Origin of the sequence: Streptomyces sp. NPDC048288 (genome assembly GCF_043201555.1) — a bacterium.
In the GTDB taxonomy this organism is placed as follows: Bacteria; Actinomycetota; Actinomycetes; order Streptomycetales; family Streptomycetaceae; genus Streptomyces.
In genome coordinates this window covers 288,358-516,637 of the sequence record NZ_JBICZD010000006.1, presented here as the reverse complement: position 1 = coordinate 516,637, position 228,280 = coordinate 288,358, and the positions used below count along the sequence as shown (strand labels likewise).

The 228,280-nt window shown below is 72.2% G+C and carries 199 protein-coding genes, 13 pseudogenes and 1 riboswitch (2 of these 213 running past the window's edge); of the genes and pseudogenes, 118 read left to right on the top strand and 94 right to left on the bottom strand.

What is annotated here, in order from left to right:
* A protein-coding gene (locus tag ACGFZS_RS24310) for an autotransporter (protein WP_393796883.1) crosses the window boundary here: on the bottom strand, window positions 1-559 show its 5' end (the start). Its footprint begins 1,538 nt before the window's first position; only the first 559 of its 2,097 coding nucleotides appear in the window; it begins with the start codon at window positions 557-559; its stop codon lies beyond the left edge, outside the window.
* 208 nt (window positions 560-767) lie between these two features.
* Here ACGFZS_RS24310 and ACGFZS_RS24305 point away from each other — a divergent pair, with 208 nt between their 5' ends.
* Window positions 768-2,177 carry an RICIN domain-containing protein gene (locus ACGFZS_RS24305; protein ID WP_393796882.1) on the top strand — a complete coding sequence of 470 codons (1,410 nt, stop codon included), beginning with the start codon at window positions 768-770 and terminating at the stop codon, window positions 2,175-2,177.
* Window positions 2,178-2,195: 18 nt separating this feature from the next.
* Here ACGFZS_RS24305 and ACGFZS_RS24300 read toward each other — a convergent pair whose 3' ends face one another.
* Both ACGFZS_RS24300 and ACGFZS_RS24295 read right to left on the bottom strand, forming a co-directional pair.
* Complete coding sequence (locus ACGFZS_RS24300; RefSeq protein WP_393796881.1) at window positions 2,196-3,269, bottom strand: pectinesterase family protein; 1,074 nt, start codon at window positions 3,267-3,269, stop codon at window positions 2,196-2,198.
* A gap of 40 nt (window positions 3,270-3,309) precedes the next feature.
* Entirely contained in the window at window positions 3,310-4,989 is a 1,680-nt protein-coding gene (locus tag ACGFZS_RS24295; protein WP_393796880.1) for a rhamnogalacturonan lyase B N-terminal domain-containing protein, read from the bottom strand.
* Window positions 4,990-5,177: 188 nt separating this feature from the next.
* On the opposite strand from ACGFZS_RS24295, the gene ACGFZS_RS24290 reads away from it, so the two are divergent.
* Both ACGFZS_RS24290 and ACGFZS_RS24285 read left to right on the top strand, forming a co-directional pair.
* Window positions 5,178-6,236, top strand: coding sequence for a rhamnogalacturonan acetylesterase (locus ACGFZS_RS24290; protein ID WP_393796879.1), 1,059 nt, complete (start codon window positions 5,178-5,180; stop codon window positions 6,234-6,236).
* A gap of 93 nt (window positions 6,237-6,329) precedes the next feature.
* Window positions 6,330-8,030, top strand: coding sequence for a DUF2264 domain-containing protein (locus tag ACGFZS_RS24285; RefSeq protein WP_393796878.1), 1,701 nt, complete (start codon window positions 6,330-6,332; stop codon window positions 8,028-8,030).
* Between the two features lie 131 nt (window positions 8,031-8,161).
* Here the strand turns inward: ACGFZS_RS24285 and ACGFZS_RS24280 are convergent, their stop codons facing one another.
* Complete coding sequence (locus ACGFZS_RS24280) at window positions 8,162-9,544, bottom strand: hypothetical protein (RefSeq protein WP_393796877.1); 1,383 nt, start codon at window positions 9,542-9,544, stop codon at window positions 8,162-8,164.
* A 40-nt stretch (window positions 9,545-9,584) separates the two neighbouring features.
* The gene (locus ACGFZS_RS24275; RefSeq protein ID WP_393796876.1) at window positions 9,585-10,856 is read right to left on the bottom strand and encodes an MFS transporter; all 1,272 of its coding nucleotides are present in this window, start codon (window positions 10,854-10,856) and stop codon (window positions 9,585-9,587) included.
* Window positions 10,857-10,972: 116 nt separating this feature from the next.
* On the opposite strand from ACGFZS_RS24275, the gene ACGFZS_RS24270 reads away from it, so the two are divergent.
* Window positions 10,973-11,563, top strand: a complete 591-nt coding sequence (locus ACGFZS_RS24270; RefSeq protein WP_393796875.1) for a TetR/AcrR family transcriptional regulator — start codon at window positions 10,973-10,975, stop codon at window positions 11,561-11,563.
* Complete coding sequence (locus ACGFZS_RS24265; RefSeq protein ID WP_393796874.1) at window positions 11,556-12,239, top strand: alpha/beta fold hydrolase; 684 nt, start codon at window positions 11,556-11,558, stop codon at window positions 12,237-12,239. The genes ACGFZS_RS24270 and ACGFZS_RS24265 overlap by 8 nt, the downstream gene beginning before the upstream one ends.
* Window positions 12,240-12,264: 25 nt before the next feature.
* On the opposite strand, the gene ACGFZS_RS24260 is transcribed toward ACGFZS_RS24265, so the two are convergent.
* The 5 genes from ACGFZS_RS24260 to ACGFZS_RS24240 form a co-directional block, all read right to left on the bottom strand.
* Window positions 12,265-13,065 (bottom strand): ABC transporter permease, encoded by an 801-nt coding sequence (locus tag ACGFZS_RS24260; RefSeq protein WP_393796873.1) that lies wholly within the window; start codon window positions 13,063-13,065, stop codon window positions 12,265-12,267.
* 5 nt (window positions 13,066-13,070) lie between these two features.
* Window positions 13,071-13,874 (bottom strand): ABC transporter permease, encoded by an 804-nt coding sequence (locus tag ACGFZS_RS24255; RefSeq protein ID WP_393796872.1) that lies wholly within the window; start codon window positions 13,872-13,874, stop codon window positions 13,071-13,073.
* 1 nt (window position 13,875) lies between these two features.
* On the bottom strand, window positions 13,876-14,877 hold the full coding sequence (locus ACGFZS_RS24250; RefSeq protein ID WP_393796871.1) for an ATP-binding cassette domain-containing protein: 1,002 nt from the start codon (window positions 14,875-14,877) through the stop codon (window positions 13,876-13,878).
* 160 nt (window positions 14,878-15,037) lie between these two features.
* Window positions 15,038-16,273 carry an ROK family transcriptional regulator gene (locus ACGFZS_RS24245; RefSeq protein ID WP_393796870.1) on the bottom strand — a complete coding sequence of 412 codons (1,236 nt, stop codon included), beginning with the start codon at window positions 16,271-16,273 and terminating at the stop codon, window positions 15,038-15,040.
* Between the two features lie 70 nt (window positions 16,274-16,343).
* Window positions 16,344-17,597: an FAD-binding protein gene (locus tag ACGFZS_RS24240; protein ID WP_393796869.1), complete on the bottom strand. Its 1,254-nt coding sequence runs from the start codon at window positions 17,595-17,597 to the stop codon at window positions 16,344-16,346.
* A 167-nt stretch (window positions 17,598-17,764) separates the two neighbouring features.
* Between ACGFZS_RS24240 and ACGFZS_RS24235 the strand changes: the two genes are divergently transcribed.
* The 5 genes from ACGFZS_RS24235 to ACGFZS_RS24215 all read left to right on the top strand — a co-directional run bounded on the left by ACGFZS_RS24235 (window position 17,765) and on the right by ACGFZS_RS24215 (window position 23,880).
* The gene (locus tag ACGFZS_RS24235; RefSeq protein WP_393796868.1) at window positions 17,765-18,775 is read left to right on the top strand and encodes a hydroxyacid dehydrogenase; all 1,011 of its coding nucleotides are present in this window, start codon (window positions 17,765-17,767) and stop codon (window positions 18,773-18,775) included.
* 49 nt (window positions 18,776-18,824) lie between these two features.
* A complete protein-coding gene (locus ACGFZS_RS24230) occupies window positions 18,825-19,892 on the top strand; it encodes a LacI family DNA-binding transcriptional regulator (protein WP_393796867.1) in 1,068 nt (355 codons plus the stop codon).
* Window positions 19,893-20,001: 109 nt separating this feature from the next.
* Window positions 20,002-20,664 (top strand): pyridoxamine 5'-phosphate oxidase family protein, encoded by a 663-nt coding sequence (locus tag ACGFZS_RS24225; RefSeq protein ID WP_393796866.1) that lies wholly within the window; start codon window positions 20,002-20,004, stop codon window positions 20,662-20,664.
* Between the two features lie 58 nt (window positions 20,665-20,722).
* A complete protein-coding gene (locus ACGFZS_RS24220) occupies window positions 20,723-22,042 on the top strand; it encodes a radical SAM protein (protein WP_393796865.1) in 1,320 nt (439 codons plus the stop codon).
* Window positions 22,043-22,374: 332 nt separating this feature from the next.
* Window positions 22,375-23,880 (top strand): cellulose binding domain-containing protein, encoded by a 1,506-nt coding sequence (locus ACGFZS_RS24215; RefSeq protein WP_393796864.1) that lies wholly within the window; start codon window positions 22,375-22,377, stop codon window positions 23,878-23,880.
* A 92-nt stretch (window positions 23,881-23,972) separates the two neighbouring features.
* Here the strand turns inward: ACGFZS_RS24215 and ACGFZS_RS24210 are convergent, their stop codons facing one another.
* The 3 genes from ACGFZS_RS24210 to ACGFZS_RS24200 all read right to left on the bottom strand — a co-directional run bounded on the left by ACGFZS_RS24210 (window position 23,973) and on the right by ACGFZS_RS24200 (window position 26,862).
* Window positions 23,973-24,977, bottom strand: coding sequence for an ABC transporter substrate-binding protein (locus ACGFZS_RS24210; protein ID WP_393796863.1), 1,005 nt, complete (start codon window positions 24,975-24,977; stop codon window positions 23,973-23,975).
* A gap of 62 nt (window positions 24,978-25,039) precedes the next feature.
* Complete coding sequence (locus ACGFZS_RS24205) at window positions 25,040-26,068, bottom strand: ABC transporter permease (protein WP_393796862.1); 1,029 nt, start codon at window positions 26,066-26,068, stop codon at window positions 25,040-25,042.
* Entirely contained in the window at window positions 26,065-26,862 is a 798-nt protein-coding gene (locus tag ACGFZS_RS24200; RefSeq protein WP_393796861.1) for an ATP-binding cassette domain-containing protein, read from the bottom strand. Before ACGFZS_RS24200 ends, ACGFZS_RS24205 begins: the two co-directional genes overlap by 4 nt.
* 202 nt (window positions 26,863-27,064) lie before the next feature.
* Between ACGFZS_RS24200 and ACGFZS_RS24195 the strand changes: the two genes are divergently transcribed.
* A complete protein-coding gene (locus ACGFZS_RS24195) occupies window positions 27,065-28,075 on the top strand; it encodes a LacI family DNA-binding transcriptional regulator (RefSeq protein WP_393535538.1) in 1,011 nt (336 codons plus the stop codon).
* Between the two features lie 62 nt (window positions 28,076-28,137).
* Here the strand turns inward: ACGFZS_RS24195 and ACGFZS_RS24190 are convergent, their stop codons facing one another.
* Window positions 28,138-29,499, bottom strand: coding sequence for an acyltransferase (locus ACGFZS_RS24190; RefSeq protein ID WP_393796860.1), 1,362 nt, complete (start codon window positions 29,497-29,499; stop codon window positions 28,138-28,140).
* 323 nt (window positions 29,500-29,822) lie between these two features.
* On the opposite strand from ACGFZS_RS24190, the gene rsgA reads away from it, so the two are divergent.
* The 4 genes from rsgA to ACGFZS_RS24170 all read left to right on the top strand — a co-directional run bounded on the left by rsgA (window position 29,823) and on the right by ACGFZS_RS24170 (window position 34,393).
* The gene (gene rsgA, locus ACGFZS_RS24185) at window positions 29,823-30,917 is read left to right on the top strand and encodes a ribosome small subunit-dependent GTPase A (protein WP_393796859.1); all 1,095 of its coding nucleotides are present in this window, start codon (window positions 29,823-29,825) and stop codon (window positions 30,915-30,917) included.
* Window positions 30,918-31,003: 86 nt separating this feature from the next.
* Window positions 31,004-32,431: a DNA-3-methyladenine glycosylase 2 family protein gene (locus ACGFZS_RS24180; protein ID WP_393797017.1), complete on the top strand. Its 1,428-nt coding sequence runs from the start codon at window positions 31,004-31,006 to the stop codon at window positions 32,429-32,431.
* Window positions 32,431-32,925: a methylated-DNA--[protein]-cysteine S-methyltransferase gene (locus ACGFZS_RS24175; RefSeq protein WP_393796858.1), complete on the top strand. Its 495-nt coding sequence runs from the start codon at window positions 32,431-32,433 to the stop codon at window positions 32,923-32,925. The genes ACGFZS_RS24180 and ACGFZS_RS24175 overlap by 1 nt, the downstream gene beginning before the upstream one ends.
* Before the next feature lie 286 nt (window positions 32,926-33,211).
* Window positions 33,212-34,393: an SGNH/GDSL hydrolase family protein gene (locus tag ACGFZS_RS24170; protein ID WP_393797016.1), complete on the top strand. Its 1,182-nt coding sequence runs from the start codon at window positions 33,212-33,214 to the stop codon at window positions 34,391-34,393.
* Window positions 34,394-34,414: 21 nt separating this feature from the next.
* Here ACGFZS_RS24170 and ACGFZS_RS24165 read toward each other — a convergent pair whose 3' ends face one another.
* Both ACGFZS_RS24165 and ACGFZS_RS24160 read right to left on the bottom strand, forming a co-directional pair.
* Entirely contained in the window at window positions 34,415-34,900 is a 486-nt protein-coding gene (locus tag ACGFZS_RS24165; protein WP_393796857.1) for a DUF456 domain-containing protein, read from the bottom strand.
* 21 nt (window positions 34,901-34,921) lie between these two features.
* A complete protein-coding gene (locus ACGFZS_RS24160) occupies window positions 34,922-35,902 on the bottom strand; it encodes a helix-turn-helix domain-containing protein (protein ID WP_393796856.1) in 981 nt (326 codons plus the stop codon).
* A 582-nt stretch (window positions 35,903-36,484) separates the two neighbouring features.
* On the opposite strand from ACGFZS_RS24160, the gene ACGFZS_RS24155 reads away from it, so the two are divergent.
* Together ACGFZS_RS24155 and ACGFZS_RS24150 are read left to right on the top strand one after the other, a co-directional pair.
* On the top strand, window positions 36,485-38,179 hold the full coding sequence (locus tag ACGFZS_RS24155; protein ID WP_393796855.1) for a protein phosphatase 2C domain-containing protein: 1,695 nt from the start codon (window positions 36,485-36,487) through the stop codon (window positions 38,177-38,179).
* Between the two features lie 60 nt (window positions 38,180-38,239).
* Window positions 38,240-39,982: a pyruvate dehydrogenase gene (locus ACGFZS_RS24150; RefSeq protein ID WP_393796854.1), complete on the top strand. Its 1,743-nt coding sequence runs from the start codon at window positions 38,240-38,242 to the stop codon at window positions 39,980-39,982.
* A 1-nt stretch (window position 39,983) separates the two neighbouring features.
* Here the strand turns inward: ACGFZS_RS24150 and ACGFZS_RS24145 are convergent, their stop codons facing one another.
* The gene (locus ACGFZS_RS24145; protein ID WP_393796853.1) at window positions 39,984-41,327 is read right to left on the bottom strand and encodes a helix-turn-helix domain-containing protein; all 1,344 of its coding nucleotides are present in this window, start codon (window positions 41,325-41,327) and stop codon (window positions 39,984-39,986) included.
* A gap of 177 nt (window positions 41,328-41,504) precedes the next feature.
* Between ACGFZS_RS24145 and ACGFZS_RS24140 the strand changes: the two genes are divergently transcribed.
* The 3 genes from ACGFZS_RS24140 to ACGFZS_RS24130 all read left to right on the top strand — a co-directional run bounded on the left by ACGFZS_RS24140 (window position 41,505) and on the right by ACGFZS_RS24130 (window position 43,456).
* Window positions 41,505-42,125: a hypothetical protein gene (locus tag ACGFZS_RS24140; protein ID WP_393796852.1), complete on the top strand. Its 621-nt coding sequence runs from the start codon at window positions 41,505-41,507 to the stop codon at window positions 42,123-42,125.
* 112 nt (window positions 42,126-42,237) lie between these two features.
* Window positions 42,238-42,699, top strand: coding sequence for a hypothetical protein (locus tag ACGFZS_RS24135; protein ID WP_393796851.1), 462 nt, complete (start codon window positions 42,238-42,240; stop codon window positions 42,697-42,699).
* A gap of 307 nt (window positions 42,700-43,006) precedes the next feature.
* Window positions 43,007-43,456, top strand: coding sequence for an ATP-binding protein (locus ACGFZS_RS24130; RefSeq protein WP_393796850.1), 450 nt, complete (start codon window positions 43,007-43,009; stop codon window positions 43,454-43,456).
* A gap of 82 nt (window positions 43,457-43,538) precedes the next feature.
* Here ACGFZS_RS24130 and ACGFZS_RS24125 read toward each other — a convergent pair whose 3' ends face one another.
* Together ACGFZS_RS24125 and ACGFZS_RS24120 are read right to left on the bottom strand one after the other, a co-directional pair.
* Window positions 43,539-44,570 (bottom strand): DUF2637 domain-containing protein, encoded by a 1,032-nt coding sequence (locus tag ACGFZS_RS24125; RefSeq protein ID WP_393654149.1) that lies wholly within the window; start codon window positions 44,568-44,570, stop codon window positions 43,539-43,541.
* Window positions 44,571-44,898: 328 nt separating this feature from the next.
* Complete coding sequence (locus ACGFZS_RS24120) at window positions 44,899-45,723, bottom strand: (2Fe-2S)-binding protein (protein ID WP_393796849.1); 825 nt, start codon at window positions 45,721-45,723, stop codon at window positions 44,899-44,901.
* 163 nt (window positions 45,724-45,886) lie between these two features.
* Here ACGFZS_RS24120 and ACGFZS_RS24115 point away from each other — a divergent pair, with 163 nt between their 5' ends.
* Window positions 45,887-46,654 (top strand): GntR family transcriptional regulator, encoded by a 768-nt coding sequence (locus tag ACGFZS_RS24115; RefSeq protein WP_393796848.1) that lies wholly within the window; start codon window positions 45,887-45,889, stop codon window positions 46,652-46,654.
* Window positions 46,655-46,842: 188 nt separating this feature from the next.
* Here ACGFZS_RS24115 and ACGFZS_RS24110 read toward each other — a convergent pair whose 3' ends face one another.
* Together ACGFZS_RS24110 and ACGFZS_RS24105 are read right to left on the bottom strand one after the other, a co-directional pair.
* Window positions 46,843-47,610, bottom strand: a complete 768-nt coding sequence (locus ACGFZS_RS24110; RefSeq protein ID WP_393796847.1) for a hypothetical protein — start codon at window positions 47,608-47,610, stop codon at window positions 46,843-46,845.
* 168 nt (window positions 47,611-47,778) lie between these two features.
* Window positions 47,779-49,452, bottom strand: a complete 1,674-nt coding sequence (locus tag ACGFZS_RS24105; protein ID WP_393796846.1) for a PucR family transcriptional regulator — start codon at window positions 49,450-49,452, stop codon at window positions 47,779-47,781.
* A gap of 373 nt (window positions 49,453-49,825) precedes the next feature.
* On the opposite strand from ACGFZS_RS24105, the gene ACGFZS_RS24100 reads away from it, so the two are divergent.
* The 5 genes from ACGFZS_RS24100 (at window position 49,826) to ACGFZS_RS24080 (ending at window position 56,579) form a co-directional block, all read left to right on the top strand.
* Entirely contained in the window at window positions 49,826-50,716 is an 891-nt protein-coding gene (locus ACGFZS_RS24100) for an FAD binding domain-containing protein (protein ID WP_393796845.1), read from the top strand.
* On the top strand, window positions 50,716-51,285 hold the full coding sequence (locus ACGFZS_RS24095) for a (2Fe-2S)-binding protein (protein WP_365684404.1): 570 nt from the start codon (window positions 50,716-50,718) through the stop codon (window positions 51,283-51,285). The genes ACGFZS_RS24100 and ACGFZS_RS24095 overlap by 1 nt, the downstream gene beginning before the upstream one ends.
* Before the next feature lie 5 nt (window positions 51,286-51,290).
* Window positions 51,291-53,687 carry a xanthine dehydrogenase family protein molybdopterin-binding subunit gene (locus ACGFZS_RS24090; protein WP_393796844.1) on the top strand — a complete coding sequence of 799 codons (2,397 nt, stop codon included), beginning with the start codon at window positions 51,291-51,293 and terminating at the stop codon, window positions 53,685-53,687.
* A 156-nt stretch (window positions 53,688-53,843) separates the two neighbouring features.
* Window positions 53,844-55,304: an NCS2 family permease gene (locus ACGFZS_RS24085; RefSeq protein WP_393796843.1), complete on the top strand. Its 1,461-nt coding sequence runs from the start codon at window positions 53,844-53,846 to the stop codon at window positions 55,302-55,304.
* Between the two features lie 123 nt (window positions 55,305-55,427).
* Entirely contained in the window at window positions 55,428-56,579 is a 1,152-nt protein-coding gene (locus ACGFZS_RS24080; protein ID WP_393796842.1) for an XdhC family protein, read from the top strand.
* Between the two features lie 180 nt (window positions 56,580-56,759).
* On the opposite strand, the gene ACGFZS_RS24075 is transcribed toward ACGFZS_RS24080, so the two are convergent.
* Window positions 56,760-57,416, bottom strand: coding sequence for a Crp/Fnr family transcriptional regulator (locus ACGFZS_RS24075; RefSeq protein ID WP_393796841.1), 657 nt, complete (start codon window positions 57,414-57,416; stop codon window positions 56,760-56,762).
* 96 nt (window positions 57,417-57,512) lie between these two features.
* A complete protein-coding gene (locus ACGFZS_RS24070; RefSeq protein WP_359219209.1) occupies window positions 57,513-57,953 on the bottom strand; it encodes an SRPBCC family protein in 441 nt (146 codons plus the stop codon).
* Window positions 57,954-58,109: 156 nt separating this feature from the next.
* Here ACGFZS_RS24070 and ACGFZS_RS24065 point away from each other — a divergent pair, with 156 nt between their 5' ends.
* Window positions 58,110-59,150, top strand: coding sequence for a DUF2278 family protein (locus ACGFZS_RS24065; RefSeq protein WP_393796840.1), 1,041 nt, complete (start codon window positions 58,110-58,112; stop codon window positions 59,148-59,150).
* Between the two features lie 99 nt (window positions 59,151-59,249).
* On the top strand, window positions 59,250-60,506 hold the full coding sequence (locus tag ACGFZS_RS24060; protein ID WP_393796839.1) for a cytochrome P450: 1,257 nt from the start codon (window positions 59,250-59,252) through the stop codon (window positions 60,504-60,506).
* Window positions 60,507-60,515: 9 nt separating this feature from the next.
* Here the strand turns inward: ACGFZS_RS24060 and ACGFZS_RS24055 are convergent, their stop codons facing one another.
* Window positions 60,516-61,304: a polysaccharide deacetylase family protein gene (locus ACGFZS_RS24055; RefSeq protein WP_393796838.1), complete on the bottom strand. Its 789-nt coding sequence runs from the start codon at window positions 61,302-61,304 to the stop codon at window positions 60,516-60,518.
* A 124-nt stretch (window positions 61,305-61,428) separates the two neighbouring features.
* Between ACGFZS_RS24055 and ACGFZS_RS24050 the strand changes: the two genes are divergently transcribed.
* The 4 genes from ACGFZS_RS24050 to ACGFZS_RS24035 all read left to right on the top strand — a co-directional run bounded on the left by ACGFZS_RS24050 (window position 61,429) and on the right by ACGFZS_RS24035 (window position 66,069).
* On the top strand, window positions 61,429-62,076 hold the full coding sequence (locus ACGFZS_RS24050) for a phosphoribosyltransferase (protein ID WP_393796837.1): 648 nt from the start codon (window positions 61,429-61,431) through the stop codon (window positions 62,074-62,076).
* 17 nt (window positions 62,077-62,093) lie between these two features.
* Entirely contained in the window at window positions 62,094-62,516 is a 423-nt protein-coding gene (locus ACGFZS_RS24045; RefSeq protein ID WP_393796836.1) for a TIGR03668 family PPOX class F420-dependent oxidoreductase, read from the top strand.
* Window positions 62,517-62,724: 208 nt separating this feature from the next.
* Window positions 62,725-63,681 carry a serine/threonine-protein kinase gene (locus tag ACGFZS_RS24040; protein WP_393654116.1) on the top strand — a complete coding sequence of 319 codons (957 nt, stop codon included), beginning with the start codon at window positions 62,725-62,727 and terminating at the stop codon, window positions 63,679-63,681.
* Window positions 63,682-64,905: 1,224 nt separating this feature from the next.
* On the top strand, window positions 64,906-66,069 hold the full coding sequence (locus tag ACGFZS_RS24035) for an NAD(+)/NADH kinase (RefSeq protein ID WP_393796835.1): 1,164 nt from the start codon (window positions 64,906-64,908) through the stop codon (window positions 66,067-66,069).
* Between the two features lie 11 nt (window positions 66,070-66,080).
* On the opposite strand, the gene ACGFZS_RS24030 is transcribed toward ACGFZS_RS24035, so the two are convergent.
* Together ACGFZS_RS24030 and ACGFZS_RS24025 are read right to left on the bottom strand one after the other, a co-directional pair.
* Window positions 66,081-67,814: a hypothetical protein gene (locus ACGFZS_RS24030; RefSeq protein ID WP_365684429.1), complete on the bottom strand. Its 1,734-nt coding sequence runs from the start codon at window positions 67,812-67,814 to the stop codon at window positions 66,081-66,083.
* A 124-nt stretch (window positions 67,815-67,938) separates the two neighbouring features.
* Window positions 67,939-69,015, bottom strand: a complete 1,077-nt coding sequence (locus ACGFZS_RS24025; protein WP_393796834.1) for a substrate-binding domain-containing protein — start codon at window positions 69,013-69,015, stop codon at window positions 67,939-67,941.
* Window positions 69,016-69,127: 112 nt separating this feature from the next.
* On the opposite strand from ACGFZS_RS24025, the gene ACGFZS_RS24020 reads away from it, so the two are divergent.
* The gene (locus ACGFZS_RS24020) at window positions 69,128-69,592 is read left to right on the top strand and encodes a MarR family winged helix-turn-helix transcriptional regulator (RefSeq protein WP_393796833.1); all 465 of its coding nucleotides are present in this window, start codon (window positions 69,128-69,130) and stop codon (window positions 69,590-69,592) included.
* 32 nt (window positions 69,593-69,624) lie between these two features.
* On the opposite strand, the gene ACGFZS_RS24015 is transcribed toward ACGFZS_RS24020, so the two are convergent.
* Entirely contained in the window at window positions 69,625-70,968 is a 1,344-nt protein-coding gene (locus ACGFZS_RS24015) for a hypothetical protein (RefSeq protein WP_393796832.1), read from the bottom strand.
* Between the two features lie 113 nt (window positions 70,969-71,081).
* On the opposite strand from ACGFZS_RS24015, the gene ACGFZS_RS24010 reads away from it, so the two are divergent.
* Complete coding sequence (locus tag ACGFZS_RS24010; protein ID WP_393796831.1) at window positions 71,082-72,320, top strand: molybdopterin-dependent oxidoreductase; 1,239 nt, start codon at window positions 71,082-71,084, stop codon at window positions 72,318-72,320.
* Complete coding sequence (locus ACGFZS_RS24005) at window positions 72,320-72,778, top strand: hypothetical protein (protein WP_393796830.1); 459 nt, start codon at window positions 72,320-72,322, stop codon at window positions 72,776-72,778. The genes ACGFZS_RS24010 and ACGFZS_RS24005 overlap by 1 nt, the downstream gene beginning before the upstream one ends.
* On the opposite strand, the gene ACGFZS_RS24000 is transcribed toward ACGFZS_RS24005, so the two are convergent.
* The 3 genes from ACGFZS_RS24000 to ACGFZS_RS23990 form a co-directional block, all read right to left on the bottom strand.
* Window positions 72,667-73,389 (bottom strand): class I SAM-dependent methyltransferase, encoded by a 723-nt coding sequence (locus ACGFZS_RS24000; protein ID WP_393796829.1) that lies wholly within the window; start codon window positions 73,387-73,389, stop codon window positions 72,667-72,669. The two genes, ACGFZS_RS24005 and ACGFZS_RS24000, sit on opposite strands and share 112 nt — an antisense overlap.
* Entirely contained in the window at window positions 73,386-74,012 is a 627-nt protein-coding gene (locus tag ACGFZS_RS23995; protein ID WP_393796828.1) for a DUF2064 domain-containing protein, read from the bottom strand. The genes ACGFZS_RS24000 and ACGFZS_RS23995 overlap by 4 nt, the downstream gene beginning before the upstream one ends.
* Window positions 74,013-74,171: 159 nt before the next feature.
* Window positions 74,172-74,885: a glycosyltransferase family 2 protein gene (locus tag ACGFZS_RS23990; protein WP_393796827.1), complete on the bottom strand. Its 714-nt coding sequence runs from the start codon at window positions 74,883-74,885 to the stop codon at window positions 74,172-74,174.
* A 161-nt stretch (window positions 74,886-75,046) separates the two neighbouring features.
* Between ACGFZS_RS23990 and ACGFZS_RS23985 the strand changes: the two genes are divergently transcribed.
* Together ACGFZS_RS23985 and ACGFZS_RS23980 are read left to right on the top strand one after the other, a co-directional pair.
* Window positions 75,047-75,811: a response regulator transcription factor gene (locus ACGFZS_RS23985; protein ID WP_393796826.1), complete on the top strand. Its 765-nt coding sequence runs from the start codon at window positions 75,047-75,049 to the stop codon at window positions 75,809-75,811.
* Window position 75,812: 1 nt separating this feature from the next.
* Window positions 75,813-76,922 carry a HAMP domain-containing sensor histidine kinase gene (locus ACGFZS_RS23980; protein WP_355707478.1) on the top strand — a complete coding sequence of 370 codons (1,110 nt, stop codon included), beginning with the start codon at window positions 75,813-75,815 and terminating at the stop codon, window positions 76,920-76,922.
* A 60-nt stretch (window positions 76,923-76,982) separates the two neighbouring features.
* On the opposite strand, the gene ACGFZS_RS23975 is transcribed toward ACGFZS_RS23980, so the two are convergent.
* Window positions 76,983-77,972: an NAD-dependent epimerase/dehydratase family protein gene (locus ACGFZS_RS23975; protein ID WP_393796825.1), complete on the bottom strand. Its 990-nt coding sequence runs from the start codon at window positions 77,970-77,972 to the stop codon at window positions 76,983-76,985.
* 218 nt (window positions 77,973-78,190) lie between these two features.
* Between ACGFZS_RS23975 and ACGFZS_RS23970 the strand changes: the two genes are divergently transcribed.
* The 4 genes from ACGFZS_RS23970 to ACGFZS_RS23955 all read left to right on the top strand — a co-directional run bounded on the left by ACGFZS_RS23970 (window position 78,191) and on the right by ACGFZS_RS23955 (window position 81,715).
* A complete protein-coding gene (locus ACGFZS_RS23970; protein ID WP_393796824.1) occupies window positions 78,191-79,660 on the top strand; it encodes a multicopper oxidase family protein in 1,470 nt (489 codons plus the stop codon).
* A gap of 95 nt (window positions 79,661-79,755) precedes the next feature.
* Window positions 79,756-80,040 carry a non-heme iron oxygenase ferredoxin subunit gene (locus ACGFZS_RS23965; RefSeq protein ID WP_393796823.1) on the top strand — a complete coding sequence of 95 codons (285 nt, stop codon included), beginning with the start codon at window positions 79,756-79,758 and terminating at the stop codon, window positions 80,038-80,040.
* Window positions 80,037-80,639, top strand: coding sequence for a TetR/AcrR family transcriptional regulator (locus ACGFZS_RS23960; RefSeq protein ID WP_393796822.1), 603 nt, complete (start codon window positions 80,037-80,039; stop codon window positions 80,637-80,639). The genes ACGFZS_RS23965 and ACGFZS_RS23960 overlap by 4 nt, the downstream gene beginning before the upstream one ends.
* A 380-nt stretch (window positions 80,640-81,019) precedes the next feature.
* On the top strand, window positions 81,020-81,715 hold the full coding sequence (locus tag ACGFZS_RS23955) for a type 1 glutamine amidotransferase domain-containing protein (protein WP_393796821.1): 696 nt from the start codon (window positions 81,020-81,022) through the stop codon (window positions 81,713-81,715).
* Window positions 81,716-81,752: 37 nt separating this feature from the next.
* Here the strand turns inward: ACGFZS_RS23955 and ACGFZS_RS23950 are convergent, their stop codons facing one another.
* On the bottom strand, window positions 81,753-82,559 hold the full coding sequence (locus ACGFZS_RS23950) for an MBL fold metallo-hydrolase (RefSeq protein ID WP_393654079.1): 807 nt from the start codon (window positions 82,557-82,559) through the stop codon (window positions 81,753-81,755).
* Between the two features lie 294 nt (window positions 82,560-82,853).
* On the opposite strand from ACGFZS_RS23950, the gene ACGFZS_RS23945 reads away from it, so the two are divergent.
* Entirely contained in the window at window positions 82,854-83,453 is a 600-nt protein-coding gene (locus ACGFZS_RS23945) for a muconolactone Delta-isomerase family protein (RefSeq protein WP_393796820.1), read from the top strand.
* 54 nt (window positions 83,454-83,507) lie between these two features.
* On the opposite strand, the gene ACGFZS_RS23940 is transcribed toward ACGFZS_RS23945, so the two are convergent.
* Window positions 83,508-83,909 (bottom strand): cupin domain-containing protein, encoded by a 402-nt coding sequence (locus ACGFZS_RS23940; protein WP_393654075.1) that lies wholly within the window; start codon window positions 83,907-83,909, stop codon window positions 83,508-83,510.
* 259 nt (window positions 83,910-84,168) lie between these two features.
* Window positions 84,169-84,252, bottom strand: a pseudogene (locus tag ACGFZS_RS23935) (DUF6131 family protein); the annotation flags it as partial.
* A gap of 192 nt (window positions 84,253-84,444) precedes the next feature.
* On the opposite strand from ACGFZS_RS23935, the gene ACGFZS_RS23930 reads away from it, so the two are divergent.
* From ACGFZS_RS23930 to ACGFZS_RS23885, 10 genes are all read left to right on the top strand, one after another.
* The gene (locus ACGFZS_RS23930; RefSeq protein ID WP_393797015.1) at window positions 84,445-84,597 is read left to right on the top strand and encodes a CsbD family protein; all 153 of its coding nucleotides are present in this window, start codon (window positions 84,445-84,447) and stop codon (window positions 84,595-84,597) included.
* A gap of 316 nt (window positions 84,598-84,913) precedes the next feature.
* A complete protein-coding gene (locus ACGFZS_RS23925) occupies window positions 84,914-85,219 on the top strand; it encodes an MSMEG_0570 family nitrogen starvation response protein (protein ID WP_359225799.1) in 306 nt (101 codons plus the stop codon).
* Complete coding sequence (locus tag ACGFZS_RS23920) at window positions 85,216-86,565, top strand: MSMEG_0569 family flavin-dependent oxidoreductase (RefSeq protein WP_393796819.1); 1,350 nt, start codon at window positions 85,216-85,218, stop codon at window positions 86,563-86,565. The genes ACGFZS_RS23925 and ACGFZS_RS23920 overlap by 4 nt, the downstream gene beginning before the upstream one ends.
* 16 nt (window positions 86,566-86,581) lie before the next feature.
* Window positions 86,582-87,397 (top strand): amidohydrolase family protein, encoded by an 816-nt coding sequence (locus ACGFZS_RS23915; RefSeq protein WP_393796818.1) that lies wholly within the window; start codon window positions 86,582-86,584, stop codon window positions 87,395-87,397.
* Between the two features lie 58 nt (window positions 87,398-87,455).
* Window positions 87,456-87,980, top strand: coding sequence for an MSMEG_0572/Sll0783 family nitrogen starvation response protein (locus tag ACGFZS_RS23910; protein ID WP_393654069.1), 525 nt, complete (start codon window positions 87,456-87,458; stop codon window positions 87,978-87,980).
* Window positions 87,981-87,992: 12 nt separating this feature from the next.
* Window positions 87,993-89,090: an MSMEG_0568 family radical SAM protein gene (locus ACGFZS_RS23905; RefSeq protein WP_393796817.1), complete on the top strand. Its 1,098-nt coding sequence runs from the start codon at window positions 87,993-87,995 to the stop codon at window positions 89,088-89,090.
* Window positions 89,060-90,592, top strand: coding sequence for an MSMEG_0567/sll0787 family protein (locus ACGFZS_RS23900; RefSeq protein ID WP_393796816.1), 1,533 nt, complete (start codon window positions 89,060-89,062; stop codon window positions 90,590-90,592). The genes ACGFZS_RS23905 and ACGFZS_RS23900 overlap by 31 nt, the downstream gene beginning before the upstream one ends.
* A complete protein-coding gene (locus ACGFZS_RS23895) occupies window positions 90,589-91,440 on the top strand; it encodes a carbon-nitrogen hydrolase family protein (RefSeq protein WP_355707409.1) in 852 nt (283 codons plus the stop codon). Before ACGFZS_RS23900 ends, ACGFZS_RS23895 begins: the two co-directional genes overlap by 4 nt.
* On the top strand, window positions 91,437-92,273 hold the full coding sequence (locus ACGFZS_RS23890) for a carbon-nitrogen hydrolase family protein (protein ID WP_393796815.1): 837 nt from the start codon (window positions 91,437-91,439) through the stop codon (window positions 92,271-92,273). Before ACGFZS_RS23895 ends, ACGFZS_RS23890 begins: the two co-directional genes overlap by 4 nt.
* 21 nt (window positions 92,274-92,294) lie before the next feature.
* The gene (locus ACGFZS_RS23885; RefSeq protein ID WP_393796814.1) at window positions 92,295-93,434 is read left to right on the top strand and encodes an MSMEG_0565 family glycosyltransferase; all 1,140 of its coding nucleotides are present in this window, start codon (window positions 92,295-92,297) and stop codon (window positions 93,432-93,434) included.
* Here ACGFZS_RS23885 and ACGFZS_RS23880 read toward each other — a convergent pair.
* Window positions 93,364-94,197, bottom strand: a complete 834-nt coding sequence (locus ACGFZS_RS23880; RefSeq protein WP_393796813.1) for a CAP domain-containing protein — start codon at window positions 94,195-94,197, stop codon at window positions 93,364-93,366. The two genes, ACGFZS_RS23885 and ACGFZS_RS23880, sit on opposite strands and share 71 nt — an antisense overlap.
* Before the next feature lie 301 nt (window positions 94,198-94,498).
* On the bottom strand, window positions 94,499-95,011 hold the full coding sequence (locus ACGFZS_RS23875; protein WP_393796812.1) for an Lrp/AsnC family transcriptional regulator: 513 nt from the start codon (window positions 95,009-95,011) through the stop codon (window positions 94,499-94,501).
* A gap of 81 nt (window positions 95,012-95,092) precedes the next feature.
* Between ACGFZS_RS23875 and ACGFZS_RS23870 the strand changes: the two genes are divergently transcribed.
* Window positions 95,093-96,286 carry a MalY/PatB family protein gene (locus ACGFZS_RS23870; RefSeq protein ID WP_393796811.1) on the top strand — a complete coding sequence of 398 codons (1,194 nt, stop codon included), beginning with the start codon at window positions 95,093-95,095 and terminating at the stop codon, window positions 96,284-96,286.
* On the opposite strand, the gene ACGFZS_RS23865 is transcribed toward ACGFZS_RS23870, so the two are convergent.
* The gene (locus tag ACGFZS_RS23865; protein ID WP_393797014.1) at window positions 96,283-97,404 is read right to left on the bottom strand and encodes a cytochrome P450; all 1,122 of its coding nucleotides are present in this window, start codon (window positions 97,402-97,404) and stop codon (window positions 96,283-96,285) included. The genes ACGFZS_RS23870 and ACGFZS_RS23865 overlap by 4 nt on opposite strands.
* Before the next feature lie 168 nt (window positions 97,405-97,572).
* Window positions 97,573-98,940 (bottom strand): annotated as a pseudogene (locus ACGFZS_RS23860) (NAD(P)/FAD-dependent oxidoreductase); the annotation flags it as partial.
* Window positions 98,941-99,183: 243 nt separating this feature from the next.
* Between ACGFZS_RS23860 and ACGFZS_RS23855 the strand changes: the two are divergent.
* Complete coding sequence (locus ACGFZS_RS23855) at window positions 99,184-99,741, top strand: GNAT family N-acetyltransferase (RefSeq protein WP_393796810.1); 558 nt, start codon at window positions 99,184-99,186, stop codon at window positions 99,739-99,741.
* A gap of 44 nt (window positions 99,742-99,785) precedes the next feature.
* On the opposite strand, the gene ACGFZS_RS23850 is transcribed toward ACGFZS_RS23855, so the two are convergent.
* Entirely contained in the window at window positions 99,786-101,087 is a 1,302-nt protein-coding gene (locus ACGFZS_RS23850) for a cytochrome P450 (RefSeq protein WP_393796809.1), read from the bottom strand.
* Between the two features lie 566 nt (window positions 101,088-101,653).
* On the opposite strand from ACGFZS_RS23850, the gene ACGFZS_RS23845 reads away from it, so the two are divergent.
* Window positions 101,654-102,121 carry a hypothetical protein gene (locus tag ACGFZS_RS23845; RefSeq protein WP_393796808.1) on the top strand — a complete coding sequence of 156 codons (468 nt, stop codon included), beginning with the start codon at window positions 101,654-101,656 and terminating at the stop codon, window positions 102,119-102,121.
* Between the two features lie 295 nt (window positions 102,122-102,416).
* On the opposite strand, the gene ACGFZS_RS23840 is transcribed toward ACGFZS_RS23845, so the two are convergent.
* Window positions 102,417-102,899, bottom strand: coding sequence for a GNAT family N-acetyltransferase (locus ACGFZS_RS23840; RefSeq protein WP_393796807.1), 483 nt, complete (start codon window positions 102,897-102,899; stop codon window positions 102,417-102,419).
* 77 nt (window positions 102,900-102,976) lie between these two features.
* Window positions 102,977-104,047, bottom strand: a complete 1,071-nt coding sequence (locus tag ACGFZS_RS23835) for a glycoside hydrolase family 43 protein (protein WP_393796806.1) — start codon at window positions 104,045-104,047, stop codon at window positions 102,977-102,979.
* A gap of 433 nt (window positions 104,048-104,480) precedes the next feature.
* Here ACGFZS_RS23835 and ACGFZS_RS23830 point away from each other — a divergent pair, with 433 nt between their 5' ends.
* Window positions 104,481-105,896: a DUF1254 domain-containing protein gene (locus ACGFZS_RS23830; RefSeq protein WP_393796805.1), complete on the top strand. Its 1,416-nt coding sequence runs from the start codon at window positions 104,481-104,483 to the stop codon at window positions 105,894-105,896.
* A gap of 606 nt (window positions 105,897-106,502) precedes the next feature.
* Here the strand turns inward: ACGFZS_RS23830 and metE are convergent.
* Together metE and ACGFZS_RS23820 are read right to left on the bottom strand one after the other, a co-directional pair.
* A complete protein-coding gene (gene metE, locus ACGFZS_RS23825) occupies window positions 106,503-108,821 on the bottom strand; it encodes a 5-methyltetrahydropteroyltriglutamate--homocysteine S-methyltransferase (RefSeq protein WP_393796804.1) in 2,319 nt (772 codons plus the stop codon).
* A 182-nt stretch (window positions 108,822-109,003) separates the two neighbouring features.
* Window positions 109,004-109,200, bottom strand: a riboswitch (cobalamin riboswitch).
* A gap of 212 nt (window positions 109,201-109,412) precedes the next feature.
* The gene (locus tag ACGFZS_RS23820) at window positions 109,413-110,240 is read right to left on the bottom strand and encodes a 3-hydroxybutyryl-CoA dehydrogenase (protein WP_393797013.1); all 828 of its coding nucleotides are present in this window, start codon (window positions 110,238-110,240) and stop codon (window positions 109,413-109,415) included.
* Between ACGFZS_RS23820 and ACGFZS_RS23815 the strand changes: the two are divergent.
* The 4 genes and pseudogenes from ACGFZS_RS23815 to ACGFZS_RS23800 form a co-directional block, all read left to right on the top strand.
* Window positions 110,220-110,363, top strand: a pseudogene (locus ACGFZS_RS23815) (Cro/Cl family transcriptional regulator); the annotation flags it as partial. The gene ACGFZS_RS23820 and the pseudogene ACGFZS_RS23815 sit on opposite strands and share 21 nt — an antisense overlap.
* Window positions 110,312-110,740: pseudogene (locus ACGFZS_RS23810) on the top strand (methylenetetrahydrofolate reductase); the annotation flags it as partial. The pseudogenes ACGFZS_RS23815 and ACGFZS_RS23810, both read left to right, overlap by 52 nt.
* Before the next feature lie 189 nt (window positions 110,741-110,929).
* Complete coding sequence (locus ACGFZS_RS23805; RefSeq protein WP_393796803.1) at window positions 110,930-111,358, top strand: type II toxin-antitoxin system PemK/MazF family toxin; 429 nt, start codon at window positions 110,930-110,932, stop codon at window positions 111,356-111,358.
* A gap of 378 nt (window positions 111,359-111,736) precedes the next feature.
* On the top strand, window positions 111,737-111,955 hold the full coding sequence (locus ACGFZS_RS23800) for a hypothetical protein (protein ID WP_393654037.1): 219 nt from the start codon (window positions 111,737-111,739) through the stop codon (window positions 111,953-111,955).
* Between the two features lie 9 nt (window positions 111,956-111,964).
* Here the strand turns inward: ACGFZS_RS23800 and ACGFZS_RS23795 are convergent, their stop codons facing one another.
* Entirely contained in the window at window positions 111,965-112,381 is a 417-nt protein-coding gene (locus ACGFZS_RS23795) for an ArsR/SmtB family transcription factor (RefSeq protein WP_393654035.1), read from the bottom strand.
* A 146-nt stretch (window positions 112,382-112,527) separates the two neighbouring features.
* Here ACGFZS_RS23795 and ACGFZS_RS23790 point away from each other — a divergent pair, with 146 nt between their 5' ends.
* Together ACGFZS_RS23790 and ACGFZS_RS23785 are read left to right on the top strand one after the other, a co-directional pair.
* Window positions 112,528-114,507, top strand: a complete 1,980-nt coding sequence (locus ACGFZS_RS23790; RefSeq protein ID WP_393796802.1) for a heavy metal translocating P-type ATPase — start codon at window positions 112,528-112,530, stop codon at window positions 114,505-114,507.
* A complete protein-coding gene (locus tag ACGFZS_RS23785) occupies window positions 114,504-114,902 on the top strand; it encodes a (2Fe-2S) ferredoxin domain-containing protein (protein ID WP_393654031.1) in 399 nt (132 codons plus the stop codon). Before ACGFZS_RS23790 ends, ACGFZS_RS23785 begins: the two co-directional genes overlap by 4 nt.
* A 25-nt stretch (window positions 114,903-114,927) precedes the next feature.
* Here ACGFZS_RS23785 and ACGFZS_RS23780 read toward each other — a convergent pair.
* Window positions 114,928-115,281, bottom strand: a pseudogene (locus ACGFZS_RS23780) (undecaprenyl-diphosphate phosphatase); the annotation flags it as partial.
* A 164-nt stretch (window positions 115,282-115,445) separates the two neighbouring features.
* Window positions 115,446-115,667 (bottom strand): annotated as a pseudogene (locus tag ACGFZS_RS23775) (undecaprenyl-diphosphate phosphatase); the annotation flags it as partial.
* On the opposite strand from ACGFZS_RS23775, the pseudogene ACGFZS_RS23770 reads away from it, so the two are divergent.
* The 3 genes and pseudogenes from ACGFZS_RS23770 to ACGFZS_RS23760 all read left to right on the top strand — a co-directional run.
* A pseudogene (locus ACGFZS_RS23770) lies at window positions 115,626-115,961 on the top strand (undecaprenyl-diphosphate phosphatase); the annotation flags it as partial. The pseudogenes ACGFZS_RS23775 and ACGFZS_RS23770 overlap by 42 nt on opposite strands.
* A gap of 40 nt (window positions 115,962-116,001) precedes the next feature.
* A complete protein-coding gene (locus tag ACGFZS_RS23765; RefSeq protein WP_393796801.1) occupies window positions 116,002-116,601 on the top strand; it encodes a Chromate resistance protein ChrB in 600 nt (199 codons plus the stop codon).
* A 38-nt stretch (window positions 116,602-116,639) separates the two neighbouring features.
* On the top strand, window positions 116,640-117,800 hold the full coding sequence (locus ACGFZS_RS23760; RefSeq protein ID WP_393654832.1) for an MFS transporter: 1,161 nt from the start codon (window positions 116,640-116,642) through the stop codon (window positions 117,798-117,800).
* Here ACGFZS_RS23760 and ACGFZS_RS23755 read toward each other — a convergent pair.
* Window positions 117,742-118,020 (bottom strand): HAMP domain-containing protein, encoded by a 279-nt coding sequence (locus ACGFZS_RS23755; protein WP_393654830.1) that lies wholly within the window; start codon window positions 118,018-118,020, stop codon window positions 117,742-117,744. The genes ACGFZS_RS23760 and ACGFZS_RS23755 overlap by 59 nt on opposite strands.
* On the opposite strand from ACGFZS_RS23755, the gene ACGFZS_RS23750 reads away from it, so the two are divergent.
* Entirely contained in the window at window positions 117,967-118,179 is a 213-nt protein-coding gene (locus ACGFZS_RS23750; protein WP_393797020.1) for a hypothetical protein, read from the top strand. The two genes, ACGFZS_RS23755 and ACGFZS_RS23750, sit on opposite strands and share 54 nt — an antisense overlap.
* A gap of 246 nt (window positions 118,180-118,425) precedes the next feature.
* Window positions 118,426-119,586 (top strand): NAD-dependent formate dehydrogenase, encoded by a 1,161-nt coding sequence (locus tag ACGFZS_RS23745; RefSeq protein WP_393654027.1) that lies wholly within the window; start codon window positions 118,426-118,428, stop codon window positions 119,584-119,586.
* Between the two features lie 251 nt (window positions 119,587-119,837).
* Here the strand turns inward: ACGFZS_RS23745 and ACGFZS_RS23740 are convergent, their stop codons facing one another.
* Window positions 119,838-120,893 (bottom strand): PucR family transcriptional regulator, encoded by a 1,056-nt coding sequence (locus ACGFZS_RS23740; protein ID WP_393796800.1) that lies wholly within the window; start codon window positions 120,891-120,893, stop codon window positions 119,838-119,840.
* A 239-nt stretch (window positions 120,894-121,132) separates the two neighbouring features.
* On the opposite strand from ACGFZS_RS23740, the gene ACGFZS_RS23735 reads away from it, so the two are divergent.
* From ACGFZS_RS23735 to ACGFZS_RS23705, 7 genes and pseudogenes are all read left to right on the top strand, one after another.
* The gene (locus ACGFZS_RS23735) at window positions 121,133-121,555 is read left to right on the top strand and encodes a hypothetical protein (RefSeq protein WP_393654023.1); all 423 of its coding nucleotides are present in this window, start codon (window positions 121,133-121,135) and stop codon (window positions 121,553-121,555) included.
* 80 nt (window positions 121,556-121,635) lie between these two features.
* Window positions 121,636-123,669, top strand: coding sequence for an SPFH domain-containing protein (locus ACGFZS_RS23730; RefSeq protein WP_393796799.1), 2,034 nt, complete (start codon window positions 121,636-121,638; stop codon window positions 123,667-123,669).
* A gap of 80 nt (window positions 123,670-123,749) precedes the next feature.
* Window positions 123,750-128,672 carry a DNA repair ATPase gene (locus ACGFZS_RS23725; protein WP_393796798.1) on the top strand — a complete coding sequence of 1,641 codons (4,923 nt, stop codon included), beginning with the start codon at window positions 123,750-123,752 and terminating at the stop codon, window positions 128,670-128,672.
* Window positions 128,669-128,800, top strand: a complete 132-nt coding sequence (locus tag ACGFZS_RS23720) for a hypothetical protein (RefSeq protein WP_393654017.1) — start codon at window positions 128,669-128,671, stop codon at window positions 128,798-128,800. The genes ACGFZS_RS23725 and ACGFZS_RS23720 overlap by 4 nt, the downstream gene beginning before the upstream one ends.
* A gap of 51 nt (window positions 128,801-128,851) precedes the next feature.
* A pseudogene (locus tag ACGFZS_RS23715) lies at window positions 128,852-129,043 on the top strand (hypothetical protein); the annotation flags it as partial.
* A 166-nt stretch (window positions 129,044-129,209) separates the two neighbouring features.
* A complete protein-coding gene (locus tag ACGFZS_RS23710) occupies window positions 129,210-129,485 on the top strand; it encodes a hypothetical protein (RefSeq protein WP_393654015.1) in 276 nt (91 codons plus the stop codon).
* Between the two features lie 55 nt (window positions 129,486-129,540).
* The gene (locus ACGFZS_RS23705) at window positions 129,541-130,845 is read left to right on the top strand and encodes an SLC13 family permease (RefSeq protein WP_393796797.1); all 1,305 of its coding nucleotides are present in this window, start codon (window positions 129,541-129,543) and stop codon (window positions 130,843-130,845) included.
* A gap of 20 nt (window positions 130,846-130,865) precedes the next feature.
* Here ACGFZS_RS23705 and ACGFZS_RS23700 read toward each other — a convergent pair whose 3' ends face one another.
* Entirely contained in the window at window positions 130,866-131,348 is a 483-nt protein-coding gene (locus tag ACGFZS_RS23700; RefSeq protein WP_393654011.1) for a CBS domain-containing protein, read from the bottom strand.
* 248 nt (window positions 131,349-131,596) lie between these two features.
* Here ACGFZS_RS23700 and ACGFZS_RS23695 point away from each other — a divergent pair, with 248 nt between their 5' ends.
* Window positions 131,597-132,172: a TerD family protein gene (locus tag ACGFZS_RS23695; protein ID WP_393654828.1), complete on the top strand. Its 576-nt coding sequence runs from the start codon at window positions 131,597-131,599 to the stop codon at window positions 132,170-132,172.
* Between the two features lie 9 nt (window positions 132,173-132,181).
* Here the strand turns inward: ACGFZS_RS23695 and ACGFZS_RS23690 are convergent, their stop codons facing one another.
* Window positions 132,182-132,604, bottom strand: a complete 423-nt coding sequence (locus ACGFZS_RS23690) for a hypothetical protein (RefSeq protein WP_393654009.1) — start codon at window positions 132,602-132,604, stop codon at window positions 132,182-132,184.
* Between the two features lie 65 nt (window positions 132,605-132,669).
* Entirely contained in the window at window positions 132,670-133,128 is a 459-nt protein-coding gene (locus tag ACGFZS_RS23685; protein WP_393654007.1) for an SRPBCC family protein, read from the bottom strand.
* Between the two features lie 170 nt (window positions 133,129-133,298).
* On the opposite strand from ACGFZS_RS23685, the gene ACGFZS_RS23680 reads away from it, so the two are divergent.
* From ACGFZS_RS23680 to ACGFZS_RS23630, 11 genes are all read left to right on the top strand, one after another.
* Entirely contained in the window at window positions 133,299-134,036 is a 738-nt protein-coding gene (locus ACGFZS_RS23680; RefSeq protein WP_393654005.1) for a flavodoxin family protein, read from the top strand.
* 181 nt (window positions 134,037-134,217) lie between these two features.
* The gene (locus ACGFZS_RS23675; RefSeq protein WP_393797012.1) at window positions 134,218-135,483 is read left to right on the top strand and encodes a molybdopterin-dependent oxidoreductase; all 1,266 of its coding nucleotides are present in this window, start codon (window positions 134,218-134,220) and stop codon (window positions 135,481-135,483) included.
* A 2-nt stretch (window positions 135,484-135,485) separates the two neighbouring features.
* Complete coding sequence (locus tag ACGFZS_RS23670; protein WP_393654824.1) at window positions 135,486-135,992, top strand: hypothetical protein; 507 nt, start codon at window positions 135,486-135,488, stop codon at window positions 135,990-135,992.
* Between the two features lie 2 nt (window positions 135,993-135,994).
* Window positions 135,995-136,720 (top strand): class I SAM-dependent methyltransferase, encoded by a 726-nt coding sequence (locus ACGFZS_RS23665; protein ID WP_393797011.1) that lies wholly within the window; start codon window positions 135,995-135,997, stop codon window positions 136,718-136,720.
* A gap of 167 nt (window positions 136,721-136,887) precedes the next feature.
* Entirely contained in the window at window positions 136,888-138,519 is a 1,632-nt protein-coding gene (locus tag ACGFZS_RS23660) for a molybdopterin-dependent oxidoreductase (protein ID WP_393796796.1), read from the top strand.
* Between the two features lie 96 nt (window positions 138,520-138,615).
* A complete protein-coding gene (locus ACGFZS_RS23655) occupies window positions 138,616-139,275 on the top strand; it encodes a fasciclin domain-containing protein (protein ID WP_393796795.1) in 660 nt (219 codons plus the stop codon).
* A gap of 106 nt (window positions 139,276-139,381) precedes the next feature.
* The gene (locus tag ACGFZS_RS23650; RefSeq protein ID WP_393796794.1) at window positions 139,382-140,695 is read left to right on the top strand and encodes an NAD(P)/FAD-dependent oxidoreductase; all 1,314 of its coding nucleotides are present in this window, start codon (window positions 139,382-139,384) and stop codon (window positions 140,693-140,695) included.
* Entirely contained in the window at window positions 140,689-141,453 is a 765-nt protein-coding gene (locus tag ACGFZS_RS23645) for a DUF1365 domain-containing protein (protein ID WP_393796793.1), read from the top strand. Before ACGFZS_RS23650 ends, ACGFZS_RS23645 begins: the two co-directional genes overlap by 7 nt.
* Complete coding sequence (locus ACGFZS_RS23640) at window positions 141,450-142,742, top strand: class I SAM-dependent methyltransferase (protein WP_393796792.1); 1,293 nt, start codon at window positions 141,450-141,452, stop codon at window positions 142,740-142,742. Before ACGFZS_RS23645 ends, ACGFZS_RS23640 begins: the two co-directional genes overlap by 4 nt.
* Entirely contained in the window at window positions 142,739-144,055 is a 1,317-nt protein-coding gene (locus tag ACGFZS_RS23635) for a class I SAM-dependent methyltransferase (RefSeq protein ID WP_393796791.1), read from the top strand. Before ACGFZS_RS23640 ends, ACGFZS_RS23635 begins: the two co-directional genes overlap by 4 nt.
* On the top strand, window positions 144,052-144,861 hold the full coding sequence (locus ACGFZS_RS23630; protein ID WP_393796790.1) for a DUF1295 domain-containing protein: 810 nt from the start codon (window positions 144,052-144,054) through the stop codon (window positions 144,859-144,861). The genes ACGFZS_RS23635 and ACGFZS_RS23630 overlap by 4 nt, the downstream gene beginning before the upstream one ends.
* Window positions 144,862-144,913: 52 nt before the next feature.
* Here ACGFZS_RS23630 and ACGFZS_RS23625 read toward each other — a convergent pair whose 3' ends face one another.
* The 3 genes from ACGFZS_RS23625 to ACGFZS_RS23615 form a co-directional block, all read right to left on the bottom strand.
* The gene (locus tag ACGFZS_RS23625) at window positions 144,914-145,663 is read right to left on the bottom strand and encodes an anti-sigma factor domain-containing protein (RefSeq protein WP_393796789.1); all 750 of its coding nucleotides are present in this window, start codon (window positions 145,661-145,663) and stop codon (window positions 144,914-144,916) included.
* A complete protein-coding gene (locus ACGFZS_RS23620; protein ID WP_393653983.1) occupies window positions 145,660-146,244 on the bottom strand; it encodes a sigma-70 family RNA polymerase sigma factor in 585 nt (194 codons plus the stop codon). The genes ACGFZS_RS23625 and ACGFZS_RS23620 overlap by 4 nt, the downstream gene beginning before the upstream one ends.
* 455 nt (window positions 146,245-146,699) lie before the next feature.
* Window positions 146,700-147,854 (bottom strand): lytic polysaccharide monooxygenase, encoded by a 1,155-nt coding sequence (locus tag ACGFZS_RS23615; RefSeq protein WP_393796788.1) that lies wholly within the window; start codon window positions 147,852-147,854, stop codon window positions 146,700-146,702.
* Between the two features lie 459 nt (window positions 147,855-148,313).
* On the opposite strand from ACGFZS_RS23615, the gene ACGFZS_RS23610 reads away from it, so the two are divergent.
* From ACGFZS_RS23610 to ACGFZS_RS23595, 4 genes and pseudogenes are all read left to right on the top strand, one after another.
* On the top strand, window positions 148,314-148,694 hold the full coding sequence (locus ACGFZS_RS23610; protein WP_393796787.1) for an NAD(P)-binding protein: 381 nt from the start codon (window positions 148,314-148,316) through the stop codon (window positions 148,692-148,694).
* Between the two features lie 93 nt (window positions 148,695-148,787).
* Window positions 148,788-148,934: pseudogene (locus tag ACGFZS_RS23605) on the top strand (hypothetical protein); the annotation flags it as partial.
* Between the two features lie 11 nt (window positions 148,935-148,945).
* Window positions 148,946-149,548 (top strand): flavin monoamine oxidase family protein, encoded by a 603-nt coding sequence (locus tag ACGFZS_RS23600; RefSeq protein ID WP_393654822.1) that lies wholly within the window; start codon window positions 148,946-148,948, stop codon window positions 149,546-149,548.
* Between the two features lie 277 nt (window positions 149,549-149,825).
* Complete coding sequence (locus ACGFZS_RS23595) at window positions 149,826-151,718, top strand: alkyl/aryl-sulfatase (RefSeq protein ID WP_393796786.1); 1,893 nt, start codon at window positions 149,826-149,828, stop codon at window positions 151,716-151,718.
* A 123-nt stretch (window positions 151,719-151,841) separates the two neighbouring features.
* On the opposite strand, the pseudogene ACGFZS_RS23590 reads toward ACGFZS_RS23595, so the two are convergent.
* Both ACGFZS_RS23590 and ACGFZS_RS23585 read right to left on the bottom strand, forming a co-directional pair.
* A pseudogene (locus ACGFZS_RS23590) lies at window positions 151,842-152,051 on the bottom strand (hypothetical protein); the annotation flags it as partial.
* A gap of 302 nt (window positions 152,052-152,353) precedes the next feature.
* A complete protein-coding gene (locus ACGFZS_RS23585) occupies window positions 152,354-152,557 on the bottom strand; it encodes a hypothetical protein (protein WP_393796785.1) in 204 nt (67 codons plus the stop codon).
* A gap of 140 nt (window positions 152,558-152,697) precedes the next feature.
* On the opposite strand from ACGFZS_RS23585, the pseudogene ACGFZS_RS23580 reads away from it, so the two are divergent.
* Window positions 152,698-153,120, top strand: a pseudogene (locus tag ACGFZS_RS23580) (flavoprotein); the annotation flags it as partial.
* A gap of 98 nt (window positions 153,121-153,218) precedes the next feature.
* On the opposite strand, the gene ACGFZS_RS23575 reads toward ACGFZS_RS23580, so the two are convergent.
* The 4 genes from ACGFZS_RS23575 to ACGFZS_RS23560 are packed head-to-tail and all read right to left on the bottom strand — an operon-like array spanning window position 153,219 to window position 158,075.
* A complete protein-coding gene (locus tag ACGFZS_RS23575; protein WP_393796784.1) occupies window positions 153,219-154,838 on the bottom strand; it encodes a glycoside hydrolase family 13 protein in 1,620 nt (539 codons plus the stop codon).
* Between the two features lie 32 nt (window positions 154,839-154,870).
* Entirely contained in the window at window positions 154,871-155,707 is an 837-nt protein-coding gene (locus ACGFZS_RS23570) for a carbohydrate ABC transporter permease (RefSeq protein ID WP_393796783.1), read from the bottom strand.
* Window positions 155,704-156,759: a carbohydrate ABC transporter permease gene (locus ACGFZS_RS23565; protein WP_393796782.1), complete on the bottom strand. Its 1,056-nt coding sequence runs from the start codon at window positions 156,757-156,759 to the stop codon at window positions 155,704-155,706. The genes ACGFZS_RS23570 and ACGFZS_RS23565 overlap by 4 nt, the downstream gene beginning before the upstream one ends.
* Before the next feature lie 11 nt (window positions 156,760-156,770).
* Window positions 156,771-158,075 carry an ABC transporter substrate-binding protein gene (locus ACGFZS_RS23560; protein WP_393796781.1) on the bottom strand — a complete coding sequence of 435 codons (1,305 nt, stop codon included), beginning with the start codon at window positions 158,073-158,075 and terminating at the stop codon, window positions 156,771-156,773.
* 368 nt (window positions 158,076-158,443) lie between these two features.
* Here ACGFZS_RS23560 and ACGFZS_RS23555 point away from each other — a divergent pair, with 368 nt between their 5' ends.
* Complete coding sequence (locus tag ACGFZS_RS23555; protein ID WP_393653965.1) at window positions 158,444-159,496, top strand: LacI family DNA-binding transcriptional regulator; 1,053 nt, start codon at window positions 158,444-158,446, stop codon at window positions 159,494-159,496.
* A gap of 172 nt (window positions 159,497-159,668) precedes the next feature.
* Here the strand turns inward: ACGFZS_RS23555 and ACGFZS_RS23550 are convergent, their stop codons facing one another.
* Window positions 159,669-159,827, bottom strand: coding sequence for a hypothetical protein (locus ACGFZS_RS23550; RefSeq protein ID WP_393653963.1), 159 nt, complete (start codon window positions 159,825-159,827; stop codon window positions 159,669-159,671).
* Between the two features lie 107 nt (window positions 159,828-159,934).
* A pseudogene (locus tag ACGFZS_RS23545) lies at window positions 159,935-160,317 on the bottom strand (mobilization protein); the annotation flags it as partial.
* A 591-nt stretch (window positions 160,318-160,908) separates the two neighbouring features.
* On the opposite strand from ACGFZS_RS23545, the gene ACGFZS_RS23540 reads away from it, so the two are divergent.
* A complete protein-coding gene (locus tag ACGFZS_RS23540) occupies window positions 160,909-161,235 on the top strand; it encodes a hypothetical protein (protein WP_393796780.1) in 327 nt (108 codons plus the stop codon).
* 273 nt (window positions 161,236-161,508) lie between these two features.
* On the top strand, window positions 161,509-162,618 hold the full coding sequence (locus ACGFZS_RS23535) for an SGNH/GDSL hydrolase family protein (RefSeq protein ID WP_393653961.1): 1,110 nt from the start codon (window positions 161,509-161,511) through the stop codon (window positions 162,616-162,618).
* A gap of 131 nt (window positions 162,619-162,749) precedes the next feature.
* On the opposite strand, the pseudogene ACGFZS_RS23530 reads toward ACGFZS_RS23535, so the two are convergent.
* A pseudogene (locus ACGFZS_RS23530) lies at window positions 162,750-162,869 on the bottom strand (CorA family divalent cation transporter); the annotation flags it as partial.
* A gap of 941 nt (window positions 162,870-163,810) precedes the next feature.
* Here ACGFZS_RS23530 and ACGFZS_RS23525 point away from each other — a divergent pair.
* The 4 genes from ACGFZS_RS23525 to ACGFZS_RS23510 all read left to right on the top strand — a co-directional run bounded on the left by ACGFZS_RS23525 (window position 163,811) and on the right by ACGFZS_RS23510 (window position 172,922).
* Window positions 163,811-170,800, top strand: a complete 6,990-nt coding sequence (locus ACGFZS_RS23525; RefSeq protein ID WP_393796779.1) for an SDR family NAD(P)-dependent oxidoreductase — start codon at window positions 163,811-163,813, stop codon at window positions 170,798-170,800.
* Window positions 170,801-170,895: 95 nt separating this feature from the next.
* A complete protein-coding gene (locus ACGFZS_RS23520) occupies window positions 170,896-171,867 on the top strand; it encodes an ATP-binding cassette domain-containing protein (RefSeq protein ID WP_393796778.1) in 972 nt (323 codons plus the stop codon).
* A gap of 15 nt (window positions 171,868-171,882) precedes the next feature.
* Complete coding sequence (locus tag ACGFZS_RS23515) at window positions 171,883-172,629, top strand: ABC transporter permease (protein ID WP_393653955.1); 747 nt, start codon at window positions 171,883-171,885, stop codon at window positions 172,627-172,629.
* 194 nt (window positions 172,630-172,823) lie between these two features.
* On the top strand, window positions 172,824-172,922 hold the full coding sequence (locus tag ACGFZS_RS23510) for a transposase (RefSeq protein WP_393796777.1): 99 nt from the start codon (window positions 172,824-172,826) through the stop codon (window positions 172,920-172,922).
* Window positions 172,923-173,615: 693 nt separating this feature from the next.
* On the opposite strand, the gene ACGFZS_RS23505 is transcribed toward ACGFZS_RS23510, so the two are convergent.
* Window positions 173,616-174,797, bottom strand: a complete 1,182-nt coding sequence (locus ACGFZS_RS23505) for a magnesium and cobalt transport protein CorA (protein WP_393796776.1) — start codon at window positions 174,795-174,797, stop codon at window positions 173,616-173,618.
* A gap of 197 nt (window positions 174,798-174,994) precedes the next feature.
* Between ACGFZS_RS23505 and ACGFZS_RS23500 the strand changes: the two genes are divergently transcribed.
* The gene (locus ACGFZS_RS23500) at window positions 174,995-176,107 is read left to right on the top strand and encodes a winged helix DNA-binding domain-containing protein (RefSeq protein ID WP_393796775.1); all 1,113 of its coding nucleotides are present in this window, start codon (window positions 174,995-174,997) and stop codon (window positions 176,105-176,107) included.
* A gap of 28 nt (window positions 176,108-176,135) precedes the next feature.
* Here ACGFZS_RS23500 and ACGFZS_RS23495 read toward each other — a convergent pair whose 3' ends face one another.
* Window positions 176,136-176,783 carry a LysE family translocator gene (locus ACGFZS_RS23495; RefSeq protein ID WP_393796774.1) on the bottom strand — a complete coding sequence of 216 codons (648 nt, stop codon included), beginning with the start codon at window positions 176,781-176,783 and terminating at the stop codon, window positions 176,136-176,138.
* Window positions 176,784-176,848: 65 nt separating this feature from the next.
* Between ACGFZS_RS23495 and ACGFZS_RS23490 the strand changes: the two genes are divergently transcribed.
* The gene (locus tag ACGFZS_RS23490) at window positions 176,849-177,715 is read left to right on the top strand and encodes a LysR substrate-binding domain-containing protein (RefSeq protein ID WP_393796773.1); all 867 of its coding nucleotides are present in this window, start codon (window positions 176,849-176,851) and stop codon (window positions 177,713-177,715) included.
* A 380-nt stretch (window positions 177,716-178,095) separates the two neighbouring features.
* Window positions 178,096-178,320 carry a 4-oxalocrotonate tautomerase DmpI gene (gene dmpI, locus ACGFZS_RS23485; RefSeq protein WP_393536241.1) on the top strand — a complete coding sequence of 75 codons (225 nt, stop codon included), beginning with the start codon at window positions 178,096-178,098 and terminating at the stop codon, window positions 178,318-178,320.
* 109 nt (window positions 178,321-178,429) lie between these two features.
* Here dmpI and ACGFZS_RS23480 read toward each other — a convergent pair whose 3' ends face one another.
* The 3 genes from ACGFZS_RS23480 to ACGFZS_RS23470 form a co-directional block, all read right to left on the bottom strand.
* A complete protein-coding gene (locus tag ACGFZS_RS23480; RefSeq protein WP_393796772.1) occupies window positions 178,430-179,221 on the bottom strand; it encodes a S1 family peptidase in 792 nt (263 codons plus the stop codon).
* Window positions 179,222-179,425: 204 nt separating this feature from the next.
* Window positions 179,426-182,227 carry an ATP-binding protein gene (locus ACGFZS_RS23475; RefSeq protein WP_393796771.1) on the bottom strand — a complete coding sequence of 934 codons (2,802 nt, stop codon included), beginning with the start codon at window positions 182,225-182,227 and terminating at the stop codon, window positions 179,426-179,428.
* 143 nt (window positions 182,228-182,370) lie between these two features.
* Complete coding sequence (locus ACGFZS_RS23470; protein ID WP_393796770.1) at window positions 182,371-183,204, bottom strand: response regulator transcription factor; 834 nt, start codon at window positions 183,202-183,204, stop codon at window positions 182,371-182,373.
* Window positions 183,205-183,340: 136 nt separating this feature from the next.
* Between ACGFZS_RS23470 and ACGFZS_RS23465 the strand changes: the two genes are divergently transcribed.
* The gene (locus tag ACGFZS_RS23465; protein ID WP_393796769.1) at window positions 183,341-185,014 is read left to right on the top strand and encodes an AMP-binding protein; all 1,674 of its coding nucleotides are present in this window, start codon (window positions 183,341-183,343) and stop codon (window positions 185,012-185,014) included.
* Window positions 185,011-186,615, top strand: a complete 1,605-nt coding sequence (locus ACGFZS_RS23460) for an AMP-binding protein (RefSeq protein ID WP_393796768.1) — start codon at window positions 185,011-185,013, stop codon at window positions 186,613-186,615. The genes ACGFZS_RS23465 and ACGFZS_RS23460 overlap by 4 nt, the downstream gene beginning before the upstream one ends.
* Before the next feature lie 197 nt (window positions 186,616-186,812).
* On the opposite strand, the gene ACGFZS_RS23455 is transcribed toward ACGFZS_RS23460, so the two are convergent.
* Entirely contained in the window at window positions 186,813-187,484 is a 672-nt protein-coding gene (locus ACGFZS_RS23455; RefSeq protein WP_393796767.1) for a hypothetical protein, read from the bottom strand.
* A 219-nt stretch (window positions 187,485-187,703) separates the two neighbouring features.
* Between ACGFZS_RS23455 and gcl the strand changes: the two genes are divergently transcribed.
* A complete protein-coding gene (gcl, locus tag ACGFZS_RS23450) occupies window positions 187,704-189,488 on the top strand; it encodes a glyoxylate carboligase (protein WP_393796766.1) in 1,785 nt (594 codons plus the stop codon).
* Window positions 189,489-189,688: 200 nt separating this feature from the next.
* Here gcl and ACGFZS_RS23445 read toward each other — a convergent pair whose 3' ends face one another.
* From ACGFZS_RS23445 to ACGFZS_RS23430, 4 genes are all read right to left on the bottom strand, one after another.
* Entirely contained in the window at window positions 189,689-189,931 is a 243-nt protein-coding gene (locus ACGFZS_RS23445) for a hypothetical protein (RefSeq protein ID WP_351708138.1), read from the bottom strand.
* Between the two features lie 356 nt (window positions 189,932-190,287).
* A complete protein-coding gene (locus ACGFZS_RS23440) occupies window positions 190,288-191,745 on the bottom strand; it encodes a catalase (RefSeq protein WP_393796765.1) in 1,458 nt (485 codons plus the stop codon).
* Between the two features lie 161 nt (window positions 191,746-191,906).
* Window positions 191,907-192,797 carry a 2-hydroxy-3-oxopropionate reductase gene (locus ACGFZS_RS23435; RefSeq protein ID WP_393796764.1) on the bottom strand — a complete coding sequence of 297 codons (891 nt, stop codon included), beginning with the start codon at window positions 192,795-192,797 and terminating at the stop codon, window positions 191,907-191,909.
* Window positions 192,798-192,838: 41 nt separating this feature from the next.
* Entirely contained in the window at window positions 192,839-193,681 is an 843-nt protein-coding gene (locus ACGFZS_RS23430; RefSeq protein ID WP_393796763.1) for a TIM barrel protein, read from the bottom strand.
* 144 nt (window positions 193,682-193,825) lie between these two features.
* Between ACGFZS_RS23430 and polX the strand changes: the two genes are divergently transcribed.
* From polX to ACGFZS_RS23390, 8 genes are all read left to right on the top strand, one after another.
* Complete coding sequence (polX, locus tag ACGFZS_RS23425; RefSeq protein ID WP_393796762.1) at window positions 193,826-195,565, top strand: DNA polymerase/3'-5' exonuclease PolX; 1,740 nt, start codon at window positions 193,826-193,828, stop codon at window positions 195,563-195,565.
* Between the two features lie 47 nt (window positions 195,566-195,612).
* Window positions 195,613-195,867 carry a hypothetical protein gene (locus ACGFZS_RS23420; RefSeq protein ID WP_359225336.1) on the top strand — a complete coding sequence of 85 codons (255 nt, stop codon included), beginning with the start codon at window positions 195,613-195,615 and terminating at the stop codon, window positions 195,865-195,867.
* A complete protein-coding gene (locus ACGFZS_RS23415) occupies window positions 195,864-196,232 on the top strand; it encodes a helix-turn-helix domain-containing protein (protein ID WP_393796761.1) in 369 nt (122 codons plus the stop codon). The genes ACGFZS_RS23420 and ACGFZS_RS23415 overlap by 4 nt, the downstream gene beginning before the upstream one ends.
* A gap of 127 nt (window positions 196,233-196,359) precedes the next feature.
* On the top strand, window positions 196,360-196,869 hold the full coding sequence (gene uraD, locus ACGFZS_RS23410) for a 2-oxo-4-hydroxy-4-carboxy-5-ureidoimidazoline decarboxylase (protein WP_393796760.1): 510 nt from the start codon (window positions 196,360-196,362) through the stop codon (window positions 196,867-196,869).
* Window positions 196,870-196,876: 7 nt separating this feature from the next.
* Entirely contained in the window at window positions 196,877-197,299 is a 423-nt protein-coding gene (gene uraH / locus ACGFZS_RS23405) for a hydroxyisourate hydrolase (RefSeq protein WP_393796759.1), read from the top strand.
* 6 nt (window positions 197,300-197,305) lie between these two features.
* Window positions 197,306-198,238, top strand: coding sequence for a factor-independent urate hydroxylase (gene pucL, locus ACGFZS_RS23400; protein ID WP_393796758.1), 933 nt, complete (start codon window positions 197,306-197,308; stop codon window positions 198,236-198,238).
* Between the two features lie 115 nt (window positions 198,239-198,353).
* Window positions 198,354-199,730 (top strand): 8-oxoguanine deaminase, encoded by a 1,377-nt coding sequence (locus ACGFZS_RS23395; RefSeq protein WP_393796757.1) that lies wholly within the window; start codon window positions 198,354-198,356, stop codon window positions 199,728-199,730.
* Window positions 199,731-200,010: 280 nt separating this feature from the next.
* Window positions 200,011-201,342 (top strand): nucleobase:cation symporter-2 family protein, encoded by a 1,332-nt coding sequence (locus ACGFZS_RS23390; protein ID WP_393797010.1) that lies wholly within the window; start codon window positions 200,011-200,013, stop codon window positions 201,340-201,342.
* Here the strand turns inward: ACGFZS_RS23390 and ACGFZS_RS23385 are convergent.
* Together ACGFZS_RS23385 and ACGFZS_RS23380 are read right to left on the bottom strand one after the other, a co-directional pair.
* Window positions 201,327-202,133: a chitosanase gene (locus ACGFZS_RS23385; RefSeq protein ID WP_393796756.1), complete on the bottom strand. Its 807-nt coding sequence runs from the start codon at window positions 202,131-202,133 to the stop codon at window positions 201,327-201,329. The genes ACGFZS_RS23390 and ACGFZS_RS23385 overlap by 16 nt on opposite strands.
* A gap of 109 nt (window positions 202,134-202,242) precedes the next feature.
* On the bottom strand, window positions 202,243-203,040 hold the full coding sequence (locus tag ACGFZS_RS23380; RefSeq protein ID WP_393796755.1) for a helix-turn-helix domain-containing protein: 798 nt from the start codon (window positions 203,038-203,040) through the stop codon (window positions 202,243-202,245).
* A gap of 94 nt (window positions 203,041-203,134) precedes the next feature.
* Here ACGFZS_RS23380 and ACGFZS_RS23375 point away from each other — a divergent pair, with 94 nt between their 5' ends.
* A complete protein-coding gene (locus ACGFZS_RS23375; RefSeq protein WP_393796754.1) occupies window positions 203,135-204,001 on the top strand; it encodes an NAD(P)H-binding protein in 867 nt (288 codons plus the stop codon).
* A gap of 400 nt (window positions 204,002-204,401) precedes the next feature.
* Here the strand turns inward: ACGFZS_RS23375 and ACGFZS_RS23370 are convergent, their stop codons facing one another.
* Window positions 204,402-205,739, bottom strand: coding sequence for an MFS transporter (locus ACGFZS_RS23370; protein WP_393796753.1), 1,338 nt, complete (start codon window positions 205,737-205,739; stop codon window positions 204,402-204,404).
* 217 nt (window positions 205,740-205,956) lie between these two features.
* Between ACGFZS_RS23370 and ACGFZS_RS23365 the strand changes: the two genes are divergently transcribed.
* Complete coding sequence (locus ACGFZS_RS23365) at window positions 205,957-206,358, top strand: helix-turn-helix domain-containing protein (RefSeq protein WP_359225314.1); 402 nt, start codon at window positions 205,957-205,959, stop codon at window positions 206,356-206,358.
* Window positions 206,359-206,385: 27 nt separating this feature from the next.
* Here the strand turns inward: ACGFZS_RS23365 and ACGFZS_RS23360 are convergent, their stop codons facing one another.
* The 4 genes from ACGFZS_RS23360 to ACGFZS_RS23345 all read right to left on the bottom strand — a co-directional run bounded on the left by ACGFZS_RS23360 (window position 206,386) and on the right by ACGFZS_RS23345 (window position 209,517).
* Window positions 206,386-206,808 carry an acyl-CoA thioesterase gene (locus ACGFZS_RS23360; RefSeq protein WP_393796752.1) on the bottom strand — a complete coding sequence of 141 codons (423 nt, stop codon included), beginning with the start codon at window positions 206,806-206,808 and terminating at the stop codon, window positions 206,386-206,388.
* Window positions 206,809-206,865: 57 nt separating this feature from the next.
* On the bottom strand, window positions 206,866-207,486 hold the full coding sequence (locus ACGFZS_RS23355; RefSeq protein ID WP_393796751.1) for a hypothetical protein: 621 nt from the start codon (window positions 207,484-207,486) through the stop codon (window positions 206,866-206,868).
* Window positions 207,487-207,602: 116 nt separating this feature from the next.
* Complete coding sequence (locus ACGFZS_RS23350) at window positions 207,603-208,202, bottom strand: histidine phosphatase family protein (protein WP_359225307.1); 600 nt, start codon at window positions 208,200-208,202, stop codon at window positions 207,603-207,605.
* A gap of 106 nt (window positions 208,203-208,308) precedes the next feature.
* Complete coding sequence (locus ACGFZS_RS23345; protein WP_393796750.1) at window positions 208,309-209,517, bottom strand: pyridoxal phosphate-dependent aminotransferase; 1,209 nt, start codon at window positions 209,515-209,517, stop codon at window positions 208,309-208,311.
* Between the two features lie 82 nt (window positions 209,518-209,599).
* Here ACGFZS_RS23345 and ACGFZS_RS23340 point away from each other — a divergent pair, with 82 nt between their 5' ends.
* Window positions 209,600-210,226 (top strand): winged helix-turn-helix transcriptional regulator, encoded by a 627-nt coding sequence (locus ACGFZS_RS23340; protein WP_393796749.1) that lies wholly within the window; start codon window positions 209,600-209,602, stop codon window positions 210,224-210,226.
* 42 nt (window positions 210,227-210,268) lie between these two features.
* Here the strand turns inward: ACGFZS_RS23340 and ACGFZS_RS23335 are convergent, their stop codons facing one another.
* The 3 genes from ACGFZS_RS23335 to ACGFZS_RS23325 form a co-directional block, all read right to left on the bottom strand.
* Window positions 210,269-211,129, bottom strand: a complete 861-nt coding sequence (locus tag ACGFZS_RS23335; protein ID WP_393796748.1) for a hypothetical protein — start codon at window positions 211,127-211,129, stop codon at window positions 210,269-210,271.
* Window positions 211,129-212,394: a VWA domain-containing protein gene (locus tag ACGFZS_RS23330; RefSeq protein ID WP_393796747.1), complete on the bottom strand. Its 1,266-nt coding sequence runs from the start codon at window positions 212,392-212,394 to the stop codon at window positions 211,129-211,131. Before ACGFZS_RS23330 ends, ACGFZS_RS23335 begins: the two co-directional genes overlap by 1 nt.
* 96 nt (window positions 212,395-212,490) lie before the next feature.
* Window positions 212,491-213,996: an IucA/IucC family protein gene (locus tag ACGFZS_RS23325; RefSeq protein WP_393796746.1), complete on the bottom strand. Its 1,506-nt coding sequence runs from the start codon at window positions 213,994-213,996 to the stop codon at window positions 212,491-212,493.
* Between the two features lie 93 nt (window positions 213,997-214,089).
* Here ACGFZS_RS23325 and ACGFZS_RS23320 point away from each other — a divergent pair, with 93 nt between their 5' ends.
* From ACGFZS_RS23320 to ACGFZS_RS23310, 3 genes are all read left to right on the top strand, one after another.
* The gene (locus tag ACGFZS_RS23320; RefSeq protein WP_393796745.1) at window positions 214,090-215,649 is read left to right on the top strand and encodes an IucA/IucC family protein; all 1,560 of its coding nucleotides are present in this window, start codon (window positions 214,090-214,092) and stop codon (window positions 215,647-215,649) included.
* Window positions 215,650-215,739: 90 nt separating this feature from the next.
* Window positions 215,740-216,564 (top strand): SDR family NAD(P)-dependent oxidoreductase, encoded by an 825-nt coding sequence (locus tag ACGFZS_RS23315; protein ID WP_393796744.1) that lies wholly within the window; start codon window positions 215,740-215,742, stop codon window positions 216,562-216,564.
* A 143-nt stretch (window positions 216,565-216,707) separates the two neighbouring features.
* A complete protein-coding gene (locus ACGFZS_RS23310; RefSeq protein WP_393653881.1) occupies window positions 216,708-217,565 on the top strand; it encodes a hypothetical protein in 858 nt (285 codons plus the stop codon).
* A 108-nt stretch (window positions 217,566-217,673) separates the two neighbouring features.
* On the opposite strand, the gene ACGFZS_RS23305 is transcribed toward ACGFZS_RS23310, so the two are convergent.
* The 11 genes in view from ACGFZS_RS23305 to ACGFZS_RS23255 are tightly spaced (at most 56 nt apart) and all read right to left on the bottom strand, a layout consistent with a single transcriptional unit that may run on beyond the window.
* Entirely contained in the window at window positions 217,674-218,414 is a 741-nt protein-coding gene (locus ACGFZS_RS23305) for a PIG-L deacetylase family protein (RefSeq protein WP_393796743.1), read from the bottom strand.
* Window positions 218,415-218,440: 26 nt separating this feature from the next.
* Window positions 218,441-219,442, bottom strand: coding sequence for a ParB N-terminal domain-containing protein (locus ACGFZS_RS23300; RefSeq protein ID WP_393796742.1), 1,002 nt, complete (start codon window positions 219,440-219,442; stop codon window positions 218,441-218,443).
* A gap of 27 nt (window positions 219,443-219,469) precedes the next feature.
* Window positions 219,470-220,996 carry a long-chain fatty acid--CoA ligase gene (locus ACGFZS_RS23295; RefSeq protein WP_393796741.1) on the bottom strand — a complete coding sequence of 509 codons (1,527 nt, stop codon included), beginning with the start codon at window positions 220,994-220,996 and terminating at the stop codon, window positions 219,470-219,472.
* Window positions 220,993-222,240 (bottom strand): 5-aminolevulinate synthase, encoded by a 1,248-nt coding sequence (gene hemA, locus ACGFZS_RS23290; protein ID WP_393796740.1) that lies wholly within the window; start codon window positions 222,238-222,240, stop codon window positions 220,993-220,995. The genes ACGFZS_RS23295 and hemA overlap by 4 nt, the downstream gene beginning before the upstream one ends.
* 40 nt (window positions 222,241-222,280) lie before the next feature.
* A complete protein-coding gene (locus ACGFZS_RS23285; protein WP_393796739.1) occupies window positions 222,281-223,864 on the bottom strand; it encodes an AMP-binding protein in 1,584 nt (527 codons plus the stop codon).
* A gap of 56 nt (window positions 223,865-223,920) precedes the next feature.
* Window positions 223,921-224,748 carry a class I SAM-dependent methyltransferase gene (locus ACGFZS_RS23280; protein ID WP_393796738.1) on the bottom strand — a complete coding sequence of 276 codons (828 nt, stop codon included), beginning with the start codon at window positions 224,746-224,748 and terminating at the stop codon, window positions 223,921-223,923.
* Window positions 224,749-224,773: 25 nt separating this feature from the next.
* Window positions 224,774-225,016, bottom strand: a complete 243-nt coding sequence (locus tag ACGFZS_RS23275) for a phosphopantetheine-binding protein (protein ID WP_393796737.1) — start codon at window positions 225,014-225,016, stop codon at window positions 224,774-224,776.
* Window positions 224,994-225,410, bottom strand: a complete 417-nt coding sequence (locus tag ACGFZS_RS23270) for a holo-ACP synthase (RefSeq protein ID WP_393796736.1) — start codon at window positions 225,408-225,410, stop codon at window positions 224,994-224,996. The genes ACGFZS_RS23275 and ACGFZS_RS23270 overlap by 23 nt, the downstream gene beginning before the upstream one ends.
* Window positions 225,410-226,252: a hypothetical protein gene (locus ACGFZS_RS23265; RefSeq protein WP_393796735.1), complete on the bottom strand. Its 843-nt coding sequence runs from the start codon at window positions 226,250-226,252 to the stop codon at window positions 225,410-225,412. Before ACGFZS_RS23265 ends, ACGFZS_RS23270 begins: the two co-directional genes overlap by 1 nt.
* Window positions 226,252-227,118, bottom strand: a complete 867-nt coding sequence (locus tag ACGFZS_RS23260; protein WP_393797009.1) for a diiron oxygenase — start codon at window positions 227,116-227,118, stop codon at window positions 226,252-226,254. Before ACGFZS_RS23260 ends, ACGFZS_RS23265 begins: the two co-directional genes overlap by 1 nt.
* A gap of 25 nt (window positions 227,119-227,143) precedes the next feature.
* Window positions 227,144-228,280, bottom strand: the 3' portion of a protein-coding gene (locus tag ACGFZS_RS23255; RefSeq protein ID WP_393796734.1) for a cation:proton antiporter. It continues 150 nt past the right edge of the window; only the last 1,137 of its 1,287 coding nucleotides appear in the window; its start codon lies beyond the right edge, outside the window; it ends in the stop codon at window positions 227,144-227,146.

Below are 228,280 nucleotides of genomic sequence, written 5' to 3'. Positions count from 1 at the left end.
TGCCCCACATGCCGCGGGGCTGGGTGACCAGGCCGGAGCCGCTGATCGTGCCGATGTTGAAGGTGCGGGTCAGGGAGAGCCGCAGTGTGCCGTCGACGCGGATGTTGAGCTGGTTCAGCTGGTAGCCGGGCGTGTCGTACGGGAAGTGGCCGAGCAGTCCGGTGCCGCCGCCGGTGCCGTACTGCAGGGTCGTACCGCGCTCGACGGTGATCGCGGGCGGGTCGGGGCGGGTGACGGTCGTATACGGGTGGTTGCCGCCCTGGGTGCGGACGATCTGCCGTTGCCGTGCCTTCGGCAGGGTGAAGTCGCCGTCCTTGGTGAGGATCAGGGTGCCGCCGCCGCGCACGGTGAGCGTGCCCTCGCCGCGCAGGACGCCGTCGTAGGTCGTCGTGCCGGCCGGTACGACGACGACGGTGTCGCCGGTGAGGGTCACGTCCCGGCCGGCCAGCACGTCTGCGGTGACGTCCCGGGGGCCGGCGGCGAGGGCCGGGGGAGCGGAGGCCAGCAGCGCGGCGAGGGCGCCGGCGACCGCTGCGGTGGTGTGGAGAGGGGTGCGCACGTGAGGGGAGACGGGGTCGGGTGGTCCTCGATAACAGAAAAACGGGCCCCGGCGGCGATCTCTTGGAAATCGCTTTCCCCCATGTCTCGTCAGACCCGTTGACCCACGGGTAACACACCCTTACCTTTTCGGCGATCACAACGTTCGTCATGCCACCTGCCGTTCGGAATCCCGGACCGCAGTCCTTTCCCCCCAAGGAGCGTGTGAGATGAGACGTGCGTACGCGGTCCTGCTGGCCCTCTGTCTGGCGGTGGTCGGCGCCCTGGCCACCGCGGGACCCGCCGCGGCCGCCTCCCAGACCGTCACCAACGGCACCCAGTTCACCGACACTTCGGGGAACATCGTGCACGCCCACGGCGGCGGGGTCATCAAGGTCGGCTCCTACTACTACTGGTTCGGCGAGGACCGCAACTCCGACAACACCTTCAAGTACGTGGACGCCTACCGCTCCACCGACCTGAAGACCTGGGAGTTCCGCAACCACGTCCTCACCCAGTCCTCCGCCTCCGAGCTCTCCACCGCCTACATCGAGCGCCCGAAGGTCATCTACAACGCCTCCACCGGCAAGTTCGTGATGTGGATGCACAAGGAGAACGGCGTCGACTACAGCGAGGCCAAGGCCGCCGTCGCCGTCTCCGACACCGTCGACGGGAGCTACACCTACCAGGGCAGCTTCCAGCCGCTCGGCCAGTACATGTCCCGGGACATCACGACCTTCGTCGACACGGACGGCACCGCCTACATGGTCTCGGCGGCCAACGAGAACTACGACCTGCACATCTACAAGCTCACCTCCGACTACACCGCGATCGACAGCCTGGTCGCCAACCCGTGGGCGGGCGGCCACCGCGAGGCCCCGGCCCTCTTCAAGCGCAACGGCGTCTACTTCATGCTGACCTCGGGCGCCACCGGCTGGAGCGCCAACCAGCAGGAATACGCCACCGCCACCTCGCTCGCCGGCCCCTGGACCTCCTGGAGCAACGTCGGCGACTCCACGGCGTACAACTCCCAGACCGCCTACGTCCTGCCGGTCAGCGGCACTTCGGGCACCTCGTACCTCTACATGGGCGACCGCTGGGGCAACTCCTTCGGCGGCACCGTCAACGACTCCCGTTACGTGTGGCTGCCGTTGACCTTCCCGACCGACACCTCGATGTCGATGTCCTGGTACCCGGAGGTCTCCGTCGACACCGCCGCGGGCACGGTCGGCGGCACCAGCGCCACGTACAACACCCTGATCGCCCGGCACAGCAGCAAGTGCGCCGACGTCCCCAACCAGTCCCTCTGGGAGGGCATCGCGATCAGTCAGTACACCTGCAACAGCGGCACCAACCAGAAGTGGTGGTTCAAGGACCTCGGCACCGGCTACTACGAGCTGATGGGCCGGGGCAGCTCGCTCTGCCTCCAGGAGAACTCCACCAACGTCACCCAGGAGGACTGCACCGGCGCCACCACCCAGCAGTGGTCGGTGGTCACCTCCGGCTCCTACGTCAACATCAAGGCCCGGACGACCGGTGAGTGCCTGGACGTGAACGGCGCGTCCACCGCCAACTCGGCCGCCATCATCACGTACACCTGCAACAGCGGCACCAACCAGCAGTGGACGCGCGGCAGCTGAGCATCAGTCAGCCGCCGGTCAGCCGACGGGATTCCAGCCGTCCGTGCCCGCCAGGTACTTCTGGGCCGTGTAGTTCGCGGCCTGGGAGTCGGTGAGCTGCGGGCGGTCGGAGTTCACGCCGGCCCCGGCCCCGGTGTTGCGGTACTCGAAGAACCGGGCGTTCTTCCAGGAGTAGCCGCTCATGTCGGTCCACGGTCCGGCGGTCTTCACGGCCGCCGGCAGGGAGGTCTGCCGGATCACCAGCTGGCCGACCGCGTCCGACGTCGGGTGCCAGGGGCGGCCCAGGTAGTACGTGTTCGCCGCCGCGGAGCTGCTGACGGTGCTGCCGGTGACCAGGATCCCGTACGTCTTCGCGGAGCTGGTGTTGGGCGCGGCGAGGAAGCCGTTCAGGCCGCCCGCGGCCGCACCCGAGTCGCGCAGCACGATGTTCACGCGGTCGTAGACGGCGGTCGCGTTCCCGAAGACGAAGTCCACGTCCCCGGTGACGAAGGACGACAAGAAGTACTGGCGGTACTGGCCGGTGGCGGACGGCGCCCAGTTCAGCACGGTGTCCTGGCGGCTGATGAACCGGTCGTTGCGGAAGGTCTGCCGGTCGCCCTGCGCGGTCACGGCGACGGCCTGGGTGTCGGTGATCTCCGGATGGGCGTCCTTGTCGAACGTGTTCCGGACGGTCAGCCCGGTCACGGTGAGGTTGTTCGCGGAGAAGGTCGCCACCGAACTGCCCAGCGTGCCGTACTTGTTGCCGCTCGCGTCGGTGTAACCGGCGGCCCGGTCATAGGTGATGACGACGTCCTCGGCGTTGCCGGTGGCGCCCTTGAGGGTCAGCCCGGTCTTGCTCACCGGGACGTTGACGATCTCCTGGTACGTGCCCTTGGCGACGGAGATCGTGTCGCCGGCGGCGGCCGCGTTCACCGCCGCCTGGACGGTGGTGTACATCCCGGAGCCGTCCTTGGCGACGGTGAGGGTGGACGCGGCCTGGGCCTGCCCGGCCAGGGACGCCGCGGCGAGCCCGAGGGCCGCCACGGCGCCGGTGACGAGCGCCATGGGACGGCGCCGGGCGTGGGCGGGGGGTTGGTCGTTGGAAGCGGTCATGCCCTCAAGTCGTCGCCCGGGCCGGGAGGGTTGCCGTGGTTCAGGCCAGCAGGTCGATCGCGTCGATCGAGGTGCCGGCGCTGAGGAAGGACGTCGTGCCGGAGCCGCTGGCCACGTAGATCTTCAGCGTGTTGTAGGCGCTGGTGTCCGTCAGCCAGGCGGACGCCGGGACGCTGTAGGTGAACGTGTTGTTGTTGCCCCGGTAGGAGCCCACGGTCAGCGACCGGGTGCTCGGCTGGGTGGGCGGCGAGGGCACGGCGGAGGTCCAGGTGTCGTTGACGACGACCTGCGGCCGGCCGTTCGCGTAGGCCGTCGTCACCCCGATCCTGAGGGTGTGCGCGGCGGCGGCCTGCGCGGCCGTCAGCCTGAAGTACACGATGATCCCGCTGTTCACGTCCTTCCACAGGTAGCAGGGGAAGGCCGAGGTCTCGGTGCCGCTGCCGATCACCACGTTCCCGGTCCAGGACGCGGCCCGGACGTCCGACGGATGCGCGTACGTCATCAGGTCGGCGTTCTTGAACCCGCTCGGCGTGCCGTCCCAGTTGTTGATCCGCCAGATCGCCGAGGCGTTGCTCGGGTCGTTGGAGGACGCGATCGCGATCGTGTTGAGGGTGGTCGTGGCACCCGCCGTCACGGTCACCGAGCCGGTGTAGACGGCCAGTTCGCCCTTGAAGACGGTGAGGGTGTACGTCCCCGGCAGCACCCCCGCGATCGAGAAGTAGCCGTCCGAGGAGCGCGCCGAACCCCAGTACTGCGCGGCCGAGTTGGCGAGGCCGACCGTGTACGCGTACGCCGTGTCCCGCCCGGAGATCCCGACGCCCGCGACCCGGCCCCGGCCGCTCGCGGAGACGTACCCGGAGATGCCGAGCGAGTCCGCCCAGGAGGTGGTGAGGGTGCCCGCGTACAGCGAGGAGGAGGGTGCGCCGCCGTCTGTGAGGGCGATGACGTACGGGCCCTGGAGGCCGTAGCGCTCGGACTCGGTCTGGTTCTCGCCGTAGTACAGGATCTCGTACAGACCGCCGCCGTCGGCGCTCTGATGGCGCAGCAGCGAGCGGTAGAACGGGCCGCCGGAGGCCTTCTCGTGGTTGCTGCGCACGACCCACAGGCCGACGCTGCCGGTCGTCCAGCCGATGTAGTCGTAGTCCATCACCCGCAGCTTCGAGTAGTGCTTGGCGCGGGTCTGGCCGTCGGACTTCTCGAAGACGTCGGCGGACTCGATGACGGTGGGCGCGTAGGTGTACGAGTCCGGCTCGTCGTTGAGGAACAGGCCCGCCTTGACGCGCACGATGTAGCGGGTGGCGGTGACGGACGAGTCGGCCTTGTTGGTCCACACATAGACGTTGTTCTCGCCGCTGCGGGCCGCGTAGTAGTGCTTCAGCGTGCCGTACGTCACCGAGATCAGGATCGTGGTCCCGGACTGGGCGATGGTCACCGTGGAGGTGCCGAGGCCCGACTCGACGTGCGAGTTCTTGCCGCCGTAGCCCTGGTACTCGGTGCCCTTGTATACCAGCGAGGTCAGGTCGCCGTTGGTCTTGCTGACCTTGAAGACGAGACTGGCGCCGGTGTCCACGACGTAGTTGGAGCCGTCGTCCGACCAGCCGAAGCTCGCGGCCGACGCACTCTCGGCTAGCGGTCCGGCGAGCGCCGCGCTACCGGCTGCGGCTGCGCTGCCGAGGACGAAGGTGCGGCGTCCGAGCGGTCTCCCGTTGACTCCGGACATGGGGGTGCCTCCTTCGGTGGGGCGGGGGTGCGGGTGTCTGTGAGGGTGACAGTTGAATCGATTTCGCGAAAGGGCTTTCGGCGGCATGGAGTTGGCAATCTTGTGAAACCGGTCCAAGGTCTAGAAAGCGCTTGCGGGTGCGGGTACGGTCCTCGCCAGGCCATGTCGTCACGACGGAGGAGTCCCGGGTGAGACGTTTCAACCCAGTACGTGTCGCCGCGCTCGCGGCGGTCGTCCTCGGCACCTGCCTGACGGCCGCTCCCGCCGCCCACGCCCACGACCGGCAGCCGCCCCTGGGCATCGGGAACTGCACCGCCACCGCCTGTCACTTCGACGTCCCGCCGGGGAACTACGACGTGACGGTCCGGCTCGGCGGCGACAGCGCGGCGGCCACGACCATCAGCGGGGAGACCCGGCGCTCGCTGCTCCCGGAGACGGCCACCGCGGCGGGGCAGCGGATCACCCGCGCCTTCACCGTGAACGTCCGCACGCCCGAGGGCGAGCCGACCGGCCCCGACGGAACCCCAGGCCTCGACCTGACGATCGGCGGCCCGGCCCCCGCCCTCGCCGGCATCAGGGTCACCCCCGCCGCCCGGCACACCCGGCAGCTCTTCCTCGTCGGCGACTCCACCGTCTGCGACCAGCCCGCCGACCCCTACTCCGGCTGGGGCCAGCAGCTCCCGCAGTTCCTGCGCAAGGGCGTCGCCGTCGCCAACTACGCGGACTCCGGCGAAAGTACGGTGACCTACCTCCAGAACCCCCAGCTCTGGGGTACTGTCCAGCCGTTGATCCACCCGGGCGACCTGGTCCTCATCCAGCTGGCGCACAACGACAAGACCACGGACGAGGCCACCTACCGGGCGAATCTGGAGACCCTCGTGGCGGGCGTACGGGAGAAGGGCGGGCGGCCGGTGCTGGTCACGCCGATCGTGCGCCGCTGGTTCAACTCCGACGGCACGCTGAACAATGACATCGCCCTTCTGGTCAACGGGCTCGGCGTCAATCATCCTGAGGTGATCCGCTCGGTCGCCGCCGCCGAGGACGTTCCGCTGATCGACCTCACGGCGAAGACCAAGGCGCTGGTCGAGTCCCTCGGCGTGGAGGGCTCCAAGGCGCTGTACCTGTACAACGAGAAGAAGGACAACACGCACACCTCCGCGTACGGCGCCGCCGTCTACGCGGGCCTGGTGCGTGACGAACTGCTCGCCCAGCACCTGGTGCCCCGGGGCACCGTGCGGGCGCACTGAGCCCCTGGGGCGTCCCGACCGGAACCGGGGCGCCCCAGGTTCAACCGGTACGAGGTTCGGTTCGAGTTCTGGTTCGAGCGAGAAAGAGCACCGATGCAACTGCCTCCCGAGGACCGCCGTCCCAGCCCGGTCACCGGCTACACCCGGGCCCACTGGGAGGCCGCGGCCGACTCCCTGCTCGCCGCCGTGGAGCCGTACGCCACCGAGGACCGCGCCCTCTACCACCTCCCCGGCGACCACGAGAGCTGGTCCGGCCGGCTCTCCGACGGCCTGGAGGGCTACGCCCGCACCCTGCTCCTCGCCGCCTTCCGCCGCGACGAGACCGCGCTCCAGCGGTACGCGGACGGGCTCGCCGCCGGGGTGTCGGGCGCCTGGCCGCGCATCGGGGACCGCGGCCAGCCGCTCGTCGAGGCCGCCTCGATCGCCCTCGCCCTGCGCCTGACCCGCCCGCTGCTCTGGGACCGGCTCGACGACGCCGTACGCCAGCGCGCCGCGGCCTGGCTCGGCGACGCGCTCACCGCCGAACCCTGGCCCTGCAACTGGGAGTTGTTCCCGGTGACGGTCGGCGGCTTCCTCGCCGAGATCGGCCACGAGCCGGAGGCCGCGCACAAGGCGGTCGACCACGGCCTGGCCCGCATCGAGGACTGGTACGTCGGCGACGGCTGGTACACGGACGGCGACGGCCGCAAGTTCGACTACTACAACGGCTGGGCGATGCACCTCTACCCGGTGCTGCACGCCTGGCTCGCCGACGACACGGAGCTGCTCGACCTGTACGGCGGCCGCCTGGAACGCCATCTCACCGACTACGCTCGGCTGTTCGGCGGCGACGGCGCCCCGCTGCACCAGGGCCGCTCCCTGACCTACCGCTTCGCGACCACGGCCCCCCTCTGGCTCGGCGCGCTCACCGGCCGCACCCCCCTCGCCCCCGGCGAGACCCGGCGGCTGGCCTCCGGCGCCCTGAAGTACTTCCTCGACCGGGGCGCGGTCGACGAGCGTGGCCTGCTGACCCTCGGCTGGCATGGCCCCGACTCCGCCGTCCTGCAAGGCTATTCGGGCCCCGCCTCCCCCTACTGGGCGAGCAAGGGCTTCCTCGGCCTGCTGCTCCCCGCGGACCACGACGTGTGGACGGCGACGGAGGAACCTGGCCCGGCGGAGCGTACGGACGCGGTCACGCCGATCGCCCCCGCCAACTGGCTGCTCCAGTCCACCCGTGCGGACGGCGTGGTCCGGCTGCACAACCACGGCAGCGAGGACGTCCGTTACGACCCGTACTACACCCGGCTCGGCTACTCGACCGTGACGCGGCCCTCGGCGTCGTACGACAACAGTGTGATCGTCGGCGGCGATCCGAGCCGGACGGAGATCGAGCCGCTGGGCGTCGGGGACGGCTGGGCGGCCTCGCGGCACACGGCCGGTGCGGGCGCCGCCCGGGTGACCGCGGTGGTCCTCGCGCACGGGGCCGTGGAGGTGCGTGCCTTCCTCGTGTCGGGCGCCGAGCCCGGGACGTCGGTACGGGTGACCGGGTGGGCCGCCCCGGAGGGCCTGCGGGCCGAACTGCTGCCCGCCGTGGGCCTCGACGACACGCTCACCGGCGCCACGGGAGAGGGCCCGACCCTGTTCGTGGCGCTGAGCCGGCTCACGGGTGCCGTGGACGCGGTACCGCTGGGGGAGACGGTGACGGTACGCGCCGAAGGAGAAGGGGAGTTGACCGTGCGGTGGCACGGGGGTCCCGGCGTGCGGGTCCGATGGCCCGGTGCCGGGGTGGTCGTGGAGGAAGCCGCGCGGGACTGAGCCGCCGAGGGCACCATGGCGATCACGGGGTGGAGAGCCCCCCGGCACCGCCGAGGACGCCGCCCGCGATCCGGCGCTGCCCGAACGGGTCGTGCGCCGGATCGCGGAGGCACTGGCCACGGCGGCACGCGTCACGGCGTGAGGCGGGCGATCCGGAGGGTCTTCGTGGTCGGGGACGCCCCCGTGAGCGGGGTGCCGTAGCTCGGCGTGACCGGCGCGTAGGCCCAGGTGAGGGAGCCGTCCTTGAGGACCGCGATGTCACCGGTGATCCGGGCGCTCACCACCTTGCCCGCGCTGACGAAGTCACCGCTCCAGTTGATCAGCCGCAGATGCGTGCCCGTGAAGGTGCCGGTGCAGGTGCCGGCCGAGCACTTGGCGTTCTTCAGGGACTCCCAGGAGAGCAGGAGCTTGTCCTTGCCATAGGGGGCGAGGTGGACGTTGACGTTCTCCACGGTCTTGGCGCCGGTGAGGTAGATCGCCTTGCCGGGGCCGGAGTTGCGGTTCTTCAGGAAGGCGACGGCGACCTGGTGGGTGGCGGTCTTCGGGGTGACCGTCCAGCCGCGCCCGCTGCTGTCGTCGGGGTTCTTCTTCGCGGAGGCCGCGCCCCGGGAGGCGAACGCGGTCGCGTACCGGCCGGTGGACGACTTGACGAGGTCGCCGGTGCGGCTGGGGAAGGTACCACCGCAGTACCCCGCCCAGCACTGCTCCCGCTGGACCACCGGGGCCACGTCCGGGGCGCCGATGCCGGTGGAGACGAACAGGCCCGAGCGCCAGTCGTCGAAGCAGAGGGAGGTGAAGGCGCCGGAGGTCTCGGCGTGCAGGGCTATGCCCTCGTTGTGGCTGCAGCCCCAACTCCAGCCGCCGCTCAGCTTCTTGCCCTTGGCGCTGACGTAGGACAGCTTGTCGCCGTAGTGCCCGTCGGCGAAGCCGCCCGCGCCGTGCACGACGAAGTAGGCGCCGTACTTGGAGCCGTTCCAGGTGAGTTGGCCGTCCAGGGTGGGGGAGGTGTCGTGGGAGGCGGTGCCGGTGAGCTTGACGGACCAGGTCTGCTTGTTGCCGGTGTAGCGGATGATCGCGGCCGCCGTGTCCTTCCACTTGTTGGTGTCGGCGACCCGGGTGAGCAGGGCGAACCCGTTGGTGTGGGCGACCAGGCCGCCGACCTCCTTGGCGCCCTTGACGACCGTGTCGGCGCCGGACCGCTTGCCGGCCGCCGTGAGCGGGGTGACATGGACGCCGTCGGCGGCGGGCCAGGCGACCCGGATCGTGCCGTCGGGGGCGACCGCGGTGGCGGTGCGGTTCCACTCCCGGGTGTTGTTGTAACCCGCGGAGAGATAGGGGTACTTGGCGCTGAGGGCGACCGCCGTGGAGGTGACCTTGAGGTCCGGGGTCGTCGCGGCGCCGGCGGTGGCGTACCAGGCGCCGGCCAGCAGGCCCGCCGCGGCGAGGGCACCGATCGCGGGCTTGCGGAAGGCGTGGACCCGGCGGTGTCTTGTGGTGCGTGGTGCGGTTGTCATGCCCTGTGGTCGCCGCCGGCCCGCGGAAGGTTGCCCGTCCCTAGGACAGTTGTTTTCGGGGAGCCGCATGCCGGACCGGCGTGCACAGGCCGGCGACGGCGATCAGGGTGCAGCAGACTCCGGCGACGGCGGCCACGGGCGCGGTGCCGTACCGCTCGGCCGCCCAGGTGAGGACCGCCGCGCCGACCGGGGCCAGCGAGTACTGCAGGGTCCAGTGGGCGGCGGTGACCCGGCCGAGGAGCGGTTCGGGGGTGATCTCCTGGCGCAGGGACATGGAGCAGGTGCCCGCGATGCCCACACAGGCCAGGTAGACCGCGCTCAGCAGGGCCACGGCGGGTACCGTGCCCACCCAGCCGAGCCCGGCGAAGGCCGGACCGCACAGGGCGGTCGCGCCGATCCAGGTCGGCCCGAAGCCCAGCCTCCGTCGCACCCGGGCGACCAGCAGCGCTCCGGCGATGGTGCCGACGGCGCCGATCGCCATGACCGTGCCGACCGTGCCGTCGTCCCGGCCGAGGTCGTGCTTGAGGTGGTAGATCAGCAGGTCGTTGATGCCGAGGCTGAGGAAGCTGAAGACGGCGAGCAGCCCGGTGACCGACCGCAGCACGGGGTGCCGGACGAGGTAGCCGACCCCGGTACGCAGGTCGCGCCACACCCCCTTGCGTTCGGCCGGGCGCTCGTCCTCGGTGCGCTCCCGGACCCGTACGAAGAGGAGGAGGGCCGCCGAGACGGCGTAGCTGGCCGCGTCCGCGGCCACCGCGTCGGCGGGTCCGGCCCAGGCGGCCACCAGGCCCGCGCCCAGCGGTCCGAGCACCCCGGCCGCCGCCGCGGTGGCGTTGACCCGCCCGTTGGCCTCGGTGAGCCGGGTGACGTCGACGAGTCCGCGGACGACGGTGACGTATCCGACGGCGAAGAGCATGCCGACGGCCTCGCACAGGGGCAGGACCAGGTACAGGAGCCAGAGGTGCGGTCCGGCGAGCCAGACGAGCGGGACCAGGCCGTAGAGGACCATGCGGACCAGGTCGCAGCCGATGAGCAGCCGGCGGCGGTCGACCCGGTCCACCACCACCCCGGCGAAGACGGCGGCCAGCACCATCGCGACCCCGCCGACGGCCGTGAGCAGCCCCATCCGGGCCACCGAGCCGGTCGCCTGGAGGACCAGCAGGGGCAGCGCGATCAGGCTGAAGGAGTCACCGAGGACGGACAGGGTCTGGGCGAGCCAGAAGAAGCCGAAGTCCCGCTGCCGCCACAGCGGTCGCCCCGCCGTCACCCCCGGGCGCGCCGCCCGCTCCGCCCGCCGCGCCTCGTTCGTCACGGCTCCCCCTTCCGCACCCGGCAACCCTACGCCGACCGTGTCCCGGCGATAATCGCTGGACCTGTCAAACCTAGGACCCCTAGGATGAGAACTAGAGAGACTAGGGAGGTGGGCGTATGGCCCGGGCCGGGATCACCGTCGACCGGCTGGTGGAGGCGGCGGCCGAACTCGCGGACGAGGCGGGCTTCGAGCAGGTCACGCTCTCCGCGCTGGCCCGCCGGTTCGGCGTGAAGGACGCGAGTCTCTACTCGCACGTCAGAAACCTGAACGAGCTGCGGCACCGGCTCGCGCTGCTCGCCGGCGGCGAGATGATCGACCGCATCGCCACCGCGGTGGCCGGCCGGTCCGGCAAGGACGCCCTCGCCGCCTACGCCGACGCCTACCGCGCCTACGCCCTCGCCCACCCCGGCCGGTACGCGGCCACCCGGATCCGCGTCGACCCCGCCCTCGTCGACCCCGGCAACCCGGCCATGCGCCGAACCGTCGAGATCACCTACGGCATGCTGCGCGGCTACGGCCTCGACGAGCCCGATCTCACCGACGCCGTACGGCTGTTGCGCGCCACCTTCCACGGCTACTGCGCCCTGGAGGCGGGCGGCGGCTTCAACGCCCCGCGCGATGTCCGCGCCTCCTGGGACCGGGCGGTCGACGCCCTGCACATCGCCCTCGGCCACTGGCCCCGTGAGGAGACCGACCGTCATGCCTGAACTCCCCTACGACGTCACCGGCACCGGACCCGTCCTGCTGCTGCTCCCCGGCGGCGCCGGCCACCCGATGGGCCTGGACCCGCTGATCGGCCATCTGGCCCCGCACTTCACCGTCGTCACCTACGACCCGCTCGGCCTCGCCCACGGCCGCCTCGGCGAACCCGTCGCCGACCAGCGGGTCGAGGACTGGAGCGACGGCGCCTCCCGGGTGCTGGCGGAGGTGCTGGGCGAGGGCGAGGAGGCGTACGTCCTCGGCACCAGCGCGGGCGGGATCGCCGCCCTCGACCTGCCGGCCCGCCACCCCGCCCGGCTGCGGGGCGTCGTCGCCCACGAACCGCCCTGCGTCACCCTGCTGCCCGACGGGGAGCGGCTGCGCGCCGAGCTGATCGGTCAGCTGGAGAGCGGCCGCCCGGCCACCGGCGACGGACCGACGCCCTTCTCGGTCTTCCTCGACCATGTCCTGCGCCCGTTCACCGCCTACCGCCCGGCCACCGGCCTGCCCCGCCTCACCGTGGCCGCCGGCACCGAATCCCGGGGGCAACTCCTTTATGAGACTGCGGAGTTCACGGCCCGGCACACCGGCGGCACCTTCGCCGAGTTCCCCGGCGGGCACCTGGGCACGGTGGAGTACCCGGCCGCCTTCGCGGACCGGGTCCGGCGGACGCTCCTCGGCTGACGAGCCCTCAACTCCGCAGCGGATTTCAGCCGTTCACCCCCGTGTAGTGGCCCAGCGCCCACCGCCACAGCCACCTCGCGGCCAGATAGGCGAGCAGGCCGACCAGGGGGGAGCTCGCCGCCAGCCAGTAGGGGGCGCCGGTCGAGTGGCCGTGGCCGGTGAGGACCGCCGCCGGGAAGTAGGCGACGAAGGCGAGCGGAAGGCCGAAGGTGAGGAAGCCGCCGACCGCCCGGGGCAGGACGTTGAGCGGGTAGCTGCCGAAGGTGCCGAGGAGTTCCTCCAGCCAGCGGCTCCAGTAGTCGGCGGCCGGGTAGCGCAGCGAGGCACAGGCCACCACCGTGAACAGGGCGGCCTCCAGCAGCATCCCGCCCAGCACCGCCGCGACCAGGTACGAGACGCGGCCCGCCGTCCAGTCGAGGTGACTGCGGCCGAGCGCGCCCGCCATCAGGCCGGCGGCCACCGTGAGGTCGCCGATCGCGTTGGTGGGGAAGTACTCCAGCTGCACCTGCCGGTACACGGGCAGCGGACGCAGCAGGTAGGCGTCGATCCTGCCCTCCTGGATGTACCGGCCCACCCCGTGGACCCGGCCGAGGATCAGCACGAACAGGCCGTGCGCCAGCATCCGCGTCGCCGGGATGAGCAGGACGTCCGAGCTGTCCCAGCCGCCCATCCCGGTGAACCGGGTGAGCAGCACCGTGGCGAACACGATGACCGACACCTGCCAGACCGCGCCGATCGCGATCATCATCAGGAACTCGGTGCGGTACTCCAGCTGTGCGCGGAAGTTGAGGCGCGTGATGCGCCAGGCGATCCGGACGGCGTTCAACGGCCTCAGCCTCCCTGGGAGATGACACGGCGGGCGGCTCGCCGCCACACGAAACGGGTGAAGAGGTGCAGCGCCACGACCCAGCCGGCCTGGATGCCCAGCTGGAGACCGGCGTCCGACAACGGGATCCGGCCCACGTACAGCGACAGCGGCACACTCAGCGTCGCCTGGAAGGGCAGGAAGGAGCTGAGCGTGATGAACCAGTGCGGGAAGAACCACAGCGGCGCGTACACCCCGGACAGCAGGTTCTGCGCGAAGACCAGGATCAGCATCGCGGCGCTGTTGCGCAGCGTCCAGAAGCAGAACTGGTCGATGAGGAGCATGACGTAGTACAGGACCAGCTGGCCGAGCAGCAGGCTGAGCGCGAACACCGCCGCCACCGCCGCCGACCCCGGGGGGTCCACCACCCCGACCGCCAGACAGACCCCGTACCCGGCGAGCGCCCAGGCCAGCCCGTACAGTTGCTCGCCGACCGCGCGCAGCGCGTGATAGCGCCGGGGCGACAGCGGGCGCAGGTACCAGTAGACGATGGTGCCGAAGTGCATGTGCTGCATGACCGAGTCGCGGCCCGCGTACTGGTCCAGTTCCCGCAGCCGGGAGGCGAGCACGGCCAGCACCGCGTAGGTGACCGCCTGCCCGCGGTCCATGCCCGCGGTCGTCCCCGACTGGGCGTACAGGCCGTGCCACAGCGAGGCGACCAGGACCACCTGCACGGTCAGCCGCAGCAGGACCCCGGTCATCCGGGGCGGGGTGTAGAGCTCGCCGAGCGGGGTGACCCGGGCGGCGCGCCAGGCGTACAGGAGGGCCATCTCAGACCGCCTCGGCCTTCGCCTGCGTGTAGGCCGCCCGCATCACGTCCTCCAGGTCCGCCTCGTCCACCGCCACACCGGTCACCTCGTGCCGCTCGATGACCAGCTTCAGCGCCTCGTGGACCGTGGGCGCGGCGGCGCCGTCCGGGCCGAACACCACCTGCGGGCCCTCCCGGCGGACCACGGTGATGCCGGGCAGCGGGACGACCGGCGTGTGCGCGTCGGCGAGCGTGGCCCGCACCTGCCAGGTCGAGCCGAAGCGGCGGCGCATCTCGTCCAGCGAGCCGTCCAGCACCAGCCGGCCGTGGTTGACCAGCACCACCCGCTCGGCGAGCCGCTCCACCTCGGTCATGTCGTGGGTGGTCAGCAGCACGGTACGGCCGCGCTCGGCGACCTGGTACCGCAGGAATTCGCGGACCTGCTCCTTCACCACCACGTCCATGCCGATGGTCGGCTCGTCCAGGAAGACGACCGGCGGATCGTGCAGCAGGGCGGCGGCCAGGTCGCAGCGGACGCGCTGGCCGAGCGAGAGGTGGCGGACCCGGGTGTCCCAGAACGCGGAGAGTTCCAGCAGGTCGTCGAACTCCCGCAGGCGGGCCGCGTGTTCGGCCTTCGGCACCTCGTAGATGTCCCGCAGGATGGCGAACGACTCGCGTACCGGCAGGTCCCACCACAGCTGGGTCCGCTGCCCGAACACCGCGCCGATGTTCCGCGCGTTGCGTTCCCGTTCCCGGTACGGCACCACGCCCGCGACCCGGGCCTCGCCGGCGGTCGGGGTGAGGATGCCGGTGAGCATCTTGATGGTGGTGGACTTGCCCGCGCCGTTCGGGCCGAGCAGGGCGAGGAGTTCGCCGGGGGCGACGTCGAAGGTGATGTCGGCGACCGCGTGTTTCTCCACGCGCTCGGGGTTGACCAGGGATCGCAGGGCGCCCGCGAAGCCCGGGCGCCGGACGGTGGTGTGGAAGGTGCGGGACAGACCGCGGACCTCGATGCTTGCGGCCACGCTGGGTGACTCCCTTATTCCGTGCACGACATACGGCCGGTCGGTTTTTGAGGCCGACCGGCCGCGGATACGTCACGACGGTCGCAGAGCGCCGAATAGCCCGGCAATGGATTTATCGACCCGCGATTTGGACTATTCGATCACCGGGAGGACGGCCGGGTCAGCGCACGGACGGTGCGGTACGGGCCGTCCGTCCCGGGTTTCGCAGCCCCACGGAGCGCAGGGCGCCCTCCAGCGCGAAGGTGGCCGCGCCCAGGCAGACCGGGTCGGTGGGGATGGGGGAGAGGACGATCTCGGTGGCGGCGAAGGGCCGGCCGAGCGCGTGCCGGCGGACGGCCTCGCGCACCTCGTCGAGCAGCGGCTCGCCGAGCCTGCGGGCCACCCAGCTGCTGAGCACGACCAGTTCGGGGTTGAGCAGGTTGACCAGGTTGGCGACTCCGGCGCCGATGTAGCGCGCGGTGTCCCGCACCACCCGGACCGCGACGGGGTCGCCGTCCGCCACGCCCCGGGCCAGCGCGTCGACGGTGGCCGTCTGGTCCTCGGGATGCAGCAGCGGGCTCTGCGGGCTCAGCTCCCGCAGGTTGAGCATGATGCCGGGCGCGCCGACGTATGTCTCCACGCAGCCGTGGTTGCCGCAGTGGCACAGCCGGCCGTCCAGCACCAGCGTCGTATGGCCCCACTCGCCCGCGCTGTTGCTGACGCCCCGGTGCAGCCCGCCGCCGAGCGCCAGCCCGGCGCCGACCCCGGTGCCGAGGTTCACCACCACGGTGTCCCCGCGCCCGCGCGCCGCCCCGAACCACTGCTCGGCCACCGCGCAGGCGCGCAGCGGATTGTCCAGGTGGAGGGGGTAGGCGATGTGCTCGGAGAGCAGGTCGAGCAGGGGCACGTCGTGCCAGTCCCAGTTGGGCGCGTACTCGGCGATGCCCGTGTCCCGGTCCACCTGCCCCGGCACGCTCACCCCGACGCCGAGCACCCGCGCGCCCTCCACGCCCGCCTGGGCGACCACCGAGCCGACCGCGGCGGCCACATGGCCCACCACCTGCTGGGGCCGGTGCTCGCCGGGACGCATGTCCTCCTCGGCGCGGGCCAGCACGTTCAGCCCGAGGTCGAACAGCTCGACATGGACGTACGTCTCGGCGATGTCGACGCCGATCAGCGCGCCCCCGGACGCGTTGACCGCGACCAGGCCCCGGGGACGGCCGCCCGCCGAGTCCTCGAACCCGACCTCCGTGATCATCCGCAGTTCCAGCAGTTCGCCGACGAGCGTGGCGACCGTGGCCAGGCTCAGCCCGGTGACGGACGCCAGCTCCTGCCGGGAGGTGGGAGACTCGGCGATGATGTGCCGCAGTACCTCGTAGCGGTTCGCGGTGCGGATGTCCCGTGATGTGTGCTTCACACGGCGCAACGCTATGGCCTGGGAAGCGCTTTCGACAAGCCATTACCTTAAGGGTTGGATTAAGTGTGGGTCAGTCCCGCAGGACCTCTGCCACGAACGGGTTCGTGAACTTCCCGGCGGGGTCCAGGTCCCGGGCCAGGGCGCGGAAGTCGTCGAGCCGCGGGTAGCGGCCGCGCAGCACCTCGCCGGGCGCGGCGTACACCTTGCCCCAGTGCGGCCGCGGGTCGAACGGCTCCAGCGCCGCCTCCAGCCGCCGCAGCACCGGCAGTACGGCCGTCAGGTCGTCCACCCAGGTGAAGTGCAGGGCGACCGAGTCCCGGCCGTGGGCGGGGCTGAGCCACTGCGGATCGGCGGCGATGGTCCGCACCTCGCAGGTCTGCAGGACGGGGGAGACGGTGTCCCGGATGCCGTCGACCGCGTGCAGCGCGTCCAGCGCCGCCGCCCTCGGCAGCAGGTACTCCGACTGCAGCTCGTCCCCGCTGCTCGGCGTGAACTCCGCCCGGAAGTGCGGCAGCCGCTCGTGCCACGGTCCCGGCACCCCGAACTGCTGCGTGCAGTTGGTGCCCGGCATGCCCGGCACCGGGTGCATCGCCTCCGTCGCGGGCGCCGCCCACCCGAAGTCCACGGCGGGCCGGTCGGTGCGCCGCTTCACCCACACCTGACGGAAGCCCGGCTCCCGCCAGTCGGTGAACAGGCTCACGCTGTACGCGGCCCCCGACACGGCCGCGAAGTCCAGCCCCTCCAGGGGCAGTTCGACGTACACGGTCTGCTCGACCCGGTAGGCCGGCTCCAGGTCGAGGGTGAGCGCGGTGACGACCCCGAGCGCGCCCAGCGAGGTGACCGCGCCCTCGAAACGGGCGTCCCCGCGGGCGATCGCCTCCGTCGAGCCGTCGGCGAGGACCAGCTCCACCTCCCGGACCGGCGCCGCGAGCGGCCCGTTGGTCACGCCCGAACCGTGGGTGCCGGTGGCCACCGAGCCGGCCACCGAGATGTGCGGCAGCGAGGCCATGTTGGGCAGCGCCAGCCCGTGCGCGTCCACCGCGCGGGCCAGTTCGGCGTACCGCACCCCGCCCGCTACCCGGACCGTACGGGCCGCGGTGTCCACCTCGACGGCCGGCGGCAGGTCCGCGATCGAGAGCAGGACGCCTTCCGGGCCCGGGTCGGCGATGCGGTTGAAGGAGTGCCCACTGCCCAGCACCCGCACCCGCGCACTGCCCGCCACCAGGGCGCGGAGCGCGTCGGGCGTGTGCGGCCGGTGGAACTCCTTGGCCGTGTAGGCGATGTTGCGCGCCCAGTTGGTGACCTTCTGCGCCGGATCCGTCATCTGTGCCGTCCCATCCCTGTCGTGCCGTCAGCCGTGCCATCCCGGTCGTCCTCCGTCGTCCGCCGTCGGACTCCGGGGAGTGCGTGTCCATTGACCCTCTCATTCGCCGAGACCTACGGTAGAGACCGGTTGCTATCCGCGCGTCACCGAGCCGGAAGGTCACTTCCTTGCCCGAGCGTCCCCAGGCACTGTTCGCCATGACGGCCCAGAACGTGCCGCACATCTTCCCGCCGGAGGTGCTCGCGCGGCTGCGCGAGTGTGTAGAAATCGATCCCACTCTGGTGGCGCACGACTTCACCGACCCCCGGGTACGGGAGACGCTCGCCCGCACCGAGGTCCTCGTCACCGGCTGGGGCTGCCCGGTGCTGGACCCGGCGGCCCTGGACGCGGCACCCCGGCTGCGCGCCGTCCTGCACGCGGCCGGCTCGGTCAAGGGCTTCACCACGCCCGAGGTGTGGCGGCGCGGCATCGTCGTCTCCTCGGCGGCCGCCGCCAACGCGCTGCCCGTCGCCGAGTACACGCTGGCGATGATCCTGCTCGCGGGGAAGGACGTCTTCGCCTTCCGCGACCTGCTCCGCACCCGCCGCGCCGGCTTCCCCTACGGCGACATCGTCCCCGGCATCGGCAACTTCCACCGCCGGGTCGGCATCGTCGGCGCCTCCCGCATCGGCCGCCGGCTGATCGAACTCCTGCGCCCGCACGACCTGGTGGTGAGCCTCGCCGACCCGTACGTGGACCAGGCGGAGGCCGCACGGCTCGGCGTCCCCCTGCTGCCCCTGGACGACCTGCTGCGCACCTCGGACATCGTCACCGTGCACGCCCCGCAGACCCCCGAGACCCGGCATCTGCTCGGCGCCCGCGAACTCGCCCTCATGCCGGACGGATCGGTCCTCGTCAACACCGCGCGCGGCTCCCTCGTCGACCACGACGCCCTGATCGGGGAGCTGCGCACCGGCCGGCTGACCGCGATCCTCGACGTGACCGACCCCGAACCCCTCCCGGCCGACTCCCCCCTCTTCGACTTCCCCAACGCCTACCTCACCCCGCACCTCGCGGGCTCGCAGGGCAACGAGGTGGCGCGGCTCGGCCTCACCGTCGTGGAGGAGGCCGAGCGCCTCCTGAGCGGCGACGGCCTGGCCCATCTCATCGACCAGTCGGTCCTGGAGCGGGCCGCGTGACGGCCGTCTCGTAGGGTGACCTGAACACGCGAGGAAGGGGAGCCGAGCGGTGGTGAAGAGAGCGCAGCCGGCGCCGAACGGGGACGCCTCGACGGTACGGGACGTGGCCGCGCGGGCCGGGGTCTCCGCGTCGACCGTCTCCCGGGTCCTGGGCGGCACCTATCCGGTGGCCACCGCGACCCGCGCCAAGGTCATGAAGGCGATGCGCGAGCTGGACTACGTGGTCAACGCGCACGCCCGCGCGCTCGGCGGTGCCACCAACAAGACGGTCGCCTTCGTCGTCGACGACGTCACCGGCCCCTTCTACGCGCACATCGCCCGCGGGGTCGAGGAGCAGGCCTCGGCGGAGGGCCGGCTCTGCATGCTCTGCACCACCCACGGCGACCCGAAGCGCATCCTCGCCGTCGTCGAGACCATGCGGGAGCAGCGCGCCGACGCGGTGATCGTGGTGGGCGGCGCCCTGGAGGACAGGGCCTACCACGACCGCATGACCCACTTCGCGCACGCCCTGGACCGGTCCGGCTCCCGGCTGGTGCTCGTGGGCCGCCCACCGCTCGGCCCGGGCGTCCCCGCCACGGTCGTCGACTACGACAACGAGGGCGGCGCCTTCGCCCTCACCGGCCACCTGCTCTCCGGCGGCCACCGGCGCGTCGCCTACCTCGGCCGCGTGCCCGGCCTCTCCACCAGCGCCCAGCGCATCGCCGGCTTCACCCGCGCCCATGAACTCCTCGGCCTCGCGCCGGGCCCGGACCTGATCCTCGACGGCGTCTTCTCCCGCTCCTACGGCTACCAGGCCACCCGTGAACTCCTGGCGTCCGGAAGGGAGTTCACGGCGATCTTCGCCGCCACCGACATGATCGCCACGGGCGTGATCCAGGCCGTACGGGAGTCCGGCCGCCGTATCCCCGACGACCTCGCGGTGGCCGGGTACGACGACATCCCGGTCGCCCGGGACGTCCACCCGACCCTCACCACCGTCCACGTGCCCCAGGAGGAACTGGGCCGCGCCGCCGTCCGCCTCGCCCTGCACCGCGACGAACTGCCGGACGGTCAGCACCTGGTGCTGGGGACGCATGTGGTGCTGCGGGAGTCGACGCGGCGGGCCGGCGGGGCCTGAGCCGGACGGGATGCCCGGTGATCTGCGGATTTCGTTGAATCGTTGCTCTTGATATGCGTAATCGGCGAAAGTGTGGCCATGCTGCTGCGGTATCGGTAGATTGCGGGTCATGACCGCAGACCGGCTTCCCGTCACCGACCTCACCCGGCACCGCCGCCTGCGCGAGCAGGGCAGCCTGGACCGGGCCGATCTGGAGGCGATCCTGGACGCCGGGTTCGTCTGCCATCTCGGCGTGGTGGTCGAGGGGCGGCCGCTGGTCGTGCCGACGGTGTACGGGCGGGACGAGCGGCAGCTGTACCTGCACGGCTCGGTGGCCAGCCGCAGCCTGGCGGGCGGGACCCCGGTGTGCGTGACCGTCACGCAGGTCGACGGCCTGGTGCTGGCACGGTCCGTCTTCGAGCACGGCGTCAACTACCGCAGCGCGATGATCCACGGCACCGCCCGCAAGGTGACCGACCCCGAGGAGAAGCTGACGGGCCTGCGCCTGCTCACCGAGCACTCGGCGCCGGGGCAGTGGTCGTACGCCCGCCGCCCGAACCGCAGGGAGCTGGCGGCCACCACCCTGCTCGCCCTCCCCCTGGACGAGGCCTCCGTCAAGATCCGTACCGGTGCGCCGGAGGACGGGGACGGACCGGACGCGGAACTGGGGCTCTGGGCCGGTGTGCTGCCGCTGACCTCGGCCTGGGGTGCCCCCGTGACGGATCCCGCACTGCCCCCGAACACCCCCGTACCGGGACACATCGCTCGCCGTGAGGGGACCCGGCACGGCTGACGGCCGGGTGGGGGCATACCGTGAGGAGCCGAACGCCTGAGCCGGGAGGAGACACGGGATGGGCAGCCGTACCGCGCTGGTCGAGGATCTGATGGAGAGGTTCCCGCACGTACCGAGGGAAGCCGTCTTCAAGGAGGACCTGCTCCGGGGCGGTGTCGCCTTCGACCCGTCCGCGCTGAGCGACAACGAGAACGGCGAGGTCAAGCCGAAGTCGTACTTCATCTTCTCCTTCGACCACGGCACCCTGCCCGAGCTGGGCGAGGCCGCGCTGCGCCGGCCGCCGGAGGAGATCATCCTCACCGGCGGGCCGTACGACCTGCGCCGGACCGTGGTGTCGGTGCGGGTGAACCCCACCTCGCCGTACCGCGTCGCCGCCGACGACGAGGGCATGCTCGGGCTCTACCTCGACGGGAAGCGGATCGCCGACGTCGGCGTGCCGCCGATGCCGGAGTACTACCGGCACAAGCTCTCCAACGGGAAGTCCGTGATGGAGGTCGCCCCGACCATCCAGTGGGGCTACCTCATCTACCTCACCGTCTTCCGGGTCTGCCAGTACTTCGGCGCCAAGGAGGAGTGCCAGTACTGCGACATCAACCACAACTGGCGCCAGCACAAGGCGGCCGGGCGGCCGTACACGGGCGTGAAGGACGTCGAGGAGGTCCTCGAAGCCCTGGAGATCATCGACCGGTACGACACCGCGAAGACCTCCACCGCCTACACGCTCACCGGCGGCGCCATCACCAAGACGGTCTCCGGGCGCGACGAGGCCGACTTCTACGGCCACTACGCCAAGGCCATCGAGGAGCGCTTCCCGGGCCGCTGGATCGGCAAGGTCGTCGCCCAGGCGCTGCCGCGCGACGACGTGCAGCGGTTCAAGGACTACGGCGTGCAGATCTACCACCCCAACTACGAGGTGTGGGACGAGTACCTGTTCAAGATGTACTGCCCGGGCAAGGAGCGGTACGTCGGCCGGGACGAGTGGCACAAGCGGATCCTGGACTCGGCCGACATCTTCGGCGCCCGCAACGTGATCCCCAACTTCGTGGCCGGCGTGGAGATGGCCGAGCCGTTCGGGTTCAAGACCGTCGACGAGGCGATCGCGTCCACCACCGAGGGCCTGCGCTTCTTCATGTCCCAGGGCATCACGCCCCGCTTCACCACCTGGTGCCCGGAGCCCACCACCCCGCTCGGCAAGGCCAACCCGCAGGGCGCCCCGCTGGAGTACCACATCCGGCTGCTCCAGGCCTACCGCCAGACCATGGAGGACTTCGGGCTCTCCTCCCCGCCCGGCTACGGCCCGCCCGGACCCGGCCGCGCCGTCTTCTCCGTCAGCTCCTTCATGGACAGCCTGCCCGCCCAGGAGCCGACGAAGGTGTAGCGTCCGGCCGTCGCAAGTGACTTTCGGGAACGGTGAGTCGAAACGCGGTCGCTGTCCGTACTAGAGGCCGGAGTTGTGGGTCACGGCGGGTACGAAAGCGTTCTCTCGCCGGTCCGAGAGGCCGGACGACTGCACGCGGCGGTTGACGTGAAGCCGGTGGCCGGTGGTATGGGTGACGGGGAGAATCCGTGGCACGACCACCGGTAACCGGTTTTGCATATGCCGCTTGTCAGTTGTGCAGGAGACGTGAAAAGCTCGGGTCCTGCCGCGAGGTTCCCCCCAACTCCATTGCCAATATGGTGAGTTGACCTCGCTTTGGATGCAGGAGACCCATGCCCGACCTGCCGACCCCTCAGGACGCCACCGAGGCAGCGCTGTTCTCCGAATGCTGGGACGCGGTGCTCTCCTATGCCGACCTGTGCACGTCCGGCTCTCTGACGGCCAATCAACTGGCCACCGAGGCCTTCACGCTCGGCATGCGCGAGGCCCGCGAAACGGACTTCGCGCCGGGCCGCAGCTCCGGCCGGCGCGCCGCCCGGCTGCCCATGATCCCGCTGCTGCTCACCGCCGTCCGCAACACGGCCGCGAGCTGGGAGGCCGAGGGGCTCGGGCACAAACTCGATCCGGACCTCCGGCTCTGGCTCAACTCCGAGAAGGCCACGCGCTACACGGGCCTGCCGTTGCAGCGGCCCGTCGCGCTGCGCGGCCTGCGGGACATGCAGGAGGCGGACGCCTCGCTGCTCTGGCTGGCCGAGGTCGAGGCGCTGCCGCTGTCCTCCGTGGCCCGTCGGCTCGGTCTCGACCCGGCCGTCGCCGCCCAGGAACTGGAGCAGGTCCGCGCGCTCTTCCGGGACCGGTGCCACCGCGCCCACCTCGACACGCCGATGGACGCCGAGTGCCGCAGCTACGCCCGGCTGCTCGACGCGGTGACCCGGTCCGCCGGGGCCGACACGCCCGACGACCTCTCCCGGCACCTCGCGACCTGTGTGCAGTGCGCCGAGGCCGCCGCCTGTCTGCGGCTGCACGGCGGCGGACTGCCCGCGGCACTGGCCGGCGGGGTCATCGGCTGGGGCGGCCTCGCCTACCTGGAGCGCCGCCGCCGCGCGGCCGAGGTACGGCTCGGCGCCGGGCGGCCCGGTGCCGTCGACAACGATGGCGCCGACCCCAGGGAGGGCAGCGGCCGGGCCAAGGTGCTGCGGCACGGCCTGCTCGGCGCGGCGGTGCTGATCTCGCTGGTGGCGCTCGGCGTGTCGATGATGCCGATGGGCAGCGGCTCCGGCGACGACACGGCCGCCGCCTCCCACGACGACCGCCAGCCGGTCGCCGACCCCACCGCGGTCCTCCCGTCCGGCGACCCGACCCCCACGCACACGTCGGCCTCCGCCGCTCCGTCCTCCTCGGCCACCACCGGCACACCGGCCCACAAGAACCCCGACCCGGAGCCCCAGGGCACCTCCTCGTCGACGGCGGGCTCCGGACACAAGGGCACCACCACCTCCGCGAGCCCGAGCACCGTCCCGGCGGCCACCTGCCAGGTCGCCTACGACCTGGTCAACCAGTGGAACGACGGTTTCCAGGCCACCGTCACCGTCACCAGCTCCCGGGCCCTGGCCGGCTGGCGGGTGCAGTGGCTCTTCCACAACGGCCAGCGGGTCACCCAGATGTGGGACGCGAGCGTCAGCCAGAGCGGCGAGCAGGTCACCGCCGACGCCGCCGACTACAACCAGTCGGTCGCCGCGAACGGCACCCTGTCCTTCGGCTTCCTCGGCACCTGGAGCGGCAGCAACTCGGCGCCGGACGGCTTCACGCTGAACGGCGCGGACTGCTCGGTGAGCTGAGCCGTCCGTACGACCGGCGGCCGGGCGGACCCAAGAGGGTGGGACCGCCCGGCCGCTGACCGTTCGTCATACTCCCCTGCTCGGGCCCGCCGTCAGCACTGCGACTTGTAGAAGTACTTGCTGACCGACGCGTCGTTCATGTTGTCCTTGGTGATCGCCACCATGTTGGTGCCGATCGACTTGCTGACCGACTTGCCCTCGAAGGAGTTGGCGAGCTGGTCCACCGCCTGCCTGCCGATCGCGGCCGGGTCCTGGGCGACCAGCACCTGCAGGGTGCCCGCCTTCAGCGCGGCGACCTCGTCGGGCTCGGCGTCGAACGCGGCCACCTTCACCTTGCCCTGCTTGCCGGCCTGCTTCAGTCCGGTGGCGATACCGGTACCGGTGTTGGTGTTGCCCGCGAACGCCCCGCCCAGGTCCGGGTGGGCGGCCAGCGTCGACTGGATCTGGGAGGCCGCGGTGGCCGGCAGGTCGTTGTCGTAGAGCGTGGGCAGCACCTTGATGTCCGGGTACTTGCCCATCTCCTCGGTGAAGCCCTTGATCCGCGCGTCGGTCGTCGACACACCGGGCTTGACGCTGATGACGATGACCGAGCCCTTCTCGTTCATCAGCTTGGCGAGCGCGTCGGCCGCGACCCGGCCGCCCTTCTCGTTGTCCGACGAGATCCGGGTGATGCCGACGGAGTCGTCGCTCACGGTCGTGTCCACCAGCGCCACCTTGGTGCCGGCCGACTGGATCTGCTTGAGCGACGGCGTCAGCGCGCTGGTGTCGACCGGCGAGATCAGCAGCCCGTCGGGCCGGGCCGCCGCCACCGAGTCCAGCAGCGGGCGCTGCACCGACACGTCCCACTGCGCGGAACCGTCGGCCGTGAAGTCCATCCCCTTGGCCTTGGCCTCCTCCTGCGCGGCACAGGTCATGGTGATGTAGAACGGGTCGCTCTTCACGCCGGTGATGAGCCGGACCTTCTTGCCCTTCGCGCCGCCCGAACTCCCCGAGCCGCCACTGTCGTTCGACGAACCGCACGCCGAGGCCCCCGCGCCGAGAGCCAGAACCGTGCCCACCGCGACCAGCATGCGGCGCCTGCTGCGAATGCTCCTCATCACAGAGTCCTCCTTAGTCACGTGCGATTTCACGAGCGATTCAGTAGTCACGAGCGATGCGGTCATGCGCGGTCCCGGGTCTTCCTGCGCAGCTGGTCGACGTAGACCGCCACCACCAGCACCACGCCCACCGCCACGTCCTGCCAGTACTGCTGGACGCCGATCACGATCAGCCCGGTGGTCAGCACCGCCGGGATGAAGACGCCGATCACCGTGCCCAGTACCGAACCCCGCCCGCCGAACAGGCTGGTACCGCCCAGCACCACCGCGGTGATCACCTTGAGGTTGTCGGTGGAGTGCCCGGCGATCGACGTCGTGCCGTACGAGGCCAGCCACATCACCGCGCCGAGCCCGGCCAGCAGCCCCATCAGCCCGTACACCTTCACCAGATGCCGGCCCACCGGAATGCCCGCCCGCCGTACGGCCGTCGGGTTCGACCCGATGGCGAGCGTGTGCTCCCCGAACCGGGTACTGCCCAGCACCCAGCCGAAGGCCGCCGTGACCACGGCCGCCAGGATCACCATCCAGGGGATGCCCAGCACCTTGCCGAAGCCGAGGCTGTTCTGCAGATGGGTGGAGGCCGCGCCGGCCGGGTCCTGGCCGCCGGTGGCGAGTTCGGCGATCCCCAGCGCCGCGCCGAGCCCGCCCAGCGTCACGATCAGCGGCGGCACCTTGCCGGTCGCCACCACCGCGCCCTGCAGCGCGCCCCAGGCGGTGCCCACGGCAAGCGCGATCACCACGCAGAACGCGACCGTGCCCCAGCCCGAGTCCGGGCCGCCGTGATGGAGGTTGTACTCGCCCGCCGCCACCGCGGCCAGCACCAGCACCGAGCCGATCGACAGATCGATCCCGGCCGTGATGATCACGAAGGTCATGCCGACACCGAGCACCAGATAGATGGCCGCGTTCACGGCGATCTGGGTGATGTCGTACGTGGTGAAGAACTTGCCCGGCGCCGCGATCGTGAAGAACGCGACCAGGGCCACGAGGATCACGAAGGTCCAGAGTTCGTTCAGGGTCGCGGCCCGCCGCAGCCAGTCGGGCACCCCGGCCCGGCCCTCGACGGCCGTCGCCTTGCTCTCCGCCGTCATCGTCCGCCCTCCGCTTTCCCGCCGCCGCCGTTCGGCCCGTCCAGCGACCCGGTCATCGCCCCGACGAGCTCCTCGATGGTCGTCCCGGCCGCGGTGTACGACGCCACGCGCCGGCCCAGCCGCAGCACCTCCACCCGGTCCGCCACCGACAGCACCTCGGGCATGTTGTGACTGATCAGCACGACACAGATGCCCCGGTCGGCGACCCTCCGCACGGTCTCCAGGACCCGGGCACGCTGGACGACGCCCAGCGCGGCGGTCGGCTCGTCCATGAAGATGACCTTGTGGGCGAAGGCGACCGCACGGGCCACCGCGACGGACTGCCGCTGCCCGCCGGACAACGTTGTCACAGGAGCCGTCACATCCTTCAGCTCGACGCCGAGCTCGGCGAAGGCGCGGACCGCCTCCCGGCGCATCGCGGGCCGGTCGAGGACGCCGAGCCGCCCGAGCAGCCCCCCGCGCACCATCTCCCGGCCGAGGTAGAGATTGGCCGCCGCGTCGAGATCGGGCGCGAGCGACAGATCCTGGTAGACCGTCTCCACGCCCTGTCGCTGGGCGTCCATCGGCCCGGAGAACCGCACCGGGGCGCCGTCCAGGCGGACTTCGCCGGCGTCGGGGGACAGGACGCCCGAAAGGACGTTCACCAGAGTGGACTTGCCGGCACCGTTGTCGCCGATCAGGGCGACGACCTCGCCGGGGTACGCCGTGAAATCGGCGCCCGAGAGCGCCTGGACGTGGCCGAAACGCTTGACCACCCCATGTGCTGTGAGCAGTGGTTCCCTTGCAGAGGCCATGTTGTGCCTTCTGGTTGGTATCGTTAACAGCTTGGCTGATTCTTGGGGCGCTCACAGCGGGGTGTCAAGGGTGGTGCAGCCGGTCTCCGGCCGCCCTGATCGGCCCCCTCAACTCCCCTTGTTCACACGGCCGTTGATCTGCCGTCGAGTTGGTAACGTTAACGAGTCGACGCTCAAACGTGACGCAGGTGGAGGACGTGGCGTGGCAGCCACCCGGCCGACCATGAAGGACGTTGCCGCGGAAGCGGGCGTCAGCGCGATGACGGTGTCCCGGGTCGTCAACGGCGACGCGGCGGTCGCCCCGCGCACCGCCGCGCGGGTGGAGGCCGCCGTCCGCAAACTCGGCTACCAACGCGACGACGTGGCACGCCAGTTGCGCCGCACCCACGAACTGAGCCAGACCATAGGGCTGTTGGTCGACGACGTGACCGACCCCTTCATGGCCGCCGTCGCCTCCGCCGCCGAGGACGTCGCCCGGCAGCGCGGCAGCATCATGCTCATCGGCTCCAGCCGCGCCGACCTGCGCCGGGAGCGCGAGGTGATCGCCGCGTTCACCGCCCGCCGGGTCGACGGCCTGATCCTCACCCCGGCCGCCGGCAGCCACCGCTTCCTGCGCCCGGCCCAGGCGCAGGGCACGAAGATCGTCTGTGTGGACCGGGCGGCACCCGGCCTGGACGTGGACGCCGTGGTGGTCGACAACTTCGCCGCGGTGCGGGAGGCGGTGGCGTCCCTGGTCGCCCACGGCCACCGCAGGATCGGGTACCTCGGCGACTCGCCGAGGATCTGGACGTTCGGCGAACGCCGCCGGGGCTACCTCGCCGCACTGGAGGAGGCCGGGATCGCCGCCGACCCGGCACTGGTCGGCGACGGCCTGCGGCCCGGCGCCGAGGCGGCCCGGGCCGTCACCGCGATGCTGGCCCTGCCCGACCCCCCGACGGCCCTGTTCGCCGGCAACGAACCCCTCGCCTTCAGCGCCCTCACCGTCCTCCCCACCGACCTGGCCTTCGTCGCCTTCGACGACTTCGACCTGGCCGCCCGCCTCACCCCGCCCGTCACCGTCATCGCCCAGGACCCGGTGGCCCTCGCCACCAGCGCGGCCCACCTGCTCTTCGCCCGCATCCACGGCGACGTCTCACCACCCCGCACAGTGGTCATGCCGACCCGCCTGATCCGCCGGGGGTCGGGGGAGATACCGGGGCCGTTCGGAGCCTGAGGAGGAGGAAGGGGCAGGGCCGCGAGCGCGTGCCCAGGGCCGCGGACCGCGGCGGATCGGTGTCACACCCGGTCCGCGACGCGAGCCTTCTCGGTTTGCTCGGACCGGCGGCCCGCCGTCCACCGGTTGAGCGTCACCAGTGCCGTGCCCAGCGCCAGGCCCAGGGCCGGCAGCACGGGGAACCGGCCGTCGGGCGCGAACCCCCGCTCGGCCAGCCGTCCCAGGGCGGCGACGGCGAGGGCCAGGCCGAGCCACAACGGCCAGGCGCGACGCGGCCAGGCGCGACGCGGCCAGGCGCGACGCGGACCGGCGTCCGGAGCGGCGTCCGGACCGGTCCGCGCGTACAGCGCGCCCAGCCCGCGGTCCAGGGGCCGGAGGGCGGCGACGACGCCGGTCAGGACGGCCCCGAGCAGCAGCAGCCACGGCAGGCGCAGCCCCCACCACGCGGCGGACCCGAGGACCGGCTCGGGCGCGAGGCCGGTCAGGTAGAACGCGGCGGCGACGGCCAGCACCGGCAGCATGTGCCACAGATACAGGGTCATGCTGACCGCGCCCACCGGACGGACCAGGCGCCACACCCGCTCGCGCTCCAGCAGCCGCCGCACCGCCGGCGCGACCAGGAGGCAGAGCCCGACCTGGGCCACCACCCACGCCAGCATCGCGGCCGACGGGGGATCGGTGTTGCTGGGGGTCTGCCCGGTCACCAGGATCAGGCTGACCGGGAACGGCCCGAGGGCCACGAGCGCGGCGAAGGCCACGGCGCCGCTGGAGGCCATCACCAGCGGCAGGAGCCGACTCCTCGTCAGCAGCCCGTCCCGCCAGCAGAAGCCCAGCTGATAGGCGACACCCCACACCAGCACGTAGTCGAGCAGCCCGAGGTACGGCGCGTGCACCGTCAGCACGAGCACGTCGACCACCAGGGCCACCGCCCCCATCACCGGCGGGACCAGGAGCCCCCACCGCCGGTGCGCCGCGTACAGCGGTGGCGTCAGCGCGCTGAGCAGCAGATACACCGGAAGGAACCAGAACTGCATGGCCATCGCCCAGCCCACCAGCGCGAGCGTGTCCGGGTCCACGCCGACCGCCGAGCAGATCCCGACGGCGAGCAGCACCAGAGCGCTGTAGACGCCGGTCGGGAGCAGCAGCCGCAGCGCCCGCCGCCCCAGCCACCCGGCGGCCGTGTCCCCGGCCGCCCGGGCCCGTGCCCAGGACCCGCCGGCGGCATGGCCCCCGGCCAGGAAGAACAGCGGCATGATCTGGAACGCGAGGGTCAGCCACTGGGTCCAGGGCACGGTCGCCAGCAGCTCCGGGGCGGTGATCCGGCCGTCGGGCTCCCGGACCAGGGCCGTGATCAGCCAGTGGCCGAGGACCACCAGCACGATCGCCCACGCGCGCAGGAAGTCGACACAGCGGTCTCTGCTCATGGCCCGTCATGCTGCCGCAGCCCCGGCACCGGCGTGCCCGGTCACCCATGCCGCAACCATTCCGTGCCCGGTACGACACCCCCCGCCGAAACAAAAACCTGTGGCACCCGGTCGGGAGCTGCCCTAGGGTGAGGACCGCTTCGCACGGCGGCCGTTGACGGTCGCCGTCAGCCGAATGGAAGAGCCGAGAGAAGTACGGGAGGTGTGACCGATGGCTGTCTCTGTGATGGGCGCTGCCCGCATCCGGAAGTTCATCCACTCCACCTCCGCGGCCACCGGCTGACCGATTCACTTTCCCGGGGCCGCCCTTCGAAGGGTCACCCTTGACTTCCAGCTCCGCTGTTTTCTCCGCTCTCGCTCCCTACGGCTGGGACGAGGCATGGGCGAAGGAGTTCGCCCCCTACGACACCGAAGGCCTGCTGGCCGGGCGTGTCCTGCGTGTCGACCGCGGGCAGTGCGATGTCGTCACCGCCGGTGGGACGCTGCGCGCCGACACCGCGTTCGTCACCCCGCACGATCCGCTGCGGGTCGTGTGCACCGGCGACTGGGTCGCCGTCGAACCCGGCGGCAACCCGCGCTACGTACGGGCGTATCTGCCGCGCCGTACCGCCTTCGTGCGCTCCACCTCCTCCAAGCGGTCCGAGGGGCAGATCCTCGCGGCCAACGTCGACCACGCGATCGTCGCGGTGTCCCTCGCCGTCGAACTCGACCTCGGCCGTGTCGAACGCTTCCTGGCGCTGGCCTGGGAGTCCGGGGCGCAGCCGGTCGTGGTCCTCACCAAGGCCGACCTGGTCCCGGACCCGGTGACGCTCGCGCACCTCGTCGAGGACGTCGAGACGACGGCCCCGGGCGTGCCGGTCCTGACCGTCAGCGCACAGGCGGGCGAGGGGCTCGACCTCCTCGTCTCGCTGGTCGGCTCCGGCACCTCGGTGCTGCTGGGCCAGTCCGGCGCCGGCAAGTCCACCCTCGCCAACGCGCTCCTCGGCGCGGACGTGATGGAGGTGCAGGCGGCCCGGGACGTGGACGGCAAGGGCCGGCACACCACGACCACCCGCAACCTCCTCGCCCTGCCCGGCGGCGGCGTGCTGATCGACACGCCGGGCCTGCGCGGCGTGGGCCTGTTCGACGCCGAGAGCGGGGTCGGCCAGGTCTTCACCGAGATCGAGGAACTGGCCGAGGGCTGCCGGTTCTCCGACTGCGGACACGAGTCCGAGCCGGGCTGCGCGGTCCGCCGCGCGGTGGAGGCCGGCGAACTGCCGGTGCGCCGACTGGAGAGCTACCGCAAGCTGATGCGGGAGAACCAGTGGATCGTCGCGAAGACCGACGCCCGGCTCCGCGCCGAGATCAAGAAGGACTGGAAGAAGCGGGGCGCCGAGGGAAAGGCGGCGATGGAGGCGAAGCGGGGGCGGTGGCGGTAGCCGGGTGAGTGCGGCGGGGCGCTGCCAGCGCCCCGTCCGATTTCCGCCAGCCCGGTCCGCCGCCTTCGCCCACACTTGAAGGCGTGATGGACGAAGACACCAGGTACGAGGCGGTCCGCAGCCGGGACGGCCGTTTCGACGGCGCGTTCTTCTTCGCTGTCGAGACGACCGGGATCTACTGCCGTCCGAGTTGCCCGGCGGTCACGCCGAAGCGCCGCAACGTCCGCTTCTTCCCGACGGCCGCCGCCGCGCAGGGCTCCGGGTTCCGGGCCTGCCGGCGGTGCCGTCCCGACGCGGTGCCCGGCTCCGCCGAGTGGAACGTCCGCGCCGATGTCGTCGGCCGGGCCGTGCGGCTGATCGGCGACGGTGTGGTGGACCGGGAGGGCGTCGGCGGCCTCGCCGACCGGCTCGGCTACAGCGCCCGCCAGGTGCAGCGCCAGCTCACCGCCGAACTCGGCGCGGGACCCGTCGCCCTCGCCCGGGCGCAGCGCGCCCACACCGCACGCGTGCTGCTGCAGACCACCGCACTGCCGGTCACGGAGATCGCCTTCGCGAGCGGATTCGCCAGCGTCCGCCAGTTCAACGACACGATCCGCGCCGTCTACGCCACGACCCCGAGCACACTGCGCGAGGCGGCACCCGGCGGCCGGGGCGCCCGCCGGGGCTCACCGGCCGCCGGCATCCCGCTGCGGCTCGCCCACCGCGGCCCGTACCAGGCGGGTCCCGTCTTCGACCTGCTGGAACGCGAGGCCGTGTCCGGCGTGGAGGAGGTCACCGGCACCCCCGGCGCACGCACCTACCGCCGTACCCTGCGCCTGCCGTACGGCCACGCCGTCGTCGCCGTCGAGGAACGGGCCGGTACGACCGGCACGGGCGGCGGCGCGCATCCCGGCGGCTGGCTCGACGCCCGGCTCCGGCTCACCGACCCACGCGATCTGACCACCGCCGTCCAGCGGCTGCGCCGGCTCTTCGACCTCGACTCCGACCCGTACGCCATCGACGAGCGCCTCGCCGACGATCCCCGGCTCGCCCCGCTGGTCGCCGCCCGGCCGGGACTGCGGTCGCCCGGCGCCGCGGATCCGGCGGAGGCGGCCGTACGGGCCCTGGTCGGCACCGCCACCGCCGAGCGGCTGGTCCGGCGCTACGGCAAGACGCCGGACGCGCCCTCCGGGAGCCTCACCCATCTCTTCCCCGAGCCCGCCGTGCTCGCCGAGGCGGAGCCCGGCGGCGCGCTCGGGGCGCTCACCGCCGCGCTCGCGGACGGCACCCTACGGCTGGACCCGGGCGCCGACCGGGACGAGGCGGAGGCCGCCCTGGGGGCCCTGCCGGGGCTGGACCCCGAGATCGTCGCCGTCATCCGCGTCCGCGCGCTCGGCGACCCCGACGTCGCCCCGCCCGGCCCGGACGTACCGGACGAGTGGCGGCCGTGGCGGTCGTACGCCGTCCGGCACCTGCTCGTGGCAGGGGAAGAGGCAGAGGAAGAGGCAGACGCAGAGGAAGAGTCGAGGAACTGATGGACGTCACTTTCACCTACTGGACGCGGATCGCCTCCCCCGTCGGCGAGTTGCTGCTGACCGCCGACGCCGAGGGGGCGCTGACCTCCCTCTCCGTCCCCGGGCAGAAGGGCGGCCGGACCGTGGCGCCCGGCCGGCCCGCCGACACCGGCCCCTTCCGGGCCGCCGAGGAACAGCTCGCCGCCTACTTCGCCGGTGAACTGAAGGAGTTCGACCTGGAGTTGAGCGCACACGGCACCGAGTTCCGGGAGCGGGTGTGGGGTGCGCTCGACGGCATCCCCTACGGGGCGACCACCACGTACGGGGAGATCGCCGCGGAGATCGGGGCGTCCAGGATGGCTGTCCGTGCGGTGGGCGGGGCGATCGGCGCCAACCCGCTGCTGATCGTGCGGCCCTGCCATCGGGTCATCGGCGCGGACGGTTCGATGACCGGGTACGCGGGGGGACTTGAACGGAAGGTGTGGCTGCTGACGCTGGAGGGAGCGGTGGCGTAGGCGGTGGCTGGGGCCGGGGGGTGTCGCTCACCGGCGCTTGCCGGGTGCCGCCCGCGGCTGACCGTGGCTGAGAAGAAGCGGCTGGACAGCGCCCCGTAAGGGGCGCGGGGAACTGCGCGACCAGCCCCCACCCACCTGCAGCCGCCCCACCACCGCCACCACCCCCCTCCGGCCGCCCCCCACCGCGCTGCGCCACCCGAGTGTCCCCCCGGTCAAGTTGCCGCTCCTCCCACCCTCCGTATGTCACCTTCCCCTCCAGTGGGCCTTCGGAAGGGCGGGCGTGCGGATGGTCAAGGTCGGGCGGGTCGTCGGCGCGGCGTTGCTGCTGGTGATGGGGGCGACGGGGCGGGCCGGTGCCGACCCCGCGCCCTCGCCGTGGGCCGGGAGCTGGGAGGCCGCGCCCTCCGGTACCGTCCGCCAGGTCCCCGGCGCCGCGTTCCGCAACGTCGTGCATCTGAGCGTCGGGGGCAGCGCCGTACGGGTCCGGATCAGCAACCGGCTCGGCAGCGCGCCGCTCCGGCTCGGCGCGGTCACCGTCGCCCTCCGGCAGGGCACCGGCGCGGACGCGGTACCCGGGTCGATGCGCCTCGCCACCTTCGACGGCTCCGGCACCGCCGTCGTCCCCGTCGGACAGGACCTGGTCAGCGACCCCGTGCCGCTCGCCGCCCCGGCCGCCGCCGACCTGCTCGTCACCGTCGAGACCCCGGGCGACTCCGGACCGGCCACCTATCACCGCGTCGCGCTGCAGACGAGCTACCTCGCCGAGGCGGGCGCCGGGCGGGCCGCCGACGAGAGCGGGGACGCCTTCACCCGGACCACCGGCAACTGGTACTACGTCTCCGGCGTCGACGTGGACCACGTGCCCCTCGGCAGTGTGGTCGCCTTCGGCGACTCCCTCACCGACGGCAACGGCTCCAGCATCGGCACCAACCACCGCTGGCCCGACCGGCTCGCCGACCGGCTGCGCCCCCTGCGGATGGGCGTCCTCAACGCCGGGATCTCCGGCAACCGGCTGCTGAGCGACAGCACCGGGGGGCCGAGCGCGCTGCACCGGCTGGACGCGGACGCTCTCGGCCGGGCGGGCGTCCGGACACTGGTCCTCCTCGAAGGCATCAACGACATCAAGGGCACCCCCGAGGCCACCGACCCCTGGGACTTCGTGCGGGCCTACCGGACCGTCGTGGCGCGCGCCCACGCGCGGGGGATCCGGGTCGTCGGCGGGACGCTCACGCCGTACGCCGGGTACAGCGGCTACACCGAGGCCCGGGAGGCCGTACGGCAGCAGGTCAACGCGCTGATCCGCACCGGACACGTCTTCGACGCGGTCGTCGACTTCGACGCCGTGGTCCGCGACCCGGAGCAGCCGGGACGCATCCGGCCCGCCTACGACCCCGGCGACCACCTGCACTTCAACGACGCCGGCATGCGCGCCCTGGCCGCCGCCGTCCCGCTCGACGAACTGCTCTGAGAGAACGGGCGAAGGGGCGGGTCAGCCGCCCCAGATCACCGCCGCCAGCCAGCCCGCCGCGATCAGCAGGCAGGCGAACAGTTCGGCCAGCACGCTGGAGCCGCCCGCCGCCATGGTGGCGCGCAGCGCGGCCAGCGCCTCGGTACGGCGGCCCAGGCGGAGCCGTTCGTGCAGGTAGATCCCGGCCATGAAACCGGGGATCGCGCCCAGCACGGGGAGCAGCACGAAGCCGAGGACGGCGCCGGTCCCGGCGTACAAGGCCATCCGGGGTGTGGCACCGCTCGCCCGCAGCCGGCGCGGGGGCAGCGCCCAGCGCACCACGAGCGAGGCCAGCAGCACCCCGGTCGCCCCGACCAGGACCGCCCAGGCCACCGGGCGCGGGTCGTACAGCGCCCACCACAGCACGGCGGCCCACACCAGCCACGAACCCGGCGCCCCGGGCACCAGCACTCCGCACAGGCCGAGCACCAGCACCAGGCCGACCAGCAGGAGTTCCCCTGCTCCCATCTGCCCAGAGTGCCGCGTACGTCAGTCCCGGGCCACCCAGCCCCGCTCGTACGCGTGCCAGCCCAGCTGCAGCCGGGTCGTCACCCCGGCCAGTCCCATCAGCCGCTTCACCCGGCGCTGCACGGTCCGCAGGCCCAGATCGAGCTGTTTGGCGACGCTCGCGTCGGTCATCCCGGCCAGCAGGAGCGACAGCACCTCCAGATCGGTGGCGTCGGGGCCGTCCGCCGGCTCCTCGGCCACCCCGGACGCGCCGAGGCGCAGTGGCAGCGCCGTACGCCACACCGACTCGAACAGTTCGCAGAGGAGTTCCAGCAGGCCGCTGGCGTGCACCACCAGCGCGGCGGGCTCGGAGCGGTGCGAGGTGAGCGGGACCAGGGCCAGGGCGCGGTCGGCCACCACCAGCCTGGTCGGGACCCGGTCCACCACCCGCACCTGCTCGTCCCGGCCCAGCGCGGCCGTCAACTCCGTGATCCCGTGCGGCAGATCGAGCACCGACCGCTCCACCACCACCCGGTACCGCACCCCCCGGTCCGCGGCCTGTTCCTCCGCGTCGTTCTCCGTCCCGGAGACCACCGCCGGATTGCCGGTGACCAGCGCGCGCACCTCGTCCGAGGCGCCCAGCTGGAGCTGCAGGAACCGCTGGGCGACGGCCGGGGCGCCGGTCACCACCTCCACCAGGTCGTGCACCGCCGGCTCGGCGGCCGTCGCCCGGTACTCCTCGGCCAGCAGCGCCGCCGCCAGCTCCGCCTTCTCCAGCTCGTGCCGCTGCTGGGTGAGCAGCGCGCCCAGCGCGACCCCGGGCGGTGCCGCCACCCAGCGGCCCGGCCGGCCCGAGGACTGGGCCGCCAGCCCGTGCCGCTCCAGCCGGCGCAGCGCCCGCTCGGTGTCCGGCTCGGCCAGCGTCAGCCGCTGGGCCAGACCGGGTACGTCGGCGGCGCCCACGGACACCAGCGCGCGGTACGCCGACTCGTCCCACTCGTCCAGACCGAGCGCTGTCAGCATCGACCGCTTCCCTCCTCGAAGCCGGGCGCGGCGCCCTGGCGGGAACCGGCCACGGCGCAAACCCGCCGGGGCACATCATCCCCGTACCGCCGGTCACTCTGCCAAGATCACGTCACCGCGGCAGCCCCGCGGCGGATCCGGACCGCGAACCTGTGCCGCCTCGGATCCGCGGGGGTGATGCATGGGATCGGGATCCGTGATCCACGGGGTCCGGACCCGTGATTCACAGCTGGTCGCAAGGAACACCCGTCACAATCTGGCCTTCCGGCCGACGCCGTCGCGTCCGGCCGTCCGAACGGTGACCCGGGCCCATGACGCGCGCACGCGTAGGGGATCTGGGGCCGGGTCACTCCGGGCGTCGCCGGGTGGTTCTCCCGTGGGGGGTGGGACCACCCGGCGACTCACACGTGTCATCGGTGCCGTGCGTCCCCCGTGTCTCCCGAGCCCCCCGCGTGTCCTCGACTCCCTTTCCTCGTACGGGTGTTCAAGATGTCCCTCGACACGCCGTTCGAGACCGGGTCGGGTGCGGGATTTTCCGGATGCCCCGTTTTCATCCGGCCCGTGCGGTGGACAATTAGGGGCATGAGTCAGCCAGGGGGTAGGCCCGCCCGTCACGAGGACGACTGGTGGGGGCAGTTGTACGACGACTCCACCGAGGACACCGGCCCCACGACCGCGCCCGATTCCGTGGACGACCGCTTCGTCTCGGCGAAGAACACGGTGGGGGGACGGCGGGGCGTCGTCGTGGAACCCGAGGACGAACCGCCGTCGCCACCGCCAGGGCCATCCCCGACGGTGCCGGCCCAGCGCGCGCCCACCGCCGTCACCGGGGCGCCCGTAGAGGCCGAGGACGCCGGCGCCGACCCCAAGTCCTGGCCCTGGGACGAGGACGACCAGGAACCGCTGGAGACGGACGACGACGTCCCGGCGGACGCCCACCCCGCGACCCGACTCGACCTGACCACCCTCCCCCTGCACTCCGCGCCACTCGCCCCGGCCCCGGACCCGCCCCCGCCGTACCCCACGCCGCCCACCGCCCCGGCCGCGCACTCCGCGCCACCCGCCCCGGCCCTGGACCCGCCCCCGCCGTACTCCGCCCCGGCCGCGTACTCCGTCCCGGCCACCCCGTCGGCCCCGGACTCGCCCTCGCCGTACCTCACGCCGCCCGCCCCGGCCGCGTACTCCGCCCCGGCGGCCGCCCCGTCGGCCCCGGACTCGCCCCCGCCGTACCCCACGCCGCCCGTACCGGTCCCGGACTCGCCGGCGTCCTACTCGCCGTCGGCTGCCCTGCTGCCCGCGCCGGCCGCCTCCTCCGTGGAGTACGTGGGTTCCGGTCCGCCCACCTATGACGCCGAGCCCACCGCCCTGCCCGCCGCCGACCCCGACGGGCTCGACGACCTGGTCGCCGACACCGTGCTGGACGGTGCCCGGTACGGCTCCTGCACCCTGCGGGCGGTCTCCCAGCGCGGGGACTCCGCCCGCTACCGGGGCGAGCCGCGCCGGGACGCGCTGCTCACGGCCCGGTTCGGGACCGGTGACCAGGCGCTGGTGCTGGTCGCGATGGCCACCGGCGCCCGGGCCACCCCGGGCGCGCACCGGGCCGCCGCCGAGGTCTGCGCCTGGATCGCCCGGGCCGTGGGCCGCAGCCACCAGCGGCTCACCGAGGACATCCAGGCCGCCCGGCGCGGCGACCTCAAGTCCGGGCTGCACCGGCTCACCGACCGCAGCCTCGGCAAGCTCCGCGCCAGCGCCGCCGAACAGGGCGTCGCCTCCGACGAGTACGCGGCCAGCCTGCGCTGCCTCCTCCTCCCCGCCCACCCCCAGTGCCGTACCCGCGTCTTCTTCGGCACCGGCGCGGGCGGGCTGTTCCGGCTCCGGGACGGCCAGTGGCAGGACATCGAACCGCGCGTCGACAGCGACTCCGCAGGGGAGGCCGTGGTCGGCTTCGGCTCGCTGCCCGCCGAGACCCCCGAGGGCGACCGGCTCACCATGGACCTCGGCATCCCGACCCCGCCGAGCCCGTACGAACCGGCCCCCCAACCGCCCCGCGACCCCTTCCTCTTCCGGGCCTCGGTAGCCCGCCCGGGTGACGCCCTGGTGATGTGCACCGGGGGCCTCGCCGACCCGCTGCGCGGCGAGCCCGCCCTCTGCGCCTATCTGTCCCGGCGCTGGTCCGGCCGTACCCCGCCCGGCCTCGCCGCGTTCCTCGCGGACGCCCAGGTGCGGGTCAAGGGCTACGCGGACGACCGTACGGCGGCGGCCGTCTGGGAGGCGTGACGGCGGTCCCTGTGCGTGGATGGGAGGTATCCACGCACAGGGAAGGGGCACCCGTCCGCCATGGCCAAGCAGAACGTCGCCGAGCAGTTCGTCGACATCCTCGTCCGCGCCGGTGTGCGCCGCCTCTACGGGGTCGTCGGCGACAGCCTCAACCCGGTCGTCGACGCCGTCCGCCGCAACTCCGCCATCGACTGGATCCACGTCCGCCACGAGGAGACCGCCGCCTTCGCGGCCGGCGCCGAGGCGCAGATCACCGGCAGACTGGCGGCCTGCGCCGGCTCCTGCGGCCCGGGCAACCTGCACCTCATCAACGGCCTCTACGACGCCCACCGCTCCATGGCCCCGGTGCTCGCCCTCGCCTCCCACATCCCCTCCGGCGAGATCGGCCTGGGCTACCTCCAGGAGACCCACCCCGACCGGCTCTTCCAGGAGTGCAGCCACTACAGCGAGCTGATCTCCAACCCGCAGCAGATGCCCCGGCTCCTGCAGACCGCCATCCAGCACGCGGTCGGCCGCAGCGGGGTGAGCGTCGTCTCCCTGCCGGGTGACATCGCCGACCAGCCCGCCCCGGAGCAGACCGCCTCGGCCGCCGTCGTCACCTCCCGGCCCACCGTCCGCCCCGGCGACGAGGAGCTGGACAGGCTGGTCGCGATGATCGACGAGGCGGACAAGGTGACCCTGTTCTGCGGCAGCGGCACGGCGGGCGCGCACGCGGAGGTCATGGAACTGGCGGAGCGGATCAAGTCGCCGGTGGGCCACGCGCTGCGCGGCAAGGAGTGGATCCAGTACGACAACCCGTACGACGTCGGCATGAGCGGACTGCTCGGCTACGGCGCCGCCTACGAGGCCACCCACGAGTGCGACCTGCTGATCCTGCTCGGCACCGACTTCCCGTACAACGCCTTCCTCCCCGACGACGTGCAGATCGTCCAGGTCGACGTCCGCCCCGAGGTGCTGGGCCGCCGCTCCCGGCTCGACCTGGCGGTGTGGGGCGACGTGCGCGAGACGCTGCGCTGTCTGGTGCCGCGCGTGCGGGCCAAGGAGAACCGGCGGTTCCTCGACCGGATGCTCAAGAGGCACGCGGACGCGCTGGAGGGGGTGGTGAGGGCGTACACCCGCAAGGTGGAGAAGCACGTCCCGATCCATCCCGAGTACGTGGCCTCCGTCCTCGACGAACTCGCCGCCGACGACGCGGTGTTCACCGTCGACACCGGGATGTGCAACGTCTGGGCGGCCCGCTACCTCTCGCCCAACGGCCGCCGCCGGGTGATCGGTTCCTTCTCGCACGGCTCGATGGCCAACGCGCTGCCGATGGCGATCGGCGCTCAGTTCACCGACCGGCGGCGGCAGGTCGTGTCGATGTCCGGCGACGGCGGGTTCGCCATGCTGATGGGCGACTTCCTGACGCTGGTCCAGTACGACCTGCCGGTGAAGGTCGTCCTGTTCAACAACTCGGCGCTCAGCATGGTCGAGCTGGAGATGCTGGTCGCGGGACTCCCCGCGTACGGCACCGCCAACACCAACCCCGACTTCGCGGCCGTCGCCCGGGCCTGCGGTGCCTACGGGGTGCGGGTCGAGAAACCGAAGCAGCTCGCCGGCGCGCTCAAGGACGCCTTCCAGCACAACGGACCGGCCCTGGTCGACGTGGTCACCGACCCCAACGCGCTCTCCATCCCCCCGAAGATCAAGGCCGAGATGGTGACCGGCTTCGCCCTGTCCGCCTCCAAGATGGTCCTCGACGGGGGCGTCGGCCGCATGCTCCAGATGGCCCGCTCCAACCTCCGCAACGTGCCCCGCCCGTAGCTCAGCCGGTGAGCGGTACCCACTGGCGGGCGCCGTCGACGAAGCCGTACCAGTAGTGGGGGAGTCCCTTGATGGAGCTGGTGCGGAAGGGCTGCCCGTGGTCGTCGACGCGGACCGTGCCGGAGCGGCCCTGGGACGACCAGTCGAGTTCGAGGTACCAACGGCAGTCGCAGCCGACGGTGTTCGCCTTGACGCGCAGGACCTCCGGGTCCGTGGACGATACCCGGTAGGGCAGGCGCATGGTCGAGACGGTGCCGCCGTCCGGGCCCTGGCCGGCCACCGGGCGGGCGATCGGACGGTCCTTGTCCAGGTTCACGTCGAAGTAGCGCGGGGTGAGCCCGCCGCCGCAGCCGTCGGTCGTGGAGTAGGCGATCCCGGGCGCGGGCGCGGTACGGCCGACGACCCGCACCCGCAGGTCCTCCAGGACGACGGCGGTGGTCGAACGGCCCTGCACGGAGATTTCCACGATCGTGTTGCCGCCGTGCACCGCGTTCTGGGTGGCCGCCCAGGTGCCGGCGTCCTGCGGGACGGGCGGGGGCGGTACCTGGGCCGGCTGCTTGTCGATGACGTAGTCGTGGCCGCAGCCCCCTTCCCAGATCTGGGAGTCGGCCGTCCAGGCGAGGGGGACGCCGGTCGGGGCCGGGGCGGTGGTCGTGCTCCGGCCGGAGGGGGTGGGGGTCTTCGCGCCGTCCGGGGAAGGCGTGGGCGAAGGGGTGGACGAGGTCGGGCTCGGCGCCGGGCCGGTGGGCGAGGGGTCGTGGCGCCGGGCGTCGCCTGCGGCGGTCGTGGGGGAGGTGCCGGAGCGCCGGGCCGCGGTGTCGTCGGGGCGCCGGTCGTCCGAGAGGGCGGACAGGCTGCCGAGCGTCACCAGCAGGACGGTGGCCACGGCCGAGGCGGCGACCGTGCGGCGACGGCAGTACCAGGGGCGCGGGGCGGCGGGCGGAATCGGCAGCGGTTGTTCTCCGGCTTCCGCCGCCGGTTCGGGGGTCCCCGATTCCGATTCCGATTCCGACTTCGGATCCGGATCCGACTCCGGATCCGCGAAGGGTGTACGCGGTCGTTGCCGGGCCGCCACCGCCCGCAGCCAGCGTTCGTGGAGTTCGAGCCGTTCCTGGGGCGTCGCCCCGCAGAACGCCGCCAGGCGCTCCACCGGAGCGAAGTCCTGCGGCACCGCCTCGCCCGCGCAGTAGCGGTGCAGGGTGGAGGTGTTCATGTTCAGGCGGCGGGCCAGGGAGCCGTAGCTCCGGTCCGTACGGTCCTTCAACTGCCGCAGCAGCGCCGCGAACTCCTCGACGTCGTCGCGCACGGGCACCCTCCCCCGGTCGTCCGTATCCCAGGCACTCATATACCTGCACGTCAGCGGGGCTGGGATGGTTCCAGGGCGGCGGAACGGGCGGGGGCCGTTGCGGTGGCCGCGGGTGACCGCCGATGCTTCTGGTGCCGCACCGACCAGGCCCGGACCGACCATCCGGAGCCGTCGGCGGCATCCCACACCCATGCACCGATTCACGGGGGATCACCCATGCCCAAGCGCACCCGAGCAGCCGCGCTCACCGCACTCGCCGGCGCCGCACTGGCCGTCGGCACCGCGCTCGCCGCACCGGCGGCCGCCGCCCCGAAGGCACCCGGCTTCCTCGCCGCGGCCGACCTTCCGCCCCGCCCCGGCACGTCCTGGACGGCCGGCAAGGTCACCGCCGGCATACCGGCGGAGGTCAAGCAGGACATCTGCGTCGGCGTCGGGCTCGGCGGCGGCCAGGACTCCTGGTACCGGAAGTTCCGGACCGACCTCGACACGAGTGCCCGTCAGGTCAGCGCCGAACTGCCCAGCGTCCGCCTGGCGAAGGGCCGGTTCGCGAAGCTCGACGAGGACATCGTGTCCTGCGCGGACCGGATCGAGATGGCGGACCCGCAGATCCGGGCCACGTTCCAGGACCACGGCACCCTCCCGGTCGGGGACGGCGCCCATGTCTACGCCCTGCGCACCGTGACCGCCTGGGGAGCCAGTGACATCCGGCTGATCTCCATCGGCCGGGAGGGACGCACCGTCACCGTCGTGGACTGGGGGCAGCTCGGCGGCTTCGTGGACGCGCCCGTGAAGGCCTTCGAGAAGACCACCACCACGGCCGTGAACAAGCTCCACTGACGCACGGTCACCAGGACCGGGGCCGCCCTCTCCCTCGGGGGAGGGGAGGGCGGCCCCAGACGCAGGACACCAAGACACCAAGACACCAAGACACAGAAAACGGGGAACAGACATGAGCAGCAAGACCCGCGCCGCCCTCACCGCCGGCGTCCTCGCCGTGGCCCTCGGGCTCGGCGCCACCGCCCAGGCCTCGGCCGGCGCCTCGCACAGCGTGAGCGGGAGCCCGGCCGACAACATCACCCGCATCGCGGACTTCTACGGCGCCTACATCGACGCGGAGACCGACCCGGACGGCAGCGGCGACCTGCCCACCGCGCTGCGCGCCCACTACATCGACCCGGCCTACCTGAAGAAGCTGGCGGCCTGGGAGGACCGCGAGCACGCCGACGGGGTGCTGCGGGCCCAGAACACCCCGCTCAAGTGGAAGGTGACCGACAACGGCACGGCACACCACACCGAGGCCGTCATCACCCTCACCTGGAGCCGCGACACCACCACGAAGCTGGTCGTCGACGTGGACCGCCGTACCCACAAGATCACTCACATCGGCACCACGGGCCTCCGCGGTCAGTAGCCGGAAGGTCGGCTTTCGGCCAGCTTCGCCGGTGTCATGGACCGCGTGAATCAGCTCGGGGGGTTGTGCGAGGGGCTGATTCACGCCTGGTCCGTGGCACCGTTGGCGCGTACGGGACGGTCCGGGCGGCGGCGTACCGGCAGGGGCCGTTCCGGGACATGGCCGAACACCCCGGCGTCATCGACGTGACATGACTGGCCCGTGCCCGAGCGGGCATGGATCCCCGTGAACGTGTTCGATCAGGAGGGGAACCGGCAACAGCGTGCAGGCGGGGGTCATGAACAGTCAGGCACGAGGGGGCGGTCCCGTGGCCATCGGGGCCTCCTCGGCGAAGACAGCGGGGGAAGAAGCCGACACGACGGAACGGGAACATCCATCGCAGTTCAGGCGCCGGCTGGGACGGTCGGACCTGCGGGCGGTGCCCGAGGCGCGCAGGGAACTGCGGGAACTGCTGCGGCACTGGGGTAATCCGGGCCGCTCCGAGATAGCGGAACTGCTCACCAGCGAACTCGTCACCAACGCGCTCGTCCACACCGACCGCGAGGCCGTCCTGACGGCCGTCGTGGAGCCGAGCCAACTACGCGTGGAGGTACGGGACTTCACCGCCCGCAGGCCACGCGTGTGCGCCCCGGACACCGGTGACGGCACCCATGGCCGGGGCCTGGTCCTGGTCAACTCCCTCGCGGACGCGTGGGGTGTGCAGGCGCACGAGGTCGGCAAGTCGGTGTGGTTCGAACTGGACGCGGAAGCGGCCTAGCCGCCGCCTCGTACCCAACGGGACGGGGGCGTGACCCTGAAGGTCACGCCCCCGTCCCGAGGTGTCGTACGGCAGCCGGTGATCAGCCGAACTGCTGCTCAAGGTCCTTGAGCTTGCGCTCCAGCGAGTCGAGCCGCGGGAGCGCCATTGTGTCGTCCTCCGCGGTCAGGTCGACGGTGATCGGGTCAGACCCTTTGCGGACGGGCTGCAGGGAGGGCCGCTGGCGTACGGGCAGCTGCTCCGGCGCTGCTATGGCAGGCTCCGCAGTGGGCTGGGAGGCGCGCTCCACCTGGTGCACCTCGTCCTGCCGGCCGCGTCCGACGAAGCCGCGGTGGCCCCGGCTTATCGCCTTGAGCTGGGCCCGCTCCAGGCGGTCGTGCTCGCGGCGGCGCAGCCGGTTCGCCTCCTTCTGCCGCTTGTCCTCGCGCACCTCGTCGACCGCCTCGTCCAGGCTGCGCACGCCCTCGAGGAGCATCAGCGACCAGGCCTTGTAGGTCTCGCGGGGGGCGCGCAGCCAGCGGACGATACGGATCTGCGGCAGCGGACGCGGCACCAGGCCCTGCTCGCGCAGCGCGGCCTTGCGGGTCTGCTTCAGCGCGCGGTCGAAGAGGACGGCCGCGGACAGCGACATGCCGGCGAAGAACTGCGGAGCGCCCGCGTGGTCGACGCCCCTGGGCGCGTGCACCCAGTTGAACCAGGCCGCGGCGCCGGCGAACGTCCACACGAGTATGCGGGAGCCGAGGGCCGCGTCACCGTGGCTCGCCTCGCGCACCGCGAGGACGGAGGAGAACATCGCCGCGCCGTCCAGGCCGAACGGCACGAGGTACTCCCAGCCGTCGGAGAGGCCGAGGTTCTCCTGTCCGAAGCCGACCAGTCCGCGGAACGAGAGGGCCGCCGCGACCGACGCGGAGGCGAACAGGAGCGCGTAGGAGACGGTGCCGTATATGGCCTCCTTGCGCCGACGCCGCTCCTCGCTACGCTCCCACGAGTCGTCCTTCGCGTGCTCCCCGCCGGACCGCTTGGAGCGCGCCAGCACCGCCACCGCGACCAGCATGCCCAGGAGCAGTACGGCGCCGGGTAGCAGCCAGTTCAGCGATATGTCGGTCAGTCTCATCTGGGGTCCCTTGCATTGGGATAGGGCGTATCGCCCGCCATAGTGGCCCAATCCCACTGGCCCTCAGGGGGTTTCGGGGCAAGAGGCCGCCAAGGAAGTGCAAGGGGATGCCCCAGGGCGGCATTCTGCTCGAACTGCCGCTTGAGGGGCGGGAGTTGAGTTCGAGTAAGACTACCCATACGGGTGGTTCCTCGGAAAGTTCCTGCGACAAGTGAGGAAGTTGTGAATTCACTGTCGACGCAGGAGCGATCTTGTCACCGGCGATCCTAGTGGATGCCGGGCGGTGCTCCGGCCCGGGGGTGGGTCCGTACGACGGCCTGAGAGAACCTCAGGCCGCGGTGGCCGCCGCCAGTTTGGCGATCCGCTCGTCGTCGCAGGTGCGGGGGCAGGTGACGCAGGTGTCCTCGGGGCGCAGCGTGTAGTACATGCAGCAGCTCGCCCGGTCCCGGGTCGGCAGCGGCTCGCCGGCCGGCCCGGTCAGCACCCGGAAGGCGGCCGAGCCGACGTACGGCTTGGTGGCGCCCGGGAGCAGCTGTTCGAGTTCGCGTACGGCCCGTGGCTCGTCCCCGAGCAGTCCGGCGATGTACCAGAGCCCCTCGACGATCTCGTCCGTCGCCATGCCCCACAGCGCGCGACCGCGCCGCCGCATCCGCGGCCCGAAGCCCCCGAGGACCGGTTCCAGGTGCTCGGCGACGGCCGCCCGCACCTCGGCCCGCAGCGCCTCCTCGCCGGCCACGACCACCGCGCCGGGCAGCGCCGCGGCCGGGTCGCCCGGGAGGCAGGCGAAGGAGGCGACGCGCACGGCCATCAGGCCCGCCGTGCGGTCGTACGACACCCCGGTCGCGGGGAGGCGGGGGACCCGGCGGTCCAGGAACCAGGGGAGGGTGATCAGCAGGCAGGCGGCCCAGCTGTAGCGGTGCAGGCCGAAGGTGGCGACCACGTCGGGGCGGGCGGGCCGGCCGTGGTCCTGCCGGATCTGGTCCTCGTCCCAGGAGAGAAAGGCGTCCAGCCCGGGGCCGCCCGCGGCGAGCTCGGCGGCGCCGATCCAGCCGCCGCCCCGCGGTGCCGCCTCGCCGGGCCCCAGCTCCGTGATCACCAGGTCCGGGCAGACCTCGGTGAGGCGCGCGTAGGCGGCGGAGACGGGGGAGGTCATGGGCTACCACCGATCGGGTGCGGACCGACTGCCAGATAAGTAAGCCTTACCTTACCCAGTCGTTCGGAAATTTGAACCAGCGCCTTGTGCGCCTAAGGTGCTTGACGGACAAGTAACAACCCGCCGTTAATGACCCAAGTGCCGACGACCCGGAGGAGGACCCGTGAAGCAGGACGCGCACCGGGCTCCCGCCGAGGCGGCCCGGGTGCCGGCGCAGACCCGCTCCGGTGAGACGGCCCGGGAGTCCGCCGGGTACACCGCCGACGCGCCGGCCGCGCGGGGCGAGCACACGCACAGTGAGCGGCCGATCCCGCAGCCGCGCCCCGCCGTGCAGCGGGCGTCCGTGCGCGGTCAGATCCTGGACGCGCTGCGTACCGCGCTGGCCAGCGGTGAGCTGGCGCCCGGCGAGGTGTATTCGGGCCCCGCGCTGGGGGAGCGGTTCGGGGTCTCCGCGACGCCCGTGCGCGAGGCGATGCAGCAGCTGGCCCTGGAGGGCGCGGTCGAGGTCGTGCCCAACCGCGGCTTCCGGGTCGTGCGGCGGGGGGCGCGGGAGCTCGCCGAACTCGCCGAGGTGCGGGCGCTGATCGAGGTGCCGGTGATGATGCGGCTCGCGCGCAGCGTGCCGGCCGAGCGGTGGGCCGCGTTGCGGCCGCTGGCCGAGGAATCGGTCCGGGTGGCGGCGACGGGGTGCCGGGCGACGTACGCGGAGGCCGACCGGGCGTTCCACCGGGCGGTGCTGGGCCTCGCGGGCAACGAGCAGCTGGTGCAGATCGCGGAGGACCTGCACCGGCGGGCTCTGCCGTTGCGTGGGGCGCGGGCCGAGCTGATGTCGGACGCGGCCGAGCACGCGGCGCTGCTGGAGGCGTTGATCGCGGGGGAGCTGGATGCTGTGCGGACGCTGGTGGCGGGGCATTTCGCCGACGTGAGCTGACCGGGGGCGGGGTTTGCGCGGGGGCCCGCCGTAGGGGGTGTGGATCGGGTGCCGGGTGCGGGCCGGTGGGGGCTGGTCGCGCAGTTCCTCCCCCAGCCTTCGGCCGGGGGGACCCCCAGCGCCCCTGTCGGGGCGCTGCAGTCACGCCGGTTAGCTAGCTGCGGGCTTGCGAACCCCCGCCCCCGCCGTCACGCCGTAGCCGCTCCAGGTGCGGGCGGCGTCAGCTGTCGTGCCAGCCAGGTCGGGACGCCGCCGAGGAGGCGGAAGAGGCGGCCGGCCTCCTCGCGGAGCCGGGAGGCCTCCGGTTCGGACTCCGCGTCGGCGAGGGAGGCGAGGGCCGGGGCCGTGCCCACCAGGTAGCCCAGTTCCTCCCTGATCCGCAGGGACTCGGCGAAGCCGTGCCGGGCCTCGCTCAACTCGCCGTCGCGCAGGGCGAGTCCGGCCAGGTGGCGCCAGGTGAAGGAGAGCAGCAGCGGGTCGGCGTGGGCGGTGGCCGCCGCGTGGGCCCGGCGGTAGGCGGCGCGGGCCGCCTGGGGGGAGCGAGTCAGGTTCTCCGCCAGCAGGCCCCGGCGGAAGTCGAGCAGCGCCCGCCCGTGCGCCCCCGGAGGGATCAGCGCCGCCGCCCTGCCGAGCGCGGCCCGCGCCTCGTCGGCCCGGTCGCGGACGCCGTGCAGCGTGGCCGCGTAGGCGAGTTGGCCGCGTTCGCAGGCCGCCGCGCCCCGTTCCTCGTCGGTCCGGGCCACCGCCTCCGCCGTCCGCAACGCGTCCTCGGCGTCCTCCCAGCCCCCCTCGGTGTACAGGCACCGCTCGACCATCAGCCCCGCCCGCTGCAGGGAGAAGGCCGGCGTGTCCGGCGGCAGCAGTGCCGCCGCGTCGACCCAGCAGGCCCGCGAGCGCAGCCGCCATACCGCGGTCTGGAGCGGATCGTCACCGGCGTTCGTTCCGTTCCCAGACATGGCGGAATACGCCACGTTGCCCTCCCCTAGCGCGCCGTCGAGCAGTGAAGTGGTGGCCGCATTCCAGCACCGATCGCCGCGCGGGGCCAAGAGGGTGGGTGAATAATTTCACAAAGTCGTGGGACAGTGGCGGCACTTGGCGCGAGCCGCCCGACCGCCCGCGTGACCTCAGCTCATCCGCAACGCCAAGAAGAAATCGAGTTTGTCCTCCAGCCGGGACAGGTCCCGGCCCGTCAACTGCTCGATCCTGCCCACGCGATAGCGCAGCGTGTTGACGTGCAGGTGGAGACGGGTGGCGCAGCGGGTCCAGGAGCCGTCGCAGTCGAGGAACGCCTCCAGGGTGGGGATCAGTTCGGCGCGGTGCCGGCGGTCGTAGTCCCGGAGGGGGTCGAGGAGCCGGGCGGTGAAGGCGCGGCGGACGTCGTCGGGGACGAACGGCAGGAGCAGGACGTGGGAGGCCAGTTCCTGGTGGCCGGCCGCGCAGACCCGGCCGGGGCGGGCGGCGGCCACCCGGCGGGCGTGCCGGGACTCCTCCAGCGCGCCGCGCAGCCCCTCCGCCGAGTGCACGGCCGCGCTGACCCCGAGGGTGACCCGGCCGTCGTCGTTCAGGCCCGCCGTCAGCGGGTCCCGGACCGCCTCCAGGAGGGCGTCGGCGTGGATGCCGGACTCGGAGCCGTCGTGCTCGGCGGCGACGGCGGGCAGCGGGACGAGGGCGATCGCCTCGTCGCCGGTGTGGGCCACCGCTATCCGGTCGGACGGCTCGGGGCCGGTCGCCAGCGGGTCGACCAGGATCTCCTCCAGCAGGGACTGGGCGACCGGACCGCCCTCGACCTCCCCGCCGTCCCACTCCACGCGGGCGACGACCACCTGCCAGTGCGGGGCCGCGCCGAGGCCGGGCAGCAGCACGGGGGCGGCCACCCGCAGCCGGGCGGCGATCTCGGCCGGTGCCGCGCCCGTCTGGACCAGTTCGAGGACCTCCTGGGCCAGCCGGCGCCGTACCGTGCGGGCCGCGTCGCGCCGGTCGCGTTCCACGGAGATCAGCTGGGTGACGCCCTGGAGCAGGTCGAGCCGTTCCTCGGGCCAGTCGCCCGCGTCCGCCTCGACGGCCAGCAGCCAGTCCGACAGGACCGTCTCCCGGACGTCCCGGGCACCCTGCGCAGAGCGCCCGCTGGACCCGATCGGGAACAGGGAGTACGTGGTCCCGTCGAGCAGCACGCGGTGCGGGCCGCGGCGGCCGGTGCGGGTGGCGGCCAGGTGCTCGGCGGCCAGTCCGGCGCAGGTGCCGGCGGGCAGCGCGGGGCCCGCCACCTTGGAGCCCGCGATCAGCCGGCCGGTCGGGGACAGCACCCAGGCGCGCAGGTCGAGGTCCGAGCCCAGCAGGTCCAGGACCACGTCCGGGCCGCCGCCCGCCGGGCCCGAGGTCATCATCCGGCGGTGCCGGTCCACGACGGCCGCGAGGTCCCCGGCGCGCTCGCCGCTGACCTGCCGTACGACATGCTCGGTGATCGTCGCGAAGGCCACCGACTCATGGACCGCGAAGAGCGGGAGCCGGTGCCGGGCGCAGGCCGCCACCAGGTCGTCCGGGACGTCGCCCAGCTCGGCCTCGCCGGCCGCCAGCGCGACCACCCCGGCCTGCACGAGCAGCCGTACGAACGGCTCGGAGTCCGCGGCGTCCCGGCGCCAGGCCAGGCCCGTCAGGACCAGCTCGCCGCCCGAGAGGTAGCGGCTGGGGTCCCGCAGGTCGGTGGTCATCACCCCGCGTACGGTGCGGTCCAGCTCGTCCTCGCCGCCGAGCAGCCGCAGGCCCAGCGCGTCGGTGTCCAGCAGTGCGCGCAGCCGCATCTCGTCGCCGCCGTTCTGTGTCTCGAAATCTACGATGAATCTTGAAGGGTCACGGGGAAGGCACCCGGCGGGCGCCTCCGCGGGCCGTGACCGAGAGCTGCGGGACCGCGACCGGCGGTCGCCAGGGCGTTTCCAGCGTTTCCACAGGAAAACCAAGAGGTTACTGATGACCTCCGTTCATACGAATCTACAAGATGCCCGTGCTGGCCAGCCAACTCCTTCATGGTTTCGGTGACTGACCCCGCTGGAGTACGGGGCGGTGTACTGGCCTCATTCCGCGTTAACAGGACATGAACGAGCCGGGCCCGCCGCACACGGATTGGCTCAATCCGCACGACTCACGAGACTCACGAGACGGAGAAGAGAGCCGGTCATGGACTTCCTTCGCCCCGCCAGCTGGGAGGAGGCGCTCGCCGCGAAGGCCGAGCACCCCACCGCAGTGCCGATCGCGGGTGGCACCGATGTGATGGTCGAGATCAACTTCGACCACCGCCGGCCCGAGTACCTCCTCGACCTCAACCGCATCGGCGATCTCTACGAATGGGAGACCGGCGAGGAGAGCGTACGGCTCGGCGCCTCGGTGCCGTACACCCGGATCATGGAGCACCTCCGCACCGAGCTGCCGGGCCTCGCCCTCGCCTCGCACACGGTCGCCTCCCCGCAGATCCGCAACCGCGGCGGCGTCGGCGGCAACCTCGGCACCGCCTCCCCGGCCGGCGACGCCCACCCCGCGCTGCTCGCGGCGGGGGCCGAGGTCGAGGCCGAGTCGGTGCGCGGCTCGCGGCTGATCCCGATCGACGCGTTCTACACCGGCGTCAAGCGCAACGCCCTCGCGCCCGACGAGCTGATCCGCGCGGTCCACGTGAAGAAGGCCGACGGGCCCCAGCAGTACTCCAAGGTCGGTACGCGCAACGCGATGGTGATCGCCGTATGCGCCTTCGGGCTCGCCCTGCACCCCGAGACGCGGACCGTGCGGACGGGGATCGGCTCGGCCGCCCCGACACCCGTACGGGCGAAGACCGCCGAGGACTTCCTGAACGCGGCGCTCGACGAGGGCGGCTTCTGGGACAACGGCAAGATCATCACCCCGTCGGTCGCCAAGCAGTTCGCGGACCTGTGCGCCGCCTCCTGCAACCCGATCGACGACGTCCGGGGCACCGCGAGCTACCGCCGCCACGCGGTCGCGGTCATGGCCCGCCGCACGCTCACCTGGACCTGGGAGTCGTACCGCGGCACTACTTTTCAGAAGGGGAGTGTCGCCTGATGCGCGTCAACTTCACCGTCAACGGACGTCCGCAGGAAGCCGACGACGTCTGGGAGGGCGAGAGCCTGCTGTACGTGCTGCGCGAGCGGCTCGGCCTTCCCGGGTCGAAGAACGCCTGCGAGCAGGGGGAGTGCGGGTCCTGCACGGTCCGCCTGGACGGGGTGCCGGTGTGCTCGTGCCTGGTCGCGGCCGGGCAGGTGGAGGGCCGGGAGGTCGTCACCGTCGAGGGGCTCGCGGACTACGCCAGGCAGCGTGACCGCGGCACCGCCTGCGGGACCTCGCTCGACCAGGCCCAGCGCTGGGCCGCCAAGGGCCAGGACTCCCAGACCGGCGAGGGGACCGAACTCTCCCCGGTCCAGCAGGCGTTCATCGACGCCGGCGCCGTCCAGTGCGGCTTCTGCACGCCCGGTCTGCTGGTCGCCGCCGACGAGATGCTGGAGCACAACCCCAACCCGAGCGACGCGGACATCCGCGAGGCGCTCTCGGGCAACCTGTGCCGCTGCACCGGCTACGAGAAGATCATGGACGCGGTCCGCCTCGCGGCCGCCCGGCAGGGAGAGGCGGTCTGACCCGGATGCCCACCAACGGCGCCCCCCTCGGCACTCCGACCAAGGTCACCCAGGGCTCCCAGACCCGGGGCGGCATCGGCGAGTCCACGCTCCGCCCGGACGGCACCCTCAAGGTCACCGGCGAGTTCGCGTACTCGTCCGACATGTGGCACGAGGACATGCTCTGGGGCCAGATCCTGCGCTCCACGGTCGCGCACGCCGAGATCGTCTCGATCGACACCGGCGAGGCACTCGCCCAGCCCGGCGTCTACGCCGTCATGACCTACGACGACCTGCCCACCGAGGTGAAGAACTACGGCCTGGAGATCCAGGACACCCCGGTCCTCGCGCACGGCAAGGTACGCCACCACGGCGAGCCGGTCGCGATCGTCGCCGCCGACCACCCGGAGACCGCCCGCCGAGCGGCCGCGAAGATCAAGGTCGAGTACCGCGAGCTGCCCGTCATCACCGACGAGGCCTCCGCCACCGCCCCGGACGCGATCCACGTCCACGAGAACCGCGACGACCACCACATCGGTCATGTCCCGCACCCCAACATCGTGCACCGCCAGCCGATCGTCCGCGGTGACGCCGACGAGGCGGCGAAGCGGGCCGACGTCATCGTCAAGGGCGAGTACTACTTCGGCATGCAGGACCAGGCCTTCCTCGGCCCCGAGTCCGGCCTCGCGGTGCCCGAGGAGGACGGCGGCGTCCACCTCTACATCGCCACCCAGTGGCTCCACTCCGACCTGCGCCAGATCGCGCCCGTCCTCGGCCTGCCCGAGGACAAGGTGCGGATGACGCTGTCCGGCGTCGGCGGCGCGTTCGGCGGCCGCGAGGACCTGTCCATGCAGATCCACGCCTGCCTGCTGGCCCTGCGCACCGGCAAACCGGTGAAGATCGTCTACAACCGCTTCGAGTCCTTCTTCGGCCACGTCCACCGCCACCCGGCCCGCCTCTACTACGAGCACGGCGCCACGAGCGAAGGCAAGTTGACGCACGTCAAGTGCCGGATCGTGCTCGACGGCGGCGCCTACGCCTCCGCCTCCCCGGCCGTCGTCGGCAACGCCTCCTCGCTCGGCATCGGGCCCTACGTCGTCGACGACGTCGAGATCGAGGCCATCGCCCTCTACACCAACAACCCGCCCTGCGGCGCCATGCGCGGCTTCGGCGCGGTCCAGGCGTGCTTCGCCTACGAGGCGCAGATGGACAAGGTCGCCAAGCAACTCGGCATGGACCCGGTGGAGTTCAGGAAGCTGAACGCCATGGAACAGGGCACGCTCATGCCGACCGGCCAGCCGGTCGACTCCCCGGCCCCGGTCGCCGAACTCCTGCGCCGGGTCACCGCGATGCCCCTGCCGCCGGAGCAGCAGTGGCTCTCGGCCGGCGAGGAGGCGGACGTACGGCAGCTGCCCGGCGGTCTGTCCAACACCACCCACGGCGAAGGCGTCGTACGCGGCATCGGCTACGCGGTCGGCATCAAGAACGTCGGCTTCTCCGAGGGCTTCGACGACTACTCCACCGCGCGGGTGCGGATGGAGGTGGTCGGCGGCGAGCCGGTGGCCACCGTGCACACCGCGATGGCGGAGGTCGGGCAGGGCGGGGTCACCGTCCACGCGCAGATCGCCCGGACCGAGCTGGGCGTCGCCCAGGTGACCATCCACCCCGCCAACACCGAGGTGGGCTCGGCCGGTTCGACCTCGGCCTCCCGGCAGACCTATGTCACCGGCGGCGCCGTGAAGAACTCCTGCGAGCTGGTCCGCGCGAAGGTCCTCGACCTCGGCCGCCGCAAGTTCGGTACGTACCACCCGGCCTGGGCCACCGCCGAACTCCTCCTGGAGGGCGGCAAGGTCGTCACCGACGGCGGCGAGGTGCTCGCCGACCTGGTGGACGTCCTCGGCGAGGAGGCCGTGGAGATCGAGGCGGAGTGGCGGCACCGGCCGACCGTCCCCTTCGACCTGCACACCGGGCAGGGCAACGGCCATGTCCAGTACAGCTTCGCCGCGCACCGCGCGGTCGTCGAGGTCGACACCGAGCTGGGCCTGGTCAAGGTGATCGAACTGGCCTGCGCCCAGGACGTCGGCAAGGCGCTCAACCCGCTCTCCGTCGTCGGCCAGATCCAGGGCGGTACGACGCAGGGCCTCGGTGTCGCGGTGATGGAGGAGATCATCGTCGACCCCAAGACGGCGAAGGTCCGCAACCCCTCCTTCACCGACTACCTGATCCCGACCATCCTCGACACGCCGACCATCCCGGTCGACGTCCTCGAACTCGCCGACGACCACGCCCCGTACGGGCTGCGTGGCATCGGCGAGGCACCGACCCTGTCCTCGACTCCGGCGGTCCTCGCGGCGATCCGCAACGCGACGGGCCTGGAGCTGAACAGGACGCCGGTACGCCCGGAGCACCTCACGGGCACCTGACCCCCCGGGGTCGAACCGGCGTGTTTCCCGGGGGAGTTGATCCCCCGGGCCCCCAATGTCCGTCCTGGGCCGTCCCCCGGGCCGTGCACATCCCAAATCCCGTACGTCGTGGAAGGCGACGCACGGGTGCCCCTGTGAACCTTGGGAGACGGCACCATGACCCAGCAATCAGTGGAGCCCAGGACCACGGCCGACGACGCGGGAGAAGGCACCCGCGTCCCGGCCGGACGCTCCTGGCTCGACCGCTACTTTCACATCTCCGGGAGAGGCTCCTCCGTCGCGCGGGAGGTCCGCGGCGGCGTCACCACCTTCATGGCGATGGCGTACATCCTCCTGCTCAACCCCCTGATCCTGTCCGGCAAGGACGCGGCCGGCGACACGCTCGGCCAGAAGGCGCTCATCACGGCGACCGCGTTCGCCGCGGCCTTCACCACCCTCCTGATGGGTTTCGTCGGCAAGGTGCCGCTCGCGCTCGCCGCCGGCCTGTCCGTCTCCGGCGTGCTCTCCTCGCAGGTCGCCCCGCAGATGACCTGGCCGCAGGCGATGGGCATGTGCGTGCTGTACGGCGTGGTCATCATGCTCCTGGTCGTCACCGGCCTGCGCGAGATGATCATGAACGCGATCCCGCTCGCCCTCAAGCACGGCATCACCATGGGCATCGGCCTGTTCATCGCCCTCATCGGCTTCTACAAGTCCGGCTTCGTGCACCAGGGCAAGGCCACCCCGGTCACCCTCGGCCCCGCGGGCGAACTCGCCGGCTGGCCGGTGCTGCTCTTCGCCGGCACCCTGCTGCTGATCTTCATGCTCCAGGCCCGGAACATGCCCGGCGCCATCCTGATCGGCATCATCAGCGGCACGGTGGTGGCCGCGGTCCTGAACGCGGCCGGGGTCATCGACCCCAAGCAGTGGGCCAGCGGCGCCGCCCCCGAACTGCACGGCTCCGCCGTCTCCATGCCGGACTTCTCGCTCTTCGGGCACGTCGAGTTCGGCGGCTGGGGCAAGGTCGGCGCGATGACGGTGGGGATGATCGTCTTCACCCTCGTGCTCGCCGGGTTCTTCGACGCGATGGCCACCATCATCGGCGTCGGCACCGAGGCCGGGCTGGCCGACGACAAGGGGCGGATGCCGGGCCTGTCCAAGGCGCTGTTCATCGACGGCGCGGGCGGCGCGATCGGCGGGGTCGCCGGCGGCTCCGGGCAGACCGTGTTCATCGAGTCGGCGACCGGTGTCGGCGAGGGCGCCCGGACCGGGCTCGCCTCGGTGGTCACCGGCCTCTTCTTCGCGGCCTGCCTGTTCTTCACACCGCTCACCGCGATCGTCCCGCAGGAGGTCGCCTCCGCGGCCCTGGTGGTCATCGGCGCGATGATGCTGATGAACGCGCGGCACGTGGACTGGGCCGACCGGGCCACCGCCATCCCGGTGTTCCTGACGGTCGTTCTGATGCCGTTCACCTACACGATCACCACGGGTGTGGCCGCCGGTGTCATCTCCTACGTCGCCATCAAGGCAGCTCAGGGCAGGGCTCGGGAGATCGGGGCATTTATGTGGGGCCTGACAGTGATCTTCCTGGTCTATTTCGCCCTCAAGCCCATTGAGAGCTGGCTGGGCGTCCATTAGACGCTCGGCTGGCTCGGCCGTGAAGGGGCCGGTGGTCGGCTGCGGGTCCGTTGTGGCTGGTCGCGCAGTTCCCCGCGCCCCTGGCGGGGCGCTTTCCCTCAACCTCGTTTAGGAGATCCGGACATGCTGGACATCGCCGAGGAGTTGGACCGGTGGCTCGCCGAAGGGCGGGACTTCGCCGTGGCCACGGTGGTGGCCGTCGGCGGGAGTGCGCCGCGGCAGCCCGGGGCCGCGCTCGCGGTGGATGCCGAGGGCACGGCTGTGGGGTCGGTGTCCGGTGGGTGTGTGGAGGGGGCGGTGTACGAGTTGTGCCGGCAGGCGCTGGAGGACGGGGAGACCGTGCTGGAGCGCTTCGGGTACAGCGACGAGGACGCGTTTGCCGTGGGGCTGACCTGCGGCGGTGTCATCGACATCCTCGTGACGCCGGTCCGGGCGGCGGATGCCGTCCGGCCGGTGGTGGTGGCCGCGCTGGCCGCCGCCGTCCGCGGGGAGGCGGCGGCGGTCGCGCGGATCGTCACCGGGCCCGGGGAACTGGTGGGCCGCGCCCTGCTCGTCGATGCCGAGGGCTCGTACGAGGGCGGCTTCGGCGGCCACCCCGAACTGGACCGCACGGTCGCCGCCGAGGCGGCGGCCTTCCTGGACGCGGGCCGCACCGGCACCCTGGAGATCGGAGAGCAGGGCTCGCGCTGCGGAGCACTGCTCACGGTGCTGGTCGAGTCGTCCGTCCCGCCGCCCCGGATGATCGTGTTCGGGGCGATCGACTTCGCGTCGGCGCTGGTCCGCGTCGGCAAGTTCCTCGACTACCGGGTGACGGTGTGCGACGCGCGGCCCGTCTTCGCGACGCGGACCCGCTTCCCGGAGGCCGACGAGATCGTCGTCGAGTGGCCGCACCGATACCTGGAGCGCACCCCGGTCGACGGCCGCACCGTCCTGTGCGTCCTCACCCACGACGCCAAGTTCGACGTCCCCCTGCTCCGGCTCGCCCTGCGCCTCCCGGTGGCGTACGTCGGCGCGATGGGCTCCCGCCGCACCCACCTGGACCGCAACGAGCGGCTGCGCGAGGTCGGGGTCACGGAGCTGGAGCTGGCGCGCCTGCGGTCCCCGATCGGTCTCGACCTCGGGGCACGTACGCCCGAGGAGACCGCGCTCTCGATCGCCGCCGAGATCGTCGCGAACCGGCGTGGCGGCAGCGGGGCCGCCCTGACCGGGGCCCACACCCCGATCCACCACGACGCGACGTCGGCCCCGGCGCGGCGGATCGGGTCGGTGGCCTAGCCTCCCCGAGCCGGCCACCTCCCCCGTCGAGCGGAGCGCCCGGTCCGTTCCCCCGATCGCCGTACCGGTCCGGGCGCCAGGGGACGATGGAAGCGCCTTCCCGGCCGTGGCACAGCGTCAAATGACGCATACGGCGGCGGGAGTTCCGTTCTCATGCGACCGGGGTGCAAGCGGGCCGGTTCACCCCTCCTCCGCCCAGCGCCGCAACCCCGCCAGGTCGAGTACGACGGTCCGCCCCCGCCTGGTGGCCACCAGCCCCTCCTGCTGCATGGCCCGCAGACAGCGCACCACCGACTCCCGGGACGCCCCGGTGGCGGCGGCCAGTTCACGCTGGTTCACCTGGACGGCGACCGCGCCCGGCAGCGTCTCCGGCGCGGCCGAGCCGTACTGGACGGCGAGCTTCACCAGGAGGCCGGCGACCCGAGCGCGGGTGGTGCGGGCGCCCTGTTCGGCGCGGAGTCCGTCGGAGTCCCGTAATCGGCCCACGACCGTGCGAAGGACCGACAGGCACAGGCCCGCGTCGTGCTCCAGGAGCCGTACGAAGGCGTCCGAGGCGACCACCACGCCCTCGCTGCGGCGCATCGCGGTGACCGTCGCGCCCCGCGGCCGGCCGTCGATGCAGGAGAGTTCGCCGAGGAGTTCACCGGGGCCGCGCAGGGCGAGCAGGCTGGTGTAGCCGTTGGCCGAGTCGACCGTCGCCTTCACCAGACCGCCGGTGAGCAGCACGACGGAGTCGGCCGCCTCGCCCTCGCGCATCAGGATCTCGCCGCGGACCCACCCGCGCGCGTGGCCCGCCTCCCGTAACAGCTTCGCTTCCCCGGGCGAGAAGAACGCCACCTCCGAGCCTCCCCGGCCGCGTCGACCCACGGTGACCGTTCGGCACCGGAGGGCCACTGTCCATCGTGCGGCCGGGGTCTGCCAAGGGGCGCCGGGTCAGGGGCTGCGGAGCAGGGCGTTGACCGCCCGCCCGAACACCGCCCGGGCGGTCCGGCGCACCAGCGGGTCGAAGGCCGACGGCAGCCCCCGGATCCGCAGCTCCTCGTGCCACAGCACCCGGGTCCGGCCGCCGGGGCCGGGGCGCACCTCCAGTTCGGCCCAGCCGAGCACCACCCGGCCGTGTTTGACCAGCCGGCACCGGCCGGGGCCGCCGTCCTGCGGGGGATGCCAGACGGTCACCTCCATGGGATCCTCGAAGGACAGCGGTCCGAGTCCGGAGCGCGCCACGAAGACCGTGCCCTCGTGGGTCGGGGGATCGGTGAGCACGGTGATCCGGGTCAGCGGGACCACGTCGGCGTGCCGGGACCACTCCGTGAGCCGGCGCCACGCCTCGTCGATCGGCAGTGGAGCCGTCCGTTGGAGGAGGAAGTTGACCACGGCACGATCGTAGGGAACCGGCCACCGGTTACGGGACGCGCACCGACTGTTCACAGGACCGACAGAATCGTCCAACCCGGGCCCGACCGGGCTCCGGACCCGTACGATTCCCGCCATGGCGGGCAAACCGCCCGCCTTCACGGGGAGTTGGTCATCATGCCCTTGAAGACCTACGGCGTACTGATCACGCGGGCGGTCGGCATCCGGCGCGAAGGCGCCGCCGGGACCCCGCACTACCAGATCCACCTCACCGACGACTCCGGCACCGACTACCGGGCCGCCGTCAACGTCCTGTCCCAGCAGAAGCCCGCCGACCTGCTCTACCTCGTCGACGACGACTTCAGGCACCCCCTCACCGCCCGCCTGGAGGGCCTGACGAGCGGCTGGAACACCCTGCCGCCCGGGCCCGGCGGACCCAACCTCGACTTCGTGCGCGGCAACCTGTTCGACCCGGCGAAGATGCGCGTCCTGCCCGCGGACCGCCCCGGCCCGGACAACGACCTCGCCGACCTGCTCGACCACTACGTCCGGCGGGCGGTCGACGACCCCCGCGCCCGGCTGTACCTCTTCGGCGAGCGCTGGGGGCCCGAAGCCGCAGTCAAGGACAAGGTGTTCGGCTTCCTGCCCGGCAACGGCGTCCACGACATCCACATGAACCAGGGCAACAGCGGCCGCTTCGCCGCCGACGACGGGGTGTGGCAGGACGGCGGGCTGCTCATCCGCCTCCCCGGCGGCGACATCGACGGTGGCGACGGCCAGGGCCAGGAGCGCTGGGTCGGGGTCTTCCTCGCCTTCCAGAGCCAGGCCTGGCACACCGACGACGCCACCGGCCACACCCTTCCCGACGTCGACGTCTCCCGCCCCGCCACCGGCGGGCAGCCGGTGCGGATCGTCGCCGCGCTGGTCAACCCGCCCGGCCCGGCCCCCGAGGCGGAGGCCGTCACCCTCCTCAACGCCTCGCCCGCCCCGGCCGACCTCACCGGCTGGCGGCTCGTCGACCGCATCGGCCAGTCCTCCCCGGTCCCGGCCGGCCCCCTGGCCGCCGGCGCCACGCTCGCCGTGCCGCTTTCCGGTGGCGCCCAACTCGGCAACCACGGGGGCGAGATCACCCTCCTCGACGCCGCGGGCCTCAAGGTGCACGGGGTGTCGTACACGGCCGAGCAGGCGGCCCGCGAAGGCTGGTGGGTCGTCTTCTGACCGGTTTCCGACCGGTTCCGGCCGGGACCCTGTCGTGGGCGTACGGCGGTACGGCACCATGAGCGCGACCCGTACCGCCGTCGTCCCGGGGGGCGTCTCGTGGAACACGAACCGCACGGCAGTCTCGACGAGTTGATGCGCGAGCCCTATCCCCTCTACACCCGGGCCCGGGCGGCGGAGGGGCTGCTGCACGTGCCCGAGCTGGATGCCTGGCTGGTCGCCCGGGACACCGACGTCCGCGAGGTGCTGCGCCGCCCGCTGGACTTCTCGTCGGCGAACGCGTTACGGCCGGACGTGCTGCCCTCGCCCGCCGCGCTGGAGGTGCTGGGCCGCGGCTTCGGCGGCCGGCCGGTCGTGGTCACCTCGGACGGGGAGCGCCACCAGCGGCTGCGCGCCCCGCTGGTGCGCGCCCTGTCGCCCGCCCGGGTCGCGGCGGCCCTGCCGTACGCCCGGGAGCGCGCCGCCGCCCTCGTCGACGGGTTCGCCGAGGACGGCCGGGTGGAGCTGATGTCGGCGTACGCCCTGCGGCTGCCCGGTGACGTCATCGGCCGGATCGTCGGAATCGACCCCGCCGACGTGCCGCTCGTCGTGCACGGCGGGCACCGGGCCGAGCAGCTGCTGTTCCGGCCGCTGCCGGAGGCCGAGCAGATCGCCGCCGCCGAGGACGTGGTGGCCATGCAGCACGTCCTGGACCGCTGTGCCCGCGACCGCTACGCCCGTCCCCGCGAGGACCTGGCCACGGAGATCGTCGCCTCCGTGGCCCAGCCCGGGCAGGGCGAACTCCCGCCGGACGGCCGGCACGAGGCCGTCGCCCATCTCCAGAACCTGCTGATCGCCGGGCACCTGACCACCACCGCGCTGATCGGCACCACCGTGCTGCACCTGCTGAGCCACCGGGACCAGTGGGAGCTGCTCCGCGAGCGGCCCGACCTGATCCCGGCGGCCGTCGAGGAGGCGGCCCGCTACGACGGCGCGCTCCAGGGCTTCCGCCGGGTCACCACCCGGCCGCTCACCCTCGCGGGCACCGAACTCCCGGCCGGGGCGGAGCTGTTCGTCGCCTTCGGCGCGGCCAACCGCGATGCCTCGCGTCACCCCCGCCCCGACACGTTCGACATCACCCGCGACGCCCCCGCCCGCCACCTCGCCTTCGGCTTCGGCGCCCACGCCTGCGTCGGCGCCCAGCTGGCCCGCGAGCAACTCCGCGTCACCGTCGAGGAACTGACCCGCCGTCTGCCCGGCCTGCGGCTCGCGGAGGGCCGCCCGGTCACCATGCGGCCGACGATGATCCACCGCTCACCGGAGGAGCTGCACCTCACGTGGGCGGTGGCTCAGGGGCGGCGCCCAAGGGTGGCTTAGGGGCGGCCCCTAAGGGCGGTACACCTCGCCCGGTACGGCCTTGCCGGGGGCCAGCAGCTGCGGGACCGTCACGAACACGTAGCCGCGTTCCTTGAGGGCGTCGATGATGCCGGGCACGGCCGGGACGGTGCCGCGGTAGATGTCGTGGAGCAGGATGATCCCGTCCCGGGACGCCTGGTCCAGGACCCGTCGGGTGATGAGCCGGGGGTCGGTGGTCAGGTAGTCCTTGGCGGTGACGCTCCACAGCACCTCGGAGAGGCCCAGCTCACGGCAGATCCGGTGCACGTTCGCGTCGGTGCGGCCCTGCGGCGGACGCATCAGGGTGGGCCTGCGGCCGGTGAGGCGCTCGATCGTGTCGTCGGGGCGGGTGAGTTCCTCGCGTATCTGCCGGTCCGGGATCCGCGTGAGGATCCTGTGGTCCCAGGTGTGGCTGGCGACCTCGTGCCCCTCCGTCGCCATCCGCTTCACCAGCTCCGGGTACTTCTCCATGTGCCGCTTGCCCAGCAGGAAGAAGGTCGCCGGGACGTGCTTCTCCTTGAGGATGTCGAGCAGCCGGGCCGAGTTCTCGCTGGGGCCCGCGTCGAAGGTGAGCGCGATGCACTTCGCCTCCCGGCAGTCGACGGTCCCGAACCGGGCCTGACCGTTCTTCACGGCGTGGGCGCGGGCGTCGGCGGGTGACGTCGTGTCGACCTGCGCGCAGCCGGACAGGGTCAGGGCGAGACAGACGGCGGCGACGGTCGGGAACCCGAACAGCCGTCTTTCCCTCTTCTTGATCGGAAGCTTGCTCCACAGTGACATGCGGGGACTATACACACGGTGTATAGAATGCGTGTGCGAATTAATGGGGGCGGACTCGGCTTCCGGTGCCCTCGGGTGTGAGCATGGAGGAAGGGGACCCGACCTCACCCGGAGAGGACCGGCCGTGCGCTACCGGGACCGTGCCCACGCGGGCCGCGAACTCGCCGCCGTACTGCGGAAGTCGTGCGACAAGGGGGAGCTGCCGGACCCGATCGTGCTGGCCCTGCCCCGCGGTGGCGCGGCGGTCGCCGCACAGATCGCGCGGGAGCTGCCGGCCCCGCTGGACGTCCTCGTCGTCCGCAAGATCGGCGCCCCCTACCACGAGGAGTTCGGCGTCGGCGCGCTCGCCGGGGACGGCCCGCCGCTCTTCGACCTCGCGACCCTGACCCGCCTCGGCCTGGACGAGGAGTCCCTGGCCCCCGTCGTGGAGCGCGAGCGGCAGGAGCTGCGCCGCCGCGAGCGCCGCTACCGGGAGGGCCGGCCGCCGCCCGAACTGCGCGGCCGTACCGCGATCGTCGTCGACGACGGCCTCGCCACCGGCAACACCGCCCGCGCCGCCCTGCGCCACGTACGGCTGCGGAACCCCGCCCGGACCGTCCTGGCCGTCCCGGTCGGCGCCCCCGACTCCCTCGACGCGCTCGCCGCCGAGGCCGACCTCGTCGTCTGCCCGCACCGTCCGGTGATCTTCAGCTCGGTCGGGCAGTGGTACGACGACTTCGCCCAGCTGACCGACGCCGACGTGCTCGACGCGCTGCGCGGGGCCGGGGCCTGACGGGGGAGGGGCGCGCGGTGCCGGAACTCTCCGAGGACGAGGCGCGGCGGCGGTTCACCGCGGCCCGGGTGGCCCGCCTCGCGACCGTGGACGAGACCGGCCGCCCCCACCTGGTGCCGGTCGTCTTCGCACGGTACGGCGCCGACGGGATCGTCACCGCCGTCGACCACAAGCCGAAGACCACACCCCGCCTCAAGCGGCTGCGCAACATCGCCGCGCGGCCGTCGGTCTCGCTGCTCGTGGACCTGTACGACGACGAGAACTGGGACCGCCTCTGGTGGGTCCGGGCGGACGGCGACGCGACGCTGCTTTCCGCCGACGCGGCGCTCGTCGAGCCGTTGCGCGAGAAATACCCGCAATACCGGGAGCGGCCCCCGAACGCCACGGTCGTTCTCGTGACCGTCTCGCGCTGGACCGGCTGGCGGGCGGCCCCCTTGTAGACGGTGAATTTCCACTCCGGGCACGGCCGGCCCCCGGGCAAGGGCCCCGACGACACCCAGGCCACGGAGATGGGCGACGACGGGACCGATCATGGTGCGGATCAGGGTGGTGCAGGTCATCTGGGCCTTCGTCCACCGTCGTTTCGCGTAGATGCAGCAGTGCTGGATACGATTTGGCAAGGTTTCCGGCGCTACGGGCGGACGGGTGATGGCGACGCGGATCGCGGGCTACGAGGTCCAGGGCGAGATCGGGCGCGGCGGCATGGCCGTCGTCTACCGCGCGACGGATCTGCGCCTGGACCGGACCGTCGCCCTGAAGCTGCTCGCCCCGGAGATGGCCCGCAACGACACCTTCCGCCGCCGTTTCACCCACGAGTCGCGGGTGGCGGCGGCCCTCGACCATCCGCACATCGTGCCGATCTTCGAGGCCGGCGAGACGGAGGGCGTGCTCTACATCGCGATGCGGTACGTGTCGGGCCCGGACCTGCGCGCGCTGCTGGACCAGGAGGGCGTGCTGCCGGTGGACACGGCGCTGCGCGTCGCCGCGCAGGTCGCCTCCGCGCTGGACGCGGCGCACGAGCACGACCTGGTGCACCGGGACGTGAAGCCCGGCAACGTCCTGGTGGCGGAGGGTACGGACAGCGAGCACCCCGAGCACGTCTACCTCACGGACTTCGGCCTCACCAAGAAGTCGCTGTCGCTGACGGGGTTCACCACGGTCGGCGAGTTCGTCGGCACGCTGGACTACGTGGCGCCGGAACAGATCTCGGGCCGCCCGGTGGACGGTCGTTGCGATCTCTACAGCCTGGCCTGCGTGGTGTTCGAGATGCTGGCCGGCGGGCCGCCGTTCGTCCGGGACGAGGACATCGCGCTGCTGTGGGCGCACCAGTACGACCGGCCGCCCGCGCTGAGCGAGGTGCGGTCGGGGCTGCCGCCGAAGTTCGACGAGGTGTTCGCCCGGGCGCTCGCCAAGGCGCCCGAGGACCGGTACGGCACCTGCCTGGAGTTCGTGGGCGCGCTGCGGCTCGCCGCGCACGGCGCCGGCCCGGCGGAGGAGCCGGCGCCCGCGGACCGGTCCGCCGACGGCGCCCCCACGGCCGGCCGGGACACCATCGGTGGTACCCCGCCGCCACCCGCCTGGGCCCGCCCGGTACTGGACCGCTGACCCCTGCCCTCGCGGCTCTCCGTGCGCTGCCCCAGGTGGCTCGGCTGCCCCGGGCGGGGCGGGGTGTCCAGCAGGCCCACGCGCAGACGTCGGCGAAGGCGGGGACGGCGACGTCGGCCAGCTCCCGCGCGGTGCGCTGCACGTCGGAGCCGGTGCCGATGCGCACCCGGCATCGCTCAGCGGCAGCCGCTGCCGTACCAGCCGCTCGGAGGGGTCGGAGCGGGCCGTCAGGGCCACCGCCCGCGCCCGCCCGTCCGGGTCCGTCAGCGGCACCAGCCACGCGTGCCACACGTGCCGCGCGCGCTCCGGGTCGGCCGGGTCCAGGCGGAGGCGGCTCTCCTGCGGCCCGCCACCGCCCGGCACCCGCCACATCCTCGTCTCGGCCTCGGCGCTGCCGGGGTAGGGCGCGATGTCCGTCAGCCGCAGCCCCCGCATCGTCCCCTCGGCCGGCGACAGCGCGCGCCGGGTGCCGGCGCGGACGCAGCGCGACCCGTCGAAGGCCCAGGCTCCGAGCGCCCGGCCGGACGCGGCGGCGCCGGGCCGGTCACGGCGGACACCACCAGCCGCTCGGCGCCGCCGGGCCGCTCGCCGGAGGGCCTGCGGTGGACCAGGACGTCCCGGTCCAGCCGGTGCCCCCTCCCGATGGCGCAGGGCGGCCGTCCCGCTCCACGGCGTCCCGGCGGCGGCCGCCCGCCAGGCGTTCTGGTCCGGTTCGGCGAGCGGCAGGGCCGCCCGGTGCCCCAGGATCTCGGCGGGCGGACAGCCCGGCAGCAGCGCGGCCCCGTCGCTCCAGCCGGTCACGACGCCCCGGGCGTCGATCGTGGCCTCGGCGGTGCGGGCCCCCTGGGGGCGGCGCGGGTCCGCGCCGGGTGGCTGGGAGGGGTGGGACGCCGTTCCCTCGCCGCTCGTCCTTCGCGGAACCTGCACGGCCGGCTCTTCTCCCCAGGATGATCCCGGCCGACACGGAGCACCGATCCGCCCCGGTTCCCGGGTCCGGGCTCCCGGCACGGCGCTCGTGACAGGCCTGTGACAGCCGGCGGACACCTCCCGGCACACGGCCGGCGCCTACCTCCGCCGGATCCGCGCCGAGCTCGACATCAACACCACCGCCCAGCTCGCCCGGCTGGCCATTTCCCTCGGCCTGTGACCCCGCTCCGCCCGACAGATCGGCCGCGCCGTGACAGCGTGGGAACAGCGGCCGATCACGGTGTCCTGGAGGCGGAGATGGCAGTGAACGGGCTCGGACTGGTGGTGCACGGCGGACGCGCCGAGGCGGTGGACGCGGCCCGCGCCGTACGGGAGTGGGCCGCCGAGCACGGCGTGCGGTGCACGGACATCGACGTATGGCACGACGGCGGACGGCACCACTCGGGGGAGGAGGTCGAGGCCGCGGGCGACCCCGACCTGATCGTCACCCTCGGCGGGGACGGCACCTTCCTGCGCGGCGCCCGGCTCGCCGCCCGCAACGACGCCCTCGTCCTCGGCGTCGACCTGGGCCGGGTCGGGTTCCTGACCGAGGTGCCGGTCCGCTCGGTGCGGGCGGCGCTGGACGCGGTCCGCGAGGACCGGTTCAGCGTCGACAGCCGGCTGCTGCTGACCATGCGGGCCTCCCGCCGCCTGGAGATGCCGGCCGACATGGAGACGCTGATGCAGTACGGCCGCGGGCCGCTGCTGCCACCGCCCCAGATCCGCACGGACTGCGCGCAGGACACCGACTGGGGCGTCCCCCTGCACATCACCGCCGTCAACGACGTCGTCCTGGAGAAACTCTCCCGGGACCGCCAGGTCTCCGTCGGCGTCTACGTCTCCGGCCGGCTGCTCGCCTCCTACTCCGCCGACGCGCTGCTGGTGGCCACCCCGACCGGCTCGACCGCCTACAGCTTCGCCGCCGGCGGCCCCGTCGTCTCGCCCTGCGCGGAGGCGCTCGTCTTCACCCCGGTCGCCCCGCACATGACGTTCAACCGCTCGGTCGTCACGGCCCCGAACGAGGCCGTCGGCCTGCGGGTCCTGGAACGCTCGGGGCAGGCCGCGGTCAGCGTCGACGGCCAGGTGCGGGGCGTCCTGGGACCCGGGGACTGGATCGGCGTGTACGCCGCCCCGGCCCGGCTGCGGGTGGTGCGGCTGGCGGCGATGGACTTCTACGGCCGGCTGCGCGAGCGCATGAACCTCACCGACGCCCCGGCCGCGGTCGCCGACGGCACCCCCGCGCCCCTGTGGTCGTTGACCGCGCCCCCGCCCGGCGACCTCGCCCACCTCTCCTTCCCGCTCCTCGACGACCAGCGTGCCCAGGCGGAGGCGCTGTGCCCCGACCCGGACGACGGTGCCGCCCCCGCGCTGGAGCGGGCCGCCCTCCCGGAGCATGCGCGGGAAGGCGGCCCCCGCCCGTGACGACCGGCCGGTCACGCTCCTGACGGGTCCGGCCGGTCGGCGGAGCGCACCGCCGGGATGCCGAGCGCGACCGGCCCGGTCTTGCAGGAGTCGTGGCAGTCCTTCTCCAGGCTGCAGCACAGCGAGCAGATCGCCCCCGAGTGGAAGGGGCAGTTCGCCACGTCCGGCCGCTCGAAGTCGGTCGCGCACACCGTGCAGGTCAGCGTCACCGCCGACGGCAGCCCGTCCGCGCCGAGCAGCGGCTCGGCGAGGTCGTCGACGCGGGCGATGTAGTACTTCCCCTTGGTCAGCACCGCGAACAGCGGCGAGAGCACCATCGCCAGGAACAGCGCGATGAAGGGCGAGTACGCCTTGCCGTACTCCCCGAACGCGTTGAAGTACGCGGCGATCGAGACCGCCGACGCGATCAGCATCGAACCGAAGCCCACCGGGTTGAAGTTGTGCAGATGGGCGCGCTTGAACTCGATGTACGACGGGCTCAGCCCCAGCGGCTTGTTGATGACCAGGTCGGCGACGACCGCGCCGATCCAGGCGATCGCCACGTTGGAGTAGAAGCCCAGCACGGTGTTGAGGAAGCCGAAGACACCGCCCTCCATCAGGGCCAGCGCGATGCCGACGTTGAGGAAGATGTAGACGACCCGGCCCGGGTGACGGTGGGTCAGCCGGGAGAAGAAGTTCGACCAGGACAGCGAACCGGAGTACGCGTTCGTCGAGTTGATCTTTATCTGGGAGAGGATCACGAAGAACGTGGCCAGGCCCAGCGCGACCGGCGCCGCGAACGTCTTGAAGCCCGACACGTACTGCTGGATCGGCTCGTTGGCCTTGGCGAGGCCCACGCTGCCCGCGATGTAGAAGGCGAGGAAGGCCCCGCCGATCTGCTTGGCCGCGCCGAGCACCACCCAGCCCGGACCGGCGGAGAGCACCGCACCCCACCACTTCTTGCCGTTCTCCGGCGTCTTGTCCGGCATGAACCGCAGGTAGTCCACCTGCTCACCGATCTGCGCGATCAGCGACAGCGCCACACCGGCGCCCGCGCCGACCCCGAGCATGCTGATGCTCGACCCGGTGGGGGAGTCGCCCGCGAAGTGCGTGAACTCCGAGAACTTGCCCGGCTCCTGGATCGCGATCGACACGAACGGCGCGACCATCAGCACCAGCCACACCGGCTGCGTCCACACCTGCATCTTCGACAGCGCGGTCATCCCGTAGATGACCAGCGGCAGGATGATGAGGGAGCAGATCAGATACCCGACCGCGAGCGGGATGTGCAGGCCCAGCTCCAGGGCCTGCGCCATGATCGAGCCTTCGAGGGCGAAGAAGATGAAGGTGAAGCTGGCGTAGATGACCGAGGTCAGCGTCGAGCCGAGGTAGCCGAAGCCCGCGCCCCGGGTCAACAGGTCCATGTCGATCGAGTACTTGGCCGAGTAGTACGAGATCGGGATACCGGTGAGGAAGATGACCACCGCGGCCGTCAGGATCGCCACCATCGCGCTGGAGAAGCCGTTGGAGATGGCGATGGAGCCGCCGATCGCGAAGTCCGCGAGATAGGCGATGCCGCCCAGCGCGGTGGTGGCCACCACGTACGGGGTCCAGCGGCGGAAGGACTTCGGCGCGTAGCGCAGCGAGTAGTCCTCCAGGGTGTCGTTCTGCGCCCAGTCGTTGTACGTCCGTTTGCCGTCCGTCCGGCTGTCCGTCCCGCCGTCCGCCACGGCCGGCGGCGCCTCTTTGCCGACGATCTCCGTCACGACTCTGCCCTCTCTCGTCCCCGGTCGTTTGCACGGAAGAGTCGCGGCACGCTGTTTCCCGAACGTTTCACCCGCTTTAAAAGACAAACCTTGATACTTCCCGTGGGAAGTATCGGGCACCGGCTCAGAGTTGGGCGACGATATGGAAGTCGAAGGCGTCCGCCCGCGCCAGGTACAGCCGCTGGGCAAGATGGTTGCCGCGCAGCCGTACGACACCCCGCGGGCCCTCGTACGACACCGCGTCCCCCAGCGCGCACATCGCCCGCACGTCCAGCGACCGCGCCCGCTCGGCCAGCGCCGCCAGCAGCCGCACCCCCTCGAAGCACGACTCGCCGAGGCTCCCCACCACGGGCGCGTGCACCCCGAACCGCGCCGCGTACCGGGCGCTGAAGTCGAGGCTCTCGGCGGTCGCGAGGGTCTCGAAGAAACCGGCCGCCGCCCAGAGCCCGTCGGTGCCGTCCGCGCCGGTGGCCAGCAGGATGTTCTCGTCCATGTGGGTGCTCAGCCGCAGGCAGCGCTGGTGCAGCCCGTACCCGGCGAACGCCCGGTTGAAGCGGGCCGCGTCCGCGCCGACCAGCAGCATCAGCACCGCGTCCGCCTCGCACCGCTCGACCCGGCGCAGCACCGGGCCGAACTCCTCCGTCCCCAGCGGCACGAACACCTCGTCCCGCACCCGGCCGCCGCACTCCCGCGCATACCCGCGGGCCGCACGGGCGGTCACCCGCGGCCACACGTAGTCGTTGCCCACCGTGCACCAGCGCCGCACCCCGGCCGACTCCGCCAGCACCCGCATCGCGGGCAGCAGTTGGGCGGCGTCGGTCTCACCGGTCAGGAAGACGCCGGGAGTCCGCTCGCCGCCCTCGTACTGCGCGGTGTAGACGTACGGCACCCGGCCCGCGACCCGGGGCAGCAGCGCCTGCCGGACCGCCGAGGTGTGCCAGCCCACCACCCCGTCCACGGCGCCCAGCGAGACCAGCGCCCCGACCTCGGCCGCCACCCGGGCCGGCGGCGCCCCGCCGTCCACCGTGAGCAGCCGGACCTCCCGGCCCAGCACCCCGCCCGTGGCGTTGAGTTCCTCCACCGCCAGCCGCGCCGCCGACTCGCAGGACGGCCCGAGGACACCCGCCGGCCCCTGCAACGGAACAACCAGGGCGACGACCAGCGGCACACCCGTCGGGTCGCTCGGCGGCGCCGGACGCATCGGGCCACCTCCGTGCGGGCATGGGGAACGCGGATTCCGGTCCCGGGCCCCGGCGCCCTCGCCAAGACTCGTATTCTGCGCGCACAGTAGACCTGACGGAAGGACACCGGCAATGCCGTCCGTACCCTCCTCGCCGGACCTCGCCCATCTCCTCGGCCATGCCGAGCGGCGCATCGTGCAACGGCTGGCCGCGGTGCTGGCCGAGGAGGACTGCGCGGTCGAGGAGTGGCGCGTCCTGTCGCTCGTCGGGGACGGCCGGGGACACCCGATGTCCGAGATCGCCGACCACGCCCTGATGCCGGCGCCCAGCCTGACCAAGCTCGTCGACCGGATGGTCGCCGGCAACCTGGTGCACCGCCGCCCCGACCCCCACGACCGCCGCCGGGTCCTGCTCTACCTCACCGAACGCGGCCAGGACCTGTATGCCCGCGCCGCCCACCGCGTCCACGCCGACCAGGCCCGGCTGCTCGATGCGCTCGACGACGGGACGGCGCTCGCGCGGCTCCTCCCGCAGCTCACGGCGGCGGCCGGGGCCGAGGTCCGGACGGCGGACGCGGACCGCCCGGTCCTCACCTAGCCGGACCGCCCGGCCTCCGCTCCCCGCAGGCGTCACCAGCCCGTGAACAGCAGATGGTTCACCAGCAGCGCCAGTACCGCCTGGGCCGTGAGCCAGACCCGCGGCCGGGGCAGGAAGGCGCAGGCCGGGAGCAGCCACATCGCGAACGGGAGCCAGATCCGCTCCGTCTCCGCCTTGCTCATGCCGGACAGGTCGGCGACGAGCAGCGCGAGCAGGGTGGCGGCCACGAGGAAGGCGAGGCGGAGCTCCGGGGCGGGCGCGGTGCGGCGGTGGAGCAGGACGGCGCCCGCCCGCCGCAGCCCTGCCGCCGTCGCCAGGCCGGTGATCACCACCGTGCAGGCCAGGTTGGCCCACACCCAGTAGCCGTACGGACGGGTCCCGCCCACCCCCTGGTAGTAGCGGGTGACCAGCAGCCGGTACCCCTCCCACCAGTCGAACCCGGCGAGCGTGAACACCAGCGGGACCACCGCCGCCCCCGCCACCAGCAGCGCGAGGACGAGCGGGCGGGCCCGGACCCGGCGCCGGCCGAGCACCAGTACCGCCGCCCCGACCAGCGCGAAGAGCGTCAGGCCGTACGACAGATAGCAGGTCAGCCCGTACAGCAGCCCCGCACCCGCCGCCCACGCCACGGACCGTCCGGTCACCGCGAGCGCCAGCAGGGCCACCGCCCAGGCGGCGACCGCCGCGAAGTACCCGTCGGCCGAGGCCCCCACCCACACCGCGGCCGGGGCCAGCACCAGGAAGGGCGCGGCCCGCCGGGCGAGCCGCTCGTCGGCCAGCGCCCGCACCGCGACCAGGACGGCGACACAGGCGGACGACCCCACGGTGATGCACCAGGCGCCCGCCCAGCCGCCGCCGTGCAGCCCGATCCGGTCCAGCAGGACGAAGGTGAGGGTGGCGCCCGGCGGATGCCCGGCGATGTGCGCGGGCCAGGGCGCGGGGGAGCCGCTGACGATGTGGTGGGTGAAGTCGCGCAGGGTCGCCGGGATGTCGTGAAACCGGCCGATGACCGTCAGATACTCGTTCGGACTGGTCAGCCGGCCCGCCACCCCCCGCTGCCAGCCGTCCACCAGCGCCAGCGACCACGTCCAGGCCAGACAGGCGCCCCAGGCCGCGCCGAGCAGCCCGCGCCACGGCAGCCGTACGGCCAGACGCGGGCCGTACGCCACCACGCCCGCCGCGACCAGCAGGGCGGACGGGGTGCCCGGGCCCACGTGCGGGTCCCAGTCGGCGAAGAGCGGCGGCCAGTGCACGAACAGGACGCGGTAGGCGTCCTGGAGGTGCCGGCCGACCAGGACGGCCACGAGCACGAGCAGGGCGGCGGCGAGGACGGCGTACAGATCGGCACGGCCGTCGGGACGGGGAGCACGGGTCACACCGGAACGCTAGGTCGGCGACCGGGCCGGAGCGTGGATCAAGGGGCTGACGTCAGACTTTCGTCATGGGTCGGCGCCCCGTTCCGGGGGTTCTCCCGGCCTACGGTCGGACCATGCGAGACGACGACCCACGGCTTCCCACCTCCCCCGGCTTCTGGCGCAGCCCGCTGCGCGGCACCTGGTTCACCTCGGTGCTCGGCCTCGTGCTGCTCGTCGGCATCACCGTCCTCTTCGTCACGGGACTGCTGTCGTACGCGGCCTACAACCCGAACCTGGCGCCGGTGAACGACCAGACCCCGGACAAGGGCATCCTCGGCTTCTACCTGTTCTCCTGGCCGACGAACCCCTCCTGGCTCTACCGGCTCACCCAGGGCCTGCACGTCACCCTCGGCATCGCCCTGATCCCGGTGCTGCTCGCCAAGCTGTGGTCGGTGGTCCCGAAGCTGTTCACGCTGCCCCCGGCCCGCTCCCTCGCGCACGCCCTGGAGCGGATCTCGCTGCTCCTGCTGGTCGGCGGCGGCCTCTTCGAGTTCACCACCGGCGTCCTCAACATCCAGCTCGACTACCTCTTCCCCGGCTCCTTCTACCCCCTGCACTTCTACGGCGCCTGGGTCTTCTTCGCCGCCTTCCTGGCCCACGCGGCCCTGAAGACCCCGGCGGCCGTCCGGGCGGTCCGTCAACGGCGTCAGGACGAGGCTCAGTTGGAGTCGCCACGGCCGACCGCGCCCACCGTCTCCCGGCGCGGGGCGCTGTGGTTCGTCTCAGGCGCCTCCCTGCTCCTGCTCGTCACCACGGCCGGGCAGAGCATCGGCGGCGCGTTCCGCCGTACCGCTCTGCTCGCCCCGCACGGCGGAGCCGACCCCGGCAGCGGCCCGAACGGCTTCCAGATCAACAAGACGGCCGCCTACGCCGGGATCGACACGCGGGAGACCGGGGCGGAGGCATGGCGGCTCGTCGTCACGGGACGCGACGGCCGCACCGTCCGCCTCACCCGCCCGGAACTCCTCCGACTGCCCCTGCACAGCGCCGCGTTGCCCATCGCCTGCGTCGAGGGCTGGTCGACCGCCGACCAGTGGTGGCGCGGGGTACGGCTGCGCGACCTCGCCGCCCTCGTCGGCTACGACGGCGACCCGCCGGACGTGCTTGTCGAGTCCCTGCAGCTCCACGGCGCGTTCCGGCGCGCGGCCCTGCGCGCCAACCAGGTCGCCGACCCGCGCTCCCTGCTCGCCCTCCAGGTGAACGGCGAGGACCTGTCCCCCGACCACGGCTACCCGGCCCGCGTGATCGTGCCCGCCGCACCCGGTGTGCTCAACACCAAGTGGGTGGCCCGGATGACCTTCGGAGACCTGTGATGCTCCCCCGCCCTGCCCTCGGCAGCCCCCTCCAACTCCTCCTCCTGGTCTGCTCGTTCGCGCTCGCCGCCTACGCCGGCGTCCGGCTGCTGGCCGGCGACTGGCTGGGCGTGGCCCTGTGGGTGGTGGGGGCGGCCCTGCTGCACGACCTGGTGCTGCTGCCGCTGTACTCGCTGGCCGACCGGGCGCTGGTACGGGGGCTGGGGGCCGCCGGACGCCGGGAGTGGGTGCTGTACGTCCGGGTCCCGGCCGCGCTCTCCGCGCTGCTCCTGCTGGTCTGGTTCCCGCTGATCAGCGGGGCGATGGCCGGGCACTACCGGTCGGCCACCGGCCTCTCCCCGGACGGCTACCTGACCCGCTGGCTGCTGATCACCGCCGTGCTCTTCGGCGGCTCGGCGCTGCTGCTGGCGCGCCGGCTGCGCAGGGCGGCGAAGCGGCGCCCGCCGGCCGCCCACTGACCCGCCGGCTCCCAGCCCCGCGCGTACCGCAGCAGGGCCGGGGTGCCGAGCCGCGCCCACAGGAACGGGGCGCCGACCGCGTCATGGGCGTCGCCGGTCAGGTGCACGTCGGCCCGTTCGTCGACGTCCACCGCGGCCGTCTCGGCGATCAACAGCCCTCCGGGTACCAGGAGTTGCGCCGCCCTGCCGAGCAGGGTGCCCGGGTCGCCGCCGATGCCGACATTGCCGTCCATGAGCAGGACGGTGCCCCAGCGGCCCTCACCGGGCAGCGGCTCGAACACCGAGCGGCGCAGCGCCTGGCCGCCGAGCCGCACGGTGTGCTCGACTGCGGCGGCGCTCACATCGATGCCGAGCACGGTACGGCCCCGGAACGCGAGTTCGGTGACAAGCCGCCCGGGGCCGCAGCCGACGTCGAGGACGGCGCCCTCGCAGCGGTCCAGGACCGCCCGGTCGACCGGGTCGGCCCGGGCGCACCAGCGCTCGACCTCCAGGGGCAGCAGCCACCCGTCGGTCCGCCTCAGGAACAGCGGACCCTGGCCGGCTCGCAGGGCGGCGGCGTACGGGTCGGCGGGGTCGGCGCCGGTCCAGGCGACGGCCGGCGGGACGGTCATCGGCGGCCCGTTCCGCTGTGCGCCGCGTACCGGGCGAGCGCGGCGGCGAAACGGCCGTGCGGAACGAGGGCGGCGACGGCCGCCGCGTCCGCCGCGGTGTCCACGTCCCGCAGCCGCGGCAGATCCCGTACCCGCAGCCCCGCCGCGACGAGCCGCCGCCGCTGCACGGCCCCCGTCTCCGGCACCGACATCGGCACCCCGCGCAGCAGCGCCGGATCCGGATCGGCCAGCCCCAGCGCCCAGAAACCACCGTCCTCGGCGGGCCCGAAGTACGCGTCGCACTCCCCGAAGTCCACGGCGAGAAGGGCCGGGGTGACCTGCGGGGTGTCCATGCCGATGAGCAGCGTCGGCCCGCTGCACCGGGCGAAGGCATCGGCGAGCCGCTCGTCCAGCCCCCCGGCACACTGCGGCACGACATCGAACCCCGGCGGCAGCCAGGGGCCGGGGGCGCCCTCCAGGGCCAGGACCCGGCGCGTCGCGGGCGTCTCCGCCACGGTCCACAGAGTGTCGGCGAGCGACGCCTCCGCGAGAGCGGCGGCCTGCTCGGCCGAGAACGGCGGCGTGAGCCGCGTCTTGACCCTGCCGGGACGGGGCTCCTTGGCGATGACGAGAAGGGTGGTCATGTGGGGTTCCTTGGCTGGTGCGGAGGGCTGGGGCTGGGGGCGGGGGGACGCTTACCGGCGCTGGCAGGGTGCCGCCCACGCTGAGAAGAAGCGGCGGCCGCAGCGCCCCTTCAGGGGCGCGGGGCTCTGTCGATGTGCGGCTCCGCCGCGTGGGCGCGATCAACCCCCACCCACCCGCACCCGAGCCGGCTCCCGCAGCACCCTCCCCATGTCCCGCACCGCCTGCCACGTGCCGAGCCACGTGCCCGTCACCTTGGAGGAACCGACACGCGGCCGGTAGGGCACGTCGTGCTCCACCACCCGCCACCCCGCGTCGGCGGCCCGCACCACCATCTGCAGCGGGTAGCCGCTGCGCCGGTCGTCGAGGTCCAGCGCCAGCAACCCCGCCCGACGGGCCGCCCGCAGCGGCCCGAGGTCGTGCAGCCGCAGCCCGGTCCGGCGCCGCAACATCCGCGAGAGCGCCAGGTTCCCGGCCCGGGCATGCGCCGGCCACGCCCCCCGCCCCTGCGGACGCCGCCGCCCCAGCACCAGGTCGGCGTCCCCGTCGGAGACTTCCCGCACGAACGGCACCAGGAGCCCCGGGTCCATCGAGGCGTCGCAGTCGCAGAAGCAGACGATGTCGGCGGTGGCCGCGGCCAGCCCCGCGTGGCACGCCGCGCCGAAGCCGCGCTGCGCCTCGTGGACGACGGTCGCGCCGAGCGCCCGGGCGACGTCCGCCGAGCCGTCGGTGGAGCCGTTGTCGACCACGAGGGCCCGCCAGCCCACCGGGATCCGGCCGAGCACCCAGGGCAGGGCCGCGGCCTCGTTCAGACAGGGAAGGACGACGTCCACGTCCGTCGACGGTGAGGAAGATGAGGTGGTCACGGCTTTCACCCTACGAACGCGAACCCGGCATACCGGGCGTCGGCGTCTTACGAAACGCGGACGTCGGACCCGGGCTCCCCGGCCCCGGGTTTCTTACGAAACGCGGACGTCGCGACCGGCCCCCACCCGCGGGCGCGACACCCGCGACGGCCCGGTGCGAGGGTGGAGGCATGCAGCAGCCGTACGAGCTCACCGCGGACCGGCCCACCACCGAATCCGCCCGGGTCCTGGTCGTCGACGACGACCCGACCGTCGCCGAGGTGGTCGCCGGGTATCTCGACCGCGCCGGTTACCTGGTCGACCACGCCGCCGACGGCCCCACCGCGCTGATCCGCGCCGCCGCCCACTGGCCGGACCTGGTCGTGCTCGACCTGATGCTGCCCGGCATGGACGGCCTGGAGGTCTGCCGACGGCTGCGCGACCGCGCCCCCGTCCCGGTGATCATGCTGACCGCGCGCGGCGACGAGGACGACCGGATCCTCGGCCTGGAGGTCGGCGCCGACGACTACGTCACCAAGCCCTTCAGCCCCCGGGAACTCGTCCTCCGGGTGGAGTCGGTGCTGCGCCGCAGCCGCCCCGCGCCCGCCGCGCACGCCCTGTCCACCGCCGGACTCACCCTCGACCCCGGCGCCCGCCGCGCCACCAAGGACGGCGTCGAACTCGCCCTCACCCTGCGCGAGTTCGACCTCCTCGCCTTCTTCCTGCGGCACCCGGGGCGGGCGTACGGCAGGGAGGACCTGATGCGCGCCGTGTGGGGCTGGGACTTCGGCGACCTGTCCACGGTCACGGTCCATGTCCGACGGCTGCGTGCCAAGGTCGAGGACGACCCGGCCCGGCCGAGCCTCATCCAGACGGTGTGGGGCGTCGGCTACCGCTTCGAGCCCACCGGACAGGGACCGGAGGATACGGCGGCAGAAGGGGAAGGGGTGGCCTGACATGCGAGACACCCTCCTCATCGCCCTGTACGCCTTCGCCGGGGCGGCCGGCACGGGCCTGCTGGGGGCGGCCGTGCTGCGCCTGCTGCGGCGCCGTTCGCTGACCGCGTCCGTCGCCGTCGTCGCGTCCGTCGGCGTGGTCGCGATGCTCGCCGGCACCCTCGCCGTGGCCTGGGCGATGTTCCTCTCCTCGCACGACCTGTCGGTGGTGACGACGGTCGTCGCGATGGCGGCCGCGGTGTCGCTGGCGACCGCGCTGATACTGGGCCGCTGGGTCGCCGCCCGCAGCCGTGAACTCGTCCTCGCGGCACGCTCGTTCGGCGAGGACGGCGACTTCGCCGCCCCTGTGACCCCGGCCACCGCCGAACTCGCCGAGGTGAGCCGCGAGCTGGCCGCCACCAGCGCGAAGCTCGCCGAGTCCCGGGAACGGGAACGCGCGCTGGAGACCTCGCGCCGGGAACTCGTCGCCTGGATCTCGCACGATCTGCGCACCCCGCTCGCCGGGCTGCGCGCCATGTCGGAGGCGCTGGAGGACGGTGTCGCCACCGACCCCGACCGCTACCTCAAGCAGATCCGCACCGAGGTCGAACGCCTCAACGACATGGTCGGCGACCTCTTCGAACTCTCCCGCATCCACGCCGGGACGCTCGCCCTCAGCCCGAGCCGGATGTCGCTGTACGACCTCGTCGGCGACGCCCTCGCGGGCGCCGACCCGCTCGCGCGCGAGCACGGCGTACGGCTGGTCGGCGACCGGGTGGAGCCGGTGCCGGTCGAGGTGGACGGCAAGGAGATGAGCCGGGTGCTGGGCAACCTGCTGGTGAACGCCATCCGCCGGACACCCCCCGACGGCACGGTCGCCGTCGCCGCCGAGCGCGGCCCCGAGGGGGTCGTCGTGTCCGTCACGGACGGCTGCGGCGGCATCCCCGAGGAGGACCTGCCCCGGGTCTTCGACACCGGCTGGCGCGGCAGCCACGCACGGACCCCACCGGCCGGCGCCGGACTCGGCCTCGCCATCGTGCGCGGGATCGTCGAGGCCCACCAGGGCCACGCCACCGTGCACAACATCCCCGGCGGCTGCCGCTTCGAGGTCACCCTGCCGACGGCGCCCTAACTCATCGCGAGCCCGCGAAGGCCGGGAGCCCGCGAAGGCTCATCGCGAGCCCGCGAAGGCTCATTCCGAGGCCGCGAACTCCCGCATCCCCTCCGCGAACCCGACCTCGGCCTTCCAGCCCAGCTCGGCCCGCAGCCGGGAGGAGTCGGCCGTGATGTGCCGTACGTCGCCGAGCCGGTACTCCCCGGTGACCACCGGCGTCGGGCCGCCGTGGGCCTCCGCCAGCGCGCGGGCCATCTCCCCGACGGTGTGCGGCTCGCCGCTGCCGGTGTTGTACGCGGTGAGCAGGCCAGGGGCCGCCCCCGCCTCCAGCGCCACCGCGTTGGCCGCGGCCACGTCCCGGACGTGCACGAAGTCCCGCCGCTGCCGCCCGTCCTCGTACACCCGCGGCGCCTCCCCGCGGGCCAGCGCCGAGCGGAAGAAGGAGGCCACGCCCGCGTAGGGGGTGTCGCGGGGCATCCGGGGGCCGTACACGTTGTGGTAGCGCAGCGACACCGCCGAACCGCCCGTCGACCGGGCCCAGGCGGCGGCCAGATGCTCCTGGGCCAGCTTGGTCGTGGCGTACACGTTGCGCGGATCGACGGGCGCGTCCTCGCCGACCAGTCCGGGCGTCAACTCGGCGCCGCACACCGGGCAGTTCGGCTCGAACCGCCCGGCGTCCAGATCGGCGGCCGCGCGCGGCCCGGGCCGTACGACACCGTGCCGCGGGCATGCGTACCGGCCCTCTCCGTACACCACCATCGAGCCGGCCAGCACCAGGTGCCGTACCCCCGCCTCGGCCATCCCGGAGAGCAGCACGGCCGTACCGAGATCGTTGCGGGAGACGTACTCGGCGGCGTCCCCGAACCCGACGCCGAGGCCGACCATCGCGGCCTGGTGGCAGACGGCGTCCACGCCCGCGAGCGCCCGCCCCACCGCCACCGGGCTGCGCACATCGGCGCCCGGATCGTCCCGCACGTCGAACACGACCGTCTCGTGCCCGCGCGCTGCCAGCGCCTCGACGACATGGGACCCGATGAACCCGGCACCGCCGGTGACCAGTACACGCATACGGCCACGCTAGGCCCGCACGGGCGCCGGACCACGTGCCCACACCCGTACGTCACGACTCCGTAAGACGATCCCGTTCCCTTCCGCCGTGGGTCGTTGAATTCGGCGCGGCCGACGCCGGTGCATGATGGCGGCCGGAGATCCGGATTTCCCGTCGTACACGAAACGCCTGCGGAAGAGAGACAGGAATGTATTCGCGCTTCGTACGGAGATGGTCCGTGACCGGGTCCGCCCTCGCCGTACTCGCTCTGGCGCCGGGCTGCAGCACCCTGGCGGAGGGCGACCTGCACGTCCACGCGTCGCCCGCGCATGCGTCGTCCGCGTCGCCGTCGCCCGCGTCCTCCGGGCCGACCCCGGTCTCCCCGTCACCGGCGCTCACCGGCCCCGCCACCGCCGACCTGCGGGATCCGGCGGAGGTGACGAGCGTGGACGGGCTGCTGAAGACGCGGATCGTCGTCGAGCGGAAGAAGGTCGACCTCGCCGGCCGACGGCTCTGGGCGCTGACCTACAACGGTCAGTACATGCCGCCCACGCTGCGGCTGAGGCCGGGGGACCGCATGGACGTCGAGTTCGAGAACCGGCTGGACCAGCACACGAATCTGCACGTCCACGGAATGCATGTCTCGCCGTCCGGGAATTCCGACAACATCTTTCTGAGTATCGCCCCCGGCAAGACGTTCCACTACGCCTACCGATTCCCGAAGAACCTCGCTCCCGGCACCTACTGGTACCACCCGCACCCCGACATGGACTCCGCGGCACAGACCGCCGGGGGCATGTCCGGCATCATCGTCGTGGACGGGCTGGAGCAGTACCTGCCGTCCGGGCTGCGGCATCTCACCGAACACGTCATCGCGCTCAAGGACTTCCAGATCGTCCGCGACCGGATCAAGACGCAGAACCTGAAGATGGGGGCGCCGACCACCCGCACCGTCGACGGGCAGCTCAACCCGAGGATCGCGATCCGGCCCGGGGAGACCCAGCTGTGGCGGCTGGCGAACATCGGCGCCAACATCTTCTACAAGGTGGCCCTGAAGGGACAGAAGTTCCACGTCGTCGCCCAGGACGGCTTCCCGGTCAACACGGTCTACCAGGCCGACTCGCTCATCATTCCGGCCGGTGCGCGCTACGACGTGCTCGTGCAGGGCGGTCCCCCGGGAACACGGCTCCTGGAGACCCTGCCGTACAACACGGGCAAGGCCGGCAACCAGTTCCCGCAGGCCACCCTCGCCACCGTGCGGTCCACCGGCGAGCCGATGACCGCCCAGCCCCTGCCGACCGCCTTCGCCCCGGCCCAGGACCTGGCCGCGGCCCGGGTCGCCGCCCGGAAGACGATCACGTACACCGAGAACAAGGCGGGCACCAAGTTCTACGTCAACGGCAAGCGGTTCGACCTGCATCGCGTCGACTTCCGGTCCCGGCTCGGCACCGTCGAGGAGTGGAACCTCCGCAACGACACCGACGAGGTCCACTCCTTCCATCTGCACACCGACGACTTCCAGGTGATGAGCATCAACGGCAGGCCGCAGCGGAACTACGGCTTCCAGGACACCGTCGACATCCCGCAGCGGGGCCGGATGGTGATCCGGGTCCGGTTCGCGGACTTCGCGGGCCGGACCGTGCTCCACTGCCATGTCCTCAACCACGAGGACCTGGGCATGATGTCGGTGCTCCAGATCGACAAGTAGCCACCGGACCACCCGGAACCCAGGTCCAAGTGCCGAGAAGGGTTCGGACCGTGGGCGGGTCCCGGCCGCGGACCGCGTCACTGGCGAAGGAGGGCGTGCCCCGACGGTTCGAGGCGGAGGGCGTGCCCGTCTCCCTGGTCCTTCGGGGGCGGGAACTGTTCGCCGTCCACGACGTGTGCTCGCACAGCGCGGTCTCGCTCTCCGCGGGCGAGGTCGAGGTCGACAGGTGCACGGTCGAGTGCTGGCTGCACGGCTCCCGGTTCGACCTGCGCACCGGGCGCCCGCTCGACCCGCCGGCCACCCGTCCCGTCCCCGTGTATCCGGTGCGGGTGGCGGACGGACGTGTGTACGCCCGTCTGGCACCGCCGAGCGCGGGATGACCCGGCCATCGGACGACCCGGCGGCGGAGCGGGCGGACGCGGCCCGCGACCGTGCCCGGCCGCTGGCGGCGGCCGCCCGGCTGGTGGCCGACCGGGGAGCCGGGAACGTGACCATGGACGCGGTCGCCCACGAGGCCGGCGTGGGCAAGGGCACGCTCTTCCGCCGGTTCGGCGACCGGTACGGACTGCCGCCGGCACTGGTCGACCAGGTCGAGGCGGACTTCCACGAGGCGTACACCTCCGGGCCCCCGCCGCTCGGGCCGGGCGCACCGCCCGGCGACCGGCTGACCGCGTTCGGCTGCGCCCTGATCGACCGCGTCGCCGACGCCACCGACCTGGGACCCGCGCTCGGCCGCCGGGTCCCCTGCGACCGCCGCCGCATCTCGCCCTACGGCCGCCCCTTCCACGCCCACATCTCAGCCCTCCTGCACGAGGCGGGAGTCCAGGCCGACCACGACCTGCTCGCCCACGCCATGCTCGCCTTCGTGAACCTCGAAACCCTGGACCACCTGCGCGAGGAGCCCCACGTCAGCACCGAGCGCCTGCGCCACACCTGGACGGACCTGGTACGCCGGGTGGCCGCCCCGCAGCCGGGGTGACGGGCGCCCTCCGCCGTCGGGACCGGAGACGCGGCGGGAGCGGTGGCGCCCAGCGCGGCGCTCTTCAGTGCCGTGACGCGCCCGATGACGAGCCCCACCAGCACGGCCGCCGTGTCCGGTTCCGTGACCGGTAGTGCTCGTCGACGTGCGGCGGCACCTGTCACTCCGGTGTCGGCCACGGTCTGTGCGGAGGTCCGCGGCGCTTCAAGGCTTCAAGGACGGGGTCCGACAGGGGAGTTCGGCGGCCCGGACGGATCGTGGGAGAGCTGTTCAAATGCGTCTCGGCACGTGTGTGCCTAGGCTGGAAGGCGGTCGAGTTCCTCATCGGATTCCTCATCGGATTCCTCATCGAGCAAGGCGTGGCGAGGAGGCTGAGTGCGATGGCGAAAGTGCTCTTCATCGTGAGCGGGGCGACGTATTGGGTCCTCAAGGACGGCACGAGATACGCGACCGGCTACTGGGCCGAGGAATTCGCGATGCCGTACAAGAAGATCACGGAGGCCGGCCATGACGTCGTCGTCGCGACGCCGGGCGGTGTGACCCCGAACGTCGACATGATGAGCCTGCGCCCGTCGATGGCGGGCGGTGAGGAGGGCGCCCTCGAACTGGAGGCCATCATCCGTTCCGCGGAGGTGATGCGGCGGCCTCTCAAGCTGTCGGACGTCCGCCTGGAGGACTACGACGCGGTGTACCTGCCCGGCGGCCACGGACCGATGGCGGACCTGGCCTTCGACGCCGACGTCGGCCGGCTGCTGACGGCACAGCTCGCCTCCGGCAGGCCGCTCGCCATCGTCTGCCACGCCCCCGCGGCGATCCTGGCCACCAGGATCCACGGTGAGTCGCCCTTCGCCGGGTACCGGATCACCTGTTTCACCGACGAGGAGGAAGCAGCCGTCGGCCTGGCCCCCAGGGCGCCGTGGCTGCTGGAGACCGAGCTGAAGGAGAAGGTCGGCATCGACTTCAGCCGCGGTCCGATCTGGGAGCCGTACATGGTGGAGGACCGCAACCTCATCACCGGTCAGAACCCGCACTCGTCCGCGGTCCTCGCGGACCGGCTGCTCGTGCTCCTCAAGTGAGCGCGGCGTCGGCCGGGTCCGGCGGACTGGTCGGTGGTCAGAACGGCAGGTCGATCCAGGTGCCGTTCTGCGCCACGCGCAGGCATCCGGTGAGTCCGGCGTCGTCGAACGCGTTCGCGATGTCGGCGCGCTCCTCGCTGAAGTGGGCCCAGCCGTCGCAGTGGGCGGGAACCACGACGGGCGCGCCCAGCACCGACGCGGCGGCGCTCGCCCGCTCCGCGGACAGCGTCAGCGGGCGCCCGCGCATCTTGGCAGGAACGCGGGCCGCCCCCATGAAGAGAACCGCGACATGGATCCGCGGCAGGCGCCGGGCGATCTCGGCGACGACACCCACGGAGGCGTTGTCACCGCTGACGTAGACGGTCGGCAGGCCGTCGCCGCTCAGGACGAAGCCGGTCACCTCGCAGTTCACGTGCCCGTCCTGGTCGCGCTCCCCGTCGTCCGGCCCGTGCTGGGCCGGAACGGCGGTGATGTCGAGCGCCCCGCCGTCGGGCCGGACGACGCGGGCGGTCTCCCAGTTCGCGAGCGCCTGCGCGGGTGCGCCCGGCCGCCCGGCCGCGGCAGAACCGGTCAGCACGAGCGGAGCCCGGAGCGCGAAAGCCCGTCCCCTGGTGTCCAGGTTGTCGGGGTGCGGGTCATGGCTGACCAGTACGGCGTCGACGGCACCGAGGTCCGCCTCGGTCGCCGCGGGGCCGGCCGTCTTGGTCAGACAGCCGTGGGCGCCCGCTTCGTCGAACGTCGGATCGCACACCAGGCGCAGCCCGCCGATGTCGATGACGGTGGTCGGCCCGCCCAGCACCGCAACGGCACAGGGCCGGCGTTCAGGACCGACAGTGTGAGCCATGACCGCACCTCGCTGATGACGTGGACCGCCGACGGTGGACTCCAGGCTTCCTCACCGACGGCGGGCGGGCACGGCGAACGACCGCCCGGACGCTGTCGGCGCGGTGCGGCGAGCGCGGTGCGGCGAGCCTCGTGCGGTACCGGACGTCCCCGGCGCGGATGCGATCGCCCTCCGGGTGCGAGACGGTGGAGCGGCACAACGTTTCCGGGCGCCGAACCGGGCCGACGGGCTCCGGCCCCGGCCGGCACGGCCGTCGACGGGGCCGGGAGTCTCGGGGCCGGAGGGCGATCCGCCATGGAATACCTCGTCACCATGACCACCCGCGTCCCGGAGGGAACCTCTCCGGAGGAGGTCGACGACGTCCGCGCGCGTGAGGCCGCCAACTCCCGCGGGCTCGCGGCGGCGGGCCACCTGCTGAGGCTCTGGCGGCCGCCGTTGCGGCCCGGCGAGTGGCGCACCCTCGGGCTGTTCGCCGCCCCGGACGCGGCACGCCTGGAGGACCTCCTCGCCGCCATGCCGCTGCGTGTCTGGCGCAGCGACGAGGTCACACCGCTCACCCCGCACCCGAACGACCCGGGCCCGGCCTCGCGAGGGGCGGCGGGCGCGGCCCGGGAGTTCCTGGTCGCCTTCGCCGCCGAGGGCGCCCCGTCGCGGGCGTTGGCGGACACGGCCCCGGCGGAGGCGGCCCGTGCGAAGGAGCTGGCCGAAGAAGGCCACTTGGTCCGGCTGTGGCAGACCCCGGGCGACAGGGCGCTCGGCCTGTGGCGCGCCCGTGACCCCGCCGACCTGCGGATCGTCCTCGACTCGCTTCCCCAGGCGCCGTGGCTCTCCACGGAGACGACACCACTGACCGAACACCCGAACGATCCCGGGCTCGGGCCGCGCGAGGGCTGACGGCCTCGGCGCGGGGGTACGACCTTGTCCGCGCCGCCGACGGAACGAACAAGGTCAGGCGCGCGTGCCCTGGCGGGGGCCGCCGTACTCGGCGTCGCCGACGTGCTCCAGCCAGTCGACGTCGTCCGTCTCCCACAGGGCGATGTGCGTCATGAAGTGGTCGGGCGCGGCGCCGTGCCAGTGCTCCTCGCCCGGCGGAGTCCAGACCACGTCGCCCGGACGGGCTTCGAGGATCTCTCCGCCGCGGGACTGGATCAGGGCGATGCCCTCGACGATGTAGAGGGCCTGGCCCAGACCGTGGGAGTGCCAGGCGGTCCGCGCACCGGGGGAGAAGCGGACCGTGTTGGCCCGGACACGGGAGGGATCCTCGCCGCGGTGGAGGACGTCGGCCCATGCGTCCCCGGTGAACCACTCGGCCGGCAGTTTGACCGTCGGCTGCTTCTTCAACAGTTCCATCGTGAAACGTCTCTTTCGTGCTGGTGCGGTCAGGCGGCCGGGCCGTTCTCCAGGACGGGCGCCGGCACGATCAATGGAAGCGCTGGTCACACGGATGAGGAAGGCAAGGCTGTTCCAGGTAGGGGCAGTACCCCCCTCCTGGGCGGCGGCCCAAATCCGGATGCCTGGCGCGGGCACGGTCGGCTACCGTCCTCTCCGTGCAGGTGCGCAGGCCCAGGACGCCTTACGTCTCCGCCGCCGACCCTGATCTCCGCACCGGCTACCAGTAGTGGCGTCGGCCGGCGACCGCGTGGCCGAGCGAGCCGAGGACGAACAGGACGAGCCCGATCACGAGCAGGATGACGTGTCGGCCGCTGATGGTGGGGTGAGGGTGGCCCGCCCGGGTTCTTCAGCTGGTCAGCAGGCGGTTGAAGAACGAGCGGTAGTGGCGGAGCGCCGTACGCGGCGCTTCGGTGTCGGCGTCCCCGCCTCGGCTCCACTGCTCTTCGAGCTCCTTCCGGTGCTGGTCGAACGTCGCGGCGAGCGTCCGCATGACGTGGGCGACCAGGCTGTCCGCGGCCTGCACGGTAAGGAGACGGTTGGCCGCGCCGTGGGCAACGAGCGGATGACGGCCGAAGGGCAGGCTAAGAAGTCGAAGGGCGCGGCCCGTCAGGCCAAGGAGAAGACGAAGGACGTCTTCAAGCGCTGACAAGTCGACCACCGGGCGGGCTCTCCCTTCGGAGGCCCGCTCCTTCGTACCGCCACGTCGTCCGTCTCCTGGTCCAGGAGGGGCCAGGGGCCCGATGAATGCGGTGATCCCGGCCCTGTGCATCTCGTCGGTCTCCTCGCGCGGGCGGGAATTTGCCTCCGGGGCACATTCGACGAAGCCCGGACCGCACCCGCGTGAGGTTTACGTAACTCCCCTTTAGTCCCGATGAATTGGTTCGGCAATCGCCGCTGGCTGAAGTAGTGGTCACACGCAGCGGCGAGGGGTGAGGAACCCGGCGCCAGGCATGGAGGATGTCATGCCCGAGATGTATTTCGACGTGCGCTGGCCCGATGGTGACGTCCAGCGCTGCTATTCCCCCTCCACGGTGATCGAGGACTACTTCACGGTGGGCACCGAGTACACGGTGGACGACTTCCTGGAGCGCAGTCGGACGGCGCTCGGAATCGCCGGTGAGAGGGTACGGGAGAAATTCGGTTTCTTCTGCACCGGTGCCTCCGGTCAGCTGGAGCGGCTTGAGGAGACGGCCCGTGTCCGCGCCTTCCCCGCCGAGGGCCGGATCCTGGTCGAGGCGCTCCTCAACGCGGACGGAACCCCACGATGACCCCCGTACCCCGGCTCGACGGAGCCCTCCCCCAGAGTCTGAAGGACCTGGGCGGTACCCCCATCGCGGCGGTCGTGATAGGCGGCGGCCAGGCGGGACTGTCGGTCAGTCACTGCCTGGGCGAGCGCGGTGTCGACCATGTGGTGATCGAGGCCCACCGCGTCGGGCACGAGTGGCGCGAGCGCCGCTGGGACTCCTTCTGCCTGGTGACCCCCAACTGGCAGTGCAGGCTGCCCGGTCACCCCTACACCGGCAGCGACCCCGACGGCTTCATGGTCCGCGACGACATCGTGCGCTACCTGGAGGAGTACGTCGCCGCCTTCCGGCCGCCGCTGGTGGAAGGCGTGTCGGTGACCCGGCTGCGCCGGTCGGCGCACGGCGTCTTCGAAGTCACCACCACGGCAGGGGAGTTCACCGCCCACCAGGTCGTCGTCGCCACCGGCCCCTATCACACGCCGAAGCTGCCCCGGACGGCCGAGCGACTGCCCGCCGCCATCGAGCAGTTCCACTCCTCCGGCTACCGCAACCCGGACCAACTCCCCGACGGCGCCGTCCTCGTGGTCGGCACGGGACAGTCCGGCTGCCAGATCGCCGAGGACCTCCACCTCGCCGGCCGCCAGGTCCACCTCGCGGTCGGCAGCGCGCCGCGCGTCGCCCGCTTCTACCGGGGCCGCGACTGCGTGGCCTGGCTCGACGACATGGGCCACTACACCAAGAACATCGACGGCTTCGACGACGCCGACGCGGTGCGGCTGCGGGTCAACCACTACGTCACCGGCCGCGACGGAGGCCGCGACATCGACCTGCGGGCCTTCGCCCGCGACGGGATGCGCCTGTACGGCCGCCTCACGGAGGTCGAGGGACCGGTGCTGGAGTTCGCCGACGACCTCAAGACCAACCTCGACCACGCCGACGGGGTGGCCGAGAGCATCAAGGACGCCATCGACGCGCACATCGAGGCGGCCGGCATCCCGGCGCCGACCGAGGCCCGCTACCGGCCCGTGTGGCAGCCGGACGACCAGCCGGGCGTCCTCGACCTCACCGAGGCCGGTGTCACCTCCGTCGTCTGGGCCACCGGCTTCGCCCGCGACCACCGCTGGATCGAGATCCCCGCCTTCGACGGCCGCGGCTACCCCATGCACCGGCGCGGCGTCGGCAGCGTTCCCGGCCTGTACTTCCTGGGCCTGCCCTGGCAGTACACCTGGGGCTCGGGCCGGTTCGAGGCGGTGGGACGGGACGCCGAGTTCCTCGCCGACCACATCGACGCCTCGCGCCGCCTGGCCGACGTCTGCGGCACCCTCACCGGCGCGCCCAGCGCCCTAGCCTCCGCCCTCCCGATCGGCTGAAGGGCCCCTGCGGACCATGGTCTTCGACGCCCACCGGCACATCGGTGTCCTGCCCGCCCATCCCTTCTACGGCGGCCCGCCCGTCCACCCCGACACCACCGCCCGCGCCACCATCAAGCAGCTGATCGCCGACCTGGACGCCGAGGGCACCGAACGCGCCCTGGTCATCCCCAACTACGGAGTCCCCGACCCCGCCATCGCCTTCTCCTTCAACGAGTTGGCGATCGAGGCCGCCCAGTCCGACGACCGGATCCGGGCCGGCCTGTGGGTCTCACCGCGCCCCGAGGACGAGCAACGCACCGCGCAGGCACTGGCGTTGGCGGGCGAGCCCGGGGTGAAGGCGCTCAAGCTGAGCTTCCTGCTCGGCGGCCGTCCCACCGACCCGGCCTGCCGCCCGCCGCTGGACCGTATCTTCGCCACCGCGGCCCGGCACGGGCTGGTGGTCCACGTCCACACCTCGCCCGGCGCCGCCTCCGACATCGACGAGGTCGGCCACCTCGTCGACTGGTACGCCGACCGGGTCCCCGTCCATCTCGTGCACTTCGGCGGCGGGATGAGCGGTCACATCAAGCTCGCCGGCTCCCGGTTCTTCGACTGGATCACCGCCGGCAAGCGCGTCTACACCGACCTCTCCTGGGCCATCGGCTTCCTGCCGTACTGGCTGGCCCGGGAGATCGAGCAGCGCGGCATCGGCCACGACCGCGTGCTCTTCGCCAGCGACCAGCCCTGGGGCGACTTCACCGGCGAGTACGCCCGGCTCGCGGCCGCGACCGGCGGCGGCGAACTCGCCGACCTCGTCTTCCGCGACACCTTCGCCGCCCTCTACGACTGACCGACGCCCCTCGCCGACCACCCCCTCGCCAACCACCGCCTCGCGCAAGGAGATCCCCGTGTCCGAAACCGCCGCCCAGCTCAGCGACGTCGAGCAGAAGTCCCTCGACGAGATCCCGCACCCCTCCCTCCCCGAGGGCTCCAGCATCTACGGCTCCACCAAGGTCTTCCCCGACTACCAGGCCGAGGACGGCGAGACCTACTTCACCCTCGTCCACGGCATCGCCCACGAGTCCTCGGTGTCCTTCGTCGCCGTGCTCCAGGCGACCCGCGCCCTGCGCAAGGGCTTCGAGACCGCCATCTACTTCTACGGCCCCGGCTCCCTCAACTGCCTGGCCACCCGCGGCTTCCCGACCACCGGCAACTCCGCCTTCCCCGGCGAGCACAACATCAACAACCAGCTCAAGACGTTCATCGCCGAGGGCGGCAAGGTCTTCTGCTGCCGCTTCGGCCTGTCGCTGCACGGCGCCCGCGAGGAGGACCTCATCGAGGGCGTCATCCCCACCCACCCCCTGGACGTCCAGGACGCGCTGATCCACTACGCGCGCAAGGGCGCCATCATCAACTCCACCTACCAGCTGTAGGGAGACCCCGCGATGAGCACCGGCACCGGATCGACGGTGGATGTGCGGATCATGACCCGCGCCGAACTCGCCCTGCACGGAATCGCGTTGGACACGCCCGTGCGACGGCCCGACGGCGCGGGACCCAGCGACGACGGACACGTCCTCGTCGACGGTGCCGGTGCCGCGCTTCCCCGCAACCCCGACAGCCCCTACCGGGTCCGCGACGGCAGGGTGTGGCTGGGCGAGGAGACCGGACAGCTCACGGACACCGGCCTCACCCTCACCCCCGTACAGCGCCCGGGGTTCTACGACCTCACCACCGCCGACGGCGTCCCGTACGAGCACATCGCCCGCCTGCACGGCGCCGACGTCCTCGCCACCACCGTCGTCCAGACCTGTATCCGCTACGCCGAGTCCGACCGCTGCCGCTTCTGCACCATCGAGGAGTCACTGCGCTCCGGTGCCACGGTGGCCGCCAAGACCCCGGCGCAGCTCGCCGAGGTCGCCGAGGCCGCCGTACGGCTCGACGGCGTCCGGCAGATGGTCATGACCACCGGCACCACCACCGGCCCGGACCGCGGCGCCCGCAACCTCGTACGGTCGGTGCGCGCCGTCCTGCGGGCCGTCCCCGGCCTCCCCGTCCAGGTCCAGTGCGAACCGCCCGCCGACCTCGCCTGGATCCGCGCCCTGCACGATGCCGGGGCCACCGCGATCGGCATCCACGTCGAGTCCCTGGACGACGCGGTGCGCCGCCGCTGGATGCCCGGGAAGTCGACCGTCCCGCTGGCCGAGTACGAGGCCGCCTGGGACGAGGCGGTCCGCGTCTTCGGACCCAACCGCGTCTCCACGTACCTCCTCGTCGGCCTCGGCGAGAACCCGGACGAACTCATCGCGGGCGCGGGCGAGTTGATCCGACGGGGGGTGTACCCCTTCGTCGTCCCCTTCCGCCCGATGGGCGGCACCCTCGCCGCCCGCGAGGGGATCAGGGCCCCGAGTGCGGAGCTGCTGCGGTACGTCACCGAGGGCGTCGCCGCCGGGCTGCGGGCCGCCGGGATGCGCGGCGCCGACCAGAGGGCGGGGTGCGCGGCCTGCGGGGCGTGCAGCGTGCTGTCGACGGCGGGCGGGTGAGGGGAGTGCTGCTCGACGGATCCCCGGAGCCGGCCCTGGAGCGGCCGTACGACATCCTGGCCCTGCTGGGCGACCGGAACACCCTCGCTCGCACGGCCTCCTTCCGAGTCGAAGAGGCAGGCACACAAGCTGAATTGGCGGACTACCGGCGGCTGCGCCGGGACGTGTTCGTGCACGAACAGGGGCTGTTCGACGGCCACGACCTGGACGATCGGGACGCCGACCCGCGGACCCTGGTGCTGGTCGCCAAGGACGCCGCGGGCACGGTCCTCGGCGGGGTGCGGCTGGGGCCCGTGGCGGACGGCCCGGACCTCGGCTGGTGGGCGGGCGGCCGGCTCGTCGTCGCGCCGGGCGCCCGCGGCCCCTGGGGCATCGGCGCCGCGCTGGTACGGGCCGCGTGCGCGCGGGCCGAGGCCGAGGGCGTGCTGCGCTTCGACGCGACCGTCCAGGTGCGGAGCGAACCCCTGTTCCGGCGGCTCGGCTGGCGTTCCGTACGCGCGGTCGAAGTCGCCGACACGCCGCACACGCTGATGCGCTGGCCCATCGGGCGCATCGCGGCCCAGGCGGCGGCGGTGAAGTCCGCCCTCGGTCCGCTGCTGGCGGGCCTGCGCGAGCCGGCGGCCCGTGCCCGGCGGCGGGACCCGGTCGGCGGGGCCCTGCCCGGGGCACGGGCCGCCCTCGGCGGCGGGGGATTCGTCGGCGACGACGGCGCGCCCGTGCCCGGCACCGACGTGATCGCCGCGTGCGACGCGATCGTGCCGTCCATGGTCGAGCGCGACCCCGGCTGGGCGGGCTGGTGCGCCGTCCTCGTCAACGTCAACGACCTTACGGCGATGGGTGCTTCACCCCTCGGACTGCTGGACGCGGTGGGTGCGCGGGACGCCGCCCATGCCGCCCGGGTGCTGGACGGACTGGCGCGGGCGGCGCGGGCGTACGACGTCCCGGTGCTCGGCGGCCACACCCAACTCGGCGTCCCCGCCGCCCTCTCCGTGACCGCGCTGGGCCGGACGGCGCGTCCGGTGCCGGGCGGCGGCGGACGCCCTGGGCACGAGGTGCGGCTGACCGCCGACCTCGGCGGCGGCTGGCGCGCGGGCTACCGGGGCCGCCAGTGGGACTCGACGAGCCACCGTCGTACGGCCGAACTGCGCGCCATGACCGGCGCGGTGGCCGTCGCCCGGCCCGCCGCGGCCAAGGACGTGTCGATGGCCGGGATCGCAGGCACCCTCGGCATGCTCGCCGAGGCGAGCGGCTGCCGGGCGGTGCTCGACGTGGCCGCCGTACCGCGACCGCCCGAGGCCACCGTCGGCGACTGGCTGACCTGCTTCCCCGGCTACGCGATGCTCACCGCCGACGGACCGGGCGCCCCGCCGCTGCCCGCCGGACCGGCCACGGGCGCCGTGTGCGGCGCGCTGACCACAGGAGAAGGCGTCGGGCTGCGCTGGCCCGACGGCGAGATCACCGAAGCGGTCGCCTCAGGAGTGACCGGGATGGGAGCCGCATGAGCACGCTGCGGATGGCCGCCGTCGCCGCCGAGTTCGGCCGGGACCTGGAAGAGGACTTCACGATCGCCGAACGGCTGATCAAGGAGGCACGGAAGCAGGACGTACGGCTGCTGGCCCTGCCGGAGGCGTGCCTGGGCGGCTACCTGCTCAGCCTCGACGACTCCGCGGAACTCGACGAGGGCCCGCCCGCCCTCGCCCTGGACGGCCCCGAGATCCGCCGACTGGCCGCGCTGGCGGGGGAGATGACGGTGGTGGCGGGCTACTGCGAGGCGGACACCGACGGCAACCGCTACAACAGCGTCGTCTGCGTCACCGGCGACGGTGTCCTCGGCAACCACCGCAAGGTGCACCAGCCGCTGAGCGAGGACGCCTCCTACGCCTCCGGCGACCGCTTCCACGCCTTCGACACCCCGGTCGGCCGGATCGGGATGATGATCTGCTACGACAAGGCGTTCCCGGAGTCCGCCCGGGCGCTGGCACTGGACGGCGCCGAGATCGGGGTGTGCGTGTCGGCCTGGCCGGGCGCCCGCACCAACGCCGTCGCCGACCTCGAACAGGACCGCTGGAAGCGCCGCTTCGACCTCTTCGACCGGGCCCGCGCCCTGGAGAACCAGATCGTGTGGCTGTCGGCCAACCAGGCGGGCACCTTCGGGTCGCTACGCTTCGTCGGCAGCGCTAAGGTCGTCGACCCCGGCGGCGAGATCCTCGCCGACACGGGCGTCACGGCCGGCATCGCCGTCGCCGAACTCGACGTCGCCCAGGCCCTTCGGACCGCCCGCCGGTCGATGGGGCACCTGCGCGACCGGCGGCCCGAGACCTATACGTACGCGGGAGCAGTCAGCACATGAGCACCGTCCGGATCGCGGCCGCGGCCGCCCACTTCGGCCGCGACCTGGAGTTCGACCTCGCCCGCATCGCCAAGCTGATCGACGACGCGCGCGCCGCCGGCGCCGGACTGCTGGTCCTGCCCGACGCGTCCCTCGGCGGCTACCTCGCCGACCTGCGCCACCCCGACCCCGAGGCCCTGCCCCCGGCGCTCAAGCCCGACGACCCGCTGATCCACCAGGTGGCCCGGCTGGCCGCCGAGATGGTGGTGTGCGTCGGCTACTGCGAGGACGCCGGCGACGAACGCCACAACGCGGCCGTCTGCGTCAGCGGCGACGGCGTCCTCGGCCGCCACCGCAAGGTCCACCTCCCGGCCGGCGAGACCGCCGCCTACACGCCCGGCGACCGCTTCGACGCCTTCGACACCCCCGTCGGCCGCCTCGGCATGCTCATCGACTACGACAAGACCTTCCCGGAGTCCGCCCGCTCCCTCGCGCTGGACGGCGCCGAGATCCTCGCCTGCCTCTCCGCCTGGCCCACCTCCATCACCAACCGCGCCCCGCGCATGGCCCAGGACCGCCAGGCCAGGCTCTTCGACCTCTACGACCAGGCCCGCGCCGCCGAGAACCAGCTCGTCCTCGCCTCCTCCAACCAGACCGGCGCGATGGGCGGCATGCGCTTCCTCGGCCAGGCCAAGGTCGTCGGCCCCGGCGGCGACATCCTCGCCCGCACCTGGTCCAAGGCGGGCCTCGCGGTGGCCGAGGTCGACGTGGCCGCCGAGATCGACCGCGCCCGCCGCGTCCTGCGCCACCTCGACGAGCGCCGCCCCTCCGCCTACCGCGAGAACCCGTCGTAACCTGCCCCCGGGAGCACCCTCGTGAAGATCGCCCTGCTCAGCTACTCCACCAGGCCGCGCGGCGGCGTCGTGCACACCCTCCACCTCGCGGAGGCCCTGGCGGCGCTCGGCGAGGACGTCACGGTGTGGACCCTGGGCCGGGGCGGCGACACCGGCTTCTTCCGGCCGGTGAGTCCGGCCGTACGACTCCGGATCGTGCCGTTCGCCGACGGCCCCGCCGACGAGACCGTCGGCCGGCGCGTCCTGCGCTCCATCGCCACCCTTCGCGACGCCTTCGACCCCGCCCCCTACGACATCGTCCACGCCCAGGACTGCATCAGCGCCAACGCCGTGGGCCCCTGCGTCCGCACGGTCCACCACATCGACCACTTCACCACCCCCGAACTGGCCGCGTGCCATGAGCGGGCCATCGTCGAGCCGTACGCGCACGTCTGCGTGTCGACGGCCGTGGCGGGGGAGTTGCGTGAAGGCTGGGGGCTGACCGCGGAGGTGATCCCCAATGGCGTGGCCTACGACCGTTTCGCGGCCACCGACCCGACGGCGAGGGCGAGTTGGCGCTCCCGCCTGGGCCGTTACCTCCTGACCGTCGGCGGTATCGAACCGCGCAAGGGCTCCCTCGACCTGCTGGAGGCGTACGCGCTGCTGCGCGCCGACCACCCCGGTGTACGGCTGGTGATCGCGGGCGGCGAGACCCTCTTCGACTACCGCGACTACCGCACCCGCTGGGAGGCCCGGGCCGCCGAACTCGGCGTGGAACCGGTCGTGTTGGGCCCGGTACCGGACTCCGACCTGCCCGCCCTGGTGGCGGCCGCCGACGCCTTCGCCTTCCCCTCCCGCAAGGAAGGCTTCGGCCTCGCCGCCATGGAAGCCCTCGCCGCCGGCGTCCCCCTGGTCGTACGGGACCTGCCCGTCCTGCGCGAGGTCTTCGGCCCCGCCGCCCGCTTCGCCACCACGCCGGCCCAGCTCGCCGCCGGACTCGGCCACGCCCTCACGGCCGAGGACCCGGCCAGGCGGGCCGCCGGACGCGAGCTGGCCGCCGCCCACACCTGGCCCGAGGCGGCCCGGCGGCACCTGACCCTGTACCGCTCGCTCAGCGGGCGGCGGCGAAGTCCTGGGTCCAGTAGCCGCCGGGCTGGGCGAGACCGACGCCGATCTCCTTGAACGCGCAGTTGAGGATGTTGGCCTTGTGGCCGGGGCTGGCCATCCAGGCCGCCATGACCTGTTCGGGAGTGGCGTAGCCGTAGGCCACGTTCTCGCCGTAGGTGCTCCAGGTGTACCCGGCGCCGGTGATCCGGTCCCCGGGCGAGGAGCCGTCGGACCCGGTGTGCGACATGTTCTGGTGCAGCGCCATGTCCGCACTGTGTGCCTGTGCAACCTTCGACAGGGTCGTGTTCACGGTCAGGGCGGAACAGCCGACCTTGCCGCGCTCGGCATTGACGAGTGCCACGACGCGGGCGACGACGCCGGACGCCGTGCCGGTGGTCTTCGGGGTGCTCGACGCGCTCGGCGTGCTCGACGGCTTCGGGGCCGCGGCAGAGGCGGCGGCGGTGGTGGTGTTCCGGGCGCTGGGCGACGCGGTGGCCCTCGGCTTCGGCGCGGTGGTCTTCCTGGCGCTCGCGGGGGCGTGCGGAGTCTTCTTCCTGGCGCTCGGGGTCTTCGTGGCGCTCGGTGTCGCCGATGCCGTCGACGAGGGCTCGCCGGTCTGGACGGCGTCCCAGGGACGGCCCCAGCTCGCGTCGTTCCACCAGCCCTTCTTGTTCCACGAGGCGTTCGTCGCGCTGTTCGCGGCACTGTCGGACCGGCCGTCACCACTGCCGGGCCAGTTGGTACAGGCCATGGCGGCGGACGGTATGCCCACGGCGCCCACGGCGACGGCAGCGATGACTATCCGCCGGTACTGCGTGTTCTTACGATGTCTGCCCATGCGTAACCCGCTCCTGAACTGCGGCGTCGTCCTGCGGGTCGCCATTGTTAAGACGCCCTTGGAAGGAGCGCAAAGGGCGTCTGTACTAGCTCGCTTAGTAGGCTTGCGCGGCTCTTGCCGGGGGAGTGGGGGATGCCGGTGCGGCCTCCGGGACCTCCCCGGAGATCTGTCGCCCCGTCAGAATCCCTGTGTGCGCGCAGAACGGATGAAAGTAGTTCGCGGACGGAAAGCCGTGAATCCACGCGTGATCCTTGTGCACCCCAAGCCGGACAAATCCTTTATGTCGTCAGAGTGCCTTCTACTATCCGGTACGGCTAGGTCCGGGATCAGCTGTGATGGATGTCACGCAACCATTCGTTCCCTGGACGGGCATGGGGCGGGTGGCGATCACCCGCTTCATGACGATCGTCGAGGACAGCTGGTTGACGTTGGGCAGTGTGGCCAGCTTCTCCTCGAAGAGGCGCTGGTAGGCATCGAGGTCCTCGGTCACCACCCGCAGCAGGTAGTCGGGGGTGCCGAACAGGCGCTCCGCCTGGATCACCTCGGGGATGGCCGCCAGTCCTTCGTCGAAAGCCGTGAGCTGCTCGCGGTCGCCGTGGCGCAGGTGCACGAAGACCAGCACCTCGAAGCCCAGCCCGACGGCGGCGCCGTTGAGGGTGGCGTGGTAGCCGCTGATCACGCCACTGCGTTCCAGCTCTCGCAGTCGGCGCTGGCAGCGGGACACGCTCACCCGCACCTTTTCGGCCAGCTCCGTGATCGTCTGCCGGCCGTCCCGCTGGAGCTCCGCAAGAATTTCGCGGTCGATGTCGTCCATGCGACGAATCCTCGCACAAAGGCCCCCAGGCGGCGAAACAAGGCAAACACCTGGCGGGGAATCCCGCCTACTCTTCGCGTCATGAGCAGCTCGAACAGCGATATGTCCGGTGAAACGAACCCCCTGTGCCAGGTCGGCCTGGACCGGCTCCGGCTGCGCACGAGCGAGAAATGGCAGGTGTACCCCCGCACCGTGCTACCGCTGTTCGTGGCCGAGATGGATGTGCTGCTCGCGGAACCGGTGGCCCGGGCCCTCACGGACGCGGTCACCCGTGGCGACACCGGCTACCCGGCGGGCACCGCGTACGCCGAGGCGCTGGCGGAGTTCGCCCGTGAGCGGTGGGGCTGGGACGGCATCAGCGTCCGGCGCACCGCGATGATGCCGGACGTGATGCGCGGCATCGTCGAGGTGCTCGACGTGATCTCCTCACCTTCCGACGCCGTGGTGGTCAACTGCCCTGTCTACGCGCCCTTCTACCACTTCGTGGAGCACACGGGCCGGCGGATCGCGGAAGCCCCGCTGGGCGATGACCGGCGCATCGACCTCGCCGCTCTGGAGGAGGCGTTCGCGCGTGCCGCCCAGCACGGCCCACGGCCGGTCTACCTGCTGTGCAACCCGCACAACCCCATCGGGACCGTGCACACCGCCGGCGAACTCACCGCCGTCGCCGCCCTGGCCGCCCGGCACGGCGTCCGCGTCGTCTCCGACGAGATCCATGCCCCCCTCGTCATGCCGGGGGCTGTGTTCGTGCCGTACCTGAGTGTTCCGGGCGCCGAGAACGGCATGGCACTGATGTCGGCGTCGAAGGCGTGGAACCTTGCCGGCCTCAAGGCCGCCGTCGCCCTCGCCGGCCCGGCCGCCGCCGACGACCTCGCCCGGATCCCCGCCTGGGTCCAGGAAGGCCCCAGCCACCTCGGCGTCATCGCCCACACCGCGGCCCTGCGCGACGGCATCCCCTGGCTCGACGACCTGCTGGACGGCCTCGACGCCAACCGCGGACTCCTCGTCGACCTCCTTGCGGAACACCTGCCCGGCATCCGCTACCGGCCCGGGGAGGGTACCTACCTCGCCTGGCTGGACTGCCGGCAGCTCGGCCTGGGCGACGACCCCGCAGCCGTCTTCCTCGAACACGGCGAGGTCGCCCTCAGCTCCGGCCCCGCCTTCGGTACCGGCGGCGCGGGACATGCCCGGCTGAACCTGGCCACCTCACCCGAACTGCTCACCGAAGCGGTCCGGCGCATGACCGCGGCGACACGCGCAGCCGCGACAGGCTAGGCGCACTTGCCGCCCTGCCGGATGTCCAGACGGACCGGCCCCCGGAGGACGGGGCTGCGCCGGTACGGCGGCGGGTCGGCGACCAGGGCGGGCCCGTCGAGGCGGCGAGCCAGTTCGGTCAGCGCGATCTGGGTCTCCCGGCGGGCCAGCGGGCCGCCGAAGCAGAGGTGGATGCCGCTGCCGAAGCCGAGGTGCTGGTTGTCGGTCCGGTCGGGGTCGAAGCGGTCGGGATCGTGGAAGCGGTCCGGATCACGGCTGCCGGAGGCCAGCATCAGCATGATCTGGGAGCCCTTGGGGATGACGGTGTCGCCGACCGTGATGTCGCTGTACGCGGCCCGCCAGGGAATGATGTGCACCGGCGGTTCGTAGCGCAGCAGTTCCTCGACCAGCGGGACGACCAGATCCGGGTCGTCGCGCAATCGGCGCAGCACGTCCGGGTGGCGCAGCAGCGTCAGCATGCCGTTGGTGATCAGGTTGACGGTGGTCTCGTGACCGGCGACGAGGAGCAGTTTGGCGGTGGCGACGATGTCGGCGTCGGTCATCCGCCCGTCGGGCCCGTCGTCGTTGGCCAGCCGTGACAGCAGGCCGTGTCCCGGTCGGCCGTGGCGCTGCGCCACCAGCTCACCGAGGCGCCGGCGCAGATCCTCGCGGGCCCGCACGCCCCTGTCCCGTTTCTCCTTCGGGTCGGTGGCGGGGTCGTAGTCGACCGAGTCCATGATGTCGTGCACCCAGCGGTGGAACCTCGGCTCGTCCTCGCGTGGCACGCCGAGCACATGGCAGGTCACGGCCAAGGGGAGCGGGAAGGCGAAATCGTCGACGACGTCGATCCGTTCCTGGTCCGCGAGGCCGTCGACCAGCCTTCCGACGGTGGCGGTCAGGAAGCCTTCGAGCCCGTTCACCAGCCCAGGGGTGTGCGGGGGGCCGAACTGCCGCATCGCCAGCCGCCGCAGCCGGTCGTGCTCGGGCGAGTCCATGTGGATGAACGACGAAGGGGGTTCGTCCGAGGGCAGCGGACCCGACAGGTTGCGCACGTCGGAACTCAGATGCGGGTCGTTCAGTACGTCCGTGATCTCGCGATGGGTGCTGATGACATAGCTGCCGTCCTGCTGCCGGGCCACCGGTGTCTCGCGCAGTTCGGCGTACAGCGGGTAGGGGTCGGCGCGGGCGGAGTAGTCGTAGATCCGCTGCAGTGTGCCGGAGGTTCCGCTCGCGGTGGACAGGCCTTCCCTCGGCGGATGTGGCGGATGTGGCGGATACGGCGGCTGCCGGTGCACGGCCGGGACGCGGCGGCGTGCGTCCGGATCGTGGCCCGTGGTGTGCGGCCCGGACGGGGTGGGGTCGGGGAAGCCGGCGGGCACCGGGCGCTGGTCTTCGGTTCGGTCGGGCGTGGGGCAGCGGGGCGGGAAGGGGGCGGCCGTCTCGATCGACCGTCGGTAGTGGTTCAGCGACCTGCCGTTGTCGAAGCTGACGGCAGCGGCGACCCGGCCCCGGTAGCCGTATACGGCGACGAAGCGGTGGTCGGCCACCGATCCCTGGGCGACGACCACCTGGTCGGCGAAGGCCGGCACGCCCACGGACTTGATGTTGACGCCGAACTGGATCGACCAGAACAGCGGGACGGACAGGTGGGGCCGTTGCCCGGCCTCGGCGCTGACCATGTTGTGCGCCGCGACCTCGGCCTGCTCCACGGCGTTCGCCCAGTGCTCCAGCGAGACGAGCCGGTGCTCGTAGACGGGGTCCGGGCAGCGGGCCACGTCCCCCGCCGCGAAGACGTCGCCGGTGACCTGACCGCTGACATCCAGGGCGCGGCAGCCCGTGTCACAGGTGACGCCCCACTCGCCCGCCGCCAGCCCCGATCCCCGCAGCCACTCGGTGTTGCGGAGGCTCCCGAACGCCACCACCGCCACCTCGGCGTCGACCGTGGAGCCGTCGTCGAGATGAGCACGGCGAAACCGTCCCCGCGCGTCGCCCTCCAGCCGAAGGACCTGGACACCGCACCGCAGGTCCACACCATGAGCGCGCTGCATGTCGGCCGCGACCTCGCCGATCACGGGTCCGAGCGTCCCGGCCAGCGGGGCGGACGCGAGTTCGGCGACCGTCACCGGGACACCCCGCTCCCGGCAGACGGAGGCGATCTCGCAGCCGGTGAACCCCGCACCGATGACCAGGACCCGGGACGGCCCGGCGGCCAGGGCCCGCCGCAGGCCTTCGGCGTGCTCGCGCGTCCGCACGACGAAGACTCCGTCCAGGGCCGCCTCGGACTCGACGAACCACGGCCGGGCCCGCACCCCGGTGGCGATCAGCAGCCGGTCGAAGGGAACCCCGCGCCCGTCGGCGAGGCGCACGTGGTGCGACGCGAGGTCCAGCCCGTCGGCGGGCACGCCCAGCAGCCACTGCGCATCGACGGCGCGGCGCCGGGGCAACGTGGTGGCGTCGGCGGGCACCCACCCCGTCAGCACCTGCTTGGACAGCGGTGGACGGTCGTAGGGCTCGCACGGCTCGTCACCGATGATGGTCAACGATCCCGTGAACCCCTCGTCGCGCAGTGACTCCGCGGCCCGCAGCCCCGCCAGCGAAGCGCCGACGACCGCGATGCGACCGGCGCGCCTGAACGCCCGCAGGTGCCGGGCGTAGTCGCGGTCTGGATGGCACATGGGGCACATGGGCGCTTCCTCACCGTGCATCCGGGAGGGATCTCCGTCACGCCGGAAGATGTGGGGCACGGCGTGCCGGAACATCGTCGGAGAATCAGCCTAACAGCGGCCTCGGCAGCGGCGATTCCAGCGCTGATCGATCAGGTGACCGCAGGTCGGGGGCCCGCTCACGAGCGTGGCGGCCACCACCCGTCCCGGTGTGCCTCGCGGTCTCGCGCACACCGCGGCGTTATCAAAGAGACCATGGAATCGTCCTGGACCGGTCATGGAGTCCGCCTGCGCGCCGTCGAGCCCGACGACTGGACGGCGCTCATGGGCCTCGCCGCCGACGACGGGCGGCGAGGAAGCCGGCCGGAGCTGCCGCGGTCCGCCGAGAGCCACCGTGTCCGGGCGAAGGAGCAGGCTGTCGCCGGGGGCGATGACGACCGCTTCCGGCTGGCGGTGGAGGCGACGGCCACGGGGGTGCTGGTCGGCACGGTCGGCTCGCACCGCACCGGCCGTCGTTCAGGCTGGTTCGAGGTCGATGTCGAGATCGGGTCCGACCACCGGCGCAAGGGTTACGCGCTGGAAGCGGTGGCGCTGCTGCTGCGCTTCATGTTCGCCGAGCGGCGCTATCACAAGTGCCTGGCCGCGGTCCTCGCCCACAACGAGGCGTCGCTGGGGCTCTTCCGCCGGCTCGGCTTCACCGAGGAGGGGCGCTTGCGGGAACACGTCTTCCTCGCCGGCCGGCACCACGACCTCGTCATGATGGGCCTGCTCGCCGACGAGTTCGACCGGCGGCACACGACGGCCGGACCATGAACCGGTGATCCGCAAGTCTGTGATCCCGGCCGGCAGGACCGTCCTCAGCCGCGCACGGTGGCGCGCAGGCGCAGGCCGACGGTCGCGAGGCCTTCGAGGGTGGTGACCTGGTAGCCGGGTCCGGGTCCCGGCGGCTCGCTCAGGTGGTAGCGGCGGGCGGTCTGCGCGGTGAGGAGCGTCAGCACGGCCATGGCCAGCGCGGCTCCCTCGCAGCCGTGCGGTCCGGTACCGAAGGCGAGGAAGACCCCGGGTTTCGCCGGAGAGCCCGTGCCGTCGAGCCAGCGTTCGGGCAGGAACCGGTCCGGTTCGGCGTACTCCCGTGCGTCGCGGTGAGCGGTGTAGGGGCAGACGAGGACGGTGGACCCGGCGCCGATGGTGTAGTCGGCGAGCCGGGTCTGCCGCGGGGCATCCCGGGTCAGCAGCCAGCTCGGGGGGTACAGCCGGAGCACCTCACTCACCAGCGCCTCGGTGTACGTGAGGCCCTTGAGGTGGGCGCGGGTCGTCGTGGCCGGGTCCGCGGGGAGCGCGGCGGCCTCGGCCGCGACGCGGGCGGCCGCCCGGGGGTGCCGGGCCAGGTGGAGCAGGATCCATCCGGCGGCCCGGGAGGGGGTCTCGAAGGTGGCGACGGTGATTCCGGGGAGGGTGTCGAGGACGGCCTCCTCCGGCAGCAGCCCGTAACGGGGGGAGGGGCGGAGCAGCTGTCCCAGCAGGTCGTCACCGAGCCGGCCCGACGAGCGACGCCGCCGTACGACGGCCCGCAGCGCGTCGGTGAAGGCGACCTGCTGCCGGGTGCGGAATCGCCGTGCCGGGGTGGGCATCCAGCGCGGCCATACCCATCGCGAGGGGCGTACGAGCACCTCCCGGGCCAGGAAGAGCTGCGCCGCATGGGGCAGCAGGGCCGGGGCGTCCTCGGAGAAGAGGTAGTGCACACCGATCTCCGCCAGGGCGTGCCGCACCGGCGGCAGGATCTCGACGTCCTGGCCCGTGGGCCACTGGTCGGCGAACCGGGCGGTCCGGGGCGCGATCTCACCGATCCTGTCGGCGACCGCCTGCGCACGGAGTCCGTGCATCCGGGCCGCGTGCGCGTGCGCACGTTCCTCGGGTGCCGGTGCGCCGCCCGGCCGCTTCAACGGCGGGAAGAGGGGAGAGAAGGCCTTGGGGAAGTCCCGTGCGCGGTGCAGCACTGCTTCGCACGGTGCGGCCGTGGCGGCCACGTAGACCCCCGACTCCAGCTGCCAGACGTCCCCGCACTCCTCGGCGCCGCGACGGGCCACCTCCAGCCGGTCGCGACTCCAGGTCGCGTAACTGCCGCCGGGCAACCTCGGCGGCTCATCACTTCGGCCCATGAATTCGTCCCTGGCTCTCGTCCCCGTCCAGGCGATGCCGCCGGCCGCGTGGCCGGGAACGGGCGCCCGCCCCAGGGCGCCCGCCGGCTTGTGGGTTCAGTCCTGCTCGCCGCCGGCGTACGCGTCCCATTCGTGGGCGCCGTACGCACCGTAGTGGCGCGTGAAGGACAGCTTGCGGAGCAGCTTGGCGATCATGAAGCACTCCTCTCGCCGGTCTGCGGCACAAAAAGCCACTCTTCACATTTTGTCACATGGGGGGTCATCCGGGTGGGTGAGGTGTTTCCGGACTTTCGTCCCAGGTCAGCCGGTCATGCCATCCCGCCAGCGTCGATGGGTCTTCAGGACACGTGACCGACGCGTCGGGGTCGGGTGCTGCGGCAGGGATCAGGGATGCCCGCACATCGCGACTGAAAGTGTTCAGTCGACTACTAAAAGTCAAATATGCAGGTGTGGAGGGCGCGGTGCACGGCGATCCTCACCTCACGCCGCACGACGCGAACACCGCTGACACGGAGGCGAGTTCAACGTCCGGCGACACCCATCCCCCGCACCGACAAGGAGTGCCCATGAGCACGCCGCCGCCGAACTCCTTCCGCATCACCAGCGCCCCCAACATCACCTACGCGAAGTGGGAGACCGAGCGCTTCGAGACCGACAGCACCTCGTGGATCGACCTCCCGGGCGCGTCCGTCGACTTGAGCCTGGGGCAGGGAGCCCCCTCCTACGGCGCGATCTTCCTGGCCACCTTCTCGGCGGAGGCCCTCTCCTCCGACCAGAACGGCGACGGCCAGGGCCTGATGAACGCCACGGTCTTCTTCGGGAGCGAGCAGTCGGAGCCGCTGAGCAACAACCACCGCTACATCACCGCGCGCGGCAACCCGGAGTGGTCCAGCCACACCTTCCTTCGCGTGGTCCGCTTCGAGCCCGAGTTCACCAACCGGAGCGTCAACGCCCAGGTCAAGCTCAAGGTCAGCAGCGGGGACAAGGGCGGGGTGCAGAACTGGGTCCTCAAGGTCGAGCGCTACAACCTCTGACGGCCCTTACGTGACCCCTTGGTCCGGGAAAGTGAGCCAGAACCCGAGAAGGTTCTGGCTCAACTTCTTCGAAGACCACGGCACGGCAGCCCCAAGGCCCGCGGTCGCGCCCGCCCGGCCAGGAACCCCGGGGCGGACTGCGCCAGGGTTGGCAGCAGCCATGCGCACGGCCCTGGACGCCTCGGGCGTCCTGCGACCCGCGCACGCGACTGGCCGCCGCACTCAACCGTGACCGCACGCCGCACAGACGGCCGTGACCGAGGGCCGGCGGGGCGAAGCAGCTCCTCGGCGGCTGTCACGGATAGGAGGTGGTGCGGGCGACGCGGGCGTGAAGCAGACGGGGCGATGATTCGAAACCGTGGCGGGAGTAGGCCGAGATCGCACGGGGGCTGGAGTGCACGGTGACGCGTTCGAGCCCGAGTTCCCGAGCGCGATCCAGGACCGCGTCGATGAGCCGGCCGCCCAGGCCGCCATCGCGTTCGCCGGGAACGACATACACGCACTGCAGGTCGCCCGATGCCCGTCGCAGGTGGTGCGGGCTGGGCACCCGCGCGAGGACCGCCAGCCAGGCCATGCCGACGATCACCTCATCGCGCACCACGACCATGCAGCGATGCGACGACGTGTTCTCCCTCGCCCACGTGACGAAGTGCCGCACGAACTCCGCCCGCCCGGTGACGGGAGCGTCTTGGTTCTCCAGGACCCACTGCCATCGGAGTTCAGCGACGACGTCCAGTTCATCGGAGACGGCCGGACGGATGACGACGTTGTTTTCCACCCACGCATTGTGCGGTCATCCAGGCACCATCTGGTACGGGTCGCAGCCGACCCTGACCTTCACGAGGCAAGGAAGCCTCATCCGGGACGAGTGACCCCGCTTCCCCGGATTCTCCCCAGCGGCCTTGAGCGGGGCATCTGGTGGCCGCTTCCGCGAGACCTCGTGTCCGGCGGACCGTAGGCGGGCGTACGGACGGAGACGAGGGGACGGGGAGATCGCCGGGAGGTCGGGGCGTCCTCGGTCGTGATCGTGGTGTCGTGTTCCACGAGGCGTCGTACGACGGCCCGTTCGTCCGGGGTGTTGTTGGGCTGGTGCAGGGTGAGGGCCAGGGATCCGTCGGCGAGCCGGAAGACCGTCCCGTGACCGCCGTCCGCCGGCCACAGGGCGGGCTCGTCCTGCCTCCAGGGCCCGGTGACCCGCCCGGAGGCGGAGTGGGCGGGGCCCATCGCGTAGCCCTGCTCACCGTGGCCGGACCGGAGCATGACGAGGTGGCCGCTGCCGAGGCGGAAGAGGAACCGCCCGTCCGTGACGGGGGCGGGGAACCGCTCCGACACCCCGGGCAGCGGGCGGGTCCACGGGGCGTCGTAGGCGTTGAAGAGGGAAACGGGTGTTCCGGTGGTGTGCCGCAGGTCCTCGCCGAGGCGCTGCGCGAGGATCGCCCCGTCGTGGATCTGGGTCCACTCGTGGCAGTACACGATCCAGGACGTCCCCGACGCGTCGACGTGCAGGGTGCCGTCGAGGCACTGCCACTTGCGTGGCGTGACGGCTCCCTCGCGCCAGGGGGCGAACGGGCCCTGGAGCGTGTCGCCCACGAGGATCTGCGTGCCGCGGTAGCCGTCCGGAGCGGTGAAGGCGGCGAACATGTACCAGCGGCCGCGGTGCTCGTGGACCTCCGGGGCCCAGAAGGAGCCCTCGCTCCAGAACCCCGCGGGCGGGCGGAAGGCGGCGAACGGGCCTTCCCCGTGCAGGAGGTCGGTGCTGCGGTAGGCGTTGAACCCGGTGCCGGGACCGTCCCGGATGCCGGGGTCCGTACTGCCGTAGAGGTGGTAGGCGGAGGTGGCCCGGTCGTGCAGGACGAACGGGTCGCGGGTCTGGATCCGGACCGAACTCCTCGGCCGCCGCACCGCCCCCGACCCGGACTTCGCCATCGCCCCCCCGTAACACCGCCCTGGTCAGAGTGTGACCCGAGACCCCTGGGCGCGTTGCCGCGGCGTGGACCGTTTCGAGCATCGATCGTGAACCGGCACTGCCACGCCCCGCGCACCGGACGGAGACGGAGCGGTACGCGGCGCGAGCACCACGCCAGGGCACTCGGGATCGCCGCCGACGTGCGGCGCCGCGCACCGGACCCGGCAGCAGCGCGCAGCTCGCGGAAGGGAGGTCTCACCATTGCGGAGACCTCCAGGATGACCCCCGGGCGCACGACGAGGCGTGCGGGATCAGCCCACGGTGATCCATGTGCGGTCGAATACGGCTCTGCCCTGCCCGGGCACCGAGTCCCACCGGCTCCGCCCCGGGCGACGGCCCCGGACGGCTCAGTTCGACTGTGTCCCGGCCGGACCACGACCGTAGGTTCGGACCATGCCACCTTCAGCTCCGAATGCCGCGGACGCTCCGGACACCCTCGCGTCTCTCGCGCCCCCGGTGCCGGGCTCGCGGATGACCGAGGACTATCTGCGCACGACGGGCCGGTTCGCCTACCTGTGGGGCTGGCCGCTGGTGAACCTGCACAACCGGCTCGCCCTCATGGAACGGCTCCCGGCGCCGGGCCTGCTGGGCGGGATCGTCCCGGCCGGTCCGCCGGGGACCGTGGGCATGCTGCGCGACTACATCGAGCCGGGCGAGCGCATCGTGGCATGCCCGAACCAGGACGTGGTCTACGGCTTCGGGATCACCGACGCCCGGCGCGGGCCGACGGTGATCCAGGTCCCGGACTTCGGTGACCGCTTCTGGGTCTACCAGGTGGTGGACCAGCGCACCGAGGCGTTCGCGCGGCTCGGCGCGATGTACGGCACGAAACCCGGCTGCTATCTGCTGGCACCGGCCGACTGGGCCGGCGACGTGCCCGCCGGGATCACGGAGGTGTTCCGGTTCGACACCCGGGTCGCGGTGTGCATCCCGCGCGTCTTCATGAACGACACCGCCGAGGAGCGCGCCGCGATCCAGCCCCTGGTCGACCAGGTCATGGCCTATCCGCTCACCGACTACACCGGCACCGCCCGCACCACCGACTGGTCCGCGGCCCCCTCCTACCCGGCCGGGGACGCGGCCGGCGGAGAGCAGGAGACCCAGTGGGTGGACCCGGCCGCGTTCTTCGACGCCTTCCCCGCGGTCCTGGACGAAGTGCCCCCGCGCCCGGGGGAGGAGGCCCTGTACGGGGTGTTCCGGTCGCTCGCGGCCGAGGCCGCCCGCGATCCGAAGGCCGCCGTGGTGCTGCGCGAGGCGGCCCTCGACGCCGATGCCACGCTGGTGAAGGACCTGTTCGAGTTCCGCAACATCGGCATCCCGCTCGACCACCACTGGAGCACCCAGCGCAACGGGGCCGCGTTCGGTGGCGACTACCTCAGCCGTACGGCGATGGGCAAGGCGAACATCTTCGTCAACACGCCCGCCGAGACCGCGTACTTCTACCAGGACCTGGACCGCGACGGCGAACCCCTCACCGGCGAACACGGCTACACGCTCACCTTCCCCGCCGACGCCCTCCCCCCGGTCAAGGGCTTCTGGTCGGTGACCCTCTACAACGAGCACCACTTCTTCCACCCCAACCCGCTGAACCGCTACTCCCTGGGCACCAAGAACAAGGACCTGCGCCTGGCCGACGACGGCTCCCTGACCCTGTACGCGTGCACCCGACCGCCCGCCGACCAGGACCACCGCTCCAACTGGCTGCCCGCCCCGGCCGGCCGCTTCGCGCTCTATCTGCGCGCCTACTGGCCCGACCCGGCGGCCCTCGACGGAACCTGGCGGCCCCCCGCCGTCGTCAGGACGAACTGATCGCCGACGTGCGCCGGCCGGTGAGCCACGACACTCGCCCTCGGGCGGTCAGGCGGCGAGCCGCGAGGACCACCTCGGGACGGTGCGGTGCCGGGCGGCTGCGTGCCGAGTACCCCTGCCTCCTGGCCCTGGTGGAAGATCCGTGGCCGGGGCCCGTCCGCCATCAGCCGCAGCTCGAAGGTAGGGTTCTCGTACGGCGTGGGGGCCCGGCTCGGTGCGAAGGGCGGCCGAACGCTGTAGGCGCTCAACACTGTCTCGCCCCTCCCCTCGATAACGTTCCATGGTCACGAAGTGCGGTCAGGGCAGCAGGTCTTGAGCCTCGCGGAAGACGAATCGGGAAACGGACGTACGGCCGCCGAGGGGTGGAGCCGTACTTGGCCACGGGCCCGCACCCGAATCTTCGCGGTCTGGCTGCCGGGCTGTCCGCGCATGGCGAGGAGACTCTCGAACTCCTTCGCGGACACCGCGATCATGGGCTTGCCGTCCACGACGATCTGCCGCGGTTTGCTCCGCGCCGATGAGCCCCCTCCTGTGCCTTGGCGATGGCCGTGCTGCTGCACGGGGCCGGGACGCTTGTGGCGTCCCGGCCCTGGTACGGGCGTCCGGTCAGGAGGCGGGCAGCTCACTCCGGACCGTGCGGGCGGCGGCGACCAGGTTCTCCAGGGAGGCCCGGGTCTCGGGCCAGCCGCGGGTCTTCAGGCCGCAGTCGGGATTGACCCACAGCCGCTCGGCCGGGATCGCCTTGAGGCCGGTGCGCAGCAGCCCGGCCGCCTCCTCGGTGCTCGGGACGCGGGGGGAGTGGATGTCGTAGACACCCGGTCCGGCCTCGCGCGGGTAGCCGTGCGCGGCGAGTTCGCGGGCGACCTGCATGTGCGAGCGGGCCGCCTCCAGGCTGATCACGTCGGCGTCGAGGTCGTCGATGGCCTGGACGATGTCGCCGAACTCGGCATAGCACATGTGGGTATGGATCTGGGTGTCCGGACGGACTCCGGCGGTGGTGAGCCGGAATGCCTCGGTCGCCCACGCGAGGTAGGCGTCCCGGTCGGCGGCCCGCAGCGGCAGGGTCTCGCGCAGCGCGGGTTCGTCGACCTGGATGACCGAGGTCCCTGCTGCCTCCAGGTCGTCGACCTCGTCGCGCAGGGCGAGGGCGACCTGGCGGGCGGTGTCGCCGAGGGGCTGGTCGTCACGGACGAACGACCAGGCCATCATGGTCACCGGGCCGGTCAGCATGCCCTTGACCGGGCGGTCGGTGAGGGACTGGGCGTACGACGTCCAGCGCACCGTCATCGGCTCGGGCCGGGAGATGTCCCCGACGAGGACCGGCGGACGGACGTACCGGGTGCCGTACGACTGGACCCACCCCTGCTGCGTGGCGAGGTACCCCGTCAGCTGCTCGGCGAAGTACTGGACCATGTCGTTGCGCTCGGCCTCGCCGTGGACCAGGACGTCGATGCCGGACTTCTCCTGGAAGGCGATGACCTCCTGGATCTCGGCCTTGATGCGCTCCTCGTACCCGGCGGTGTCGATGCGCCCGGTGCGCAGGTCCGCACGGGCGACCCGCAGTTCGCCGGTCTGGGGGAACGACCCGATGGTCGTCGTGGGCAGCAGCGGCAGCCCGAGGTGGGCGCGCTGGGCGGCGGCGCGCTCGGCATACGGCTGGGAGCGGCGGCCGTCCGTGTCCGTGACCGCGGCGGCGCGGGCGCGCACGGCGGGGTCGTGGGTGATCGGCGAACCCGCGCGGGAGGCGAGGTCGGCGCGGTTGGCCGAGAGCTCGCCGGTGATGGCGTCGGTGCCCTGGGCAAGCCCCTTGGCGAGGGCGACGATCTCGGCCGTCTTCTGCTGGGCGAAGGCCAGCCAGCGCAGGATCTGCGGTTCGATGTCCTTCTCGGCGGTCGCGTCGAGCGGCACGTGCAGGAGCGAGCAGGAGGCGGCGACGTCGACCCGGTCGGCCAGGCCGAGGAGGGTGCCGAGGGTGGACAGCGACTTCTGGAGGTCGTTGATCCAGATGTTGCGGCCGTTGACGACCCCGGCGACCAGCCGCTTGCCGGGCAGCCCGCCGACTGCGGCCAGGGCGTCCAGGTTGGCGGCCGCCGCCTCGGTGAAGTCCAGCGCCAGCCCCTCGACCGGGGCCTTGGCCAGTACCGGCAGAGCGTCGCCGAGCCGGTCGAAGTAGGAGGCGACCAGGAGCTTCGGCCGGTCCGTGAGGGCGCCGAGGTCGCGGTACGCACGGGCCGCGGCGTCCAGCTCGGCCGGGGTGCGGTCCTGGACCAGGGCGGGCTCGTCGAGCTGCAGCCAGTCGGCGCCGGCCGCGCGGAGGTCGGCGAGGACCTCGGCGTACACCGGCAGCAGCCGGTCCAGGAGGGTGAGCGGTTCGAAGTCCGCCGGAGCGCCAGGGGCCGGCTTGGCGAGGAGAAGGTAGGTGACCGGCCCGACGAGCACCGGGCGGGCGGTCAGGCCGAGGGCCAGGGCCTCCTGCAGCTCCGCGACCTGCTTGGCGGGGTTCGCGGTGAAGACGGTGTCGGGGCCCAACTCGGGCACCAGGTAGTGGTAGTTGGTGTCGAACCACTTGGTCATTTCCAGCGGCGCGACGTCCCGCGTGCCGCGGGCCATGGCGAAGTAGCCGTCGAGCGCGTCGGCGTCGACGGCGGCCCGGTGGCGGGCCGGGATCGCGCCGGCCATGACGGTGGTGTCGAGGACGTGGTCGTAGTACGAGAAGTCGCCGGTGGGCACCTCGTGGATGCCGGCCTCGGCGAGTTGCTTCCAGTTGGCGGTGCGCAGTTCGGCGGCGGTGGCACGGAGGGCGTCGGCGGTGACGCGGCCCTTCCAGTAGCCCTCGATCGCCTTCTTCAGTTCCCGGTTCTGGCCCTGGCGGGGGTAGCCGTACACGGTGGCCCGTGCTGCCGCGGCCGCGGACTCGGTGGTCACGGAGATCTCCTTCGCGAGACGATTCCCTGAGATCCCGGAGACGGGACGAGAGCGCGAAGGGGTGACGAACCGGACGGCGACGACCTCGCGCGGGAAAGGCACGGTCGTCCCGTCAGGTATGTACGCCGACCCGCCCTCGAGGTCACCGGGGTGTCCGCGCACGGAACGGTCCGCGCACGGGCAGTTGGCAGGTCTTCGGACTTGCGGGCACGTCCTCCGGTCTCCCGGCGGACACCTACTGGCCGTCGCTTCCCAGGCCCGGTACGTCGGACCCAGTGCGTATGACGGCGGTCGTTCCCGCTCACCGCTGCGGGGCAGTCCCGGATTCTCACCGGGTTCCCTCTTGCGACACCCCGCCTGGCGGACGGGGCGAACCAGCTGCTCGGGCCAGCCTACGGGTTCTCGCCCCGCGCGGAAGGGAGCCGTCCAGCACCCGGAAGGTGACGGGGAACACTTCAGGACACGCCAGGAGCGGCACGCGGAGGGGCGGGAAGCGTCGCACACGCGCTTCCCGCCCTTTTCCCGTCGCGCCGCGCGGGACCCTCACCCCTGCGGCGGCGCGGGCCCCTCAGCCCGCGTCGTACCAGGCCCTCAGCCCTGGTCGTAGGTGTGGAGCCCCCGGCCGGACTTACGGCCGAGCAGTCCCGCCTGCACCATCCGCTGGAGCAGCGGCGGCGGGGCGTAGAGGGGTTCCCGGAACGCGTCGTGGAGGGACTCCGCGATGGAGGCGACGGTGTCCAGGCCGATCAGGTCGGCGAGCTTGAGCGGGCCCACGGGGTGGGCGCGGCCCAGTTCCATGCCGGTGTCGATGTCGGTGGCGGTGGCGGTGGCGAAGCCGGATTCAGCCATTCGGACGGCTGCGAGGAGGTAGGGGATGAGCAGGGCGTTGACGACGAACCCCGCCCGGTCCTGGGAGCGGATGCCCGTCTTGCCGAGGACCGCGGTGGCGAATTCCGTCGCGGTCGCCACCGTCTGCGGTGACGTGTGCAGGGAGGTCACCACCTCGACCAGCGGCAGGACGGGGACCGGGTTGAAGAAGTGCAGGCCGACGACCCGGTCCGCACGGCTGGTCGCCATCCCCAGCCGCATGACGGGGATCGAGGAGGTGGTGGTGGCCAGGACGGCCGCCGGGTCCTCGACGATCTTGTCGAGGGCGGCGAAGATCTCCGTCTTGGCGTCCGGGTTCTCGATGACGGCCTCGACGACGAGCTGCCGGTCGGCAAGATCGTCCGGGCTGCCGGCGAGGACGAGGCGGGCGAGGGCGTCGTCGGCGGCTTCCGGGGCCAGCTCGCCACGCCGCACGGCACGGTCCAGGGAGTCGGCCACCCGGTCGCGGGCGGTGCGGGCCGCGATCGCGTCCGCCTCGCAGACGACGGTGTCCAGCCCGGCCCGGGCACAGACCTCGGCGAACGGCTGCACCGCTACGACGAGAAAGTGCGCACCCTTCACCTCTCCCCACGGCTGCGCCCCGGCCGGCGCGCCTTCCGCATGACCACCCGACTCGCCCTGCTGGAGCACGGCGAGGACCTCGACCGCCAGGCCTGATCAAGGAGTCGGGCGACTTCTGCGTCGGTGTCGCGGCCTTCCCGGAACTGCATCCGCGCTCACCCGACTGGGACGGCGAGATCAGGCACTTCGTGGACGAGTGCCGGGCCGGAGCCGACTACGCGATCACCCAGATGTTCTTCGACGTGGACACCTACCTACCTGCGTTTCCGCGACCGCGTGGCGGCCGCGGGATGTCCGACGCCGGTCATCCCGGAGATCATGCCGGTCACCACGATCCGCTCGCTGCGCCGCATCCCCAGCCTCAGCACCGCCGCCTGATCGGCGAGGAAGCCCCCGGCCTCCACTTCATGACCATGGACTTCTCCCAGGCGACGACGGAGATCTACCGAAACCTCGGCCCGCAGGTCTGAGGCTGCCTCCGCTGGTCCCGTTGAGGTCCGGGTGCCGGTGGCCAAGCGGCCGGAGCCGAGGTCAGGGAACCGGCGCGACCGCGACACCGCTTACCCTCGGTCTTCACACACCGATGGTCAACGGTGGCCGCCCCCGTCTCCACAGCGCGTCAGGGCCGGTCCGCCCGCCGTCCCGTGTCAGGAGGGCATGTGCAACGTGGCGAAGTCTGGTGGGTCGAGTTCGACGAGCGGCGGCTGGTCGTCCTGCTGTCGGGAGACGACGCGTCCGGGATCCGGGTGATGCAGGTCGTCGCTCCGGCGGGCGTCGACATCAGCGGCCTGGGCATCGAGGTGGCGGTGGGTGCCGCGGAAGGACTGCCCCTTGAAGGCGTGCTGCGGTTCGGTTTCCCGCGCCCGGGCCTTACCCCTTGCACGTGGCTGACCACGGTGTCCCGGGACGACCTGATCGAGCGGGCGGGCGTCCTGTCCTCCGCGAAGCTCAGCGAGATCGAGGGCGCCCTCCGTCGCGCTGAACAGAAGAAGGAATGGACCCCGGCGACAACCGCGAAGCTCAGCGCAATGAGGGACGCCCTCCGTCGCGGTGGGCCCGGGGAGACGGAGAAGGACGGCGGCCCCTGATGGCATGGTCGGTCCCGCCCGGATGATCGACGCCGGCCACCTGTCTCCTCGAGAGTTTCACCGCGCCGAACACGCAGCCACCCGCACTCGCTCCACCCGCACCGCGCCAGGTGCGAAGACACAACCGCACAAAGTCATCACACCCGCCTATCGAATCCGGGGCGGATTTGGGCTGCCGGTGTCGTCAACTCGGTCACCGATGATGCGGCTCCCCTGCGGAACCTGTAGGTGATCGGCGGCGAGAGCTGTCGCTCGCTGGATCCAGGATGGCCGCGATCGGCGCCCGTGGCGCGCTGCGGCGGGTCGCCGTCGGGTGCGGTGCGGACGGGTCGCACGAGTCGGACTTTCCGTGCTCCAGGTGACGAAGACGCGGCGGGCGTGGATTACGCCGTGCGGGTGGTCGCCACGCACCACGCCGCCTCGGATATCGCGATCTCGCTCGGCAACCTGGCCGTCGAGGCGCTGTTCGACGCTGGAGTGAGGTGGCTGCCGCGGGTGGTACCGGCCGGTGCTGGGTTCGGATGCGCGGCACTGGTGGCGCGACCGCGCCGCGACGGGCGCCTGAAGGTGAGGGAGCCGGTTCCCGTGGACGTCTGAGAGGGCGACTCAGTTCACCCGGGTGACGGTGACCGCCCCAGTCGACGTGCCTGCCGTGGCAGGGGTGTCGTGCAGGCCGAGGCGCAGGTGCTCGACGTGGTGGAGGGCCTGCTCCAGGAGTTCGGCGACGTGGTTGTCGTAGAGGGCGTAGATGACCGAGCGGCCGCGCCGCTCACCGGTGACCAGGCCGAGGTTGCGCAGCAGCCGCAGTTGGTGGGAGCAGGCGGACTGTTCCATGCCGACGGCGTCGGCGAGTTCGGTCGCCGCGCACGGGCCCTCTTGCAGGCGGGCCAGGATCCGCAGCCGGGACGGGGTGGCCAGCGCCTGCAGTGTGGTGGCCACGTCGGTGGCGCCGACGGTCTCCAGGCGCTCTCGCACGGTGGCGGCGGCGGTGGTGGTGTTCTCGGCGTCAGCTCCATGGCCCATGTGCTTCATCCTACGGACCAGTAGACATGAACACATGAACGTCTCTTCATGTGGTCCTGTACGGTGGGGGTGCGGAACCGCTGCATCCGGTGCATGCGGTGTCCGCGGCCGCGCCGTACCGTCCGTCATGAAGGACCCCCGCTCCGATGACCTCCTCCACCCTCGCCCCGCCGTCCCCGGGCCAGGCCGCGCCCGCGCGTGAGGGCACCGCACCCCGACGCACCCGTGTCCTCACGCTGCCCGAGGCCCGCTGGGCCGCCGCCGCCCTGGTGCTCTTCCTGGTGGCACTGCCGCTGCAGCTGACCGGCGCCTCGGCCTGGACCTGGGGCCCGCTGTACGCACTGACCTACGCGGCCGGCGGCTGGGAACCGGGCTGGGCGGGACTTGAGGCCCTGAAGGAGAAGACCCTCGACGTCGACCTGCTGATGGTGGTGGCGGCCCTCGGGGCGGCGGCGATCGGGCAGGTGATGGACGGCGCGCTGCTGATCGTCATCTTCGCCACCTCGGGTGCCCTGGAGGCGCTGGCCACCGCCCGCACCGCCGACTCCGTGCGCGGTCTGCTCGACCTGGCCCCGGCCGCGGCAACGCGGCTGACGGCGGCAGGGGAGGAGGAGACCGTCGCCGTCGAGGCGCTGGCTGTCGGCGACCTGGTCCTCGTGCGGCCCGGCGAGCGGGTCGGCGCCGACGGGCGGGTCCTGGACGGCGCGAGCGACGTCGACCAGGCGACCATCACCGGCGAGCCGCTGCCGGTCGCCAAGGAGACGGGCGACGAGGTCTTCGCGGGCACCCTCAACGGCACCGGCGCGTTGCGCGTGCGGGTGGAACGTGACGCCTCCGACTCGGTGATCGCCCGGATCGTGCGCATGGTGGAGGCGGCGTCGGAGACCAAGGCGCCGACCCAGCTGTTCATCGAGAAGGTCGAACAGCGCTACTCGCTCGGCATGGTGGCCGCGACCCTCGCCGTCTTCCTCGTACCGCTCGCCTTCGGGGCGGCGCTGACCGGTTCGCTGCTGCGGGCGATGACCTTCATGATCGTGGCCTCGCCGTGCGCGGTCGTCCTGGCCACCATGCCGCCGCTGCTCTCCGCCATCGCCAACGCCGGCCGGCACGGTGTGCTGGTCAAGTCCGCCGTGGTCATGGAGCGCCTCGGCGAGACCGACGCGGTCGCGCTCGACAAGACCGGCACCCTGACCGAGGGCACCCCGCGCGTCACCGACATCCGGCCGCTCGCCGGGGCCGGGCCGGACGAGAAGGAACTGCTGACGTTCGCCGCCGCGGCCGAGCGCCCCAGCGAACACCCGCTCGCCCGCGCCGTCGTCGACGCGGCCCGGGACAAGGGCCTCGCCCTGCCGGCCGCGGAGGACTTCACCTCCACCCCCGGTGTCGGGGTCACCGCGACCGTCGACGGCCACGCGATCTCCGTCGGGGCGCCGGCACGGCTGCTGACCGGGGCCGGGGACCCGCGATCCGCGCGGGCCATGGTGGTCGCCCGTGAGCTGGAGGACGGCGGCCGGACCGCCGTCGTGGTCGTCGTCGACGGCGCTCCGGCCGGGCTGCTGGGTATCGCCGACCGGCTGCGTGCCGACGCCGGCGCGACCGTGTCCGCGCTGACCGCCCTCGTAGGATCAGCGCCCCTTCTGGTGACCGGTGACAACCCCCGTGCCGCCGCCCGCCTCGCCGCCGAGGTCGGCATCGACGATGTGCGGGCCGGACTGCTGCCCGAGCACAAGGTGGCCGCCGTGCGGGAACTGGAAGCATCGGGCCGCAAGGTGCTGGTGGTCGGCGACGGAGTCAACGACGCTCCGGCGCTCGCCGCCGCCCACACCGGCGTCGCCATGGGCCGGGCGGGGTCCGACCTCGCGCTGGAGACCGCCGACGCCGTGGTCGTGCGCGACGAACTCCGCACGGTTCCGGCCGTGGTCGCGCTGTCCCGGCGCGCCCGCAGGCTGGTCGTGCAGAACCTGGTGATCGCGGGCCTGTTCATCGCCGGCCTGGTCGCCTGGGATCTCATCGGTACCCTGCCGCTGCCCCTCGGCGTGGCCGGCCACGAGGGCTCCACCGTCATCGTCGGCCTCAACGGACTGCGCCTGCTGCGCGAAACGGCCTGGCAGCGGGCCGCCGAATGAGCCGCCGCAAGGCACCCGCCGCACAGGGTGAGCCCCGGTGCACGGTCACCGTCTGCCGGGGCTGCTGCTGCGGAACCGACAAGATCCCCGGCGTCGACCACGCCGCCCAGCTCGCCACGCTCAAGTCCCAGGTGGGTCCGGTCGCCCGGGTCCGGGCGGTGAACTGCCTGGACGCCTGCGAGCAGGCGAACGTCATCGTCGTCCAGCCGTCCTCCGCCGGCCGCGCGGCCGGCGGCCGGCCGGTCTGGCTCGGCCTGGTCAACGACCCCGACGCGACGGCCGACATCGCCGACTGGGTGGCGGCCGGCGGCCCCGGCCTCGCCGACCCGCCCGCCGTCCTGGACCTGTACGAGTTCGCCCCGTCGCGGCGCGTGCGACGGGGTGTGGAGGACTGACGGCCCCCACCCGCGAGGTGATCTGTCAGGCGAAGTGGACGGCGCTGACCGCCCCCGCCAGCAGGCAGTGGACGGCGAACGGTGTGAGGGTGCGGGTGGTGAACCAGCGGGACAGGAAGCGGACGGCGATGGAGGCGGCGACGGCGGCGGTGCAGAATCCGACGGTCACCTGGCCGTGGATGTGGGCGCCGGCGGGACCGGCCGAGGTCGGCAACTTCAGGACGCCCGCCGCCAGGATCACCGGGGTGGCCGGCAGGAAGGAGAACTTGGCGGCGTCCTCGTGGTCCAGGCCGCGCAGCAGCCCGCCGGCCAAGGTGATGCCCGACCGGCTGATCCCCGCGAACAGGGCCAGGGTCTGGAACAGGCCGATGACGCCGGCCCCCGGTAACTCAGGGTTTCCAGTTTCCGGATCGCCGTCCCCGCCGTACGGGTCCCGGTCGCCAGTGCCGCTCCCGGACCGCCCGGAAGGGCCGGCGCCGTGGCCCGCTGCTCGGAGCGGCGCCGAAGCCGTTCTCCGGCCGGCAGGATCAGGCCGTTCAGGGTGAGGAAGACCGCCGCCGCGAGCGGTTTGGCGAAGAGGGTGCGGAAGGTGTGTTCCAGGGCCAGGCCGGTGATGCCGACCGGGACGGTGGCCACGATCAGCGGCATGGCGAGGCGTTCGGTGGAGGTCTCGACGCGGCGCGTGCGGGCGACGCCGACGAGGGCTCGGAAGATCCGGACCCAGTCCTCGCGGTAGAAGAACAACAGGGCCGCGGCGGTGGCCACGTGCAGGGCCACGATGAAGGCCAGGTACGGCGAGCCGGCTTCTCCCGCTCCGGCGCCACCATGTCCACGGCGCTCGTCCTCGACCTGGACCGGGTGGCGGCGACCCGCCTGGCGTTCTTCCTCGGCATCCCCGCCCTGACCGGCGCCGGCCTGTACGAGCTGAAGGACGCCGTGGGTGCCGGGGTGGGAGCCGCACCACTCGCCGTCGGGACCGCCGTCTCCTTCGTGATCTACCGCATCGTCATCGGCGTGGCCCTGCTCGGCCTGCCGGCCACCGGAGCACTGAACGCCTGACCTCCTCTACGGCCACCCGGACTCACCCACTCGTACGATCATGAATGTAACGCCTGCTACATTCGAAACCGTGTCGAATGCAGAACCTGTGGGCCGCTGGCTCGTCCTCGTGATCAGACTGCCCGCCCAGCCGTCGCGGCATCGGGTGGGGGTCTGGCGGGAGCTGCGCAGGATCGGTGCGCTCTCGCTGGGGCAGGGCGTCTGGGCCGTACCGGACGTCCCCGTCTTCGCCGACGGCATCGCCCGCGCGCTGGAGCTGACGGAGGCGGGGGAGGGGCACGCGGTGACCCTCAACGCGTCCGGGCGGGGGCCCGAGGACGCGGCCCGCTTCCAGGCGCTGTTCACCGCAGCGCGGTCGGAGGACTGGACGGAGTTCCTCTCCGACTGCGGCAAGTTCGAGGAGGAACTGGCGAAGGAGATCCGCATCGCCAAGTTCACCCTCGCCGAACTGGAGGAAGAGGAGCAGTCGTTGGAGCGGCTGCGACGCTGGCACCGCGATCTCACCGCGCGTGACGTGTTCGGCGCACCGGAGGCCGCCGAGGCCGGCAAGCGGCTCAAGGAGTGCGCCGCCGCCTGCGAGGACTACGCGGAGCGCGTCTTCGCGGCCCTGCACGGCACACCGGAGGACGACGACCGATGAGCCGGACGGCCAGAACCCCGTCGGCGCCCGACCGGCAGATGCGGCCGCTGTACGCGGCCGGGTTCACCACCGCCTTCGGCGCGCACGGCATCGCCGCCAGCCTCGGCGGTGACGCCGAGGGCGCGGTGACCTCGCTGCTGGTCCTGGGCGGGCTGCTCGCCCTGTACGACGGCGCCGAGGTGCTCCTGAAGCCGGTGTTCGGCACCCTCGCGGACCGGGTCGGAGCGCGTCCGGTCCTGCTCGGCGGCCTCGTCGCCTTCGCCGTCGCCTCCGCGCTGTACGCCGTGGCCGACAGTCCGGGGTGGCTGTGGGCCGCCCGCCTCGGCCAGGGTGCGGCGGCCTCCGCCTTCTCCCCGTCGGCCTCCGCCCTGGTCGCCCGCCTCAACCCGGCCGCCAAGCACGGTCGCGCGTTCGGCGGTTACGGCTTCTACAAGTCCATCGGTTACACCCTCGGCCCGCTGCTCGGCGGCGTGCTGGTGTGGGCCGGCGGGCTTCGGCTGCTGTTCACGGTGCTGGCCGTGCTCGGCGCGGCGGTCGCGGTGTGGGCCGCGGTCGCCGTTCCCGTCGTACCGCCGCTGCCCAAGACCCGGCAGACGGTCCTCGACCTTGCCCGCCGCCTCACCGACCCCGCCTTCCTGGTCCCGACGTCCGCGCTGGCGGCGGCGACCGCCGCCCTCTCGGTCGGGGTCGGCTTCCTGCCGGTCTCGGGCCGGGCCGCCGGGCTGGGGACGGTGGCCACCGGTGCGGCCGTGTCGGTGCTGGCCGCCTGCGCGGCGGTGGTCCAGCCGCGGGCCGGGCGGGCTCTGGACGCGGGGCGCCTGACGACCGGGTCCGGCATCACCGCAGGACTGCTGTTCACCGCTGCCGGGCTGGGCTGCGCGATGCTGCCGGGGCTGACCGGGGTCCTCCTGGGGGCCGCGCTGATCGGCGTGGGAACCGGTCTGATCACCCCGCTCGGCTTCGCCGCGCTGGCCTCCTCGACCCCTCGGGAGCGCCTGGGCCAGACCATGGGCGCCGCCGAACTCGGCCGCGAACTCGGCGACGCCGGCGGGCCGTTGCTGGTCGCCGTCATCGCCTCGCTCACCACCCTCACCCACGGCTACGCGGCCCTCGGCACCCTGCTGGCCCTCGGCCCCCTGCTCACCGCCGTCCGCCGCCGGGCCACCGGGAGCCGAGTGGTGGGTCCGTCCGCCCGGTAGCCTCGATTCCAGAAGTGATCCGCCATGCCCGCACCTCCCCTGCCCGGGGTGTTCGCCGACCTGGCCCCGCTCCTCGACCACTGGGGCTACGCGGCGGTCGGCGGCCTGCTCCTCCTGGAGGACTTCGGCGCTCGCGCCCGGCGGAGGCTTCGAGACGGTCGAGCATGTGGTTGAGGGTGTGGCCGAGGCGGGTGATCTCGTCGTCGCGGTCGGCGGGCACGTCGAGGCGCAGGTTCTGGGCACCGGCGGCGATCAGGGTCAGGCCGGAGGCGATGGCCAGCTGGGCGAGGAGTTCGCGCAGCGCCTCGTCGCGGTGGCCGCGCCGCACGGGGGCGACCACGATCCTGCTCCGCCGTCCGCCGTCCGCCGTCCGCCGTGACCCGCTTGGCCTGGAGGCCGGGCGATCCCCCTGAAAGGGACCTCGGTGCGCGGAAGCTCACCGGTGACGACGGCCCGCGAGGCGGGAGTACGCGATGCCCTGGACGAGCTGCTCCCCTTCTGTCCGGGCGGACGCGGCTGATAGAAGCGGTCTATCCGGTCATAGCGAGGAACGCTTTGACCAGCGCGTACGACTCCGAGGATCGTGAACGGCACCTTCCCGCAACGCCAGTTGAGGAGCCGCGACATGGCCAAGGTGCTCTGTGTCCTGTACGACGACCCCACCGACGGATACCCCACCGAGTACGCGCGCGACGACCTCCCCGCCATCGACCACTACCCCGGCGGCCAGACCACCCCGACCCCCGAGGCCGTCGACTTCACCCCGGGCCACCTCCTCGGCAGCGTCTCCGGCGAACTCGGCCTGCGCTCCTTCCTGGAGAAGGCCGGCCACACCCTCGTCGTCACCAGCGACAAGGACGGCGACGGGTCGGTCTTCGACCGTGAGCTCGCCGACGCCGACGTCGTCATCTCGCAGCCGTTCTGGCCGGCGTACCTCACCCCGGAGCGGATCGCCGCCGCGCCGAACCTGAAGCTGGCGATCACCGCGGGCATCGGCTCCGACCACGTCGACCTCGACGCGGCGATCGCGCACGGGGTGACGGTCGCCGAGGTGACCTACTGCAACAGCATCAGCGTCGCCGAGCACGTCGTCATGATGACGCTGTCCCTGGTCCGCAACTACCTGCCCTCCCACCAGGTCGTCCTCGAGGGCGGCTGGAACATCGCGGACTGCGTGGCCCGCTCGTACGACCTGGAGGGCATGCACGTCGGCACGGTGGCCGCCGGCCGTATCGGCCTCGCCGTCCTGCGGCGCCTCGCGCCCTTCGACGTGAAGCTGCACTACACCGACCGGTACCGGCTGTCCGAGGACGTCGAGCGCGAGCTCGGCCTGGTCTGGCACGAGAGCGCGGCCGACATGGTCCCGCACTGCGACGTCGTCACCGTCAACGCCCCGCTGCACCCCGAGACCGAGGGACTGTTCGGCGACGAACTGCTGGCCACGATGAAGCGCGGGGCCTACCTCATCAACACGGCCCGCGCGAGGATCGTCGACCGGGACGCCATCGACCGGGCCCTGCGCAGCGGCCAGTTGGCGGGCTACGCCGGTGACGTCTGGTACCCGCAGCCCGCCCCCGCCGACCACCCCTGGCGGACCATGCCGCACCACGGCATGACCCCGCACATCTCCGGCTCCTCCCTGTCCGCCCAGGCCCGCTACGCCGCCGGGACCCGGGAGATCCTGGAGTCGTGGCTGGCGGGCCGCCCGATCCGCGACGAGTACCTGATCGTCGACGGCGGTGCCCTGGCGGGAACGGGCGCGCACTCGTACTCGGTCACGAAGTGACGGGGTGACGGGTTCCACGGCCCGGACATGATCGGCGGAGGCCACCCCGGCTGCTTTCAGCTCCGGTTGACGCACACGGCCGTAAACGGCACCACCGCGAGCCTTCCGGAAACACATCGAGAAACGGGAGCTACGGCCGTCGAGGACTGGAGTGGTACTCGGCGACCGGACCGCATCCGAACGCGCGAGGCCAGGCGCCGCGGGCCAGGTACCCGTCGGCGCCGTTGTCGAGGCCACCGTGGTCGTCGGCATCACAGAGCCGTCGCGGGCCAGTCCAGCAGCCGTGCCCCGATGACCGCCGTCTGGAGCATGTACCGGTGGGTCGGGTCCGTGGGGTTCGCCCCGGTGAGCTTGTGGATGCGGTCCAGGCGGTACGTCAGGGCGCGCACGCTCAGGGAAAGGCGCCGGGACGCCTCGGTGGCCACGCAGCCGGAGTCGAAGTAGGCGGTGAGGGTGTCGAGGAGGGGTTCGGCGCCGCCGCGGGCGGTGACGAGCGGGCCCAGGGTGCCCTGGACGAGGTCTGCCATGGCCTGCCGGTCGCGGGTGAGGACGGGGTAGACCAGCAGGTCGGCGGCGCGCAGGACGGGCTCGTCGAGGTCGAGGCGCTCGGCCAGTTCGAGCGCGTTGAGTGCCTCCTCGTACGACTGGACGACCCCGCCGGGGCCGGGCTGGGGGCGGCCGATGGCGACCCGGCCGCCGTCGGTGGCGGCGTGTGCCTGTTTGGCGAAGTGGGTGAGGACATCGGCCTGGTGGCCGGGCGCGATGCACAGCAGCCGGCCGTCCTTGGTGGTGAGCAGGACGCTGCGGTCGCCGAACCGGGCGATGACGGCCTGTTCCACCTGTCTGGGGACCGGGTCGCCCTCGCCGTAGGCGGTGGCGCCCTGGGCTACGGCGACCGCGTGGGCGTGGGACAGGCGCAGGCCGAAGCGCTCGGCGCGTTCGGAGAGGCGGCCCAGGTTGCTGCGGCCGTAGAGGAGGTCGTCGATGAACTCCCGGCGGGCGGCCTCTTCCTGGCGTACCGCGAGCAGTTGGGCGCGTTCGAAGCCCTCGGCGAAGGCGTCGACGACCTGTTGGACGGCGGCGAGTGCCTCGTCTGCGGAGCCGGTGGTGGGCCAGGCCGTGCGGGCGGCCACGAGGTGTGCGCTGACCAGGGCGCGCAGGCCGTGGCCGGCCTCGGCGGCCTGTTCTCCCAGGGCGCGGCGGGAGGCGATCTCGTCCCGGGTGAGGCGTCGGCCGGTGGCGGAGACCTCGGCGAGGATGCGGGCGTAGCCGTCGAGGTACCGCTCGGGTATGTGCCCGTCTGTCACGTCGTCCCCCGGAATCTTGACGCGCCGCTGACGGATTCTTAGCGGTCACCGGCATCCAGACCCTAATGAACACTGCCGGACACCGGCAATGCGCGGGGCGGCTCCGGTCGTGGACCATGGCTCGCGGGGAGCACCGCGGACGGTTCCGGTGCCGGACACCGGCAGGTGCCCGCACCGGAACCCGGATCTGATCCGCGTCCCCATGGACACGAGCGGCGCGGGCCGAGAGGGGGCAGGGCATGCGGACGTTTCTGGTGGCCGCCACCGGACTGCCCACCATCCTCCCGACCACGGCCATGGTGGCGGTGGTGTGCTTCTGGCTCCTGGCCCTTGCGCATCTGGCCGACATCGGCAGCTTCGACGCGGACGTGGATCTGCGGGCGTGGCCCATGGGCGGGGTGCCCGTGGCGGTCGCTCTCTCGCTGCTGACGGTGCTCGCCTGGACCCTGAGTGTCTCGGCCGTGGTGGTGCTCAGTGCGGTCGGGCCCCCGGGGCCCGTCACCGGGCTGCTGCGTCTGGTCGCCCCCGTGGGAGCGCTGCTCCTTGCCTGGCCCGTCACCCGCTTGCTCGTGCGGCCTTTGCACCGGTTCTTCCCGGATGAACAGGACGACCCGGACGAACCCGTGGCGACTCGGCGTGCGCAGTGGGACCGCGCCGCCTGAGCCCCGCCCGGCCCGGTTCCCCTCTCTCCTTCCTTCGCGCTGGAACGCTCGAACTCCCTTACGCCTCAAGGACGTATGCCATGACTCCCATGACCATGGGCATCGGCGTGCTCATCGCCGTCTGCCTGCTCGCCGTCGCCGTCGTCTCCCTGCTCTTCCGCAAGGTGGAGCAGGGCAAGGCGCTGATCGTCTCCAAGCTGCGCAGGGTAGACGTGACGTTCACCGGGCAGGTCGTGCTGCCGGTGCTGCACAAGGCCGAGACGATGGACATCTCGGTGAAGGCCATCGAGATCACCCGGGCCGGCCGGGACGGGCTGATCTGCCGGGACAACATCCGCGCCGACATCCGGATCTCGTTCTTCGTGAAGGTCAACAAGAGCGCCCAGGACGTCGTCAAGGTCGCCCAGGCCGTCGGCACGGCGAGAGCCAGCGACCAGAAGACGCTCCAGGAACTGTTCCACGCGAAGTTCTCCGAAGCGCTGAAGACCGTCGGCAAGCAGCTGGACTTCACCGACCTCTACACCAAGCGCGAGGAACTCCGTTACAAGATCATCGAGTTGATCGGCGTGGACCTCAGCGGCTACCACCTGGAGGACGCGGCGATCGACTACCTGGAGCAGACGCCGCTGTCCCAGCTCGACCCGGCGAACGTCCTCGACGCCCAGGGCATCCGGAAGATCACCGAGCTGACGGCCGTGGAGCACGTGCGCACCAACGAGGCCCAGCGCACCGAGGAGAAGGAGATCACCCGGCAGAACGTCGACGCCCGCGAGGCGATTCTGGAGCTGGAGCGCCGGCAGACGGACGCGGAGATCAAGCAGAAGCGCGAGATCGAGACCGTGCGGGCCCGCGAGGAGGCCGAGACGGCGCGGGTGGTGGAGGAGGAGCGGCTGCGGGCGCAGGGGGCGTTCCTGAAGACCGAGGAACTGCTCGGTGTGCAGCGCGAGAACCAGGCCCGGGAGATCGCCGTCGCCGCGAAGAACCGCGAGCGGGTCATCGCCGTCGAGGGCGAGCGGGTCGAGAAGGACCGCCTCCTTGAGGTCATCGCGCGGGAGCGGGAGACCCAGCTGACCCGGATCGCCGCCGACAAGGAGGTCGAGGCCGAGAAGCGCGAGATCGCCGAGGTCGTCCGGGAGCGGGTGGCCGTGGACCGTACGGTCGCCGAGCAGGAGGAGGCCATCAAGAAGCTGCGGGCCGTGGAGGAGGCCGAGCGGGAGCGGCAGGCGGTCGTCATCGCCGCCGAGGCCGAGGCCCAGGAGAAGCTGGTCAAGGACATCAAGGCCGCCGAGGCCGCCGAACAGGCCGCCGTGCACCGCGCCGCGCAGGAGATCACCCTCGCCGAGGCCCGGTTGAAGACCGCCGACCTGGACGCCCAGGCCAAGCTGCGGCTCGCCGAGGGCGTCCGGGCCGAGGCCGCCGCCGAGGGACTGGCCACCGTGCAGGTCCGCGACAAGGAGGCCGAGGTCATCGAGAAGGCCGGGCGGGCGGAGGCCGCCGCGTCCGAGGCACGGCTGCGCGCCGAGGCGGAGGGCACCCGGGCCAAGGCGCTCGCCGAGGCCGAGGGCATCGGCGAGAAGCTGAAGGCGGAGGCCGCCGGCCTCACCGAGAAGGCGGCGGCGATGGCCGCCCTGGACGACGCCTCCCGCGGCCACGAGGAGTACCGGCTGCGGCTGGCGGCCGAGAAGGACATCCGGCTCGCCGGGCTGGACGCGCAGCGGCAGATCGCCGAGGCGCAGGCCACGGTGCTCGCCACCGGCCTGGAGAACGCGGACATCGACATCGTCGGCGGCGAGTCCCTCTTCTTCGACCGGCTCGTCTCCGCGATCTCGCTCGGCAAGAGCGTCGACGGGTTCGTCCAGAACTCCGACACCGCGCAGGCGCTCGCCGGGCCCTGGCTGGACGGATCCGCGAGCTTTCCCGACGACCTCGGCCGTGCCCTCGGCTCCGTCTCGGCGGCCGGCATCCGGGACCTGACCGTGTCCGCGCTGCTGACGAAGCTCATGACGTCGGGCGCCGCGAACCCCGGGCAGCTCCAGCAACTGCTGGACAGGGCGGGCGAACTGGGGCTCGCCGACACCCCGCTCGCCGCCCTCAACGGCAGTGCCAGGGGCTGACCGGTTCGTGGTCCGGAGCCGCCGCACAGGGGACGGCGGCTCCGGGCCATGTATCTCCTTCGATCTGCTGAGAGGGATCCATGAGCACCGGTCAGGACACCGGGACGTACGAGGCACAGGGCACCGACAAGCCGGACACCGGCGCCTACGCAGCTCCGGGCGCCGTCGCCCCGGACGCCGGCGCCTACGAGGTGCTGCGCATCCGGCTCACCGCCCAGGCCGCCGAACTCGCCCGCCGCGCCGAGGCCCTGAACGCCCGCCGCACCGAGCAGTTCGGCTCGACCCGCCTCGAACTCGCCGGCACCGGACAACTGCGCACCGGGCACGCCAGTGTGCCCCGCGACCTCGTCGCCGTGGGCGACACGCTCCTCCTCGGCCACAACTCCGGGCCCGGGAACGGGAACGCGGTCGGCGACGTCTTCGCGCTCTACGACCGGGACCTGAACCGGCTGCCCGACGACGCCGTCCCCGGCCTGCTCGACGACCCGGCGTTCGTCCGCGAGACGGCCGACCTCCACCGCTACTACCGCCAGGCCCGGCTGCTCCGGCTCCACCGGGTGGACGGCAAGCTGCTCGCCGTCTTCCAGACCGGTGACCAGGCCGGCGACACCCGCGTCCTGCGCTGGGCACTCACCGACGACGGCCGGGCGTCGTTCGTGGACGCGCGCGGTGACCGCGACCACGTCCCGCCACCGTCCCACGACGTCGAGTGGACCGCGACGACCCGCGAGGACCACGTCCCGGGCCGCCATCCGCACGTCTCCGTCGGAGGCGAGGTGTTCGTCGACACGCTCGGCGGGACACTGACCGTCAAGGTCGAGAACGACACCGGGACGGACGAGGGCATCTACTCCGAGCCGGTCGACGAGCCGCTGCAGTCCCTCGCCGACGCGGACATCGCCCACGCCCGCGTGGGCTCGCTGGTCCTGCTGCGGATCCGCCCCTACAAGGAGGACGCCGACCGGCACCTGGTCTTCAACACGCTGACCAGGAACGTCGTCCGCCTGGACGGCATCGGCCCGGCCTGCCGCCGCCTGCCCGAGGACCAGGGCGTCGTCTTCCCCGGCGGCTACTGCCTGGCCACGGGCACCCACCGCACGTACGACCTCGACATCGCGGACCTGGAGTTCGAGCGCGAGGTGCGCTCGCCGAACGGCGAGGACGTGCTGTACGCCTTCCACTCGCGGGTCACGGGCCGCAGCCTGCTGCTGTCGTACAACATGATCCGCAAGGAGGTCGCCGCCCCGCTGTCCGGCCACGGCTGGGCCCTGTTCGAGGACGGCATGCTGGCGGTCCTGCACGCCGACGGCGACGACGCCCGGCGGGTGCACCCGCTCCAGCTGTGGAACTCCCCGTACGTCTCCGACACCCACGCGGCCGCGCGGCCACTCGGCACCGGTCCGCTCGCCCGGATCGGCAACGCCGACCTGGTGCGCGGCATCTCCGACTGCCTGTCCCTCACCCGCGCGGTCGCCGAGTCGACACCTACGACCGAGGTGTACGAAGCACTGGCCGCCGCGTGTGTCCGCGCGACCGACATCCACCACTGGCTGGGCGATCCGGAACTCGGCGACCTGAACGAGCCGCTCGCACAGGTCCGCGCCACGGCAGAACAGGTGCTGACCGAGTTCGCGACCGTCCAGACCCTCACCCGGCAGACCGCCGCCGCGCTCACCGAGGCCGACGCGCGGATCGCCGCGGTCGTACGACGTCTGCGCGGCGAGGTCCCGCCGGGCGCCGCAGGCTGGGTCGCCGGCCTGACCGAACTCCGCCATGCCCAGGGGCACCTGCTCACTCTCAGGGACAGGCGGTACGCGGACACCGCCCGCATCGACGAGCTGGCCGGCGCCACCGAGGCCGACCTCGCCGCCTTCGGCCGGCGGGCCGTCACCCACCTGGCCCGCGAGGACGCCTTCGCCGAACACCGGGCGGACGTCGAGCGGCTCAGCGCCGACGCCGGGGCGATCGTCACGGCCGCCGAGGCCGCGCCGGTCTCCGCACGCCTCGCCGAACTCGCCGACGGGCTGCGGACGGTGACCGAGGTCGTCGCCGGGCTCGACGGCGGCGACGCCACCGTGCGTACCGTCGTCCTGGAGCGGATCGCCGAGATCCTCGGCGGTCTCAACCGCGCCCGCGCCACCCTCGACGGCCGCCGCCGCGACCTCCTCGACCACGAGGGACGCGCCGCGTTCGCCGCCGAGTCCGCCCTGCTCGGCCAGACCGTCACCGGCGCGCTCGCCGCCGCCGGCAGCCCCGAGGCGTGCGACGAGCAACTGGCCCGGGTTCTCGTGCACATCGAGGACCTGGAGTCGCGGTTCGCCGAGTCCGACGACTTCCTCGGCACGCTCGCCGACAAGCGCGACGAGGTCCACGAGGCGTTCGCCGCCCGCAAGCAGAGCCTCGCCGACGCCCGCGCCCGCCGCGCCGAACGCCTCGCCGACTCCGCCGCCCGCGTCCTCGGCACGGTGACCCGGCGTGCCGCGACCCTCGCGGACACGGACGCCGTCACCACGTACTTCAGCTCCGACCCGCTGCCCGCCAAGATCCGCCGCGCCATCGGCGAACTCCGCGAACTCGGCGACCAGGTACGGGCGGAGGAACTCGACGGCCGCCTCAAGGCAGCCCGCCAGGAGGCCCTGCGTGCCCTGCGCGACCGCGGTGACCTGTACGCCGACGACGGCCGTACGCTCCGCCTCGGCACCCACCGCTTCGCCGTCCACACCCAGCCCCTGGAACTCACCCTGGTCCCGCACGGCGACGGCCTCGCCTTCGCCGTCACCGGCACCGACTACCGCGCGCCGGTCACCGACCCGGACTTCGCGGCCACCCGCCCCTACTGGGACCGCCCGCTGCCCTCGGAGTCCCCGGCGGTCTACCGCGCCGAACACCTCGCCTCCCGGCTCCTGGACGAACACGGCCCGGTCGCGCTCGCGGAGGCCGACCTGCCCGGCCTGGTCCGGCAGGCGGCGGAGGCGGCCTACGACGAGGGGTACGAGCGAGGCGTCCACGACCACGACGCCGTACTGATCCTCGCGGCCCTGCTGCGTCTGCACGACGGCGCGGGCCCGCTCCGCCACCGGCCCGCCGCCCGCGCCGCCGCCCAGCTGTTCTGGGCGCACGGAACCACCCCCGGCGAGCGCACGGCCTGGACCACCCGGGCCTGCTCCCTGGCCCGCGCCCGCGACACCTTCGGCCTCGCCCCGGCCATCGCCGACCTGGAAGAGGAACTGTCGGAGGCGATCGGCGGCCCCACCGCGACCACCGCCGCCGGCTACCTCTTCGAGGAACTCACCACCGGGCCCGCCGGGTTCGTCATCAGTACCGGCGCCCGCACGCTGCTCGACAAGTTCCGCCGCGCCGTGGGTACGTCGGCGTACGAAGACGACCTCACGGCCATCGGTCCCCTGGCCGACCGCCGGCAACTCGTCGAGGGGTGGTTGACGTCGTACACCACGGCGACCGGGGTGGACGTCGACGCCGGAGACCTCGCGGAGGCGGTGGCGGCCGAGCTCTGCCCGGAGCTTCTCCGCTACGAATCCGACGCACCGCTGACCGAGACCGTCGAAGGGCTGCTCGGCACCCACCCGCGCATCAGCCGCCGTACGCTCACCGTCCGGATCGACGAACTCCTCGCCCGCACCCGGGAGTTCCGCACCCACGAGATCCCCGCGCACCGCGCCTGCCAACGGCGCCGCACGGCACTGGTGGCCGCCGAGCGCACGCGGATCCGGCTGGACGAGCACCGGCCGCGGGTGACGCCCACGTTCGTCCGCAACCGGCTCGTCGACGAGGTCTACCTGCCGCTGATCGGGGACAGCCTCGCCGGGCAGCTCGGCACCACCGGCGGGACGAAGCGCACCGACACCGGCGGCCTCCTCCTGCTCGTCTCCCCGCCGGGCTACGGCAAGACGACCCTCGTCGAGTACGTCGCCGACCGCCTCGGCCTGCTCCTGGTCAAGGTCGACGGCCCGGCGCTCGGGCCCGCGGTCACCTCGCTCGACCCCGCCGAGGCCCCGGACGTCACGGCCCGCCGGGAGGTCGAGAAGATCAACTTCGCGCTGGAGGCCGGCAACAACACCCTCCTCTACCTGGACGACATCCAGCACACCTCGCCCGAACTGCTGCAGAGGTTCATCCCGCTGTGCGACGCCACCCGCCGCATCGAGGGCGTACGGGACGGGGAGCCGCACACCTACGACCTCAGGGGCAAGCGCTTCGCCGTCTGCATGGCCGGAAACCCCTACACCGGGTCCGGGGGCCGCTTCCAGGTCCCCGACATGCTCGCCAACCGCGCCGACGTGTGGAACCTCGGTGACGTCCTGACGGGCAGGGAGGACGCCTTCGCGCTCAGCTTCATCGAGAACGCCCTGACCGCCAACCCGGACCTCGCCCCGCTCGCCGGTCGCGACCGGGCCGACCTCGACCTGCTGGTCCGTATGGCGGAGGGCGACCCCACGGCCCGCGCGGACCGCCTCCTGCACCCGTACCCGCCTGCCGAGCTGGAACGGATCCTGGCGGTGCTGCGCCATCTGCTGGCCGCCCGGGAGACGGTCCTCGCGGTCAACGCCGCCTACATCGCCTCGGCCGCCCAGCCCGACGCCACCCGCACCGAACCGCCCTTCCGGCTCCAGGGCTCCTACCGCACCATGAACAGGATCGCCCAGCGCATCCAGCCGGTCATGGACCGCGCCGAACTCGCCGCCGTCCTCGACGACCACTACACCGCCGACGCCCGCACCCTCACCTCCGGTGCCGAGGCCAACCTGCTGAAACTGGCCGAGCTGCGCGGCACGCTGACCGCCGAGCAGGCCGTGCGGTGGAGCGAAGTGAAAACCGCGTACGTCCGCACCCAGTCCCTCGGCGGCCCGGAGAGCGACCCGCTCACCCGCGCCGTCTCCGCCCTCGCACTGCTCGCCGACCGGATCGCGGCCGTGGAGGCGGCGATCGACCGGGCCGCCTGCCCCGGCACCCGGCACACGGCCGCGCGGAAGGAGAGCCCATGACGCCCTTCCTGATCCCCGTCGCCGTCGCCGTACTGGTCGTGGCGGTCTGCACGAGCGCACTGGTACGTCGGGACCGGCGTCGGACGGCACGGGCCCACCGGAGCGGGTTCCCGCATGAGCAGGACTGATCCGACTCTCGTCCGGCGGCCGGCCCGGCCGGCCGAGAAGGGCGCCGGCGCTTCCGGCGCCACGGCGACGCTCCGCGCGGCACCGGAGTGAGGCCCGGCCTCGCGGTCGCCCAGGGTTTCGCCGAGGCCATGGGCCGCACTCTCGCGGCCGAGGACACCCCGGGCGGCGGGCTCACGATGATTCCCACCGTCCCGGTGGCAGCCGGTGCGACCGCCCACCCGTCGTCGACGGCCGCCACGTAGCCCCGCGCGCGAGACTCGTTGCCGGGCACCGGCAACCTGGCCTCCGCGACGGTGCGCGTAAGCGTTCTGTCAAAGACGCATCAAGAACAGGTAGGGTTCCCACCGGTGTGCCGGGAAGCCTGGTCGGCGAACAGAGGTGTTCTCTCTTCCGATCGGGGTGTGACCAGTGGTACTCGTCGCTGTCTTCGGGGTGGCGCTGCTGATCGCGGTACTGCTCTCCGGGCTCGTCATCCTCTACGGCCTGTGCCACCGCACCCATGCCAACCCCTACCCGGCCGCGTTCCCCGCGGAGCCGGCGAAGTTCGCCACGCTGCCGGCGCCGGCGATCGCGCTGATCCGCCCGGCGTCGCTGCTGATCTCACTGGCCGGCGCCCGGTTCGAGCGGCGGGAGAAGCTCACCGCCGCGTGGTTCGGGCCCATGGGCTTCGCCTCGGTGGTGTGACGACGCGCCCGACCACGCAGACCCCGCAGGCCGACATGGAGAGAAAGACCGCCGTATGAGCGATTGGCAGAGCTGGGCGGCCGTGGCCGTGTTCGCGGGCGCGTACGTCCTGATCATCAGCGAGCGCGTGCACCGGACGGCCGCGGCCCTCGGCGGCGCCGGACTGATGCTCGTCATCAGCGCCACCGACGACAAGGCCGCGTTCTACTCCGAGCACACCGGCATCGACTGGAACGTGATCTTCCTGCTGCTCGGGATGATGGCGATCGTCGGCGTGCTCCGGCAGACCGGCCTGTTCGAGTACCTGGCGATCTGGTCGGTCAAGCGGGCCCGGGGCAGACCCTTCCGGGTGATGGCGATGCTGATACTCATCACGGCGACGGCGTCCGCCCTCCTCGACAACGTCACCACCGTGCTGCTGGTCGCCCCGGTCACCCTGCTGGTGTGCGAGCGCCTCGCTCTCCCCTCCGCGCCGTTCCTGATCGCCGAGGTGTTCGCCGCCAACATCGGCGGCACCGCGACCCTGGTCGGCGACCCGCCCAACATCATCATCGCCAGCCGCGCCGGACTGACCTTCAACGACTTCCTGGTCCACCTCGCCCCGATCTCCGCCGTCCTGACGGTGGTACTGCTGGCGCTGTGCCGGGTGCTGTTCCGCAAGGCGTTCGTCTACGACGAGGAGCGCGCCGAACAGGTCATGGCCCTGACGGAACGCGAGGCCATCCGCGACCCACGGCTGCTGTGGCAGGGGCTGGCCGTCCTGGCGCTCGTCGTCGCCGGCTTCGTCCTGCACCCCGTGCTGCACTACGAACCGAGCGTGGTCGCCCTGCTCGGCGCCGGTCTGCTGGTCGCCGTGTCGAAGGTGGACACCCGGGACGTCCTGGGCGAGGTGGAGTGGCCCACCCTCGCCTTCTTCGCCGGCCTGTTCGTGATGGTCGGCGCCCTGATCGGGACCGGGGTCATCGGGGAGCTGTCCCGCGCTCTGGCGGACGCCACCGGCGGCCGGGAACTCGGCGCCATGCTCACCCTGCTGGGCGGCTCGGCGGTGCTGTCCGGCGTCGTCGACAACATCCCCTACGTGGCCACCATGGCACCCATCACCGCCGACCTGGTCAAGGACATGGGCGGCGCGGCCGACGGTCACCACGTGCTGTGGTGGGCGCTGGCCCTGGGCGCCGACCTGGGCGGCAACGCCACCGCGATCGGCGCCAGCGCCAACGTCGTCGTCCTCGGCATCGCCGAACGCAACCGGCAGCCCATCTCCTTCTGGCAGTTCACCAAGTACGGCCTCGTCGTCACGGCCGTGACCGTGCTGATCAGCGCTCTGTACCTGTGGGTGCGGTACTTCGCCCTGGCCTGAGCCGGCTGCCGGCTGCCGGCTCAGGCGGTCGGCGTACCCGCCGCGCCCGCCCTGCCCAGCAGCTCGTGCAGCAGGTGCGAGGCGGTGACGACTCCGAGCAGATGAGTGCCGGCCTTGTCCTTCGTGGCGACGGCGACGAGGGGGCTGCGCACCCGTGCCATCAGTGCGGCGACCTCCAGCGCGGTGTCGTCCGGGTCGGCGATCGGTGGCGCGGGTGCCGTACCCGACAGGCAGTCGCCGACCCGGCGGCCGGCCAGCGCCTGGCAGAGCCGGTCGGCGTGCTGCTCGTCGACCACCGCCGCGAGCGCGGGGTCCTCGACGACGTATGCCGGGACCAGCACCTTGACCATCTGGGAGGCCGGCAGGATCGCCTTCGGCTCCCCGCGCTCGTCCAGCACGAGCAGCGCCGGCAGCTTGTGCTCGGCCATCAGCCGCGCCGCCTCCAGCGCGTCGCTGTCGACGCTCACCGACTGGTACTCCACCGCCAGATCACGTGCGCGCACGTCCGGCTCCCGTCTTCCCGAAACGTCCCCGTGTCCAGGTTCGTACCCGGCCCGCGCGGCGCACCAGGTCATCGGGCAGAAACATACGCAACCTGAACACCGTCAGGGGTGACCCCCGTCCCGTCCCTCCGCACCGCTCGTCGAGAAGGGCGTCAAGGAAGCATCAATTCGCTGGTCACAGGCCATACTTCACGGGTGGGGGCCGACTGGGCCCTCAGCGGTCCGGCGCGGGGAGGCGACAACCGGTGGTGAGCACTGTCGGCGAGGGACTCGGCAAGGTCGAGGTACGGCTGAAATGGGACCCGAGTCCTTTCGGGGAACCGGCCCGGCATCTCGACATCGTCGCAGCGACCTACTCCGCGGACGACCCCCACGGACGGCCGGAGTACATCGTCCACTACGACAGCCGGTCACCCGACGGCACGATCAACATGACCCGGCACAGCCGGACCGGCCAGGGCTTCGGCTACGTCGAGGTGATGGTGCTGGAGTTCGACCGCCTCGCGGCCGCCTACGGCCGGGTCGTGGTGGGGGTGGTCATCCACCAGGACGGCGGACGCCGGACCTTCGGCGACATCCACAACGCCGGGGTGCTGGTCGTCCAGCGCTACACCGAACTGCTGGCCGACGACTTCACGCAGGTCGCCGACTCCACCGCCACCACCGTGGCCGAGTTCGTCAGAAACGGCTCGGGGGAGTGGGAGATGCACGAGATGATCCGGGGATCCGACAGCGACCCGGTGCCCTTCACCCTGGAGATGGGCAACGCCTCCTGGCCCCGCAGCGGCCACACTCCGGAGGAGCGTCCGGCCGGAACGGTCTGAACGCGCCGCTCAGGACGCGCCCCGCCGGACCGGCAGCGCGCGGGCGAGGCCGACCTGGTCCAGGATCGACCTGGCCCGGTCGTCGGCGTGCGTGACGACCAGCCGGGTGCCGTGGGCGCGAGCGGCACGCCGCGCTGCGCCACCACCCGGAGCAGCGCACGACGATGACCGCCGCACTGCGCTCGCTCGACAGCCGGACGCCCGGCTGAGCCGGTGTCCGGACCGGCCGACCGTCCGGTCCGTAACCACTCGGCGCGGTAGCGGGTCCTGCTCGGACGGCAGGCTCGCCGCGAGGGCGTGCCTCTGGCCGATCCACTCGCCGAGCACCTCGTCCTCAGCGACGGCGGAGGACGCGACCACGATCCAGCCGCGCGTCGGACGGTCCGTCATGTAGGAGATCCGCGCGCCCGGACAGGCCGGTGCGGCGTCCATGTCCTCTGGACCCGCTCGGACCGGATCCGCTCCGCCAGTCTCCGCCCGTCCTTCGTCGTACGCCGTCACGTGCCGCCTTCGCGACCGGTGAGCCGACGTTCGAGAGCGCGCAGGTCCTTGCCGAGAGAGGACCGGACCTGGCGGGACGTCAGGGGTTCGGCCAGCCGGAGCAGGCCGCCGGGGCCACCGCGGACCCGGATACCGGCCAGGGTTCCCCGCGGATGGGACTCGAAGGAGTAGGTGACGTGCATGGGCATGGGGGCGGCCGAAGCGACCATGTCCAGCAGCCGCGGCGGGTCGTACCCGGTCACCCGCAGGACGTAGTCGAAGCGCCGACCGAGGAACCGGGCCGTACGGGTGACCTCGGCACCCACGCCGAACCCACCGCCGTCCGCCTCCCTGGTCAGCTCGGCCCTGCGGATGCCCTGGGTCCACTCCGCGTCGTGACGCCAGTCCATGGCGTACGCGGCGACCCGGTCGGGCGGCAGCGGGATCACCCGGCGCACGGTCACGTCGATTGCCACAGGCCCAGGGTCCCAGCCGGTGCCGGAGACCGCACCACAGCGGACGGATGCGGTCGAGGTCATTCGGAGGCACTGCTGTGGCACCTGACGAAAGTGACTCGCATGCTGGACCTCGGACATGGACGACTTGCCACGCACCATGTGATGGCAGGGCCCCTCAGGAGGATCGTGTGACCGCTTCGTCGCCCGCCACCGACGCACCGCCGGCCCGGTACGACGACCTGCGCGCCCTGGTGATCAACTGCACCCTCAAGCGCTCGCCGGAGACCAGCAACACCCAGGGGCTGATCGACCGCAGCACCGCCATCATGGAAGCGCAGGGAGTGCACGTCGACGTCGTCCGCGCCGTGGACCACGACATCGCCACCGGGGTGTGGCCCGACATGACCGAGCACGGCTGGGCGACGGACGCCTGGCCGGACCTGTACCGGCAGGTCCTGGCGGCCGACATCCTCGTGCTGGCCGGGCCCATCTGGCTGGGCGACAACAGTTCCGTGACGAAGCGGGTGATCGAGCGTCTCTACGCCTGCTCCAGCCTGCTCAACGAGGCGGGCCAGTACGCCTACTACGGCCGGGTCGGCGGCTGTCTGATCACGGGTAACGAGGACGGCGTCAAGCACTGTGCCATGAACGTCCTCTACAGCCTGCAGCACCTGGGCTACACCATCCCGCCGCAGGCGGACGCCGGATGGATCGGCGAGGCGGGCCCCGGGCCGTCGTACCTCGACCCCGGCTCGGGCGGTCCGGAGAACGAGTTCACCAACCGCAACACGACCTTCATGACCTGGAACCTGCTGCACCTGGCCCGGGTGCTGAAGGACCTGGGCGGCATTCCCGCCTACGGCAACCAGCGCACCGCCTGGGACGCCGGCTGCCGCCGCGACAACGAGAACCCCGAACACCGGTAGGGGGAGGCGGATGGCAAGCGGCGGACGACCGTCGGGTTCGGCCCCCCGCAGTGGGCCGCCGCGCGGGGGACCGGACGAGAGGCGTGCACGGGACCGGCTGAGGCGGGTGCGGGCCGACGGGGCGGCTGCGGTGGCGTCGGTGGCCGCCCGTACCCGTACGGCGGCGCGGCGCGTCAGCCAGATGCCCCCGCCCCCGGGGCCGTTCCGGCCGGGTTTCTGGCGCAGCCCGATCCGCGGGCCATGGCTGACCTCGGTGTTCGGCCTGGTCCTCCTCATCGGCATTCCGCTGCTGTTCCTCACCGGACTGCTCTCCTACGCCGCCTACAACCCCGACCTGAGCCCCCTCAACGACGAGACCCCCGACAAGGGCGTACTGGGCTTCTACCTCTTCAGCTGGCCCACCCACCCGTACTGGCTCTACCGGCTGCTCCAGGGCGTGCACGTGACACTGGGCGTGGTCCTCGTACCGGTGCTGCTGGCCAAGCTGTGGTCGGTGATCCCGAAGCTCTTCGAATGGCTGCCGGTACGCTCCGCCGCCCACGGCCTGGAGCGGTTGTCCCTGCTGACGCTGGTCGGCGGCGTCATCTTCGAATTCGTCACCGGGATCCTGAACATCCAGCTCTACTACGTCTTCCCGGGCTCGTTCTACCGCCTGCACTTCTACGGCGCCTGGGTGTTCATCGCCGCCTTCGTCGTCCACGTGTGCCTCAGACTCGGCCGGATGACCCGGGCCCTGCGCTCACGCAGCCTGAGGGCCGAACTGCGCACCGACCTCGCCCACACCGTGCCCGAACCACCCGATCCCGACGGCCTGGTGGCGAGCGCCCCCGCTGCACCGACGATGACCCGCCGCGGCGCCCTCGGCATGGTGGGCGCGGGATCGCTGCTCCTCCTCGTCGTGACCGCCGGACAGAGCATCGGTGGTTGGATGCGTGCCACCGCACTGCTCGCCCCGCACAACCGCGACCCCGGCAGCGGCCCGAACGCCTTCCAGATCAACAAGACGGCGGCGAAGGTCGGCATCACCCCCGCGCTCGTCGGCCCCACCTGGCGACTGGAGGTCCACGGACACGGAGCACCACAGATCCTCACCCGCGAGCAGCTCCTGGCGATGCCCCAGCATGCCGCCGCACTGCCGATCGCCTGCGTGGAGGGATGGTCCACCGAGGACCAGCACTGGAGCGGCCTGCGGCTTGCCGACCTCGCCGCTCTCGCCGGCCTGCCCGGTGCGGGAAGCGTCCTGGTCCAGTCGATCCAACCGCCCGGCCCCTTCACCCGGGTGGTGCTGCGCGGCAACCAGATCCACGACCCCCGAGCTCTGCTCGCCCTCCGCGTCAACGGCGCGGACCTCTCGCTCGACCACGGCTACCCGGCCCGCGTCATCGTCCCGGCCAACCCCGGCGTGAACAACACGAAGTGGGTCCACCGGCTCACCTTCAGGGCGTGACCATGGCACGATTCGTCCGCTGGTACGGCTCCGGCCCCCTGCACCTGCTCGTCCTGATCGCCTCGTTCGCCCTCACCGGCTACGCCATGGTGCGCCTGTTCGCCGTCCAGCCCTGGGACGTGGCGATCTGGTTCGTCGGCGCGGCCGTCCTCCACGACCTGATCCTGCTGCCCCTGTACTCGCTGGCCGACCTGTCGGCCCTCTCCGTGCTACGGCACCGGGCCGACGCCTCCGACAGGCCGACGGCGCCATGGATCAACCACCTGCGCGTCCCCGCCTTCCTGTCCGGTCTGCTCCTGCTGGTCTGGTTCCCCCTCATCCTCCGTCTGGCAGTCCCCTACCCCGGTGACACGGGCCTGTCCGACGGCGTCTACCTCGGCCGATGGCTGGCCGTCACCGGCGCGCTCTTCACGGCCTCCGCGGCCGCCTTCGCGGTGAGACTGCGCCGCGCGCGCCGATCGGGCGACGACGGGCGCCGGCCCCCGGCCGGGGATGGCGCGGCACCGTGACAATGGACGAGGACGAGCCGTACGACGCCGACGGGGACCCCTACGCGCTCGCCCTGCGACCCGGCCGCGCGCCGGTGTACCTGCGGCTGGACGACGGGCGCCGCATCCGGATGCCGGTCCACCGCTGGCACGAGCGGCCCACGGCGGCCGACAACACCGTCCTGGAACGCTGCGCCGGCCCCGTCATCGACATCGGCTGCGGCCCGGGCCGCATGTGCAGAGCGCTCCTGAGCCAGGGAGTCTTCGCCCTCGGGGTCGACATCACACCTCGCGCGGTCGCACTGACCTGCGCCCTGGGCGGGCTCGCACTGCGTGCGTCGGTCTTCGACCGGCTGCCGGCCGAGAGGGGCTGGCAGACGGTGCTGCTCATCGACGGCAACATCGGCATCGGAGGCGACCCGCGTGGCCTGCTGCGCCGCTGCGGCGCCCTCATCGCCCCCACCGGATGCCTCGTCGTCGAGGTCGACCCCCAGGACGTGCAAGAGCGGTGCGCCGCCCGGTTCGAGAACGTCCAGGGCCAGGCCGGACCGTACTTTCCCTGGGCCCGGCTGGGACGACCAGCGCTGCACAGGATCGCCGCCGGGCTCGCCCTCACCGTCAGCGACCAGTGGACGAGCGGCCACCGCTGCTTCGCCACCCTCACCCACCGGGAACCATCCCGCGACCGCTCGGACGCGGACCCCGCAGCGACGGAGGACGGCCGCGCACCAGCTTCACCGCAAGGGTGAAGGCAGGGCCGTCCGCACGTGCGCCGGCGTCGACGGTGATGATCGTGTCCGTCGGCGCACAACCGGGTAATCCGTCGCGGAATGCGGGGCGGATTGGTGCGAAATCTCTTTTCACCTGATCAGGTCCGGGACCAATCCGCCCCGTGGTGCAGAACCGGATTCCCCGCGTGAGGGACGAAGAGAGGGATCGGCGAGTACGGCCTGGCGGGCCGCGGCTGGCGCTGGGTGCGCTCAGCGGGGCGCTGGCCGGCTTCACCGCGCTGGCGGTGGCCGAACCGGTCGCGGCCTGGGTGCGTCCGCAGTCCGGTCCGGTCATCGTGGTGGGCGGCGCGTCCATCGACGCGACTCCCGCCGCGGTCAAGGACTGGGCGATCCGTCACTTCGGCACCGACGACAAGCTCGTGCTGCAGCTCGGCATCCTCGCCGTGCTGACCCTCCTGGCCTTGGCGCTGGGTGCGCTGGCGGTGCGGTGGCGGCGGGTCGGAGCCGCCGGGGTTCTGCTCTTCGGGGTGGTCGGGGCGGCGGCTGCGGCAGGCCGGCCCGACTCCACCGGCGTCGCCGACACACTGCCCTCCGTCGTGGGAGCCCTTGCCGGGGCTCTGCTCCTGTACGTCCTGACAGGCCGTCTGACCGCGGCCGGGCGGCCGACGACACCGGGAAACGGGACGGTGCCCGGGGAACCGGGAGCCGGTCTGCCGGGGTCAGGGGGATGGGACCGGCGGGGATTCGTCCTCGCGGCAACCTCCGCCGCGGCGGCGTCCGCCGTCGTGGGCGCGGCCGGCCGGTCACTGAACGCCTCGCGCGGTCAGAACGCCGTTGCCTCACGTGCCGAGGTCGTGCTGCCTCGACCGGGATCACCGGCGCAGCCGGTACCCGGGAGGGCCGCACTACGCGTCCCGGGAATCAGTCCCTTCACCACCCCGAACAGCGGTTTCTACCGGGTGGACACCGCGCTCGTGGTGCCCGAGGTGGACGCCACCACCTGGCGGCTGCGTATCCACGGCAAGGGCATGCGCCGTACGGCCACCTACTCCTTCGACGACCTGCTCGGCAGGGAGTTGATCGAGCGGGACATCACCCTGACCTGTGTCTCCAACGAGGTCGGCGGCCCGTATGTGGGCAACGCCCGCTGGACGGGCGTGCGGCTGGCCGACCTGCTGGCCGAGTGCGGGGTGAGGCCACCGTCCCGGGGCGGCCCGGCGGACCAGCTGGTGGCGCGTTCGGTGGACGGCATGACCATCGGCAGTCCGGTCGAGGACGTCATGGACGGCCGCGACTCACTGCTCGCCCTCGGCATGAACGGTGAGCCGTTGCCCTTCGAACACGGCTTCCCGCTGCGGATGGTGGTCCCGGGCCTGTACGGGTTCGTCTCCGCCTGCAAGTGGATCGAGGACATCGAGCTCACCACCTTCGACGCCTACGACCCCTACTGGGTCAGGCGCGGCTGGGCTCGCAGGGCCCCGGTCAAGACCCAGTCGCGGATCGACACCCCCAAGCCCTTCGCCCGCCCCAAGGCCGGCACGGTGATGGTCGCCGGGGTCGCCTGGGCACAGCACCGGGGCATCGACAAGGTCGAGGTCCGCGTCGACGACGGGCCCTGGCAGGAAGCCCACCTGGCCGCCGAGGACACCCGGGACACCTGGCGGCAGTGGTCCCTGCCCTGGCAGGCCATCCCGGGCAGCCACGCCCTCACCGTACGGGCCACCGACCGCACCGGCACCGTCCAGACCGACCGACGCACCCGCACGATCCCCGACGGCGCCGGCGGATGGCACTCCGTCGTCGTGACCGTCGACTGACCACCTGCCCCAGGACCCCCAGGTCCCTTCCGAAGCCAACTTTCCTTCCCCCCTGGCACAGCCGCATCGTGCTGCGCCCTTCCACAGGAGAACAAGATGAACACCCGTATCCGCCGGAGCACCGGCCTGCTCGTCGCCGCCGCCGTCCTGCCCCTCGCCCTGACCGCCTGCTCGGGCAGCGGCGACTCCGGAAAGTCCGGCTCCTCCGACAAGGCGTCCGCGTCGGCCACCGAGGGCGGCGACGACATGAGCGGTTCCGGCAGCAGCGCGAGCAGCATGGACCAGCCGTTCGGCACGGCCTGCACCGCGGTGCCGAAGACCGGTGCCGGCTCCTTCGACGGCATGGCCCAGGACCCGGTCGCCACCGCCGCCTCCAACAACCCGGCACTTTCCACCCTCGTGACGGCGGTGAAGAAGGCCGGTCTGGTCGACACCCTCAACAACGCGCAGGACATCACGGTGTTCGCGCCGACCAACGACGCCTTCGCCAAGATCCCGAAGGCCACCCTGGACAAGGTCCTGTCCGACAAGGCCGAGCTGACGAAGATCCTCACCTACCACGTCGTGGGCAAGAAGCTGGCCCCGAAGGACCTGGAGAACGGCTCCTTCGACACGCTGGAGAAGTCGAAGGTCACGACGTCCGGTTCGGGCGAGTCCTACACCGTCGACGACTCCGCCAAGGTCGTGTGCGGCAACGTGAAGACCGCCAACGCCAACGTGTACATCATCGACACCGTTCTCATGCCCAAGAGCTGACTCCTGCCGGCCGGGGGCGCCCGCCCTGCCTGGTCGCCTTGACGGGAGCGATCCAGGCTGCGCGCGTCCTCGTGCCGGACATCCGCCCGGGGAGGGAGAGAACACCATGCAACGACCGTCCGACGGAACGTCGAGCGGACGGGCCGCCGGTACCGCGCACCCGCGCCGTACGGCCGTCATCGGCAGCGGAGTGGCGGGACTGACCGCCGCGCACGTCCTGGCCCGCGCCCACCACGTCACGCTCTACGAGGCCGACGACCGGCTCGGCGGACACGCCCACACGCACGACCTGACCGCGTCCGACGGACGCACGCACCGCGTCGACTCCGGTTTCATCGTGCACAACCGCCGCACCTACCCGAACCTGCTCAGGCTCTTCAGTGAACTCGGTGTCGCCACACAGGAGTCGGAGATGAGCATGTCCGTACGGTGTGAGGGCTGCGGCCTGGAATACGCCGGCGCCCGCGGCCCGCGCGGGCTGCTCGCCCAGCCGCGCAACGCCCTGCGCGGGCCGTACCTGCGCATGCTGGCCGAGGTGCCCCGTTTCCACCGGGCCGCCCGCCTCCTGCTGGAGCAGCACGGCGCCGACGACGCCCGCACGCTCGGTGAGTTCCTCGACTCGGCGGGCTTCTCGTCCTACTTCCGGGCCCACTTCATGACGCCGGTGGTCTCCGCCGTGTGGTCCTGCGACGCGGAGACGGCCCTGCGGTATCCGGCGGCCTACCTGTTCCGGTTCCTCGCCCATCACGGCATGCTCTCGGTGACCGGGTCACCGGTGTGGCGGACCGTCACGGGCGGCTCGGGAACGTACGTCGACCGGATCGCGGCGGGCCTGCACGAGATACGCACCGGCGCACCCGTACGCTCCGTGATCCGGCACGCGGACGGCGTGGACGTGACCGCCGCCGACGGCGGCACCGCCTCCTACGACCACGTCGTCGTCGCCGCGCATCCCGATCAGGCGCTGCGGCTGCTCGCCGACGCGACTTCGGACGAGAAGGAGGTCCTCGGCGCCTTCCACTACGCCCGCAACACCACCCTGCTGCACACCGACACCAGCCTGCTCCCGCGTGCGAGTGGGGCCCGCGCCTCCTGGAACTACCTGATGCCCGGCTGCGCGGCGGGCGCGGACCGGGTGCGGGTGAGCTACGACATGAACCGGCTCCAGCGGCTCGACGCTCCCGAGCCGTACCTCGTCACCCTGGGCGGGGAGGACCGCGTCGACCCCGGCCGGGTGCTGGCCAGGATGACCTACGAGCATCCGGTGTACACACCGGAGTCGGTGGCCGCCCAGCGCCGGCTGCCCGAACTGAACACCGCCCTGACCGTGTTCGCGGGTGCCTACCACGGCTGGGGTTTCCACGAGGACGGCTGCCGCAGCGGCGTCGAGGCCGCCTTCGCCCTGGGGGTGACATGGTGACCGCCGCGTCCGCCCGCCGGCCGGCGCGGCCAAGGTCACCGGCCCTGTACCCGTGCACGATCACCCACGTGCGCCGGGCACCGCGGCGCTATGCCCTGCGGCACCGCACCTATCTGTGGCTGGTCGACCTGGACCACCTGCCCGTGCTGCCGCGTCCGCTCAGGCCGCTCGCCCGCTTCCGCACCCGCGACCACTTCACGGGGCGTGCCCCGTCGGTCCGGGCGATGCTCGACGGATTCCTGGGCGAGCACGGCATCCACCTGCGGGGCGGCCGGGTGCTGATGCTCGCGCACGCGGCGGTCTTCGGGCATGTCTTCAACCCGTTGTCCCTGTACTGGTGCTACGGCCCCGGCGGCGGCCTGCGCTGTGTGGTGGCCGAGGTCCACAACACCTACGGCGAGCGCCATGCCTACCTGCTGCACACCGGCACGGCCGGCACGGCCACGGTCACCAAGGACTTCTACGTGTCGCCGTTCCACCCGGTCGACGGCCACTACGAGATGCGTCTTCCGCCGCCCGGCGAGCGTCTGTTGCTGTCGATACGCCTCCAGCGGCCCGGCAGCCCGCCCTTCACGGCCTCGGTCCACGGCCGGCGCCGGGAGGCGACAGCCCTGGCCCTGCTGCGCCTCGCGCTGCGCCGTCCCTGGTCGACCCTGAGCGTGTCGGCCGCCATCCGCTTCCACGGTATCCGCCTGTTTCTGCGGGGCCTGCCGGTGCAACCGCGCCCGGGCCGCCGCGCCCCGGAGAGTGCGTCATGACCCAAGTCGAACCCCGCCCCGCCGCCCGCCACCGCCCCGCCGCCCGCCACCGCACCGCCGACCCCGTCGGTGCCGACCGCTGGGCCGATGCGCTCGCCGTGCCCAGGGCGTCCTGGCCGGTGCGGGCCGTCACCGCGTCCGTGCTGACACGCTCCCTGCGGCGGCTGCCCCTGCGGGTGCGGTTCGCCGGCGGCTCCACCGTCGGCCTGGGCGGCCCGCTGATAGAAGTACGCGATCCCAAGGCGTTCCACGCCCGGATCGGCACCCGTGGTCTGATCGGTTTCGGCGAGTCGTTCATGGCCGGCGAGTGGGACGCGCCGGATCTGGTCGGCGCGCTCACCGTGCTCGCCGCCCACGCGGCCGACCTGATCCCGGTCCCGCTGCAAAGGCTGCGCGGTGTGTGGGCGCAGCGCCAGCCCCGCACGCAGCGCAACACACCGGACGGCTCACGCAGCAACATCAGCCGGCACTACGACCTGTCCAACGACCTGTTCGCGCTGTTCCTGGACGAGACGCTCACCTACTCGGCGGCGGTTTTCCGCGGCTTTCCCGCGGACTGGTCGCTCCTGGCCGCCGCCCAGCACCGCAAGATCGACCGCCTGCTCGACCTGGCCGGAGTCCATGACGGCACCCGCCTGCTGGAGATCGGCACGGGCTGGGGTGAGCTCGCCCTGCGGGCCGCCGCCCGCGGCGCCCGCGTCACCTCGCTCACGCTGTCCAAGGAGCAGCGCGCACTGGCACTGGACCGCGTACGCGAGGCGGGGTACGCGGACCGTGTGGCGGTCGAGCTGTGCGACTACCGCGAAGCAGGTGGCACCTATGACGCGGTGGTCAGCGTGGAGATGATCGAGGCTGTCGGCGCGGAATTCTGGCCCGTCTACTTCCGCACCCTTGAGGAACGGCTGGCACCGGGGGGCCGCGTGGCACTGCAGGCGATCACGATGCCGCACGAACGGATGCTGGCCGGCCGTGACACCCACACCTGGATCCAGAAGTACATCTTCCCCGGCGGGCTGATCCCCTCCACGCGGGCGATCGAGGAGACCGCCCGCGACCACACGGCGCTGGCGGTCACGGCGCGGGACGGTTTCGGCGCGCACTACGCCGAGACGCTGCGCCTGTGGCGCGAGCGGTTCACCGACCGCGCCGACGATGCCGCCGCTCTTGGCTTCGACGAGACCTTCCGTCGTCTGTGGACCTTCTACCTGGCCTATTCCGAGGCCGGATTCCGCTCCGGATACCTCGACGTCCACCAGTACCTGCTCACCAAGGAGACCCCGGCCCGATGACAACCGCCCGCACCCCGGTCCGCCCCGGTGCCGCGCACCGGCTCGCAGTCCTCGCACAGGACGCGCTCGGCGGCCCGCTGCCGGTGCGGCTGCGCACCTGGGACGGCAGTGAAACCGGCCCCGCCGACGCGCCCGTCGTCGTGGTGCGCTCCCGGCGCGCACTGCGCCACCTGCTGTGGCAGCCGGGCGAACTCGGCCTCGCCCGCGCCTACGTCACCGGCGAACTCGACGTGGAGGGCGACCTGGCCCAGGGGCTGCGTGCCATGTGGGCCGCCGCGAGGGAGCGGGGGCCGCACGCCCCGCGTCCCACCCTCGCCGACACGGTCCGCGCGGTCGGCGGGGCCGTGCGGCTCGGTGCCGTCGGCCGGCGCCCGCCCGTGCCCGCCTCCGAGGCACGGCTGCGGGGCGCACGGCACAGCAAGGCCCGCGACCGTGCGGCCATCAGCCACCACTACGACCTGTCCAACGACTTCTACCGCCTCCTTCTCGACGACACCATGGCCTACTCCTGCGGCTACTGGACCGGTGAGCGGCCCGGGGCGGACGCGGCCGACGCGCAGCGCGCCAAGCTGGAGCTGATCTGCCGCAAGCTCGGTCTCGTGTCCGGTGCCCGCCTGTTGGACATCGGCTGCGGCTGGGGCTCGCTGACCTTGTACGCGGCACAGGAGCACGAGGTCCGGGTCACCGCCGTCACTCTGGCCCGGGAGCAGGCCGCGTACGTGCGCCGGCAGGTGCGCGAGCGGGGCCTGGAGGACCGGGTGGAGGTGGTGTGCCAGGACTACCGGGACATCACCGGCTCCGCGTTCGACGCCGTCGCCGCCATCGAGATGGGCGAGCACGTCGGAGACGACCAGTACCCCGCCTTCGCCGCCTCCCTGCACGGGCTGGTCCGTCCGCACGGGCGCGTGCTGGTCCAGCAGATGTCCCGCGGCGCGACCGCACCCGGCGGCGGCGCCTTCATCGAGGCGTACATCGCCCCGGACATGCACATGCGGCCGATGGGCGAGACCGTCGGCCTGCTGGAGGCGGCCGGCCTGGAGGTGCGTACGGTGGAGTCGCTGCGCGAGCACTATGTGCGCACCATCAACGCCTGGCGCCACACGCTGGAGGAACGCTGGGAGGACTTCGTCCGGCTGACCGGCGAGGAGACGGCCCGCGTCTGGCGGCTGTACCTGGCCGGCGGAGCCCTGGCCTTCGAAGAGCGGCGCATGGGCGTGGACCAGTTCCTGGCCGTGCGCCCCGCGGCCACGGGAGACAGCGGCCTGACGGGGGCGGAGACCGCCGGCTGGTACCGGCACCTGGAGGACCGGTGACCTCGTTCGGCTGGCACATGTTCGCCGCCAATCTCGGCTGGGCGGCGGCAACGGCCCTGGCGGTCATGCTCGGCACCTTCGCAATCGCCCTGAACTCGGGCGTGCACCGTGTCGTCGACATCGCCTGGGGAGCCGCCTTCGCCGCCGTGGCCGTGATGACCTTCGGCCTCTCCGGTGGCCAGGGAGATCCGGGCCGGCGGGCACTGGTCACCGTTCTCACCACCCTGTGGGGACTGCGGCTCGCGGTGCACATCGCCCGCCGGGCCGCCGGCCACGGGGAGGACCCGCGGTACGAGGCGATGCTGGCCCGCGCGCGGGGCAACCGGAACCTGTACGCCCTGCGGATGATCTACCTGCTGCAGGGAGCCCTGGTGTGGCTGGTGTCGCTGCCGGTGCAGGCAGCCCAGTACACGCCCCGGCCGCTGTCCGCCCTGGCCTGGGCCGGGACGGCGCTGTGGGCTGTCGGACTGTTCTTCGAGGCCGTCGGCGACGCCCAGCTGGCCCGCTTCAAGGCGGACCCCGCCAACCGGGGCCGGATCATGGACCGGGGACTGTGGGGACTGACCCGGCACCCCAACTACTTCGGGGACTTCTGCGTCTGGTGGGGGCTCTTCCTCGTCGCCTGCGACGGCGGATGGCAGGCCGCCGCCGTGTCCGTGGTCTCGCCGCTGACGATGAGCCTGCTGCTGATCCTCGGAAGCGGGAAACGGCTGCTGGAGCGGCACATGGCCGACCGTCCCGGCTGGGACGCGTACGCGGCACGCACCAGCGGCTTCTTCCCACGGCCGGCACGCTCGGACCGGTGAACCATGTCAGGGGGGACCCGCCGACCGGCGGGTCCCCCCTGACACGCACGCGTTACGCCGGGACTCCGAGCAGCGCGATCGGTGCCGAGGTCGGCTCCTTCGATCCTCCGGCCGGCTCCACCGTGATGCCGACGCCCGAGGCACCGTCGACCGCCCCCTGCATCAGCACGGCCTGGCTGCCGCGGCCGGGATCCATCAGCCCGGCGGAGCGCATCCTCCCGCTCTCGGAGAACCACAGCTGGTACACCTTGCCCTGCGGCGGCGGTGCCATCCCGGAGGTCACGAACACGGCCCGGTCGCGGTCCGCGGACACCACCAGCGTGCCCGCGCCGCCCGCCACCTTCACCGAACGCGACCTGGCGTCGGGCGCGGCCAGTACGCGCGCCACGGCATCGGCGTGCTGCTCCGCCCGCGCCGCCCGGTGCCGAGCATCCTGGGCACGTTCGTACTGCCACACGGCGGTACCGCCGAACGCGGCCGCGGCGGCCACGCAGGCGGCCAGCGTCCACCGGGTCACGGCCCGTCCGCCCGGCACGCTGCCCCGTACCCGCTCCAGCGCCGCGGTGCCGGCAGCCACCTGCCGCACCGTGGTGATGCGCTGCAGCACCTGCTCCCGCATGACCGGGCGCGTACGCACCGTCGAGGCGCGGGCCAGGCGGCCGGCGGTGGCCGTGAACTCCGCGACTTCCTGTGCGCAGGCAGCGCACGAGGCCAGGTGACGCTCGAAAGCGGCACGTTCCTCGCCATGCAGCGCGTGCACCGCGTAGGCGCCTGTCAGCGCGTGCGGATCGGTCGTGGTCATGCGGTCACCCCCAGGCAGTCACGCAGCCGGATCAGTCCATCGCGCAACCGGGTCTTGACGGTCCCGACCGGCAGTGCCAGAGCCTCGGCGACCTCCCGGTACGTCAGGCCGCGGTAGTACGCGAGAGTGACCGACTGCCGCTGCAGTTCGGTCAGGGTGCGCAGACAGCGCCGTACCTGCTCCTGCTCCAGCCGGTTCTCGACCTCCTCGGTCACCTCGTCGTACGCCGGCTGGTGATCGAGCAGAGCGGCCTTGGTGTCACGGGCCGCCGCCGCCTCCACCGACCGCACCCGGTCAACGGCCCGGCGGTGAGCGAGGGTGAGGATCCAGTTGATCGCCGTGCCCCGCTCGGGCCGGTAGCGCGGGGCCGTGCGCCACACCTCCACCAGCACGTCCTGAGCCACCTCCTCCGACTGCGCCCGGTCACGCAGAACGGCACGGACGACGCCGAGGACGGAACCGGCCACGGCGTCGTAGACGGCGGCGAAAGCCTCCTGATCACCCAGCGCCACCTCGTGCAGCAGTTGCTGCAGGTCAGGTTGTGCCGACGGCCTCGTGCCGATATGAACTGGTTCCTTCACAATCGCTCTCCCGTGTGCATGACAGGGGGGTACATCCCTGTGTAATCCGGGACCGTACGGCCTGCGGATTGGTCACATGCGAAGGTCACGCGGTACGACGTGGCGACGGCATCGATGTGTGCGCCCGGGCCCCGCGAGGTCGTCGGCTGCGGACGCACCGGGTCACGCTCCGACAACGCCCGGCACGTACGCAGGGAGTCCCGGGCGGCCCCGGGACTCCCCTTCCGTGGCGGCCGCTTCCCAACGCCACGGAACTGCCCACCTGTTCGGAGACGAGCAGCACGAGAGTGGCACGCTCGTCGGCGGGCGTCCCGGGTGTCGCGCGCCCGGTCAGGATTTCGTAAGCGTTCGGGCGCCACCGCCATGGGAACGGCAGGCTGAGGGCCCGGACACCGGTACCCGGCCGACGGATTCAGTGAAACCGCAGGCCAGCGGCGTCTTTCAGACCCGAACGGTCAGACGAAGTGGACGTCGCCGACGGACAGGAAGATCTCGCCGGTCTTGCCGCCGTTGCCGCCGTCGGGCGTGTCCGGGCCGCCGTGGCCGCCCCACACGTTCGCGATCACCGCGCGGCCGGAACGCCGCGGAAGGGTGGAGAACCTCCAGGACTGGGTGCTGTGCGTGTCCTCCGGACCGGTGTGCTCCGTCAGGAACGGGAGCTGCTCGAAGTCCTCCCAGCTGAGTCCGGCTTCGGGCGTCCACCCTTCCCTGGTGATGAACCACTCATGGGTCCAGCTCTCGCCCTGATGGTGCGCGGCGTAGTGATAGCCGAACGTGTACTCCTCGGCCCCACGCCGGAGTTCCGTCACCGGCCAGTCGCCGTGACCATCGCCCGGGTCCAGATCGAACCCGGCGTAGGCGGGGTTGCCGCAGGAGGCCACCTTGCCCGGCGCGAAGAACTTCACGTACTCCAGGTAGCCGCCGTCGTTGTTCCACGGATGGCTCTCCTGGTACTGCTCGGCACTGGGCCCGGTGGCCTCCCACCAGTCGCTGGTGTTCACCTCGCGGGTCCGGACGCAGACGGGAGAGGTGTCGTTCTCCTTGTACGTCCAGTAGGCACGGCTCTTCGGATGCGACGCGTTGCCGTGCGCGGGTTCGGCGCCCGGGTCGTCCGGTGCGCCGGCCCTCGTCCCGGCGCTGCCGGGCGCCGGCGCACGCCAGGGCTCGGCGTCGGCGGTGCGCACCGTCAGCTCGTTCGTGAATCCCGACCACGTACCGTCGACCTCGGCACGGATCTTGACCCGGTACGCGGCGCCGGGCTCGCCGCCCAGACGCACCCACAGCGTGTTCGCGGCCCACCAGTTCCAGCCGCGCCAGTACAGGAACGCCGTCTGGACCGGTTCCCCGTCGATCCACACCTCGTACTCGTGCGGGTACGGAGCGGCGCCCCCGTTCCAGTCACCCGGCGGGGGCCAGTCCGACCCCGACGAGTCCGGGCCGTTCTCGCCGATGCGCCACCGCAGGTACAGGCCGTACTGGGTGGTGCCCCCGTCCTCGCGGTACCTGACAGCCCCGTTCAGCTCGGACGGCCCTCCGGTCGTCGCCTCCCGGCCGGCTTCCTCGGCCACCGCTACGGCTTTCGCCTGCGTTCGGTTCGGCGTGGCCGCCATGACATGACCCTTTCTCGCGGGAGCAGGATCGGACTCCCCCTGCTCAGGGTGGCCCTGAGACCGACCACCGGCCGCCTCCCACCCGGCTCCCGTCCCCCACGCCTTCCGCGCTCGTCGGTCCCACAGCCGTCCGGAGGCCGACGGGGACCAGCGGTCGGCGCGGCACCTCGTCCGTTTCGGTCGCGGGCGTACGCCGCCCAGGTGTCAACTTCGGTCCTGGGCGCTCGCCCGGACGGGCGGCGTCCGCCCTGCCGGGTCCGGGAAGGACCCCCTGCGCAGGCCCGCACTCGAAACGCGCACGGCATCCAAGAGCCAGGGCTCATGTTCTCCGGGCCGTCCTGCGGCCGATCCGCAGATGCCGTCCCCCACAGCCACTGGCGCGCCGGGCGAAGCACAAGCACGTCCACGCACCTGTCCGCACAGGCCCTCCACCAGGCGATGTCCGGCCTCGGCGGCCCGATGAGTTCCGGCGCGGGAGCCACGCCGGACTTCGCCGCCGCTCCGCGCGCGGCGGCCGGCGAGGAGAAGTCGGTTCTGATCCTCGGCGCGGGGGTCGGCGGACTCATCGCGGCCTACGAACTGGGCAGGCTGGGCTGCCGGTGCACCGTCCTTGAGCCCCGGCCCCGCACCGGCGGCCGCAACCGCACCGCCCGCAAGGGCGACCAGCTCTACGAACTCGACGGCGAGGGCAACACCCCGGTACTGACCCACACCTGCGACTTCGACCCGGGCCTCCACCTCAACCTCGGCCCCGGCCGTATCCCGGCTCCTCCTGGCGCAACCGGCGCGTCGCCGACGACACCCGCGGCCACCTCGCCGCGTTACTGTCCGCCACCCTGACCGGAGTTCCCGGAGCCCGCGCCCCCGTTGAGCCTGACCGAACTGGTCTCCTCACAGTTCTGGAAGCACCGCTTCTACCGGCCGGTCGGCGGCATGGACAAGATCGTCCACGCCCTCACCGAACGGATCACCACCGAGTACGACGCGACCGTCCAGCTCAAGGCCGAGGCCGTCCCGGTCGACCTGACCGGCGAGCGGGTCGGTGTCACCTACCGCTCGGGTGACCAGGAACTGACGGCGACGGCCGACTACTGCGTGAGCAACATCCCGTTCCCGGTGCTGAAGCAGCTCACGCTGACCGGGCCAACCGACGGTTCTGGGAGGACGACCACAACCAGATCCACGGGGGCATCAGCTGGACCGACCACCCCATCACCCAGTTCTGGTACCCCTCCAACGACCACTTCTCCGAGTCGGGCACCCTCACCGGGGCGTACAACTTCGGCGAGCAGGCCGAGGACATGGGCAAACGGGCGCCCGGCGACCGGCTCCGACTCGCCCGCGACGGCGCGGCACAACTGCACCGCGAGTTCCTGGAGAAGACCACCGTGCCCCAGGACCTGGGGGGCACCGTCGCCTGGCACAAAGTGCCCCACCAGCTCGGCGGATGGGCCGGCTGGGACCCGTCCGACCCCGCTCACCAGTCCGCCTGCCAGCAGCTCCTGACACCCGAGGGCGACGGCCGCTTCCACGTCGTCGGCGACCAGGCGTCCCGGCTCCCCGGATGGCAGGAAGGGGCCATGCCCATGTTGTCGGCGCAGTACGTCGTCGCCGAGATCCTCGGCCTCATCCCCCGCACCGCCCCCGAAACCGTCCAGGTCCCCGACGCCGCCTTCCTCACCCAGGGCCGCTGAGCCCGGCCACGGGCGACCGCACCGACAGCACGCACCGCAGGACACATGTGTCCGACTGCCACCGCGCGTCACGGCACGACCTGGGCATTCGCCATTGGTCGACACCGACGCCGGGACAGCGAGGGCATCTCCTCCGGCGATACCGACGCGGCCGACCGTCTCCAGCCTCATTCACCCGTACGGCGGACATCCGCTCGATCGCTCACAGGCGCTCGGCGAGGCTGGCAGTAGCCCCGTCCGCCGTGGCGCCGGCCAGGCAGCAGCGAGGGAGATCCAGATGTCCCGGAGCACCGAAGCCAAGCCCGTGCAGCCGGGCGTCGCCGAGGCCAACAGGGCGGTGCTGCGGCGTTTCCCGTTCGACGACACCCGGGACCTGGAAGACGCACGGCGCGGCTTCATGGGCACAGCGCAGGAGGGCGTCATCAGGGACGCCGGCGGGCGGGCGGTGTGGGACCTCGGTGCCTACGGCTTCCTCGACCAGGACTGTCCGGCGACCGCCAACCCGAGCCTGTGGCGGCAGAGCCGGCTCTGCTCCGAGCACGGGCTCTTCGAGGTGACCGAGGGCATCTACCAGGTACGCGGCTTCGACCTGTCCAACATGACGATCGTGGAGGGCGCACGCGGCGTCCTCGTCATCGACCCGCTGCTGTGCGCGGAGACCGCCGCCGCGGCTCTCGCCCTGTACCGCGCCCACCGCGGCGACCGCCCCGTGACCGCCGTGCTCCACACGCACAGCCACGTCGACCACTTCGGCGGCGTACGGGGTGTCATCACCGACGAGGACGTGGCGGCCGGTGTTCCCGTGTTCGCCCCGCAAGGCTTCCTCGCCCATGCCGTCAGCGAGAACGTCTACGCCGGTACGGCCATGGGCCGCCGCGCGGCCTACATGTACGGCGCCGCCCTGCCGAAGGAGGAGCGCGGGCAGATCGGCACCGGCCTCGGGCAGACCACCTCCACCGGCGCGGTCACCCTCATCCCACCAACCCGGGACATCACCCACACGGGGCAGACGGAGACCGTGGACGGTATCCGCATGGTCTTCCAGCTCACCCCCGGCACCGAGGCCCCGGCCGAGCTGAACATCCACTTCCCCGACCACGCGGCCCTGTGCATGGCGGAGAACGCCACCCACAACCTCCACAACCTGCTCACCCTGCGCGGCGCCCAGGTCCGCAACCCACGGGTGTGGGCCCACTACCTCACCGAGGCCATCAGCCTGTTCACCGCCGCCTCGGACGTCGCCTTCGCCTCCCACCACTGGCCCGTCTGGGGCCGGGAACGCGTGCGGGAGTTCCTGTCCGAGCAGCGCGACCTCTACGCCTACCTCCACGACCAGACCCTCCGCATGCTCAACCAGGGCCTGACCGGGCCGGAGATCGGCGAACGCATGGCACTGCCCCCGGCGCTGGAACGGGCCTGGCACACCCACGGCTACTACGGCTCGGTCAGCCACAACACCAAGGCGATCTACCAGCGTTACCTGGGCTGGTTCGACGGCAACCCGGCCCACCTGTGGGAGCACCCTCCGACCGAGTCCGCCCGGCGGTACGTCGATTTCATGGGCGGCGCCGACGAGGTGCTGCGCCGCGCCCGGCGGTCGTACGCCGACGGCGACTTCCGCTGGGTGGCACAGGTCGTCGGCCATGTCGTGTTCGCCGACCCGGACCACGCCGAGGCCCGCGAGCTCCAGGCCGACGCCCTGGAACAGCTCGGCTACGGCAGCGAGAACGGCACCTGGCGCAACTTCTACCTGATGGGCGCCTACGAACTGCGCAACGGACCGGTCGGTACGCCCACCGTCACGGCCTCACCCGACGTGCTGGCCGCGCTCACCCTGGACCAGCTCTTCGACTCCCTCGCCATCCGGGTCGACGGACCACGCAGCTGGGACGCCGACATCACCGTCCGCTGGAACGTCAAGGACGGCACCCCGGTGACCATACGGCTGCGCAACGGCGTCCTCACCCACGGCACCGGAGGCGACTCCACCCCGGACGTCGAGTTCACCCTCACCCAGGCAGACCTCAGGGCCGTCCTGCTCGGCACCCTCCCACCCGCCGCCCTGGCCGCACGCGACGACGTCAAGGTCACCGGCGACGCCGGGAAACTGACCGAACTCATCGGCCACCTGACCGCCCCCGACCCGGACTTCGCCATCATCACACCCTGAAGCCCGCGATCAGTTGCCGTGTCGCCGCATCCATTCCCGGCTTTCGGCGAGCGACTTCTCCAACAAGCGACACGCTCTTCGCAGCAGCAGCAGCAGCAGCAGCAGCAGGAGCAGGAGCAGGAGTCAGCCTCGCCCGGGTCCGGTGTAGCAGTCACGAAGGCGGATCTCGATCGCGAGGGCGCCGAGCGCCTCTTTCTCGGGTGGGTAGATGGCCCGGATGTCGGCGAGCTGCTCGTCGCGGGTGGCCGTGGGGTTGATGGGGGAGGGCCCTTCGCCGTCGAGAAGGGCTTCGTCCGTGCCCTTGATGCGGAAGCGGATGGTACTTGACCCGGAAGTGACGGGGTTCGGACAGGAGAGTCTCGGTCATGGCCGGCAGCCGGCCGGCGTACTCGGCCACGGCGCCAGGCCACTGCCGGGTGTCGAGCATCCAGTCGGCGGCGCCCTCGGGCAAGGGGGCACGGCCCTCGCGGACGGGGGACTTGGAGAGTTTCGCGCCGGTGTCGGTGACGACCTGCGGGCAGAACAGGCGGGCGGGGAGCTGGGCGCGGGTGAGGCCGACGGCCTGGAGCGCCTCGTCGACGAGGAGGGAGCCGAAGACCCAGTCGCCGCCATTAACCATGACGTGCAGGGTTCCGTCAGCTGGTGTGCTGGGTGAGGGCGAGTTCCTTGACGAGGTTGCGGTAGAGGGTGGCAAGGTCGAGGTAGCCACCCGTGGTGGACGCGATGGTGGTGCGGTAGGGGCCGTGGTGGAGGCAGACGGCCTCGACGCCGGCCGTCTCGCGGTCGGTGAGGTGGACGCGGGTTTCGGCGCCGAAGGCATCCCCGTGCTGTTCTGCCACACCCCTGTGGATACGAATGACCCGCTCTGGCACCGATCCCGCCGAATCAGCAGCCTCTGGGCCCTCGGCACGATCGGGCCTCGGGAACTCGCGAACCAACTGGCCGCACATCGAGACGCTCACCGGCCTGGAGCCCACACGTGACCGAACCGACCGCCCCGCAGAGGAAGCCCTTCCTGTACGTCGTCTGCGGCTGCGTCTGCGGCATCGACGGGGACGTCGGGACGTCGGTGTCATCGCCACTCCCCAGGGACCCGGCCTCCTCGGCACCGAAGCCGTCCAGACCCGAACCGGCTACCCGATCCGCTCGGCCTGGCGCACACGCGCTCGCCGTCGCTCCGGTCACCTTCAACACGATCAACAAGTGGGCCAACGGCATCTCCGACACCCTCGCCCTGGACATCCCCGCCGTTGTCCTCCCGTATCTGAACTCGGCCCAGGCCGCCCATCCCGCGTATCGCCGGAGCCTGGACCACTTGCGCGAGATGGGCGTGCTCATCGGCTCGTACGAGCCGCACCGTCCGAAAGCCGGAGGCGGGGCGGACCGCTTCCGCTGGGAGGAGGATGTGCTGTGCTGCCGCCTCCTGCTGCGAGGCCAGGGCCTGTCCGGACAGCGGGGAGTGGGACCGGACAGGCCCTGGGTCTGTGGGGTGGTGGCTCGCTACACCGTGAGCCAGGCCGCCTGGTCCGGAGCCAGGCGGTTGTCCCCGACGGGACCGCTGGTCAGCAGGACCGAGGTGTGTGCGGGCAGTTCGTAGGGCTCGGTGGAGAGGTTGACCACGCAGACGAAGCCGGGCTCGCGGCGGAAGGCGAGGACTCCGGCCGGGGCGTCGTCCAGCCAGGTGAGGGTGCCGTCGCCGAGGGCGGGGTGTTCGCGGCGTATGCGGAGGGCGGTGCGGTAGAGCTCCAGCATGGAGGCGGGGTCGCCGGTCTGGGCTGCCACGGTACGGGGTGCCCAGTCGGCGGGCTGGGGCAGCCAGGGGGAGGCCGTGGCGTCGGCGGCGCTGAAGCCGTAGGGGGCGGTGGTGCCGGACCAGGGGATCGGGACGCGGCAGCCGTCGCGGCCGCGTTCGGTGTGGCCGGAGCGTTCCCAGACGGGGTCCTGGAGGACGGCCTCGGGGAGGTCCTCGATCTCGGGGAGGCCGAGTTCCTCGCCCTGGTAGACGTAGGCGCCGCCGGGGAGGGCGAGGGTGAGCAGGGCGGCGGCGCGGGCGCGGCGGGTGCCGAGTTCGAGGTCGGCGGGTCCTGCGGGGATGTAGGACTCGTTGGCCAGCCACTTCTTCGCGGCTTTACGGCCGTAGCGGCTGGTGTGGCGCATGACGTCGTGGTTGGACATGACCCAGGTGGCGGGGGCGCCGACCGTGCCGAGCATGGCGAGGGTGTCGTCGATGACGGCGCGCAGGTCCTTCGCGTCCCAGTCGGTCATGAGGAAGTCGAAGTTGAAGGCGGTGTGCAGGCCGTCCTCGCGGACGTAGGCGGCGAGGCGTTCGGGGGTGTCGGTCCATGCCTCGGCGACGAAGGAGCGGTCGCCGGGGTACTCGTCGGCGAGCTTGCGCCAGGAGCGGTAGATCTCGTGGACCTCGTCGCGGTCCCAGAAGGGGTGTACGTCTGTGGAAAGGCCGTCCAGGTCGGGGAGTTCGGGGTCCTTGAGCAGGCCGTGGGCGACGTCGATGCGGAAGCCGTCCACGCCCCGGTCGAACCAGAACCGCAGGACGGACTCGAACTCCGCGTGGACCTCCGGGTGCCGCCAGTTGAGGTCCGGCTGCTGCGGGGTGAAGAGGTGGAGGTACCACTCGCCGTCGGGCACCCGCGTCCAGGCCGGGCCGCCGAAGCGGGAGTCCCAGTCGTTGGGCGGGAGTTCACCGTGCGCACCGCGTCCGGCGCGGAAGACGTACCGTTCGCGCTCGGGGCTGCCGGGGCCTGCCGCCAGCGCCTGCTGGAACCAGGCCGCTTGGTCGGAGGAGTGGTTGGGGACGATGTCGGGGATGATCCGGATCCCGTGGGCGTGGGCTTCCTCGATGAGCTGTTCCGCTTCGGCAACCGTGCCGAACAGGGGGTCGATCTCGCGGTAGTCGGCGACGTCGTAACCGTGGTCGGCCTGGGGGGACTTGTACCAGGGGTTGATCCAGAGGGCGTCGACGCCGAGGGACTTGAGGTACGGGAGCCGGGAGCGGATGCCGGCGATGTCGCCGACCCCGTCGCCGTTGCCGTCGGCGAAGCTGCGGATGTAGACCTGGTAGATGACGGCGCTGCGCCACCAGGGCGTGGTGGTGGGGGGCACGGGTCCTGCTCCTTGCGTGTCTGCTGAGGGGGTCACTTGGCCGCGCCGGCGGTCAGTCCGGCGACGATGCGGCGCTGGAAGACCAGCACCATGACGACCAGCGGGATGGTGACGAGGACGCCGGCGGCCATCTGGCTGCCGAACGGGGTCTCGTACGTCGTGGCGCCGGTGAACTTGGAGATGGCGACCGGCGCGGTCTGCATCTGGGGTTTGTTGGTCATCGTCAGGGCGATGAGGAACTCGTTCCAGGCGGCGATGAAGGTGATGATCGCGGTGGTGAAGATGCCGGGCGCGGCGAGCGGCATGATGACCCTGCGGAACGCCTGGCCGCGGGTCAAGCCGTCGACCATGGCAGCCTCTTCCAGTTCGTCGGGCATCTGCTTGAAGAACGTGGTCAGGTTCCACACCGCCAGCGGCAGCGCGAAGGACATGCTCGGCACGATCATCGCCTCGTAGGTGTTGATCCAACCGATGTCCGTGAACAGCTTCAGCAGCGGGACCACGATCGAGACCACCGGGAACATGGAGGTGGCGATGATCAGGGTCAGGATCAGCCGCTTGCCCGGGAACTCCAGGCGGGCCATCGCGTACGCCGTGAAGGTGGCCAGCAGCAGGGACAGCGTGGTCGTGATGCCGGCGACGACCAGGCTGTTGAGGAGTGCGCGGGGGAAGCCCTGTGAGCTGTCCAGCAGGGCGCGGTAGTTCTCGAAGGACACCCGGCTGGGCAGCAGCGAGTTGTCGAAGATGTCGGAGGCGCCGCGCAGGCTGGAGACCAGCATCCAGTAGAAGGGGGCCAGGCAGTAGGCCACGACGGCGAGGACACCGACGTACGGCAGCCACCTGCGCCAGACGGCCGGGGACGAGGTCATGCCGTCACCTCCGCACGGCGGGAGAGGATCCGCTTCCCGCGCCCGCCCTTGCTGCCGTTGCCGCTGTCGTCGCCGACGAGGTCGGCGCCGAGCAGCCGGACGAAGGCGAGGGCGACGAGGAAGACGTAGAGGAAGAGGAGTACGGAGTAGGCCGAGGCCGGTCCGAAGCGGACGTTGGACGCCTCGCTCTGCGCGAGCATGGACAGGGTCTCCACGGAGTTCTTCCGGGCGCCGATGAGGAGGTAGGGGAGGTCGAACATCCGCAGGGCGTCCATGCAGCGGAACAGCATGGCCACCAGCAGGGCGGGCTTCACCAGGGGCAGGGTGATGTGCCAGAACTGGCGCGGGGCGCCGGCGCCGTCGAGGCGGGCGGCCTCGTAGACCTCCTTCGAGATCACCTGGAGCCCGGCGAGGACCAGCAGTCCGATGAACGGGGACGTCTTCCACACCTCGGCGACGATCACCGCGACCTTGGCGTGGAAGCCTTCCGTCGTCCACAGGACCTGGTGGCCGATGAGGGCGTTGGCGATGCCGTTGCTGTTGAAGATCCAGCGCCACAGCAGGCCGGAGATGGCCGTGGGCACGGCCCAGGGGATGAGGATGCTCGCCCGGATCAGCCCCCGGCCGCTGAACGCCTTGTGCATGATCAGGGCCATGGCCACACCGATCACCGTCTCCAGCCCGACCGTGACGACCGTGAAGAAGGTGGTGTTCCAGAAGGCGTTCCAGAACCGGTCGCCGGCGGCTCCGAAGATGTCGGCGTAGTTCTTCAGCCCCACGTACGGCTCGGTGTCGCTGATGAAGCCGGTCGTCGGGTCCAGCCCCTTGGTCCCGTACAGCGACTCCTGGAGCGCCATGATCGTCGGGTAGAGCACGACGATCGACAGCACCAGCAGGGTCGGGGAGACCAGCAGGGCTGCCACCCGGCCCGAGCCCGCGGTGGCGCGGGCGCCGGAACCGGAGCGCCGCCGCCCGCTCACCGGAGCCCGTCCGCCGGCCGGGCGCTCGGGCCCGGCGGTGGCGGATCCCGGTGGGATCTTGGTGTCGGCCATGGCCCCTCTCCTCACTGCCCGGTGGACTTCTGCAGCTCCTGCTGCAGGTCCTTCAGCGCCTGCGCGCTGCTCTTGCCGCCGGTCAGCGCCGCGTACGCCTCCTGCTGGATCGCCGAGGTCACGTCGCCGTACTGCACGACCCGGGGGCGCGGCACGGCGTTCGTGATCGACTGCTTCAGGACGGGCAGGTACGGGTACTGCGCGGTCAGCGTCTTGTCGTCGTACAGGTCGGCGTAGGCCGGGGCGAAGGCGGCGTCCTTGAGGAAGGTCGTCGCGTTCTCCTCGTCGGTGAAGAACTTCATGAAGTCCAGCGCGGTGGCCTTGTTCTTGGCGTACGAGGACAGGGCGAGGTTGGAGCCGCCCAGGCTGGAGGAACCGGTGCCGTTCAGGCCGGGCAGGGGTGCGACCGCGTACTTGCCGGCGATCTTGCTCTTCTCGGCGAGGGCGTACACGTAGGGCCAGTTGCGCAGGAAGACCAGCTTGCCGTCCTGGAACGCCTGGCGGCTGTCCTCCTCCTGGTAGGTGATGGCCTCCTTGGGGATGGTGCCGTCCTTGAAGGCACTGACGAGGAAGTCCAGGCCCTTCCTGGCCGCGGCGGTGTCCACGTCGGGCTTGCCGTCGGCGTCGGTGATCACGCCGCCGGCCGAGTTCACGGCCTCGGCGAAGTTCACCGTCAGGCCCTCGTACTTCTGGAACTGCCCGGCGTAACAGGACACGCCCTTGCCCTCGGGCAGCTTCTTGATCTTCGCGCAGTCGGCCGTCATCTCCGCCCAGGTGGTCGGAGCCTTGCTGATGCCGGCCTTCTTCAGCAGGTCGGTGCGGTAGTAGAGGATGCCGCCGTTGGAGATGTACGGCGCCGCGTACAGGCTGCCGCGGTACTTCGCCGTGTCCACCGCGGGCGTCAGCATCTTGCCGAGCGGGAACTGCGTCTCGGGCAGCTTGGCGATCCACTGGTGCGCGGCGAACTCCGAGGTCCACACGGCGTCGAGGGAGAGCACCGTGTACGCGTCGGACTTGGTCTCCGCGTTCTGGATCATCTGCTGGCGCTGCGAGTCCGGGTCCGTCGGCAGGTCGATGACGGTGACCTTCTCCTTCGGGTGCAGCTTGTTCCAGCGGTCGATCACCTTCTGGACCACGCCGGTGGTGTCCTTGCCGGACACGTACGTGATCGGGCCGCGGCCGGTGAACGACGTGCTCTGCGACTGCCCCGAGGAGCCTGCGGAGCTGCCACCGCCGGAACCGCAGGCGGTGAGGGTGAGCCCGGCGGCGACGAGGGCGGCCGAGCACTGAAGGACTCTGGTGGTTCTGGCGTTCACTGTCTCTCCTGAACGTGCGGTACCGAAGTCTCGGCGGGGGCGCCCTGTAGGGAGTAGCTACCGAGATGACTCTGGGATGGCTCTGTTACGAGACTGTGCTGTCACGGCATTTTCTTGATCAAACACGCAGGTCAAAGCCTTGAGGGATGACTTCGCGGTGACGGCTCCGACTCCGCTGAGACAACGCTTGCACCGTAGGAGTGCATCTGGCGGAAGTCAATCCGTAACTTCCCGGTAGCACGGGGAGGATTGGGTGGGTCATGCAGCTTATATACGGGCAAAACCGCCCATTGAACTCGCCTGAATGGGCGAGACAGCGCTGTCACGAGGCATCTGGCGGAGGCGTGAATCTGTGCTAACTTCCGCTCATGCCGCCAGCTCAACGACTGCCCACCATGGCCGACGTCGCCGAACGGGCGGGGGTCTCCCCGTCCACCGTCTCGCGCACCCTGCGCGGCCTGACATCGGTGGCCCCGGACGTCCGTGCCCGGGTCGAGGAGGCCGCGCGTGAGCTGAACTTCGCGGTCTCCCGGCATGCCGCGAGCCTGGTCACCGGCAAGACCGGGGCGATCGCCGTGCTGGTGCCCACGCTGGACGCGTGGTTCATGGGCGCGGCGCTCTCCCGCCTGGGCCCGCTGCTGCGGGCGGCCGGCCTGGAGATGACCGTCTACGTCATCCCCGACCTCGCCGAACGCACCGCGTTCTTCGAACGCCTCCCGGCCCGCCGCAACGCCGACGCGCTGCTCGTCTTCTCCTTCGACCTGACCGCCGAGGAGACCGCCCGCCTCGACGACCTCGAAATGCCGGTCATCTACGTCAGCCAGCACGTCCAGGGCCGCCCGAGCGTCTACGTCGACGACGTGGCCGGTGCCTGCAAGGCCACCCGCCACCTGCTCAACCTCGGCCACCGCCGGATCGCCTTCGCCCAGACCGTCGGCGCCCGCGGCTTCAGCTTCAGCACCCGCGACCGCCTCCTCGGCTACCGGCAGGCGCTCACCGAGGCGGGCATCCCCCTCGACGACGACCTGGTGGTCACCATCCCGCCCCGCGACAAGCGCGGCACCATGGAAGCCGTCGGCAACCTGCTCAGCCTGCGCGAACCGCCCACCGCGATCTTCGCCGACGCCGACGAGCAGGCCGTCTCCGTCATCTGGACCCTCCGCAAGACCGGCATCCAGGTCCCCGAGCGGATGTCCGTCGTCGGCTTCGACGACCAGGACACCGCCGAGTGGTTCGACCTGTCCACCGTGGCCCAGTCACCCTCCGACATGGGCCGCGTCGCCGGCGAACTCGCCCTGAAACTGATCGACGACACCGAGACCGACCGCGAACAGCACATCGTCCTGCCCACGACACTGATCCCACGGGCGACGACGGCACCGCCACCCCCGGCGGAGCGCGAGGCGAAGGGTGATTCCTGAGGGCCGAACAACCTTGAGGCCGGTACGTCACCGATGGAGAGCCCGCGCTTTCCCGCCGGGCGGGTATCCGGGCATCTCATCACCGAGCGGCGCGGCCCTCTCAGGCCGCTGCCCATGAGGGGACTGGGCCCCTGCGGCGTGAACAGCGCGGCGCGGCAGCGGTGTCCGCCGCCTACGGGCAGGCAGCCGAAGAACGCCGACAGGTCACCGGCAAGGACATCACCTGCTCCGACACCTTCGGCGAGCCATCGCGGCAGGCGATCCCGCAGACCGGAAGCCGCGCCTGCCACAGCGTCCCGTCATTCAGCCCCAGCGGCTCGGTGATGCGCATGATCTCCACCCGCCACGAACAGCTCGTGGGCGATCTCAGCAGGGCGCAGCTCGCCGAACTGCACCAGGCGGCCCCGCCGCACCCGGCCTCCGCACGACACGCTCCACCCATGGGTTGCCGGGCCGGGGGAGGGCACCGGTTGGGGACTGGCAGCGGCGAGGCGTTGTCGGATTCGGGGGAGGGAGAGGTCGGGAGCGAGGGTGGAGCCCGCGTAGAACACCGGCTCGCCCTGATCGTTGGTGTCGCCGGGCAGGGCGAAGTTGCAGCCGAGTGCGTCACCGGATGGGCCGCGCTTGAGGCGCACGGTCACGCCGGTGGCGTCCAGGAGGGCGAAGAACTCGGTCTCGTCGGCCGCTGCGGCAACAGCGCGGCGGACTCGCCGGCGCAGGACGTCGCGGGAGGCGGCGGTGCCGTCGCCCGGCTTCAACCGCCTCAGTCCGTCGGGCAGCGGGCCACTCCGTGGTGAACCTGCTTGGGCGCGGCGTTCATGGCCTCATGGACGAGACTCGGAAGGGTGCTGGGATGCAGCCCCTTGACGCGGTGCCGCACCAGCCCCGCCCGGAGGTGTGGGTGGCCGTGATGCCTTCGTCGAGGTGTTCGCGCACCTCGCGGCCGAGATGGCCCAGGACCCCTTCCGGCGGCTTTCCGGCGGTCGGTGGGCGCATGCGGCGGCGTACTCGGCGATCAGCTGCTGGGCCGAGACGCTGTCGGGCGCGGGGGCGCTCGCGCCCCCGAAGGGGTACTTCCCAGACCCATGATCCTAGGTCCTAGGTCCTAGATCCGTAGCCTGAGGGCTCACGTCCGCTGCGCGGAGCCCTCCCTGCTTCTTCACGGAAGACTCCGTGAGACGCTCCTGACCTGCACGATCACCGCCATCCCCAGGGCATCCGGGGAGACGGCGCTTGCTGGGTCGGTTGATCTGCTGGTGCTGGTGCCACGTGACGATGTGGAGGTACCGCTTGTCGTCCGAGTTGAGCGAGGTCCGTCTCTCCGTCCGTGTGCCCGTGTTCCGGGCGCAGGACCCACAGCTGTCCGGCGATGATCGCGGCGTGGTCGCGGTGGCGGCCTGGAGTTCCCTGCGGTGGAGGCGGAACTGCCTTGGGGAGGCCCGGAGGAGGAACGGGAGCGGAAGAAATTCCCACTCATCCTCACCACCACGTACGGCAACGCCCTCCGTGCCGACATGTTCGACGTCGACGTGTGGAAGCCCGCGCTCGCGGCGGCTGGTGTCATCCCCCTGCGGAAGGCGGGCGAGTCCGTGGTCACCCCAGCCCGCTGGCTGGGGCACTCCCGCCCGACCATCACGCTGGACTACTACGCCCACTTCATGCCCGAGGCGGGCGGGAAGGGACGCGGCGCCATCGGCACCCTGCTTGCTCGGACCTCCCAAGCCGCCGTGGCCGCGTAGAGGGCATGGCGAGCCACCGAGGCCCTTAAGGAACCGCTTCAGGACGAGGCGGCCTCGGGCACCCGGATCCTCCGAGTGCGGTCCGACAACGTCGGCTGTCCGCAGCACGTCTCGTCGCTGTCAGGGGTTGGCCACCCGGCGCACTCGCCGTGGCCCAGAACCTCAGGACCTACGTGCGGGTGGTTTACCCGGCGCACCTGTCAGACGATGGCATGCCCGCACCTACCTTCATTCCGTAGTCACATGACTACATGGAGTGAATGGAGAGCGTAGATGCGTTCGACATCCATGGGCCGACTGGCAGCCCTGGCTCTGCCGGCCCGTCCTTGGGGAGCCATGCGGCACCCCGTCTCCCGCCTGCGAGCGAGGGCCCTGGTCGTGGGGCTCACGCTGGCGGTGTCCGCGGTGGTGCCCGCGGGCTTCGCCGGTGCGGCTGATCACTATCAGTGGGCCGCGCTGGGTGACTCGTACACCGCCGGCGGGTTCGTCGGGCACCCGCAGCCCCCGCTCGGCGATGCGTCGCGGGACGGCTGTGACCGTACCAGCGACGCCTACCCCGGCGTGGTCGACCGGGAGTTCGACGAGTTCCCGCCGGGCAAGCCCGTCCACCTGACCAACGTCAGCTGCGGCAACGCCACCATTGCCGACATCGCCACGGCCAAGCAGACGCCGATCAGCCCGGTCCAGCCGCCCGCCGGAGGCTGGCCCGCAGTGGACCCGCAGATCCAGCGAGCGAAGCTCAACGACCAGACCGACATCGTCACCATCGGTGTCGGCGGCAACAGCCTGCCCTTCGGCGGCATGCTCCTCAAGTGCCTCGAACTGGGCGCCACGATCGGCAAGTCCTGCCACGAGTACTACACCAGTCCTCCCGAGGGGGAGGAGAGCATCCAGGACAAGCTCGCCCGGGTCCAGGACGAGTACATCGAAATGCTGGCCAAGGTGCACGAGGCCGCACCCAACGCCAAGGTGATCACCGTCGGCTACCCGGCGATCCTGCCGCAGGAGGGCAGCGCCTGCAACCGCCTCTCCCTCACCGAGCTGGGCTCGATCAAGCACGCCGACATCGACTGGCTCCGGGACGACGTCCTCAAGCAGCTGAACAACACGATCCAGCGGGTCACGTCGTTCTTCGGTGACCGCTACGTCGACGTCTACTCCTCCAGCGTGGGTCACGACGCCTGCCAGCCCGCGGGCACCAAGTGGGTCGAGGGAATCTGCGGCGACGCGGCGGACTACTGGCCCTCCAAGCTTCCCGGCACTCTCCTGAACTGCGCTCCCATCAACAAGCGCGTCACCCTTGTCCACCCCAACGCCCACGGCTACGCCAACACCGCCGCCCACGTCGAACGAGCCATCCGCCTCGCCCTTCTCGACCACTGACCAGCAGGTCGAACCCAACATCCGAGCCACGGCACCTGCGCCCAAACCCGGTCCGGAACACCTGGCCGACCAGCACAAGTGCCGTGGCTACCGAGGGGAAGCGCGAGCCAGGGCCTGTTGTGGCGGGCCTCGCCAGCAGATGAGCGCAACTCCGGCATCTCCCGGAAATTCATCCCGTAGATCGTGCCGACCAGGGCCGGGGCGAACAGGATGGCCGCCCAAGAAGAGATCTTCTTGAAGTTGCCTCCCTGGAGGTTCTGACCTGAGATAACCGGCCCACTGTCGCTTCTGGCTTGCGCAGGTGGCCCTTTCGGCATCTTTCGTGGTCATGCTTCGTTATGCAGTCGATTCTCCCCACGTCCTCCCCGGGGCGGCGCATACTCCCCGGATTCTCCCCGGCGGAGGCAATGATCAGGAGTGCAGGGTAGGTGGTGCTGGCGCGAGTCTGTCAGCGTACGGCTGTTACGGTCAGTCACCCCTTGGCGAGTCGACCGGTGCCGCGATCGGCCTTCGAATGCCGTGTCGCTGCGTCGGATGTCCCTCGTGGCTGAGGGGCCGTTCGAAGGTGATGGACCTGGGCGCGGTCCAAGCCGGGGGTGTTCCGGCGAAGAGGTTCCCGGTTGTCGTGGTCGACATCGCCGTAGTGGAGCCGGCTGTTGGACACGCCAAGGGGGCATTGCGAGGGGCCGCCGGAGACCCAGGTGGCGCCGTCGGCCTGGAGCGGCCTGTGGTGGCTGTGAGGCGGGGCGGTGTGTGGATGGCGATTGCCATCCCTCGGTGAACGCCAAAGCAACTGTCCGCGTGTCCGAAGCGGAGCACTCCGGCCGCCTGCCGTGGCCTCGGGCCCATGAGGTGACGGTTGCCGAATTGTTGTCGCCGCATTGTATATCTTTCGTTCTGGGAACTGGGGGCAGATGGAGAGGCCGGTCGTGCCAGGACGGGAGGGTACGACCATTGCCCACTAGGGCAGTTCAATGCGTTCACGTGTTCCCTGGGTGGCTTGGTGGACTACAGTGGCGACGCGGTCACGGCAGTCGTGAAATCCGTGCTCGGCATTTCCGAACGGCTGGTGCCTATCGGTGTCGTGAGGGACATTCTCTGTGACTCACCGAACTCTCCTTTTCTATTTCCGGCACACGGTCCGCCGCTGACTCGACCGCGTTGGTAAGCGCTCAGTGGAATCGGAGTACTAGTGAAGTTTTCCGCGGCGGAACCAATCGCCATTGTGGGAATGTCGTGCCGTTTCCCGGGAGGCATCCAGTCTCCTGACGACTACTGGGACCTCTTGGCAGAGGAAAGGCACTTCTCGTCCGGTTTGCCGGGCGATCGGGGTTGGGACCTCGATCGGCTGTACAGCGAGGATTCCACCGCAGAGGGAACGACGTACGTACGGCGGGGCGGTTTCCTCGACGACGCCGCCGGCTTCGACGCGGCCTTCTTCGGCATCGGGCCGCGGGAGGCCACCGCGATGGATCCGCAGCAGCGCCTGCTGCTCGAAGGGGTGTGGCACGCCCTGGAAGACGCCCGAATCGCTCCGCGTTCGCTGCTGGGCTCCAGAACCGGTGTCTACGTAGGGATCTTCGAGAGCCACTATGTGCGCAGCAACGGGACCACCGACACATCGGGGCTGGAGAGCCATCTGTCGACCGGCTTGGCGCCGAGCGTCGCTGCCGGACGGATCTCGTATCTGCTGGGTCTGAACGGACCGGCGATGGCGGTGGACACCGCGTGTTCGTCGTCGTTGGTGGCGACTCACCTCGCGGTCAAGGCGCTGCGAGCCGGCGAGTGCGACATGGCGGTGGCCGCCGGTGTCTCGGTCATGGCCGGGCCCGAACTGCTCGTCTACATGGCCAGGATCGGGGCGCTGGCCGACGACGGGCTGAGCCGTGCGTTCGCGGAGGAGCGTCGCGGATTCGCGCCGGCCGAGGGCGTGGGCGCGCTGGTGCTCATGCCGTTAGAGCGTGCCGTCACCGAAGGCCTTCCCGTGCTCGCCCTGTTGCGGGGAAGCGCGGTCAACGAGGACGGTGCCAGCCAGGCGCTGAGCGTGCCGAACGGCGCCGCCCAGCAGGCCCTGATCGCGGAGGCGCTGCACGACGCCGGACTGCGGCCCCAGGACGTCGACCTCGTCGAGGCGCACGGCACGGGAACGCAGGTCGGCGATCCCATCGAGGCCGCGTCGCTGGCGGCCGCCTACGGGGCCGCGCACCAGGCACAGGCTCCGGTGTGGATCGGCTCGGCCAAGTCGAACATCGGGCACACGCAGGCCGCGGCCGGCATGGCCGGGCTGATCAAGGCGGTGCTGGCGCTGCGCCATGAGCGGATGCCCGCGACGCTTCACGCGCAGCGGCCACTGGCATCGGTCGACTGGTCGCAGGGGGTGCGCCTGCTGCACCGGGCGCGCCCGTGGCCGCGCGGCGAGCGGCCCCGACGCGCGGGGGTGCTGGCCTACGGCATCGGCGGGACGAACGCCCACGTCCTGGTGGAGGAAGCGCCCGCCCGGCCGCAGCCCACGCCGCGCCCTCGTGGTGAGGTCCCAAGGCGGCTGTTGTGGCCGCTCTACGCCGCGTCGGCCGACGGCCTCCGTGACCTCTCCCGGGCGCTCGCCTCGGCGGTCCGCGCGGAGCAGGGGGATCCGGCCGATGTGGGCTACTCCCTTGCGACGACGCGCAGTCCGCTGGCCGAACGCGCCGTGGTCACCGGATCGGACGTCGCCGAACTGCTGGCGGGGCTCGACGCGCTGGCCGAGGCCGACGAGGGGGCCGCGCTTCCGGCCGGTGTCGCTCGTGCCAGGACCGCTGAGGCGGTGTCGGGCCCGGTGTTCGTGTTTCCCGGCCAGGGAGCCCAGTGGGCGGGAATGGCGGCCCAGCTGCTGCGGGAGTCGCCCGTCTTCGCCGAGGCGTTCGAGCGGTGCGCCCGAGCGCTCCATCCGTGGGTGGACTTCGATGTCGCCGACGTAGTGCGCCGGAGCCCGGGGGCGCCGCCGCTCGAACAGGCCGACGTGGTGCAACCCGTACTGTTCGCGGTGTACGTCGCGCTGGCGGACCTGTGGCAGGCCCACGGAGTGCGTCCGGCCGCGGTGATCGGACACAGCCAGGGTGAGATGGCCGCGGCGTACGTCTGCGGCGCGTTGTCTCTGCAGGACGCGGCCCGGGTGGTGGCCCTGCGCAGCGCCGCGCTGCGCAAGATCTGTGGCCTGGGTGCCATGGCGTCGGTCGCCCTGCCGGCGGAGCGGGTTCGCGACCTCGTGGACAAGTGGGGCCTGAACGTCGAGGTCGCGGTGTGCAACGGGCCTGCGGCCAGCACGGTCGCGGGCGATCCGGACTCGGTCCTGCAATGGCTGGCCCATTGCGAGCGCGAGGGTGTCTGGGCGCGCCAGGTACCCGTCGACTACGCATCGCACAGCCGTCATGTCGACCTGGTCCGTGACGTCGTCCTGGCCGATCTCGGGGAGGTCGTCTCGCAGGCCCCGGCGATACCGATGATCTCCACGACCACGGGAAAGCCGATCGGCGCGGGTGAGCTCGACGCGGCGTACTGGTTCCGCAATCTGCGTCGGCCGGTGGTCTTCGACACAGCCGTGCGTACCGCACTGGACCTGGGTCACCGGACCTTCGTGGAAATCTCGCCGCACCCCGTCCTGCTGGGGCCGCTGCGGGACCTGCTCGCCGACGCCGGGCTGGAGGGACAGGCGTGCTCCTCGCTGCGGCGCGACCACGGCGGCCTGTCCGACTTCCTCGACGCGCTCGCCAGCGCCCACGCCCGGGGCGTCGAGATCGACTGGAGCGTGCTGTACCCGGACGCCCGGAGCGTCGGGCTGCCCGGCTACCCGTTCCAGCACCGCCGCTTCTGGCTGTCCCAGGCCGGCCCGGCACTCGACGTGGCTTCGGCCGGTCTCGACCGCGTCGAGCACCGGTGGCTGGGCGCGGCGCTCCCGCTGCCGGACGGATCCGTCGTACGGACCGGGCGGCTGGCCCTGGCCGAGCATCCCTGGCTGGCCGATCACGCCGTGCACGGCACCGTGCTGCTGCCCGCCACCGGCGTGGTCGAACTGCTCGCGCAGTCGAGCGACGACGCCGACGGAGCCCGCGGCATCGTGGACACCGTCCTGCACGCACCGGTGGTGCTCGGTGAAGGGCCGGTCGACATCCAGGTGCACAGCACCGCGCCGGACGCCGAAGGCCGACAGCACCTCGCGCTGTACTCGCGCCCGCACGGCAGCGCCGGAGAGTGGACCAGGCACGCCGAAGCCTCCACCGGGGACCTGCACGCTCCCCCGGCCGCTACGGCGGCCTGGCCGCCGGCGGACGCCGAAGCCTGGGATCTGACTCACTGTTACCGCGACCTGCGCGGCAGGGGGTACGAGTACGGTCCGGCCTTCCGCAACCTCGTGGCCGTCTGGCGCGGCGAGGGCGGCGCCGTGCACGCCGAGGTCCGGCTCCCCGGAGACCAGGACCCGGCCGGTTTCGCCCTGCACCCCGCGCTGCTGGACGCCGCGTTGCATGCGCTCGTCATGACCGGGCAGGGCGGTACGACCCGCCTGCCCCACGCCATGACCGCCGTGAAGGTGTTCGCGCGCGGCGCCAGGGTCCTGAGGGCCACGATGACCATGACCGAACACGGCGCCGTCGATCTCACCGCGACCGACGACACCGGCAGGCCGGTTGTGCGGATCCAGGGCCTGCGCCTGCGCCCGGTGTCGACACGTCACCTGCGGGCACTGCTGGCCGCCGCCGACCGCTCCGCCTACCGGGCCTCCTGGCGGCCGTACGAAGCCGACCACGCCGCCGAGCCGGCCGCGGTGACCTTGGCGGCTGTCACCACGGGAGCGGACCTGCCGGTGACGGACACCCACCCGGACGTGGCGGCACTCGCCGCCACCGGCGTCGTACCCGGGGCGGTGGTGCTGGACTGCCGCGGCCCGCAGGAGAATCGGGTGGACAGCGCCGGACTCGCCCGGGAGACAAGGGAACGGCTGGGCGTCCTGCTGACGCAGTTGCAGGCATTCCTGCGCCACGAGCCCTGGGCGAGGACCCGCCTGCTGATCCTGACGTGCCGCGCGGAGTCCACCACGTTCGCGGAGCCGGTACTGGATCTGGCCGGGGCGGCCTGCGCGGGGCTGGCCCGTTCCGCGGTGAACGAGTTCCCCGGCCGGGTCCAACTGCTCGACACGGACCACGGCGGTGTGAGCACCGACGTCCTGCATTCGGTGCTCGCGGCGCCGCACCGCACCCTGGCATCGCGGGACGGAAGGCTGCTGCTGCCCCGGCTGGTGACCGCCCACGACGACGAGGCACTGCAGCTCCCGGCCGACGACATGCCGTGGCGGCTGCTGCCCTCGCCTCAGCGGACGCTGGAAGCCGTCCGCCCGGCGCCGGAGCCGGACCTGGCCGCACCCGTGGCAGCCGGAAGGCTCCGGGTCCGCGTCGTGGCCACGGGCGCGAACTTCCGCGACACCATGGTGGCCCTGGGCCTCGTCAAGGGCCGCTACCTGGGTTTCGAGGCCGCCGGAGTCGTCACCGAGACCGGCGCCGGCGTCTCCGGGTGGCAGTGCGGGGACCGCGTGGCCCTGCTGCCGCCCAAGCTCCCGGAGTTCGAGGGCTATTACGGCCCGGTGGCCGACGTCCTGCCGTCACAGCTGGAGCGGGTCCCCGACGGAGTGTCGCTGGTCCAGGCCGCGGGAAGCCAGATCGTCCACGCCACCGCCCACCTCGGGCTGGTCGTTCGCGCGGGGCTGCGGGCCGGCGAGAAGATCCTCATCCACTCCGCGGCGGGCGGGGTGGGAATGGCCGCGGTGCGGATCGCGCAGCAGTGCGGCGCCGAGATCTACGCCACCGCCGGCCCGGCCAAGCAGGCCGTCGTGCACGCGATGGGGGTGCCCCGCCACCGGATCGCCAACTCCCGCACCACGGAATTCGAGACCGAGTTGCGGGCGGCCACCGGAGGCACGGGCGTCGACGTCGTCATCGGCAGCGTGACCGGCGACATCCTCGACGCGTCGCTGCGACTGCTGCGGTCCGGCGGCCGCTACCTGGACATGGGGCGGCAGGAGAGCCATGTCGCGGAGGGCATCGCCGCACGGTTCCCGGACATCGGCTACGAGTACCTCGACCTGCCGGGCATGCTGATCGCCGGCACCTACGACCCGCCGGTCCCGTTCGGGGATCCCGCCATGGTGTCGCTGCCCACCCAGCGGTGGAGCATCCGCCACGCGCGGCAGGCGCTGCGCGCTCTCAGTCAGGGGCAGACCACCGGCAAGGTCGTCCTCACCCAGCCGGCGCCCCTCGACCCTGGCCGGACCGTGCTGATCACCGGCGGCACCGGAGCGCTGGGCGGGCTGCTCGCCCGCCACCTGACCGGCACGCACGGCGTCCGGCACCTGCTGCTCCTCAGCCGCAGCGGCGACGCCGCCCCGGGTGCCGAGGACCTGCGCCGCGACCTGGAGGCGCACGGGGCCGACGTCACCATCGCCGCGTGCGACGCCGCCGACCTGGAGGCGCTGCGGACGGTGATCCGGGCAATTCCCGAGGATCGCCCGCTCGGCGCCGTCGTCCACACCGCCGGGGCGCTCGCGGACGCGCTGCTGACGGACCTGACCCCGCGCCATCTCGACGAAGTCCTCCGGGCCAAGACCGACGCCGTCCTGAACCTGCACGAACTCACCCGGGACCTGGAGTTGGACGCGTTCGTCGTCTACTCCAGTCTCGCCGGCACGGTCGGCAACCCCGGTCAGGCCAACTACGCCGCGGCCAACGCCTTCCTGGACGCGTTCGCACACCACCGGCGCCACCAGGGCCTGCCCGGCATCTCGATCGCCTGGGGCCTGTGGCAGGAGACCAGCGGGCTGACCGCGGAGCTGAGCCGGGAGCAGCGCACCCGGCTGGCCCGGCTCGGTCTCGCACCGACCAGCACCCGGCAGGCGCTGGCCGGCTTCGACGCCGCCCTGGACCTGGACCTTCCCTACCTCGCCGTCACCGCGCAGGCCGCCGCCGGCGAGCACACGCTGCCCGAGGTGTTCTCCGACGCCTTCGCACATCGGCGAAGGCCCGCCGCCACGCCTGCGGTCGGCGCCGCAGCCTCGCGTGAACTCGACACGGAACAGCTGCGCAACCGGCCGGCCACCGAGCGGATCGCCACGCTCACCACACTCGTCCGCACCCACGCCGCGGCCGTCCTCGGTCATTCCTCCTTCGAGAACGTCAGTGCCGAGCAGACACTGCGCAATGCCGGCTTCGACTCCCTCGCGACGGTCGAGCTGCGTACCCGGCTGGAGAACGCCACCGGCCTGCGCCTCGCCGCCACGGCGCCCATGGACCACCCCACTCCCGCCGCTCTGGCGCGGCACCTGGACACACTCGTCACCGGTGCCTCACCGGCAGGCAGGGACGACGCCTTCCTCGACAAGGTGGCGGCCGGCGTCCGCGCCGGTGACCGCCTGGGGACGCTACGACTGCTGCACCTGGCCGCTGACCGGCGCCGGCTCGCCGGCGACGCCGACGACCTGAACTCCGTACGATGGGAAAGGCTGAGTGCCGGAACGGGAGCGCCCACGATGCTCCTGCTGCCTCCGATACCCACAGCGCCGGGCACTTCGCCCTACGAGCGGCTGGCGCGGCAACTGGACGCCCGCCATGGCATGCTGACGACCGGCCTCCCGGGCTATGCGGCCGACCCGCTGCCGGCCGATCTGCCCACGGTCCTCGAAGCCCTCGTGCGCGCACTGCCCGAACCCGATCCGCAGCGGCCGTACCTGCTGCTGGGGCACTGCACCGGGGGCACGCTGGCCGCGGTCCTCGCCGAGGCCCTGGCCGAGCACGGGCACCCGGTCTCCGGTCTGGTCCTGCTGGACAGCCCACGCCACATGGCATCAGTGCCCGAGTCCTTCTTCGCGGACTTCGAGAGCGCTGTCACCGACCCGGCGGGACGCAGCCTGATCGCGATGGAGCACCTCACCGCGCTGGCCGCGTACCACCGGATGCTGGACGCGGCGCCGCCCGGCGATCCCGCCGTCCCGACCCTCTACCTGCACCCGAAGGACAGTCCCTTCTCCTCGGAGTGGCCCGCGGAGCTGACCTTCCACTGCGTCCCCGGCGAGCACGCCTCGATGGTCGACGAACACGCCGCCGAAGTGGCCGCCGCCCTCAGTACCTGGCTGGATCGCAGTGGCGGCGACGCCACCGCGTAGCTCCCCGCACTCAGCAGGACCGCACCACCTCCTTGCACAGCGGTGCCGAGTCCCCGCACCACGGCGGGACTCGGCACCGGACACCGCTCACACCGATGGGGCCCGAGCCGAACGTGATGATCGAGACGAAGGGGCTGCGCAAGTCGTTCCGCGGCCGGAAGAGAACCGTGGAGGCGGTCCGCAGCGTGGATCTCACGGTCCGGGAGGGCGAGGTCTTCGGCTTCCTCGGGCCCAACGGCGCGGGCAAGACCACCACGCTGCGGATGCTCACCACCCTGGTGGAGCCCGACGGCGGCGAGGCCCGCATCGCCGGAGCCGACCTGCGGCGCGCCCCCGGCGAGGTGCGCGGACGCATCGGCTACGTCGCGCAGGGAGGATCCACCTGGGGTGATGTGTCGGCACGCGAGGAACTGGTCTACCAGGCCAGGCTGTACGGGGTGGGCAAGGCCGAGGCGCGCGAGCGGGCGGAGCGGGCGACCCACGCGTTCGAACTCGAAGGGTTCGCCGATCGCCCCTGCAAGACCTACTCGGGCGGACAGCGCAGGCGACTGGACGTCGCGCTCAGTGTGATCCACGAACCGCGCGTGGTCTTCCTCGACGAGCCCACCACCGGCCTGGACCCGCAGAGCCGCACCCGCATGTGGGACGAGGTGGGCCGCCTGCGCGACGAGGGCATGACCGTCTTCCTCACCACGCACTACCTCGACGAGGCCGACACGCTCTGCGACCGGATCGCCATCATGGACAACGGTGAGATCGTTGCCGAGGGCACCCCGGCCGAACTCAAGCGGGAGATCACGGGGGACGTCGTGACAGTGGGGCTCACCGCCGGCGCCCCCGAAGCAGCCGGGCTGCTGGAACTCGAGCCGTGCGTACGGAAGGTGGAGACGCACGACGAGACGCTCCGGCTGTACGTCGACGCCGGCGCGACCGCGCTCCCGCGGATCCTGCGCGTGCTCGATGCCTCCGGCATTGCGCCCGACAAGATCGAGCTGCATCGCCCCAGCCTCGACGACGTCTTCCTCACCAAGACCGGCCGGACGCTCCGCGACACCCCGGTCGACTGACCCTGGAGTGGACTCGTGAAACTCGCCCGCGACACCTGGCTGGTGTTCTCCCGGCAGATGACGCTCGTGCTGCGCAACCCCGTATGGCTCATCGTCGGACTGCTGCAACCCCTTTGCTTCCTCTTCCTGTTCGGTCCGCTGCTGAGGCCGGTGCTCAAGGGCGCCAACCCGTACCAGGTGTTCGTGCCCGGCCTGCTGGTCAACATGGCGATGCTCGGCACGATGTTCGCGGGCTTCGGCCTGATAGCCGACCTGCGCGCGGGCGTGCTCGAACGGATGCGGGTAACCCCCCTGAGCCCGTTGTCCCTGCTCCTGGGCCGCTCGGCCCGGGAGGTGCTCACGCTTCTCCTGCAGTCGGCGATGATCACTCTTCTGGCCCTGCCGTTCGGACTGCGGATTCGCCTGGGCGATCTGCTGCTCACATACGCGCTCCTGGCCCTGATCGCCCTGATGCTCTCGGCGGCCTCCTACGCTCTGGCTCTCAAGCTACGCAACGAAGACGCGCTCACCCCGCTGCTGAACACCCTCGCGATGCCGTTGCTTCTGTTGTCGGGAATCCTGCTGCCTATGGCCCTGGCACCAGCATGGCTGCACACCGTCGCCAGGCTGAATCCGTTCCTGTGGGCGGTCGACGCCTCCCGCGCGCTGTTCAACGGTCACCCGGGCGACTCAAGTGTCTGGCAGGCACTGGTCATCATCACCGTCCTGACCACCGCCGCCGTAACCTGGGCAGCCCATTCGTTCGCTCGCAGCCTGCGCTGACCTCGCCCGATGGAAGTAGCACCTGATGAGTGACGTGGCTGTCCCTGCCGAGGCGGTTGAAGAGGCTCGGTCGGCAGAGCCACACGAGTGCTGGATTCCGCTCGAAGGCGAGATGACCGACCACCTCGGATCCGAGAAGCACGACCCGGCCGGTGCCTGCAGCGGCAACAGCCTCATGGAGCCCGGTCAAGACCGTGGTGACCGACGTCGGTTCGGTGAAGATCGCGGTGCCGCGTGACCGCAACGGCAGCTTCGAGCAGCAGATCGTCAAGTGGCCTGTGAGTGGGCGTTAACGCAGGGGCTTCCGGTACATCCGCCTTGCCTGTGCCCTGCTGTGAGGGGCAGCTCACTCGTCGGCGCCTCTGATTCGGCAGCGGATGGTGTCGCTGACGGCAAGAGTGGGGCGGGGGACTCCAGGCTGCTGGTGCGGTGACCAGGCGGCCGATCTCGGCCGTGGAGTATGAACGGAAGACGCGCCTGGGGTCGGACGGCAGTGTCTCAGGCGGTGACGACCTGCGGGCGGAACAGGCGAGCGGGGATCAAGCGTTACGCGTTCCGGTTCGAGGCCCATGGCGACGTCCGTGGCGGAATCCGGCGCCTTGATCGGTTGGACCACGATGCGGGACGCCATCCGGCCTGGAGGGCTTCGGCGACGAGGAGGGAGCCGGACGCCCGGTCACCGCCCTTCGCCTTTGCTATCTGCCCTGGAGTTCCTTCACCTCGCGCTGCGTGCGACGTTGTTTTCGATGACGCATCATGCGGAGTGCGCGGCGATTCTCGGACCGGTCGTGGCCTGTGGTCGTGATCCGTCTCACGACGCGGGCGCCGAGGTCACGCATGGGTGTCACTGGCTGTGACGGGCCGCAGGGGCAGTCGGCTCGGCAGGCACTGGCGAACAGGGAGGCAAGGCGGGTTCGTTGCGCCAGGCGGAAGGAGGGGAACCCCATTCGGTTCTCCCCCGACTCCGGATGGGTGAGTGCTCGACCCTAGAGCCAGTCCCGCCGCTTGAAAATCACATACAAACTGGCACATACAACCCCCATCAGGCCGATTGCGAAGGGGTATCCGAACCCCCAGTGCAGCTCGGGCATGTGGGAGAAGTTCATGCCGTAGATGGTGCCGACGAGCGTGGGGGCAAAGAGAATCGCGGCCCAGCTGGAGATCTTCTTGATCTCCTCGTTCTGTTCGAAGCCGGCCTCTGCCAACGCGCGCATCTCGGCGTTCTGTTGCTGGGTGACCAGGGTCGCGTTGACGGTGAGGATTTCGGTGAGGGCCTGGCGGAAGCCGTCGACGCGTTCGCTGATGTGGGTGACGTGGTCGGCGACGTCGCGGAGGTAGCGCTGGAGTTCCTCGTCGGTCTCGTACTTGGTGAAGCCGGCCATGAGGCCGTGCAGCATGCCGACGAGGGGGCGGGTGGCGCGCTGGAACTCGACCATTTCGCGGGAGAGTTCGTAGATACGGCGGGAGACCTCCGGGTCACCGCGGAAGACTTCCGTCTCGATCTCGTCGATGTCGTTCTGGACGCCGGAGACGACCGGGGCGTAGCCGTCCACGACCGCGTCGAGTATGGCGTAGAGGACCGCTTCGGGGCCGAGTTTGAGGAGGTCGGGGGAGTCCTCCATGCGGCGGCGGACCGCCGAGAGGTCGGGGGCCGCGCCGTGCCGGACCGTGATCACGAAGTCCGGGCCCACGAAGACGTGGAGCTCGGCGAAGTCGACCTCTTCCGGTGCGTCCAGGTAGCGGGCGGCGCGCAGGACGACGAAGAGCGTGTCGCCGTAGCGTTCCAGCTTCGGGCGCTGGTGGGCCTCCATCGCGTCCTCGACGGCGAGCGGGTGCAGGCCGAACTCGGAGGCCAGGGAGAGGAGTTCGTCCGAGGTCGGACGGGCCAGGCCGATCCAGGCCATGCCCGAGGGCTGGTCGCGCAGTTCGCGGTACGTCTCGGCGAGGGTCGCCGGCGTCGAGACGCGCACCCCGTCCCGGTACAGCGCCGCCTCCACGACGCTCTGCGGCTCGGCCGGGTCGCCGGCCGGCGGGGACTGCGGCTGCGGCAGCTCCGCGGTGTCCGGCTCCGTCGTCAGCGCGCGGCGCCAGACGGACCTTCTGCTGCTCCGGCCGTTCTTGCCGTTCCCGGAGTGCTTGGAGGCCGGGCTGGGGCGTCGCTCGGACATCGCGGTCGCCTCTCGATGGAGCCTGCGTCGGCGTGCACAGTGTGCTCCGCGTGGTCGGTGGGTCTCGGAGCAGGATATACGGGGCATACGGGCCCGGCGGAGGAATCGGAGAGGGAGCCGGGTAAGGAGGGGGAGGAGGGGAGGGGGAGGAGGGAAGCGGACAGGATCTGTCCTCGATGGGGGCTAGCGTGCGCCGTATGACCAAGACGCCGTCCGGGCCGGTCCTCGGCACCCGTGCCCTCAACCGCGCCACCCTCGACCGCCAGCTGCTGCTGCGACGCTCGGCCCGGCCGGTGAAGGAGGCGGTGGCGCACCTCGTCGGACTCCAGGCGCAGAACGTGAAACCGCCGTACTACGCCCTCGCCGCGCGTCTCGACGGCTTCGCCCCCGAACAGCTCGCCACGCTCATGGCGGACCGGGAGGTGGTCCGGATCGTCACCCTGCGGTCGACCATCCACACCCACACCGCCGACGACGCCCTCACCCTGCGGCCGCTCGTCCAGCCCGCCCGGGACCGGGAGCTCATCGCCTTCCGCAAGGGACTGGCCGGCGTCGATCTGGACCGGCTCGCCGCCCTCGCCCGGGACCTCGTCGAGGCCGGGCCGCGCACCATGGCCGAGCTGCGCCAGGCCCTCCTCGCCGAGTGGCCCGGCGCCGACCCGCAGTCCCTCGCCGTCGCCGCGCGGTGCCGGCTGCCGCTCGTCCAGGTCACCCCGCGCGGCCTGTGGGGCCGGTCCGGGCAGGTCGCCCTCACCACCGCCGAGCACTGGCTGGGCCGGCCGGCCGAACCGGCGCCCGGCCCCGACGGGACGGTCCTGCGCTATCTCGCCGCCTTCGGGCCGGCCTCCGTCAAGGACATGCAGACCTGGGCCGGACTGACCCGGCTCCGCGAGGTCTTCGAACGGCTCCGGCCCCGCCTGCTCACCTTCCGGGACGAGCGCGGTACGGAGCTGTTCGACCTGCCCGAAGCCCCGCGTCCCGACCCCGGCACGCCCGCCCCGCCGCGCTTCCTCCCCGAGTTCGACAACCTGCTGCTCTCCCACGCCGACCGCGCCCGCGTCGTCCCGCCCGAGCACCACGGCCGGGCCTGGCGGGGCAACCAGGCCTACCGCACGCTCCTGCTCGACGGCTTTCTGGCGGGCGTGTGGCAGCTGGACGGCGAGGTCCTGACCGTCGAGGCCTTCGGGCCGCTGAGCCGAGAGCGGCGGGCGGAGGTGGCGGCGGAGGGGGAGCGGATGCTGGCCGCCCTGTTCCCCGGCACGTCGTACGACATCCGGTTCGGGACGGTCGTAGCCCCGACCGGTCGGTGATCTCCGACTCTGCGGTCGGTGTGGTGGCTCAGTCCGCGCGGCCCGTCACCGCCACCGTGACACCCAGCCCGATCATCGCCATCCCGCCCGCGCCGCCGACCAGGGACAGTCGGCGGTCCGAGCGGGCGAACCAGGTGCGGGCCGCCGACGCGGTCAGGCCCCACAGGGTGTCCGTGACCAGGCCGATGGAGATGGGGACCAGGCCGAGCAGCAGCATCTGGGCGGGGACCCGGCCGGCCGTGTGGTCGACGAACTGGGGGAGGACGGCGGCGAAGAAGACCACGCCCTTGGGGTTGGTGACGCCCACCAGGACGCCGTCCAGGACCGTGCGCAGATCGCCGCGCGGTGCGCCCGCCGGGGGCCGCCGGATGGCCGAGGCCTTGAGTTCCTTGCGGTGCCGGAAGGCCTGGACGCCCAGGTAGACCAGATAGGCCGCGCCCAGCAGCTTCACCGTCAGATACACCGTCACGGACCGCTCCACCAGCGAGCCGATGCCGATCGAGACGGCCACCACCAGCAGGTACGACCCGAAGACATTGCCGAACGCGGTGGCCACCGCGGTACGGCGGCCGTGTGCCAGCGCCCGGCCGATCACGAACAGCACGCTGGGGCCGGGGATCGCGATGACCAGCAGCGACATCGCCGCGAAGGCCAGGATCCGGTCCGTGGACACCATCGGCCCCACTCCTCCCGCTCGGCTCGTTCAGGGCACATTCAAACAGGGCCTCTAGAGTCGGGGCCATGGAACTGCGGCAGCTCACCTATTTCGTCGCCGTCGCCGAGGAGTTGCACTTCGGACGGGCCGCCGACCGGCTGCACATCGTGCAGTCCGCGGTGAGCATGCAGATACAGCGCCTGGAGCGGGAGCTGGGCGCCGAGCTGTTCGACCGTTCGCCGCGCCGGGTCCGGCTCACCGGCGCGGGGGAGCGGCTGCTGCCCGAGGCACGGGCGGTGCTTGCGGCGGCCGAGCGGGCGCGGGCCGCCGTCGCCCCGCCGTCCGGGCTGCGGATCGGCACCAGCACGGGACTCGGCGCGCATCTTGACCGGGTGCTGGCCGCGTTCGCGCGCCACGCGCCGGACGTGCCCGTCGAGCTGTACTCGCTGCCGGTCGCCGAGCGGCTGGCCCGGGTCGCGGGCGGACGGCTGGACGCCGCGTTCGTCCGGGCGGTCGAGCCGGCGCCCGGCGTACGGGTGCACCCGCTGTGGCCCGACCCCCTGGTGGCCGCCCTGCCCGCCACCCACCCCCTCGCCGGCCGGGCCGAGATCGACGTCGCCGAACTGGCCGGGCTGCCGCTCGCGCTCACGGAGCGCCGCACCAACCCCGCCCTGGTCGACCTGGTCGTCGGCGCCTGCCGCGAAGCCGGCTTCGAGCCGCTGCCCGGACCCTCGCCCGGCTCCCTCCAGGACACCCTCGCCAGCATCGGCACCCGCCCGCTGTGGACGGTCGTGTACGCGTCCCACGCACGCGTGCTGCACACCCCGAAGGTGGCCTTCGTGCCGTTCCGCCCCCCAGGCCTGGCCCTCACCACCGGCCTCGCCACCTCCGCGACCACCCCACCCCCACACCTGGACACCCTGCTGCTGGCCTGCGGCGATCACGAAGGCTGACACCGGAGGCCGGTCGCGGAGGCCGGTCGCGGGGGCCGAGTGCGGAGGCCGGGCGGCATGAAGGCTGGGCGCGGAGGCCGAGCGCGGAGGCCGAGCATGAAGGCTGGGCGCGGAGGCCGGTCGCGGGGGCCGGTCGCGGGGGCCGGGCATGAAGGCTGGGTGCGGAGGCCGGTCGCGGGGCCGGGCGCGGAGGCCGGGCGGCATGAAGGCTGGGTGCGGAGGCCGGGCGCGGAGGCCGGTCGGGGAGGCCGGTCGGGGAGGCTGGGTGCCAAGGCTGATCGCGGAAGCCGATCGCGAACGCCTGTGACCAGCATTGATCACGAAAGCTGATCGCGGCAATCGGGAACTGCTTCTTGGTCGGGGGCGGTGCGCGCGGTGGACTGGGGGCATCGAACAGGAAGCGCACTCGGAGGAGTTCAGCGATGCCGATCGTCACCATCCAGCAGGGTCCCCGCGACACGGAGCTCAAGCGGGACCTCGTCCGGCGGGTCACCGACGCGTTCGTCGACGCGTACCGGATTCCGGCCGAGACCGTGCAGGTGTGGATCCACGAGGTGCCGGCGGAGAGCTGGGGGGCCGCAGGGACGCTCACCGCCGACAAGTAGGACAAGTGGGCGGATGCATGGATAGGGGGCGCTGCGGGCTGCTCGTGGTAGCCCGCAACGCCCCCTGGTCACTCACCTGAGGGATACTCAGGAGTTCCGCTGGGGAGGGTTAGGAGTTGACCTGCGTGGTCACCAGGTTCGAGAAGGTGGTCAGCCGGGTGTAGACACCCGGGTAACCGGCCTCCGCGCACCCCTCTCCCCAGGAAGTGATCCCTGCCAGGACGCCCCCGATGAGCAGGGGACCGCCGCTGTCGCCCTGGCAGGTGTCTACGCCGCCGGATGTGTATCCGGCGCAAACCATGTCGGTCGCGACGAAGTCGGAACCGTAGGAGCTCTTGCAGCTGGAGTCGGACACGATCGGGACGGTCGCGGTCCGCAGCTGGTTGGAGGAGCTGCCGTTCTCCGAGGTGGTGCCCCAGCCGAGGATGCGGGCCGTGGTGCCGGCCGAGTACACGCTCGTGTCCGAGGCGGAGACGTACGACGCCGGGGTGTACGACATCGACGTCGACAGGGTCAGGACGGCCACGTCGTCGCCGTTGGTGGCGTCCGTGTAGTCCGGGTTGATCCAGATCTTGCTGACCCGGCTGACCGTGCCGTTGGTGCCGTTGAGATAGGTCCGGCCACCGACCACGCGGACGCTGCTGGTGGACTCGCCCTCCATACAGTGCGCGGCGGTCACCACCTTCGTCGCCGACACCAGGGTGCCGCCGCAGAACTGGCTGCCCGACGCGTCCGTGATCTGCATCATGAACGGGTACGCGGTCGTGGTGGTCGTGGTGCCGCCGACGATCGGCTGGGGGGCGGCTGACGCGGTGGGGGACGCGATCAGCGCGGTCGCTGCGGCGGCGACCGTCGCCACGAGGGTGGCGGCGGCCTTTCTTGCGCGGTTTGGCCCGAACATGAGTCTCCTCAGTGGGGGTTGCCGGTGGGGGTCGCGCGGGTGTGGGGGGTGCAGCACGGGGGTCGCGGGACCGACCCCCGTATGCCCGGGCGAGCGGCACATCCATAAGCTAGGACCCGGAACCCCACCCTCCCAATGAGGGAACCCCCTAGGGGGATGGGGGAGGGAAAACCCTCGGTCCGCCTCAGTTAACCGGGAGCGCTCTCACTTCGCGCGTCGCCCCGCCGCCAAACGGACTATGTCGACGCGCGATCGGATGCCCAGTTTGCGGTACACCCGGGTCAGCGTCGCCTCCACCGTCTTGACGCTGATGAACAGCCGGGCGGCGATCTCCCGGTTGGTGGCGCCCTCCATGACCAGCGCGGCGACCTGACGCTCCATCGCGGCCAGCCCGTCCAGGGCGGCCGGTTCGGCCGGCGTCTCCACCTGCGGCTCGGGGGCCGAGACGGCTTCGTCCACCTGGCGGAGCCAGGGCAGCGCCCGGCACCGCCGGAACAGCCGGGTGGCCTCGTCGAAGGCTGTGGGGGAGCGCCGGTCGCCCAGCGAGGCCAGGGCGAACGCGGCCCGCGCCTCCTCCAGACCGTAGCCCAGTTTGGCGAACCGGTCCTGAGCCGAGGTCAGCTGGGCGGCGGCCGCCTCGTGGTCCCCGTGCGCCGCCCGGACCAGCGCCTCGGCCCGGTCGAGGGCGGCGAGCACACTCTCCCGGCCGAGCCGGAGCGCGTGCTCCCGGGTGACGTCGATGACGTCCCGCGCCTCGGCCGGTTCACCCACCCGGACGAGTGCTTCGGCGAGGTCGCCCTGCCAGCGGCCGCGGGCCGGGTCGGTGATGCCGAGGCTCTGCTCCAGCTCCCGCACCCGGCGCAGCGAACGGACGGTGCCCGCCGGGTCGCCGGCCACCAACTGGGCGTATCCGAGGGCGCCCAGGGCGCGGGAGAGGTAGACGGTGTCGCCGTCCTGCTCGGCGTGTTCCACGGCCTCCCGGGCGAGGGCCAGGCCCCGGTCCACATCGCCGCCGGAGGCCTCGGCCAGTGAGGTGAGCATCGCGGAGGCGGTCTCGCCGATCCCGGAGTCGTGGGCCAGGCGCAGGCCCTCGCGGGCCAGGTCGAGGGCGCGGCCGCAGTGCCCGGAACGCAGCTCGGTCTCGGCGAGCCCACGCAGGAAGTGCACCTCGGACTCCACCTGGCCGCGCCGGCGCACCTCGCGCAGCAGCGCGGTGACCGTGGTCCGGGCGTCGGCCAGCTGGTCGCCCATCACCAGCCAGCGGAACCGGGCGCTGCCGGCCCCGTTGTGATGACAGGACACGGTCGGGTCCTGCGGCTCCTTCAGCGCGCGCTTGATGGTGGCGGGCGCCGCCGGATGGCCCATCAGGGTCTCGACCTGGGCCTGCAGGGACAGCGCGAGGAGTTCGGTGCGCCGGTCGCCGCCCTGGGCCGCGAGGTCGGCGGAGTGCGCGGCCGCCTGCCGGGCCTCGGTGAAGTCGCCGCCGACGATCAGCGCCCGCCAGGCCAGCTGGTAGTGGACCAGGCCGAGCAGCCGAGGGTCGTCGCCGGCGTCGGCGAGGGCGTGCGGGAACGCCGCGTCGACCTCGGTCATGGTGTGGCCGGCGGAGTCGATGACGAGGATCCAGGCCCGCACCCGGTCCGCCGGACGGGTGGCGTGGGTGAGCACCTCGCGGGCGATGTCCTGGGCGAGGTCGACCTCGCCCGCGCTGGTCGCGTCCTCGGCGGCCCGCAGCCGCCGCTCGTCCGGCCCTGGCACGTTGTCGACGGGGGTGTGCCGGGCGGCGAGCAGCCCGATCTGCGCGGCCACCGAGGGCGCGCCCCGGTCCCGGGCCTCGGTCGCGGCCTCCGCCAGCTGCGCGGCCACCTCGGGGTCGGTGCCGGTGGTGGCCAGGGCCAGATGCCGGGCCCGCTCGATCGGGTCGGAGGCGGCCGTCGACAGCGCCGCGTGCGCGGCCCGGCGCTCCTGGGCGGGCGCCTCGGCGTACAGCGCGGCGGAGATCAGGGGATGCGCGAAGCGTACGGCGGGACCCTCCGGCTCGGTGGCCAGCAGCCCGAGTTCGGCCGCCTGGGCGCACTCGGCCTCGGCGTTCTCCCGGCCGGCCGCGTGCAGCAGCGCCTGGGTGGGTCGGGCGCCGGCGCTGGCCACCAGGAGGGTGCGGCGGGCCTCCACGGAGAGCATGTCGAGGCGGCTGAGCACCAGGGCGCGCAGCGAGGTCGGCACCGGCAGCGGCTCTCCCGGGCGGGGCGGGGTCGGGTTCTCGGCGAGGGCGCGGCCGAGTTCCAGGGCGAACAGCGGGTTGCCGCCGCTGGTGCGGTGGATCTCCCGGACCGCGGCCCGGGTCAGGCCGGTGTGGCCGCGGTGGTCGAGGAGTTCGGAGACCTGTCTGCGGGTGAGCGGGCCGAGGCGGACGGCGACGGTGTCCGGGGGCGACGCGCGTAGGTGGCGGTCGTACTCCTGGCCCTCCGTGCGGACCGCGCACAGCAGTTGGACGGGGGTGCCGCCGAGCCGGCGGGCGGCGAAGCCCAGCAGCTCGGCGCTGGCCGGATCCAGCCACTGGAGGTCGTCGGCGACGATCAGTACGGGGCCCTCGGCGGCCAGGGCGCGCAGCGCGGAGAGCACCGCGAGGCGCAGGGCGAGGCCGTCGCGCTGGAGGGTGGACTCGCCGCGGCCGGTGAGCGCCGACTCCAGGGCGGTGCGCTGGGCGCCGGGCAGCCGGGGCGCGATCTCGTCGAGGACCAGCCCGAAGAGGTCGGCGAGCGCGAGGAAGGGCAGGTGCGATTCGGACTCGGTGGCCGAGCAGCGCAGGACCGTGCGGGCGGCGCCGGAGTATTCCGTCTCCAGCGCCCGCAGGACCGTCGATTTTCCTATTCCGGCGGGCCCGTGCAGGAGGACGCTGCCCCCCGAGGCGAGTTGCTCCCGGGCGGTCGTGAACAGTTCCGCCCGGCCGATGACCAGGTCGGGGCGGCATCTGGCAGGCTCCTGGAAGTCCCGTCGCACGGTCACCGCTCCCCTCGTGTGTCGTGTCCGGGCCAAATTCTAGGCAACGGAGCCAGGAATTCGGCCGGATGGCGTGGTGAGGGAAATAACAGCGCGTCGGCAGCTGGAAATTCAAAGCGCGTCCGCATGAATGGAATGGGTCCCCTCCGCTACGGCAACAACCCCGTCCGACGAGCCGCCGACACCGCCTCCCCCCGGGTGTGCGCGCCCAGCTTCCGCATCGCCGAGCGCAGATAGCCCTTGACCGTCTCGGGCCGCAGCCCCAGCCGTTCGGCCACCGCCGCGTTGGTCGCACCGGCCGCCACCCACGCCAGCACATCCAGCTCCCGGGGCGCCAGTGCCGCCTCGGCCACTGGTGCCGGAGCGGTCAGCAGCCCGCAGGCGGCGAGCAGTTCGGCCCGCAGCCCGGGGTCGCCGATCCGCGGCGCCAGCGCCCGCAGCGCCGCGTGCGCCTCCCGCACCTGCTCCCAGGCCGCCCCGGGATCCGGTACGACGGCCGGTTCCGGCCGGGCCGCCGACAGCAGCCCCCTGGCCTCGTCCTGCACGACCAGCGCCTGCTCCACGTCCCGGGCCGCCGCCACCGCCGCGCCCAGCGTGCGGTCGCCCAGCGGCTGGGCGGAGCGCAGCGCGCCGTAGAGCACGCCCCGCACCCGGCGGCGTACCACCACGGGCACCGCGAGCACCGAGCGGATGCCCTCGGCGGCCACCGGGATGTCGTACTCGTGGCTGATCTGCCGGGAGACGGAGTAGTCGGTGACCGCGCACGGGCGGGCCAGCGCGACCGCCTTGCCGCCCAGGCCGTTCCCGGAGGTGACCGCGAGGGAGCGCAGCGCGGCCGTGTTGGTGCCGGTCAGTTCACTGATCCGCACCCGGGTCCGGCCCGCCTCGACCAGCCCGCCGAAGGCGATCGGGAGCCCGGTGGCGCGCCGGAGTCTGGCCAGCGCACCGCGTATCTCCACCGCCCCCGCGACCTCTGCTGCCACCTGTCTCGCCCCTTCGACCCCTTCGACCCCGGCCTGTGCTGTCCACACCCCCGTTCGGGGGTAGTGAGACCTGCATCACGGATTACACGATGCCAGAGAGCCGCCCGGCAATGGTCCGGTACTGAAGGAGACGCGTATGACGAGTGCGACGGAGGAGTTCCGCAGGGCCCGGGACTTCCTGCTGGAACACCGTGCCGACTATGCCACCGCGTACGAGGGTTTCGTCTGGCCGCGTCCCGGCCACTTCAACTGGGCGCTGGACTGGTTCGACGTCATCGCCGAGGGCAACGACCGCACCGCCCTGCACATCGTGGAGGAGGACGGCGCCGAGACGAAGCTGTCCTTCGCCGAGCTCTCGGAGCGCTCCGACCGGGTCGCCAACCACTTGCGCGCGCGAGGCGTCGAGCCCGAGGACCGCATCCTGGTCATGCTCGGCAACCAGGCCGAGCTGTGGGAGACCGCGCTGGCCGCGATGAAGCTCCGCGCGGTGGTCATCCCGGCGACCCCGCTGCTCGGCCCCGCCGACCTGCGGGACCGCGTCGACCGGGGCCGGGTGAGGCACGTGATCGTACGGGCCGAGGACGCGGCCAAGTTCGCCGAGGTGCCGGGGCCGTACACCCGGATCACGGTGGGCGGTCTCCCGGTGGCGGGCTGGCAGCCGTACGAGGACGCGTACACCGCCCCGGCCGGCTTCGTGCCCGACGGACCCACCCTGGCCGACGACCCGCTGATGCTCTACTTCACCTCGGGCACCACCGCCCACCCCAAGCTCGTCGAGCACACCCACACCTCGTACCCGATCGGGCATCTGGCCACCCTGTACTGGATCGGCCTGAAGCCGGGCGACGTGCACCTGAACATCTCCTCGCCGGGCTGGGCGAAGCACGCCTGGTCGAACCTGTTCGCGCCGTGGAACGCGGAGGCGACGGTCTTCATCCACAACTACGGCCGGTTCGACGCGGGCCGGCTGATGGCCGAGATGGACCGGCACGGGGTGACCTCCTTCTGCGCCCCGCCGACGGTGTGGCGGATGCTGATCCAGGCCGATCTCACGCAGTTGCGGACCCCGCCGCGCGAGGTGGTGGCGGCCGGGGAGCCGCTGAACCCCGAGGTGATCGAGCAGGTCCGGCGGGCCTGGGGCGTCACCATCCGGGACGGGTTCGGGCAGACGGAGACGGCGGTACAGGTCTCCAACAGCCCCGGGCAGCCGCTGAAGACGGGGTCGATGGGCCGTCCGAGCCCCGGCTACCGGGTGGAGCTGCTGGACCCGGTGTCGGGCGCGCCGGGGGCGGCGGAGGGCGAGATCGCCCTGGACCTGTCGGCGCGGCCGGTGGGCCTGATGACCGGCTACCACGGCGACGCGGACCGTACGGCGGAGGCGATGGCCGGCGGCTACTACCGCACCGGTGACATCGGGGCGCGGGACGAGGACGGCTACATCACGTACGTGGGCCGCGCGGACGACGTGTTCAAGGCCTCCGACTACAAGATCAGCCCGTTCGAGCTGGAGAGCGCGCTGCTGGAGCACGAGGCGGTGGCCGAGGCGGCCGTCGTCCCGGCGCCGGACGAACTGCGCCTCGCCGTCCCGAAGGCGTACATCGTGCTGACGGCGGGCTGGGAGCCGGGACCGGACACCGCGAAGGTGCTCTTCGAGCACTCCCGGCAGGTCCTCGCGCCCTACAAGCGCGTCCGGCGGCTGGAGTTCGCCCCGCTGCCGAAGACCGTCTCCGGCAAGATCCGGCGGATCGAGCTGCGCGAGGCCACGGCCGCGGGCTCGGCCCACGAGTACCGCGAGGAGGACTTCCGATGAGCCCCGAACCGTCCGAGTCGTCGTACACGCACGGCACGAGCGGCACCGCGCTGCTCGGCGACACGATCGGCGCCAACCTGGACCGGGCCGTCGCCGCCTGGCCCGACCGCGAGGCACTGGTCGACGTGCCGACGGGACGGCGCTGGACCTACGCCCGGTTCGGCGCGGACGTGGACCGGCTGGCGCGGGCCCTGCTCGCGAGCGGGGTCGCCAAGGGCGACCGGGTGGGCATCTGGGCGGTGAACTGCGCCGAGTGGGTGCTGGTGCAGTACGCCACCGCCCGGATCGGCGCGATCATGGTCAACATCAACCCGGCCTACCGGACCCACGAGGTCCAGTACGTCCTCGAACAGGCCGGAGTCTCACTGCTGTTCGCCTCGCTCCGGCACAAGACCAGCGACTACCGGGCGATGGTGGAGGAAGTCCGGGGCGGCTGCCCGGAGTTGCGCGAGGTCGTGTACATCGGCGACCCCGGCTGGGAGTCGCTCCTCGAGCGGGCCGCCGCCGAGGTGTCGTACGAGCCGCTGTCCTGCGACGACCCCATCAACATCCAGTACACCTCGGGGACCACCGGCTTCCCGAAGGGGGCCACGCTCTCCCACCACAACATCCTCAACAACGGGTACTTCGTCGGAGAGTTGATCTCCTACACCGAGCAGGACCGGATCTGCGTCCCGGTGCCCTTCTACCACTGCTTCGGCATGGTCATGGGAAACCTGGCGGCCACCTCGCACGGCGCCTGCATGGTCATCCCGGCCCCGTCCTTCGACCCGAAGGCCACCCTGGAGGCCGTCCAGCAGGAGCGCTGCACCTCGCTCTACGGCGTCCCGACCATGTTCATCGCGGAGCTGAACCTCGCCGACTTCGCGTCGTACGACCTCTCCTCGCTGCGCACCGGCATCATGGCGGGCTCGCCCTGCCCGGTCGAGGTGATGAAGCGGGTGGTCGCCGAGATGCACATGGCGGAGGTCTCCATCTGCTACGGCATGACGGAGACGAGCCCGGTCTCCCTCCAGACCCGGATCGACGACGACCTGGAGCACCGCACCGGCACGGTCGGCCGGGTGCTGCCGCACCTGGAGGTCAAGGTCGTCGACCCGGCCACCGGCGTCACCCGACCGCGCGGAATCGCGGGCGAGTTGTGCACCCGCGGCTACAGCGTGATGCTCGGCTACTGGAACGAGCCCGAGAAGACCGCGGAGGCCGTCGACCCCGGCCGCTGGATGCACACCGGCGACCTGGCGCTGATGCGCGAGGACGGGTACGTCGAGATCGTCGGCCGGATCAAGGACATGATCATCCGGGGCGGCGAGAACATCTACCCCCGCGAGATCGAGGAGTTCCTCTACGCCCACCCCAGGATCCGGGACGTCCAGGTCGTCGGCGTCCCGCACGAGCGGTACGGCGAGGAGGTCCTCGCCTGCGTCATCCCCCTCGACCCCGCCGACCCGCCCACCCTGGACGAACTCCGCGCGTTCTGCGAGGGACGGCTCGCCCACTACAAGGTGCCGAGCCGCATCCAGATCCTGGAGGACTTCCCGATGACGGTGTCGGGGAAGGTCCGGAAGATCGAACTGAGGGAGCAGTACGGCGCCCCGTAGGGCACAGCGCCCCGTCAGGGGCGCGGGGCTGCATTCGATTTGCGGCTACCGCCGCGTGGGCGCGACAAGCCCCCACCGGCCGGCAGTCGATCACGCGCCTCTCGTGCCGAGTTCGCCGGTGATCCGGTGCGCGGGGCTGTTTTCGATGTGCGGCTACCGCCCGTGGGCGCGCTCAGCCCCCACCGGCGCGCACACGATCACGCGCCCCTCGCCCCTAGCTCATCGGCAACCCCGTTCACCGGCTGCGGCGTCCCCGTGAGGTCCAGCACGAACAACGGCACCCCCAGCGCGTCCGCCCCCTCACGCGCGTCCTCGGCGTACCCCGCGAGGGAGAAGTAGACGCACCCCGAGTCCTCCGTCATCGCCGTCAGCCACAGGCACTCCACGTCCCGCCGTGACGCCGGCCGTACGGTCGGGTCCACGTGGGCGACCAGCCCGCGCGCGGCCAGCCCGATGCCGGACGGCGGCCGCTGGTCGGCGCGGCGGATGTCCCGGTAGCCCAGCCAGCGCAGATAGAGCGCGGCCGCGGTGACCGCGTCCCGGGCGGTACGGATCGTCACGGGATGGAACGCGGGCCGCGGCTCGGGAGCCGGCGCCGGCGCGGACGCGGTGCCGGCGACCGGGACACGCAGCACCGCCCCGCACGGGCAGCCCAGCTCCGGCCGCGGCCACTGGTCCCGGCGGCCGCAGGAACCGCAGCTCACCGTCACCCAGTCCTCGTCCCAGGCGCGGTGCGCCACCGGCGTCGGCTCGGCCTTGCCGTCGAGGCACGGGGTCACCGGGGCGCCACAGGCGCAGGGGTACGAGGGCGCGGTGTAGACGTGCTCGCGCCGACAGGCCGGACAGCGCACCGGCACGCTCTCGGACATGGCCACCTCGGGCGTCGCGTCGGTTCAGCCGTCCCATGGTGCTCCTGTCGGGGCCCGGTTGTCCGTCCCTTGACGACGTTCGCCCCCACACCTACATTGATTTCAGATAGTAGAAGTTAGTTTCCGCAATGTGGAATTAACGCGGAAAGAACGCGAAGCGATGCTCACCGCGGGGCGCGACGGGAGCAGGCATCCGACAGCCGAAAGCAGGAGTTCTCGATGGCTCGTATGACCGCTGCCCGCGCGGCAGTTGAGATCCTCAAGCGCGAGGGCGTCACCGACGCGTTCGGTGTGCCCGGCGCGGCGATCAACCCCTTCTACGCGGCGCTCAAGGCCTCCGGCGGCATCCACCACACCCTCGCCCGCCATGTGGAGGGCGCCTCGCACATGGCGGAGGGCTACACCCGTACGCGCCCGGGCAACATCGGCGTCTGCATCGGCACCTCGGGCCCGGCCGGCACCGACATGATCACCGGCCTGTACTCGGCGACCGGTGACTCCGTCCCGATCCTCTGCGTCACCGGCCAGGCGCCGACCGCGGTGATCCACAAGGAGGACTTCCAGGCCGTCGACATCGCCTCGATCGCCAAGCCGGTGACCAAGATGGCGGTCACCGTGCTGGAGGCGGCCCAGGTCCCGGGCGTCTTCCAGCAGGCCTTCCACCTGATGCGGTCCGGCCGTCCGGGCCCGGTCCTGATCGACCTGCCGATCGACGTGCAGCTCACCGAGATCGAGTTCGACCCGGAGACGTACGCGCCGCTGCCCGTCTACAAGCCGGCCGCGACCCGCGCCCAGATCGAGAAGGCGATCGGGATGCTGAACGCGTCCGAGCGCCCGCTGATCGTCGCGGGCGGCGGTGTCATCAACGCGGACGCCGCCGAACTCCTCGTCGAGTTCGCCGAGTTGACCGGCATTCCGGTCGTCCCGACCCTGATGGGCTGGGGCGTCCTCCCCGACGACCACGAGCTGAACGCCGGCATGGTGGGCCTGCAGACCTCGCACCGCTACGGCAACGCGACCTTCCTGGAGTCCGACTTCGTCCTCGGCATCGGCAACCGCTGGGCCAACCGCCACACCGGCCGGCTGGACGTCTACACCGCGGGCCGGACGTTCGTCCACGTCGACATCGAGCCGACCCAGATCGGCAAGATCTTCGCCCCGGACTACGGCATCGCGTCGGACGCGAAGGCCGCCCTGGAGCTCTTCGTCGAGGTGGCGCGGGAGTCGAAGGCGTCGGGCGGTCTCCCGGACCGCTCGCGGTGGGCGGCCGCGGCGCAGGAGAAGAAGGCGACGCTGCAGCGCCGTACGCACTTCGACGACATCCCGATCAAGCCGCAGCGCGTCTACGAGGAGATGAACAAGGCCTTCGGCCCGGAGACCCGGTACGTCTCCACGATCGGCCTCTCGCAGATCGCCGGCGCCCAGATGCTGCACGTCTTCAGGCCGCGGCACTGGATCAACTGCGGTCAGGCGGGCCCCCTCGGCTGGACGGTCCCGGCCGCGCTGGGCGTGGCGAAGGCCGACCCGGAGGCGTCCGTGGTCGCGCTCTCCGGCGACTACGACTTCCAGTTCATGCTGGAGGAGCTGGCGGTCGGCGCGCAGCACAAGATCCCGTACGTCCATGTGCTGGTCAACAACGCCTACCTGGGCCTGATCCGGCAGGCGCAGCGGGCCTTCGACATCGACTTCCAGGTCAAGCTGGAGTTCGAGAACATCAACTCGCCAGAACTGGGCGTCTACGGCGTCGACCACGTCAAGGTCGCCGAGGGACTGGGCTGCAAGGCGATCCGGGTGACCGACCCGGCGGAGCTGGGCGCGGCCTTCGAGCAGGCCAAGAAGCTGGCCGCCGAGCACCGGGTGCCGGTCGTCGTGGAGGCGATCCTGGAGCGAGTCACCAACATCTCCATGTCGACCACCAACGACATCTCCAACGTGGTGGAGTTCGAGGAGATCGCGACCGAGCCGGGGCACGCCCCGACCTCGATCAGGACGCTGAAGGTCTGAGCCGACGCGCACGAGAGCGGGCGGTCCGTCCGGGGGGACGGGCCGCCCGCTGCCGCGTTGTCGGTGACACGGTGCCCGCCGCCCCCGTGCCGGCGGGCACCGTGTGCCGTGAATATGCCCCCTGACCGGGGCGGTTGAAGCATCCTGAACAACGTTCAGAGCATTTCTTGAGGATTCGCCACCCCCTTCACCCCGGTTCATCAGCTTTCGGGATGCTCGGTCAGCCCCGGCCAGTCGTCCGGGCCGCCGCCCTGCCATTCGATGAGGTCGCTCTCCTCGACCTCGATCCGGTCCAGATCGGCCATCCGCAGGATCTCGACCACGTCGTCCAGATGCGAGGCGATCCCCAGCGTCACGTCCCCCTCGGTGACCCGTCGGGAGCCGTCCAGGGCGGGAGCGTGCACGACGATGTGCGGGAACTCGGTCGGTGGGTGCGCTGTCATGCCTTCAGCGTCCTGCGGGACGGGCGGACGCGCACGCCGGAGGCGTTGCCGGCCGCGGGCAACGCCGAACGCTCCCCGTCCGGAGCGGATCCGGTGCGGGGAGCGTCGGGAGCATGGCCGTCCGACGGCGCGAGGCTGGGTGTGCCAGGTCGTTCGCGCCGCCGGACGGGGTCGGGGGTCGGCTGGGACCGCGGCGGGTGCGACGGAGTCCGGCGTCCTTCCCGCTGGTCGGGACGGGCGCTCGGTTCCTTCACCACCGCACTGGCTCGCACGCCGCCGCGGTCCGTGCCACGCCCGCGCACCTCCGGCCGGCCACCCCTCATCCGGGCCGTCCGGCTGTGCGCGGGCCGTCTGTGTCAGTCCTCGCGCAGGGCGCGGACCGCCTCCGCCACGCGCCTGCCGTACTCCGGGTCGGCGGCGTGGAAGTGGGCCAGGTTCTTCTCGATCACGTCGTCGCGGGAGACCCGCGCGAGACTGCCGGCGAGGTTGGCGACCAGCCGGGACTTCTCGTCCCCGGACATCAGCCGGTACAGCTCGCCGGCCTGGAAGAAGTCGTCGTCCTTGGTGTGGAGGGGCGCCTCGTGGGTGCCGGTGTGGCCGTTCACCGCGAGCGGGGCCGACAGCGGGCGGCCGGTCTCGACCGGCCCGTCGTAGGAGTTCGGCTCGTAGTTCTTTGCCGCGCGGCCCTGGGGGTTGGCCGCCATGAAGCCGTCCCGGCCGTAGTTCCGCGCCGTCGTCGCCTTCGGGGCGTTCACCGCCAGCAGGGTGTGGTTGACGCCCAGGCGGTAGCGCTGGGCGTCCGCGTAGGCGAACAAGCGGCCCTGGAGCATCTTGTCGGGGGAGGGGCCGATGCCCGGCACGAAGTTGTTCGGGGCGAACGCGGCCTGCTCGACCTCGGCGAAGACGTTGTCCGGGTTGCGGTCCAGGACCAGCCGGCCCACCCGCCGGAGCGGGAAGTCGCGGTGCGGCCAGACCTTGGTCAGGTCGAACGGGTTGAACCGGTAGTCGGCCGCCTCGGCCGCCGGCATCAGCTGCACATACAGCGTCCAGGACGGGTGCACGCCCCGCTCGATGGCCTGGAGCAGGTCCGTCTGGTGCGAGTTCGGGTCCTGGCCGGCCTGTTCGGCGGCCTGCCCGGCGCTCAGGCAGCGGATGCCCTGGTTGGTCTTGAAGTGGTACTTGACGAAGAAGGCCGCGCCCTCGGCGTTCGTCCACTGGTAGGTGTGCGAGCCGTAGCCGTTCATGTGGCGGTACGACGCCGGGACGCCCCGGTCGCCCATCAGCCAGGTCACCTGGTGCGTGGCCTCGGGGGCGTGCGCCCAGAAGTCCCAGACGTTGTCCGGCTCCTGACGGCCCGTGAAGGGGTCGCGCTTCTGCGAGTGGATGAAGTCCGGGAACTTCAGCGGGTCCTTGATGAAGAACACCGGGGTGTTGTTGCCGACGAGGTCGTAATTGCCCTCCTCGGTATAGAACTTGACGGCGAAGCCGCGCGGGTCGCGGACGGCGTCGGCGCCGCCGAGGGAGTCGGCCACGGTCGAGAAGCGCAGGAACACCTCGGTGCGCTTGCCGACCTCGCTCAGGAAGTCGGCGTACGTGAACCCGGTGATGTCGTCGGTCACCTCGAAGTGGCCGTAGGCGCCGGAGCCGCGGGCGTGCACCACTCGCTCCGGGATGCGCTCGCGGTTGAAGCGCGCCAGCTTCTCCAGGAGGTGCTGGTCCTGGAGGAGGAGCGGGCCGCCGAGGCCGGCGGAGGCTGAGTTCTGGTTGTCGGCGACGGGGGCGCCGGACTCGGTCGTGAGCACGCGCTTCGACATCGTGGACCTTCCGTACGAGTGTCAGCGGAAAACTGTTTCCGCTTCGTGGAGCCTAGGAGTGGGGTGTTCCGGGCGTCAACAGTTTGTTTAAGCAGGTTCCGGACCGCGGCGCCGCCTGGGCGCGACAGGACAGGTGTCAGCGGCGCCGCGGCCCGGAAGTCTCAGACCCGGGCGCCGGAGAGGCGCTCGACCGCGCGCAGCAGCGCGGAGTGGTCCAGGCCGCCGTCGCCCCGCGCGCGCAGGGAGGCGACGAGCTGGGCCACCACGGCGCCGACCGGGAGCGCGGCGCCGACGGTGCGGGCCGCGTCCGTGACGATGCCCATGTCCTTGTGGTGCAGGTCGATCCGGAAGCCCGGCTTGAAGTCGCGCCGCAGGAAGTTGTCCTTCTTCCGGGCCAGCACGGTCGAGCCGGCCAGGCCGCCGCCCAGGACGTCCAGCGCGGCGGCCAGGTCCACGCCGGACTTCTCCAGGAAGACCACGGCCTCGGCGCACGCCTGGATGTTCACGGCGACGATCAGCTGGTTGGCGGCCTTCACGGTCTGCCCGGAGCCGTGCGGACCGCACAGCACGATGGTCCTGCCCAGCGCCTCGAAGACGGGCTTCGCGAGGTCGAAGTCGGCCTGCTCGCCGCCGACCATGATGGACAGCACCGCCTCGACGGCGCCGGCCTCGCCGCCGGACACGGGCGCGTCCAGGACGCGGATGCCCTTGGCCGCCGCCGCCTTCGCCAGGTCGACGGAGGTCTGCGGGGTGATGGACGACATGTCGACGAGGAGCGCGCCGGACCGCGCGTTCTCCAGGATGCCGTCCGGGCCGTACGCGATGGCCTCGACCTGCGGGGAGGCCGGCACCATCGTGACGACCACGTCGGCGTCCCGCACGGCCTCGGCGATCGAGGCGGCGGCACGGCCGCCGGCGGCGGCCAGCCGGTCCAGCTTGTCCTGCTCCAGGGTGAAGCCGGTGACGTCGTAACCCGCCTTGAGCAGGTTCTCGGACATGGGGGAGCCCATGATGCCGAGACCTATCCAGGCGATCTTGGGGAGGGTGCTCATATCGGGGGTGCCTCTCTCACTGCTTCGCGGAGTCGGGGAGTTCAGTGCTTCCGGGCGCGCGCTTCGCGCGGGAGCCAGTCGAACGCCTCGGCACTCGGACGGTCGCCCGGCTTGTACTCCAGGCCCACCCAGCCGTCGTAACCGGCCTTGCCCAGCCGGTCGAGGAGGTCCTCCAGCGGGAGCGAGCCGGTGCCCGGGGCGCCGCGGCCGGGGTTGTCGGCGATCTGCACGTGGCCGGTCTTCGAGGCGTACCGGTCGATCACCGCCGGCAGGTCCTCGCCGTTCATGGACAGGTGGTAGAGGTCCATCAGGAAGCGCGCGTTGCCGAGTCCGGTCGTCTCGTTGACCTTGTCGGCGACGGCGACGGCGGCCGGTGCCGACACCAGCGGGTACCGCGGCGACTCGGGCGCGTTGAGGGCCTCGATCAGCAGGATCGCGCCGTTGCGGTCGGCCGCCTCGGCCGCGAGGGCCAGGTTCTCCAGGGCCAGCGCGTCCTGCTCGGCCGGGTCCACGCCCTCGACGCGGTTGCCGTACAGCGCGTTGAGCGACCGGCAGCCCAGGGTGCGGGCGAAGGTGGCGGCCACGTCGATGTTGGCGCGGAACCGCTCCGATTCCTCGCCCGGGACCGACAGGGCGCCCCGGTCGGGTCCCGGCAGCTGCCCGGCGTAGAAGTTCAGCCCGGTCAGCCGGACGCGCGCGTCCTGGATCGCCGTCCGCAGCGCGTCGAGCTCGGACCGCTCGGGGGTGGGGGAGTCGACCCAGGGCCACCACAGCTCGACCGCGGTGAAGCCGGCCGCGGCGGCGGCCGCGGGACGCTCCAGGAGCGGGAGTTCCGTGAAGAGGATCGACAGGTTGACGTTGAAGCGCTGCTCGGCAAATCCCATGCGGGTCGCGCTCCCTTCCGCTGCCTAGTAGCCAAGTGGAAATTCCGTATTACGGAAGTTGGTTTCTGCTTAATGGAAGACTGCCTGTGACCGGGGAGAGCTGTCAAGGGCGCCCGCGCAAAACCCGCGCCCTACCCTGAAGGCATGGCTCGGTCCAACGACGAGGTCGCCGCCCTGCTCCAGGAGTACGCGGACCTGATCTCGATCACCGGCGGAGACGCGTTCAAGGCGCGGGTGTACGAGAAGGCCGCCCGGTCGGTCGGCGGCCACCACGCCGATGTCGCCACGCTCGGCCTCAAGGGGCTGCAGGAGATCCCGAACGTCGGGAAGTCGATCGCCCAGAAGGTCCGCGAGTACCTCGACAGCGGCAGCGTGACCGCCGTCGAGGAGCTGCGGGCGAGGATCCCGGACGGGGTCCGGCGGCTGACGGCCATCCCCACCCTCGGCCCGAAGAAGGCCATGGCGGTCTACGAGGAGCTGGGCGTCTCGTCGGTCGAGGAACTCGCCGACGCCATCCGCGACGAACGGCTGCGCGACCTCAAGGGCTTCGGGCCGAAGACCGAGGAGAACATCCTGCACGGCATCGAACTGCTCCGGTCCTCGGGCGGCCGGGTGCAGATCGACGTGGCCATGGAGCTGGCCGAGGACATCGTCGGCGCGCTCTCCGGCGTGACCGGCTGCGAGCGGTGCGCGTACGCCGGATCGCTGCGCCGGATGCTGGAGACCATCGGCGACATCGACATCCTCGCCGCCGCCGGGGAGTCGGCGCCGCTCATGGCGGCGTTCACCCGGCTGCCGTACGTCACCGAGGTCATCGGGCAGGGCGGCACCAAGACCTCCGTGCGCACCCGCAAGGGCCTCGACGTCGACCTGCGGGTCGTACCGCCGGACTCCTGGGGCGCCGCCCTGCAGTACTTCACCGGCTCGAAGGCCCACAACATCCGCACCCGCGAGATCGCGGTGCGCCAGAAGCTCAAGCTCTCCGAGTACGGGCTCTTCGACGTCGAGAGCGGCGAGAAGATCGTCTCCGCGACCGAGGAGGAGGTCTACGCCCGGCTCGGCCTGCCCTGGATCCCGCCGACGCTCCGCGAGGACCGCGGCGAGATCGAGGCCGGGCTCCGCGACGAGCTGCCCGAGCTGGTCACCGAGGCCGGCCTCCGGGGCGACCTGCACACCCACACCGACCTCACCGACGGCCTCGCCCCGCTGGAGGAGATGGCCGAGGCCGCCGCCGCGCGCGGTTACGCCTACTACGCGGTCACCGACCACGCGCCCGACCTGGTCATGCAGCGGATGACCGACGAGCGGATGCTGGCCCAGCGGGAACGGGTCCGCGCGCTCGACGGCACCTACCCCACCAAGGGCCGGCGCGGCGGGCTGCGGCTGCTGCACGGCACCGAGCTGAACATCGGCCCGGAGGGCGAGGTGGACTGGCCGGGCGACTTCCTCGCCGGGTTCGACCTGTGCGTGGCCTCGGTCCACTCGCACTTCAAGCAGAGCCGCGAGCAGCTGACCCGGCGGCTCGTCCGGGCCTGCGAGAACCCGTACGTGAACATCATCGGCCACCCGACCACCCGCCTCATCGGCAAGCGGCCCGGCATCGACGCCGACCTGGACGCGGTCTTCGAGGCCTGTGCCCGCACCGGCACCGCCCTGGAGATCAACGCCCACCCGCACCGGCTGGACCTGCGTGACGAGGACATCCTGCGGGCCCGCCGGCACGGCGTGCGGTTCGCCGTGAACAGCGACGCCCACGCCGTGCCGCACCTGGCCAACATGCGCTACGGCATCGGTACCGCCCAGCGCGGCTGGCTCACCGGGGACGACGTGATCAACGCCTGGCCCGAGCGGCGGCTGCGGACCTTCCTGCGCAAGAGCCGGTGATCCCGGAGGGCTGCCCGAACATCGGCGCCGCGCGTTAGGTTGAGCGCGTGCGATTGAGAGTGGAGTTCACGACCGAGCCCTTCGACCTCGACGAGGCCCCCGCGCACGCGCTGGTCGCCCGTGAGGTCATCGAGGCGGCCGAGCTGGACGCGGTGGACGTCGGGCCGTTCGGGAACACGGCGGAGGGCGGCGCCGACGCCGTGCTCACCGCCCTGGACGCGCTGCTGCGCCGGAGCCTGGCGGCCGGGGCCACCCGGATCTCGCTCCAGGTCAACGTGGTGGGGGAGGGTGAGGGCCGGTGACCGGACATGGCGACGAGCCCTTCATCACGGCCGTGAAGCCGCTGGTCGACGCCATGGGCGGGGAGATGGTCCCGCCGGACGAGGCCGGCCCCGACGACGTGGTGCTCGCCTGGGAGGGCGCCGACGTGGTCGCCGTACGGCTGCCCCAGCTCGCGGACTCCCTCGACCACATCCTGGCCGCCATGGAGCGCAAGCAGGGCAAGCCGCTGGCCGACCTGGACCGCAAGGCCAAGCAGGAGGTCGTCCGCATACTGGAGGCGCGCGGCGCCTTCTCCGTACGGCACGGCGTGGAGACCGTGGCGAGCGCGCTCGGGGTGAGCCGCTTCACCGTCTACAACTACCTCAACCGCGAGAAGGAGAGCTGAGCCCGGACTCCCGGGCGGGGGGTTGTTACGCGGAATTTTCAACAAAGTGTTGACGCGGTGTTCCGGAGGGCGTTAGCTGACGGCAGCCCGTTCAGCACGAAGGCCGCCTACGGCCACGGAGGCTCCCGTGACAGCGACTTCCACGCCCCCGGGCCTGGCCCGGTTCAACGATCTGGAGGAGCGCGCGGCCCGCGCCGCCCTCCACGAGGCGTGCGCCTCCACGGCCTGGGCCCGGCACCTGCTCGCCGCCCGGCCCTACGCCACTCCCGAGGCCCTCTACTCCGCCAGCGACGCCGCCATGGCCGAACTGGACACCGCGGACCTCGCGGAGGCCATGGCCGGACACCCGCCGATCGGCCGCCCCGAGCCGGGCGACCCGACCTCGGCCCGGGAGCAGTCCGGCATGGCCGGCGCCGCCGAGGCGCTCAAGGCCGAGATGCTCGAACTCAACCTGGCCTACCAGGAGCGGTTCGGCCATGTCTTCCTGATCTGCGCCACCGGCCGCAGCGGCGAGGAGATGCGGGACGCGGCCAAGGAGCGGATCGGCAACGCGCCCGAGCGGGAACGGGAGATCGTCCGCACCGAGCTGGGCAAGATCAACCGTATCCGGCTCGCCCGCATCGTCGAAGAGGACTGACCGCAGCATGAGCACCCGCACCACCGCCTCCGTGTCCACCCACATCCTGGACACCAGCGTCGGCCGCCCCGCCGCCGGCGTCGCCGTCCGGCTCTCCGCCCGCGGCGGCCGGGAGGCGGACTGGCAGGCGCTCGGCGGCTCCGCGACCGACACGGACGGCCGGTGCAAGGACCTCCCGGACCTGCCGGAGGGGACGACACACGTACGGCTCGACTTCGCGGTGGAGCCGTATTTCGAAAAGCACCAGCAGAAGGACCAGCAGAAGCACCAGCAAGCCGATGCGCAGCAGGACGCCCCCGCGAACCGGGACAGCGGACCGGCCGTGTTCTTCCCGGAGGTGGCGATCACGTTCGCCGTCGTACCGGGCGAGCACTACCACGTACCGCTGCTGCTCAACCCGTTCGGCTACTCCGTTTACCGAGGGAGCTAGCTACACATGCCTACGATTCTTGGACAGAACCAGTACGGCAAGGCCGAGAACCGGGTCGTCAAGATCACGCGGGACGGCGCCACCCACCACATCAAGGACCTCAACGTCTCCGTGTCGCTCTCCGGCGACATGGACGAGGTCCACTACTCCGGCTCCAACGCCAACGTCCTGCCGACCGATACCACCAAGAACACGGTGTACGCGTTCGCCAAGGAGCACGGCATCGAGTCCGCCGAGCAGTTCGGCATCCACCTCGCCCGGCACTTCGTGACCTCGCAGGAGCCCATCCACCAGGCCCGGATCCGCATCGAGGAGTACGCTTGGGAGCGCATCGAGGCCTCTGACGCCCACTCGAACTTCATCGGCGCCGACGAGGTCAAGCACTCGTTCGTGCGCCAGGGCCAGGAGACCCGGCTGACGCAGATCACGTACGACGGTGCGTCATGGGAGGTCGTCTCCGGCCTGAAGGACCTGGTCGTGATGAACTCGACCAACTCCGAGTTCTGGGGCTACGTCAAGGACAAGTACACGACCCTGCCCGAGGCGTACGACCGCATCCTGGCCACCCAGGTCTCCGCCCGCTGGCGGTTCAACTGGACCGACGACGAGCAGAAGATGCCCCCCTGGGAGAAGTCCTACGAGCAGACGAAGAAGCACATGCTCCAGGCCTTCGCCGAGACCTACTCGCTCTCGCTCCAGCAGACCCTGTACCAGATGGGTTCGCGGATCATCAACAACCGGGGCGAGATCGACGAGGTCCGCTTCTCGCTGCCCAACAAGCACCACTTCCTCGTCGACCTGGAGCCGTTCGGGCTCAAGAACGCGACCGAGGACGGTGCCGTGTACTACGCCGCCGACCGGCCCTACGGCCTGATCGAGGCGACCATCCTCCGCGACGGCTGCGAGGCGAGGATCCCGGTGGACCTCACCAACCTCTGACCCACCCTTTCTCGGCACCCGCGGCCGGGGAGCCCCACTCCCCGGCCGCGGCACTCAAATCCCCAGGGTCCTGCCGTGCCCACTCCCCAAGTCCACTGAGCGAAAAGGACGAATCATGGCAGCAGACCGGCGCACCGTCATCGAGAACTGTTCGATCGCGACCGTCGACGCCCACGACACCGAGTACGCCGACGGGTACGTCGTCATCGCCGGCCACCGCATCGAGTCGCTCGGCGCGGGCAAGGCCCCCGAGGACCTGGAGAACGTCGAGCGCCGCATCGACGCCACCGGCCACCTGGTGACCCCCGGCCTGGTCAACACCCACCACCACTACTACCAGTGGATCACCCGGGGCCTGGCCACCGACCACAACCTCTTCAACTGGCTGGTCGCGCTGTACCCGACCTGGGCGCGGATCGACGAGCAGATGGTCTACGCGGCCGCGCAGGGCTCGCTCGCGATGATGGCCCGGGGCGGCGTGACCACCGCCATGGACCACCACTACGTCTACCCGAAGGACTCCGGCGACCTCTCCGGCGCGATCATCCGCGCCGCCCGCGAGACGGGCGTCCGCTTCACCCTCGCCCGCGGCTCGATGGACCGCAGCGAGAAGGACGGCGGCCTGCCCCCGGACTTCGCCGTCGAGACCCTCGAAGGCGCCCTCACCGCGACCGAGGCCACCGTGAAGGAGTACCACGACGCCTCCTTCGACGCGATGACCCAGGTGGCCGTGGCCCCCTGCTCGCCCTTCTCCGTCTCCACCGAACTCCTCCGCGAGGGCGCCGAGTTGGCCCGCCGGCTCGGGGTGCGCCTGCACACGCACGGCTCGGAGACGGTCGAGGAGGAGAAGTTCTGCCACGAGCTGTTCGGGATGGGCCCGACCGACTACTTCGAGTCCACCGGCTGGCTCGGCGAGGACGTGTGGATGGCGCACTGCGTCCACATGAACGACTCCGACATCGCCGCGTTCGGGCGGACGAAGACCGGTGTCGCCCACTGCCCGTCCTCCAACGCCCGCCTCGCGGCCGGCATCGCCCGCGTCCCCGACATGCTCGCCGCCGGCGTCCCGGTCGGCCTCGGCGTCGACGGCACCGCGTCCAACGAGTCCGGCGAACTCCACACCGAACTCCGCAACGCGCTGCTGATCAACCGCCTCGGCGCGCACCGGGAAGCGGCCCTGAACGCCCGTCAGGCGCTGCGCCTCGGCACCTACGGCGGCGCCCAGGTCCTCGGCCGGGCAGGCCAGACCGGCTCCCTGGAACCCGGCAAGCTCGCCGACCTGGTGCTCTGGAAGCTGGACACCCTCGCCCACGCCTCCATCGCCGACCCGGTCACCGCCCTGGTCCTCGGCGCCGCCGCTCCGGTCACCGCCTCCTTCGTGAACGGCCGTCAGATCGTCGAGGCGGGCCGCCTGCTGCACGTCGACGAGGACGCGATCGCCCGCTCCACGCGGGTCGAGGCCCAGCGGCTGGCGCGCATCGCCGCCCAGTAACTCCACTTCTCCGCAAGGCACTTGAACTCCGACTGGGAGGGACGGCTCCCGGTCGGTAGCCGTGGACCCGCAACGGTCCACGGCGGCCGTCTCCTGGGCGCGTGCGCCGGTCGCGCGCGCCCGGGAACGGTCACCGTCCTCCTCTCGGGTCCCGCACGACCTGGATCACCCGCACCACCTCCCTGACATCCGCGTCAGAGCCGACGTGTAACCGACCGGAGGAGCCGCCGTGTCCACGCAAGAAGTGCATCCCGTCGACGAGAAACTCCCCGCCCTGAAAATGGCGACCACGGGTCTGCAGCACGTGGCCGCCATGTACGCTGGGGTGGTCGCCCCGCCCCTGATCGTCGGCGCGGCCATCGGCCTGTCCGGCACCGAACTGACCTTCCTCACCGGCGCCTGCCTCTTCACCGCCGGCCTCGCCACCTTCCTGCAGACCCTCGGCGTCTGGAAGATCGGCGCCCGGCTGCCCTTCGTCAACGGCGTCACCTTCGCCGGGGTCGCCCCGATGACCGCGATCGCCGCCGCCACCCACGACAAGGCCGACGCCCTGCCGGTCATCTTCGGCGCGGTGATCGTCGCCGGCCTCCTCGGCTTCCTCGCCGCCCCCTTCTTCAGCAAGGCGGTCCGCTTCTTCCCGCCCGTCGTCACCGGTACGGTCATCACCCTCATCGGCGTCTCGCTGCTCCCGGTGGCCTTCGGCTGGGCGCAGGGCCCCGACCCGGCCGCGCACGACTACGGTTCGGCGACCTACCTGGGCCTGGCCGCCGCGACCCTTCTCATCGTGCTGCTCCTGCGCCGCTTCACCCGCGGCTTCGTGAAGCAGATCGCCGTGCTGATCGGCCTGGTCGCGGGCACGCTCGTCGCGATCCCGTTCGGGGTCACGGACTTCGGCCCGGTCGCGGACGCGGACGTCGTCGGCTTCCCGACGCCCTTCCACTTCGGCGCCCCGCAGTTCCACATCGCCGCGATCCTGTCCATGTGCGTGGTGATGGTGGTCTCGATGACCGAGTCGACCGCGGACATGCTGGCGCTGGGCGAGATCGTCGAACGCCCCGCCGACGAGCGGACGATCGCGGCCGGGCTGCGCGCCGACACCCTCGGCTCGGCGCTCAGCCCGCTCTTCAACGGGTTCATGTGCAGCGCCTTCGCGCAGAACATCGGGCTGGTCGCGATGACCCGGATCCGCAGCCGGTTCGTGGTCGCGGCCGGCGGCGGCTTCCTCGTCCTGATGGGGCTGTGCCCGACGGCCGCCTCCCTCATCGCCGTCGTGCCCCGGCCGGTGCTGGGCGGCGCGGGCGTGGTGCTGTTCGGCTCGGTGGCGGCCAGCGGTATCCAGACCCTGGTCAGGGCGGGCCTGGAGAAGGACGAGAACGTCCTGATCGTCGCCGTCTCGCTCGCCGTCGGCATCGTCCCGATCACCGCCCCCGACTTCTACCACGCGTTCCCGCAGACCGCCCGGATCGTCCTGGACTCGGGCATCTCGACGGGCTGCGTGGCGGCCGTGGCACTCAACCTGGTCTTCCACCACCTCGGCCGGCGGCCCGAGGCGGCGAAGGGTACGACGGCGACGGCCGCCGTACCCCGCCCGGCACCTCAGTCGATCTCGTAACTGTCCCCGTACACCTTCCACTTGAGCGGGGTGTCCAGGTCGAAGTTGCCCGCCTTGAGGAAGACCCGCTGGGCCGTCTCGACCCGGCTGACGTCCCGGTGGGCGGCCTCCTGCTTCATCGCCCACACCCGGGCGTCCAGGAAGGCGTTGAGGTACTTGCGCCGGCCGCCGCCGTCCGCCGGGGTGTCCGCGTGCCTGCGGGCGCGGGCACGGATGCCGCCGAAGCTGACGGCGTCCGTGCCGGGGCCGTGCATGACCATCGCGTCGTAGTAGACGAACTGCCCGAGCGTGCCGAGACCGTCCTTCTTGGCACGCGCCACGGCCGGGTCGAAGTAGACGCGGTCGCGTTCATGGCGCTGTGCCCTGCGGAAGGCCGTCGTCCTCGCCGCCTTCCGCCAGGCGGCGGGGAAGCCCGCCAGCCCCCGGTGGCTGTCGGTGCCGTTCACCTTCCGCAGCGCGGGCAGGTAGGTTGCCAGCGGATTGTCCGCGTCCCACTCCGTGTACAGCTCGACCAGCGTCAGCATGTCGCCCGTACCGGAGCAGAAGCCGATGATCCCGCCGGTGTAGCCGCGTCCGTCGCCGATGTCCTCCAGGTACTTGTACTGCGCCTGCCAGTTCAGCGACGAGTTCTCCGCGCTGCTCACCAGCCGCATCGCGATGTCCTTCTTCACCGGGTCCGCAAGCCCGGCCGCGTCCGCCGCCTCGGCCGCGGGCCATTGCGAGGTCAGCAGCGCGGCTCCCAGGGTGGCGAACAGCGTGCGGCGGGCGGCACGTGCGTGCAGGATCGGCACAGGAACTCCCAAGCAGGGGGCTGTCAAAGGATGTCGAGACTGGCGCGGCAACTTGGGAAAGCCGTGGGGCGGCGATAGGAAGTCACTGTGAGCCGGCGGGCGGCCGGATTCAGTGGCGGCGGACGGCCCGGCAGGGTGCCGCCGCGGGCAGCCGGCCGGTGAAGTAGGAGCGGGGCGGGACGCCCATGAGGGCGCGGAAGTCGGACGACATGTGCGACTGGTCGTAGTAGCCGGTGACGGCGGCCAGTTCGGCCCAGGAGACCTCGGTGGCATGGCTGACCACCGCCCGGACCCGGTCGATCCGGGCGTAGTGCTTGGGGGAGAGGCCGACCCCCTCGGTGAACAGGTTGCGCAACTGCCGCTCACTGACCGCCAGTTCACGTGCCGTACCGCGGACCGTGCCGGGCGGGCGGCCGGAGCGGACCGACAGCGCCGCGACGCCCGCGCGCACCAGCCCGGTGCGGCCGCCGTCCGCGACGGCGGCCAGCCGGTCCGGCAGCTCGTCCGCGAGCCGGGCCACCGCCTCCCGAGGCTCCAGCCACCGCAGCTCGTGCGCGAGCCCGCGGGCGGCCGCCCCGGGCACCGCCTCCAGCGGCAGCGACCGGCCCACCAGCTCGGCCGCCGGAAGCCCCAGCAGCGGACGGGCCGTACCGGGCGTGAGCCGCAGCTCCACGCAGGAGGAGAGGGACTTGCCCTCGTGGTACGAGGCTCGGACCCGCGGCCCGACGACCAGCACACCGCGGTGACCGTTCGCCGCGACCCGCAGGATCAACTTGGTGTCCGCGTCCGGGAGATGGACGTACGGCCCCCGCGCGGCGGCCTCGACGTCCAGGAGGCCGACGCGGGAGATCCAGGGGCGCAGCGGGCGGGGCACGGGCAGCGTCCGCGGGAACACGGCGTTCGTCACCCCTTCACGGTAGGTGCCGCGCGGGGCGGACGGGCGGCCGAGCCGTGCCGGATTTTCCTAGCCCCCCGGCCCGGCGCGGCCCACCGTGGTGGTCATGATCCTCGTGATGGGTGCCACGGGCACCACAGGCGGTGAAGTCGTACGACAGCTCGCGGCGCGCGGCGCGAAGGTGCGCGCCCTGACCCGGGACCCGGCACGGGCCCAGCTGCCCCCGGGGGCGGAGGCGGTGCCGGGGCACCACCGTGACCCGGCCTCGGTGGCGGCGGCCATGGTGGGCGCCGAATCGGCCTTCCTGGTCGGCGTGTTCGGGCCGGACGACTCCGACCACGACCGGGCCCTGCCGGCGGCGGCCCGGGCCGCCGGGGTGCGGCGGCTCGTGAAGCTCTCCGGCATCGGCTGCGGCGACCCCGCCGTCGGTCCGGTCGGCACCTGGCACATGGCGGGCGAACAGGCCGTGCGGGACAGCGGCCTGGAGTGGACCGTGCTGCGTCCCTCGGCCTTCGCGTCGAACACGCGGGGCTGGGCGCCGGCGGTACGCTCGGGCGGGCCGGTGCCGAACCTGACCGGTACCGGCGGACAGGGCGTCGTCGACCCCCGCGACGTGGCCGAGGTGGCCGTCGCCGCGCTGCTCGACGCGCGGCACGACGGGCGGCACGCGGGGCGGACGTACACCCTGACCGGCCCCGAGGTGCTCAGCGTCCCCGACCAGGCCGCCGTCCTCGCCGAGATCCTCGGCCGCCCGGTCGGGACCCGCGAACTCACCTCGGACCAGGCCCGGGCGCACCTGCGGACCCTGGGCCTCGACGACACCTTCGTCGACGCCTCCGAGCAGAGCAGGGCCTTCGTACAGCAGGGCGGCAACGAGGTCGTCACCGACGACGTGCCCCGGCTGCTGGGGCGGCCGGCGCGGACCTACCGGGAGTGGGCCGCCGACCACAGGGACCTGTTCGCCGACGACTGAGACCGGCCGGGGCGGCTCGGGGGAGGGGCCCTGGGAGAAGGGCGGCCCGCTGGGGGCCCGCCGGGGTGGCCGGGCGGAGGTGGCCCGCCGGGGTGGCCGGGCGGAGGTGGCCCGCCGGGGTGGCCGGGCGGAGGTGGCCCGCCGGGGTGGCCGGGCGGAGGTGGCCCGCCCGGAGCGGCCCGGCCGGGCTCGGTCCCGGCCGGTGCTCGGTCATCGGAGGGCCGGCCGGCTCGGTCATCTCATGTCCGCCAGGCCAGGCCCAGGGCGGTTCGGTCTCCGGGGGGTCGCTCGGCTTGGTTCCGGTCGTGTTCGGTCCGGGTGGTTCGGTCGCCGGAGGGTCGGTCGGCTCGGTCCCGGCCGAGTTGGTCCCGCTGGCCCGGTCGCCGGAGGGTCGGCCGGCTCAGTCCCGCCCGGGCCGCAGCACGGTTGCCGCCAGGACCAGGGCCGCTGCCGCGAGGCCCACTGCCACTCGGAAGGCGAGCCGGTAGCCCTCGGCGGTGGCCGGGAGCAGCTCGGCGCCGTCGCGCAGCAGCGTGTCCGTGCGGCTCGCCGCCAGGGTCGACAGCACCGCGAGCCCCAGCGAACCGCCCACCACCTGCGTGGTGTTGAAGAGTCCCGAGGCCAGCCCGGCGTCCTCCCCGGGGGCGCCGGACATGGCCAGACCGGTCAGCGGGGGCATCGCGGCGGCGAACCCGGCGGCCAGCAGCAGCATGGGCGGCAGGACGTCGGCCGGGTAGGAACCGTCGGCGGGGGCCCGGCTCAGCAGCGCCATGCCGCCGGTGATCAGGACGAGGCCGGTCAGCAGCACCGGGTACGCGCCGAAGCGGCCGACCGTCCGCGCGGACAGGGTCGTCATCAGCAGCCCGATCGCCAAGGGCGCCGGCAGGAAGGCGAGACCGGTAGTCAACTCGTCGAATTCCAGGACGCGTTGGAGGTAGAGCGCGCCGATGAACTGGAAGCCGTACATCGTCGCCACCATCAGCACCTGCACGGCGTTCGCACCGGTCAGCAGCCGGGAGCGGAGCAGCCCCGGCCGCAGCAGCGGGCGGTCGGCGCGGAGCTGCCGGACGGTGAACGCCACGAAGAGGGCGAGGGCGAGCGCCGCCAGCAGCAGGGTGGCGGTCCTGCCACGGGCGCCGGAGCCGACGATGACGTACACCGTGAGCATCAACGCGCCGGTGACCAGCGCCGCGCCCGGGTAGTCGGCGCCGTCGCGGAGCCCGGCGCCGGGCTCGGGGGACAGCACCCGGACCGCCGCCAGCCAGGCGACCACGCCGATCGGCAGATTGATCAGGAAGATCCAGTGCCAGCCGGCCGCCTGGGTGAGCGCCCCGCCCAGGAACGTGCCCAGCGTGGCCCCGCCCGCCCCGACCGCGCTGAACACCGCGATGGCGCGGGCCTGTTCGCGCGGTTCGGGAAAGAGCGCCACCAGCATGCCGAGGACCACCGCCGAGGCCATCGCCCCGCCGACCCCCTGGACGGCCCGGGCCGCGACCAGCAGTTCCCGGCTCGTCGCCAGTCCGCAGAGCACGGAGGCCACGGTGAACACGGCGATCCCGGCCGTGAACATCCGCTTGCGGCCCAGCAGGTCACCCAGTCGGCCCGCCAGCAGGAGCAGCCCGCCGAACGGGATCAGATACGCGTTCACCACCCAGGCCAGCCCGGCCCCCGAGAAGCCCAGGTCCGTTTGCATCGCGGGCATCGCGACGGTCACGATGGTGCCGTCCAGGATCGTCATGAGGGCTCCCGCGCACAGCACGAGCAGAGAGGCCCAGCGGGAGTACGTTCGGTGCGGTGTGCGGGTCCGTGTCGGGATGAGAGCCGTCATGGCGGCGTGGCCTCCGATGGTCCGTAGTCTCCAGGGGAACCGTTGGTTTCTTTCGGTTCCTTGGTGCACGACTTGTAACGGAGTTCATCGTGGGTGACCATGGAGGCCGGCGTAAGGAGGCAGGTCGATGTCCCTGAGGAACACCGGTGTTACGTCGCAGGTCGTGAACGCGCACGCGTGCCCGGTCCGCGAGGTTCTTGACAGGGTGGCCGGCAAATGGAGCGTCCAGATCCTGGTCGCGGCCTCGCACGGCCCCATCCGCTTCACCGAGCTGGAGCGCGGCATCGAGGGCATCAGCCGCCGGATGCTCACCCTCACCCTGCGCAACCTGGAGCGGGACGGTCTGGTGACCCGCACCGTCCACCCGACGGTGCCCCCGAAGGTGGAGTACGAACTCACTCCGGTGGCCTACGAGCTGCACGAGACCCTGCAGCGGCTGACCGACTGGGCCGAGCGCAACCGCGGGTACATCGCGCAGGCGCGGGCGGCCTACGACGTCGAGCACAATCCCGAACTGCTCGACGCGTAGACGGAGTCCGAGGGACCCTGGACGTCCCTAGAACCCGAACAGCTCAGGGTCCGAGGTGAGTTCCTTGAAGATCTCGCGCGGATCGGCGACCAGCTTGCGGGCCTTCAGGTCCAGCAGTCCGCCGACCGCGTCGACCTCGGCGGCCAGTGTGCCGTCCGCCTTGGTCATCTTCTGCACGATCCGGAACACCTTGCCGCCGCTCCAGTCGAACGCACAGGTCACATCGACCTCGTCACCGGCGAGCAGCTCCCGCCTGTACCGGATGGTCGTCTCCAGCGCCACCGGGCCCACGCCCCGGCCGATCAGCCGGGCCTGGCTGACCCCGGCCGCCTGCAGCAGCGACCAGCGGGCGTGCTCCGCGTAGTTGATGTACACCGCCTGGTTCAGATGGCCCTGTACATCGGTCTCGTAACCACGGACCGTGACGCGGACGGAATACGGTTCGCTCACGACTTCCCTCTCTCGTGTACGACGCACTGATCTACCGTCCGCATCCTGGCACGCCCGTCACACCCGGCGGGGCGATGCCAGCAGATAGCGCGTTCTGGTCCGGGGCTCCGTGTACTCGCCGGTCTGCCAGCCGGCCTGCTCCAGCGTGGCCGCGCACGCCCACAGGCGCTCGCCCTCCGGTGCGTACACGGCGACCGCCTCCGGCTGCGGGGTCGCCCGCACCCGGTAGCCGGCGGTGTCCGGCCCCTCGGGCGGGTGCCCGGCCGCCTCCAGGGCGAGCGCGGCGGCCCGCACCAGATGCGCGCGCTCCCAGCCGCACGGCCGGTCCACGGCGCCGTCGGGGTTGGTCATCCGGCGCAGTTCAAGCAGCCCCTGCCAGGCGCTGTGCACCTCCCGCACGCGGGCGGGCCCGCCGTCGGCCGTCTCCTCGCCGCCGACGCGCGCCGCGAAGACCCCGTCCGGTTCCGGCGGGGCCGCCGCCAGGGGCTGCGCGGCCGCCTCCCGGGTCCGGTGCCCCGCCGGTGTCAGGAAGTGGTCGTGCGGCGGGCGCGGGTGCCGGAAGGCGAGGCCGTGCCGCACCAGGGCCGCCAGCTGTGCCTCCGTGCCGCGCAGCCGCCCGGTGACCGGGTCGGCGGCGTCGATGACCCGCCGCTGCGCGGCGGTGGGCGGTCGGGTCACGGCGTGCTCCTTCCCGGTGCCGAGCGGTACTGATCCCTTCTCCGAAGGCTACGACCGGGGACTGACAGCCGGGACTGACAAGGGGACTGACAGCCGGGACTGACAACAGGGCCGGGTCAGGTGCCCGGCCGGATGTTCCAGCCCGCGATCACCGGCCGGGCGTGCTCCGTGCCCAGCCGGCACAGCGTCCCGGTCGCCAGCTGGAAGAGGGCCCCGGCGGACGGCTCCAGGCCCAGGCGGCGGGCGGTGAGGACCCGCAGGAAGTGGCCGTGGGCCACCAGCAGCACGACCCCCTCCGTGTTGGCGAGGGCCGCGTCGACCTTGGCCAGCATCCGGTCGGCGCGCTCCCCGACCTGCTCCGGGGTCTCCCCGGGATGCTCCGGCGGACCCGGCGCGACCCCGTCCGTGAACAGGAACCAGCCCGGCCGGGTGCGCTGGATCTCGACGGTGGTCACGCCCTCGTAGCCGCCGTAGTCCCACTCCCGCAGATCGGCGTCCACGCGCGCGTCCGGCACCCCGATCAGCTCGGCGGTCTCCCGGGCCCGCTGCAGCGGGCTGACGAAGGCGGCGCCGATCCGGTGGGAACGGATCAACGGCACCAGCCGGCGCGCCTCCTCCCTCCCGTGCTCGGTGAGGGGGACGTCGGTCCAGCCGGTATGCCGTCCGGACCGCGACCACTCGGTCTCACCGTGCCGGACGAGGAAGACATCAGCCATACGTCAGAGGCTAAGAGCCCGGCGCTCCGGTTCGGCGCACGCACGCGCCCGGAGTCCGCACCCCGCATCCCCCGGAAGGAGCAACGAGCCCCGCCCGCCGCTGCCGCTACTGCCGGTAGCCGCTGAGGAACCGCCCGATCCGGCCGATCGCCGTCTCCAGGTCCTCCGCGTGCGGGAGGGTGAGGATGCGGAAGTGGTCCGGGGCGGGCCAGTTGAAGCCGGTGCCCTGGACGACCTGGATCTTCTCCTGGAGGAGGAGGTCCAGGACGAACTTCTCGTCGTCGTGGATCGGGTGCGCCTTGGGGTCGAGGCGCGCGAAGGCGTAGAGGGCGCCCTTCGGCTTGACGCAGGAGACACCGGGGATCTCGTTGAGCTTCTCCCACGCCACGTTGCGCTGCTCGTAGAGCCGTCCGCCGGGGGTGACGAGTTCGCGGATGGACTGGCGGCCGCCGAGCGCGGCCTGGATCGCGTACTGGGCGGGCGCGTTGGCGCACAGCCGCATGGAGGCCAGCATGGTGAGGCCCTCCAGGTAGTCCTTGGCGTGCTGCTTCGGGCCGGTGACGACCATCCAGCCCGAGCGGAAGCCGGCCACCCGGTACGTCTTGGACAGGCCGCAGAACGTGAGGACCACCAGGTCGGGGGCGAGCGCGGCGGCCGAGTGGTGGACGGCGTCGTCGTACAGGATCTGGTCGTAGATCTCGTCCGCGAAGACCATCAGGCCGTGCCGGCGGGCCAGGTCGAGGATGCCCTCCAGGATCTCCTTCGGGTAGACGGCGCCGGTCGGGTTGTTGGGGTTGATGATGACCACGGCCTTGGTGCGGTCCGTGATCTTCGACTCCATGTCGGCCAGGTCCGGGTACCAGTCGGCCTGCTCGTCGCAGAGGTAGTGCACCGCCCTGCCGCCGGCGAGGGTGGTCACCGCCGTCCAGAGCGGGAAGTCGGGGGCGGGGATGAGGATCTCGTCGCCGTCCTCGATCAGCGCCTGTACGGCCATCGACACCAGCTCGGAGACGCCGTTGCCGAGGAAGACGTCGTCGACGCCGACCTCCAGGCCCAGCGTCTGGTAGCGCCCCGCCACGGCCCGGCGGGCGGACAGGATGCCGCGCGAGTCGGTGTAGCCGTGCGCCTGCGGGAGCATCCGGATCATGTCCTGGAGGATCTCCTCCGGCGCCTCGAAGCCGAACACCGCGGGGTTGCCGGTGTTCAGCCGCAGCACGCTGTGGCCCGCCTCCTCCAGCGCGTTGGCGTGCTCGATCACCGGTCCGCGGATCTCGTAACAGACCTCGCTCAGCTTGTTGGACTGCCGGAACTCCATTGCGCCCCTCCGGAAACTCGTGTTGCTTGGTTTTACCAAGTGGGAGCTTGGAAAGTCCAACATCTTGTCTAGACTGCGTCGCATGCCACCTCGCCGAAGCTACGACCAGTACTGCTCCGCAGCCCGCGCCCTCGACGTCGTCGGCGACCGCTGGGCCCTGCTGATCGTCCGGGAGCTGCTCGCCGGCCCCCGCCGCTACACCGATCTGCACGCGGATCTGCCCGGGGTCAGCACGGACGTCCTCGCCTCCCGGCTGAAGGACCTGGAGCGCGACGGCATCACGGCCAGGCGGCGGCTTCCTCCGCCGGGTGCGGTGTACGTCTACGAACTCACCGCGCGCGGCCGGGAGTTGCTCCCGGTGCTGCAGGCGCTGGGCAAGTGGGGCGAGGCCGAGCTGGGCGAACGCCGGCCGACCGACGCCGTGCGCGCCCACTGGTTCGCGCTGCCGCTGCTGCGGGCCCTGGACGGCGAGGGCCTGGTCGAAGTCCGGCTGGGGGAGGGGGACTTCCATCTGCACGTCGGCGTGGAGGACGGCCCGGTGTACGGCGACGGTCCGGCGCCCCGCGAGCCCGACGCACGGCTCGCGCTCGACGCCGGGACCGGTACGGCCCTGGCCCGGGGCGAGTTGCGCCTGCTGGACGCGGTACGCGACGGGCGGGTGACGGTGACCGGCGACGGCACCCTGGCCAAGGCGCTGCGGGAGGCCTGACACGACGACCGGGCCCCCGTGGACGGGGGCCCGGTCGGTGGATCAGGCGCCCGGCGGCATCCGGGTCGGCCGTCCCGGCCCCCGTGTCAGCGCGTACCCGCCGATGCCCGCCAGCGCGGCCAGCACACCGCCGATCCCGGTCCACACCCAGCGGTCGGTCCACCACCCGGAGGACCAGCCGTCGTCGGGCTCGATGCTGGACAGCACCGCCGACTTCGTCGACGAGGAACCGTCCTCACCGGACGAGGAGTCCGACGCGGAGTCGGACGTGGCATCGGACGAGGAGTCCGACGCCGACGAGACCGCGATCCCGGGCACCAGCGGCTTCGCCAGCGAACCGTCCACCGCCGCCGAACCGCCGATGTCCTTGGAGTCCACCCGGACCTCGGCGCTCACCGGCTGGCCGAGGTCGGCCGAGGTCAGGTTCACCACGGTCAGCCGGATGTAGTACGTGCCGGGCAGCGGGTCGTTGGCCCACGGCTCCGACCAGGCCCGGACCGTCCGCATCACGCACGCCAGCTCCACCGACGCGGTGCCCGGCGCGGCGGTGCGGGTCTGCGCGCCGTACTGGCAGGACTGGCGGCGCCGCAGACCGTCGTACACGTCGATCTGCCAGGTCTGCGCCGCGTGCGAGTCGGGCAGCTTCACCGTGGCCTTGACGTCGGGGCGCCGGCCGGCGTCGGCGGCGAACGACCAGTACAGGTAGTCGCCGGTGGAGCCGCTGGCCGTCGCCTGCCGGCCCTGGTCGACCTCCGTGGCCGTACGGAAGGACGTGCCCGCCTGGGTGGGCGCGCCGCTGTCGTCCGAGGCGCTGGGCGAGGGCGAGGCGTCGTCGGCGACCGCCGGGCCCGCCGCCAGGCCCACCGCCAGCAGGGCGGCGCTCAACACACGTGTGATCCCCATCAGTTGGTCCTCCAGACCGCGACCCGCCAGCGCGACACCCAGCCCCACACCAGACCCGCGAGGAAGCCGGTCAGCACGAGCGCGCCGAGCAGCCACCAGCCGCGGCCGAGCCCGAAGGCGGCGACGTCGCTCGCCTTCGACGGCCCGTCCACCACGTCGACCGTCAGCTCGACCGGCAGACCGGGGCTGGTCTTCACCCCGGCCGCGGCCGAGAAGGAGTTGGTCACCTGGAGGCAGACGGTCTCCGGGGTGGTGTCCTCGTCGTCGTCGCTCTCGGCCTTCGGGTACCGCAGCCCGGTCGAGACGACGTCCGTACGGCCCGTGCCGGACGCCTCGCCGCGCACGATCTCCCGGCCGTGGACCGTCACCGCCCGCAGCAGGACACCGTAGTTGGCGTTGACGGCCCGGTCGGCGGCGACGCTCACCGAAGTCCGCAGCTCCTGGCCGGGGTCGACCTCGACCTTGTACCAGCGCTCCTGACCGAACTCCTCGCGGTCGGTGTACAGCCCCGACTTCAGCGTGGGCGCCGAGGAGCACTGGCCGGTGCCCTCGGTGGCCACCGGCGTCACCACGGGGTCCGCCGCCCGGTCCACCAACTGGCCGACCCGGTCGCTCAGTTCCTCCTTGTGCTGCACGGAGGTGTAGGTGCCGCCGGTCGCGTCCGCGATGCAGCTGAGCTGGTCACGGGTCTTGGCGTCCGGCACCAGACCGAGGGTGTCGATGGTCAGCCCGACGCCCTTGGCGGCGATCTCCCGGGCCACCTCGCACGGGTCCAGCGGCGGGCAGGTGTCCTCGCCGTCGCTGATCAGGACGATGCGGCGGGTCCCGTCACCGCCGTCGAGGTCGTCGGCCGCCTTCAGCAGCGCGGGGCCGATCGGGGTCCACCCGGTCGGCTGGAGCGTGGCGACGGCGGTCTTCGCCTCGGTGCGGTCCAGGGTGCTGACCGGGTAGAGCTGCGCGGTGTCCTTGCAGCCCGTCTTGCGGTCGTTGCCGTGGTAGTTGGCGCCGAGCGTGCGGATGCCGAGCTGGACCCCCTCGGGTGTCGCGTCCAGCACCTCGTTGAACGCCTGCTTGGCCGCGGCCATCCGCGTCCCGCCGTCGATGTCCGCCGTCCGCATGGAGCCGCTGACGTCCAGCACGAGCTCCACCTTGGGAGCGGCCTGGTCGGTCTCGTCGGCGACCGCGCCGCCGGGGAAGGCGACCCCGGCCCCCAGGGCGGCGAGCAGAGCGCAGACTCCTGCCGCCAGCCGTTGTGTTCTGATCATCGGCGGATCCTATTGATCAGAGGGGCCGGGCTCCAAAACGGGGTCCGGGCGCCGAAACGGGAGTGACCGGCAGGCCAACACCGGGCGGCGGACTCGTCAGAGGGTGTCGGCGAGCGGGTTGGGCAGCGCCGCCCACCGGTCCCCGGGCGTCTCCGGCGACAGCCGCATCAGCGTCAGCGCCTTGGCCGGGAGCGGGCCTTCGCGGAGGGCCGTCAGGTCCGGGGTCGCGGGCAGTCCCCGTACGGCCGTCGCCAGGGCCGTCGCCAGGGCCGGTCCGGAACCCGCCGTGGCCGCCAGCGCGCCCGCGACCAGGGAGCCGAACAGCTTGCGGCGCAGAGTCGTTTCGTCGTCCGTGACCAGGCGGCCCGTCAGGTCGGGCGGGGTGATGCCGTGGCGGGTCAGCCGGGCCGGGCTGAGCCGGATGTCGGCCAGGTCGCGGTAGACCAGGCGCAGGGGGCGTCCGGTCTCGGAGAGCACCACCAGGAGGTTCTGGCCGTGTGCCTCCAGGGCCACGCCGAGGTCCAGCAGCCGCAGTCCCACCGTCAGGGCGAGCCGGGTGAACTCGGCCAGCCAGGACGGCGATCCGGGGAGGCCGGTGGTGGCCAGGGCCGCCACCGGCAGGACCCGCTCGCCGGGCGCCGCGTACACCTTCGGCGACTCGCGCAGCAGCGCCGCCAGGTCGGGGGAGTGGGCGGTCGCCGCGCCCAGGGTCCGGGTGATGTGCAGCAGCCCGTCCGTGTGCGACGCCAGGTCCGTCGCGAACGCCGACAGGGTCACGGCCGCGCCCACCGAGTACGTCGAGATGTCCCGCACGGACGAGGTGAGCCGGGCGCTGAGCGCGGTCTTCACATGCGGACCGTCGGGCAGCGCGAGGGTGCGCAGGGACAGCAGCGGGTGCGCGGCCCGCCAGGGCACGGCGGAGCCGCCCTTGAGGACATGGGCGCTCTGCCACGGGTGCACGGGAATCAACAGCCGCCCCGCGTCCCGGAGTTCGTCCGGCCACTCCCCGGTCAGCAGACAGTCGCCGGCCGTCACCGGGACCGCCTCCAGCCGCACCACCGGCCGGTGCTCCGGCCCGTACGCCAGCTCCTCCGCCACCGAGAAACCGGGCCGGGAACGGCAGTTGGGGTGGAAGGGATGCCCGTCGACGACCCGCTGCTCCCACTCCCAGTCCCGGTCCGGCCACTCCTTCGGGCGAATCTCCCGATCGGCCCGCGACAGCGCCAACGAGGCCGCGCTGTGCGCGAGTTCGGCCGCGAACCCGGCCGAGTGCGGCCACCCCAGGTCGGTCATCAGCCGCGCCGGATCGTCGTACACCACCCCGTCCAGGCGCACCGCGGTCACATACCCGGCGGTGGCGTACGGGTCCGCGGGCGGGCCGTGCAGCGCCCGCCCGTCGGCCAGCCGTACGGCCAGGCTGTGCGCCCCGCGCACCCGGCGCGCCACCCACGGCAGCGGCTCGTGGGCCAGCGCCCGCCACAGCCGGGTCAGCACCGCCGCCCGCGCTCCGGGCAGCTCGGCCGTGTACCCGTCGACGAGTTCCGGCCGCGCCTCGGCCAGCTCGGCGGCGAGCCGGTTCTCGGTGGGGGAGGGACGGTGCACGGGAGGGCTCCTCGCAGGCGGGTACGACGGTCATGATGACCGGAGACGACAGACATACTGATCACGATCGGACTGTGTGGACGTAGAGAACGAATGGAACGCGTGGACCTCATGCCCCCCAGCGACGCCGTCGGAGAACGCGCCGACGCCTACGCTGCCGCCCCCCTGCTCAACTGCCTGCTGCGGGAGGTGGCCCAACCGCAACCGGACACCGGGGAAGGGGAACCGGGGGAACCGGGGAAACCGGGGGAGCCGCGGGTCTACCGGCTGCCCGGCGGCGGCCGGCTGCTGCGGGTGCACGGCGCGCGCCGGCCCGCCGAGCCCGAGGTGTACGCGGACGGTACCTGGCACCGCATCGGCCACACCGAGCTGGTGAAACTCGTCGCCGAGGAACTGCGCCGGCACACCGGGCTGTCCAACGGCGACCTGCCCGCCGAGATGATCGACAGCCGGGACGCGGTCGCCGCGCTGCTCACGGCACGCGCCCGGGCGACGGCGCCCGACGACCCGTATCTGCGCTCGGAGCAGTCCCTCATCACCGGCCATCCCTACCATCCCGCCCCCAAGGCGCGCGGCGGCGGCCCGGTCACCGCCTGGCTGCCCTACGCGCCCGAGGCGCACGCCCGGTTCCCGCTGGTGCTGCTCGCGGTGCGCGAGGACGAGGTGGCGGAGGAGGGCGACACCACCGCGCTGGACGCGCTGGCCGCCGTACCGGACGGCTACCGGCTGCTGCCCGCGCACCCCTGGCAGCTCGACCTGGTCGCCCGCGACCTCGCGCCTGCCTTCGCGGACGGACGGCTGCTGCGGCTGGGCGAGACCCCGTTCGCCACCTGGCCGACGGCCGCGATCCGCACGGTCTACGAGCCGGTGCGGGACCTGTTCCTCAAGTTCAGCCTGGATGTCCGGATCACCAACGACATCCGCCGGCTGTGGGCGCACGACCTGCGCAAGCTGCGCCGTACCGACACGGCCGCGACCGCCGCCTTCGCGGCCATGGACGGGCCCGCCGCCTGGCTCGGCGACCGCGGCTACCGCACCGCCCGCTTCGCCTTCGAGGAACTCGCCGTACTGGTCCGGGACGGCCTGCGCGGACCGCTGCTGCCCGGGGCGACCCCGCTGCTCGCCGCCGGCCTGGTGGAGGGCTACGACGGCGACCCGCTGGCCGCGACGGCCGACCCGGAGGCCTGGTGGGAGGCGTACCTGCGGGCGGTCGTACCCCCCGCGCTCACGGCCTTCGCCGACCACGGCGTGGTCCTGGAGGCGCATCTGCAGAACACCCTGGTCGCCGTCGACGCGGACGGCATGCCGGTGCAGGCGCTGTACCGGGACGCCGAGGGCGTGAAGCTGCTGGCCGACGTGGAGCGGGCGGCGGGCTGGGAGCGGCTGGTGTACTGCCTGGTCGTCAACCACCTGACCGAGGTCGCCGCCGCGCTCGCCGAGCGCCACCCCGGGTTCGAGCCATGGCCCGCGGCCCGGCGGGAGCTGGGACGGCACGGCCTGCCCGAGGCCGCCGAGCTGCTGGCCGCCCCGACCCTGCCCGGCAAGACCAACCTCCTGCTGCGCTGGACCGGCGCGGACGGGGCGGACGCCCGCTATCTGCCGCTGCCCAACCCCCTGGCACCGGACCACCCCGCCGGGAACGACCCCGCTTGAACGGATCGACACACGACTTGAACGGATCGACACAGAAGTGGGGCGCCGATAGCGTCGGACCATATGCCGTACGCCATGAAGGAAGGCACATTGTCTGAACTCGAGAGCGCCGGTGCGGGAAAAGTCGCCCTGGTGACCGGAGCGGCCCGCGGAATCGGTCGGCAGATCGCCATCACTTTGTCCAAGCACGGTTATCGACTGGGACTCGTGGACAAACTGGCGGCCGATCTCTCGGTCACCGCGGAACACATCGAACGGATGGGCGGCGAGGTCGTCACGGTGACCGGGGACGTCGCGGACCCGGAACACGCCGACCATTGCTGCGACACCGTGGAGAAGCGTTTCGAGCGTATCGACGTCCTGGTCAACAACGCCGGTTACGCGGGGCGGTTCGGCAGCTTCGCCGAGACCGATCCGGACGACTGGTGGGAGGTCATGACGACCAATGTGCGCGGGCCCATGCTGTGCTGCCGGCGGGTGGTGCCGGGCATGCTCGACCGGGGGCACGGGTACGTGGTCAACATCAACACCCGGGTGGCGGTCCGGGACGACGGGCCGCCGACCTTCAGCGCGCTGGCCGCGTCCAAGGCGGCCCTGGCCCGGTTCACCGGCGCCCTGGCGCACGAGACCGCGGGCCGGGGCGTCGTCGTGCTCGACCTCAACCCCGGCATGGTGCGCACCGCGATGACCGAGCAGCGCCCGGACTACGACGACATACCCGACCGGGCGTTCCTGCCCGTGACGGTGGGCGCGAAGGCGGTGGCCGCGCTGGTGTCCGGCCGGTACGACGCCCTGCACGGGCGGTTCGTCCATGCCCGCGACGACCTGGACGCACTGGCGAAGGCCGTGATCGACCTGCCGCGGGCCCGCGTCCTCGGGTTCGGCACCACCGGCCCCGACGATCCGGTCGGATAGGCGGTCCCGCGCGGCCAGGTGCAAGGGGTTCCGTCCGGCCCCGGCACCTGGCCGCTTCCTTTTTCCGCGCACCCGGCGGTGTTCATTGTTCGGGCGTCGGCCGGGGATGGAAATTCGAATTCGCCGACCATAGCCTTCCGGTTATGGATGAAAAACTCATCGGTCAAGCGATGCGTCAGCTCCAGATCTTCGCCGCCATGGTGTACTTCGCGCCGGAATACGACGAGGAATTGGGTGCGGCGGGCCTGGCCCCCGGTGTGATGTGCTATTTCGGCGGCAGAGCGGCACCGATGGGCGCGGTGCCCGCCTCGATGGTCCATGCCACGTTCTACAACTTCAATCCGGAACGGGTCCGGGAGCACATCCCCCGTGTGTGGGAGCTGGCCAGTCCGGTGAAACTGATCGAGGCCCGCCTCGTGGCCGCGGACCGTGCGCTGAAGCGGATGCTGGGCCCGGAGGTACTCGGTTCGCCCCGGGTCGCCGAGGCCGCCGACCTCGCGCGCCGCGCCGCGTCGGAGGCGGACACCGAAGGCCGCCCGCTGGCCGCCTCCCACCAGGAGCTGGAGTGGCCGGACGAGCCGCACATGGTGCTGTGGCAGGGCGTGGCGATCCTGCGCGAGCACCGGGGCGACGGGCATATCGCCGCACTGGTCGACGCCGGCCTCGGCGGGCTGCAGTCGATGGTCAGCCACTCCGCGACCCGGGCCGGGTTCCTGCCGTCCTTCGCGCAGTCGCACCGCGGCTGGTCCGAGGAGCAGTGGAACACCGCCGTCGGGGAACTGTGCGAGCGTGGCCTGGTGGACGCGGCCGGTGACATCACCGAGCGGGGCTCGGCGGTACGGGCCCGGGTGGAGGCGGACACCGACCGGCTGGCGGCCGTGCCCTGGCGGGCCCTGGGGGCGGAGGGCACCCAGCGGCTGACCGAGATCGGCTGCGAACTGTCCGGGGAGCTGGTGGCGGCGGGCTGTCTGCCGTCCGAAGGGGTGTTCTTCCCGCGCTGACGGCCGTGCGGCGGCGGGGGGGGGGGGGGGGGGGGCGCGGGGCGGGGGGGGGGGGCCGCCCCCCCCCCCCCGCCCCCCGGCGCGCTCCTCCGCCCTCTTCCATGCCGGTCAGTCGTCGTCGGAGGCGAACCTGATCACCTCCAGAGAGGTCGCCAGCTTGCAGCCGAAGTGGGTGCCCGCCCGTCGGCCCAGGGCCTCCAGGAACTCCGCGGGGACGAAGTCGGCCCGGCCGAGGCCCTGGATGTACGCCTCGTGGGCCTCCAGGGAGGCCACGCCCCGTTCGAAGGAGCCGGTGACGTCGACCCCGTGCTCGGCCAGCGGGGAGTGCGCGGCCCAGACCTGGCGCACCCCGCCCCACGGCTGCAGGCCCTCGTCGAGCAGGTCGGTGAACACCCACCGGTTGGCGGCGTCCCGGACGGCGTCGAGTATGGCCCGTCCGGTGGCGATGTGGTCGGCGTGGTTGAGCGGGGCGTGCTCCCGGCCCAGTTCCTCGCCGCTCCAGGTGTCACGGAAGTTGTTGGTGATCACGATCTCGGGGCGCCGGACGCGGATCTCCCGGGCGAGGGCCCGCCGCAACGGCAGCCCGTACTCCAGGACCCCGTCCGGGAACCCGAGGAACTCCACGGTCTCCACACCGACGATCGCGGCGGACGCCCGCTGTTCGGCCTCCCTGAGCGGCCGTGCCTTCTCCGGGGGCAGTTCGTCGATGCCGGCCTCGCCGCTGGTCACCAGGCAGTAGGACAGCTCCTTGCCCTGCGCGGTCCAGCGGGCGATCGCCGAGGCGGCGCCGTACTCGAGGTCGTCCGGGTGGGCGACGATCGCCAGACCGGTCCGCCAGTTCTCTGTCACCGGCGCAAGGGTCCTACGGGGTGGTGTCACGATGCGTTTCCTCTCTTCGCGGGGTGCGGCCAGGAGCCGAGGCGGGCGGTCCGCAGTCGGTCGGCCAACGCCCACCACTGCTCGGCGTAGCTCTCGGCGAGGTCGGCGACACGGTCCCGGCAGTGCGGCGGGCAGTCGGCGATCAGGTCGTTGAGCCGGCCGCCGGTGAGCAGCTGGGCGTGCAGCCGGCGCAGCAGTTCGCGGCCCGCCTCGGACGACCGCAGAGCAGGGTCGTTGCGCAGCTGCTGCAGGGCGGCCCGGGGATCGAGGGGCGGGTTCCGCCGGGCCGCCGCCGGCCGGCACGGCACATCGGTGCGGACCTGAGGACGGGCGGACCCGGCCGGTACCGGATCCTCCCCGCGCGCCAGCCTTCTGCGGACGTCCAGGACGGTCGCCGGGGAGAGGCCGACCTCGCCGGCCACCCGCCTCAGGGACGTACGGGGTTCGAGCGCGAGCAGCCGGGCCGCGCGTCTGCGCCGCTCGGCGCCGTCGGCGGGGCGTCTGCGGTCGTCGGCGCCCAGCCGGGTGTTCGACCGCGGATCGTCCGCGGTCGTACGACGGAGCCTGGCGACCGTCTTGTCGGAGAGACCGGCGGAGCCCGCGATGGAGCGGTCCGACCGGTCCGGGAACATCATGATGAGCCGCGCGGCCGCCGCCTTGCGCTCGGAGAGCGACAGGGGCAGCCCATGGGCCCGGTTGGCCCGGACGGACAGGAGGAACGCCTCCTCGGGAGTGCCGTCGAAGAACCGGGCCCTGACGGTCCGTTCGCCGCGCAGCAGCGCCGCGCGGCTGCGGTGCAGGCCGTCGACGACGGTCATCGACGGCCGGTGCACGACGATGGGGGGCAACAGCTCCGCGGCGATCTCCGCCAGAGCCCTGGTGTGGTCGGCGTCCTCCTCGCGGAAGCGGGGTGACAGGCCGAACCTGAGCTCGCTCAGGTCAACTTCTGCGACATCGGGACAATCTGACTCCTTGGACACAGTGTGCGCGATCTGCACGCGACCTCCCCGATACGGACCCCCGCATCACGAATAGAGCTGCACCAGAAGGCGTTTGAGCACCTTGCCGCTGGGGCCGGTGGGCAGGGACGCCGTGAACTCGACCCGGCGCGGGTACTTGTAGCCGGCCAGCCGCTCCCGGCTCCAGGCGACGACGTCGGCGCCCAGCGCGGGATCCGCGGCGAACTCCGGCCGCGCCACCACGACCGCGCAGATCTCCTCGCCCAGCCGGCCGTCCGGCAGGCCGATGACGGCGGTCTGCGCCACGGCGGGATGCCTCAGCAGCACCTCCTCGACCTCGCGGGGATAGACGTTGTAGCCGCCGCGGAGGATGACGTCCTTCTTCCGGTCGACCAGGCGCAGATGCCCGTCCGGCTCCAGCACGCCCAGATCGCCGGAGCGGAACCAGCCGTCGACGAGCACGGCGGCCGTCTCGGCGGGCAGGCCGAGATAGCCGGACATCACGTTGTGGCCGCGTACGACGACCTCGCCCACGTCGCCCGCGGGCAGCAGCTCGACGCGGTCCTCGACGCCGGACCGGGCGATCCCGACCTCGACGCCGGCGATCGGGGTGCCGACCGTGCCCGGCCGGGTGACCGATCCCGGCTGGTTGTAGGCGACGCACGGGGAGGTCTCGGTCAGCCCGTACCCCTCGTACACCTGGCAGCCGAACACCTCCTGGACCTGTTCCAGCACCGGCACCGCCAGCGCCGAACCGCCGCTGTAGGCCCGGTGCAGCCGGGGCGCGGGCGTGCCCTGGGCGACCGCCTCCAGCAGCGCGTGGTACATCGTCGGCACCCCCATGAACACCGTGCAGCCGTACCCGGCCATCAGGTCGAGCGCGGTGTCCGCGGCGAACCTGGGCATCAGGACGACGGTCGCGCCGACCTGGAACGCCACGCCCATGACACAGGTCTGGCCGAAGGTGTGGGACAGCGGGAGCGAACAGAGCAGGACGTCGTCCGGCCGGGCGGCGAAGGGGGACACGGCCGTCACCTCGATGTTGGTGACGATGTTGCGGTGGGTGAGCATGGCCCCCTTGGGGCGGCCGGTGGTCCCCGAGGTGTAGAGGATCGCCGCGACGTCATCGGGGGAACCGGGGAGGTACCCGGGGCCGGGGGGCGCCGGCCGGTGCGGGTCCAGCCGTGTCCCCGGGGAGTCCCCGACGCCGGCCGTGAACAGCGTGACGCCGGCGGCGGCCGCCGCCTTGGCCCCCTCGTCCACCGTCGGCCCGGCACAGACCAGCGCCCGTGCGCGACTGTCGGCGAGCATGAACTCGATCTCGCCGGCCCGTAGTTGTGTGTTCATCGGGACCACGGTGGCCCCGAGGGCGAGGGCGCCGTAGTAGGCGACGGGGAACCACGGGGTGTTCGGCAGCAGCAGCGCGACCCGGTCGCCCGGGCCGATGCCGTGCCGGCGCAGTTCGGCGGCACAGCCGCGGGCCCGTTCCCACAGCCGCCGGTAGGTCACCGGGGTGGATTCGAAGATCAACGCCGGTGCGTCCGGCCGCCGTGCCGCGGTGTCGGCGAGCACGGCGGCCAGCGGTCGGGTCACACCGCTTCCTTCACGGGGGCGGACGGTCCCCTCCGCTCGGTGGCGGTCGGGATGCCCAGCTCCAGCCAGATCCCGGCGAGCGCCTCCGCGAACTTCTTCACGTCGGTCGTGGTGTGGGTCGCCGACGGCGCGATCCGCAGCAGCTCCTCACCCTCGCGCACGCTGGGCGCGTTGATGGCCTGCACGTAGATGCGGTGCCGGTCGAGCAGTTGGGCCGACGCCCGCTTGCACAGGGCGTCGTCGCCGACGACCGCCGAGACGATGTGCGAGTCGGCCGACTTGAAGGGGATGTCGGCCTCGTCGAGCAACCGGTGCAGCAACCGGGCGTTCTCGGCGAGCCGTTGCCTTTCCTTCTCCGAACCGCGCAGGTGCCGTACGGCGGCGAGCGCGCCCGCGGCGGTGGCCGGCGGCAGGGAGGTGGTGAAGACGAACGCCCTGGAGGTGGCCCGGACGTAGTCGACGAGATCGCGCGGGCCGGCGATGTAACCGCCCACCGAGCCGAGTCCCTTGGCGAGCGTGCCCATCACGACGTCGAACCGGTCGGCGATGCCCTCGCGCGCCGCGATACCGGCACCCTGCGGTCCGTACATGCCGATCGCGTGCACCTCGTCGAGGAACGTGGTGGCACCGAAACGCTCGGCCAGGTCGGCGATCTCGGCGAGCGGGGCGACATCCCCCGACATCGAATAGACCGACTCGAGCACGATCAGCTTGGGCAGCGCCGGGTCGGTCCCGGCGAGCAGCTGCGCCAGGTGGTCGATGTCGTTGTGCCGGAAGATCCGCTTGGTGGCGCCGCTGTGCCGCAGTCCGTCGATGATCGAGGCGTGGTTGAGCTCGTCCGAGAACACCACGGTGTTGTCGGGGGTGCCCGCGAGCACCGTCAGCGCACCGTCGTTGGCGGTGTAGCCGGAGGTGAACAGCAGGGCCGCGTCCTTGCCGTGCCAGTCGGCGAGTTCATGCTCCAGCTCGACGTGCCGGTGGTTCGTACCGCCGATGTTGCGCGAACCACCGGAGCCCGCACCGAACTTGGCGACCGCGTCGTGCACGGCGGCCAGCACCAGCGGGTGCTGGCCCATGCCGAGGTAATCGTTGCTGCACCACACGCTCACCTCGGTCTCGCCGTCGGGTACCCGGGCCATGGCGCTCGGGAAGTGACCGGCGCGCCGGCCGATCTCGAGGAACTCGCGCGAGGGTGTCAGGGTCGGTGCGGATGAGCTCGTGAAGTGTTCCAGATGCGTGGACATGGTTCTCCGGCTCCATGATGGGATGTGGAACTGCCTGAGGTCAGGCGTGCGACGCGTGTTCCAGTCGCAGGCGTGGTTTGTCGGGCTTTCCGGCCGCGTTCAGGGGCACCTCGTCGAGGACGAGCACCTGTTCGGGGACGTGCGCCGGCGAGAGGATGTCGCCGAGATGTCCGCGCAGCTCGTCGATGCTCACCGAGGCGCCCGGGCGCAGGGTGATCGCCGCGTGCAGATGCTCCAGGCCGTCCTTGCCCAGGAAGCCGTACACGGCCGCCTGCGCGATCCCCGGGAGCGTCAGCATCGCGCGCTCGATCACGGTGGGGTACACCTTGACCCCGTCGATCTTGGCCATGTCGGCGACCCGGTCCAGCAGACGGAGAAAGCCCCGCTCGTCGCGGTATCCGATGTCGCCGGTGTGGTACCAGCCGTCGCGGAGCACGCGCGCGGTCAGCACCTCGTCGAGATAGCCGTCCATGACGTGCGGGGACCGGACCCGCACCTCGCCGACCTCCCCGTCGGCGAGGGGAGCGCCCGTCTCCAGGTCGCAGATGCCGATCTCCACACCGGGGAACGGCCGCCCCACCGTCGCCAGCAACTCCGGGTCGGCATGGTCCTCGCCCGACAGGCAGCTGATCCTGGCGGTCTCGGAGGTGCCGTACTGCTGGAACAGGCTGCCGGCGCCGAAGACCCGTACGGCCTCGGCGAGCCGGGCCGGGGCCGCCGGGCTCCCGGCGTAGTCGAGGCGGCGCATACCGGCCAGCCCGGCGGCCGCCGCGTCGCCCGGCCCGAGTTCCTCCAGGCGGTCGAGGACCCGGTACAGATGACTCGTGGCCATGAAGGTCCGGGTCACCTCGTGCTCGCCGACCGCGCGGATCCAGGCGTCCGGCGTGAACTCCTCCAGGAGCACCAGCCGGCCCCGGTCGATCAGCGCGGCATCGGCCAGCTGGGAGACCGTCTGGCTCAGCGGCGTGCCGACCAGCGCCGTGATCCGCTCCGCCTCCCGGCCCTGGGCGATCGTGCCGTACACCACGCTGTCCCAGGACCGGCGTGACTTCCTGATGCCCTTGGGCCGGCCCGTGCTGCCGCTGGTGAACGCGATGGCCGCCAGGTCCTCCGGCGACCACGGCCCGGGCTCGGCCGGCCCCGGATCGTCCCCGGGCGTGACCCGCCCGGCCCCGGACACACCGGGACCGATCAGCGGGATGCCGGCCCGCCGGGCGAGCTCGGCGGCCCGGCCGGCGCTGTCCCGGTCGGCGTACAGCACCGCCGCCCCGGTGGTCCGCAGGATCTCCAGCTGGTCGTCGAACGCCAGCATCGCCGCGCTCGACCCCGGATTGGTGGTCCGCAGATGCCCGACCGCCGCCTTGAGCAGATGGGCCGCGTGCCGCACCGCGAGGATGTCCGGGCTGTTCGACGCGGTCAGTACACCGACGACCGTGCCGTGTCCCACCCCGGATGCGTGCAGGGTCCGGTGGATCCCGGTCACCGAGCGCAGATGCGCACCCCCGGTGAGCCAGGAATCGCGATAGTGCAGTACCGGTTCGTCCGGTCGCTGCGCGAGAACGGAGAGCAGTTCGGCGACGTATCCGCCTGCCGCCGCCCACCATTCCCGACCGTCGGTCGCCATACCGATCTCTCCCTCTGACCAGGATCTCGTTCGCTGACGGGGGAGGGCCGCTGTGCTCAGCCGCCCACGAACTCGGCGCGCACCAGCCAGCTGCGCGAGGGCCCCTTGCGTTCCCGGGGCTGCACCTGGAACGGCCAGTCCTCGTGCGCGGTGCTCGGCTCGCCCGGCTCCTTGACGTCACGGGCCTTCCAGCCGATCGAGGCCAGGTACTCCTCCGGCTCGTCGGTGCCGAACAGCCAGGGCGTGCCGTCCTCCTCCAGGTTGCGGCGGAACTCCCGGGAGAACGGGCTGCGCAGCAGCGCCTGGCTGACGAAGTCCACCCCCAGCCAGCTGCCCGGCGCCGAGGCCGTACCGAGGGCGCGCAGCAGGTCGGTCGCCTGCTCCGGGGTGAGGAAGAACAGCAGGCCCTCGACGATCCACAGGGTGGGCCGGCCGGGGTCGAACCCCGCCTGTGCCAGCTCCGGCAGCCACTCCCGGCGCAGGTCGACGGCGACCTCCCGGCGCCGCACCCGCGGCTGTGCGCCCGACTCGGCCAGCCGGCGGCGCTTCTCCGCCAGCAGCGCCGGGAAGTCGACCTCGTACACCGTCGCGTCGTCCGGCCAGTCGAGGCGGAACGGGCGGGTGTCCATGCCGGCGGCGACGAACACGATCTGCCGGATGTCGTCGTCCGCGAGGACCTGCGCGATGCTCTCGTCGAGGTAGCGGGTGCGGATCGCGATGAACGGGGTCAGCCCGCTGCCCCGGTTCTTCTCCAGCAGCTCGAATCCGCGCGGCGCGGCCAGCGCCCGGGCGAAGGGATCCTCGAAGATCGCCCGGTTGCCGCGTTCGGTCTCCAACGCCCGTGCCGCGGCCGTCCACTGGGCCGTGTACGAGACGGCTTCCATGAGTACTTCCTTCCTGGTGCGAGAGTCAGGCCGCGACGAAGAACGCCTTCTCGATGGCGGCGAGGGTCTGGAAGTCCTGGATGTCGATGTTGTCGAAGTCGATCTCCACGCCGGTGGCGTTCTCGATCACGTAGACCAGCTCGACGAAGGTCAGCGAGTCGACCAGGCGGGTCTGGATGAGGTTTTCCTCGGCGTCGATGGTCTGCCGTTCCGGATGCCGCTTCAGGATCCAGCCGCGGACTTCGTCAATGCTGCCGGTCACTGCCATGTGCACTCCTGTTGTCGGGGTCGCAGGCCGTGAACGCCACCGCCACGGCACAGGGGTCGTCGTGCGTGATGCTCACCGCGATGTCCTCGACACCGGCGTGCCGGGCGAGTTCGGCGGCCTTGCCGGCCAGCCGTACGACCGGCCAGCCGCCGTCGGCGGTGATGATCTCGATGCCGCGCCACGGCAGGGTCTGGCCGGGCGCGTGGAACAGCTTGAACACCGCCTCCTTGGCGGCCAGTCGGCCCGCGATGCCCGGGATGTCGGGCCCGTCGGAGCCGTGGGACAGCCGGATCTCCTCGGGGGAGAGGAACCGGGCCAGCAGAGGTTCGTCGCGCACCAGGTCCCGGACCCGGCCGAACGGGACCATGTCGATGCCGACCCGGCCGGCCGGCATCACAGGTCCCGGGCGGCGACGTCCCGGACCGCCGCCAGCGCCCGGGGCGCGCTGCCGTGCGCGTCCAGCAGGACGGCCACCCAGCGCTCCAGACCGAAGGCCACACAGCTGGTGAAGGCGAATCCGGAGGCGCCGGCGAGCCGGATGCGGCAGCGTTCACCGAAGAAGTTGCGGTGCGTGTTGACCGACGCGATGGCCAGGTCACCGGCCTGGAACTCGTGCTTGACCGGGCTGAGCCGGGACATCAGGGCCCGCGCCCCGCCGTTCTCGAAGAACGGGTCGGACGCGGCCACCCGGTCCAGTTCCAGCCCCAGCGCCGCCCCGAACGCGGTGATCCGTTCGGTGAAGGACGCCAGCACCCGCTGGGTGTGCTCGTAGGAGCCCAGCGCCACGATCTCCCGCATCTGGAAGCTGGCCAGCCGGCGCAGCGGGACATAGTGGTCCTCGTTGCGGAAACACCGGTTCACCAGGGTGATCAGCGTGTCCTCGGTGAGTTCGGCGCCCTCGTGGAACAGATAGGCGCCGAAGCAGGTGGCGTGCGGCAGGCCGAGCCGGACCTCCCGCACGTCGGTGGGGGCGAACCCGCCGTCCGCCGGTTTCGGCGGGCCGTCCGCAAGCTCCAGCGGGGCCGCGACCAGGGCGAGTTGCGGGAAGTTCGTGTAGACGTCGAACTTCTCCAGGTCCGACACGGCGTACACCGGGGGCGGCATGATCTCCCGGGCGCCGGCCGACCGTCCCCAACCGGTGAACACCCCGTCCAGGGCGCGCAGCAGATCGGTCTGGTCCGGGTCGAGGATCGCCGGCGCCAGGACGGGCGTGACCGGCGCGGACTCCGCGGCCATCAGATGAGCCCGATCTTCTCGAGGAACTTCGAGGTCTTGCGGAAGACGCTCTGCTCGAACTCCGCCCGCAGCGGGGAGGCCAGCAGTTCCTCGCGCACGGCCAGCGGGTCGGCCAGCCCGGCGTCCCGGTAGACGTGCGGGTTGAACAGCGACTCGAAGCTGTACGTCAGGTACCGGCGGAGGTACTCGGAGATGTCGGCCAGTTCCCGCTTGGTCGCGGTGCGCTTCACGTCGGCGAAGAGCGCGGTGACCAGCTCGCGGCCGAACGCGATGTGCCGGGACTCGTCCTGGTGGTGGATCCGGTTGATGGCCCGGATGGTCTCGTGCAGCCGGTCGTCCTGGGCCATCCGGGAGTTGAAGTGGTCCACCAGCTCCTCGAAGATCAGGATGCGGGCGAAGACCAGCAGGCTCTCCACGTCCGACTTCGGTATCTCCACGCTCGCCCCGGCCGGCTGCCGGTAGATCTTCTTGCCGTAGCGCAGGCAGAACTCGGCGAAGAACCACATGTGCTCGTTCTCCTCACCGATGAAGTGGTGGAAGAACTCCGACGGCGTCTCGAACCCCTTGGTGTGGATCCGGCGGGTGACCTCGATGAGCAGTTCCCGGATGCCGTGCACGTTCAGGCTGTAGAAGTTGATGCTCTCGAACTTGGAGAGCGCGTACCGCTGTTGCTCGGTGAGGCGCTCACCCACCGCGGTGCCGTGGGTGGTGGTCAGCTCCGGGCTCATCCACCACATCTCGTCCGGCAGGCTCTCCGGCCACTCGAACAGGCGATAGGGGTTGTAGTAGTCGTCGATCGACTTGGTGGTCAGCCGGTCGAGGATCTCCAGGAATCGTCGGTCGGAATTGATCAGCTCGCTGACCATGAAGTGCCACTCCATTCGGGATCATTTATGCGGCGGCGCCACCGGCCGCCGATCCGGCGGTGACCGGCGACCGGTCGGGGACCGGCTCCTCGGCCGCCGCCCGGGCGCGGTCCGCGGCGACCAGCCGTGGCGGGTAGAGAACGCGGAGCACGGGGCCGGCCATCGCGGTGGTCAGCACCGCCATGAGCACCATCAGCGAGTACAGCCGCTGGTCCAGCAGACCGAGTTGCAGCCCGGTGGTGAGAATGATCAGCTCGGTGAGCCCTCTGGTGTTGACCAGGGTGGCCAGCACCGCGGAACGCCTCCAGTCCAGTCCGGACCAGCGCGCTCCGGCCGCCGCGCCCAGGTACTTGCCGCCCACCGCGGCCAGCATGATCGCGCCGAACTGGGCGAGCCCGGACAGCCCGAGCCGGGACAGGTCCACCTGGGTGCCGGCGACCACGAAGTAGACCGGCAGCAACAGGTACTCGGTCACCAGCCCGAGCTGCCGTCCGGCCGGCTCCCGCAGCCCGCCCGGCCCCGAGGGCATGACCAGGCCGAACAGGAACGCGCCGAAGATGAAGTGCAGGCCCAGCCACTCGGTGGCCGCGCCGCAGCCGAGCAGTCCGGCCAGCGCCACCACGTACGGCTCCCGGGTCCGCCCCTGCCGCGCCCGCCGGTCGGCCCACGCGGCCAGCAGCGGCCGTACCGCCCCGAACACCAGGGCCAGCAGCGGGAACATCAGCAGCAGCCGCCACTGGGTGTGGCCGGAGGACACCATGACCGTCACGGCCAGCATCGACCAGGCGAGCAGGTCCCCGATCGCGGCGCTGGCCAGCGAGACGCCGGCCACCGGGGTGCCCAGCAGGTCGCGGTCGCGGACGATCCGGGCCAGCACCGGGAACGCGGTCACCGACATCGCGGTGCCCAGGAACAGCGTGAAGCCCAGCGACCGCCCGCCGGACGGCTCGACCACGGTCACGGCCAGCAGGCACGCGAGCCCGAAGGGCACCGCGATCGAGCCGGCCGTGGTGGCCAGGACGACACCGGTCCGCCTGCGCGGTGGATGCCGGGTGAGCTCCTGGCCGATCAGGAACAGGAACAGCGCCACCCCGAGACTGCCCAGCGCGCTCAGGACCAGATGGATGTCGGCCGGGAACAGGGCGCGCCGCACCGATCCGGG

Coding starts and splice junctions, on each gene's coding strand:
- ACGFZS_RS24265 (WP_393796874.1), top strand. CDS start 11,556: ATGCCTGAACTCCCCTACGACGTCACCGGCACCGGACCCGTCCTGCTG.
- ACGFZS_RS24295 (WP_393796880.1), bottom strand. CDS start 4,989: ATGTCCGGAGTCAACGGGAGACCGCTCGGACGCCGCACCTTCGTCCTC.
- ACGFZS_RS24140 (WP_393796852.1), top strand. CDS start 41,505: ATGCCCAAGCGCACCCGAGCAGCCGCGCTCACCGCACTCGCCGGCGCC.
- ACGFZS_RS23455 (WP_393796767.1), bottom strand. CDS start 187,484: ATGTCCGAGAGCGTGCCGGTGCGCTGTCCGGCCTGTCGGCGCGAGCAC.
- ACGFZS_RS23555 (WP_393653965.1), top strand. CDS start 158,444: ATGCCGCCAGCTCAACGACTGCCCACCATGGCCGACGTCGCCGAACGG.
- ACGFZS_RS23495 (WP_393796774.1), bottom strand. CDS start 176,783: ATGGTGTCCACGGACCGGATCCTGGCCTTCGCGGCGATGTCGCTGCTG.
- ACGFZS_RS23365 (WP_359225314.1), top strand. CDS start 205,957: ATGTCCCTGAGGAACACCGGTGTTACGTCGCAGGTCGTGAACGCGCAC.
- ACGFZS_RS23985 (WP_393796826.1), top strand. CDS start 75,047: ATGCAGCAGCCGTACGAGCTCACCGCGGACCGGCCCACCACCGAATCC.
- ACGFZS_RS24065 (WP_393796840.1), top strand. CDS start 58,110: ATGCCCTTGAAGACCTACGGCGTACTGATCACGCGGGCGGTCGGCATC.
- ACGFZS_RS23460 (WP_393796768.1), top strand. CDS start 185,011: ATGAGCCCCGAACCGTCCGAGTCGTCGTACACGCACGGCACGAGCGGC.
- ACGFZS_RS23480 (WP_393796772.1), bottom strand. CDS start 179,221: ATGTTCGGGCCAAACCGCGCAAGAAAGGCCGCCGCCACCCTCGTGGCG.
- ACGFZS_RS23390 (WP_393797010.1), top strand. CDS start 200,011: ATGGCGACCACGGGTCTGCAGCACGTGGCCGCCATGTACGCTGGGGTG.
- ACGFZS_RS24145 (WP_393796853.1), bottom strand. CDS start 41,327: ATGAGTGCCTGGGATACGGACGACCGGGGGAGGGTGCCCGTGCGCGAC.
- ACGFZS_RS23625 (WP_393796789.1), bottom strand. CDS start 145,663: ATGACCACGACCGATCCGCACGCGCTGACAGGCGCCTACGCGGTGCAC.
- ACGFZS_RS23690 (WP_393654009.1), bottom strand. CDS start 132,604: ATGGACGCCGCACCGGCCTGTCCGGGCGCGCGGATCTCCTACATGACG.
- ACGFZS_RS24000 (WP_393796829.1), bottom strand. CDS start 73,389: ATGACCGTCCCGCCGGCCGTCGCCTGGACCGGCGCCGACCCCGCCGAC.
- ACGFZS_RS24175 (WP_393796858.1), top strand. CDS start 32,431: ATGGACGTCACTTTCACCTACTGGACGCGGATCGCCTCCCCCGTCGGC.
- ACGFZS_RS23845 (WP_393796808.1), top strand. CDS start 101,654: ATGAGCACGCCGCCGCCGAACTCCTTCCGCATCACCAGCGCCCCCAAC.
- ACGFZS_RS24215 (WP_393796864.1), top strand. CDS start 22,375: ATGCCCGACCTGCCGACCCCTCAGGACGCCACCGAGGCAGCGCTGTTC.
- ACGFZS_RS24160 (WP_393796856.1), bottom strand. CDS start 35,902: ATGCTGACAGCGCTCGGTCTGGACGAGTGGGACGAGTCGGCGTACCGC.
- hemA (WP_393796740.1), bottom strand. CDS start 222,240: ATGTCCACGCATCTGGAACACTTCACGAGCTCATCCGCACCGACCCTG.
- ACGFZS_RS23565 (WP_393796782.1), bottom strand. CDS start 156,759: ATGGCCGACACCAAGATCCCACCGGGATCCGCCACCGCCGGGCCCGAG.
- ACGFZS_RS23350 (WP_359225307.1), bottom strand. CDS start 208,202: ATGGCTGATGTCTTCCTCGTCCGGCACGGTGAGACCGAGTGGTCGCGG.
- ACGFZS_RS23650 (WP_393796794.1), top strand. CDS start 139,382: ATGCAACGACCGTCCGACGGAACGTCGAGCGGACGGGCCGCCGGTACC.
- ACGFZS_RS24025 (WP_393796834.1), bottom strand. CDS start 69,015: ATGCGTCCGGCGCCGCCGAGCGACCCGACGGGTGTGCCGCTGGTCGTC.
- ACGFZS_RS23785 (WP_393654031.1), top strand. CDS start 114,504: ATGAGCCGCCGCAAGGCACCCGCCGCACAGGGTGAGCCCCGGTGCACG.
- ACGFZS_RS24205 (WP_393796862.1), bottom strand. CDS start 26,068: ATGACGGCGGAGAGCAAGGCGACGGCCGTCGAGGGCCGGGCCGGGGTG.
- ACGFZS_RS23265 (WP_393796735.1), bottom strand. CDS start 226,252: ATGGCCGCGGAGTCCGCGCCGGTCACGCCCGTCCTGGCGCCGGCGATC.
- ACGFZS_RS23880 (WP_393796813.1), bottom strand. CDS start 94,197: ATGGGCAGACATCGTAAGAACACGCAGTACCGGCGGATAGTCATCGCT.
- ACGFZS_RS23550 (WP_393653963.1), bottom strand. CDS start 159,827: ATGCGCATCACCGAGCCGCTGGGGCTGAATGACGGGACGCTGTGGCAG.
- ACGFZS_RS24085 (WP_393796843.1), top strand. CDS start 53,844: ATGACCCAGCAATCAGTGGAGCCCAGGACCACGGCCGACGACGCGGGA.
- ACGFZS_RS23430 (WP_393796763.1), bottom strand. CDS start 193,681: ATGGGATTTGCCGAGCAGCGCTTCAACGTCAACCTGTCGATCCTCTTC.
- ACGFZS_RS24095 (WP_365684404.1), top strand. CDS start 50,716: ATGCGCGTCAACTTCACCGTCAACGGACGTCCGCAGGAAGCCGACGAC.
- ACGFZS_RS23830 (WP_393796805.1), top strand. CDS start 104,481: ATGCCACCTTCAGCTCCGAATGCCGCGGACGCTCCGGACACCCTCGCG.
- ACGFZS_RS24190 (WP_393796860.1), bottom strand. CDS start 29,499: ATGAGCAGAGACCGCTGTGTCGACTTCCTGCGCGCGTGGGCGATCGTG.
- ACGFZS_RS24300 (WP_393796881.1), bottom strand. CDS start 3,269: ATGACCGCTTCCAACGACCAACCCCCCGCCCACGCCCGGCGCCGTCCC.
- ACGFZS_RS24305 (WP_393796882.1), top strand. CDS start 768: ATGAGACGTGCGTACGCGGTCCTGCTGGCCCTCTGTCTGGCGGTGGTC.
- ACGFZS_RS23655 (WP_393796795.1), top strand. CDS start 138,616: ATGAACACCCGTATCCGCCGGAGCACCGGCCTGCTCGTCGCCGCCGCC.
- ACGFZS_RS23955 (WP_393796821.1), top strand. CDS start 81,020: ATGGCGAAAGTGCTCTTCATCGTGAGCGGGGCGACGTATTGGGTCCTC.
- ACGFZS_RS23285 (WP_393796739.1), bottom strand. CDS start 223,864: ATGGCGACCGACGGTCGGGAATGGTGGGCGGCGGCAGGCGGATACGTC.
- ACGFZS_RS24270 (WP_393796875.1), top strand. CDS start 10,973: ATGGCCCGGGCCGGGATCACCGTCGACCGGCTGGTGGAGGCGGCGGCC.
- ACGFZS_RS23895 (WP_355707409.1), top strand. CDS start 90,589: ATGAGCACGCTGCGGATGGCCGCCGTCGCCGCCGAGTTCGGCCGGGAC.
- ACGFZS_RS23875 (WP_393796812.1), bottom strand. CDS start 95,011: ATGGACGACATCGACCGCGAAATTCTTGCGGAGCTCCAGCGGGACGGC.
- ACGFZS_RS24210 (WP_393796863.1), bottom strand. CDS start 24,977: ATGAGGAGCATTCGCAGCAGGCGCCGCATGCTGGTCGCGGTGGGCACG.
- ACGFZS_RS24180 (WP_393797017.1), top strand. CDS start 31,004: ATGGACGAAGACACCAGGTACGAGGCGGTCCGCAGCCGGGACGGCCGT.
- ACGFZS_RS24035 (WP_393796835.1), top strand. CDS start 64,906: ATGGCAGTGAACGGGCTCGGACTGGTGGTGCACGGCGGACGCGCCGAG.
- ACGFZS_RS24225 (WP_393796866.1), top strand. CDS start 20,002: ATGACCGCAGACCGGCTTCCCGTCACCGACCTCACCCGGCACCGCCGC.
- ACGFZS_RS23505 (WP_393796776.1), bottom strand. CDS start 174,797: ATGTCCGAGCGACGCCCCAGCCCGGCCTCCAAGCACTCCGGGAACGGC.
- ACGFZS_RS23725 (WP_393796798.1), top strand. CDS start 123,750: ATGAGCACCGGTCAGGACACCGGGACGTACGAGGCACAGGGCACCGAC.
- ACGFZS_RS23610 (WP_393796787.1), top strand. CDS start 148,314: ATGAGTTCCGGCGCGGGAGCCACGCCGGACTTCGCCGCCGCTCCGCGC.
- ACGFZS_RS23465 (WP_393796769.1), top strand. CDS start 183,341: ATGACGAGTGCGACGGAGGAGTTCCGCAGGGCCCGGGACTTCCTGCTG.
- ACGFZS_RS23500 (WP_393796775.1), top strand. CDS start 174,995: ATGACCAAGACGCCGTCCGGGCCGGTCCTCGGCACCCGTGCCCTCAAC.
- ACGFZS_RS23375 (WP_393796754.1), top strand. CDS start 203,135: ATGATCCTCGTGATGGGTGCCACGGGCACCACAGGCGGTGAAGTCGTA.
- ACGFZS_RS24020 (WP_393796833.1), top strand. CDS start 69,128: ATGCCGTCCGTACCCTCCTCGCCGGACCTCGCCCATCTCCTCGGCCAT.
- ACGFZS_RS23260 (WP_393797009.1), bottom strand. CDS start 227,118: ATGGTCAGCGAGCTGATCAATTCCGACCGACGATTCCTGGAGATCCTC.
- ACGFZS_RS23705 (WP_393796797.1), top strand. CDS start 129,541: ATGAGCGATTGGCAGAGCTGGGCGGCCGTGGCCGTGTTCGCGGGCGCG.
- ACGFZS_RS23765 (WP_393796801.1), top strand. CDS start 116,002: ATGAATGTAACGCCTGCTACATTCGAAACCGTGTCGAATGCAGAACCT.
- ACGFZS_RS24110 (WP_393796847.1), bottom strand. CDS start 47,610: ATGTCTGGGAACGGAACGAACGCCGGTGACGATCCGCTCCAGACCGCG.
- ACGFZS_RS23905 (WP_393796817.1), top strand. CDS start 87,993: ATGAGCACCGGCACCGGATCGACGGTGGATGTGCGGATCATGACCCGC.
- uraH (WP_393796759.1), top strand. CDS start 196,877: ATGAGCACCCGCACCACCGCCTCCGTGTCCACCCACATCCTGGACACC.
- ACGFZS_RS23920 (WP_393796819.1), top strand. CDS start 85,216: ATGACCCCCGTACCCCGGCTCGACGGAGCCCTCCCCCAGAGTCTGAAG.
- ACGFZS_RS23665 (WP_393797011.1), top strand. CDS start 135,995: ATGGACGAGGACGAGCCGTACGACGCCGACGGGGACCCCTACGCGCTC.
- ACGFZS_RS23745 (WP_393654027.1), top strand. CDS start 118,426: ATGGCCAAGGTGCTCTGTGTCCTGTACGACGACCCCACCGACGGATAC.
- ACGFZS_RS24090 (WP_393796844.1), top strand. CDS start 51,291: ATGCCCACCAACGGCGCCCCCCTCGGCACTCCGACCAAGGTCACCCAG.
- pucL (WP_393796758.1), top strand. CDS start 197,306: ATGCCTACGATTCTTGGACAGAACCAGTACGGCAAGGCCGAGAACCGG.
- ACGFZS_RS24240 (WP_393796869.1), bottom strand. CDS start 17,597: ATGACGGATCCGGCGCAGAAGGTCACCAACTGGGCGCGCAACATCGCC.
- ACGFZS_RS23735 (WP_393654023.1), top strand. CDS start 121,133: ATGCGGACGTTTCTGGTGGCCGCCACCGGACTGCCCACCATCCTCCCG.
- ACGFZS_RS23330 (WP_393796747.1), bottom strand. CDS start 212,394: ATGATCAGAACACAACGGCTGGCGGCAGGAGTCTGCGCTCTGCTCGCC.
- ACGFZS_RS24255 (WP_393796872.1), bottom strand. CDS start 13,874: ATGGCCCTCCTGTACGCCTGGCGCGCCGCCCGGGTCACCCCGCTCGGC.
- ACGFZS_RS23320 (WP_393796745.1), top strand. CDS start 214,090: ATGGAACGCGTGGACCTCATGCCCCCCAGCGACGCCGTCGGAGAACGC.
- ACGFZS_RS24220 (WP_393796865.1), top strand. CDS start 20,723: ATGGGCAGCCGTACCGCGCTGGTCGAGGATCTGATGGAGAGGTTCCCG.
- ACGFZS_RS23925 (WP_359225799.1), top strand. CDS start 84,914: ATGCCCGAGATGTATTTCGACGTGCGCTGGCCCGATGGTGACGTCCAG.
- ACGFZS_RS23980 (WP_355707478.1), top strand. CDS start 75,813: ATGCGAGACACCCTCCTCATCGCCCTGTACGCCTTCGCCGGGGCGGCC.
- ACGFZS_RS23915 (WP_393796818.1), top strand. CDS start 86,582: ATGGTCTTCGACGCCCACCGGCACATCGGTGTCCTGCCCGCCCATCCC.
- ACGFZS_RS23535 (WP_393653961.1), top strand. CDS start 161,509: ATGCGTTCGACATCCATGGGCCGACTGGCAGCCCTGGCTCTGCCGGCC.
- ACGFZS_RS24150 (WP_393796854.1), top strand. CDS start 38,240: ATGGCCAAGCAGAACGTCGCCGAGCAGTTCGTCGACATCCTCGTCCGC.
- ACGFZS_RS23760 (WP_393654832.1), top strand. CDS start 116,640: ATGCGGCCGCTGTACGCGGCCGGGTTCACCACCGCCTTCGGCGCGCAC.
- ACGFZS_RS23370 (WP_393796753.1), bottom strand. CDS start 205,739: ATGACGATCCTGGACGGCACCATCGTGACCGTCGCGATGCCCGCGATG.
- ACGFZS_RS23340 (WP_393796749.1), top strand. CDS start 209,600: ATGCCACCTCGCCGAAGCTACGACCAGTACTGCTCCGCAGCCCGCGCC.
- ACGFZS_RS23960 (WP_393796822.1), top strand. CDS start 80,037: ATGACCCGGCCATCGGACGACCCGGCGGCGGAGCGGGCGGACGCGGCC.
- ACGFZS_RS23870 (WP_393796811.1), top strand. CDS start 95,093: ATGAGCAGCTCGAACAGCGATATGTCCGGTGAAACGAACCCCCTGTGC.
- ACGFZS_RS23490 (WP_393796773.1), top strand. CDS start 176,849: ATGGAACTGCGGCAGCTCACCTATTTCGTCGCCGTCGCCGAGGAGTTG.
- ACGFZS_RS23890 (WP_393796815.1), top strand. CDS start 91,437: ATGAGCACCGTCCGGATCGCGGCCGCGGCCGCCCACTTCGGCCGCGAC.
- ACGFZS_RS24040 (WP_393654116.1), top strand. CDS start 62,725: ATGGCGACGCGGATCGCGGGCTACGAGGTCCAGGGCGAGATCGGGCGC.
- ACGFZS_RS23790 (WP_393796802.1), top strand. CDS start 112,528: ATGACCTCCTCCACCCTCGCCCCGCCGTCCCCGGGCCAGGCCGCGCCC.
- ACGFZS_RS24165 (WP_393796857.1), bottom strand. CDS start 34,900: ATGGGAGCAGGGGAACTCCTGCTGGTCGGCCTGGTGCTGGTGCTCGGC.
- ACGFZS_RS23310 (WP_393653881.1), top strand. CDS start 216,708: ATGGATGAAAAACTCATCGGTCAAGCGATGCGTCAGCTCCAGATCTTC.
- ACGFZS_RS23670 (WP_393654824.1), top strand. CDS start 135,486: ATGGCACGATTCGTCCGCTGGTACGGCTCCGGCCCCCTGCACCTGCTC.
- ACGFZS_RS23975 (WP_393796825.1), bottom strand. CDS start 77,972: ATGCGTGTACTGGTCACCGGCGGTGCCGGGTTCATCGGGTCCCATGTC.
- ACGFZS_RS23280 (WP_393796738.1), bottom strand. CDS start 224,748: ATGGAAGCCGTCTCGTACACGGCCCAGTGGACGGCCGCGGCACGGGCG.
- ACGFZS_RS23570 (WP_393796783.1), bottom strand. CDS start 155,707: ATGACCTCGTCCCCGGCCGTCTGGCGCAGGTGGCTGCCGTACGTCGGT.
- ACGFZS_RS24120 (WP_393796849.1), bottom strand. CDS start 45,723: ATGACCTCCCCCGTCTCCGCCGCCTACGCGCGCCTCACCGAGGTCTGC.
- ACGFZS_RS24200 (WP_393796861.1), bottom strand. CDS start 26,862: ATGGCCTCTGCAAGGGAACCACTGCTCACAGCACATGGGGTGGTCAAG.
- ACGFZS_RS23730 (WP_393796799.1), top strand. CDS start 121,636: ATGACTCCCATGACCATGGGCATCGGCGTGCTCATCGCCGTCTGCCTG.
- ACGFZS_RS23995 (WP_393796828.1), bottom strand. CDS start 74,012: ATGACCACCCTTCTCGTCATCGCCAAGGAGCCCCGTCCCGGCAGGGTC.
- ACGFZS_RS23270 (WP_393796736.1), bottom strand. CDS start 225,410: ATGCCGGCCGGCCGGGTCGGCATCGACATGGTCCCGTTCGGCCGGGTC.
- ACGFZS_RS23720 (WP_393654017.1), top strand. CDS start 128,669: ATGACGCCCTTCCTGATCCCCGTCGCCGTCGCCGTACTGGTCGTGGCG.
- ACGFZS_RS23950 (WP_393654079.1), bottom strand. CDS start 82,559: ATGGCTCACACTGTCGGTCCTGAACGCCGGCCCTGTGCCGTTGCGGTG.
- ACGFZS_RS23795 (WP_393654035.1), bottom strand. CDS start 112,381: ATGGGCCATGGAGCTGACGCCGAGAACACCACCACCGCCGCCGCCACC.
- ACGFZS_RS24005 (WP_393796830.1), top strand. CDS start 72,320: ATGCTCCCCCGCCCTGCCCTCGGCAGCCCCCTCCAACTCCTCCTCCTG.
- ACGFZS_RS23940 (WP_393654075.1), bottom strand. CDS start 83,909: ATGGAACTGTTGAAGAAGCAGCCGACGGTCAAACTGCCGGCCGAGTGG.
- ACGFZS_RS24285 (WP_393796878.1), top strand. CDS start 6,330: ATGCAACTGCCTCCCGAGGACCGCCGTCCCAGCCCGGTCACCGGCTAC.
- ACGFZS_RS24155 (WP_393796855.1), top strand. CDS start 36,485: ATGAGTCAGCCAGGGGGTAGGCCCGCCCGTCACGAGGACGACTGGTGG.
- ACGFZS_RS24080 (WP_393796842.1), top strand. CDS start 55,428: ATGCTGGACATCGCCGAGGAGTTGGACCGGTGGCTCGCCGAAGGGCGG.
- ACGFZS_RS23615 (WP_393796788.1), bottom strand. CDS start 147,854: ATGGCGGCCACGCCGAACCGAACGCAGGCGAAAGCCGTAGCGGTGGCC.
- ACGFZS_RS24055 (WP_393796838.1), bottom strand. CDS start 61,304: ATGTCACTGTGGAGCAAGCTTCCGATCAAGAAGAGGGAAAGACGGCTG.
- ACGFZS_RS23440 (WP_393796765.1), bottom strand. CDS start 191,745: ATGTCGAAGCGCGTGCTCACGACCGAGTCCGGCGCCCCCGTCGCCGAC.
- ACGFZS_RS24125 (WP_393654149.1), bottom strand. CDS start 44,570: ATGAGACTGACCGACATATCGCTGAACTGGCTGCTACCCGGCGCCGTA.
- polX (WP_393796762.1), top strand. CDS start 193,826: ATGGCTCGGTCCAACGACGAGGTCGCCGCCCTGCTCCAGGAGTACGCG.
- ACGFZS_RS23835 (WP_393796806.1), bottom strand. CDS start 104,047: ATGGCGAAGTCCGGGTCGGGGGCGGTGCGGCGGCCGAGGAGTTCGGTC.
- ACGFZS_RS23640 (WP_393796792.1), top strand. CDS start 141,450: ATGACCCAAGTCGAACCCCGCCCCGCCGCCCGCCACCGCCCCGCCGCC.
- ACGFZS_RS23595 (WP_393796786.1), top strand. CDS start 149,826: ATGTCCCGGAGCACCGAAGCCAAGCCCGTGCAGCCGGGCGTCGCCGAG.
- ACGFZS_RS23275 (WP_393796737.1), bottom strand. CDS start 225,016: ATGGCAGTGACCGGCAGCATTGACGAAGTCCGCGGCTGGATCCTGAAG.
- ACGFZS_RS23345 (WP_393796750.1), bottom strand. CDS start 209,517: ATGGAGTTCCGGCAGTCCAACAAGCTGAGCGAGGTCTGTTACGAGATC.
- ACGFZS_RS24135 (WP_393796851.1), top strand. CDS start 42,238: ATGAGCAGCAAGACCCGCGCCGCCCTCACCGCCGGCGTCCTCGCCGTG.
- ACGFZS_RS23645 (WP_393796793.1), top strand. CDS start 140,689: ATGGTGACCGCCGCGTCCGCCCGCCGGCCGGCGCGGCCAAGGTCACCG.
- ACGFZS_RS23675 (WP_393797012.1), top strand. CDS start 134,218: ATGCCCCCGCCCCCGGGGCCGTTCCGGCCGGGTTTCTGGCGCAGCCCG.
- ACGFZS_RS23520 (WP_393796778.1), top strand. CDS start 170,896: ATGGGGCCCGAGCCGAACGTGATGATCGAGACGAAGGGGCTGCGCAAG.
- ACGFZS_RS23335 (WP_393796748.1), bottom strand. CDS start 211,129: ATGGGGATCACACGTGTGTTGAGCGCCGCCCTGCTGGCGGTGGGCCTG.
- ACGFZS_RS23635 (WP_393796791.1), top strand. CDS start 142,739: ATGACAACCGCCCGCACCCCGGTCCGCCCCGGTGCCGCGCACCGGCTC.
- ACGFZS_RS23945 (WP_393796820.1), top strand. CDS start 82,854: ATGGAATACCTCGTCACCATGACCACCCGCGTCCCGGAGGGAACCTCT.
- ACGFZS_RS24010 (WP_393796831.1), top strand. CDS start 71,082: ATGCGAGACGACGACCCACGGCTTCCCACCTCCCCCGGCTTCTGGCGC.
- ACGFZS_RS24105 (WP_393796846.1), bottom strand. CDS start 49,452: ATGCGGCTGCGCGCACTGCTGGACACCGACGCGCTGGGCCTGCGGCTG.
- ACGFZS_RS23850 (WP_393796809.1), bottom strand. CDS start 101,087: ATGGGCCGAAGTGATGAGCCGCCGAGGTTGCCCGGCGGCAGTTACGCG.
- ACGFZS_RS23395 (WP_393796757.1), top strand. CDS start 198,354: ATGGCAGCAGACCGGCGCACCGTCATCGAGAACTGTTCGATCGCGACC.
- ACGFZS_RS24100 (WP_393796845.1), top strand. CDS start 49,826: ATGGACTTCCTTCGCCCCGCCAGCTGGGAGGAGGCGCTCGCCGCGAAG.
- ACGFZS_RS24280 (WP_393796877.1), bottom strand. CDS start 9,544: ATGACAACCGCACCACGCACCACAAGACACCGCCGGGTCCACGCCTTC.
- ACGFZS_RS24170 (WP_393797016.1), top strand. CDS start 33,212: ATGGTCAAGGTCGGGCGGGTCGTCGGCGCGGCGTTGCTGCTGGTGATG.
- ACGFZS_RS23445 (WP_351708138.1), bottom strand. CDS start 189,931: ATGACAGCGCACCCACCGACCGAGTTCCCGCACATCGTCGTGCACGCT.
- ACGFZS_RS23855 (WP_393796810.1), top strand. CDS start 99,184: ATGGAATCGTCCTGGACCGGTCATGGAGTCCGCCTGCGCGCCGTCGAG.
- ACGFZS_RS23435 (WP_393796764.1), bottom strand. CDS start 192,797: ATGAGCACCCTCCCCAAGATCGCCTGGATAGGTCTCGGCATCATGGGC.
- gcl (WP_393796766.1), top strand. CDS start 187,704: ATGGCTCGTATGACCGCTGCCCGCGCGGCAGTTGAGATCCTCAAGCGC.